At 42.3% G+C, this 230686-nt stretch carries 213 protein-coding genes and 5 tRNA genes (2 of these 218 only partly in view); 106 read left to right on the forward strand and 112 right to left on the reverse strand.

Annotated features, from left to right (window positions below; all coding sequences use genetic code 11):
• A protein-coding gene (gene uxaC, locus E2R65_RS11625) for a glucuronate isomerase (protein WP_134336652.1) crosses the window boundary here: on the forward strand, positions 1-1126 show its 3' portion. 281 nt of this gene lie to the left of the window's left edge; the window shows 1126 of its 1407 coding nt (coding positions 282-1407); its start codon lies off the left edge, out of view; its stop codon occupies positions 1124-1126.
• Positions 1127-1186: 60 nt separating this feature from the next.
• A complete protein-coding gene (locus E2R65_RS11630) occupies positions 1187-2332 on the forward strand; it encodes an acyltransferase family protein (protein WP_134336653.1) in 1146 nt (381 codons plus the stop codon).
• Between the two features lie 20 nt (positions 2333-2352).
• Here E2R65_RS11630 and E2R65_RS11635 read toward each other — a convergent pair whose 3' ends face one another.
• Positions 2353-3594: an MFS transporter gene (locus E2R65_RS11635; RefSeq protein ID WP_204986305.1), complete on the reverse strand. Its 1242-nt coding sequence runs from the start codon at positions 3592-3594 to the stop codon at positions 2353-2355.
• 95 nt (positions 3595-3689) lie between these two features.
• On the opposite strand from E2R65_RS11635, the gene E2R65_RS11640 reads away from it, so the two are divergent.
• From E2R65_RS11640 to E2R65_RS11660, 5 genes are all read left to right on the forward strand, one after another.
• A complete protein-coding gene (locus E2R65_RS11640; RefSeq protein ID WP_134336654.1) occupies positions 3690-4367 on the forward strand; it encodes a response regulator transcription factor in 678 nt (225 codons plus the stop codon).
• A 61-nt stretch (positions 4368-4428) separates the two neighbouring features.
• Entirely contained in the window at positions 4429-5802 is a 1374-nt protein-coding gene (locus E2R65_RS11645) for a sensor histidine kinase (protein ID WP_134336655.1), read from the forward strand.
• 81 nt (positions 5803-5883) lie between these two features.
• Positions 5884-7155 carry a TolC family protein gene (locus E2R65_RS11650; protein ID WP_134336656.1) on the forward strand — a complete coding sequence of 424 codons (1272 nt, stop codon included), beginning with the start codon at positions 5884-5886 and terminating at the stop codon, positions 7153-7155.
• A 26-nt stretch (positions 7156-7181) separates the two neighbouring features.
• On the forward strand, positions 7182-8276 hold the full coding sequence (locus E2R65_RS11655) for an efflux RND transporter periplasmic adaptor subunit (protein ID WP_134336657.1): 1095 nt from the start codon (positions 7182-7184) through the stop codon (positions 8274-8276).
• A 52-nt stretch (positions 8277-8328) separates the two neighbouring features.
• Entirely contained in the window at positions 8329-11466 is a 3138-nt protein-coding gene (locus E2R65_RS11660) for an efflux RND transporter permease subunit (protein WP_134336658.1), read from the forward strand.
• 101 nt (positions 11467-11567) lie between these two features.
• Here the strand turns inward: E2R65_RS11660 and E2R65_RS11665 are convergent, their stop codons facing one another.
• The 3 genes from E2R65_RS11665 to E2R65_RS11675 all read right to left on the reverse strand — a co-directional run bounded on the left by E2R65_RS11665 (position 11568) and on the right by E2R65_RS11675 (position 14262).
• Positions 11568-12872 carry an NAD(P)/FAD-dependent oxidoreductase gene (locus E2R65_RS11665; protein WP_134336659.1) on the reverse strand — a complete coding sequence of 435 codons (1305 nt, stop codon included), beginning with the start codon at positions 12870-12872 and terminating at the stop codon, positions 11568-11570.
• A 192-nt stretch (positions 12873-13064) separates the two neighbouring features.
• Complete coding sequence (locus tag E2R65_RS11670; protein WP_134336660.1) at positions 13065-13922, reverse strand: sigma-70 family RNA polymerase sigma factor; 858 nt, start codon at positions 13920-13922, stop codon at positions 13065-13067.
• Positions 13923-14070: 148 nt separating this feature from the next.
• The gene (locus E2R65_RS11675; protein ID WP_121247510.1) at positions 14071-14262 is read right to left on the reverse strand and encodes a cold-shock protein; all 192 of its coding nucleotides are present in this window, start codon (positions 14260-14262) and stop codon (positions 14071-14073) included.
• Positions 14263-14641: 379 nt separating this feature from the next.
• Here E2R65_RS11675 and msrA (E2R65_RS11680) point away from each other — a divergent pair, with 379 nt between their 5' ends.
• The 6 genes from msrA (E2R65_RS11680) (at position 14642) to E2R65_RS11705 (ending at position 20422) form a co-directional block, all read left to right on the forward strand.
• Positions 14642-15175, forward strand: a complete 534-nt coding sequence (gene msrA / locus E2R65_RS11680; protein ID WP_229704619.1) for a peptide-methionine (S)-S-oxide reductase MsrA — start codon at positions 14642-14644, stop codon at positions 15173-15175.
• A 2-nt stretch (positions 15176-15177) separates the two neighbouring features.
• Complete coding sequence (gene msrB / locus E2R65_RS11685; RefSeq protein ID WP_134336662.1) at positions 15178-15690, forward strand: peptide-methionine (R)-S-oxide reductase MsrB; 513 nt, start codon at positions 15178-15180, stop codon at positions 15688-15690.
• Positions 15691-15976: 286 nt separating this feature from the next.
• Complete coding sequence (locus tag E2R65_RS11690; protein WP_158285266.1) at positions 15977-16570, forward strand: fasciclin domain-containing protein; 594 nt, start codon at positions 15977-15979, stop codon at positions 16568-16570.
• 186 nt (positions 16571-16756) lie between these two features.
• Positions 16757-17869 (forward strand): peroxiredoxin family protein, encoded by a 1113-nt coding sequence (locus tag E2R65_RS11695; protein ID WP_134336664.1) that lies wholly within the window; start codon positions 16757-16759, stop codon positions 17867-17869.
• 348 nt (positions 17870-18217) lie between these two features.
• A complete protein-coding gene (locus tag E2R65_RS11700; protein ID WP_158285267.1) occupies positions 18218-19039 on the forward strand; it encodes a TlpA family protein disulfide reductase in 822 nt (273 codons plus the stop codon).
• A 159-nt stretch (positions 19040-19198) separates the two neighbouring features.
• Positions 19199-20422, forward strand: a complete 1224-nt coding sequence (locus E2R65_RS11705; protein WP_134336666.1) for a BamA/TamA family outer membrane protein — start codon at positions 19199-19201, stop codon at positions 20420-20422.
• On the opposite strand, the gene E2R65_RS11710 is transcribed toward E2R65_RS11705, so the two are convergent.
• The 10 genes from E2R65_RS11710 to E2R65_RS11755 all read right to left on the reverse strand — a co-directional run bounded on the left by E2R65_RS11710 (position 20419) and on the right by E2R65_RS11755 (position 33470).
• A complete protein-coding gene (locus E2R65_RS11710; RefSeq protein ID WP_134336667.1) occupies positions 20419-22182 on the reverse strand; it encodes a HAMP domain-containing sensor histidine kinase in 1764 nt (587 codons plus the stop codon). The genes E2R65_RS11705 and E2R65_RS11710 overlap by 4 nt on opposite strands.
• Positions 22179-23297 carry a sensor protein KdpD gene (locus tag E2R65_RS11715; RefSeq protein WP_134336668.1) on the reverse strand — a complete coding sequence of 373 codons (1119 nt, stop codon included), beginning with the start codon at positions 23295-23297 and terminating at the stop codon, positions 22179-22181. Before E2R65_RS11715 ends, E2R65_RS11710 begins: the two co-directional genes overlap by 4 nt.
• A gap of 173 nt (positions 23298-23470) precedes the next feature.
• Positions 23471-24526, reverse strand: a complete 1056-nt coding sequence (locus E2R65_RS11720; protein ID WP_134336669.1) for a porin — start codon at positions 24524-24526, stop codon at positions 23471-23473.
• Positions 24527-24807: 281 nt separating this feature from the next.
• Positions 24808-25380 carry a K(+)-transporting ATPase subunit C gene (locus E2R65_RS11725; RefSeq protein ID WP_134336670.1) on the reverse strand — a complete coding sequence of 191 codons (573 nt, stop codon included), beginning with the start codon at positions 25378-25380 and terminating at the stop codon, positions 24808-24810.
• A gap of 20 nt (positions 25381-25400) precedes the next feature.
• Entirely contained in the window at positions 25401-27434 is a 2034-nt protein-coding gene (gene kdpB, locus E2R65_RS11730) for a potassium-transporting ATPase subunit KdpB (RefSeq protein WP_134336671.1), read from the reverse strand.
• A gap of 52 nt (positions 27435-27486) precedes the next feature.
• A complete protein-coding gene (kdpA, locus tag E2R65_RS11735; RefSeq protein ID WP_134336672.1) occupies positions 27487-29202 on the reverse strand; it encodes a potassium-transporting ATPase subunit KdpA in 1716 nt (571 codons plus the stop codon).
• 12 nt (positions 29203-29214) lie between these two features.
• Entirely contained in the window at positions 29215-29292 is a 78-nt protein-coding gene (locus E2R65_RS20010) for a potassium-transporting ATPase subunit F (protein WP_134336999.1), read from the reverse strand.
• A 296-nt stretch (positions 29293-29588) separates the two neighbouring features.
• Entirely contained in the window at positions 29589-30569 is a 981-nt protein-coding gene (locus E2R65_RS11745) for a Hint domain-containing protein (RefSeq protein WP_134336673.1), read from the reverse strand.
• A 110-nt stretch (positions 30570-30679) separates the two neighbouring features.
• Positions 30680-31846, reverse strand: coding sequence for a pyridoxal phosphate-dependent aminotransferase (locus E2R65_RS11750; protein WP_134336674.1), 1167 nt, complete (start codon positions 31844-31846; stop codon positions 30680-30682).
• A 40-nt stretch (positions 31847-31886) separates the two neighbouring features.
• Positions 31887-33470 carry a flavin monoamine oxidase family protein gene (locus E2R65_RS11755; RefSeq protein WP_204986306.1) on the reverse strand — a complete coding sequence of 528 codons (1584 nt, stop codon included), beginning with the start codon at positions 33468-33470 and terminating at the stop codon, positions 31887-31889.
• A 236-nt stretch (positions 33471-33706) separates the two neighbouring features.
• On the opposite strand from E2R65_RS11755, the gene E2R65_RS11760 reads away from it, so the two are divergent.
• From E2R65_RS11760 to E2R65_RS11790, 7 genes are all read left to right on the forward strand, one after another.
• Complete coding sequence (locus tag E2R65_RS11760) at positions 33707-34174, forward strand: pyrophosphohydrolase domain-containing protein (protein ID WP_134336675.1); 468 nt, start codon at positions 33707-33709, stop codon at positions 34172-34174.
• A gap of 134 nt (positions 34175-34308) precedes the next feature.
• The gene (locus E2R65_RS11765; RefSeq protein ID WP_134336676.1) at positions 34309-34998 is read left to right on the forward strand and encodes a hypothetical protein; all 690 of its coding nucleotides are present in this window, start codon (positions 34309-34311) and stop codon (positions 34996-34998) included.
• A 354-nt stretch (positions 34999-35352) separates the two neighbouring features.
• A complete protein-coding gene (locus E2R65_RS11770; RefSeq protein ID WP_134336677.1) occupies positions 35353-36336 on the forward strand; it encodes an aldo/keto reductase in 984 nt (327 codons plus the stop codon).
• 203 nt (positions 36337-36539) lie between these two features.
• Complete coding sequence (locus E2R65_RS11775) at positions 36540-37010, forward strand: (2Fe-2S)-binding protein (RefSeq protein ID WP_134336678.1); 471 nt, start codon at positions 36540-36542, stop codon at positions 37008-37010.
• Positions 37010-37651, forward strand: a complete 642-nt coding sequence (locus tag E2R65_RS11780; RefSeq protein WP_134336679.1) for a hypothetical protein — start codon at positions 37010-37012, stop codon at positions 37649-37651. The genes E2R65_RS11775 and E2R65_RS11780 overlap by 1 nt, the downstream gene beginning before the upstream one ends.
• 42 nt (positions 37652-37693) lie before the next feature.
• Positions 37694-39847, forward strand: a complete 2154-nt coding sequence (locus E2R65_RS11785; RefSeq protein ID WP_134336680.1) for a molybdopterin cofactor-binding domain-containing protein — start codon at positions 37694-37696, stop codon at positions 39845-39847.
• Positions 39848-39863: 16 nt separating this feature from the next.
• Positions 39864-40988, forward strand: coding sequence for an XdhC family protein (locus E2R65_RS11790; RefSeq protein WP_134336681.1), 1125 nt, complete (start codon positions 39864-39866; stop codon positions 40986-40988).
• 51 nt (positions 40989-41039) lie between these two features.
• On the opposite strand, the gene E2R65_RS11795 is transcribed toward E2R65_RS11790, so the two are convergent.
• From E2R65_RS11795 to E2R65_RS11805, 3 genes are all read right to left on the reverse strand, one after another.
• Positions 41040-41363 carry an EF-Tu C-terminal domain-related protein gene (locus E2R65_RS11795; RefSeq protein ID WP_134336682.1) on the reverse strand — a complete coding sequence of 108 codons (324 nt, stop codon included), beginning with the start codon at positions 41361-41363 and terminating at the stop codon, positions 41040-41042.
• A complete protein-coding gene (locus tag E2R65_RS11800) occupies positions 41360-41656 on the reverse strand; it encodes a hypothetical protein (RefSeq protein ID WP_134336683.1) in 297 nt (98 codons plus the stop codon). Before E2R65_RS11800 ends, E2R65_RS11795 begins: the two co-directional genes overlap by 4 nt.
• A 111-nt stretch (positions 41657-41767) precedes the next feature.
• A tRNA-Lys gene (locus tag E2R65_RS11805) sits at positions 41768-41840 on the reverse strand.
• Positions 41841-42087: 247 nt separating this feature from the next.
• Between E2R65_RS11805 and E2R65_RS11810 the strand changes: the two genes are divergently transcribed.
• From E2R65_RS11810 to E2R65_RS11825, 4 genes are all read left to right on the forward strand, one after another.
• A complete protein-coding gene (locus E2R65_RS11810) occupies positions 42088-43185 on the forward strand; it encodes a tyrosine-type recombinase/integrase (protein WP_158285268.1) in 1098 nt (365 codons plus the stop codon).
• A 323-nt stretch (positions 43186-43508) separates the two neighbouring features.
• Positions 43509-48359 carry a DEAD/DEAH box helicase gene (locus tag E2R65_RS11815; RefSeq protein ID WP_134336685.1) on the forward strand — a complete coding sequence of 1617 codons (4851 nt, stop codon included), beginning with the start codon at positions 43509-43511 and terminating at the stop codon, positions 48357-48359.
• A 260-nt stretch (positions 48360-48619) separates the two neighbouring features.
• A complete protein-coding gene (locus E2R65_RS11820) occupies positions 48620-51121 on the forward strand; it encodes a hypothetical protein (RefSeq protein WP_134336686.1) in 2502 nt (833 codons plus the stop codon).
• 31 nt (positions 51122-51152) lie between these two features.
• Complete coding sequence (locus E2R65_RS11825) at positions 51153-51680, forward strand: hypothetical protein (protein WP_158285269.1); 528 nt, start codon at positions 51153-51155, stop codon at positions 51678-51680.
• 69 nt (positions 51681-51749) lie between these two features.
• Here E2R65_RS11825 and E2R65_RS11830 read toward each other — a convergent pair whose 3' ends face one another.
• The gene (locus E2R65_RS11830) at positions 51750-51977 is read right to left on the reverse strand and encodes a helix-turn-helix domain-containing protein (RefSeq protein WP_134336688.1); all 228 of its coding nucleotides are present in this window, start codon (positions 51975-51977) and stop codon (positions 51750-51752) included.
• 102 nt (positions 51978-52079) lie between these two features.
• Between E2R65_RS11830 and E2R65_RS11835 the strand changes: the two genes are divergently transcribed.
• The 4 genes from E2R65_RS11835 to E2R65_RS11850 all read left to right on the forward strand — a co-directional run bounded on the left by E2R65_RS11835 (position 52080) and on the right by E2R65_RS11850 (position 54594).
• Positions 52080-52403: a hypothetical protein gene (locus E2R65_RS11835; protein ID WP_134336689.1), complete on the forward strand. Its 324-nt coding sequence runs from the start codon at positions 52080-52082 to the stop codon at positions 52401-52403.
• 164 nt (positions 52404-52567) lie between these two features.
• Positions 52568-53644 (forward strand): transposase, encoded by a 1077-nt coding sequence (locus E2R65_RS11840; protein WP_134336690.1) that lies wholly within the window; start codon positions 52568-52570, stop codon positions 53642-53644.
• A 285-nt stretch (positions 53645-53929) separates the two neighbouring features.
• Positions 53930-54202 carry a hypothetical protein gene (locus tag E2R65_RS11845; RefSeq protein WP_134336691.1) on the forward strand — a complete coding sequence of 91 codons (273 nt, stop codon included), beginning with the start codon at positions 53930-53932 and terminating at the stop codon, positions 54200-54202.
• Between the two features lie 68 nt (positions 54203-54270).
• Positions 54271-54594, forward strand: a complete 324-nt coding sequence (locus tag E2R65_RS11850) for a hypothetical protein (protein WP_134336692.1) — start codon at positions 54271-54273, stop codon at positions 54592-54594.
• A gap of 175 nt (positions 54595-54769) precedes the next feature.
• On the opposite strand, the gene E2R65_RS11855 is transcribed toward E2R65_RS11850, so the two are convergent.
• Positions 54770-55372: a recombinase family protein gene (locus E2R65_RS11855; protein WP_134336693.1), complete on the reverse strand. Its 603-nt coding sequence runs from the start codon at positions 55370-55372 to the stop codon at positions 54770-54772.
• A gap of 252 nt (positions 55373-55624) precedes the next feature.
• On the opposite strand from E2R65_RS11855, the gene E2R65_RS11860 reads away from it, so the two are divergent.
• From E2R65_RS11860 to E2R65_RS11870, 3 genes are all read left to right on the forward strand, one after another.
• On the forward strand, positions 55625-56362 hold the full coding sequence (locus tag E2R65_RS11860; protein ID WP_134336694.1) for a hypothetical protein: 738 nt from the start codon (positions 55625-55627) through the stop codon (positions 56360-56362).
• Between the two features lie 206 nt (positions 56363-56568).
• Positions 56569-58056, forward strand: a complete 1488-nt coding sequence (locus tag E2R65_RS11865; protein WP_134336695.1) for a hypothetical protein — start codon at positions 56569-56571, stop codon at positions 58054-58056.
• The gene (locus E2R65_RS11870; RefSeq protein ID WP_134336696.1) at positions 58037-58423 is read left to right on the forward strand and encodes a response regulator; all 387 of its coding nucleotides are present in this window, start codon (positions 58037-58039) and stop codon (positions 58421-58423) included. The genes E2R65_RS11865 and E2R65_RS11870 overlap by 20 nt, the downstream gene beginning before the upstream one ends.
• 496 nt (positions 58424-58919) lie before the next feature.
• On the opposite strand, the gene E2R65_RS11875 is transcribed toward E2R65_RS11870, so the two are convergent.
• The 4 genes from E2R65_RS11875 to pyrE form a co-directional block, all read right to left on the reverse strand.
• Positions 58920-59741: a carboxypeptidase-like regulatory domain-containing protein gene (locus tag E2R65_RS11875; RefSeq protein ID WP_134336697.1), complete on the reverse strand. Its 822-nt coding sequence runs from the start codon at positions 59739-59741 to the stop codon at positions 58920-58922.
• 31 nt (positions 59742-59772) lie between these two features.
• The gene (locus E2R65_RS11880; protein ID WP_134336698.1) at positions 59773-61401 is read right to left on the reverse strand and encodes an ABC-F family ATP-binding cassette domain-containing protein; all 1629 of its coding nucleotides are present in this window, start codon (positions 61399-61401) and stop codon (positions 59773-59775) included.
• A 364-nt stretch (positions 61402-61765) separates the two neighbouring features.
• Positions 61766-62161 carry an SRPBCC family protein gene (locus E2R65_RS11885; RefSeq protein WP_134336699.1) on the reverse strand — a complete coding sequence of 132 codons (396 nt, stop codon included), beginning with the start codon at positions 62159-62161 and terminating at the stop codon, positions 61766-61768.
• 7 nt (positions 62162-62168) lie between these two features.
• The gene (gene pyrE / locus E2R65_RS11890) at positions 62169-62810 is read right to left on the reverse strand and encodes an orotate phosphoribosyltransferase (RefSeq protein ID WP_134336700.1); all 642 of its coding nucleotides are present in this window, start codon (positions 62808-62810) and stop codon (positions 62169-62171) included.
• A 49-nt stretch (positions 62811-62859) separates the two neighbouring features.
• Here pyrE and E2R65_RS11895 point away from each other — a divergent pair, with 49 nt between their 5' ends.
• Complete coding sequence (locus E2R65_RS11895) at positions 62860-63447, forward strand: NUDIX hydrolase (protein ID WP_229704618.1); 588 nt, start codon at positions 62860-62862, stop codon at positions 63445-63447.
• On the opposite strand, the gene coaD is transcribed toward E2R65_RS11895, so the two are convergent.
• Entirely contained in the window at positions 63416-63877 is a 462-nt protein-coding gene (gene coaD / locus E2R65_RS11900) for a pantetheine-phosphate adenylyltransferase (RefSeq protein ID WP_134336702.1), read from the reverse strand. The genes E2R65_RS11895 and coaD overlap by 32 nt on opposite strands.
• Positions 63878-64197: 320 nt before the next feature.
• Between coaD and E2R65_RS11905 the strand changes: the two genes are divergently transcribed.
• A complete protein-coding gene (locus tag E2R65_RS11905; protein WP_134336703.1) occupies positions 64198-64680 on the forward strand; it encodes a hypothetical protein in 483 nt (160 codons plus the stop codon).
• A gap of 61 nt (positions 64681-64741) precedes the next feature.
• Here E2R65_RS11905 and nudK read toward each other — a convergent pair whose 3' ends face one another.
• The 3 genes from nudK to E2R65_RS11920 are packed head-to-tail and all read right to left on the reverse strand — an operon-like array spanning position 64742 to position 66661.
• A complete protein-coding gene (nudK, locus tag E2R65_RS11910; RefSeq protein ID WP_134336704.1) occupies positions 64742-65320 on the reverse strand; it encodes a GDP-mannose pyrophosphatase NudK in 579 nt (192 codons plus the stop codon).
• 19 nt (positions 65321-65339) lie between these two features.
• Positions 65340-65873: a 16S rRNA (guanine(966)-N(2))-methyltransferase RsmD gene (gene rsmD / locus E2R65_RS11915; protein ID WP_134336705.1), complete on the reverse strand. Its 534-nt coding sequence runs from the start codon at positions 65871-65873 to the stop codon at positions 65340-65342.
• The gene (locus E2R65_RS11920) at positions 65849-66661 is read right to left on the reverse strand and encodes a DUF3822 family protein (RefSeq protein WP_134336706.1); all 813 of its coding nucleotides are present in this window, start codon (positions 66659-66661) and stop codon (positions 65849-65851) included. The genes rsmD and E2R65_RS11920 overlap by 25 nt, the downstream gene beginning before the upstream one ends.
• Before the next feature lie 405 nt (positions 66662-67066).
• On the opposite strand from E2R65_RS11920, the gene E2R65_RS11925 reads away from it, so the two are divergent.
• The gene (locus E2R65_RS11925) at positions 67067-68497 is read left to right on the forward strand and encodes an ATP-dependent DNA helicase (RefSeq protein WP_134336707.1); all 1431 of its coding nucleotides are present in this window, start codon (positions 67067-67069) and stop codon (positions 68495-68497) included.
• A 5-nt stretch (positions 68498-68502) separates the two neighbouring features.
• Here E2R65_RS11925 and E2R65_RS11930 read toward each other — a convergent pair whose 3' ends face one another.
• Positions 68503-69834 (reverse strand): sensor histidine kinase, encoded by a 1332-nt coding sequence (locus E2R65_RS11930; RefSeq protein ID WP_134336708.1) that lies wholly within the window; start codon positions 69832-69834, stop codon positions 68503-68505.
• A gap of 192 nt (positions 69835-70026) precedes the next feature.
• On the opposite strand from E2R65_RS11930, the gene clpB reads away from it, so the two are divergent.
• From clpB to E2R65_RS11945, 3 genes are all read left to right on the forward strand, one after another.
• The gene (gene clpB, locus E2R65_RS11935) at positions 70027-72627 is read left to right on the forward strand and encodes an ATP-dependent chaperone ClpB (protein ID WP_134336709.1); all 2601 of its coding nucleotides are present in this window, start codon (positions 70027-70029) and stop codon (positions 72625-72627) included.
• Positions 72628-72859: 232 nt separating this feature from the next.
• The gene (locus E2R65_RS11940) at positions 72860-74476 is read left to right on the forward strand and encodes a hypothetical protein (protein ID WP_204986307.1); all 1617 of its coding nucleotides are present in this window, start codon (positions 72860-72862) and stop codon (positions 74474-74476) included.
• A gap of 165 nt (positions 74477-74641) precedes the next feature.
• Positions 74642-74986, forward strand: coding sequence for a phosphoribosylpyrophosphate synthetase (locus E2R65_RS11945; RefSeq protein ID WP_134336710.1), 345 nt, complete (start codon positions 74642-74644; stop codon positions 74984-74986).
• A 71-nt stretch (positions 74987-75057) separates the two neighbouring features.
• On the opposite strand, the gene E2R65_RS11950 is transcribed toward E2R65_RS11945, so the two are convergent.
• Complete coding sequence (locus E2R65_RS11950) at positions 75058-75615, reverse strand: hypothetical protein (RefSeq protein WP_134336711.1); 558 nt, start codon at positions 75613-75615, stop codon at positions 75058-75060.
• Positions 75616-75847: 232 nt separating this feature from the next.
• Here E2R65_RS11950 and E2R65_RS11955 point away from each other — a divergent pair, with 232 nt between their 5' ends.
• Positions 75848-77116, forward strand: a complete 1269-nt coding sequence (locus E2R65_RS11955) for a M16 family metallopeptidase (RefSeq protein ID WP_134336712.1) — start codon at positions 75848-75850, stop codon at positions 77114-77116.
• 76 nt (positions 77117-77192) lie between these two features.
• Positions 77193-78476, forward strand: a complete 1284-nt coding sequence (locus E2R65_RS11960; RefSeq protein ID WP_221229867.1) for a M16 family metallopeptidase — start codon at positions 77193-77195, stop codon at positions 78474-78476.
• Between the two features lie 72 nt (positions 78477-78548).
• On the opposite strand, the gene E2R65_RS11965 is transcribed toward E2R65_RS11960, so the two are convergent.
• Positions 78549-79634 carry a mannose-1-phosphate guanylyltransferase gene (locus E2R65_RS11965; RefSeq protein ID WP_134336713.1) on the reverse strand — a complete coding sequence of 362 codons (1086 nt, stop codon included), beginning with the start codon at positions 79632-79634 and terminating at the stop codon, positions 78549-78551.
• Between the two features lie 242 nt (positions 79635-79876).
• Between E2R65_RS11965 and recQ the strand changes: the two genes are divergently transcribed.
• Complete coding sequence (gene recQ, locus E2R65_RS11970; RefSeq protein WP_134337002.1) at positions 79877-82069, forward strand: DNA helicase RecQ; 2193 nt, start codon at positions 79877-79879, stop codon at positions 82067-82069.
• Between the two features lie 115 nt (positions 82070-82184).
• A complete protein-coding gene (locus E2R65_RS11975) occupies positions 82185-82628 on the forward strand; it encodes a hypothetical protein (RefSeq protein WP_134336714.1) in 444 nt (147 codons plus the stop codon).
• 25 nt (positions 82629-82653) lie between these two features.
• Here the strand turns inward: E2R65_RS11975 and E2R65_RS11980 are convergent, their stop codons facing one another.
• Both E2R65_RS11980 and E2R65_RS11985 read right to left on the reverse strand, forming a co-directional pair.
• On the reverse strand, positions 82654-84558 hold the full coding sequence (locus tag E2R65_RS11980; protein WP_134336715.1) for an OmpA family protein: 1905 nt from the start codon (positions 84556-84558) through the stop codon (positions 82654-82656).
• A 39-nt stretch (positions 84559-84597) separates the two neighbouring features.
• The gene (locus E2R65_RS11985; RefSeq protein WP_134336716.1) at positions 84598-85221 is read right to left on the reverse strand and encodes a 7-carboxy-7-deazaguanine synthase QueE; all 624 of its coding nucleotides are present in this window, start codon (positions 85219-85221) and stop codon (positions 84598-84600) included.
• Positions 85222-85388: 167 nt separating this feature from the next.
• Here E2R65_RS11985 and E2R65_RS11990 point away from each other — a divergent pair, with 167 nt between their 5' ends.
• Entirely contained in the window at positions 85389-86174 is a 786-nt protein-coding gene (locus E2R65_RS11990) for a hypothetical protein (RefSeq protein ID WP_134336717.1), read from the forward strand.
• A gap of 32 nt (positions 86175-86206) precedes the next feature.
• On the opposite strand, the gene E2R65_RS11995 is transcribed toward E2R65_RS11990, so the two are convergent.
• From E2R65_RS11995 to E2R65_RS12025, 7 genes are all read right to left on the reverse strand, one after another.
• Positions 86207-87088 carry a bifunctional 5,10-methylenetetrahydrofolate dehydrogenase/5,10-methenyltetrahydrofolate cyclohydrolase gene (locus E2R65_RS11995; protein ID WP_134336718.1) on the reverse strand — a complete coding sequence of 294 codons (882 nt, stop codon included), beginning with the start codon at positions 87086-87088 and terminating at the stop codon, positions 86207-86209.
• An 89-nt stretch (positions 87089-87177) separates the two neighbouring features.
• Entirely contained in the window at positions 87178-88965 is a 1788-nt protein-coding gene (gene lepA / locus E2R65_RS12000) for a translation elongation factor 4 (protein ID WP_134336719.1), read from the reverse strand.
• Positions 88966-89041: 76 nt separating this feature from the next.
• A complete protein-coding gene (locus E2R65_RS12005; protein ID WP_134336720.1) occupies positions 89042-90685 on the reverse strand; it encodes a hypothetical protein in 1644 nt (547 codons plus the stop codon).
• Between the two features lie 89 nt (positions 90686-90774).
• On the reverse strand, positions 90775-91881 hold the full coding sequence (locus E2R65_RS12010) for a serine hydrolase domain-containing protein (RefSeq protein WP_134336721.1): 1107 nt from the start codon (positions 91879-91881) through the stop codon (positions 90775-90777).
• A 122-nt stretch (positions 91882-92003) separates the two neighbouring features.
• Positions 92004-92246: a MoaD/ThiS family protein gene (locus E2R65_RS12015; RefSeq protein ID WP_134336722.1), complete on the reverse strand. Its 243-nt coding sequence runs from the start codon at positions 92244-92246 to the stop codon at positions 92004-92006.
• A 74-nt stretch (positions 92247-92320) separates the two neighbouring features.
• Positions 92321-92722: a pentapeptide repeat-containing protein gene (locus tag E2R65_RS12020; protein ID WP_134336723.1), complete on the reverse strand. Its 402-nt coding sequence runs from the start codon at positions 92720-92722 to the stop codon at positions 92321-92323.
• A gap of 88 nt (positions 92723-92810) precedes the next feature.
• Positions 92811-93233, reverse strand: coding sequence for a secondary thiamine-phosphate synthase enzyme YjbQ (locus E2R65_RS12025; protein WP_134336724.1), 423 nt, complete (start codon positions 93231-93233; stop codon positions 92811-92813).
• A gap of 161 nt (positions 93234-93394) precedes the next feature.
• Between E2R65_RS12025 and arsN2 the strand changes: the two genes are divergently transcribed.
• The gene (arsN2, locus tag E2R65_RS12030) at positions 93395-93826 is read left to right on the forward strand and encodes an arsenic resistance N-acetyltransferase ArsN2 (protein WP_134336725.1); all 432 of its coding nucleotides are present in this window, start codon (positions 93395-93397) and stop codon (positions 93824-93826) included.
• Positions 93827-93866: 40 nt separating this feature from the next.
• Positions 93867-94130 carry a DUF4342 domain-containing protein gene (locus E2R65_RS12035; RefSeq protein WP_134336726.1) on the forward strand — a complete coding sequence of 88 codons (264 nt, stop codon included), beginning with the start codon at positions 93867-93869 and terminating at the stop codon, positions 94128-94130.
• Positions 94131-94132: 2 nt separating this feature from the next.
• Here the strand turns inward: E2R65_RS12035 and E2R65_RS12040 are convergent, their stop codons facing one another.
• Positions 94133-96100 carry a tetratricopeptide repeat-containing sensor histidine kinase gene (locus E2R65_RS12040; protein ID WP_134336727.1) on the reverse strand — a complete coding sequence of 656 codons (1968 nt, stop codon included), beginning with the start codon at positions 96098-96100 and terminating at the stop codon, positions 94133-94135.
• A 214-nt stretch (positions 96101-96314) separates the two neighbouring features.
• Here E2R65_RS12040 and E2R65_RS12045 point away from each other — a divergent pair, with 214 nt between their 5' ends.
• Positions 96315-96617, forward strand: coding sequence for a hypothetical protein (locus tag E2R65_RS12045; protein ID WP_134336728.1), 303 nt, complete (start codon positions 96315-96317; stop codon positions 96615-96617).
• Between the two features lie 83 nt (positions 96618-96700).
• Here the strand turns inward: E2R65_RS12045 and E2R65_RS12050 are convergent, their stop codons facing one another.
• The gene (locus E2R65_RS12050; protein ID WP_134336729.1) at positions 96701-96898 is read right to left on the reverse strand and encodes a hypothetical protein; all 198 of its coding nucleotides are present in this window, start codon (positions 96896-96898) and stop codon (positions 96701-96703) included.
• A 72-nt stretch (positions 96899-96970) separates the two neighbouring features.
• Entirely contained in the window at positions 96971-98149 is a 1179-nt protein-coding gene (locus E2R65_RS12055) for a hypothetical protein (protein ID WP_134336730.1), read from the reverse strand.
• A 194-nt stretch (positions 98150-98343) separates the two neighbouring features.
• Between E2R65_RS12055 and E2R65_RS12060 the strand changes: the two genes are divergently transcribed.
• Positions 98344-99693: a PhoH family protein gene (locus E2R65_RS12060; RefSeq protein WP_134336731.1), complete on the forward strand. Its 1350-nt coding sequence runs from the start codon at positions 98344-98346 to the stop codon at positions 99691-99693.
• 62 nt (positions 99694-99755) lie between these two features.
• Here the strand turns inward: E2R65_RS12060 and E2R65_RS12065 are convergent, their stop codons facing one another.
• Both E2R65_RS12065 and E2R65_RS19925 read right to left on the reverse strand, forming a co-directional pair.
• A complete protein-coding gene (locus E2R65_RS12065; RefSeq protein WP_134336732.1) occupies positions 99756-100079 on the reverse strand; it encodes a hypothetical protein in 324 nt (107 codons plus the stop codon).
• 4 nt (positions 100080-100083) lie between these two features.
• The gene (locus E2R65_RS19925; RefSeq protein ID WP_260172203.1) at positions 100084-100209 is read right to left on the reverse strand and encodes a hypothetical protein; all 126 of its coding nucleotides are present in this window, start codon (positions 100207-100209) and stop codon (positions 100084-100086) included.
• A gap of 367 nt (positions 100210-100576) precedes the next feature.
• Between E2R65_RS19925 and E2R65_RS12070 the strand changes: the two genes are divergently transcribed.
• Entirely contained in the window at positions 100577-100780 is a 204-nt protein-coding gene (locus E2R65_RS12070; RefSeq protein WP_134336733.1) for a hypothetical protein, read from the forward strand.
• Between the two features lie 846 nt (positions 100781-101626).
• Here the strand turns inward: E2R65_RS12070 and E2R65_RS12080 are convergent.
• Genes E2R65_RS12080 through E2R65_RS12100 form a run of 5 tightly spaced genes read right to left on the reverse strand, consistent with a single transcriptional unit; the run spans position 101627 to position 104430 of the window.
• Positions 101627-101926 carry a HigA family addiction module antitoxin gene (locus E2R65_RS12080; RefSeq protein WP_134336734.1) on the reverse strand — a complete coding sequence of 100 codons (300 nt, stop codon included), beginning with the start codon at positions 101924-101926 and terminating at the stop codon, positions 101627-101629.
• Positions 101927-101936: 10 nt separating this feature from the next.
• Positions 101937-102215 (reverse strand): type II toxin-antitoxin system RelE/ParE family toxin, encoded by a 279-nt coding sequence (locus tag E2R65_RS12085; RefSeq protein WP_134336735.1) that lies wholly within the window; start codon positions 102213-102215, stop codon positions 101937-101939.
• Positions 102216-102264: 49 nt separating this feature from the next.
• Positions 102265-103164, reverse strand: a complete 900-nt coding sequence (locus E2R65_RS12090; RefSeq protein WP_134336736.1) for a sterol desaturase family protein — start codon at positions 103162-103164, stop codon at positions 102265-102267.
• Position 103165: 1 nt separating this feature from the next.
• Positions 103166-104224: a 3-dehydroquinate synthase gene (gene aroB / locus E2R65_RS12095; RefSeq protein WP_134336737.1), complete on the reverse strand. Its 1059-nt coding sequence runs from the start codon at positions 104222-104224 to the stop codon at positions 103166-103168.
• Positions 104224-104430 carry an RNA-binding S4 domain-containing protein gene (locus E2R65_RS12100; protein WP_134336738.1) on the reverse strand — a complete coding sequence of 69 codons (207 nt, stop codon included), beginning with the start codon at positions 104428-104430 and terminating at the stop codon, positions 104224-104226. The genes aroB and E2R65_RS12100 overlap by 1 nt, the downstream gene beginning before the upstream one ends.
• A gap of 157 nt (positions 104431-104587) precedes the next feature.
• On the opposite strand from E2R65_RS12100, the gene E2R65_RS12105 reads away from it, so the two are divergent.
• Entirely contained in the window at positions 104588-105766 is a 1179-nt protein-coding gene (locus E2R65_RS12105) for a proline dehydrogenase family protein (RefSeq protein WP_134336739.1), read from the forward strand.
• A 115-nt stretch (positions 105767-105881) separates the two neighbouring features.
• Here E2R65_RS12105 and E2R65_RS12110 read toward each other — a convergent pair whose 3' ends face one another.
• From E2R65_RS12110 to E2R65_RS12125, 4 genes are read right to left on the reverse strand one after another with little or no spacing between them, the layout of a single operon-like run.
• A complete protein-coding gene (locus E2R65_RS12110) occupies positions 105882-106361 on the reverse strand; it encodes a DinB family protein (RefSeq protein ID WP_192901927.1) in 480 nt (159 codons plus the stop codon).
• A gap of 15 nt (positions 106362-106376) precedes the next feature.
• Entirely contained in the window at positions 106377-107009 is a 633-nt protein-coding gene (locus E2R65_RS12115; protein ID WP_134336741.1) for an HAD family hydrolase, read from the reverse strand.
• A 36-nt stretch (positions 107010-107045) separates the two neighbouring features.
• Positions 107046-109529 (reverse strand): response regulator, encoded by a 2484-nt coding sequence (locus E2R65_RS12120; RefSeq protein ID WP_134336742.1) that lies wholly within the window; start codon positions 109527-109529, stop codon positions 107046-107048.
• 2 nt (positions 109530-109531) lie between these two features.
• Positions 109532-110338: an alpha/beta fold hydrolase gene (locus E2R65_RS12125; protein ID WP_134336743.1), complete on the reverse strand. Its 807-nt coding sequence runs from the start codon at positions 110336-110338 to the stop codon at positions 109532-109534.
• 352 nt (positions 110339-110690) lie between these two features.
• Between E2R65_RS12125 and E2R65_RS12130 the strand changes: the two genes are divergently transcribed.
• From E2R65_RS12130 to E2R65_RS12145, 4 genes are all read left to right on the forward strand, one after another.
• A tRNA-Ile gene (locus E2R65_RS12130) sits at positions 110691-110764 on the forward strand.
• A gap of 261 nt (positions 110765-111025) precedes the next feature.
• Complete coding sequence (locus tag E2R65_RS12135) at positions 111026-111925, forward strand: hypothetical protein (protein ID WP_134336744.1); 900 nt, start codon at positions 111026-111028, stop codon at positions 111923-111925.
• Between the two features lie 178 nt (positions 111926-112103).
• Positions 112104-112715 (forward strand): hypothetical protein, encoded by a 612-nt coding sequence (locus E2R65_RS12140; protein WP_134336745.1) that lies wholly within the window; start codon positions 112104-112106, stop codon positions 112713-112715.
• 656 nt (positions 112716-113371) lie between these two features.
• A complete protein-coding gene (locus tag E2R65_RS12145) occupies positions 113372-114583 on the forward strand; it encodes a site-specific integrase (RefSeq protein WP_134336746.1) in 1212 nt (403 codons plus the stop codon).
• A gap of 65 nt (positions 114584-114648) precedes the next feature.
• On the opposite strand, the gene E2R65_RS12150 is transcribed toward E2R65_RS12145, so the two are convergent.
• The 4 genes from E2R65_RS12150 to E2R65_RS12165 form a co-directional block, all read right to left on the reverse strand.
• A complete protein-coding gene (locus tag E2R65_RS12150; protein ID WP_134336747.1) occupies positions 114649-114831 on the reverse strand; it encodes a hypothetical protein in 183 nt (60 codons plus the stop codon).
• Complete coding sequence (locus E2R65_RS12155; RefSeq protein ID WP_134336748.1) at positions 114831-115115, reverse strand: hypothetical protein; 285 nt, start codon at positions 115113-115115, stop codon at positions 114831-114833. The genes E2R65_RS12150 and E2R65_RS12155 overlap by 1 nt, the downstream gene beginning before the upstream one ends.
• A gap of 80 nt (positions 115116-115195) precedes the next feature.
• A complete protein-coding gene (locus tag E2R65_RS12160) occupies positions 115196-115498 on the reverse strand; it encodes a JAB domain-containing protein (RefSeq protein WP_134336749.1) in 303 nt (100 codons plus the stop codon).
• Positions 115499-115784: 286 nt separating this feature from the next.
• A complete protein-coding gene (locus tag E2R65_RS12165; protein WP_134336750.1) occupies positions 115785-116264 on the reverse strand; it encodes a hypothetical protein in 480 nt (159 codons plus the stop codon).
• A 210-nt stretch (positions 116265-116474) separates the two neighbouring features.
• On the opposite strand from E2R65_RS12165, the gene E2R65_RS12170 reads away from it, so the two are divergent.
• The 8 genes from E2R65_RS12170 (at position 116475) to E2R65_RS12205 (ending at position 128475) form a co-directional block, all read left to right on the forward strand.
• Positions 116475-117152 (forward strand): recombinase family protein, encoded by a 678-nt coding sequence (locus E2R65_RS12170; RefSeq protein WP_134336751.1) that lies wholly within the window; start codon positions 116475-116477, stop codon positions 117150-117152.
• A 44-nt stretch (positions 117153-117196) separates the two neighbouring features.
• Positions 117197-117376, forward strand: a complete 180-nt coding sequence (locus E2R65_RS12175) for a hypothetical protein (RefSeq protein ID WP_134336752.1) — start codon at positions 117197-117199, stop codon at positions 117374-117376.
• 3 nt (positions 117377-117379) lie between these two features.
• The gene (locus tag E2R65_RS12180) at positions 117380-118708 is read left to right on the forward strand and encodes a radical SAM/SPASM domain-containing protein (protein ID WP_229704617.1); all 1329 of its coding nucleotides are present in this window, start codon (positions 117380-117382) and stop codon (positions 118706-118708) included.
• Positions 118709-118917: 209 nt separating this feature from the next.
• On the forward strand, positions 118918-122853 hold the full coding sequence (locus E2R65_RS12185) for a PKD domain-containing protein (protein WP_134336753.1): 3936 nt from the start codon (positions 118918-118920) through the stop codon (positions 122851-122853).
• Between the two features lie 18 nt (positions 122854-122871).
• Positions 122872-126633: a DUF6443 domain-containing protein gene (locus E2R65_RS12190; protein ID WP_134336754.1), complete on the forward strand. Its 3762-nt coding sequence runs from the start codon at positions 122872-122874 to the stop codon at positions 126631-126633.
• 419 nt (positions 126634-127052) lie between these two features.
• A complete protein-coding gene (locus tag E2R65_RS12195) occupies positions 127053-127277 on the forward strand; it encodes a hypothetical protein (protein ID WP_134336755.1) in 225 nt (74 codons plus the stop codon).
• A gap of 5 nt (positions 127278-127282) precedes the next feature.
• Positions 127283-127729: a hypothetical protein gene (locus E2R65_RS12200; RefSeq protein ID WP_134336756.1), complete on the forward strand. Its 447-nt coding sequence runs from the start codon at positions 127283-127285 to the stop codon at positions 127727-127729.
• A gap of 344 nt (positions 127730-128073) precedes the next feature.
• Entirely contained in the window at positions 128074-128475 is a 402-nt protein-coding gene (locus E2R65_RS12205) for a hypothetical protein (protein WP_134336757.1), read from the forward strand.
• Here the strand turns inward: E2R65_RS12205 and istA are convergent.
• The gene (istA, locus tag E2R65_RS12210; protein WP_229704616.1) at positions 128362-129411 is read right to left on the reverse strand and encodes an IS21 family transposase; all 1050 of its coding nucleotides are present in this window, start codon (positions 129409-129411) and stop codon (positions 128362-128364) included. The genes E2R65_RS12205 and istA overlap by 114 nt on opposite strands.
• Positions 129412-129605: 194 nt before the next feature.
• On the opposite strand from istA, the gene E2R65_RS12215 reads away from it, so the two are divergent.
• Genes E2R65_RS12215 through E2R65_RS12225 form a run of 3 tightly spaced genes read left to right on the forward strand, consistent with a single transcriptional unit; the run spans position 129606 to position 130937 of the window.
• Positions 129606-129992, forward strand: a complete 387-nt coding sequence (locus E2R65_RS12215; RefSeq protein ID WP_134336758.1) for a hypothetical protein — start codon at positions 129606-129608, stop codon at positions 129990-129992.
• A gap of 46 nt (positions 129993-130038) precedes the next feature.
• Positions 130039-130479 (forward strand): hypothetical protein, encoded by a 441-nt coding sequence (locus E2R65_RS12220; protein ID WP_134336759.1) that lies wholly within the window; start codon positions 130039-130041, stop codon positions 130477-130479.
• Between the two features lie 8 nt (positions 130480-130487).
• Positions 130488-130937 carry a hypothetical protein gene (locus E2R65_RS12225; protein WP_134336760.1) on the forward strand — a complete coding sequence of 150 codons (450 nt, stop codon included), beginning with the start codon at positions 130488-130490 and terminating at the stop codon, positions 130935-130937.
• A gap of 158 nt (positions 130938-131095) precedes the next feature.
• On the opposite strand, the gene E2R65_RS12230 is transcribed toward E2R65_RS12225, so the two are convergent.
• The gene (locus E2R65_RS12230; RefSeq protein WP_134336761.1) at positions 131096-132310 is read right to left on the reverse strand and encodes a tyrosine-type recombinase/integrase; all 1215 of its coding nucleotides are present in this window, start codon (positions 132308-132310) and stop codon (positions 131096-131098) included.
• 516 nt (positions 132311-132826) lie between these two features.
• On the opposite strand from E2R65_RS12230, the gene E2R65_RS12235 reads away from it, so the two are divergent.
• The 6 genes from E2R65_RS12235 to E2R65_RS12260 all read left to right on the forward strand — a co-directional run bounded on the left by E2R65_RS12235 (position 132827) and on the right by E2R65_RS12260 (position 136484).
• Positions 132827-133033 carry a helix-turn-helix domain-containing protein gene (locus tag E2R65_RS12235; protein WP_134336762.1) on the forward strand — a complete coding sequence of 69 codons (207 nt, stop codon included), beginning with the start codon at positions 132827-132829 and terminating at the stop codon, positions 133031-133033.
• Between the two features lie 50 nt (positions 133034-133083).
• A complete protein-coding gene (locus tag E2R65_RS12240) occupies positions 133084-133983 on the forward strand; it encodes a toprim domain-containing protein (protein ID WP_134336763.1) in 900 nt (299 codons plus the stop codon).
• 8 nt (positions 133984-133991) lie between these two features.
• Complete coding sequence (locus tag E2R65_RS12245; RefSeq protein WP_134336764.1) at positions 133992-134480, forward strand: JAB domain-containing protein; 489 nt, start codon at positions 133992-133994, stop codon at positions 134478-134480.
• A gap of 206 nt (positions 134481-134686) precedes the next feature.
• Complete coding sequence (locus tag E2R65_RS12250; RefSeq protein WP_134336765.1) at positions 134687-134914, forward strand: hypothetical protein; 228 nt, start codon at positions 134687-134689, stop codon at positions 134912-134914.
• 36 nt (positions 134915-134950) lie between these two features.
• Positions 134951-135862 carry an ArdC family protein gene (locus E2R65_RS12255; protein WP_134336766.1) on the forward strand — a complete coding sequence of 304 codons (912 nt, stop codon included), beginning with the start codon at positions 134951-134953 and terminating at the stop codon, positions 135860-135862.
• Between the two features lie 43 nt (positions 135863-135905).
• The gene (locus E2R65_RS12260; protein WP_134336767.1) at positions 135906-136484 is read left to right on the forward strand and encodes a DUF6624 domain-containing protein; all 579 of its coding nucleotides are present in this window, start codon (positions 135906-135908) and stop codon (positions 136482-136484) included.
• A 19-nt stretch (positions 136485-136503) separates the two neighbouring features.
• On the opposite strand, the gene E2R65_RS12265 is transcribed toward E2R65_RS12260, so the two are convergent.
• From E2R65_RS12265 to E2R65_RS12310, 11 genes are all read right to left on the reverse strand, one after another.
• Positions 136504-137505 (reverse strand): hypothetical protein, encoded by a 1002-nt coding sequence (locus tag E2R65_RS12265; protein WP_134336768.1) that lies wholly within the window; start codon positions 137503-137505, stop codon positions 136504-136506.
• Positions 137506-137508: 3 nt separating this feature from the next.
• On the reverse strand, positions 137509-137658 hold the full coding sequence (locus tag E2R65_RS19645; RefSeq protein ID WP_158285270.1) for a hypothetical protein: 150 nt from the start codon (positions 137656-137658) through the stop codon (positions 137509-137511).
• Between the two features lie 54 nt (positions 137659-137712).
• A complete protein-coding gene (locus E2R65_RS12270) occupies positions 137713-138291 on the reverse strand; it encodes a DUF6624 domain-containing protein (protein WP_134336769.1) in 579 nt (192 codons plus the stop codon).
• Between the two features lie 69 nt (positions 138292-138360).
• On the reverse strand, positions 138361-138744 hold the full coding sequence (locus E2R65_RS12275; RefSeq protein ID WP_134336770.1) for a hypothetical protein: 384 nt from the start codon (positions 138742-138744) through the stop codon (positions 138361-138363).
• Positions 138728-141475: a MobF family relaxase gene (gene mobF, locus E2R65_RS12280; protein WP_134336771.1), complete on the reverse strand. Its 2748-nt coding sequence runs from the start codon at positions 141473-141475 to the stop codon at positions 138728-138730. The genes E2R65_RS12275 and mobF overlap by 17 nt, the downstream gene beginning before the upstream one ends.
• A gap of 157 nt (positions 141476-141632) precedes the next feature.
• A complete protein-coding gene (locus E2R65_RS12285) occupies positions 141633-142400 on the reverse strand; it encodes a hypothetical protein (RefSeq protein ID WP_134336772.1) in 768 nt (255 codons plus the stop codon).
• A gap of 19 nt (positions 142401-142419) precedes the next feature.
• Positions 142420-143922 carry a type IV secretory system conjugative DNA transfer family protein gene (locus E2R65_RS12290; protein ID WP_134336773.1) on the reverse strand — a complete coding sequence of 501 codons (1503 nt, stop codon included), beginning with the start codon at positions 143920-143922 and terminating at the stop codon, positions 142420-142422.
• A 69-nt stretch (positions 143923-143991) separates the two neighbouring features.
• Positions 143992-144183, reverse strand: coding sequence for a hypothetical protein (locus E2R65_RS12295; protein ID WP_134336774.1), 192 nt, complete (start codon positions 144181-144183; stop codon positions 143992-143994).
• Positions 144184-144328: 145 nt separating this feature from the next.
• A complete protein-coding gene (locus E2R65_RS12300; protein WP_134336775.1) occupies positions 144329-144601 on the reverse strand; it encodes a hypothetical protein in 273 nt (90 codons plus the stop codon).
• 2 nt (positions 144602-144603) lie between these two features.
• Positions 144604-144888 carry a helix-turn-helix domain-containing protein gene (locus tag E2R65_RS12305; protein ID WP_134336776.1) on the reverse strand — a complete coding sequence of 95 codons (285 nt, stop codon included), beginning with the start codon at positions 144886-144888 and terminating at the stop codon, positions 144604-144606.
• Positions 144872-145084 (reverse strand): hypothetical protein, encoded by a 213-nt coding sequence (locus E2R65_RS12310; protein ID WP_134336777.1) that lies wholly within the window; start codon positions 145082-145084, stop codon positions 144872-144874. The genes E2R65_RS12305 and E2R65_RS12310 overlap by 17 nt, the downstream gene beginning before the upstream one ends.
• Before the next feature lie 62 nt (positions 145085-145146).
• Here E2R65_RS12310 and E2R65_RS12315 point away from each other — a divergent pair, with 62 nt between their 5' ends.
• Complete coding sequence (locus tag E2R65_RS12315; protein WP_134336778.1) at positions 145147-145461, forward strand: hypothetical protein; 315 nt, start codon at positions 145147-145149, stop codon at positions 145459-145461.
• A gap of 93 nt (positions 145462-145554) precedes the next feature.
• Entirely contained in the window at positions 145555-146670 is a 1116-nt protein-coding gene (locus E2R65_RS12320) for a hypothetical protein (RefSeq protein WP_134336779.1), read from the forward strand.
• An 82-nt stretch (positions 146671-146752) separates the two neighbouring features.
• On the opposite strand, the gene E2R65_RS12325 is transcribed toward E2R65_RS12320, so the two are convergent.
• The 3 genes from E2R65_RS12325 to E2R65_RS12335 form a co-directional block, all read right to left on the reverse strand.
• Positions 146753-146837, reverse strand: a tRNA-Leu gene (locus E2R65_RS12325).
• Positions 146838-146904: 67 nt separating this feature from the next.
• Positions 146905-146977: transfer RNA gene (locus E2R65_RS12330), tRNA-Gly, on the reverse strand.
• 99 nt (positions 146978-147076) lie between these two features.
• On the reverse strand, positions 147077-147559 hold the full coding sequence (locus E2R65_RS12335) for a regulatory protein RecX (protein ID WP_134336780.1): 483 nt from the start codon (positions 147557-147559) through the stop codon (positions 147077-147079).
• Between the two features lie 58 nt (positions 147560-147617).
• On the opposite strand from E2R65_RS12335, the gene E2R65_RS12340 reads away from it, so the two are divergent.
• Together E2R65_RS12340 and E2R65_RS12345 are read left to right on the forward strand one after the other, a co-directional pair.
• Complete coding sequence (locus E2R65_RS12340; RefSeq protein WP_134336781.1) at positions 147618-150077, forward strand: bifunctional UDP-N-acetylmuramoyl-tripeptide:D-alanyl-D-alanine ligase/alanine racemase; 2460 nt, start codon at positions 147618-147620, stop codon at positions 150075-150077.
• Between the two features lie 75 nt (positions 150078-150152).
• Complete coding sequence (locus E2R65_RS12345) at positions 150153-150746, forward strand: DUF502 domain-containing protein (RefSeq protein ID WP_134336782.1); 594 nt, start codon at positions 150153-150155, stop codon at positions 150744-150746.
• On the opposite strand, the gene E2R65_RS12350 is transcribed toward E2R65_RS12345, so the two are convergent.
• The 4 genes from E2R65_RS12350 to E2R65_RS12365 all read right to left on the reverse strand — a co-directional run bounded on the left by E2R65_RS12350 (position 150738) and on the right by E2R65_RS12365 (position 155687).
• On the reverse strand, positions 150738-151994 hold the full coding sequence (locus E2R65_RS12350) for a TCR/Tet family MFS transporter (protein WP_134336783.1): 1257 nt from the start codon (positions 151992-151994) through the stop codon (positions 150738-150740). The two genes, E2R65_RS12345 and E2R65_RS12350, sit on opposite strands and share 9 nt — an antisense overlap.
• A gap of 12 nt (positions 151995-152006) precedes the next feature.
• Positions 152007-153269, reverse strand: a complete 1263-nt coding sequence (locus E2R65_RS12355) for a TCR/Tet family MFS transporter (protein WP_134336784.1) — start codon at positions 153267-153269, stop codon at positions 152007-152009.
• Positions 153270-153389: 120 nt separating this feature from the next.
• The gene (locus E2R65_RS12360; protein ID WP_134336785.1) at positions 153390-154097 is read right to left on the reverse strand and encodes an LOG family protein; all 708 of its coding nucleotides are present in this window, start codon (positions 154095-154097) and stop codon (positions 153390-153392) included.
• A gap of 102 nt (positions 154098-154199) precedes the next feature.
• A complete protein-coding gene (locus tag E2R65_RS12365) occupies positions 154200-155687 on the reverse strand; it encodes a sodium:solute symporter (RefSeq protein ID WP_134336786.1) in 1488 nt (495 codons plus the stop codon).
• Positions 155688-155891: 204 nt separating this feature from the next.
• Between E2R65_RS12365 and trpA the strand changes: the two genes are divergently transcribed.
• Positions 155892-156662 (forward strand): tryptophan synthase subunit alpha, encoded by a 771-nt coding sequence (gene trpA / locus E2R65_RS12370; RefSeq protein ID WP_134337004.1) that lies wholly within the window; start codon positions 155892-155894, stop codon positions 156660-156662.
• 3 nt (positions 156663-156665) lie between these two features.
• On the opposite strand, the gene nhaA is transcribed toward trpA, so the two are convergent.
• The 4 genes from nhaA to sucC form a co-directional block, all read right to left on the reverse strand.
• Complete coding sequence (gene nhaA / locus E2R65_RS12375) at positions 156666-157805, reverse strand: Na+/H+ antiporter NhaA (protein ID WP_134336787.1); 1140 nt, start codon at positions 157803-157805, stop codon at positions 156666-156668.
• Between the two features lie 32 nt (positions 157806-157837).
• Positions 157838-158458 carry an L-threonylcarbamoyladenylate synthase gene (locus tag E2R65_RS12380; protein ID WP_134336788.1) on the reverse strand — a complete coding sequence of 207 codons (621 nt, stop codon included), beginning with the start codon at positions 158456-158458 and terminating at the stop codon, positions 157838-157840.
• 127 nt (positions 158459-158585) lie between these two features.
• Complete coding sequence (locus E2R65_RS12385; RefSeq protein ID WP_134336789.1) at positions 158586-159116, reverse strand: YceI family protein; 531 nt, start codon at positions 159114-159116, stop codon at positions 158586-158588.
• A 243-nt stretch (positions 159117-159359) separates the two neighbouring features.
• A complete protein-coding gene (gene sucC / locus E2R65_RS12390; protein WP_134337005.1) occupies positions 159360-160553 on the reverse strand; it encodes an ADP-forming succinate--CoA ligase subunit beta in 1194 nt (397 codons plus the stop codon).
• 156 nt (positions 160554-160709) lie between these two features.
• On the opposite strand from sucC, the gene E2R65_RS12395 reads away from it, so the two are divergent.
• Genes E2R65_RS12395 through E2R65_RS12410 form a run of 4 tightly spaced genes read left to right on the forward strand, consistent with a single transcriptional unit; the run spans position 160710 to position 163859 of the window.
• Positions 160710-161369 carry an ABC transporter ATP-binding protein gene (locus E2R65_RS12395; protein ID WP_134336790.1) on the forward strand — a complete coding sequence of 220 codons (660 nt, stop codon included), beginning with the start codon at positions 160710-160712 and terminating at the stop codon, positions 161367-161369.
• Positions 161370-161669 (forward strand): hypothetical protein, encoded by a 300-nt coding sequence (locus E2R65_RS12400; protein WP_134336791.1) that lies wholly within the window; start codon positions 161370-161372, stop codon positions 161667-161669.
• Entirely contained in the window at positions 161650-162276 is a 627-nt protein-coding gene (locus E2R65_RS12405; RefSeq protein WP_134336792.1) for an HAD family hydrolase, read from the forward strand. Before E2R65_RS12400 ends, E2R65_RS12405 begins: the two co-directional genes overlap by 20 nt.
• 50 nt (positions 162277-162326) lie before the next feature.
• A complete protein-coding gene (locus E2R65_RS12410) occupies positions 162327-163859 on the forward strand; it encodes a S41 family peptidase (RefSeq protein ID WP_134336793.1) in 1533 nt (510 codons plus the stop codon).
• A gap of 70 nt (positions 163860-163929) precedes the next feature.
• Here the strand turns inward: E2R65_RS12410 and smc are convergent, their stop codons facing one another.
• From smc to E2R65_RS12445, 6 genes are all read right to left on the reverse strand, one after another.
• Positions 163930-167514: a chromosome segregation protein SMC gene (smc, locus tag E2R65_RS12415; RefSeq protein WP_134336794.1), complete on the reverse strand. Its 3585-nt coding sequence runs from the start codon at positions 167512-167514 to the stop codon at positions 163930-163932.
• Between the two features lie 332 nt (positions 167515-167846).
• The gene (locus E2R65_RS12425) at positions 167847-168509 is read right to left on the reverse strand and encodes an ATP-binding cassette domain-containing protein (protein ID WP_134336795.1); all 663 of its coding nucleotides are present in this window, start codon (positions 168507-168509) and stop codon (positions 167847-167849) included.
• The gene (locus E2R65_RS12430; protein WP_134336796.1) at positions 168484-168810 is read right to left on the reverse strand and encodes a hypothetical protein; all 327 of its coding nucleotides are present in this window, start codon (positions 168808-168810) and stop codon (positions 168484-168486) included. Before E2R65_RS12430 ends, E2R65_RS12425 begins: the two co-directional genes overlap by 26 nt.
• A gap of 16 nt (positions 168811-168826) precedes the next feature.
• Positions 168827-169531: a deoxyribonuclease V gene (gene nfi / locus E2R65_RS12435; RefSeq protein WP_134336797.1), complete on the reverse strand. Its 705-nt coding sequence runs from the start codon at positions 169529-169531 to the stop codon at positions 168827-168829.
• Positions 169532-169598: 67 nt separating this feature from the next.
• A complete protein-coding gene (locus E2R65_RS12440) occupies positions 169599-170459 on the reverse strand; it encodes a sigma-70 family RNA polymerase sigma factor (RefSeq protein WP_090466905.1) in 861 nt (286 codons plus the stop codon).
• Positions 170460-170651: 192 nt separating this feature from the next.
• Positions 170652-171491, reverse strand: a complete 840-nt coding sequence (locus tag E2R65_RS12445) for an MBL fold metallo-hydrolase (RefSeq protein ID WP_134336798.1) — start codon at positions 171489-171491, stop codon at positions 170652-170654.
• Between the two features lie 184 nt (positions 171492-171675).
• Between E2R65_RS12445 and E2R65_RS12450 the strand changes: the two genes are divergently transcribed.
• The gene (locus E2R65_RS12450) at positions 171676-172548 is read left to right on the forward strand and encodes an SDR family oxidoreductase (protein ID WP_240043119.1); all 873 of its coding nucleotides are present in this window, start codon (positions 171676-171678) and stop codon (positions 172546-172548) included.
• Between the two features lie 76 nt (positions 172549-172624).
• On the opposite strand, the gene E2R65_RS12455 is transcribed toward E2R65_RS12450, so the two are convergent.
• Positions 172625-173926 (reverse strand): PQQ-dependent sugar dehydrogenase, encoded by a 1302-nt coding sequence (locus E2R65_RS12455; RefSeq protein WP_134336799.1) that lies wholly within the window; start codon positions 173924-173926, stop codon positions 172625-172627.
• Between the two features lie 281 nt (positions 173927-174207).
• Between E2R65_RS12455 and E2R65_RS19650 the strand changes: the two genes are divergently transcribed.
• On the forward strand, positions 174208-175026 hold the full coding sequence (locus E2R65_RS19650) for a single stranded DNA-binding domain-containing protein (protein WP_158285271.1): 819 nt from the start codon (positions 174208-174210) through the stop codon (positions 175024-175026).
• Positions 175027-175141: 115 nt separating this feature from the next.
• On the opposite strand, the gene E2R65_RS12465 is transcribed toward E2R65_RS19650, so the two are convergent.
• Both E2R65_RS12465 and E2R65_RS12470 read right to left on the reverse strand, forming a co-directional pair.
• Entirely contained in the window at positions 175142-176092 is a 951-nt protein-coding gene (locus E2R65_RS12465) for an aldo/keto reductase (protein WP_134336801.1), read from the reverse strand.
• 21 nt (positions 176093-176113) lie between these two features.
• Entirely contained in the window at positions 176114-176323 is a 210-nt protein-coding gene (locus E2R65_RS12470) for a hypothetical protein (RefSeq protein WP_134336802.1), read from the reverse strand.
• A 177-nt stretch (positions 176324-176500) separates the two neighbouring features.
• On the opposite strand from E2R65_RS12470, the gene E2R65_RS12475 reads away from it, so the two are divergent.
• The 8 genes from E2R65_RS12475 (at position 176501) to E2R65_RS19930 (ending at position 184443) form a co-directional block, all read left to right on the forward strand.
• On the forward strand, positions 176501-176737 hold the full coding sequence (locus E2R65_RS12475) for a helix-turn-helix domain-containing protein (protein ID WP_134336803.1): 237 nt from the start codon (positions 176501-176503) through the stop codon (positions 176735-176737).
• 187 nt (positions 176738-176924) lie between these two features.
• Complete coding sequence (locus E2R65_RS12480) at positions 176925-177857, forward strand: MBL fold metallo-hydrolase (protein WP_134336804.1); 933 nt, start codon at positions 176925-176927, stop codon at positions 177855-177857.
• Positions 177858-177881: 24 nt separating this feature from the next.
• Positions 177882-178124, forward strand: coding sequence for a DUF3820 family protein (locus E2R65_RS12485; protein WP_134336805.1), 243 nt, complete (start codon positions 177882-177884; stop codon positions 178122-178124).
• A 99-nt stretch (positions 178125-178223) separates the two neighbouring features.
• Entirely contained in the window at positions 178224-178880 is a 657-nt protein-coding gene (msrA, locus tag E2R65_RS12490) for a peptide-methionine (S)-S-oxide reductase MsrA (protein WP_134336806.1), read from the forward strand.
• Positions 178881-179036: 156 nt separating this feature from the next.
• The gene (gene argS / locus E2R65_RS12495) at positions 179037-180806 is read left to right on the forward strand and encodes an arginine--tRNA ligase (RefSeq protein WP_134336807.1); all 1770 of its coding nucleotides are present in this window, start codon (positions 179037-179039) and stop codon (positions 180804-180806) included.
• A 169-nt stretch (positions 180807-180975) separates the two neighbouring features.
• Positions 180976-183585, forward strand: coding sequence for a DNA mismatch repair protein MutS (gene mutS, locus E2R65_RS12500; protein WP_134336808.1), 2610 nt, complete (start codon positions 180976-180978; stop codon positions 183583-183585).
• 196 nt (positions 183586-183781) lie between these two features.
• Entirely contained in the window at positions 183782-184276 is a 495-nt protein-coding gene (locus tag E2R65_RS12505; RefSeq protein ID WP_229704615.1) for a C40 family peptidase, read from the forward strand.
• A 44-nt stretch (positions 184277-184320) separates the two neighbouring features.
• Positions 184321-184443, forward strand: a complete 123-nt coding sequence (locus tag E2R65_RS19930; RefSeq protein WP_260172201.1) for a hypothetical protein — start codon at positions 184321-184323, stop codon at positions 184441-184443.
• On the opposite strand, the gene E2R65_RS12510 is transcribed toward E2R65_RS19930, so the two are convergent.
• On the reverse strand, positions 184444-186348 hold the full coding sequence (locus E2R65_RS12510) for a DUF3857 domain-containing protein (protein WP_134336810.1): 1905 nt from the start codon (positions 186346-186348) through the stop codon (positions 184444-184446).
• Positions 186348-188318, reverse strand: coding sequence for a DUF3857 domain-containing protein (locus E2R65_RS12515; protein WP_158285272.1), 1971 nt, complete (start codon positions 188316-188318; stop codon positions 186348-186350). Before E2R65_RS12515 ends, E2R65_RS12510 begins: the two co-directional genes overlap by 1 nt.
• Positions 188319-188436: 118 nt before the next feature.
• On the opposite strand from E2R65_RS12515, the gene E2R65_RS12520 reads away from it, so the two are divergent.
• A complete protein-coding gene (locus E2R65_RS12520) occupies positions 188437-189444 on the forward strand; it encodes a 3'-5' exonuclease (protein WP_134336812.1) in 1008 nt (335 codons plus the stop codon).
• A gap of 59 nt (positions 189445-189503) precedes the next feature.
• Here E2R65_RS12520 and queG read toward each other — a convergent pair whose 3' ends face one another.
• Positions 189504-190442 carry a tRNA epoxyqueuosine(34) reductase QueG gene (gene queG, locus E2R65_RS12525; RefSeq protein ID WP_134336813.1) on the reverse strand — a complete coding sequence of 313 codons (939 nt, stop codon included), beginning with the start codon at positions 190440-190442 and terminating at the stop codon, positions 189504-189506.
• A 144-nt stretch (positions 190443-190586) separates the two neighbouring features.
• Here queG and E2R65_RS12530 point away from each other — a divergent pair, with 144 nt between their 5' ends.
• Positions 190587-190976 (forward strand): SpoIIAA family protein, encoded by a 390-nt coding sequence (locus E2R65_RS12530; protein ID WP_134336814.1) that lies wholly within the window; start codon positions 190587-190589, stop codon positions 190974-190976.
• 16 nt (positions 190977-190992) lie between these two features.
• Positions 190993-191265, forward strand: a complete 273-nt coding sequence (locus E2R65_RS12535) for a hypothetical protein (RefSeq protein WP_134336815.1) — start codon at positions 190993-190995, stop codon at positions 191263-191265.
• 67 nt (positions 191266-191332) lie between these two features.
• On the opposite strand, the gene E2R65_RS12540 is transcribed toward E2R65_RS12535, so the two are convergent.
• From E2R65_RS12540 to E2R65_RS12580, 9 genes are all read right to left on the reverse strand, one after another.
• On the reverse strand, positions 191333-191752 hold the full coding sequence (locus tag E2R65_RS12540; RefSeq protein WP_158285273.1) for a nuclear transport factor 2 family protein: 420 nt from the start codon (positions 191750-191752) through the stop codon (positions 191333-191335).
• A gap of 131 nt (positions 191753-191883) precedes the next feature.
• Positions 191884-192798, reverse strand: a complete 915-nt coding sequence (locus tag E2R65_RS12545; protein ID WP_134336817.1) for a polysaccharide deacetylase family protein — start codon at positions 192796-192798, stop codon at positions 191884-191886.
• A 173-nt stretch (positions 192799-192971) separates the two neighbouring features.
• Positions 192972-194135, reverse strand: coding sequence for a Gfo/Idh/MocA family protein (locus E2R65_RS12550; protein ID WP_158285274.1), 1164 nt, complete (start codon positions 194133-194135; stop codon positions 192972-192974).
• On the reverse strand, positions 194125-196407 hold the full coding sequence (locus E2R65_RS12555) for a GH92 family glycosyl hydrolase (RefSeq protein ID WP_134336819.1): 2283 nt from the start codon (positions 196405-196407) through the stop codon (positions 194125-194127). Before E2R65_RS12555 ends, E2R65_RS12550 begins: the two co-directional genes overlap by 11 nt.
• A 153-nt stretch (positions 196408-196560) precedes the next feature.
• Positions 196561-197583 carry a Holliday junction branch migration DNA helicase RuvB gene (gene ruvB, locus E2R65_RS12560; RefSeq protein WP_134336820.1) on the reverse strand — a complete coding sequence of 341 codons (1023 nt, stop codon included), beginning with the start codon at positions 197581-197583 and terminating at the stop codon, positions 196561-196563.
• A 121-nt stretch (positions 197584-197704) separates the two neighbouring features.
• A complete protein-coding gene (locus E2R65_RS12565) occupies positions 197705-198436 on the reverse strand; it encodes a polyprenol monophosphomannose synthase (RefSeq protein ID WP_134336821.1) in 732 nt (243 codons plus the stop codon).
• A gap of 119 nt (positions 198437-198555) precedes the next feature.
• Positions 198556-200049 (reverse strand): POT-type proton-dependent oligopeptide transporter, encoded by a 1494-nt coding sequence (locus E2R65_RS12570; protein WP_134336822.1) that lies wholly within the window; start codon positions 200047-200049, stop codon positions 198556-198558.
• A gap of 116 nt (positions 200050-200165) precedes the next feature.
• Positions 200166-201083 (reverse strand): hypothetical protein, encoded by a 918-nt coding sequence (locus tag E2R65_RS12575; RefSeq protein ID WP_134336823.1) that lies wholly within the window; start codon positions 201081-201083, stop codon positions 200166-200168.
• 71 nt (positions 201084-201154) lie between these two features.
• Positions 201155-202333: an acetyl-CoA C-acyltransferase gene (locus tag E2R65_RS12580; protein WP_134336824.1), complete on the reverse strand. Its 1179-nt coding sequence runs from the start codon at positions 202331-202333 to the stop codon at positions 201155-201157.
• 177 nt (positions 202334-202510) lie between these two features.
• Here E2R65_RS12580 and E2R65_RS12585 point away from each other — a divergent pair, with 177 nt between their 5' ends.
• Positions 202511-202720, forward strand: a complete 210-nt coding sequence (locus E2R65_RS12585) for a hypothetical protein (protein ID WP_134336825.1) — start codon at positions 202511-202513, stop codon at positions 202718-202720.
• Positions 202721-202747: 27 nt separating this feature from the next.
• On the opposite strand, the gene E2R65_RS12590 is transcribed toward E2R65_RS12585, so the two are convergent.
• The 3 genes from E2R65_RS12590 to E2R65_RS12600 are packed head-to-tail and all read right to left on the reverse strand — an operon-like array spanning position 202748 to position 204304.
• The gene (locus E2R65_RS12590) at positions 202748-202912 is read right to left on the reverse strand and encodes an Arc family DNA binding domain-containing protein (protein ID WP_134336826.1); all 165 of its coding nucleotides are present in this window, start codon (positions 202910-202912) and stop codon (positions 202748-202750) included.
• Between the two features lie 4 nt (positions 202913-202916).
• The gene (locus E2R65_RS12595) at positions 202917-203444 is read right to left on the reverse strand and encodes a hypothetical protein (protein WP_134336827.1); all 528 of its coding nucleotides are present in this window, start codon (positions 203442-203444) and stop codon (positions 202917-202919) included.
• 2 nt (positions 203445-203446) lie between these two features.
• On the reverse strand, positions 203447-204304 hold the full coding sequence (locus E2R65_RS12600; RefSeq protein ID WP_134336828.1) for an SPFH domain-containing protein: 858 nt from the start codon (positions 204302-204304) through the stop codon (positions 203447-203449).
• A gap of 113 nt (positions 204305-204417) precedes the next feature.
• Here E2R65_RS12600 and E2R65_RS12605 point away from each other — a divergent pair, with 113 nt between their 5' ends.
• The 8 genes from E2R65_RS12605 (at position 204418) to E2R65_RS12640 (ending at position 212013) form a co-directional block, all read left to right on the forward strand.
• Entirely contained in the window at positions 204418-206484 is a 2067-nt protein-coding gene (locus E2R65_RS12605) for an HD family phosphohydrolase (RefSeq protein ID WP_134336829.1), read from the forward strand.
• Positions 206485-206568: 84 nt separating this feature from the next.
• Positions 206569-206655, forward strand: a tRNA-Ser gene (locus E2R65_RS12610).
• 181 nt (positions 206656-206836) lie between these two features.
• Positions 206837-207415 carry a TetR/AcrR family transcriptional regulator gene (locus E2R65_RS12615; protein WP_134336830.1) on the forward strand — a complete coding sequence of 193 codons (579 nt, stop codon included), beginning with the start codon at positions 206837-206839 and terminating at the stop codon, positions 207413-207415.
• A gap of 96 nt (positions 207416-207511) precedes the next feature.
• Complete coding sequence (locus tag E2R65_RS12620) at positions 207512-208318, forward strand: SDR family NAD(P)-dependent oxidoreductase (protein ID WP_134336831.1); 807 nt, start codon at positions 207512-207514, stop codon at positions 208316-208318.
• 44 nt (positions 208319-208362) lie between these two features.
• Positions 208363-208659 (forward strand): putative quinol monooxygenase, encoded by a 297-nt coding sequence (locus E2R65_RS12625; RefSeq protein WP_134336832.1) that lies wholly within the window; start codon positions 208363-208365, stop codon positions 208657-208659.
• 136 nt (positions 208660-208795) lie between these two features.
• Complete coding sequence (locus E2R65_RS12630; RefSeq protein WP_134336833.1) at positions 208796-209776, forward strand: helix-turn-helix transcriptional regulator; 981 nt, start codon at positions 208796-208798, stop codon at positions 209774-209776.
• A gap of 193 nt (positions 209777-209969) precedes the next feature.
• The gene (locus E2R65_RS12635; RefSeq protein WP_134336834.1) at positions 209970-210893 is read left to right on the forward strand and encodes an NADP-dependent oxidoreductase; all 924 of its coding nucleotides are present in this window, start codon (positions 209970-209972) and stop codon (positions 210891-210893) included.
• A gap of 40 nt (positions 210894-210933) precedes the next feature.
• Complete coding sequence (locus E2R65_RS12640; protein WP_134336835.1) at positions 210934-212013, forward strand: alkene reductase; 1080 nt, start codon at positions 210934-210936, stop codon at positions 212011-212013.
• 76 nt (positions 212014-212089) lie between these two features.
• Here E2R65_RS12640 and E2R65_RS12645 read toward each other — a convergent pair whose 3' ends face one another.
• The 7 genes from E2R65_RS12645 to E2R65_RS12670 all read right to left on the reverse strand — a co-directional run bounded on the left by E2R65_RS12645 (position 212090) and on the right by E2R65_RS12670 (position 221798).
• Positions 212090-213916 (reverse strand): alkaline phosphatase, encoded by a 1827-nt coding sequence (locus E2R65_RS12645; RefSeq protein WP_134336836.1) that lies wholly within the window; start codon positions 213914-213916, stop codon positions 212090-212092.
• A 62-nt stretch (positions 213917-213978) separates the two neighbouring features.
• Positions 213979-215493, reverse strand: a complete 1515-nt coding sequence (locus E2R65_RS12650) for a RagB/SusD family nutrient uptake outer membrane protein (RefSeq protein WP_134336837.1) — start codon at positions 215491-215493, stop codon at positions 213979-213981.
• A gap of 34 nt (positions 215494-215527) precedes the next feature.
• Positions 215528-218830, reverse strand: a complete 3303-nt coding sequence (locus tag E2R65_RS12655) for a TonB-dependent receptor (protein ID WP_158285275.1) — start codon at positions 218828-218830, stop codon at positions 215528-215530.
• A gap of 285 nt (positions 218831-219115) precedes the next feature.
• Positions 219116-220255, reverse strand: a complete 1140-nt coding sequence (locus E2R65_RS12660; RefSeq protein WP_134336839.1) for a FecR family protein — start codon at positions 220253-220255, stop codon at positions 219116-219118.
• A gap of 81 nt (positions 220256-220336) precedes the next feature.
• Complete coding sequence (locus tag E2R65_RS12665) at positions 220337-220933, reverse strand: RNA polymerase sigma factor (RefSeq protein ID WP_134336840.1); 597 nt, start codon at positions 220931-220933, stop codon at positions 220337-220339.
• A 410-nt stretch (positions 220934-221343) separates the two neighbouring features.
• A complete protein-coding gene (locus E2R65_RS19935) occupies positions 221344-221472 on the reverse strand; it encodes a hypothetical protein (RefSeq protein WP_260172193.1) in 129 nt (42 codons plus the stop codon).
• 2 nt (positions 221473-221474) lie between these two features.
• The gene (locus E2R65_RS12670; RefSeq protein WP_134336841.1) at positions 221475-221798 is read right to left on the reverse strand and encodes a hypothetical protein; all 324 of its coding nucleotides are present in this window, start codon (positions 221796-221798) and stop codon (positions 221475-221477) included.
• A gap of 367 nt (positions 221799-222165) precedes the next feature.
• On the opposite strand from E2R65_RS12670, the gene E2R65_RS12675 reads away from it, so the two are divergent.
• The 6 genes from E2R65_RS12675 to E2R65_RS12700 all read left to right on the forward strand — a co-directional run.
• Positions 222166-222756, forward strand: a complete 591-nt coding sequence (locus E2R65_RS12675) for an RNA polymerase sigma factor (RefSeq protein WP_134336842.1) — start codon at positions 222166-222168, stop codon at positions 222754-222756.
• A 156-nt stretch (positions 222757-222912) separates the two neighbouring features.
• Positions 222913-224100: a FecR family protein gene (locus tag E2R65_RS12680; RefSeq protein ID WP_134336843.1), complete on the forward strand. Its 1188-nt coding sequence runs from the start codon at positions 222913-222915 to the stop codon at positions 224098-224100.
• A gap of 219 nt (positions 224101-224319) precedes the next feature.
• Positions 224320-227601: a SusC/RagA family TonB-linked outer membrane protein gene (locus E2R65_RS12685; protein WP_134336844.1), complete on the forward strand. Its 3282-nt coding sequence runs from the start codon at positions 224320-224322 to the stop codon at positions 227599-227601.
• A gap of 54 nt (positions 227602-227655) precedes the next feature.
• Positions 227656-229236: a RagB/SusD family nutrient uptake outer membrane protein gene (locus E2R65_RS12690; RefSeq protein ID WP_134336845.1), complete on the forward strand. Its 1581-nt coding sequence runs from the start codon at positions 227656-227658 to the stop codon at positions 229234-229236.
• Positions 229237-229244: 8 nt separating this feature from the next.
• Positions 229245-230282 (forward strand): glycoside hydrolase family 18, encoded by a 1038-nt coding sequence (locus E2R65_RS12695; protein WP_134336846.1) that lies wholly within the window; start codon positions 229245-229247, stop codon positions 230280-230282.
• Positions 230283-230301: 19 nt separating this feature from the next.
• Positions 230302-230686 carry the 5' portion of a BT_3987 domain-containing protein gene (locus E2R65_RS12700; RefSeq protein ID WP_134336847.1) on the forward strand. 773 nt of this gene lie beyond the right edge of the window, so the window shows 385 of its 1158 coding nt (coding positions 1-385); its start codon is at positions 230302-230304; its stop codon lies beyond the right edge, outside the window.

Consider the following 230686-nt stretch of genomic DNA (forward strand, 5'->3'; position numbering starts at 1 on the left):
TACCTTGCGCAACCCGCTTTACCATTGGACACACCTGGAACTGCAGCGCTATTTTGGCATCACATCACGCCTGATGCCCGGCACAGCAGATTTTATTTATGATGACTGCAGCGCTAAACTGCAAAGCCCTGAATATAATGTGCAGGGCCTTATCCATAAAATGAATGTAGAGGTTATTTGCACCACCGACGACCCTACCGATAGCCTTACCCATCACGAACAACTGCGTAAAGACGGCAGCGCGGTAAAAATGTATCCGGCCTTCAGGCCGGATAAGGCCATGTATATTGAGGATGTTGTAGCGTTAAACGCCTACATTACCAGGCTGGAAGAAGTATCAAATACCAGTATTGTAAACTTAAACGATTATCTGCATGCCTTAAAAAGTCGCCATCATTACTTTGCGGCAAACGGCTGCACAGTGAGCGACCATGGTTTAGAACATATTTACGCAGAAGAATACACTGATGAAGAGATACGTGAGATATTTGAAAAGGTACGTACCGAAAAACCGGTAAGCAACCTGGAGAAGGTGAAATTCAAATCGGCCATGCTGTACACCTTCGCCCTTTGGGACCATGAGAAAGGGTGGGTGCAGCAATTTCATTTAGGTGCGCTGCGCAACAACAACAGCCGTTTGCTTACCAAACTTGGGCCGGATACAGGCTTTGATTCTATCGGCGATTTTAGCCAGGCCAGGCCGCTATCTAAATTCCTTAATCGTTTGGATAAAGAAGACAGGCTTGCCAAAACCATTATTTACAACCTAAACCCGGCCGATAACGAAATGATGGCCGCTATGATAGGTAATTTTAACGATGGCTCGGTAGCCGGTAAGGTACAGTTTGGTTCGGCCTGGTGGTTTTTAGATCAAAAGGACGGGATGACGAAGCAACTTAACGCCTTATCTAATATGGGTTTACTAAGCCGTTTTATAGGGATGCTTACAGATTCGCGCAGTTTTCTGTCTTTCCCTCGTCATGAATACTTCAGGCGTATTTTATGCAACCTGTTTGCCGAGGATATTGTGAACGGCGAATTGCCAAATGATATTCAATGGACGGGCAAGGTGATACAGGATATTTGCTATTATAACGCCAAAAATTATTTTGATTTTAAGCACTAAGTCCGCATGTTACGCTTATCCCTAAAGGATGTTTAAACTTTATAAACCGATTACCCTGTAATGACCGCTAAAACTGACAGCCCGGCCGATATAAATACATCGCCTTTTACTTACGAACGCCTTTACTCGTTAGATGCGCTGCGTGGTTTTGATATGTTTTGGATATTGGGCGGGGAAGAGATTTTTCATGCGCTGGCTAAGGTAACAGGCTCTCCGTTTTGGGGCAGAATTTCTAACCAGTTAACCCATCCCGATTGGAACGGCTTTCATCTGTATGATCTTATCTTCCCGCTGTTCCTGTTCCTGGCAGGGGTGGCAACTCCGTATTCTACAGGGCGCGAACTGGAAAAAGGCGCAAGCAAGGGGCAACTGGTTTTACGGGTAATTAAGCGCGCAGTTATTTTAATATTGCTTGGCATACTGGTAAACAACACTATAAAGGAATTAAAACCCATTCATGAGATCCGTTTTGCTTCAGTATTGGGGCGGATAGGTATTGCTTATATGTTTGCAAATTTTATTTACCTGTATGCTAACCGCAAATGGCAAATAGCCTGGTTTTGGCTGTTTATTGTGGGGTATTGGCTGCTGTTAAAATTTACATCGGCCCCCGGTTATTTGCCGGGCGACCTTACCATGCCGGGCAATTTTGCATCCTATGCAGACCGGCTGATATTACCCGGTAAACTATACTTAGGTATTCATGACCCCGAAGGGCTGTTCTCAACCATTCCGGCTATCAGCACCGGCTTATTAGGGGTGCTGGCAGGTACGCTGCTTAAAACCGGTCATCAGCATCAAGGGCGTAAAGCATTGATACTGGCGGTTGCAGGGGCGCTGTTTTTAATAATTGCACAGGTTTGGAACCTTGATTTCCCGATCAACAAAAACCTGTGGACAAGTTCGTTTGTGATGCAGGTAGGTGGTTTAAGTTTACTGCTGCTGGCATTTTTTTATTATGTGATAGATGTTTTAGGCTATCAATCGTGGGCATTCTTTTTCAAAGTGATCGGCATGAATTCTATCCTCATCTACATCTCCAGCAAATTCATCAACTGGAACTATGCCACCGCCGGTTTTTTTGGCTGGCTTGGCGATTGGGTTGGCAAACCATACAATATTGTGGTAATGGCTGTTTGTTTTGTGGTAGTTAAGTGGATGTTTTTGTACTTTTTATATCGTAAAAAAGCATTTTTAAAGGTATGATCAAGTTCTGATGAGTCTGTTTATTTAGCTTGTTTTTCCCCTGCGCCGTTAGGCTGTTTCATCATCATTACAAGTACAATCGCAATAACACCCCAAAGCAGCATTTGCCAGGTGCTCATGTCCCAGCCTCCCATTTTCCAGGATAGCAGGCCAAAAAAGGTGCCTGCCGAACCGCCTATGAAATAAGTGGTCATATAAATGGTGTTTAATCTGCTGTGCGCTTGCTCATCCAGGCTGTAAATACGCGCAAAGTTGGTTATTTGGGTAGCCTGAACGCCAATATCTAAAAAAAAGATGCTGATAATAAGCACCACGATAGAATAAGGGAACACTTTAAGCAGTATTACGCTGCCGATGATCATCCCTACCGAAACGAGTAAGGAACGGTGTGTATTACCCTTATCTGCCAGTTTACCAAACCAGGGGGCTACCAATGCGCCGCCAATGGCTATAAAGCCAAACAAGCCTATAGTACTTGCCGAAAAATTGAGCGGGGCGTTGCTCAGGTGAAAGGTAAGGGTTGTCCAAAAGGAACAAAATATCCCAAAGGTGAAAAATCCAAGCAAGGCAGCCTGCCTTAAAATTTTAAATTCGCCCACTAATGATAGTGCCGATTTAAGCAAACCAACATAATTCCCCTTGAATTTTGGCGGTACATTGGGTAAGTAAAGTTTTAATAATATGGCTACTACAAACACCATCCCGGCAGATATGCCGTAAACAAAGCGCCAGCCCAGCCAGCCTGCAATTAACCCGCTGATAACCCTTGCACCTAAAATGCCTACCAATATCCCGCTAAAAACCTTGCCTACGGTTTTGCCCCGGTTTACGTTATCTAAAGTGGCCGCCATCGGCATCAGTATCTGGGCAGATGTGGCAAACAAACCTACTAACAGGCTTAATGCATAAACCTGGTACAGCTGGGTGGCAAAACTAAACCCGGCTAAAGCTATCATCAATAAGGTGCTTAACAATAATATAAGCCTTTTACGGTTTACCTTATCGCCAAGCGGTATTAAAAAAAACATCCCCAAGCCATAACCCAGTTGTGCAAACATAGATACCTTGCCAATCTCTGCGCCGGTTGCGTGTACAGATTGGCCGATATCTTTAAGTATGGGTTGGTTGTAATAAATGTTGGCTACTGTAACACCTGCGGCAACAGCCATTAAGGGGATTATTGCAGGGTGTAGTTTGGTATTGGTAGTGTTGGCCGTCATGCCTGCAAACGTAAGCAAATGGGTTTTGCTATCAAATGCCAATGGGGTTTATATACGCTGTAACTTATATTTGTGAAAGTGTATTGACAAAGAGGCGTAAATCCGCCGAATATTTTCATATTTGAAAAAAGCTGAATATGATCAGGATCTGTGTTATAGAAGATGAAGAAAAAGTATCATCATTTATAAAGAAAGGCCTCAACGAACATGGTTACGAAGTGGATATTGCTGATACCGGCGAAACCGCACTGGAGATGGTACAGGCCAGCGAATATAACCTGGTTATTTTGGATGTAATGCTGCCCGATATGAGCGGTATTGAAATTTGCAGGCAGGTGCGTAAGCATCAGCCGCAATTACCGGTGTTGATGTTAAGCGCCCTGGGCACTATTGATGATAAAGTGAACGGCCTGCATTCCGGTGCCGACGATTACCTGGTAAAGCCATTCCATTTTAATGAATTGCTGGCGCGTATAGAAGCCCTGCTGCGCCGTAAAAAACTGGCAGACGGAGATACGCATATCTTAAGTTTTGGCGGATTGAAACTAAACACCTGGGATAAAACCGCCGAGCGCGAGGGTAAACAAATAAACCTTACCGCAAAAGAATACAGCCTGCTGGAATTGCTGATGAATAACCCCGGTAAACTACTATCCCGCGAGTATATTATGGAGCGGGTTTGGGGCATTAACTTTGATACCGGCACCAATATGGTTGATGTATATGTGAATTACCTGCGCAACAAAATTCAAAAAGGTTTTGATAAAAAGCTGATCCATACGGTAATTGGAATGGGATATATATTAAAGGACTGATTAATTTACATCATATTAAAGGCGTTTTGTTTTTTTTATCGCCAGTTCAATAAACAAGCAATTGAAAATAAAAACCCGGTTATCTCTTTATTTTACGCTCATCAGTTCGGGCTCGTTACTGCTGGTGCTTATTGCGCTTTACATAGCCGTATATTCATTTTTTACCACCGATTTTTATAACCGCCTTACCGACCGTACCAACCTGGCCTCGCAGCTTTACCTGAAAGCGGATGAACTGGCCGCCGACTCGCTTTTAGAGATACAGCAGCAGTACCTCGAAAAACTTTCGGGCGAGGTGATCAGGATCTACGATCAAAACAATACCTCGGCATTTAAAATGGACCACAATATTTACTGGACAAAAAACATCATTAACCAGGTTAGAAAGGAAGGGTACTTAGAGTATGAGGAGGGCAAACGCAAAGTAGTAGGCAAATATTACCATGATAACCAGGGCGATTTTGTGATCCTGGCGTCTGCAATAGATATCAACTCGCAGCGGCGTATGATCATCCTGGGGCAAATTGCCAGTGTGCTGTTTATAGTTTTTGGGGTGATACTGTTTTTTGCCGGGCGCATGTTTGCGCAAAAGGCACTCTCGCCGGTGGATAAAATTATTGCGCAGATCCGTAATATCCGGTCAAGCAACTTGTATATGCGGGTAACACAGGTAAAAAGCAAGGATGAGATAGCCGAACTGATCAACAACTTTAACAGCCTGCTGGCCCACTTGCAAAACGCTTTTGAATTGCAGCAAACTTTTGTGGCCAATGCATCGCACGAGCTGCGCACACCGCTTACCAGCATTATGGGCGAGGTAGAGGTGGCGCTGGAAAAAGACCGCGATAAGGCCGAATACGAGCGCATTCTGGCATCTATAGCAACAGATGGTGCCCGCCTGCAGGAAACCATTACCAGCCTGATGGAACTGGCGCAGGTTGACCTGAACTATACACAGGCCAAATTAAGCCCGGTTAGGGTTGATGAACTGATATGGGAATTGGAAGAGCAATGGTCTGCCCGGAAAGGGGCGGGGAGGTTAAAGATCCAGTTGGCTGCCCTGCCGGATGATGAAGAAGTATTAACCATCCCGGCAAATAAATCTATGCTATACATCGCCCTGAATAATATCATCGATAACGCCTTTAAATACTCAGAACCGCACCCGGTTACAATGAGCTTTGAGGCAACCGCTTCCCGTATCCTGATATCTGTAAGCGATGAAGGCCCGGGTATCAGCAAAGAGAATGCAGAAAAGATCTTTAATCCGTTTTACAGGGCTAATAAAGATAAGAGCATATCTGGCAGCGGTATAGGGCTTTATATCACCAGTAAGATCATAGAGCTTTTTAAAGGGACCATCCGTGTGGTATCTGATGCGGGCAAGGGCAGCACTTTTGTAGTTGAATTTATCAGAAATAACACCCCGGCTTAAATTCTAATGGTATTTTAATTCACTTTTAATGTGGCTCTAATATAGGTGCAATAGTTTTGGTACTATCAAACAATAGCACTCATGTTACGCAGATACTATAAAATTTTAGGCCTTTTTGCCATAGTTAATTTTGGGGCGCAAAATGCCTCCGCCCAAACCGATACGCTAAGATTTACCTTTAAGGATGCCGAAAAAACATTCCTGGATAACAACCTTAGCCTGCTTGCACAAAAGTATAATGTAGATGCCGCACAGGCATTGGTGAAGCAAGCCAAACTTTGGGATAACCCAACCCTAAGTACAGACCAGAACATTACCGACGCCAACAAAAAGTTTTTTGACCACAGCAATGGTAACGGGCAAATACTGGTACAGTTAAGCCAGGTTTTTAAAACAGCCGGTAAACGCGGCAAACAGGTACAGGTAGCACAGGATGGTGTGCAGATACAACAGGCACAGTTTAACGATTTGTTGCGCAACCTGCATTATAACCTGCTTTTGGATTTTGCACAGGTAGCCAACCTGATAGACCAGCGCAGGGTTTACCAGCTGGAAATTACATCGGCAAGCAATATGGTAAATGCTACCGATAAATCTTACCAGGCAGGTAATAACTCTTTAAAGGACCTGATTCGCCTTAAAGCGTTACTTTTTGGCCTGCAAAACGACCTGGTAGAGATTGACCGCCAGATAAACGACCTGCAAAGCGAACTGAAAACTTTGCTGGTTACCGACCCGAATAAATTTATAACCCCTATAGTAACTTTTAACAATACCGATACCACGCTTAACGCAGCTACACTTACCGAACAGGCTAAAGCAAACCGCGGCGATTACCTGGCTAACCAGTACCTGTTAAATCAAAACAACCACAATCTTGCGCTGCAAAAGGCTATGGCCGTGCCCGATCTTACCATCGGTAGTACTTACGACCAGAACAGCAGTTATGCACGCAACTTTGTGGGTTTAGAAATTAGCCTGCCACTGCCAATCTTTAACCGCAATCAGGGCAATATCAAAAACGCTAAACTGGCCGCCCAAAGCCAGGAGTACCTCTTGAAAAATAACGAAGTACAACTGAATAATGATGTGTACTCTGCCGTGCAGCAATACAGGTTAAGCCAGCAATTGCTGGGCAGCCGCGAAAACGACTTTTACAGTAAGTACGATCAGTTGTTTAAGGGCATGTCAAAAGCGTATCAGTTAAAGCAGATAAACCTGCAGGAGTATGTAGACTTTTTCGACTCGTACCGCGAAACCAAATTAAAAATATTACAACAGCAGCTAAACCTGCAAAAAGCCGTTGCCGATTTAAACTTTGCAGTAGGCACCACAGTAGTAACCCCGTTATAAGCATCTAACATTAGCACAAACAATAAATGAAAAAGCAAATCATATACTTAGGCCTTGTATTAATTGGCCTTAGCGCTTGCCAGGAGAAAAAAACCGGCACTATGGAAACCAAACAGGTTTGCATAAGCGATTCGTTACAAAAAATGGTAAAGATAGATACCGCCAAAAGCACACCCATGAAAGATGAACTATCACTATCGGGCGAGGTATCATTCGATGAAAATAAAGTGGTAAAAGTTTTTCCGTTCACCAGCGGGCAAGTAATGGAAGTAAAGGTTTCCCTGGGCGATAAGGTGGTAAAAGGCCAAACGCTTGCCATCATCCGCAGCGCCGATGTGGCCGGTACCTATACAGATCTGAGCGCAACCAAATCTGATCTGGCCATTAACAAACGACAGTTAGAGCAAGCCGAATACCTGTACAAAAACGGTATCTCCAGCGAACGCGATTACACCGAAGCCAAAGAGAACTATAATAAAGCTGTAGCTGCGAATAGCAAAGTCCGCGACCAGATTGCTATTAATGGCGGTGGTAATACCAGCGCCAGCGGCTCGCTTATTATTAAGGCGCCGGGCAGCGGTTATATTGTAGAGAAGAATATCTCGGCAGGTAACTTTATCCGCCCGGATAACAGCAACAGCCTGTTCACCATATCTGATATGAAGGATGTGTGGATCTGGGCAAACGTTTTCGAATCTGATATTGCCAAGGTGCAAAAAGGCTACGATGCCAAAATAACCACCCTTGCCTACCCGGATAAAGTTTTTGAAGGTAAAATAGATGAGGTAAGCTCCGTGCTTGACCCGGATAACAAAGTGATGAAAGTGCGTATCGCCTTAAACAATAAAGATCTGCTTTTAAAACCCGAAATGTTTACCAATGTGCTGGTATCCAATAAGGATATGCAATCGGCGGTGGCTATACCGGCATCATCGGTGATTTTTGATAACAGTAAATATTTTGTGGTGGTTTATAACAGCAAATGCGATATGCAGGTGCGCCCTGTAACCATGATAAAGTCTGTTGATGACGTTACCTACATTTCATCGGGTTTAAAAGCCGGCGAAAAGGTGATCTCTAAAAACCAGTTGTTGCTTTATAATGCTTTGATACAGGATTAGTCCCCGCAGCATTATATCAGTTTTTTAAGCACTATCATCTTATACCAAAACAATGAACAAGCTAATTAAAAATATCATATACTTCTCGCTCAGGCACCGGGCGATGGTATTCTTTCTGACAGCGGTGCTGGCTGTATTGGGCGTCTGGAGCTACTTGAATACCCCCATAGAGACGTTTCCGGACGTTACCAATACACAAATTATCATTATAGCACAATGGCCCGGCCGCAGCGCCGAGGAGGTAGAAAAAATGGTGACCATACCTATGGAAACCGTGCTTAACTCGGTACAGAAAAAGGCCAATCTGCGTACTACTTCATCTTTCGGTTTATCCTACATCCGCATTATTTTTGATGATGATGTAGATGATGCCTTTGCCCGCCAGCAGGTATTAAGCAGGCTGGGCAATGCCGACCTGCCCGACGGGATCAAACCCGAGGTAGAACCCCCTTACGGCCCAACCGGCGAGATCTATCGCTACACGCTAAAAAGCAAAACAAAATCACTGCATGAACTTACCGCTATACAGGATTGGGTGCTGGACAGGCAGTTTAAGGCAGTGCCCGGCGTAGCCGACGTAAACAGCTTTGGCGGTGAAGAAAAAACCTACGAAGTAAGCGTTAACCCATCGCTGCTACAAAAATACGGGCTTACATCGCTGGATGTGTACAACGCCATAAACCGTAGCAATATTAACGTGGGCGGTGATGTGATAGAAAAGAACGATCAGGCCTTTGTGGTGCGTGGTATCGGTTTGATCAATAACACCAGCGAGATAGAGAACATCATTATCAAAAACGTAAATAATGTACCTATACTGGCTAAAAATGTTGCTAATATTAAAGAAAGCGGCCTGCCGCGCCTGGGCCAGGTAGGGCGCGATAAAAATAGCGATGTTATTGAAGGTATTGTGGTAATGCGCAAAGGCGAAAACCCGGCAGAGGTGTTAACCCGCATCCGTGCTAAAGTAGAAGACCTTAATAACAATGTATTGCCTAAGGATGTAAAGCTGGATACGTTTTATGACCGTACCACGCTGATGGATTTTTGTACCGAAACGGTAATCCATAACCTGCTGGAAGGTATAGTGCTGGTAACGGTTATCGTATTCTTGTTTATGGCCGACTGGCGCACCACTTTAACCGTGGCCATCATTATCCCGCTGGCGCTGCTATTTGCATTTATGTGTATGCGCATCAAGGGGATGACAGCCAACTTGCTATCGATGGGGGCGGTTGACTTTGGGATCATCATAGATGGTGCCGTGGTGATGGTAGAAGGGATCTTTGTAGCGCTGGATCATCGTGCCAAAGAACTGGGCATGGAGAAATTTAACAAAATAGCCAAACTGGGCCTGTTTAAAAATGTAGGTGCCGAAATGGGTAAGGCCATTTTCTTCTCCAAACTCATCATCATCACCTGCTTGATCCCTATTTTCGCTTTCCAGAAGGTAGAGGGTAAAATGTTCTCGCCATTGGCATATACCTTAGGTTTTGCCTTGCTTGGTGCCTTAATATTTACGTTAACACTGGTGCCTGCTTTATCAAGCATCCTGCTGCGTAAAAATGTAAAAGAAAAGCATAACCCTATCGTACTGTTTTTTGAGAACGGCATCCGCCGGATGTTTAACTATACTTACCGCAATCAAAAACTCAGCCTTATTGTATCCGTTGCCTTTATGGTATTAACCTTTGCATCGGCTAAGTTTTTGGGTACAGAATTTTTGCCGCAGCTAAACGAGGGCGCCCTTTGGGTAACCGCACAGCTGCCTATGAGCACCTCGCTGGAAAACTCGGTTAACGTAACCAATAAAATGCGCCAGGTGCTGTCTACCTTCCCCGAGGTAAAACAAACGCTGTCGCAGGTTGGCCGTACCAATGACGGTACCGACCCTAAGGGTTTCTTTAACGTACAGATCCAGGTAGACCTTTTACCTAAAAAGGAATGGAAACGTAAAATAACCCAGGAAGAGCTGATTGCCGAAATGGATAAAAAATTAAGCCAGTTTCCGGGTATCATATTCAATTATTCGCAGCCTATTATTGATAACGTTGCCGAAGCGGTGGCCGGTGTGCCTGCTTCCATGGCTGTTAAAATATTCGGGCCCGATTTTAAAACGCTTGATACCAAGGCCGACCAGGTGATGGCCGTCCTTAAAAACATCAGGGGGGTAGAAGACCTGGGCGTGCTGCGCAACCTGGGCCAGCCGGAATTCCGGATAGAGCTTGACCAGCGTAAGATGGCTGTTTACGGCGTATCTACTGCCGATGCAAACTCGGTTATTGAAATGGCCATTGGCGGTAAAGCCGCCACCCAGTTGTATGAGGGCGAACGCAAATTTGATGTGCGGATCCGGTACCAGAAACAGTACCGCGATACGCAGGAAAAGATAGAGAACCTGATGGTACCTACCATGAACGGGTCAAAGATATCTATTAAAGAGATCTCCAGCATTACATCGCAAACCGGGCCGGCTTTTATATACCGCGATAACAACATGCGCTATATAGCGGTTAAATTTAGTGTACGTGGCCGCGATTTAGGCGGTACCATTGCCGAAGCACAGGAAAAAGTTGGCAAATCTGTTAAACTTGACCAAGGGTACTCATTTACCTGGAACGGTGAATTTGAGAACCAGATCCGTGCATCAAATACACTGGCACGTGTGGTACCTATCTGTTTGCTGGTGATATTTTTGATACTGTACGTTACCTTCGGCAATGCAAAAGATGCCGTATTGGTAATTATGAATGTGCCGTTTGCATTAATAGGCGGCATACTGGCCCTGCACATCACACATACCAACTTCAGTATATCTGCAGGTATTGGTTTCATCGCCCTGTTTGGCGTATGTATCCAAAATGGTGTGATACTGATATCCGTGTTCCGCAAGAACCTGGAAGAGCACATGCCGCTGAACACCGCCCTGTTAGAGGGTGTGGTATCACGTGTGCGCCCGGTGGTGATGACTGCCCTGATGGCCGCTATAGGCCTGATGCCCGCTGCCTTATCTACAGGTATTGGCAGCGAAACCCAAAAACCCTTAGCCATTGTGGTGATAGGGGGCCTGGTTACCTCAACTATTCTTACCCTATTGATATTACCTATTATTTATGCCATTGTTTATCGTTTGATACATAGGCGAGAGAACAGGAAACTATTAAAAAGGATAGGTGTAGTTAGTGCTTAGTTTATTGTTTGAAACATTGTAACCCTAAAGGCGGGCGCGAGGCTTGTCTTTAGGGATTGCAATGTTATTAAAGGAGTATCCAGAATAAAAGCACCAATACTTTAAATGCCCGATTTAAATATCATCCTGAAGGATTGATCTCGGCTGATGTAAGATACCGCCCAGTTGTAAAGTGTACGCAATTTATTGCGGTAATTCACTAATGATATCAGGTGAATAAACAGCCACATAAATAATGCGATGATACCGCTAAAATGTACTTTGTGCTTAAACAGATCTACCACCGCGTTGTTGCGGCCAATAATAGCCATATCCCCTTTATCAAAGTATTTAAAAGTTTTTAACTGTTGCCCTTTAGCAATGGCTATAAAGTTGGCAGCAAGGGTTTTACCCTGTTGTATCGCAACCTGTGCTATCTGCGGGTGGCCTTTTGGGTAAGCTTCATCTGTTGTTTGGATGGATGCATCGCCAATGGCGTAAATATTATCCACCCCAATTACTTTATTATGCTCGTTGGTTATCATCCGCTTACCTGCGCCAAGGCTGGTTGCGGGGATGCCCTCAAAGGTATTGGCAATAATCCCGGCGGCCCATATCAGGGTGTTTGATTCAATCACCTCACCGTTTGATAGCATGATCCTGCCGTCAACATAATCATTAACATGCAGGTTTAGCTTAACTTTAACCCCCAGGGCGGTAAGTACTTTATAAGCCTCTTGGTGCGTTTTTTCGCTCATGGCGCCCAGCAGGTTAGGGCTGCCGTCTATAATATAGATAGCGCCCGGCTGGTTTATCAGTTCCGGATAATCCTTTTTAAAGATGTATTTTTTCATTTCGGCCAGCATGCCGGATACCTCAACGCCTGTAGGCCCGCCGCCTGCCACTACTACCGTAAGCAGTTTCTTACGCTCGGCAGGGTCCTGGGTGATGGTTGCCCGTTCAACAGTTTCCAGCATAGCGTTGCGCATGCGCAGGCCATCATCAATGCTTTTCATCGGTATGGCATTTTTTTCGATATTTTGATTGCCGAAAAAGTTTGTTTTAGCGCCCGATGCAAACACCAGGTAATCATAACTTAATTCGCCGTCTTTTAAATAAACCGTTTGCTTATCAGGGTCGATCTTTACCGGCTCGCCCATCCTGAAACGGATATTATCCTTACGGAACAGCTTTCTGAACGGATAACTGATGCTTGATGGTTCCAGGAAACTGGTGGATACCTGGTAAAGCAGCGGCGGGAAATAATTGTAGTTGTTTTTATCTACCAGGGTAACCTGGTAGTTTTTGTTTTTTGCTACGCCCTGTGCAAAGTTTACACCGGCGAAACCGCCGCCGATAACCACAATTTTTTTGGCTGTGCCCGGCGTGTTGCCTGCTTGTACTGCCTGGGTAGAAAGATCGCTCATTTCTATAGATTTAAGTTTGTCACCTTTATAAATGACAATGTAAAAGTAACTGTTGTGTACTTATTACACTATGTATTTGCTTAATTTTACATGGTGTTGATGATGCTGATTTGCACGGCTGCAACCGATGAAACAAAAAAAACCGCTTTTAATAATTAAAAGCGGTTTTTATAATTTGTAATTCAATATCTGCTACAAATAAGATTGCAGCGCACCACTGCGTGATGACTGCTTGATACGTTGCAGCGCCTTATCTTTTATCTGGCGTACACGCTCGCGGGTAAGCTCAAATTTTTCGCCTATTTCTTCCAGTGTGTGGGTATGTGTGTTACCTAAGCCGTAAAAAAGCATCAGCACTTCGCGGTCACGCTCGCCCAGTTTGGATAGTGAACGGCCAAGCTCGGTAGCTAACGAATCATGGATCAGCATACTGTCGGTACTTGGGTCGTCATTATGCATTACATCCAGCAGCGTACCTTCTTCGCCTTGTTGAAAAGGAGCGTCTATAGATACCTGGCGGCCCGAGTTACGTAACGAATCGGCAATTTTTTCAACCGTGGTTTCCAGGCATTCAGCCAGTTCCTCGGGTGTTGCTTCGCGTTCAAGTTCCTGCTCAAGCGATGATTGTGTTTTGCGGATCTTGCTGAGTGTGCCGATCTGGTTAAGCGGCAAACGCACCGAGCGCGATTGATCTGAGATAGCAGATATGATCGACTGGCGGATCCACCAAACGGCGTATGATATAAATTTAAAACCTTTGGTTTCATCAAAGCGGCGGGCTGCCTTTATCAGGCCAAGGTTACCTTCGTTAATAAGGTCGCCAAGAGTTATGCCCTGGTTTTGATATTGTTTTGCAACCGATACCACAAAACGCAGGTTGGCTTTGGTAAGGCGCTCTAAAGCGGCCTGGTCGCCTTCGCGAATTTTTTGTGCCAGTATTACTTCTTCCTGCGCGCTTATGAGGTCTACTTTACCTATCTCAGTTAAGTACTTATCAAGCGATTGGGTTTCGCGGTTGGTGATGGATTGACTTATCTTAAGTTGTCTCATTTAATGGGGTTAAACGGCTACCTTGCCGGCAATTAAATAAAATATTAAACTTTAAAAGAGCGGGGAACGGGTTATATAATGGCCCTAAGAAAAAAATAAAAAGCATCCGTTAGCTAACGGATGCTTCACGATCATTAATTATAGTGTATTAAGCTACTTTAACTTTTACCGCGTTAGGGCCTTTTCTGCCTTCTTCAACTTCAAATTCTACGCTGTCATTTTCGCGGATGCGATCAATTAAGCCTGTTGAGTGAACGAACACTTCTTTGCCACCGTTACTTGGGGTGATGAATCCAAAACCCTTTTCTTCATTAAAAAATTTTACTGTTCCTTGTTGCATTATATTTATTTAAATAGATACAAAAGTACTGTTAATTATTGATAAAACACTATCAAAATATTAAATGAAGTACTTTATACACGTTAATTTGCCTTATTTGTGTTTAAAATTGCAGTAGAATGTTTTTTCACACTTCTTGCCGAGCAACTTTGTCAGCCAACCTCACAATTAATTGGCTGCTGTAAGTTTTGGTATTGTTTTACGACAAACCGGCAATACTTAAACCCTTTTTTTACGTTAGTTAATTACCGCACACAAATGTTGTGCATATCTTAAACATATGAGAAAAATAAGCATTCAAATTATTCTGCTATTACTTACGGGCTTTTCTGCTTTTGCAGTTAAGCCAATTAAAGGTTTTACAACAAACAAACCCATAATGGATACCGCAACTTTTGCTACCGGTTGTTTTTGGTGCACCGAAGCTAAGTTTCAGCAGCTAAAAGGTGTTAAGAAAGTGGTATCAGGTTATAGCGGGGGCAAGGTTGCCAACCCAACTTACAAACAGGTAAGCACCGGCACCACCGGCCATGCCGAAGCATGCAACATTATCTACGACCCTGCACAAATTACTTATGATGAGTTACTGGCTGCATTTTTTGTAGCGCACGACCCTACACAGCTAAACCGCCAGGGTAACGATGTAGGTACGCAATACCGTTCGGCTATATTTTACCATAATGCAGCCCAAAAGCAAAAAGCCGATTATTACATAGGCAAGCTGAATACCGAGAAGGCTTATAAAAGCAAAATAGTTACGCAGGTAGCACCGTACACGGCGTTTTATAAAGCAGAGGATTATCACCAGAATTATTTTAACCAGAACAAGGGCAGCAACCCCTACTGTAAATATGTGATACAGCCCGAACTGGATAAGTTTAAAAAGGTATTTAAAAACAAGCTGAAAGACTAAATATGAAAACCATTTACAGTACTGCCATTTTATTGCTTTGCTTTAGCTGCACCTTTGCGCAGCATTTAAAAAGCAATAAGGGCCATGAAAATAACCCCTATTACTCTAATACAGATACCCGCCCGCTCGGGGTGACCGACGCGGAATGGAAAAAGATCTTGCCGCCTGCATTGTATGCTACCGCCCGCGAACAGGCTACCGAACGCCCTTTTACCGGCCAGTACTGGAATAAAAGCGCCAAGGGTACTTACTACTGCGCTGTTTGCGGCAACAAGCTGTTCCGATCTGATGCCAAGTTTGCGAGCGACTGCGGCTGGCCAAGTTTTTATGCACCGGTTAGGAAAAACAGTGTGCTGTATAAAGAAGATAATTCGGTAGGGATGCAGCGTACCGAGGTTTTATGCGCACGCTGCAAATCGCACCTGGGGCATATATTTGACGACGGACCGGCACCAACCTATAAAAGGTTTTGCATGAATTCTGTTTCTTTAGACTTTGAGCCCGACGAGCTGTAAAACAACCCGGGCGGACTTTATTATAAGGGCCGCCCGGATTGTTTTATTGCAATAATCCTGCTTCCGGCCAGTAAAAACTCGATTTTTTTTCTGCCTGTTAATCAACTGACTATTAGTTTCTTTAAAGTGTATTTTATAACGCCTTTGGTTGTTTTTTCTTTCTTATTAAACAATTTTTGTTTTTTAGCCGTTATAAATACAGTAATTATTAAAAAAATAGATCAGGATATACGGGAAAAATTATACGCTTTAACCAAATAGTAAATTGAATATAAACATGAACAACATGAAAAGATCCATTTTAATGGTTGGCGCATTAGTACTGATGAATTTTACGGCCAGCCGTGTGTTTGCACAAACACAGCCAGACACTACCAAAAAAGCCACTACTACTACCACAACAACTACAGCTGCAACACCGGCAGCAACTGATGGCGCAAGCGATGTAGTTGGCGCTTTAGCAAGTAATCCTGATTATTCTACTGCACTAAGCGCCGTAAAGGCAGCCGGACTTGATGCTACCTTAAAAACCGGCGGCCCCTATACTATTTTTGCACCAAATAATGCCGCATTCAGCGCCTTGCCGCCCGCAAAGCTGGATAGTTTGCTGAAAGACCCTGCAAAACTGGCTACCGTGCTTAAAGGCCATGTAGTAACCGGCAAATATGCCAAAGCTGATATTATTAAAGCATTAAACGCAGGCAAAGGTAAAGCTACCCTAACCACTATCGACGGGCAAACGCTTACCTTATCTGTAACTGCCGATAAAAAGCTGCAGCTGGCCAACGCCGCAGGCAATACAGCCCTGGTGGTATTGTATGACCTGATAGGCGCCAACGGCGTGGTGAACGGCTTAAATGGCGTTTTGGCACCTAAATAACATATCTTTTATTTTTTAAAATAGTGATAAGCCGCCTCATGAAATTCATGGGGCGGCTTTTTTAGCAGCTTGATTTTAAAGTAATGGTTGCTTTGTTGCTTTTTAATAAATAGCTTTAATGCACTACGCAGTAACCTATGGAGGCCTAAGTTCGCTTAGGCCTCATTTGTAAATTTCAAAGAAAACATGAAAAAAAATTTACTGGTTATTATCCTATTATTAATAACCCTGCAAACCCATGCGCAGAGTATTGTAAAAATCAACGGCAGCTGTCCTCTGATCAAAGATGGCACAGAAATATCTCTTGTAAGGTGGGTGCCCCGCCGAATCGACCTTGATAAAAAGATTGTTACCAAAACCAGTGGCCACCGGTTTACCTTTGAGGTAAATGCGGCAGGAGGAGAAGGCTATCTGCTATACGCAAATAAAAAATTCACAAGATTATATCTGGGGCCGGGCAAGGCTGATGTATGGATAGCAGATTCTGTTTTGAACAAAGTAACAGTAACAGGTAACTTAACAGGTGCCGAATATGATAGATTTTTTTTAAGCCAATCTTATTCTGAAGAAACAAAAGCTTACAAATTAGCACGTATTACTTATTTCAAATATTTAGACACTAAAGATGTAAATAGCGATGTAAGAGAAACTCTTAAGAAAAAAATAGATTCTCTTGCTGTACCAAAACTTAAAAAAGATATTGAACTGACGCTGGGTTACATTAAAAATCACCCATTATCTTATCTTAATACCTTGATATTATATGAAATAATAGATCAGGTTCCGGAAGATGCCATTAAAACCGTTTTTAAAACCTTATCCCAAAAAAGTACAAACAACACTTGGGGGAAAGAACTGCAATACCGTATCGACAATTTATTTATCGGTGCAACAGCGCCAAACTTTAAACAAACAGATACGGCAGGCAGGCAGGTAAGCCTGGATAGTTTTCGCGGTAAGTATGTGTTAATAGATTTTTGGGCATCGTGGTGTATTCCCTGCCGTGCAGATAATCCAAATTTAATTAAGGCTGTTAACGATTATGGTGATAAAAATTTCACTATCGTGAGTGTTTCCTTAGATTCTGACAAAGAAAGATGGTTTCAGGCCATTAAACATGATAAATTAACCTGGACACATTTATCTGATTTGAAAGAATGGAAAAACGAGGTATCTGTACAATATTATGTTTATGCCGTACCCGACAATTATTTGATTGACCCATCGGGCAAAATAATTGCAAAAAATATACGTGGTGAAGAACTATTAATGAAGCTGAAAGAGTTGGTTAAATATTAATGCAAATACATGATAACAAGAACCTTTTATAAACTTTTTTTATTTTTAATTATATGTACAGCTTTTTCATGTAAGCATAGTGCTGTAATTACTATCACGAGTACTGTTGATAGCCTTGATGGAACGTTAGTAAGGGTTATAAATGATGATTTTACTATTACTTATGATTCAACTGTTGTAAAAAATAATTCATTTAAAATAAATGTAGAATTACCAGAAAATGGATTTTACAGATTGGATTTTTCAAGTAAAATTCCATATAAAAATTATCCCTGGATGCATGGTTGCTCATTCTATGCAGAAGATAGATCAACGTATGTTTTCAAGGCCACAGGTCCTGCACAAATTTTGCAAAACCGTTATGATCTTAGTTCATCCTCAGCCGATCAAAGTAAACTAAATGAGTTTAACAGCCTTGCTAAACGTATAACAGATACCGTAAAGCATCAAAGATTATATTATATTAACCTATCGGATGATGCCCTCTTAAAAAATAAAGACGCGTTGTACAGAAAATACCTGGATACGATTACCCAAATGGATGAGTGTATAAATAACGCCAATTTAGCAGCTATTCATCAGTTTATTGTTAAAAACCCCAATACACTCATTACCCCATACCTGATAACCAATGTTTATGACTTGTTTGAACGCTACGCTTTTTATAAAAAAGTTTTGGATGGTTTAAGCCCTGCCGTAAAGCAAACCAAATATTACAACGAGGCGAATGAACTGTTACAATCGGTGAAGAATATTTATATCGGGGCTGAAGCATCGCCAATAAACGGTAAAACTTTAAAGGGGGATGATTTTAAGATCAGTTACGCCAATAAAAAGATCATCCTGGTTGATTTTTGGGCTTCCTATTGTGCGCCGTGCAGGCAGCAAACGCCCGACCTGAAAGTTATATACAACAAGTACAAAAGTAAAGGGTTCGATATTGTTTCTGTATCTATTGATGAGGATGCCATGAAATGGAAAAGGGCCTCCGCCCAGGATTCGATACCCTGGCATAATGTTGCCGAATGCGTAGACCAGAGCGATTCAAAAAACATCAGGAACTTTGTTGTCAAAAGCATCCCGGCTAATTATGTATTAAACAATAAAGGCCGGCTGATAGGCCGCAATGTAGAGTTGGATAGTTTGGAGCGAATGCTTAAAAAACTCTAATGCAATTTTGATAATAAGCCTTGCGCATTGTTAAAAAGCGTTAAAAATGTAACTAAACCTGTTTATTGCCCGTATTTAAGTTAAATTCAAAACAAATGCCTGGTTCTGCTGTCGTTGCTATTCAAGCCGGTGCGCGAGTATTAAATACGATTTGCTGATATGTACAAAAGGTTTATTGCCATTATTTTTTGTTTTGTTTCGTCGCAGCTGCTTGCTCAGAATGCATCTACCATTATCCCGGGGAATAACACCGTGCTGGATACCGCAAAACAGGTAGACCTGATAGACCTGGCGCGCGATCTTTTCTCTATCAAGGATAAAAAGGAAAGGGTGCAAAAAGATAAAAGGGTTTATTTTTCGTTTCTGCCTATTGGTGCATCGGTGCCCGGCGGGAGCGGTAGGGCCCTGATCACCAGCACCACCGCCGGTATGTATTTGGGGCCGCGGGCAACCACCAATATATCAAGCGCTAACTTTACACCTTACCTGAATTTTAACGGCAGGTTTGGCCTGCCTTTGCGTACCAGCATCTGGCTGCCCAATAACGAGTGGACCATACAGGGCGATACCCGTTTTTTGGTGTACCCGCAATATACCTGGGGCCTGGGCAGTGCAAACGGTTACCTGGATAGGGTAATGGTTGATTATAAGTACATCCGCTTTTACCAAAGCGTGTTAAAACGCATTAAGCCCTACGTTTTTGCCGGTATTGGCTACAACCTGGATTACCGGGTGGGTATCCGAAGTGATGACCCGGCTATTGATCTGCCAACTTTTACCAATTATGAACGGGGCACCAGCGGTAACTCTTTCTCCTCCGGCCTGAGCCTGAATTTGCTTTATGATACCCGCAATAATTCTATTAACCCTTTACCGGGCGCTTATGCTAATATTATTTACCGGTTTAACCCTAAGGTTTTGGGTAGCCAAAACACCTGGCAGTCGGTATATATTGATGTACGCAAGTATGTTTCTTTAAACCCGGCAAAGCCAAACCAACAGAATACGCTGGCCTTTTGGTCGTACTTTTGGAAGGCTTTGAGCAGGAGTACGCCTTACCTGGATCTGCCGAGTACGGGCTGGGACCCCGGCAACCGCTCTGCCAGGGGGATAGACCAGAACCGTTACCGTGGCCGCACGTTGTTTTACCTGGAAAGCGAATACCGCCGGGATATTACCGCCAATGGTTTGTTGGGTTTTGTACTGTTTACCAACGTTAATACGGTAAGCGGATCGGGCACCTTATTTAAATCGTGGCACCCGGCTGCGGGGAGCGGGCTGCGCATTAAATTCAACAAGGCAACCAACACCAACATCGGGATAGATTATGGCTTTAGCCAGGGCTATCGTACCATTATGCTCAACCTTGGTGAAGCTTTTTAAGCTGTTTGCTGTATGTTTGCTATCGGTAAACTAAACCAAAAGCGGCTGCCGGCGCCAATTTCACTTTCTACGCCAATAGTGCCGCCTTGCGCGTTTATAAAATCTTTAGAAATAGCCAGCCCCAGGCCCGATCCCGATTTATTCTGCCCATCAGTAGGCACCTGGAAGTATCGGTCGAACAAACGTTTTTGATAAGTTTCGTCGATGCCTTTCCCAAAATCCTTCACTGCAAACTCCACCTGCTGGTTTAAGGCGCTTACCCTGATCTCTATTTTTGATTTTTCGGCGCTGTAGCGTAGCGCGTTTGATAAAAAGTTGACCAGCACCCAGGCCGTTTTTTCAATATCTACTTGCACATCAGGCAGTTTGTCAGCCTTCAGTATCTCCAGCTTTACGTGTTTCTGCTCTGCCTGGAATTTGATGGAAGTGATGGCATAATCTACGATCTGCATCGGGTTAACCGGCACAAAGTTTAGTTGGATGTTGCCTGTTTCTACCTGCGATAGTTCCAGCAGTTCGCTGGTTATCTTCAGCAGGCGGTCGTTGTCATCATTGATATGGTTGATGAGTTGTTCCTGTTCGGCATTAATAGTGCCTACGCGCTGATCGTTCAACAGCTTCAGGCTCATTTTTATGGATGCAATAGGGGTTTTTAACTCGTGCGATATGGTAGCGATAAAGTTGGTTTTGGCCTCGTCGCGTTCCTTAAATTCGGTGATGTTTTTCAGGATATAAACTTTACCTGCCGAGCGGTTGGCTAATTGCAAAGCACCCCTGGTTTCGCTCAGGTTAGGCACCACAATATCGTTACTTTGCATCTGGAAGTAAAGCTCGCGGCCATCCAGCACAATTTTAAATGGTTTAATGCCTGCATCGTCTTTCAGGATAGATTTGAGCAGGTCGTTACTTTTTACCAGGTTACCGGCATTTTGGCCAATCACTTTATCATCAGTAATATTTAGCGTTTTACGCGCGGCATCATTCATAAACAGTACTTCCTGCTTTTCGTTGATCCCGATGATGGCATCCTGCATCTGCTCAATAATGGTTTCTATCCGGCGTTTTTCTGATACTACGGTGGCCAGGTTGCTGTTCTCCCATTCGTTTAAACGGGCGGCCATTAAGTTGAAAGCATTGGCTACTTCGGCAAATTCGTCGTTCTGTTCAAAATGGAGGCGTTTACTGTAATTGCCCTTTCCAATCTCGCGGATCCCTTCTAACAAGGCGCGCAGCGGGTTGGCAATAAAACCGGGGAAGTTTACACTAAAACTAAATAGCACCAAAAAAGTAAATGTGCCCACCAGCCCTAAAAACAAAGTTGCCTTTTTTACCGATGCACGGGCGTTGTTATCCTTGCGCACAATGGCCAGCATATTTAGATGCTCTATTTTGCTAAGTGTATGGCGCAGGGTACGGTCGGCATGCAGTTGAACAGGCATTGCAGCCGACGCTTTTAGCTGCTCAAAATTTGCCCGTAGTTCCCCGGTAAACTTTTTTTCGCCGGGTTCGGTTATGTTATGTTCCTGCTGCAGCAGGTATTGGTTGAATTTATTTGCGGCATCCGGGGTAAGGGGCAAGTCGTTATTATCCAGAATGGTGCGCATCTCCCGCGCAAAACTCAGCGATTCGTAGTTATTCTTCAGGATAACTTTAGAATTTTCAGAGATATCGCGGATGTAAAACAATGCGGTAGCGCCAAAAAACAGCACCACCAAAAATAAAAAGCCGAAGCCTAACCGGAGTTTAGTTCTTACTTTCATGATAATATTACTAAATCAGTTTCTGTTAAAGCGATCTTGTTCAGCAACTCGTTAAATATAGCCGTTCTTAGTATCACCTGCCATAAATTTAAATGGGGTTTACCAATGCAAATGGTGGTCACCTCTTTTTCTTCGGCTACCTTCATAATGGTTTGGGTGATGGCGTCGCTTTTTAGTTTAATGAGTTCGGCACCCAGTTCGGTGGCCAGTTTAAAGTTGTTGATGAGGTGGCGTTGTTTATCCAGCTTTATGCGGTCAAGGCTTTCGCTGCTGCTTTGCACATAAAGCACTATCCAGGGCGACCGGTAGTAGGAGGCCAGCCGGGCAGTTTTACGGATCACGATCTTAGCCGTTTCGGCATTGGATGATATGCAGGCCAGGAATTTTTCGGGCCGCAGTTTGATCTGCTTGGGTATCTCGGTATCTATCTTGCGCTCTACGTGGTGGGCAACCTCTTTCAGTGCCAGTTCGCGCAGCTGCAGGATCTTATCGCTCTGGAAAAAGTTTTGCAGCGCACGTTCTATCTTGGCCTTCTCATAGATCTTGCCATCTCTTAGGCGATCTACCAGTTCATCGGCGGTCAGGTCGATATTAACCACTTCATCTGCCAGATCCAGGATCTTGTCCGGGATGCGCTCGGTAATGGTGATGCCGGTTATCTGCTCCACATCCTCGTTCAGGCTTTCCAGGTGCTGAATGTTTACGGCGGTTATCACGCTGATGCCCGCTTCCAGTATGTCCAGCACATCCTGCCAGCGTTTGCTGTTTTTGCTGCCCTCTATGTTGGTGTGGGCCAGTTCATCCACAATAACCACTTCGGGGTGGCGGTTAATGATGCCTTGCAGGTCCATTTCCTCCAATTCTTTACCTTTGTAAAATGTTTTACGGCGGGCAATAACAGGCAGGCCATCCAGCAGGGCGTGGGTTTCGGCGCGGTTATGGGTTTCAATATAACCTATTTGTATGCCGATGCCATTGCGTTGCAAAGCATGGGCTTCCTGCAGCATCCGGTAGCTTTTACCCACACCGGCGCTCATGCCGATATAGATCTTCAGCTTGCCCCGCCTGGATTTTTTGACCAGATCGAGGAAGTTTTTTACGGATGTGTCTGCCATAATAATTTGTTAAACTTACTTATGTCGTATTTTACTCACCCCGACTACGCTGCGCTGGTCGGCCCTCTCTGCTTCGCAAAGAGGGTGAAAAACAAGCCCTCTTTGCGCGTAGCGAAGAGAGGGTGGCCGAGCGAAGCAAAGACCGGGTGAGTAAATGATGAACATGCTTCTTTCTAAAACGCGTAAACCGCTGCTACCAAAAATTGCGATGCCTGCTTGGTTGGCCCGCCATTGCTGTTTAAAAACTGCGTGGTTGAACCATTATCCAGCCTTGCTTCCGGTATCAGCGTAAGCGGGCCGGCCTTTATATTGGCCGTTAAGGTAAACGCGGTGATAGATTTGCCTGCCGGTGGGCCGGCAGGTGCAAAGCCGCCCTCTTTTGTTTTAAAGTACTCGCCCCGCAGGCCTAAAGTTACATCTTTTGATACGGCTAATTGCGGGTATAATGCTACACCCTCAAAGCCGCCTTTTACGGCATCAGGTGCCGAGAAGGATGCACCGTTCAACCCTAATTTAAAAGCATTGGTGATCTGGTAGGCGGTGGTCAGGTCGATGATGGTACCTGATGTTTTGCCGCTTAACAGGTTGATGTAGGCTGTCCACCCTTTAACCGGACTAACAAACAGCTGCGCACCAAAAGTAGATACATCACGGGTAGACTGATAGTTGTTCCAGGTGTCGTTAAAAATACCTGCCATTAAACTTACCTTGCTGTTGAAAGCGTAAGTAGCCTTAAAACCAGCATTCTGGAACGGGCCGTTGGTGAACAGGTAGGAGGTAGAGTAGCTAAAATTCCCTACCGGGGAGATCACTTCGTAACCTACAAATGTGGCCATATAGCCTGCCGTCAGGTTCAGTTTATCGGTAACGTCATAACCCATATATAAATTCTGGATATGAAAGGATTGCCCGTTGGTACCGTTATTGGGGATAGATTGTGCTTCGCCACGCGGCCCGAAGGATAACTCACCTACAAAGGATGCTTTGCTAACCTTCTTTTTTACGGCCAGGTCAACCATTCCTATCGATACGGAATTTTGATCTGTTGCGAAACTGGTGGGGATATTTGAGCTACCTGCCGCATTCCTGAACCTGGAGAAATCGTATTTATAATAAGCATCTACCGAGCCTGAAATAATCAAAGGATTATCAGCGCTTTTGGTAGTATCTTGTGCCTTAGCGGCTATGGCAGCTGTAAATATGGCTGCGGTTAGTAGTAGTTTTTTCATTTTGAGTATATATTTTATTGGGTCATCCTGAGCTTGTCGAAGTGCGTGCAAAGGCCTCGCCGCTCACAGTTCGACAGCTCATCATTAGATATCTTTATTTATTTTCTAAAAAGGGTCATCCTGAGCCTGTCGAAGGGCGTGCAAAGGCCTCGCCGCTCATGATTCGACAAGCTCATCATGAGATATCTTTATTTATTTTCTAAAAAGGGTCATCCTGAGCCTGTCGAAGGGCGTGCAAAGGCCTCGCCGCTCATGATTCGACAAGCTCATCATGACATCGATTAGTTCTGTTTTTTTAGTTCGTCCAAAGCAACGTTTAATTTTAAAACGTTCACCTTGGCAGGGCCAAACAGGCCAAAAAGTGGTTTTTCGGTATGCAGGTTTACCAACGCGGCAACAGCATCAGTAGTAAGGTTGCGTACTTTTGCCACACGCTCTATCTGGATCTTTGCTGCAAGCGGTGAGATGTCAGGGTCCAGGCCACTGCCGGATGCCGTTACCATTTCGGCAGGAATATCGGCGCGTTTAAGGTAAGGGTGATATTTAAGCAGGGTATCTATGCGGCTGTTTACATCTTTTAAGTAATCGGGATTGCTTGGCCCTTTGTTGCTGCCCCCGCTGCCTGCTGCATTATAACCCACTGCCGATGGCCTTCCCCAAAAGTATTTGGGCTGGGTAAAGCTTTGGCCAATATTGGCATAACCAACCACTTTGCCATTAAGGGTAATGGTTTCGCCATCGCCGTGGCCTTTGGATAGCTTACCTGCAACAGATATGGCTAAGGGATATAGTACACATAATATCACAATGAGTATTAAGGTTACACGTATTGATTTGATGAGATTTGATTTCATGATCTTATTAATTAGATTAATTAGAAGAATAAGGAAATAAGTAAGTCGATTAATTTGATACCGATAAACGGCGCAATCACACCGCCTAAACCGTATATCAGCAAGTTACGGCGAAGCAACGCGCTGGCGCCAATAGGTTTATATTCCACACCTTTTAGAGCTAATGGTATCAGCATCGGGATGATGATGGCGTTAAATATCACGGCAGACAGAATGGCGCTCTCCGGGCTGTGCAGGCGCATAATATTGATGGCCTGTAATGCCGGGATAGATGCTATGAACAATGCCGGTACAATAGCAAAATACTTGGCCACATCATTAGCGATAGAAAAGGTGGTAAGCGTACCGCGGGTGATGAGCAATTGCTTGCCTATCTCTACGATCTCTATCAGTTTGGTTGGGTCGTTATCCAGATCCACCATGTTACCGGCTTCTTTGGCTGCCTGTGTGCCGCTGTTCATGGCTACACCTACGTCTGCCTGTGCAAGGGCAGGGGCATCATTGGTACCGTCGCCCATCATGGCAACCAAACGGCCTTCCTGCTGCTCGTGCTTAATGTAGTTCATCTTATCCTCGGGTTTGGCCTCGGCAATAAAATCATCCACACCGGCTTTTTCGGCAATGAATTTGGCAGTAAGCGGGTTATCACCGGTAACCATTACGGTTTTGATCCCCATTTTGCGCAGGCGCTCAAAACGTTCGGCAATACCCGGTTTAATAATATCCTGCAATTCAATCGTACCCAAAACCACTTCGTTTTGCGATACTACCAGCGGTGTACCGCCATTACTGGCAATGGCTTTTACACGCTCTTCCACATCGGCAGAGAATGGGTTACCGGCCGCTACCGACATGTTGCGGATACTATCAAATGCCCCCTTACGGATGCGCAGACCATCGGTAGTATTGATACCGCTTGCGCGGGTTTCGGCCGTAAATTTGATAAATTCAGCACCTGCAGGCGGTGTCATGGCAACACGCATATTACTTTGCTGTGCCAGTTCTACAATAGATTTACCTTCGGGCGTTTCATCAGCTAATGATGATAACACGGCAGCCTTAACCAGGTCTTCGGGCAATACGCCCGGTGCCGGCCAAAACTGGGTTGCCTTACGGTTACCGATGGTAATGGTACCGGTTTTATCCAGCAGCAATACATCAATATCGCCGGCAGTTTCTACCGCCTTACCAGATTTGGTAATTACGTTGGCACGCAGGGCCCTGTCCATCCCTGCAATACCGATGGCCGATAAAAGGCCGCCGATAGTGGTAGGGATCAAACAAACGAAAAGAGAGATCAACGCTGCTATGGTGATAGGGGTGTTGGCATAATTTGCAAATGGTTTAAGCGTAACACATACAATGATGAAGATCAGTGTAAAGCTGGCTAACAAAATGGTCAAGGCAATTTCGTTCGGGGTTTTCTGGCGCGATGCTCCTTCTACCAGGGCTATCATTTTATCCAGAAAGCTTTCTCCCGGCTCGGTGGTCACCACAACCTTTATCTTATCTGATAATACCTTGGTACCACCCGTTACGGATGATTTATCGCCGCCTGCCTCGCGGATAACCGGGGCCGATTCGCCGGTAATGGCCGATTCATCTATCGTTGCCAAACCTTCGGTGATCTCGCCGTCTGTAGGGATAGTGTCGCCGGCCTCGCAAACAAACATATCGCCTTTGCGCAGTTCGTTTGATGATCTGGTAACGATGCTGCCATCGGGCATTAAAACGTTGGCGGGTGTTTCTTCGCGGGTTTTGCGCAGGCTATCGGCCTGTGCTTTACCGCGTGCTTCGGCAATGGCCTCGGCAAAGTTGGCAAACAGCAGGGTTAACAGCAGTACGGTAAAAATAATAAGGTTATAGGCAAACGAACCCTGGCCGGCATGTAAAAGGCTGTAAATGCACATATAAAGCATTACAACAGTACCCACTTCCACGGTAAACATTACCGGGTTGCGCAGCATTATTTTAGGGTTTAGTTTAATGAACGACTCCTTCAGTGCGGTTTGCACCAGGGCCGGTTCGAATAATTTATTTGATTTGGTTGTCATTGTATTTTATCTAAAGCCCCTCTGTTTTAGAGAGGGGTTGTGGTAAGGCTTTTTATTTCAATGAAAAAAACTCTGCAATAGGGCCCAGTGCCAGGGCAGGGAAATAGGATAACGCGTTTAATACCAGTATCACAGCAAAGGTCATCAGCCCGAAGGTTACCGTATCGGTTTTAAGCGTGCCGGCAGATTCTGGAATGAATTTCTTTTGCCCAAGCAAACCTGCTATAGCCACAGGGCCTATAATTGGCAGGAAGCGGCCCAGCAGCATCACAATGCCTGTAGATACGTTCCAAAAAATGTTGTTATCGCCCAAACCTTCAAAGCCCGATCCGTTGTTGGCGTTGGCTGAGGTCATCTCATAAAGCATCTCACTAAAGCCATGGAAACCGGGGTTGTTTAACCATGCCGATGGTTTAACGGCCCAGGCGGCATTGCCGTGGTTGGTGAATACATAAGCGGCTATGGCTGTACCCGCCATAATTAAAAACGGACTCAGCAGGGTTATCAAAGCGGCTATCTTTACTTCCCGGGCCTCCACCTTGTGGCCTAAAAATTCCGGGGTACGGCCAACCATCAGGCCGGATATAAACACGGCGATGATGAGGTAGATAAAGTAGTTTAATACACCCACACCGCAGCCACCAAAGAAGCCGTTGATCATCATACCCAGCAGTTGCCATAAACCGGTAAGGGCCATCGTACTATCGTGCATGCCGTTAACCGAACCTGTTGATACAATAGTGGTAAAAGTACTCCAATAGGCTGTCGCGGTTGGCCCAAAGCGTACTTCCTTGCCCTCCATAGCGCCGGTTGGCTGTATAATGCCCATTTTGGCAATGGCGGGGTTGCCGCCGGTTTCGCTGCCGATGCTTGGGATAAGCAGTAGCAGGGCGCCAATCATCATCACCCCAAAAATTACCCAACCCAGTTTTTTGCGGCGGATAAAATAACCGAAGCATAACACCATGGCAATAGGGATGATCATCTGCGAAGTGATCTCTACCATGTTAGTGAGGTAGTTGGGGTTTTCCAGCGGGTGGGCAGAGTTTGCACCAAACCAGCCGCCACCATTTGTGCCCAGGTGCTTAATGGCTATCATTTGTGCTGCCGGGCCGCGCGATACATGCACGGTATCGCCCTGCAGGGATATGAATTGATCTTTACCGGCGTAGCTGCTTGGCGTACCGTTAAAGGTTAATATTAAAGCTATTATAGCCGATAAGGGCAGCAATAAGCGGGTAATGGCTTTTATAAAGTAATTCCAAAAGTTACCGATATCGTTAGTGGTTTTATCGCGGAAGGCTTTAAACAAACCTACAGCGCAAGCTATACCTGTTGCGGCACTTACAAAGTGCAGAAACATAAATATAAAGTGCTGTATGAGGTAGCTGGCGCCGCTTTCGCCGCTGTAGTGCTGCAGGTTACAGTTAACTACAAAGCTAATGATGGTGTTAAAGGCCAGGTCGGCGGTCATGCCGGGGTTACCATCCGGGTTAAGGGGTAGCTTATCCTGGTACATCAACACAAAAAAGCCGTAAACCAACCAAAGCAGGTTGATGCACATCATGGCTTTTAAAAACTGTTTCCAGTTCATGGGTTCGTTGGGGTTGATGCCGGATAGCTTGTAGATGCCGTTTTCTAAAGGCTTCATAAAGTCGGTCCAAACCTTTTCGCCGGCAAACATTTTTGCCAGGTATTTGCCCAGTGGTATGCCTATAACCAGCATCAGGGCAAATGAGGCAATAATTCCAAATAGTTCTGTGTTCATTGTTTGTTCAGGTTAAAAGTTTTCGGGTTTAAGCAGTACATATACTATGTATAAAAAAACTGCGATAGAGATAATGAATAGTGCTATCATGTTGCGTTAGATTTTTTCGAACCAGTCGATAGATTTGAAAATAACCCACCAGCCGACGAGGATGGCGAGGAAGAGAAGTATGGTGATCATTATAGTATTGTTTTGCCCACCCATGCCAATAGCGATGCCGTTTACGGAAATTTATCTATAAGTGGTTGATTGATAAATATTTGTATATTTCAAAAAATCTGATTAAATAAAAAACCCTTCCATTTTGGAAGGGTTTTTTATCGTTTTGGAAGAGGAGGGGTGTATGCCGGCGGGTTGCCCGCCTGTTAGGAATGCGCTATACCGGCCTATTTCTGCATCACCATAACGCCATTCATAATTACGGTGCTGCCGCCATCGGCAACAATGTTATAAACTTTTTGGGTGCCACCGGCGTGTTCAGATCTTAACAGCACGGTAAAGCTTTCGTATTGGCCGGTTTGCTCGTTAAGGCATAATACATCCTGCCCTAAGGCAATGTCGCCAATTTTTTGGTTACCCTGTTTGGTTAGCATAGGGTGGTTTGGCGTGGCCTGCAATACCTTGCTGTTTAACAGGATGTTGTTGCCATTAACCTGTGCCGATACCAGTACCAGTTTGGTTAAGGCATAATTTTTAGCATCGTGCGTGGTTAGTTCTTTTACCTTTACGGCAGATGATACCTTTGTAGCCGGATCAACGGTAATTACCTCATCGCCGCTTTTTACATCTTTTAAAAGTTTTTTGGCGCCATTGGCCATCGTTACCATTTCATCACCGGGGAAACAGATATCATTACCATAAGTGGCCGACTCTTCTTTCAGATCCTTACCGCCGTTAAGCAGTTTGTATTGCTGAAAGCTAAACTCTTTAGAGAGTACGTAAGATAGCTTCAGAATAAAGTTAGTTTCTACCTTGTTGATATTGTCTATATCCAGAAAATATTGTTCCCAAACTTTGCCGTCAGCGGTAAAATCGGGCACCAAGGCTTTGTACAGTTTACCTTTTTCATTAGTATAGAAAACCATGGTCCCAATTTCCTGCATACCTTCTTTAGCGATCAGTTTATACAGGTCTATCCGTTTTTTAAGGCCGTCGCTGCCGGTAATAAAGTAAGGCTTGCGGCCCTCATAACGGTCGAGTATGTAAGTGTTCTCAAACTTTACATAGGTGTCCTTATCCAGATCGGCAATGTTAAAGGTTTGTGCTTTGGTATATTCGGCCATCGTAAGCGGCCTGGGCGTTACGGTTTGTGCCCGGCTCATTAAAACCGAGCCTGCAAATAATAGTGTTAGTGTAAGTTTACGCATGTTTTTAATAGAGGGTCAGGATTATAAAGAGTCAGGAATCAAGACAGAAAAAAAAATAAAGTCGTTTATGCGTTCTGTTTCTTGTAGATTGGTTTTTGTCTGTTTTTCAATTAAGATATTTCTTTAAAGGCGGCTGCAAACGCTTCCATCTCGTCCATGCGGCCGATGGAAATGCGGCACCAGTCCTTGCCATTCAGTTTCCAGTCGCGGATGCCTACGCTGCGTTTAAACATTTCGGTACTGAATTTTTTGCCGTCCATTTTTATCGGGAACATCACAAAATTCGCTGATGAAGGGATGTAGTCATACCCCTCTTGCTTTAATACCGAATAAAGGTATTCTTTAGATTCATTGGTTTTTTTAAGGGTTTCGGCTAAAAAATCTTTTTCCTGGTAAGCAGCAAGGGCAGCGGCCAGCGTAGTAGAACTGATATTAAAACCCGCGCTCGAATATTTTTTAAGCATCGTTATCGTTTCGGGCTGTGCAATGGCATAACCTAAACGCAGGCCGGCAAAGCCATAAAGTTTAGAGAAGGTGCGCGCCACAATAATATTGTTGCCGGCCTTTAGCTGCCCTATCATGGTAGCTGCCTGGGCATCGGGCAGGTAATCTATATAAGCTTCATCAACAAATACCATTGTTTTTTTGGATACGCGTTCGCAAAAGGCTTTCAGTTTGGCGGTATCTACAACGGTTGCAGTTGGGTTATTGGGGTTGCAAATGTAAACCATGCCGGTATTGGCATCTACCTTTGCTTCCATGGCATCAAGGTCTAACTTATAATCGGCAGTAAGCGGTACTTTTACCCATTTGCCGTCAAATTCCTCGGCATAGGTTGGCAGGTCATCGTAAGATGGGTCGCCGGTGATCACACTTTTGCCACCTTTTGTGTAGCACAATGCAGCAGCATGTAACAACGGGGTGGAGCCCGAATCCATCACGATATTTTTTAACGCCACACCCTCATAGGCGGCAATTTTGCCCGATAGCTGCGACATCATCATAAACGGGTACTGGTAACTTTTATCAAGCGCATCTGCAATGGCTTTTTTAGCGGCGGGCGAAGGGCCGAAGGGGTTTTCATTTGCCAGTAACCGCGCCTTCAGGTCAAACGGGCCGGATAGCGCGGCTTCGCTATCTGTTAATGCGCGGGTTGACCTGAGCATGCGTTTAGGCATGGCCGATAGTTTACCGATGGTGCCCGAACAAAAAGCCAGTCCCCCGGCTATAAAAGCGCTGGATCTGATCCAGTTTCTGCGGTTAATTGAGTTTGCCATTGTAAAGTATTTTTAGTTTCAGTTAGTTTTTAAGTTTAGTTTATTTTTGTGCCGGGTATTGTATCCTTTGCTCACTTACCCTGGCATGTATGGCCGCAACCGTGCTGCGTGCCGATTCAAATGCGCCGGCCATCCAGGCGTTTAGGTAAGTAAGGTGCTCGCCTGCAAAATATACCTGTTTATAGGGCTTCAGCAGGGCCGGGTACTGGTTTTTACGGGTATCGGTATTGTAAACCGCCCAGCCGCCCAGGCTGTACTTGGTTTTATGCCAGCTTACCGAAAACGAATTTTCAAATTCCTGATCATACTGCGGATGGATCAGCCTGCCTTTCTCCAGCGCAAACTTTTCGCGTTCGGCAAAATTTAAGTTGCCAATTTTTTGTGCTTTTTCATTAAAGTTATAATAACCTATCAAAATGCCCTTTTTACCCAGATAATCATAAGAAGGGTAAAAAACCTGCGTCAGATCGTTATTGGTGTGGGTGATGCCGCCATAAATATGCTCGTCCTCTTCCCAAAAACGGCGCTTAAACTGCAGGCCTATCTTCCCGGTGGGGATGTAGCCGATATAATCTATCGCCCGGCTTACATCACCTGCAAAATTGTGGTTGATATTACTTAAAACCGGCAGGGGCAGGGTGCAGATGCACAGGTCGGCAGTAAGTTCGTGTTTGCCTGCGGCATCGGTATAAACAACCTTCACACCCTCGGGCAGGTTGGTAATATCGGTAACCTCAGCGCCCGTCTTTAAAAACGGTGAGATCTTTTTCTCCAATGCCGATGCTATCTTATCCATGCCGCCAATTGCCTGGAACATGGTCATCTGTAATTCGTAGGTATATTCGGCAACGTTGTAAAAATCCGGGTCCATCAGGCCCGAGCGGATCAGATCGGCCAGTTTATGCGGGTCGCCAATTCTGCCGGGCTTATCACCGGCTCCGTACATTTCGGTATAGCCACGCCTGGCAGATGCTTTGTACAATTTATCCACATCCAGCCCGCCTTCGGCTTTAAGGTATTCGATCACCTTTTCGGCATCTTCTTTGGTAAGGGCGCTATCCAGCCCGCCGTGGTCGATGCTTTTGGCCAGCATTTCGGCCATGTAACCGCGGATATCGTTATGCACCTCGCGCACCTTTATTTTTTTGTTGGATAAGGGGCCTTTGCCTTCTGCAAAATAATAAGCGCCTTCGTTTATATTGTTGTAAACCTGTATGGGCACGCCCAGTTCCTTACAATAGTGCAGGGTAAGTTGGTGGTTATGCGGTATGCGCGATGGGCCTGCATTAAAGTACTGGCCTTCGTCAAAACGGGCGGTGGCGGTTGGGTTATCAGTTTCTGTTTGGGTGCTGCCGTTGCGGATGCTCCAGCAGCGGCCGCCGGTGCGTTTGCGGGCTTCTAATATAGTGCAGCGGTAACCCAGTTTGGTTAATTCGTAGGCGCAGGTCATGCCGGCTAAACCGGCGCCTAATATTACAATGTGTTTGCCGTTGCCGCTGCCTTGTAAATTAAAGGCATGCGCCGGGGCGGGGCGTAAAAGCCCTAAAGCCATCATAGCAGGATAGGTGCCGCCGGCCAGCATAGCGCCTTTGCCCAAAAAATCTCTCCGGGTAATTGTTTTCAATACAAAATCAATATTATAGTTAGTTGGCTAAAGATAGTTTATTTTGCTTTTTTATAAAACTACGTATCAAAAATTTTAATTATGATAATATCCACCAAACTAATATACATTTTTAGTAAAATAACGGGTGAGGATTTTAAGAAGAGTATAGATTTTTTAATTGTTATTTGCTTTAGGTGTAATTATCTATTTTATTAAATTTGGCTCAGTATTTATCCATTTAAGCTATTATACCCATGCAGGAAGCATCGCCGTTAAACCAGGTTGCAGAATTTCATAAAACATTTAAACACCCGGTTTTAAACCAGCCCACCATACCCGCTAAAGCCCGCTGCGACCTGCGTGTTGCCTTACTGGCCGAAGAAGTAAAAGAACTGCAGGAAGCCATTGCCGATAATAACCTGGTAGAAATTGCCGATGCCCTGTGCGATATTCAATACGTACTGGCGGGTGCCATACTGGAGTTTGGCCTGGGCGAAAAATTTAAGGCTTTGTTTGATGAAGTGCACCGATCTAACATGAGCAAGGCCTGTAACACCATAGAAGAAGCCAACCAAACCATAGCCCACTACCTGCAGAAAGACGGCAGCGAAGCCAACTATAAAGAAGAGGGATCGAAGTTTTTAGTGTTCCGCACGGCAGATAATAAAACCTTAAAGTCGGTTAACTATTCACCGGCAGATCTGAAGGGTTTGTTGTTGTAGGGGCTGAGTTAATATTAAAAAACCTCTTAGCATTTTCTAAGAGGTTTTTTTATGCTCAAAAATTACGTGAAAACACCCTGCTTTTTAGCTGGTAAATGCTTTATCTTTAGGTTTTAAACCTAAAACCTGGCGTTATGGATCAGTTAACCACTTTTCTCAATAAAAAAAATTCGGACCTGGAGCTTTCCTACCTGCAGATCAGGAAGGCGGTAGGGGTGCTCGGCATCATATTACCCATAATAATCGTAGCCGGTACATTCATTTTTGGCAAGTGCAAAACCATCGAGCCTTCCATCAGCGATTATTACTATACTATTATGGGCAATGTGCTGGTTGGTATCTTATGCGGGGTATCGCTGTTTTTATACTCGTATAAGGGAATTGATAACTGGGACAGGGTAGCGAGTAATTTAGCCTGCGTATTTGCCCTGGGCATAGCTTTCTTCCCTACCAATTACGATCATTGCAGCCATTGCATCCGTTGTAAGATAATCTCAAGAGATAATAACGATCTGCGGAGTATAATCCATTTTGGATCGGCCGCCTTATTTTTTATCGTGCTGGCGTGCATGTCGTTATTTTTATTTACCCGCACCAAAAATAAAGGGCAAATGACCCGGCAAAAACGTAAACGCAACCTGGTTTACCGTATATGCGGTATCATTATGCTGCTTGCCATCGGCACCATAGCCTTGTTAAAAGTAACCAGCCTGGGTACGCTTATTGTGGCCTATAACCCCGTTTTTTGGTTAGAAACCATTGCGTTATGGGCTTTTGGCTCATCGTGGTTAATAAAGGGGGAATTTTTGCTGAAGGATGATTGAGCCGCCGAGCTTCCTAAATAGTTATGGCAACCCTCTCTCAAACATAATATAAAAGCCACATTTTAAGCGTTGATTTAACCATTTATCAGATTTGGATAGGTTTGCCATGTTAACCAGCGGATGCAGGGTTTACTTGTTGTTAATGGCATTGTACCGGCCAGCGGTATCTACAGAGGGGGTATTTCCATTTCATTATCTTTACTTCCTTAAACATAATTCAACAGTTGCTTGTTTAATGGCCGGCAGGGTATAATCAGTAATAATGGTAAGTAATACAGTGATCTGTATAAGGCATAAACCAGTTACAGGCCCGACATTTGCAGGTATCATCCTATATTAAAATCAATACAGATCATGAAATACAGAACGTTAGGTAAATTCGGGCCCGAGGTATCTGCCCTGGGCTTAGGTTGCATGGGTTTAAGTTTTGGTTACGGCCCGGCCACGGATAAGCATGAGGCCATTAAATTGCTGCGGGATGCATTTGAATTGGGCGTTACCTTTTTTGATACCGCAGAAGTTTATGGCCCCTACACGAATGAAGAACTGTTGGGCGAAGCGCTGGCACCGTTCCGTAATGAAGTGGTTATTGCTACCAAGTTTGGCTTTAAAGATGCTATTAGCGCTAAAGGGATGGATAGCCGCCCCGAAAATATCCGCCGGGTAACCGAGGATGCATTAAAGCGCTTAAAAACCGACCGGATAGATTTGCTTTACCAGCACCGGGTAGACCCCAATGTGCCTATTGAGGATGTTGCCGGCACGGTTAAAGAATTAATTGCAGCAGGGAAGGTAAAGCACTTTGGCCTGTCTGAGGCGGGTGTGCAAAGCATCCGTAAGGCGCACGCGGTACAGCCCGTAACAGCCCTGCAAAGCGAATACTCGCTTTGGTGGAGAGAGCCCGAAAACGAGATTATACCCACCCTGCAGGAACTGGGGATTGCATTTGTGCCTTTTAGCCCGCTTGGCAGGGGTTTTCTTACCGGTGCTATTAACAAAGATACCCGGTTTGACAGCAGCGATTTTAGGAACACTGTGCCCCGTTTTTCGGCCGACGCCCGCAAGGCAAACCAGGCGATGGTAGATCTGCTGGCAAATATAGCGCAAAGCAAAAACGCCGCCCCTGCACAAATTGCGCTGGCATGGCTGCTTGCCAAAAAACCATGGATAGTGCCTATCCCCGGCACTACAAAATTACACCGTTTAAAAGAGAACCTGGGTGCCATTGATTTAGAATTAGCCCCGGCCGACCTTACCCGGATAGAAGAGGCTGCCTCTGCCATCCAAATTGAAGGTGCAAGATATTCTCAGCAGGCACAAAACATGGTTGGCAAATAAGTGTTATGACTGATGAATAAAGAGGGAATATAAATGGGCTTTACCCTGTTAAAGCAAACAACATATTTAGCAAATAAAAACGTTGGATATTAATTTTTTATATAAGTAAATTACATAACCAATAAGGGGCGTAGTATTATAGCTGGCTCTACCAATCATTTTTAATAAACCGGTAATTGATACATCATTAATAACTTTATCCAATGATCAATTTAAATGTAAATCAAAAAGCGTATCAGGTTGATGCCGACCCCAATATGCCATTACTGTGGGTAATAAGGGACATTATCGGGCTAACCGGTACCAAATATGGCTGCGGTGTTGCCCAGTGCGGGGCCTGTACGGTGCATTTAAACGGCGAGGCGGTACGGTCATGCGTAACCAGGGTAAGCCGGGCCGAAGGCCAAAAGGTGGTTACCATTGAGGGCCTGTCTGCCAATAACAGCCACCCGGCACAGGTGGCCTGGAACGAAGAGAATGTACCCCAATGCGGTTATTGCCATTCCGGGCAGATCATGTCTGCAGCGGTTCTTCTGCGCGAAAACCCCGACCCCAGCGATGAGGATATCGATGCGGCAATGGCCGGTAACATTTGCCGCTGCGGCACCTACCTGCGCATCCGTAAAGCCATCCACCTGGCTGCCGGCTTACAAAGAAAGGAGAACGCCAGCTGATGAAACAGCAATCAAATTCGCACAAATATAGCGGTACCATCAGGGCATTTACGGTTGTAGGTGTACTGTTATCTGTCATCTGTATCATGGCCTTCGGTATAGATGCCGGTAAGCACACAGCCGCGCCTTTAAATTTAACCGTTAAAAAAGATAGCGTTGCATCTGTAAAGGCCTTTAAACAGGTTTACACGGTGCTGATGAGCGCACGATGTATGAATTGCCATCCATCGGGTAATATCCCCTTACAGGGAGATGACAGCCATTTGCACGTCATGTCTCCCCGGCGCGGGGTAGACGGCAAAGGTGTTTACGCCATGAAATGTGCCAACTGCCACCAGGCTACCAATACCCCCGGGCTGCACACGCCTCCCGGTAACCCCAACTGGCATTTGCCGCCTGCCAGCATGAAAATGGTGTTTCAGGGCAAAACGCCGCGCCAGCTGGCCCAACAATTGGTAAACCCTAAGCAAAATGGTAATAAGGACCTTAAAAAATTAATAGAACATGCAGATGACGGCCTGGTGCTTGCCGGCTGGAACCCCGGCGAGGGCCGTACGCTACCGCCCATAAGCCACGCCGCATTTAAAAAAGCATGGATCACCTGGCTTACCACCGGGGCCTATGCGCCAAAAGATAAATAGCCCCGGTTTAAATTTATTCGTATCACACACAAATTAACTATTATGAGTACAGGTACCCTATCCAGAAGAGACTTTTTGCGGGCCGGTGGCATCACCGGGGCTGCACTTTGTTTGGGTTTTTCTTTTTCATCAGATGGTAAAGAAGCTAAAGTGATAGTAGCTGCAGATGCAGACCGGCAGGCTATTGAAATGAATGCCTGGATAAAGATAGATGCAGACGGAAAGGTTACCCTGGTAGATCACCGGGCCGAGATGGGGCAGGGTTCTTATCAGTCGGTACCACAAATTATTGCCGAAGAACTGGAGGTAGACTTGAAAGATATACAGGTTATTTTTGCCCAGGGCGATCCTAAAAAGTATGGCGGCCAGATAACAGGGGGCAGCTCTACCGTGCGCGATTCTTACAAAAAGCTTTTAAAATTAAGCGCTACCGCGCGCGAGGTGCTTATTGCCGCTGCCGCCGCAAAATGGCAGGTTGCCGCAACAGCATGTTACGCGCAGGCCGGCCACGTTATTAACAGGTCATCCGGTAAAAAATTCCATTACGGCGAATTGGTGGCAGCCGCTTCTAAACTGCCGGCACCCCAAAATATCGTGTTAAAAAAACGGTCGGATTATAAGCTGATAGGCAAACCGCTGCATCGTAAGGATACACCCTTAAAAACAAATGGTGCCGCCGTTTTTGGTTTAGATAAAAAATTACCGGGCATGCTTTATGCCGTTGTAGAACGTAACCCAAGGTTTCGTGGTAAGGTAAAAAGCTTTGATGCTGTTGCCGCTAAAAAGGTTGCCGGTGTTAAGGATGTTTTTACGGTTAAAATGGAGGTTTTTAACACCATACGCGAGGGCGTTGCCGTGGTAGCCACTAGTACCTGGGCAGCTATGCAGGGCCGTAAAGCTTTAAAGGTGGTGTGGGATGACAGCGGGTTTGAGCATATCAACATAGCCGATATTTATACGCGCCAGCAGCAGGAACTGAAAAAGGAGGGTATCTCGTTTAAAAAACAGGGCGACCCGGACAGCGCCCTTGCACAAGCTGCAAATGCGCTTGATGTGGTTTACCAAACCCCTTACCAGGCCCACAGCGCTATGGAACCCCTGAATTGTATTGCCCATTATCAAAAAGATAAGGTAGAGATTTGGGGGCCTATCCAGGCGCCGGATTGGGTGCAGGGCAACATTAGCCAAAAATTTGGTGTGCCGATAGATAACGTACGGGTAAATATGACATTTTTGGGCGGCGGTTTCGGCCGCAAGGCTTTTTTAGATTATCCTTATGAGGCTACCATGATATCTAAGCATATTGGCGGGCCGGTGCAGGTTGTATGGAGCAGGGAAGATGATACCACCCAGGGGCCTTACCGTGCAGGTGTATCCTACCGCGCGCAGGGCGCCATTACCAACGGAGAGATAAGTGCTGTCAAATTCAGAATGGCGGGCCAAAATATAGATCATTGGAGCAACCCTAAAAGAGGGGTAGCTAATGACAGCACCACCGAAGGCTTTTTAGCGCCGTATTTTGCAAGTATTAAAAATATAAGCTTTGCCGATGTGCCGTTCGAGATCCCGATCCCGAATATGTGGTGGCGATCGGTATATGCGTCTACAAACGGCTTCGCTTACGAAAGTTTTATGAACGAGCTGGCGCACCAGGCAGGCAAGGACCCGCTTGCCTTCAGGCGGGTTTACTTAAAGGATGACCGCTGCCAAAAGCTTATTGATAAAATGGAGGAGATCTCCGGCTATAAGGACCGGAAAAAGGGCGACGGTTTTGGCGTAGCCATTACCGAGTGTTTTGGCACCACCGTTGGGCAGGTTGTTAAAGTATCGCGCGAAAACGGCGGAAAGATCAAAATAGATAAAGTTTGGGCCGTGGTAGACTGCGGCTGGTATGTTAATCCCGATATTATACAGGCACAGGTAGAAGGTTCGGTACTGATGGCGCTTGGCGCTGCTACCATGCACGAGATCACATTTAAAGAGGGTGTGGCCGAGCAGCAAAACTTTTATAACTACCCCATGCCCCGTATAAATGATATGCCGCAAGTAATAGTGCATGTAATAGACAACGATGCGGATGCAGGCGGCGTTGGCGAACCGGGCTTACCGCCATTTGCACCTGCACTAACCGAGGCGATATTTGATTTAACCGGTAAGCGCATCAGGAAACTGCCTTTTGATATGGCTAACGTTTAATTTAAAGGGAGTTTTTTTGAAAGAACTGTATGAAATTGTAAGCGCTTATGACCGTGCCCTGCAACTGGGCGAACAAACGGCCTTAGCCACAGTGGTGCAGGTAGAAGGTTCTTCTTACCGGCGTGCCGGCGCCCGTATGCTGGTTACCGATAGCGGCAATATTACCGGTGCCATCAGCGGGGGATGCCTGGAGGGGGATGCCCTGCGTAAGGCAAGAATGGCAATGCACCAGCAAAAGCCTGTGCTGGTAACCTATGATACCACCGATGATGACGACGCCAGGTTTGGCGTTGGCTTAGGTTGTAACGGCATTATTCATATTTTAATTGAGCCCATCAATAGCGGGCAGCCTAATAACCCGGTTGATTTTTTTAAGCGGTTTTTAAGTAAACGCCGGCCGGCGGTGCTGCTAACGGTTTTTAATACCGAAGACAGGCATGCACCGCAATACGGCACCTGCTTGATTTTTGATAAAGTTGGCGGGAATACGGGGGCGCTGCCGGCAGATACCATTAGCGAAGCTATTTTGGTTGATGCGGCCCATGTGCTTGATAACGGGAATTCAGCAACAAAAACTTATTATTATCAAAACAACTACACTTGCTTTATTGAATTACTGCAACCCGCTGTAGCGCTGGTTATAGCCGGGGCGGGTAATGATGCCATACCTTTGGTGCAAATGGCCAAATTACTGGGCTGGCAGGTAACCGTAGTAGATGGCCGCGCAAATTACGCAACTTCTTTACGGTTTCCGCAGGCAGATAAGCTGGTTGTTGCCAAACCCGCCGAAGTAACAGCGCTGGTACCCGCAGATGAACGTACCGTTTTTATGCTGATGACCCATAATTACAACTACGATACGGCTTTGCTGCGTTGCCTGCTGCCCCTTCAATTAAATTATATAGGCATACTGGGCCCTAAAAAAAGGCTTAACCGTATGCTGGACGAGATTATGCCCGGCTGTAGCGTCCCCAACCATTTATTCGGCCCGGCAGGCCTGGATACCGGGTCGGAAAATGCGGAAGAGATCGCCCTGGCTATCCTGGCAGAGATTCAAGCCGTTTTAAATAAGCGCAATGCCGCCCATTTAAAAACCAAACCTGTTATACATGATCGTGCGGAACAAAAGAACCGCGTTTGACCTGTTCAAACGCGGTTGGTGACCTGGGAGAGGCTCTAACTCTCGACCAGGTTATAAGTTTTCTTCTTTATCAATCTGTTGAATAACACCACTACCCACAATCTTATCACCTTCAAGAATAGTAAATGCGTCGCCCCTTTTTAAGTTTTGACGGATATGCTTGGATGGCAAAAGTTTTATGAATGCGGTTGCCGTGCCTCCGGGTTCTAATTCTTTTAAGGTAGGAAAAGAAATCTCACCAGAAAAATGTTTTAAAGTGCTAAATGAAAATGAAGGACGGTAATTGTTAGATACAGGCTTTCTTCTGCCTCCGTTTTCAGTAGGGAAAAGTGAAAGCGTTGCTGTGAAATTATATGCAATTTTATGTTGTATCATAATATTTCCGTATTTACAAAATTAACACAATTATTGAAAATTGGCAAGTTATCTTCATGTATCGTTATAGCCTCGTAGCCATCTAACGGCATATCTGTATGTGGGGTTTTATTAAACTTTACTTTATTTACATTGATGGTTAATAAATATACGTATGGCGGATCGTATTCCCTTAATTTTGAATTTTCAACAAATTCTCTTATTGCTTCTAATGATTTAAAGAATTGTTTTGCTTCAAGCGTATTTTCACCTGTTCGAAACTGATCATCAATGTCAAAATCATCTTTTTCCATTTGTGAAATAACCCGGTATAATTTTATCATTTAAGATTAGGTATTGATAAGCTGACAAATATAAATAACAAAGCCCTTCAGTAAAGTACTGAGGGCTTTATGTTACTTAAGTGACCTGGGAGAGGCTCGAACTCTCGACCCACTGATTAAGAGTCAGTTGCTCTACCGGCTGAGCTACCAAGTCGTGGTAAAGACGGGCTGTCTTAAACGGGATGCAAATAAACGCTTTTTTAGCTATAAATAAAGTGTTTTGGGTAAAAATTAATTCAATTAGCAAAGAACATAAAATAGAGATTTCAACATGCGTCAGGTTTAAGTGCGTCACTAAGTGCGTCAGTTAAGCCATTTTTATGTTCAAATCTTGCGTCAGTAACCAAAATACCGAACCCAAAATCGTAACAAGTAGATGCCTAAAAAATAGGTCATACATCATGTATTATTCAAATGGGATAAGGTATCGTTTATATAGCGGTGCTAACCTCAACATCCCAATCTATCCCAATAAAGCAACCTCAGTAGCAGAAAGAAATAAGTTATTAAGCAAGCTCCTATTTGAGATTAATAAAAGCTTGGAAACTGGATATATTTCGGAAGTAATTTCTAAGATTGAGCCGAATAAGGTAGAGAAAATCATAATAACCAAAACCACTGAACAAGCTTTTCGGGATGTTGAATACGCAAAGATGACAAGTCCATTAAGCTATGACTACAAAAAAGAACTAAAACGACTTGTTGATGATTTCCTTAAATTTCTCACTAAGGATGAAAAAGCCGACGACATTAAAAACCTCGAACAACAACGGGTTGAAGACTTTTTAAACCAACACAAAGCAACCAGCACTTACTACATGGGGCGGCGTAGAATGTTAAGTGTGTTCTTTGCTGAATTTATAAGGAAAAAACTTATCACCGATAATTTAAGTAAGAACGCACCGAGGCTAAAAACAAAGGCGGCTCTACATAAAATTTACACTAAAGAGCAATTAACAACTATCCTCCAATTTCTTAAAGTCAATAACGAAGACCTATATATTTGCTGCTTACTTGCGTACTGTTGCATGTTACGCCCACATCAAGAAATTAGGCTTTTAAGAATGAAACACTTCAACGATAGTTTTACTTCAATATCGCTATCAGGGGCAGAAAATAAAAGCGGTCGGGTTAGAGTGGTATCAATACCTGAATACCTGCAACCCCTAATAAAACAAAGGTTACAATCAGTACACGACCCTGAAATCAACCTGTTTACGCTAACCCAATCAACGTATAATGATTATTACTTTAACTTAATTTGGTCAAGGTTAAAACCCGCAATGTATAAGCAAGGCATACTTCAAAAAGACCAAACGATTTACTCATTTCGTCATACCGCCGCCGTCGATGTTTATAACAGGACTAAAGACATTCACATAATTCAACAGTTGATGGGACACTCAACCATGATAGTAAGCTTGAATTATTTGAGAGGATTAGGTGAGTTGAATAGTCAGCAATTAAAGGATGCTTTGCCTGTTCTACACTTAGACTAAGCCCCTTCCCCCTGTACAATCCCCACGGGTATCCGGGTATACCACCCCCGCCGAAGGGGGCCCGGTTATTCCAGAGCGAGTTAAAACGACAACTGCCACTCAAATTTGAGTAGAAACAAAAGTCTTTTTAAAAACACGACCAGTTTATTAAATTATAAAGTTTGCTTCAAAATTTTTTTTTGAAAAAATCATTACATTAATTAGCGTTGTGGTATGATTACCATCGACTAAATAATTCTAATAAATTCCACCAATTAAAATAACTTAGCTTACTTGAACTATTCAGAACAGAACCGTTTACTTTATTATTTAACGAACTGAAAATGAGCTTTAATAAGATACTTGACAAATACAGAAGAATATCATTTTCAGAACGGGATAAGGGTAATAGGTTTGAAAGGTTGATGCAAGCATACCTTCAAACAGACCCTAAGTATTCTTACTTATTTAAAAAAGTTTGGTTGTGGAACGAATTTCCGGGTAAACGAGACTTGGGTAGCGGCGATACGGGAATTGATTTAGTTTCGATGACTCATGACGGTGATTATTGGGCTATACAATGTAAATGTCATCAAGAAAGCTCGATAATTGATAAACCCGCAGTTGATTCATTTCTTTCAACTTCAAGCCGTAAGTTTAAAGACGAAGACTTAAAAACTACTGGATTCGCTCATAGACTTTGGATGTCAACGACTAACCATTGGGGCGCAAATGCCACCGAAGCAATAAAAAATCAACATCCTCCGGTTACGAGAATTAACTTATCTGATTTACAAGATGCTCCGGTTGACTGGACAAAATTAGAAGAAGGCGTGCATGGTGAAGGGTCTCGTTTGGCAAAGCACCCTATCAAAGCACATCAAAAAGAAGCCTTACAAAAAACCAACCTACACTTCACAGCAAATGACAGAGGTAAACTTATTATGGCTTGCGGAACTGGCAAAACATTTACGTCCCTGCGAATTGCTGAGAATGAGACTAAAGGCAAAGGGCTGGTATTGTTTTTAGTGCCTTCTATTGCTTTAGTTGGGCAAACCCTTAGAGAATGGTCAGCACATGCAATGGAGCCTATCAACGCAGTTTGTATTTGTTCCGACCCCGAAATTAGCCGAAAGAAAACACAGCATGACGATAGTGATGGTTTTAGTGTAGTCGATTTAGCTTTGCCAGCCTCAACTAACGTTAGTGAGATTCTTCATCAATTTAACCAAATAAAAGGTAGCGGTAATAATGGATTAACGGTTGTTTTCTCTACCTATCAATCAATAGAAGTTATATCAAAGGCTCAAAAAGAACTAACGAAACTAAATGATGGCTTTGATGAATTTGATTTAATTATTTGCGATGAAGCGCACCGTACTACCGGGGTATCATTAGCAGGGGATGATGAATCAGCATTTACAAAAGTCCATGACAACAGTTTTATAAAGGCAAAGAAGCGGCTTTACATGACCGCTACGCCACGTTTATACAGCGACGATACTAAGAGCAAGGCAGCACAAGCAGAGGCGGTTTTATGCTCGATGGATGACGTAAAGCTTTATGGTGAAGAAATTTATAGAATAGGGTTTGGTGAAGCCGTTGAAAGGGATTTGCTTACTGATTATAAGGTTTTAATTTTAACCCTAAGTGATAAAGATGTTCCGCCAGCTATACAAAAAATGATAGCCGGGTACGAGAGTGAAATTAACACCGATGATGCTTCTAAGCTAATTGGTTGTATTAATGCTTTATCCAAGCAAATTTTGGGTGACGAGGGTATAATAAAAGATACTGACCCTAACCCGATGCGCAGGGCTGTGGCGTTTTGCCAAAGCATAGCTGCCTCAAAGAAGATTACGGAGACATTTAATTCTACAACCGAAGTTTATACAAGCTCTCTGCCTGCCGAAAAGAGAGAGCAAATGGTTTCGGTATCATCTGAGCATATTGACGGCACAATGTCGGCTCCTAAACGGGATGAATTACTTAGTTGGTTAAAGGCTGACACAGAAAATAACGAGTGCCGGATACTTACAAACGTGCGCTGCCTAAGCGAAGGGGTTGATGTTCCTTCATTAGATGCGGTAATGTTCCTTTCAGCAAGAAACTCTCAGGTAGATGTGGTGCAATCCGTTGGACGGGTGATGCGCCGGGCACCCGGTAAAAAGTATGGTTACATTATAATTCCGGTTGTTGTTCCCTCCGATATAGAAGCCGACAGGGCACTCGATGATAACGAACGATACAAAGTAGTGTGGACTGTTTTGAATGCCTTACGTGCCCACGATGACCGGTTTAACGCCACAGTAAATAAGCTCGAATTAAACAAAAAGCGACCGGAACAGATTTTAGTTGCCAAGCCGGAATATTCGTTTGACAATGAAGGTTCTCCAATGTTGGCAGAGCCGGAAGAGCCGTATGGCAACGGGACTACCAATAGTAATGATATCCGTAATCAATTGGCATTACAATTTGAGCAACTACAGAATGTGGTGTTCGCCCGAATGGTGCAGAAAGTTGGCGACCGCAGATATTGGGAGCAATGGGCAAAAAATGTAGCTGAGATTGCAGAGCGTCAGGTGGAACGAATCAATCGATTAATAAATCAAGATTCTATTCACCGAGAAGCCTTTGCTGATTTTCTTGAAGGACTGCGAAAAAACATCAATCCGAGCATAACACCTTTGGAAGCAGTGGAAATGCTCTCGCAGCATGTTATTACAAAACCTGTTTTCGAAGCTTTATTTGAAAACTATTCATTTGTTAGCAACAATCCCATATCAATATCAATGCAGAATATGCTTGATTTACTTGAAAATCAAACCATAGAAAAGGATACTGAAACCCTGCAAAAGTTTTATGATTCAGTTAAAATGCGAGCGTCAGGAATTGATAATGCGGAAGGCAAACAACGAATAATCATAGAACTTTACGACAAATTTTTTAAGTCAGCTTTTCCTAAAATGGTTGAGCAACTTGGTATTGTATATACACCAGTCGAAATTGTTGACTTCATTATTTATTCAGTTAACGACATTTTGAAAAGCGAATTCGGGAGGAGTATTAGCGACGACAATATTCATGTTCTTGACCCCTTTACAGGAACTGGTACGTTTATTACTCGATTAATACAAAGTGGATTAATTGGAAAAAAAGACTTAAATAGAAAGTATAAAAGTGAATTACATGCCAATGAAATCGTTTTATTAGCTTACTATATTGCAGCTGTCAATATCGAAAATGCCTATCATGATGTGGCAATTGAAATGGATTATGAAGCTTTTAATGGTATTTGTTTAACAGATACTTTTCAATTAGGGGAGACTGATGGAAACTATAAGCTTCACAAAGATATGTTCCCTCAAAACTCTGAACGTGTTCAACAGCAGAAAAAATCGCAATTAAAGGTAATTATGGGGAATCCGCCATATTCCGTTGGTCAAAAATCCGCAAATGATAATGCTCAAAATCAGAAGTACGAAAAGTTGGATACACGGATTTCCGCAACATACGCCAAGCAATCTGTGGCAACACTCCAAAATTCCTTATATAATTCTTACATGAAAGCATTCCGCTGGAGCACCGATAGATTGGGTGAAGAAGGTGGGGTCATTTGTTTTGTTACCGATGGGGGATGGATTGAAAACAATTCAACTGATGGATTTAGAAAGTGCTTAGAACAGGAATTTAGCTCAATTTATGTATTTAATTTGCGAGGAAACGCTCATGGAAGTGGAGAACTTAGAAAGAAAGAAGCGGGCAATGTGTTCGGTTCTGGTTCCCGAACCACAGTAGCCATAACTTTGTTGGTTAAAAACCCTTTAATTAAATCAGAAAAAGCGAAGATATTCTATCATGATATTGGTGATTACCTTGGTGTAAGTGAAAAGTTGAACTTAATTAAAAAGCGTAAGACCATTAGCGATTCGGAAATGAAGTGGGTGCAAGTCTTATCCGATGAGCATGGAGATTGGATAAGTAAGCGAAATAGTGCTTTCGAAGCATTCATACCACTTGGTGATAAAAAAGACGAAAAAATGAATGCTTTTTTTGTTCCCTTTTATAGTAATGGAATAAAGTCAAATAGGGATGCATGGGTGTATGGGTTTAATAAACGTCGTGTTGAGAGTAACATGAAGGAAACTATTTCCATTTATAATACGGAAGTTAACAGGTTTATAGTGCAGCCTAAAAGCAATCGAGAATTAGCTGCGGACTCATTTATTGACTTTAATAATAAAATGATTACGTGGACAAGAGAAATTAAATGGGATTTTGAAAAGAAAAAATTACATGAATTTCGTCCTAACTGCATGACCGTTGCGATGTATCGCCCCTTTACAAAAATGAATTATTATTTCAATAAAGATTGGAATAACACTGTTTATCAAATACCGAAACTTTTTCCTAATAGTGTTGAAAATAAAGTCATTTGCGTTTCAGGAACGTCGGTGTTAATGTCTAACCTAATACCAGATTTGCATTTTAATGGTGATACACAAGCTTTTCCACTATATTATTACGAGGAACGTCAAAAACAAGCTCTCGGTTTATTTGATAAACCGGGAAGTAGCGAATACATTAAACGAGATGGCTTGAGTGGCTTCATACTAAATAGAGCAGTTGTCCAGTACGGTAAAACTGTTACCAAAGATGATATCTTTTATTATGTGTATGGATTTTTGCATAATCAGACGTACCGAACTTTTTTCGCTACTGACTTAAAAAAGATGTTACCCCGTTTACCCTTAGTCGACGACATACGAGATTTTTGGAAATTCAGCAAGGCTGGCAGAGAATTGGCAGAGCTACATATCAATTATGAAGGAGTAGCTGCTTTTAAAGAAGTCAATGTGATAGGCACCGATGACGGGTTTTATAAGGTTGAAAAAATGCGATTTATAAAAAAAGACCAAAAGGACATAATACTTTTCAATAGTAAAATCCGAATTGAAAATATTCCATTACAAGCCTATGAGTACATTGTTAACGGTAAAAGTGCGATTGAATGGGTAATGGAGCGTTACGCTATTACCACGCACAAAGACAGCGGCATAATTAATGACCCTAATGATTGGTGCGTCGAAGTCGGCAACCCCCGCTATATTTTAGACCTACTGCTGAGCGTAATCAACGTAAGTATGCAAACTGTGAAAATTGTAGAAAGTCTCCCTTTGGTGAACTTTGAATAGTATGTTTCATGCTTAATTTATTGAGCTTTAGTGCCTGACGGGACTAAGCAAAATAAAAAATCATACCTATCTCTTCCGTCCAATTTATTGAGCTTAGGTTGCGGTAAAATTAACATTGCAATTGAATGACAATCTGCTTGAAGGCTAAAAGGTGCGATTCTGAGCTCTCAGGGCACTTTTTAGCTTCTTAAAACTAAATTTAGTTTTAAGAAATTTTTCCTTTGTTTTTCGAAATTTTTCGCTATACTATTGTAGCTATTATGAAAAAAATAGCAAAACAAGATGAAATTTTATTAGATAAAAGTGCATCAAAGGAACAGTTACCATTCAGTATCGACCCAACAGTTTTTACCCAAAAACCAACAAAAAAGGAAATAGCAAAATTAAGTTGGCAACCCGTCAACGGTTCGGTAATAAATGTCTTACACCACGCAACCTCCGGCAGAGCATTCACATGCGGGGTATTTAAAGACAATCACCGGGAATCAGAAAAACTAATTAAACAGCAGATTTTCTGCGTTGACTTTGATGGTGGTATGACCCTGAACGAAGCCGGGGAAATCCTTAAAGAGTACAATCTCTTTTATAATGCTGGTTACTACAGTTTTCGCCACTCTGCCGAACTTGAAAAGTTTAGGCTACTCTTTGTCTTCGATGGAGAAATTCAAGACCCTAAAATAGTTAAAAGCATTCTCAGAAGCTTTTATTATTTGTTCCAATGCAAATCAGACAAATCATGTGTTGATGCCGCACGATATTGGAACGGCACCGATAAAGATTACTTTATAGGAGATATAAACCAAGTAATCAACCTGAAATATTTCTCAGAAGTCACCACCCCGCTATTACTTGCTGCCGATAGAAATCAATACCGAAAAATAGTCACAGCAGACGAGGGTATTTTGTGTGCAAAATCAGGTAAGATTATTTATAATATTAATAAAGAAAATCAAGGTTGCACAAACAAAAACAAAAAAGATATTGATAAAATACAAAACTTTAATATCGAAGATTTACAACAGTTTCAATTATTCAAAATATTTTTTGAAGGTAAAGGGACTAACACGAAAAATAAATTAAGCCACCATGAATTATTTGGGATAGCTACGAATTTAATTCATTTAAAAGGAGGGTATGCAATCTGGAAAGAATGCTTGGCGAAAAATCCATTATACCCTAAAAAAGAAAAGGAATCAATTTACAAATATGTTTATGACAAGAAATATGACCCTATTCACTTTTCCAAATTTTCGCCTTATGAAGAAGACAAAACAAATTTCTTTCAAACATTCCGGCAAATACTGATAAAGAAAGGACGGGTATTTAATAAGTCTAATGGTGAAGAAAAATTATGGAAACTTGCAGATGCCAGAGCAGAATTAGCCAAAAAGTATAATGAAATTTTAGAAGCGGACGATTGCAACATTTATATAATTAAATGTGCTACTGGCTTAGGGAAAACACAATTAATAAAAAATACAACAAATATAGTTGCTGCATTTCCAGACCACTCTTTAAAGCTTGAACATTTCAACGATTCAGAACTGAGTGCAACTATAAAGTTAGCTACCCCGGCAGCAGTTGGATTTAGTGAAAATGTACAAAAACATATTGATGCCGTATATAGAAATGGATTTAATGATGTGGTAAACACTTTGATAAAGAACTTAGCTGCGGGGCTTTCAATAAATGATGAGAGGAAGTGCTCACCGGAGGATATAAAGGCGGCACAGGAGTACTTAGACGCTTTAAGAGCTGTTAAAGAATCCAATGATAGCAACACGGTTTTTACCACTCACCACAGGGCTGTATTAACCTGGTTTCCCCAACCCACAATTATTTTCGACGAAAACCCTTTGGGGGTATTACTGGCTCAGGGGTCGGTTCCTATCAGCGACGTACAAAAGTTGATTTTGGAGATGGCTTTTACAGGTCACGAAGTATTGGCTGAGAAATTAAGGGCTTGTGTTAATTCCGACAGTAAAACTGTTTTTGATTTTGTTGGAATGGCAATTGACGAAGACGGATTATATAAAATGATTAAAAAGCTCAAATTGAAATCAAAGATTTGGGAATTTCTTAAATCGGACTATTACGTTAAAATAAATGATAGGATTAATTATTGCACAAATAACATCTGGCGGTTACCTACCGATAAAAAAATAATCATTGCTGACGCTACTGCCCCTATTGAACTATATCGGAAAATGTTAGGTTCCCGGTTAAAGGAATTTGACATTTCCAATGTTGAGTTAAAAGGTAAAATCATTCAATATACTACCCGGAGTTGTTCTCGGACTGGAAATCAAGGATACAGCCAAGCGGTGAACGCAGACTTGGATGATTGGGACACCATTACCTATAAAAGTCAAAAACACATGTTCGATAATTCGGCACCAGACATTCATTTTGGCAAAAGCCGGGGCACTAACAAATACGAAGGTCGCAACCTAAATGTAATTGGAACGCCTAATTATGGTAGTGCATTTTATATGTTTTTAGCTAAAGTATGCGGGTTGGATGTTTCTGATTTCAAGATGAAAAATCGAAAAGTCCTTTTTAAAAACAATGAGTTCGTATTCTACACAGTAGCCCATGAGGAATTGCAAGAATTTCATTTGGAGCTAACAGAGGGTGATATTATACAGGCAGCGCACCGGGCAAGACCTATCAACCATGATGTAATTGTAAAAGTATATTCCAACCTGCCAATACCCCATGCCGAATTAATATGGTGGAAAAAAAACACGCCTAATCAATAATCATCAATTGGAAAATCAAAACAATATAATTATGAATATAAACTTACGTAATGCACTTCCCGTAATCTGTGAGGAATTGACGAACGCAATAAAGTTCAAATTTCAGCAAGAGCCTTTTGGTTGCTGCTATCTTATGGGTCATTGCTTAGCAGAAGGATTATCTAACGCTGGATTTGTAGCAGAAGAAATTACTGGACATTTAATATTGAAAGATAAGCTAAGAAGGGATGTGGTGTACGGCAGTGGAAAATACAAAGGGAAACTTGCAGGATATTATCATACATGGTGTATTTTAAAAGATGGGGATGACACGTTAATCATTGACCCAAGTTTGCAGTATAATAAAATTGCTCTAAAAAAACATTTTGGAATCAAACTGGACGTAAATCTACCGGGTTTATTAATAACAAATGAATTACAAGGGATTTCATACCGATACATTCAGGATGAGACACTGACAATAAAATCCAAAGAATTTTTAAGGACGGTTAATATTGAGGCAATCAAACAACTAATTGACTGCGTTACCAAAACTACTGTGGAAATTTTGAATAATTGATTAACTATTTATTGCTTATAATATACCTGCTACGTTATTTTAGGGTTAGGTATTAGATAAATAGAATGATTACACTTTTGAATCATTAATTATTAAAATGTCTAACTCTACCTCTAAACCGTGTGCAACTTCAAGTAAATAGTATATCGAAGGGTTAATTTTACCTGTCTCTAAACGTTGAATCGATTGTTGGTCTTTATCAATAGCGTGCGCAAGTTGCTTCTGAGTAATACCTTTTCGCTCCCTAATTTCACGGATTCGTTCGCCAAGAATTTTAAGAAATACCTCTTTCTGCATGGAGGTATAATTTTAAACCATGAAACCCGCTTGGAACACAACGGATATGTTGTATTTTCCAAATATTTTTCTAACTTTTGCTTATACTTAATTCTTAGTTATATGAATGACAAACAAAATTCTTACGAAAGCATTAAATCTGATGTTAAAGGAGCAGCAACAGGATTATTCTTTGTTGGTGGTTTAATCTTCTTGGTAATCGTATTACTATCTATAATAGTAGCAGTTAAAAATAGCGGTTTTGACCTCGGTTTAAAAACCATTCTTATAATAGGGTTGACGATACTTTTAGGATTAATAGTATTCAGTAGTAAAGCCCGGCAATGGATTTTAGGAGGGTGGTTAATCTTTTTAGTTGCGTGTATCGTATTGCCAATGTTTGCATTAGCGTTTTATTTTTTCTATACAGCATTCACTTCAAAATAATTTAACGATGGTAGAGGTGCAGGCAGTTGGAGGTGCAGGGTATTTACCAGAGTTGGCATAACAATCTAAAAATATAACAGCAGGTGAATTGACTTTATGCCGGGGTTAACGACCCAAACTACGACATAATTACCTGCTGTTTTTGATACTTATAATCATACATAGTGAACTCAGAAAAAGTAAAAATCAAAAAATTCTCTTATTTTATTGGTATCGATGTTTCACGCAATACTCTGGATTATGCTGTGATTCAAGATAAGCAACTCCTCTTTCACAGGGAGGCTCTTAACGAAGCTGACAACATTACTGCATTTTTACAGGAACTAAAAACATTACCAAAATTCACGATGTCAAAAGCGGTGTTTTGTATGGAGCATACTGGAATCTATTGTAACCACGTGCTTAACGCCATTAAAAAAGTGAAGGGAAATGTAGCGTTGGAGAATGCCTTGCAAATTAGAAATTCGTTAGGTGTTATAAGAGGCAAATACGATAAGATAGATGCTATCCGTATCGCACAGTATGCATCGAAGAATAGGGATGACCTAAAGTTATGGGTTCCGGCAAGACCTGCGTTGTTGCAACTGAAATCACTGTTTGCATTGAGAAATCGTTTAATGGGAACACAACTTGCGCTACGCACCCCATTAAAGGAACAGGTTACATTTATTAAAAAAGGATTACAGGTTCAAAGCACTAAGCTTTGTAAGAAAAGTATTGAAGCTATAAAGGCAGACTTAGCGGACATTGAAGCAGCTATTGACCTTAATATCTCATCTGATGAAAATCTTAAAAGGTTAATATCCATTATCGTATCAGTACCTAATATCGGAAGAATTACTGCTATACAGATTATCATATCAACTAATGAATTTAAGGACATCAATAACCCTAAGCAGTTTGCTTGTTATGCGGGTGTAGCACCATTTGTTAAGGAATCTGGTCTATTTAAAGGTCGAGGTAAAGTGTCACCCATCGCTAATAAAAAGGTTAAAGCTCTACTGCATATATGCGCAATGAGCGCAATTATATCTAAAGGGGAAATTAAAGATTATTTTATCAGGAAAACAACCATTGAGGGGAAACCAAAAATGCTCGTTCTGAATGCCATTAGGGGTAAACTCATATTGAGGATATTTTCATGTGTCAACCAAAATAGACATTACCAAGGCGATTACCGTCCGGTTGACCAACATTGCTTACCGACTGCACAAATCCACGAAGATTACTGCTTAACATAATTTTTAAAAGCCATTTAAGTAAACAGGTAGACGAGTCAGGTACATTTCGAGGTTAACGACCTATAGCTGGAAAGGATTGTCTTCTGTTTACTTATGTAGTATATAAGTCACTAATCTTAAAATTATATACAATGTATGGCACATCTTAACGCTTTACAAGACAACCAAATATGATAAGTAGTTAACTTCTGAGTTCACGCACTGAAAGTTCAACGGGACAGATTATAATTATGCATCCACGGGCCTTATTTTGGATGGTTTTTAGATTTCATGATATTTATAATTATGCAGACAAACAAATACCATATTACCCTTTTCGAAACATATTGGAAAGAAGATTTTTTAAATTATGACTTTCCTTTATTACCAAGTCAGGGGGATGTAATTGAATTTAAGAATGAATACGAATTGTTCCTTATCAAAGAGCGAGGCTTTGAAACTTTTAACGATAACGATTTAATTGAAGTAACACTTTATGGGGTCATGGAAGGGGAGCGAGACAATAAAAACCGTCTCAAATGGGATAGATTCAAGGAAAGGTTGCCTAAAGGAATTTAAATCTATATAGACCAACTGAGGATTACAATTTAGATAACTTTGATTTATAAAGTTAAACTAACGTAAAAATGAAAAAAACAATTGACGTAATTATTTTTAGCATACCACATAGTGATTCACTTTATCGTTATACATGTGCAGAATTACCTCTTTTAGGGGAGAATATTGAAATTGAAAGAGGGCGTACCTTTTTTACAATAACAGAAACGTTTTTACTACCAGTGGAGAAAGATGATTACAAGGCTGCATATATTCTATGTGGTACGCTAATCGGTAAACATTTAAGTGCCGCCAACTTTAAAAACTTGAAGTACCGTATTCACGGAACAGCTGATATTGATATTGAGTTACACAGCTACGGCAACATCGTTTTTCCTGCATCCTTGGATTAAATTCGCATGTACCATAAAGGTATAAAACGTTCCTTTTTGGTACTTTAACGAGACTTTATTGGTACCCAAAAACCTATACTTTTTTATGTATATGCGGAATTTTGTATAGGAAACGGATAAATTACCCGACAAATGACGCCAAATGGCGAGAGTAACCGACAGATTTGAAAAATTCCTAATTTAAAGAAACTAAAGCCTTAACTTTCATTACAGTTCGAGTTGATACTTCGGCAATTTTAGCAATCTCCCGTACAGTTAACCCCTTTCTTAGAGCTTTAATGATTTGTTGTGAGGCGGGTTTTTCTAAAAAGATTTTACCACTTTCAGATGTATTAGCAGGACGACCCAACTTACCGCCGTTCTGCACGTAAACTGCTCTACCTACTGCGGTACGCTCCTTTATATTTTCCAGTTCTAATTGATACAATGAAGACATTATTGAGCTAATCATATTCCAAATTGGATTGCGCTCCCCATTAGGACGTGACTGCAAACCTAAGTTGCGGACAATAACATTTACTTTCTTTTCTTCCAACCACAACAACACATTAATAACATCCCCGGTGTTGCGACCGATACGGCTAAACTCTTCAATCACTATTTCTTCAACTTTGCCAGCTTCAACCATTTTAGTTAATTCTTTACCTTTAGGACGGTCTTTAAAAGCAACGCTCCCGGATATCTTGTCAAGTAAAACAGAATCATATTTTTCAGTGTCTGCGGAAAATCTGTTTCCTGTTTGGATTTGAGTTGACACTCTATTGTATTTTATTTTCATAATGTTGTTGTTTTAATCACACATTAAATATACAACAAATCCGTTGTTTTTACAAGTAATTAGGATAGTTTTTCATAAGAAAGTTGTGCTACATTTAAATATGATTTTTATTATAACAGTAATTAATAATGCCTCTTGTAAAGGATTAGTAAATAAGTCTTTAATTAAAAAATTATTTTGTTATAATTGCTAAACTTAGCCTTGTCAAAATTTTGTGGTATTATTTTCTTGGCGAAGTTGCTACATACTCTCATGAACAAAACACAAATCTTGTCTCTAATTTCAGACGAACAAAAACAGGTTTCATTGGCAAACGATTTTGGTGAAAAGGCTGACCGGATTAATAATATATTGCAATTAAAGATAGAGTCTAATATTCAAGATATTAAAAATGACATTTATATTGATGTAAAAAGATTTGTGAATTTCTATATCAATTCTTTCGAAGATAAACAGTTTAATTATGATGTATTTGATGAGTTAAAGATAAGTGAATACATTAATCTTTTCGAAGTCAAACAAAAATGCAGCTTACTCCACTACACAATAAGGCACTTAAAGACAGTAGGGTTTGAAGAAAAGGTAAGTTTTTTTGAATCTCAATTAAGAGCATGCGAATTTCATAGAGAATTGAAAGAGTTCAGCATTAAAAATATTTTCAAATTAATTTATTTGGCTACCGTTTACAACAATTTAACCATTTTATTCGCAATATTGTTATGTATAATGGTCAAAGTCGTTGTTTACCTTCCGGCACCGTTTAAGTGGATGGAATTATATGAAATACATTATTCGAAGTTAAACAATAACCCTGTTTTGAATCACGTGGGAAATGTTTTACTATCATTTTTTGAAGTTAAAACAAATCCATCATTTGCAGAACCAGTCACATTTGTCGGCTCGGTGCTATTTGTTTTGGGAAAATGTTTTTTCATTATTATTGTAGTAAACATATTAATTGACCAATTGAAAACCAGATTCAAAATCTAATGTCCATTCTAAGAACTACTGATTCAATTCTTCGCAAGTTAAATTCATTGCTATTTCGAATCGTATTGATTGTTTACAGCATTAGTATTTTACTCAGGTTTAATAATTTTTTCCCAATATATGTTTACTGCATTTTTTACGTAATATACCTGTCAATTTACGCCAGCCTGTTTTTTAGCAAAAACAAAGCACTTATCGTATTAAGATTGTTAAATGATTATTCTTTTATAACATTTATTGCTTGGGGTAAACCTTTAAATGATTTTAATATCGCTATCTTTTTATTTCTCCCTCTGATAAATACTTTAAATCATTCCAGCCAAAGAAAACTAAGTCCATTCCCAATTTTTGTGTATGTATTTTTAGTTAGCTCTTTGATTGCACTTAACAGTTTCACATTCAGTATTAGGTTCTTCATACCAATAATTGCCATTACCGCAATAAACGTACTTTTCTATTTTAGATTGAGTGTAATTGATTTCAGCAACAGTTTATACAGCCTATTAGAAGAGTTTTATCAAGAAAGTTTCAATGTTGGGAGGACTCATTTCCTACTGAAAAGGATGTTAAAAATAAACAACGAGACAACTTTTATAAAACGACTTGGCACGATTAAAAGAATTGTTTTATTCAAAATTAACAATTCTGGAAGTCTACAAATATTGATAAGTTCTAAGTTTATTTACTCTTTTAAGATTGATGAGGAAAAGCTTTTTAAAGACTTCGAAAAATCCGAAACCGTTCATGATATCAGTACAGAGCTTGACGGTGTAATTTATAAAAATAATGTGTTTCTAAGGAATGCTTATGAATCTACCCAATATGTTTTACTGGTAACGTTTGATAAACATCCATTTTCACTCTTTTTTGATATTTATTTACAAAAGATATTAAAGCCTCTCTTTTCGAAAATCACAAATGCGGTTCATGTTGAATACAGGCTTCAAAATGAAAACCAAAAGTATTTTGCTGAACTGAAAAAACACTTAGAGGATATAGACACCGCTGTTAATGCGATACATTTTTTAAACAACAAACTTTCACCCATTACAAGTTATTTCTCATTATTAAATTTCTATGAGACAGAAGCAAAGGACGAAATAAAGCCTGCTTTATTAAAACTAATTGGAAAAGAAAAGAAAAATGCAATAAACAGCATTCATCCAATTGTAGAAAAAATGAATCAAATGGCAGAAAGAGCTACTAATCCTGTCATGGGTGTCATTACCGCTATTAAATTAAGAAAGCTTTTTACTATAATAAGGACTTGCTTTGAAACTAATAATGTAAAATATGCATTTATAATTGAATGGTCAGTGGAGACCCTAAGTCTAAACGTTAATAGTAATACCTATCTTTTTGATTTTGCTGTTCAAGAAATAGCAATCAATATTGCCAAACACTCTAAAAGTGAATGTACTATCAAATTTGCCTATGATAATGAAGGAGCACCAATAATTATTTTTAGTAACTCGGTAAATGTTAGCGGTAAATTAATGATTGAACTTAATAAAACAATTAGTGAGTTCAATAGTCTGAGGATGAATGAAATTATGAAGCGAAAAAGTAAAGGACTGAAAATGATAAAACAATTTTTAGAACAATTAGATATTGCTCATAAAATGTCTCTGGATAATGACAAAATAAATTTAACTTTAACCATCATGAACACCTATGAAAATAGCAATATTTGAAAATGAGTATTCTCATTTTAAGACGATTTTTGATGGTTTTAATCTGATTTATTTCACTAAATCTCCGCTTGACATTAAGGATTTTAAGTCGTCACAAGATTTTGGTGATTTATCCCGGGTGAAAGATTACGATGTAATTATCGTTGACATAGATTTAACTCCTGCAAGCGAAATGGATGGCTATCAATTAATAACCGCCGTAGTAAACTTAAAACTTGCAAAAACTCCTCATATTATGGTCTTAACTGGACATCATTCCATGAAAGAACAATTGAAAGAGCGAAATCTTCCCGAATATCCAATTATTTCAAAACCACTAAGCTTAAAGGCTATCAAGAGTGCTTTTGAATTTTATAGATTGCTTTAATTGTACTTTTAAAGACTAAAACGATATTTAAGCTTGAAAAAATCTCTAAATCAATTCGAGAATTTTAATTATCAAGCGACCTCCGAGAAGGTTAAAGTTTTGACACCAAAAAGCCGTAAGTCTTAGAAATGCTATTACAATTATAATGTAGTGCGGGCAGTCAAGACCCAATAATAACCGTTTTAACTGCGTCACTAAGTGCGTCATTTAAACAAAAAGAGCTTGATTATCCGGTAAATTTTACTTACCTTTAATCAAGCTCTTTTATCTGATTCACTGTATAAAATCGCTATTTTAAGTTCTTTTAAACTGAATTAAGGTTCGCATGAGGTTCGAGAACCTCTGCATTAAGAGTCAGTTGCTCTACCGACTGAGCTACCAAGTCGTTGGTTTTTTTGTTTGCGGGGTTGCAAATATACAATCAATAGCCGTAACTCATCATGTAAAAATGATTTTATAATTTTTAGCAGTTGCACTGCAATGGTAGCGCTATTACTTAATGCTCTGCCAAAACGTTGAATGCAACGCCTGCCAGGCCGGTTTTTTCCCATTGGGCCTGGCTGGTTTCGCGGGATATAACGGCGCCGCTGCCAAACAGGCTTAAGTATGCAGAAAACATCAGGCCGTGGCCTTTGGCATTTTCTATCCATTCCAGGCTTGCAAAAAAGTTGTCGTCTACGTAAATGCTGTAGGGCTGCAGATCAACATGGATCTCCTGCTGGCCTTTTTCTACATTCACAAATATGTTTTGGTTTTGCAGCAGCTGATCGGGCAGGCCGTTTTTAACAGTATAAAAATTAAGGCGAAGCTTTACCGGGTGGTTTACATCGCCGGCAATAGTTACATTAAATTGCTTTAAATAGGTGGGCGATTTTTTTATTTTAATGATGGTGCCTATCTCATACCCCAGCCGGTTGCTGTTAAAGCCTGCGTTGCTTGTTTTAGAGTGCGAGGTGTTGCCCAGGGTAACCTCTTTCCATTTTTTGTTGGTAACCCGCACCTCTTTAAGCTGCGTAACCGATGGCTGCAGCGATATGGTTTGGTGTGCATTATCCTTTACAAAACTGGCCACCAGGTAGGTTAAGGGCTTATAGCCTATCATCGATAGCTTCAGCGAGTCGGCTGCGTGGTCGGTTAGGTTAAGTTTGTACCTGCCGGCGCTGTCGGTAACCGTGCCTACGCTTTTACCAATCAGGCCAACGTTAACGTAGGGCAGGGGCTGGTTGGTTTTGGCATCTTTTACAACACCCTCAAATGCTTGTGCATTTGCCAGTGCCGATGAAAAAATAAAAAGGGCAATAAACAAGATCCGTTTCATATAGGTTTAGACGTGTTTATTGCCCCAATAGTTACGCCATTGCGTACATTTCTTCGCGTTGTTTTTGTACCACTTCGCTGTTGATATACTCATCATAGGTCATCAGCTTATCTATGATGCCGCCGGGGGTAAGTTCAATAATGCGGGTGGCAACGGTTTGCACCAGTTCATGATCCCGGGAAGTGAAGATGATGTTACCCCTAAAATCTTTCATGCCGTTATTTAATGCCGTGATCGATTCCAGGTCGAGGTGGTTGGTAGGCTCATCCAGCAATAACATATTGGCCGATTGCAGCATCATGCGGCTAAACATACAGCGCATTTTTTCGCCGCCGGATAGTACGTTGCTTTTCTTTAAAACTTCTTCGCCGCTAAACAGCATCCGGCCCAAAAATCCGCGGATAAACTGATCATCTTTTTCACCGGCAGAATATTCGCGCAGCCAATCTATCAGGTTATTGTCTTTGCCTTTAAAATATTCGGTGTTATCGATAGGGATATCGGCCTGGTTAACGGTAACGCCCCATTTAAAGCTGCCGGTATAATCTTTATCGCGGCCGGTTAAAATATCGTAAAAGGCAGATGTAGCCAAACTGTTTTGCGATAGCACGGCAATTTTATCGCCCTTGGCAGCCATAAAATCAATATTGGCAAATAATACTTCGCCGTTAAGGGATTTGCCCAGTTTTTCGGTTTGCAGCACCTGGTCGCCAATTTCGCGGCCCTGGTTATTAAATATAATGCCAGGGTATTTACGGTTAGATGGCTGGATCTCGTCCAGGTTGATCTTATCCAATGCCTTTTTACGGCTGGTAGCCTGTTTAGATTTGGATGCGTTGGCGCTAAAGCGGCGGATGAACTCCTGTAATTCCTTCACGCGCTCTTCTGTCTTTTTATTTTGGTCGCTGCGTTGTTTTAGGGCTAACTGGCTCGATTCGTACCAGAAGGTGTAGTTACCGGTATAGATGGTCATCTTGGCAAAATCAATATCTACCACATGGGTACAAACGGTATCCAGAAAGTGCCTGTCGTGCGATACCACCAGTACAATAGCCTCGTAAGATGCCAAAAAGTCTTCCAGCCAGGTAATAGTGTGGATGTCCAGATCGTTGGTGGGCTCATCCAGTAACAAAATATCGGGTTTGCCAAAAAGGGCCTGTGCCAGTAACACCCGTACTTTTTGGGTATTGTCCAGATCCTTAACCAGTTTATAATGAAATTCCTCTTTAATACCCAGGTTGCTTAACAGGGTGGCGGCGTTGCTTTCGGCATTCCAGCCATCCATCTCGGCAAAAAGGTTTTCCAGTTCGCCGGCGCGTTCGCCGTCGGCATCGGTAAAATCCTCTTTCAGGTAAATAGCATCTTTTTCCTTCATTACGGCATACATTTCTTTATGCCCCATCATTACGGTTTCTATAACGGTAAATTCATCATAAGCGTAGTGGTTTTGGCTTAATACGGCCATCCGTTCGCCGGGCGTAAAGCTTACCGAACCGCTGGTAGGGTCGATCTCGCCGGATAGGATTTTCATGAAGGTGGATTTGCCCGCGCCGTTTGCCCCGATGATGCCATAGCAGTTGCCCTGGCTAAACTTAAGGTTAACATCTTCAAAAAGGGTGCGTTTTCCGTAACGTAAAGATAAATTAGATACCGTTATCATGCTGTACTTTTATTTTGCGCAAAAATACGGTAAATACTTAATTTATTGTAGCAGTAGGGGAATTTAGGATGCCAAAAATTATATAGGTATAAATATCTACACTTACAAGTAACAGGCGTGGGGGTTATTCTACGCATTTTCCCCACTTAAAAAATAAATTGTAACGAAAACGTTAGATTATGCAGGTAAATTACATACCTTATGGGCTGGAACAATAATTGAATGTTATTCTATCGTAAATGTATTAAACCCCCTGATTTATTTATGGCAATTGTAGTAACCAGCTTATTTATTGTGAATGCATTGGTAGTGGTGCAGCACCTTAAGGTTAAAAAATTTTAGCCCCCGTAAAAATGAGGTTCAACTAACTTAGCAACGCTGCTAAGTTAGTTGTTTCCTCGTCCACCAGTTTTTGAAGCGGGCCCGATGCGATCATCTTCATCATCATGTTCAGGTCGGCAGTGATGCTGAAAGCGGCCTGGGTAGCCCCGTTAGTTGCTGTCAACTCCCATTTTAGTTCCATATCAAACGGCGGTTTTTCTGCCGGTATTATCCTTACCAGGCTGTCGGCCACGCGCTCGTCAATCTTTAACGTTAGTTGGGTAATATTGCGGATGTTAAAACTGGCAACATCTGCGGTTGATTCCCAATCCTCAATATTATCGGGCATCAGTTGGCGATGGTTATTCATATCGGCCAGAAAGGCATAAACCTGTGCAGCCGTTTTGTTTACGGTAACTTTACTTTCAAAAACACTCATTATAATATTATTTACCCCAGGCAGCGGGTTGTATGCGCCATTCTTTTAACACTTCTGTATCCGCAGCAGCAATATAGTTGTGCTGCTCGGCATATTTTAGCAAGGCATCGTAGTTAGATAGGGTGATGTACGGGCACTTGGCTTCTTTAAAATTTTCTGCAGCAATATCAAAGCCGTAGCTAAATATAGCGGCAAGGCCTGCTACGGTATAACCGGCATCGCGCAGGGCGTGCACCGCCTGTAAGCTGCTTTTACCGGTAGATATCAGGTCCTCTATCACTACAACACGCTGGCCCGGAGAAATCTCGCCCTCTATGAGGCTGCCGGTGCCGTGTTCTTTTGCTTTGGCACGTACATAGATAAACGGCAGGCCCATTTCTTGCGCAACCAGCGCGCCCTGCGGTATGCCTGCGGTTGCTACGCCTGCAATGCAGCCCACCGAACCGAATTTTTCTTGGATGGCCGATGTTAACTGCTGGCGGATGTAAGTGCGTATGGTAGGGTGCGATAGTGTAATGCGGTTATCGCAGTATATCGGAGATTTCCAGCCGGAAGCCCATGTAAAAGGATTATTAGGTTGTAATTTTATTGCTTTAATTTGCAGCAGAAATTCCGCGACCTGCTGTTCGGTCTCACTATTGGTAAACATGGCTCAAAAATACAGAATTTATATTAACGAAAAAGTGATTTTGCTAACAGTGAAAACACCTAAAGTTTCATCCCACTATCAAAAGATTGATGCAGAGCACTTTGATTTGAAAATTGTTTACCACTGGGTAGATAAACAACCCTGTAAATTATTTTATGTGCTTTGCGATGATGCCAGGGCTTTTTTAAAGAAGATCATCAAAGCCAATACGCTGATAGAGGCTGCCGGCGGTTTGGTAACCAACCAGAACGGCGAGCACCTGTTCATCTACCGGAATGATAAGTGGGACCTGCCCAAAGGCAAGATAGAAAAGAAGGAAAAAACCAAGATTGCCGCCGTGCGCGAGGTGGAGGAGGAGTGTGGCATTAAGGTAAGCCGGCTGGAAGAAAAGATCTGCAAAACCTACCATACCTATATCTATAAAGGCGAGGTGGTGCTTAAAAAAACGCATTGGTTTAAAATGGCCTACAAAGGCAAGGCTAAACTGGTGCCGCAGTTAGAGGAAGGCATTACCGATGTGCGCTGGTTTAAAAATGAGGATGTACCCACCATTGCCAAAAATACCTTCCCATCTATTATGGATGTGCTGGAAAAAGAGGAACTGATTACAAATACGGAAGCGCTTCTTTCGGAATAAACTGAGAAACATCGCCGTTGTACCTCACAATTTCGCGCACGATGCTGGAACTGATGGACGAGTAGCCCGGTTTGCTTACAATAAATATGCTCTCAATTTCTGGCTCAAGCGAGTGGTTCATCTGCGCTATGGCCTTTTCGTATTCAAAATCTGATACGGTGCGGATGCCGCGGATCATATAGTCGGCACCGATGCTTTTGCAAAATTCAACCGTAAGCCCTTCGTAAGCCACAATATGGATCCTGTCGTCGTGCGCAAAAACGGCACGCAGCATATCCTCGCGTTTGCCCACACTCAGCAGGCCCTGTTTGTTACTGTTTACCCCAATGCCAATGTAAAGCTTATCAAATAAACCAACCGATCGTTTTACAATATCCACATGGGCTTTGGTAACCGGGTCAAACGAGCCGGGGAAAAGGGCTATTTTCATAACAGGTATAACGTTATTGCTTAATCAAAAGTAAGGATAATTTGATTAAGCACCATGCATTTCTCGTCGCTGCACTTTCCCTCGAAATGACATAATTTCTCCCATATGAGCGGTGTGTAGGAATGTATGGTGGCAGTAAGAGGCGGGAAATGCCATTATCGCTCGCATAAACCCCTCCCTACATCCTCCCGTGGGGAGAAATCTCACAGGCTTTTAAAAATGACATCGTACAATTACCGTGTAGCGCAATACCCAAGCTAAGTAAAATACAAAATAAATGTGGGGATATTTTTAGATATTGTGAAACTAAACTTACTTAAATGACCCCTGAAGAATTAGAAAAGTGGAAATACAATTATCAACAAAACGGCTATGTTTTGAGAGGCTATTTTATAGATAAGTTTAGCGTGTTGGAGCATCAATTAGAACTATATATTAGAGTGTTCTTTTTTGGAAATCCTAATTCTGAGTTTCATTTTAAGAATGTTATTCTTGAGAGAATGACTTTGGAAAATAAAATAACTGCGTTAGATTCTATTTTGAAAATACAATCTAAACAAGATGAAAAGTTAATAAGAGAAATAACCACGTTAAAGAATTTAAGGAATCGTTTTGCACATGCAATGCATGTTATACCTTGGAATTATAATAAGTCTATCATAACCTTTTCAGCAACTCGAGATAAGAATCAACTTATTGGGTATTCGAAAAAAGAATTTGATTCATTTATAGTTAGAATTGAAATAACTGCAAACCATTTAGCCGAGTCTTGGCGAGCTTTATTAAAAGAAAAAGAAGGTTAAATTACTTTTGATGAAATAATAGTATATATCACCAATACAAATCCATCTAATTAAATAGGTATTAAATCAACCCATTTATCTGTGCGTATTGCAGCAGCATAATGGTTTTGGCATCTTTTATTTCGCCGGTTTTGATCATATCGAGTGCCCGGGCGAAGGGCATTTCCATAACTTCAATATTCTCGGTTTCTTCCTGCAGTCCGCCGCCATCACTTACCTTCATGTCTTTGGTGTATTCGGCAACAAAAAAATACAAGATCTCGGTAACCGACCCCGGCGACATGTACGCCTCAAATACTTTTTGTACTGCTGAGATCTTGTAGCCCGTTTCTTCTTCGGTTTCCTTACGGATGCAATCCTCCGGGTTATCTTTATCCAGCAAACCAGCGCAGGTTTCTATCATATAGCCATCGGTATTGCCGTTTAAATAAGTGGGCATCCTAAACTGGCGGGTTAATATTACCGTTTGGTTGGTTGGATTATAAAGCAGGATAGTTGCACCGTTCCCGCGGTCGTAAGCCTCGCGCGAGTGCTGTTGCCACTGACCATCGCGTCCTAAAAATTCGTAGGTAACTTTACGCAAGGTGTACCAGTTATCTGATAACACGGTGGTTTGAACGTTGCGGATTTTATCGCTCATGGGTAATATTGGTTTGGGTTTAAGCTTTAAAGAACGAGAATGATGAATGCCCGTATTTACGCTGCTCTACAAAAGCCGGGTGGTTACTCAGGTTTTGCATGCTTTGATGCTCTACAATGAGCATACCGCCTGTTACCAGCAGGTTTTTTTCAAAAACGGTTTTCGCAATCTCGGGGATCCTGTTCAGGTCATAGGGCGGGTCGGCAAATATCAGGTCGTAGGATTCGGTTTCCATGGCCAGATATTTAAAAACATCGGCCTTAAAAACCTCTATCTGGCTTAAGCCGTGCTGGCGCGACGCATCTTTAAGGTAATGTACGCACTGAATGGCGCGGTCTACTCCCGTAACCTTTTCGGCCCCGCGCGATGCAAATTCCATGGCAATATTGCCGGTGCCGCTAAACAGGTCAAGCACTTTAATGTCCTCAAATTCTATCTGGTTTTGCAGAATGTTGAACAGGGCTTCCTTGGCCAGGTCGGTGGTGGGGCGTACGGGCAGGTTTTTGGGTGGGTTAAGCCTTAATCCCTTTAGTTTCCCTCCGATGATGCGCATAGCGATAAAGCAGCAAGGGGTAAAATTTTATGGGCTTCGGTACGGTAAGGCAAATCCAGTATGCTGATGTTGTTCAGCTTTACCTCGCCAAAAAAGTTTATCAGGTAAATAAAGTACCTGTCGGTGTTATTAATTTCTCCGCTGAGTACCAGTTTTACCTTTTCCGGTTTCAGTTCAAGTTCGGTGCATACCAGCGCGCAAAAGTAGGCCAGTTCCTCGTGGCTTTTAAACTTAAAGGTGTTGTAAAAGCGCAGGGCGCTGTTGGTAAAGTTTACAATGGATACAGTATCGTTAATGATGTTAAGGTAAACATCGGTGCTTAAGGGGTAGTTGTTTGCAATAGCTTTAACCCAGCCGGCATCGGTATGCAGTACATTCTGGTTGTCCAGGTCTTTGATAGCGTAAGTGGCGGCTTCATCCACTTTATAGATGATGGTGTTACGGCTGTCAAATTTTTCGGCCTTTACCTTTTCGGTGTGGGTAACATCCAGCAGGCGGGCAATATCGCCAATGTGGGCGGCGTCAAAAAGGGGGTCGGGCAGCAGGGTAAACCCTGTGGCCTGCAGGCCGGTAACAACCAGGTTATAGTTGGCAGTTAAAATATCGCGCAGCAGCTGCGGGTCGCGCAGTTCATCAAGCGAATAGTTTTCGCCCCATGATAGTAGCTGTTTGCCTTTAACAACAGCATAATTAAAGCTGTTTGCATTAACCTGTAACAACAGGGTGTAGCTGTGGGCCTGTGTCAGGCTTAGATCGTCGCTGGTGTAGTAATGTCTGTGGTCGCTCATGCAGTTAAACAAAAGTAATGATTGTTTATCTTACTTAAAATAAAAAAAGCCCAACCTGTGGCTTTAATAAAATTTTATGGTGTGTTTAAATTCCGGGGATCCTGAGCAGGCCCGGTAAATTATTTTTTTTAAATTTCAGGGTGAAAAAATATTGTTGAACCGGCCATAATTATTTCTTAAAATGTGTGTTTGTTTTTGGTTGAATAAGTGTTGTTTTGGGGCGTTTGAAAGTCGTTTTTAGGTCGTTTAAATCCCTCAAAAAGCGGGGTTTGTAACGGGTGAAATGCGCCAGAATCAACGTTCCCGAAAAAATGTGTTTCATTTAAAAAAATGCAATTTTAATTAGCAACCGGGCTAATATTTTTTCGGGTTAAATAATTTGCATACTAATCACCATTTTTGTGCGTGCCCATAACAGATCATATCCGCCAGGCTTTTCCGCATGAACCTACGCCGCAGCAACTGGAGCTATTTGCCAAGCTGCACCAGTTTTTAAGCAGCGAGGAACAGGACGACTGCTTTATCCTGAAGGGGTATGCCGGTACAGGTAAAACTACCATTGTAGGCGCGCTGGTAAAGGCCCTGGCAAAGTATAATTTAAAGTCGGTTTTGCTGGCGCCAACGGGCAGGGCGGCTAAAGTAATTACCAATTACAGCGGGCGCAAAGCATTTACTATTCATAAGCGTATCTACCGTAAAAAGTCGGCTTTGAACGTAGATGAATCCTTTATGATAGCCGATAATATGAGCACCAATACGCTTTTTATCATCGACGAGGCCTCCATGATATCTGATGAACTGGCCGGCAATAACCGCAATACCCTGCTGCAGGACCTCGTAAACTATGTTTACAATACTAAAAACTGCAAGTTGCTTTTGGTAGGAGATACAGCTCAGTTACCGCCCGTAGGGGCCGAAGATAGCCCCGCGCTTGACGAGAAACTGATGAAGGCCGACTATGGCCTTACCATATACACCTATGAGCTAACCGATGTATTACGCCAGCAAAAGGATTCGGGGATATTGTATAATGTAACTAATGTACGCAACATCATCAGGCAGGGTAAAGAGGCGATGCCGCAGATAGTGACCAAAGGCTACAAGGATGTTTACCGCATGGGCAGCGACATGCTGGAAGAAGGGCTTAACTATGCTTACAGCAAATATGGGTACGACAGCACGCTTATCATCTGCAGAAGTAATAAAAATGCCAATCTGTATAACCGGCAAATCCGTGGGCGGATCCTGATGCGCGAGGAGGAACTTACCGGCGGCGACCAGTTGATGGTGGTGAAAAACAATTACTTTTGGCTGCAGGACCAGGAGGAGGGCAGTACCGGCTTTATTGCCAACGGCGATATTGCGCGCGTAAAAAAAGTACGCCGGATAGAGGAAATGTACGGTTTTAGGTTTGCCGATGTACAACTGGAGTTTATTGATTACGCTGAAGACCCGGTGTTGGATTGTAAGATACTGCTGGATACTTTATACTCGGAAGCGCCGGCCTTACAATCGATAGACCAGAAACGTTTTTATCTGGAGGCGATGAAGGATTATGACCATATCCCCAACAAGCGCGCTAAACATAACGAGCTTAAGTTAAACCCTTATTATAACGCCCTGCAGGTGAAATTTGCCTACGCCATAACCTGCCATAAAGCCCAGGGCGGCCAGTGGGAAGCCGTTTTTGTAGACCAGGGCTATCTGACGGATGAGATGGTGAACACCGATTTTTTACGCTGGTTTTACACCGCCTGCACCCGTGCCACTAACGAGCTTTACCTGGTAAATTTTAACAAAAAGTTTTTTGCGGAAAAGGTTGAATCAGAATTTTAGTATGATTACGCTACCATAGGTAGCATAACTGTAAAAGTACTGCCTTTGCCTTCTTCGCTTTGTACCGTAATATTACCGCCGTGGCTTTCTACAATATCCTTAACAATGCTAAGGCCGATACCGGTAGATTGCTCGCCTTTTAGCCCGATGCGCCCGGCGCCCGAGAAACGCTCAAACAGTTTAGGCAGCATATTTTGCGGAATCCCCAACCCTTTATCGTTAACTTTAATAATTACATTGTTTTTTTCGCGGGTAAGCTGCACCGTCACCTCATCTGTTTCTTTTGAAAATTTTAGCGCATTGCTGATCAGGTTATCCATCACCCGCGGGAATTTTTCGTGGTTTATTTGTGCGTAAATGGCTTTAACATCGCTTGTAAATAATACATTGCCTGTACCACCCTGCTGTATCCTCCATGCTTTAACAATATCGTTCATGAATGTATTAACTTCGGTACGCGTGGTTTCAAATATGCCGGTATTTTCATGGCGGGCAGCATTCAGCAGATCATCTATAATAGTGCGGGCCTTTACACAGGATTCCCGCATCATGGTTAGGTTTTCTTGTGTATCATCATCAATTTCATCCAGTTCCATCATCATCGCTAATGATTCTACAGCGGCAATGGGGTTGCGCAGATCGTGCGCTACGGTGCCCAGCACCTGGTTTTTAAATGAATTAGCTTTTTCAATCTGATCGTTTTTCTGGCGGATCTCTAATATCTGCCCGTAATAACTGGCCTTGTAAGAAAAAAAGTACCGCGATGTTAAGTAAAAACCTGCCAGCAAAATAGCCGATATCATTTGATTATACGTCATTTCGGTAGCGCTTACCTGGGCATGAAAAAGCATCATGGTAAACAGCATTTCTACACTCAACAGCAGTATCAGGGTTTCGTAATATTCAAACACAAACAAAACGCTTACAATACTTAAAGCGATGAGGTAAAGCGTAAGCGCATTGCTTGGATCGGATGTGGAGATAAAGCTGGAGTACATGCCGCAGCTGATAATGTAGATAGAAAATATAAACACAAACAAAGCCATTTCGGCAGTTGCCTTTTTGGTTTTACGTATGCGTAACAGCAATAAATGGCTTATCAGGTAAAAAAACGGGGTGACGGCAATAAACACCCAGTTCACAAAATTAAATTCGGGAAAATTTTGCGCCTTGGTCAAGCTCTCGGGGAAAACGTGATAAAGTATCCTGATGATAATGCTTAAAGCAAGAAATATAAAGCTGGCCGTACGCACACTTTGCAAATTCTGGTAAGTATAGTAATTGCGATAAGCCACACTATACTTAGGCGATAGTTTAGTAAAAAAATGCGTTTCCAATATTGGTTTGGTTTAAGGCCACTCAAAAATATTAAATATTTAATAAGCTTTAACAATTTTAGTTCTTTAATTACTACCGCTTTTTGGCCGTGGGTAGAGCTTGGATTGACAAAATGTCTGCTGGTTTTTATTTTAAGTGCCATTTATTCATAAATTGAGTTGTGGCAATTATTTTGAGGGTGATAGGATACTATGAATTTTAACAACTTTACCATAAAAGCCCAGGAAGCCGTACAAAAGGCATCCGAAATTGCGACCGGCAATCAACAGCAAGCTATTGAGCCGGCGCATTTATTAAAAGGTTTGTTACTGGTTGACGAGAACGTTATAACTTATCTGTTAAAAAAACTAAACGTTAACCTTAACAGGCTAAACGAAACGCTGGATACACAAATTACATCCTTCCCCAAAGTAAGCGGAAGCAATGTTTACCTGTCATCGGGTGTAAATTCGGCTTTGCAAAAAGCAAACGCTTACCTTAAAGAGTTTAAGGATGAATTTGTATCTGTAGAGCATATATTGCTGGGGATATTAGCCGGCAGCGATAAAGCCGCAGGTGCCTTAAAAGATGCCGGTGTAACCGAAAAAGATCTTAAAAAGGCTATTATTAGCCTGCGTGGCGACAATAAGGTTACCGACCAGAATGCCGAAGCTACTTACAATGCTTTAAACAAATACGCCCGTAACCTGAACGAATATGCCGAAAGCGGAAAGCTGGACCCGGTTATTGGCCGTGATGAAGAGATCAGGCGGGTGATCCAGATCCTGTCGCGCCGTACTAAAAATAACCCGATACTGGTTGGTGAGCCCGGCGTGGGTAAAACGGCTATTGCAGAAGGTATCGCCTTCCGGATCATTAAAGGCGATGTACCCGAAAGCCTTAAAACTAAAACCGTTTACTCGCTGGATATGGGCGCATTGATAGCTGGCGCCAAGTACAAAGGCGAATTTGAGGAGCGATTAAAAGCTGTTATTAAAGAAGTGATCCAAAGCGATGGCGAGATTGTGCTGTTTATCGATGAGATCCACACCCTTGTTGGTGCCGGTGGCGGCGAAGGCGCTATGGATGCCGCAAACATCCTTAAACCGGCCCTGGCACGTGGCGAATTACGTGCCATCGGTGCAACCACACTGAATGAATATCAGAAATATGTGGAGAAGGATAAAGCACTGGAGCGCCGTTTCCAGAAGGTGATGGTGGATGAGCCCGATACTGCCGATGCGATCTCTATCCTGCGTGGTTTAAAAGAACGCTATGAGGCACACCACAAAGTGCGGATAAAAGATGAAGCGATTATAGCCGCTGTAGAAATGTCACAGCGCTATATTTCTGATCGTTTCCTGCCGGATAAAGCGATCGACCTGATGGACGAGGCTGCTTCTAAACTGCGTTTGGAAATGGATTCGGTACCGGAAGCCGTTGATGAACTGGAACGCCGCATTATGCAGCTGGAGATAGAGCGCGAGGCCATCAAGCGCGAAAAGGATGATAACAAAGTAAAAGACCTGAGCGAAGAGATTGCCAACCTGTCTGCCGGCCGCGATTCGTTGCGTGCCAAATGGCAGGGCGAGAAGGACCTGGTAGATGGCATTAACCAAAAGGTTGAACAGATTGAAAATTATAAGCTGGAAGCCGAGCAGGCCGAACGCGCAGGTGATTACGGTAAAGTAGCCGAACTGCGCTATGGCACCATTGTAGAAGCGCAGAAAGAAGTTGAACAACTGAAAACTGCCCTGCTTGAAAACAAGGATGATAGCCGTATGCTGAAAGAGGAAGTTACCGCCGACGATATTGCCGGTGTGGTAAGCCGCTGGACGGGCATCCCGGTAAGTAAAATGATCCAGAGCGAGCGTGAGAAGCTGCTTAACCTGGAGGATGAGCTGCACAAACGTGTAGCAGGGCAGGAGGAGGCTATTGAAGCGATAAGCGATGCGATACGCCGCAGCCGTGCCGGTTTGCAGGATAAACGCAAGCCTATTGGCTCATTTATATTTTTGGGTACTACGGGTGTAGGTAAAACTGAATTGGCCAAAGCGCTTGCTGAATATCTTTTTAATGATGAAAATTCATTGGTACGGATAGATATGAGCGAGTATCAGGAACGGCACTCGGTTTCCAGGCTGATAGGTGCGCCCCCGGGTTATGTGGGTTATGATGAAGGCGGGCAGTTAACAGAGGCCGTTAGGCGCAAGCCCTACAGCGTGGTATTGCTGGATGAGATAGAAAAAGCGCACCCGGATGTGTTTAACATCCTGTTGCAGGTACTGGATGATGGGCATTTAACGGATAATAAAGGCCGCGTGGTGAATTTTAAGAACACGATCATCATCATGACATCTAACATCGGCTCCAATATTATACAGGATAATTTTTCTGCGCTGGAGGATGATAACCGCGAGGAGGTCATCGCCAAAACAAAGAATGAGCTGTTTAATTTGCTGAGGCAAACCATCCGCCCCGAGTTTTTAAACAGAATAGACGAGATCATTATGTTTACCCCTTTAAGCAGGGATGAGATAACCGATATTGTAAAACTGCAGTTTAGGCAGGTACAGCAAACCCTGGCCGAAATGGGTGTTACTATTGATGCATCTGAAGAAGCTTTAGACTGGCTGGCACAGTTGGGTTACGACCCGCAGTTTGGTGCAAGGCCACTGAAGAGGGTGATCCAGAAGAAAATTCTGAACGAGTTATCAAAACAGATCCTGGCCGGCAAGGTAGACAGGGACAGCAAAATAAAGCTGGATATGTTTGACAATAATTTTGTGTTTATGAACGCAGGTGAAAGGTGAAAAAATTATGTTAAGTAGGGATCTTGTGGAATATTAAATGCTATAAATTCTGGTTAATACAAACAAAAGCTGCATGTGGGCGGCTTTTGTTGTTTTAAGGTAGTGGTTCAACAGGTGATAAAAGCTTAATAATTAGTTAACAGGATGTGCATAAGTCTTTGTAACTTTTTCAGGAGATTTGAACGTATAATTAAATGCGTGACCAAATATTTCATTTAACCTTAAATTTTTTATGAATTACTTTACTAAATTAAAACTGCCGATAGTTGTAGCAATGGCTGCCGGTTTGCTTATTACAGGCTGCCAAAAGGCAGAAAGCGTTAAACTGGCCGGTACAGATGCCGTTGTTTCTGCTAAAGGCAATTTAAAAACAGATGCCGTTTCGTTAACAGAAGGGTTTGAAGTTGGTTCAACCAGCCCTAAAACGGCTTATGATGTGTCGCCTACGGGTTCATCAAGTGGCGATAATGTTACCTTATCAGGCAAATCATGGAATTTGTATGATGCTTTGATTGGTAATTTAGCTGCTGATCAAAGGGCGGGTTCATGGTCGGCACGTATTCGTAACACCGGTAAAATCACCATGCTTTTTGATGTAACTACCGGTATCAGCACCGTAACATTAAAATCGGCAACCTACAGTGGCGATGCTGCAAGTACCTGGGGCTTATTTTATTCGGTAAATGGCGGCAGCAGCTGGGTACAATCAGGTGCTAATGTTACCACTACATCAACCCTTGCGCTGCAAACATTCACCATTACCCAAACCGGTAATGTGCGTTTAGAGATCCGTAAGTTAAGTGGCGGCAGCAGCCGTATCAATATAGATGATATCACTATTAATGATAACGGCGGCAGCACAGGTGGCGGCGGCGGTACCGTTATTACCGGCAAAAAGTTTTTGTTTGATGCCAGCCATTTAGAAAATGCAGGCAGCGCCGACTGGCAGATAGATGCTGACGGTACCGAAAACGTTGCATCATACACAGGCGGCACAACCGTAGAATTAAAAGCACAGCGCTACCCAACACCATCATACACCGGCATTACCTCTTCAACTGCCGAAACTTACTGGACGGGCGGAATGTCTGCCTGGGCGGTAGAACTGGTAAAAAAAGGCGAACTGGTAGAATCATTGCCAAGCGGTACAGCTTTAACTTATGGTAACAGCTCAAACGTGCAGGATTTAAGCAATTATGATGTGTTTGTAGTTGTAGAGCCAAATCGCTTATTTACAGCTGCCGAGAAAATCGCTATCATGAATTTTGTGGCTAACGGCGGCGGCCTGGTAATGGTGGCCGATCATACCGCAGCAACTACTGCAGGCACAGATGCCAACGGCTATAATCCATCAGACCGCGACGGCGACGGGTACGATTCGCCGCGTGTTTGGAATGACCTGATGACCAACAACGGTATCAATAACAACAACCCCTTTGGTTTTACGGTTAACTACGTTGATATTAGCGAAAAACCAAGCAGCAATGTTTATACGGGCACCAACGCCAATGCTGCCAAAGTGCTTAACGGCGCAGCAGGTACGGCTTCAAAACTGGCATTTTACAATGGGTCTACAGCTACATTAACGCCGGCTAATAATGCCAACGTACAAGGCTTGTTCTGGCGCAGTACCTCAACCAATGGTGGCACCACAGGCGTAATGGCTTTGTTATCTACCTATGGCAGCGGCAGGATATTTTTTGTAGGCGATAGCTCACCATCTGACGACGGTACGGGCGATACCAATGATAATTTGTTCAACGGCTGGTCTGGCGATGCACCATCGGGTTATACCTCGCATCCGGCCCTGCACTTAAACGGTGCCTTATGGGCGGCAAAGGCGCAATAATAAAGCTTTAAGTAGTAATACAATTTAAAAGCAGCGGTGAGGATAATTCCACCGCTGCTTTTTTGTATCAGCTTATTCTGCTTTAAAAACTAAATCAAAACAAGCTGGCATAGTTTTGGGTTGATTAGGTACAGTCTTTATCACACCAAAATAAACGCTACGATCATGAAAAATTTTGAAACTTTAGTTGACGCTACTAACGACCTTACAAAAAGGGGATATACTGCAAATTTAAGCCTTGAAGGCGACACCATAGATGATAAATCGCAGGATGTACACATGGCTGCAGAAGATTTTGAGATAGATGAATTTTACCGTTTCGAGGGGCAGAGCAACCCGTCGGATATGTCTATCGTTTATGCTATCAGTTCAGCCAAATATAATCTTAAAGGCATCCTGATAAATGCCTACGGTACTTATGCAGATGATAGTTCATCTGCCATTGCAGCTAAATTACACCATCATCAGGTTAGCGATAATCTGCACGGTGCAGACAGGCCCACCGAATAACAAGTAAAACTTAAAAGTTAAAATTCGAAAGCTTTGCAGGCGACATGCAAAGCTTTTGAATTTTGACTTTTTTACTTTAGAAGCAAAGCCAAAAGCTTTCTTCCTCTTGATTGTATGGCCGGGCCGCCGCTCTGCATCATAAATTTTACCTGGTTAGTCAGTTCTTCTTTTATCCAGTCGTGCCGGTGGCATAAATAATATAAGGTATCAGCCGCAAATACTTTAACGGCTACCCTCACTTCGGGGTCTATCATCCAGTCGAAGCATTTTTCAATTACGATATCAAGGTTTATTACGGCTAATTTTTCTTTAACAAGTTGCGGTGCTGCGGGTGCTGCCAGGTGCATCATAATGCGTGTATAATGCCGTTTACAGCTTTGGTTGGTAACATCGCCCATACGCTTTACTAAATAGGGGATGTTATGCACATAGTATTCCGGGCAGCTTAGTAAGGTGGTATCCAACAGCCAGGCGGCCCTGAAACCAACCTGCTTATCAGGATGAAAGGTAAGATCTATAAGCCTGTCAATGTCAAAACCCTGATCGCGTAAGGTAACCGATAACTGTTTGATAAATCCTTTGGTATGGTTGGTGCTTAGGTTTTTAATCAGTTGATCTGGTGTGAGCATTGCTTATTACAAATATAAATTTATAAAAACTTTGTTTAGCCGTAGCTGCTTTATTTATAAATAGCAATGTTACGCCCGTGCAGAAAAATAACTGTAGCCAATACAGTGCTTTTAGCTAAACAATGGTTATTATAATTGTATTTGCAAATGGATGTTTAAAACTTTACACCAATTTTGCACCTTGGCATAGTAAAAATTATACATTTGCCTACCGTTAATTTATAGTTACTACATGGTTAAATTTAATCGCTTTACACTTGCCAATGGCCTGCGCGTTATTGTGCATGAAGATAGTACTACCCCGATGGCCGTGCTTAATATTCTTTACGATGTTGGTGCACGCGATGAAAACCCCGAGCAAACCGGTTTTGCGCACTTGTTTGAGCACCTGATGTTCGGCGGATCTGTAAACATACCTAATTATGACGGCCCCTTGCAACGCGTAGGCGGCGAAAACAACGCCTTTACCAGCAACGATATTACCAACTATTACATTACCCTGCCGTCTGCTAATTTAGAGACCGCCTTCTGGTTGGAGAGCGACCGCATGTTAAACCTTGCCTTTAGCGAAAAAAGCCTGGAGGTACAGCGTAATGTAGTGATAGAAGAGTTTAAGCAGCGTTACCTTAACCAGCCCTACGGCGATGTTTGGTTAAAATTACGGCCTATGGTTTATAAAAGCCATCCTTACCAATGGGCAACCATAGGTAAAACCATAAAACATATAGAGGATGCAAAGATAGAGGATGTGAAGGCCTTTTTTAAAAAGCATTACAACCCGCAAAATGCGATTATGGTTGTTGGGGGTGATGTAAAAACAGAAGATATAAAAGCGATGGCACAAAAGTGGTTCGGGCAGATCCCTCCCGGCGAAAAATATGTGCGCAGCCTGCCGCACGAGCAGCCCCAGCACGAGGAACGCCGCGAAACCATGACCGCCAAAGTGCCGCTTAATGATGTGTATATCGCTTTCCAGATGGAAGGACGCCTGGATGATAGTTATTACGCTGTAGAGCTGATGTCTGATATCCTGTCGCGCGGGCATTCATCGCGTTTGTATCGCAGTTTAATTAAAGAGAAGCAATTGTTTAGCGAGGTGCATGCCTACATTACCGGCAGCCTGGATAAAGGCATGTTTGTGCTGGAAGGTAAACCCCTGGATGGTATTAGCACTGATCAGGCTGAAGAAGCCTTGTGGCAGGAAGTAGAGCGTTTAAAGCAGGAAGAGATACCCGCTGATGAACTGACCAAGGTGAAGAACAAAACAGAATCAACCATGGTGTTCTCAGAAATGTCGCTGTTAGACAAGGCCATGAACCTGGCGTTTTATGAACTGATGGGTGATGCGGACGATTTTAATAAAGAGTCGGCCAGGTACTTGGCGGTTACAGCTGCACAAATTAAACAACAGGCCAATCTTATCTTCAGAAAAGATAACTCATCAACACTTATATACCTTGCAGAACGCGTTAACGAACCTGTGCACATTATTAGTGAATAAGCAACCTGTTTGAATTGTTTGAGCCGTAAGCCAGAGGTAACTCACATGGCGATGGCGTAATTGATACCATAACTCCATGAATATACTCGATAGAAAAACACCCCCGCAATTTAACGGGGTAGAGAATATAAACCTGATACACCCGCAAAGCAGCAAGCTGGATAACGGCTGTAACTTATTCACCTTTAATTCCGGCGGGCAGGAGTTGGTACGGATAGAATGGATCTTTGCCAATTTGCGTTTCGACCCTAAAAAACCTTTGCTTAATGTAGCGGTAAATACCATGCTGAACGATGGTACAAGCACGCTTACAGCCGCGCAAATTGCTGATAAGATTGATTTTTACGGTGCTTTTTTACAGGTAGATTACGGGTACGATAATTCGCAGGTAACCTTGTACACGCTAACCAAGCACCTGCAATCAACCCTGCCGGTAATCAAAGAGATCCTGACGGATTCGATCTTCCCGGAGAAAGAGCTGGAAACCTATATCCGCAATCAGCAGCAAAAGCTGCAGGTTAGCCTGCAAAAAAATGATGTAGTTGCCCGCCGTACTTTTAACAAGGCAATATTTGGCCCAACCATCTATGGCTCGGCAGCCGAACCGGATGATTTTAAATCCCTGAAAAGGGAAGATCTGCAGGCGCATTATAAAGAAATGTACCAGGCCGGCAACTGTACCATTATCATCGCCGGTAAAGCAGGGCAGGAGGTAATAAACGCCGTTACCGAAACATTTAGCGGTACCTGGGGCAAAGAAACGGTTGCAGCAGATACTTTGCAGCCCGCATTAAACCCGGTTGCAGACCGTTTTATTTATGTTGAAAAGGCAGAAGCGCTGCAGTCGGCCATACGCATAGGTATGCCCTTTATTAACCGTACCCATCCGGATTTTCCTGCCCTGCAGGTTTTAAACACGGTGTTAGGCGGATACTTCGGATCAAGGTTAATGGCAAACATACGCGAGGATAAAGGCTATACTTATGGCATAGGCTCGGGCTTAACATCATTTAAACAAGCCGGGTCATTTTTTATTGCATCAGAGGTTGGCGCCGATGTATGCAGGGCGGCTGTTGCCGAGATAGAGAAAGAAGTAAATTTGCTGAAAACCGAGCTGATCCCCGATGAAGAATTATCGTTGGTACGCAACTTTATGCTGGGGTCGCTTTTGGGCAGCCTGGAGAATGTGCTGTCGCATGCCGACAAATTCAAAAACCTGTATTTTGCAGATTTAGATTATGATTACTACGAGCGTTACACCCAAACGGTAAAGCACATCACCGCCGAAGAACTACAGGCACTGGCCAATAAGTACTTTAATTTTGATGACTTTTACAAAGTAATAGTTGGGAAATATTAATAAATAATATCAGGAATAAAGCAAGAAGAGCCGGGATAGATCCCGGCTCTTTTTGCTTTATATTTACATTTCTTAAATATATTTCGTCCCAAACTTATTTTTTACGTCGGCAACAACCTGCTTAATGTTTTGCTCCTGGTCGCGCGGGCATATCAGCAGGGAATTGTTTGATTCTACCACGATGTAATCATGCAGCCCCTGCAGTATCACCAGTTTATCGCCGGGTACGTTTACCATACAATTGCTGCTATCGTACATAATCACCTTTTCTGCCGGGATAACGGCATTGCCTACATAATCTTTATCGGCAAGCTGGTAAATGGATGCCCAGGTACCCAGGTCGCTCCACCCAAATTCTGATGGCAGCACATAAACATTTGATGCTTTTTCCATAATACCATAATCAATAGAAATATTGATACAGCGCTGGTAAACCTTGTGCACAAATGCCTTTTCTTCATCGGTATTGTAAACAGACCGTGCTTCGGCAAATATCTCGTGCATCTCTGGCAGGTAGCTGTCAAATGATTGCACAATTGCCTTTGCAGACCATACAAAGATACCGGCGTTCCACAAAAAGTCGCCGCTTTGAATAAACGTTTTGGCAATCTCTACAGTGGGTTTTTCGGTAAAAGTTTTTACTTTATGAAAATCCTCATTAAGGGTTTGGTCGGTGTATTGGATATATCCGTAACCGGTATCCGGCCTTGACGGTTTGATGCCCAGTGTTATCAGGCAATTATTGTCTGTTGCTGTTTTTAATGATTTTTCAATCGTGTTAACAAATGCAGCCTCATCCAGTATCAGGTGGTCAGACGGTGCCACAACAATAGCAGCATCCGGGTTTAGGCTTTCTATTTTAAAACAGCCGTATGCCACGCAGGGGGCGGTGTTACGCATTACAGGCTCGGTCAGTATCTGCTGGTCGGCCATATCTGGCAACTGCTCTTTTACCAGGCCGGTGTAGTTTTCGTTGGTAACAACGTATATGTTTTCTTTAGGGCAAACTTTCAGGAAACGCTCGTAGGTATTTTGTATAAGCGTTTTACCGGTGCCCAGTATATCAATAAACTGTTTTGGGTACGATGTTCTGCTGATTGGCCAAAAACGGCTGCCAATCCCGCCAGCCATAATAATGGCATAATAATTTTTATTCATCTTATAAGTTGTAGATTTTAATTTGGCAAATCCAGGCTAAATATGTGTATAAGTTTGTAAATTTAATATCAGGTAAAACTAAAATATTTCATCCGGTATCTAACCATTTTTAAAAGAGATAAATAAACAAATTGTTTTTAATCAAATAATCATTTTAGTATAAAATTTTTAACAAAATGGACCGTTTATTTATAAAATTTTGTTATTTTGAACCATAATTCCAAACGTACAAGTAAATAATGATAGAGACCAAGAAGTCGCTTTTTGATAACCTGCAAAATTTTTTCGGGTTTGATAACTTTAAAGGTGAACAGGAAGCGATAATCACTAATATTTTAGCAGGTAACGATACCTTCGTGATCATGCCCACCGGCGGCGGCAAATCCATGTGTTATCAACTGCCCGCATTAATGAGCGAGGGCACAGCGATTGTGATCTCCCCGCTTATTGCACTCATGAAAAATCAGGTTGACCAGTTAAGGGCCTTTGGCGGTTCGGATAGCATAGCTCATTTTTTAAATTCTTCGTTAACAAAAGCAGATATTTTAAGGGTTAAAGACGATGTATTAAGCGGTAAAACCAAACTGCTTTATGTTGCGCCCGAATCTTTGACCAAGCAAGAGAATGTAGATTTTTTAAGACTTAACCAGGTATCATTCGTGGCCGTTGATGAGGCCCACTGTATCTCTGAATGGGGCCACGATTTTCGCCCCGAGTACCGTAAGATCCGCCAGGTTATCAGCAACATAGGGGATGATATCCCGATTATAGCACTTACGGCAACCGCAACCCCAAAAGTACAGCAGGATATTCAAAAAAACCTGCAAATGAACAATGCCACGGTTTACAAGTCATCCTTTAATCGGAGTAACCTGTTTTACGAGGTAAGGGCAAAGCGTAACGCCATCAAAGAGATCGTAAAGTTTGTAAAGCAAAATCAGGGCAAATCGGGCATTATTTACTGCCTTAGCCGTAAAAAAGTGGAGGAAGTGGCCGAAGCGCTGAATCTTAACGGTGTAAAAGCCCTGCCATACCATGCCGGGTTAGACCCTAAAGTACGCGCCGATACACAGGATAAATTCCTGATGGAGGATGTGGATGTAATTGTGGCAACCATTGCCTTTGGGATGGGGATAGATAAGCCGGACGTAAGATATGTAATACACCACGATATGCCGAAAAGCATGGAGGGTTATTACCAGGAAACCGGCCGCGCCGGCCGCGATGGCGGCGAAGGGGTTTGCGTAGCCTTTTACTCGGGTAAAGACATTGATAAACTGCAAAAGTTTATGAAGGATAAGCCTGTTGCAGAACGTGAAATAGGCACCCAGATACTGAAAGAAGTAATTGACTATGCCGAATCATCTGTTTGCCGCCGTAAGCAACTGCTGCATTATTTTGGCGAAAACTTTAACGAAGCCGGATGTAACAACATGTGTGATAATTGCTGTGGCCCCAAAACACATTTTGACGGCGAAGAGCATCTGCACAAAGCGTTAAGCCTGATCAAACAAATAGGCGAGAAGTTTGACGATTGCCACATCATCAACATTTTGATGGGTAAGGATGATGCGCAGGTTAAAAATTACGAACATGATAAACTGGAGTATTTCGGCTCGGGCATAGAACAGGGCGAGAACCTTTGGAACTCGCTGATGCGCCAGGCATTGCTGAACAATTTCCTGTCTAAAGATATCGATCATTACGGGTTATTGCACCTTACCAAAACAGGTAATGCCTTTATAGATAATCCTTACAGCATCCGTTTCCTGCTGAACCGTGAGATGGGCCCAACCGATGAGGATGAAGCCGAGGATGGCCCTAAACAGGGCGGTGGCGCCTTAGATACACAGTTACTGCAGATGCTAAAAGACCTGCGTAAAAAGTTGGCCAAGCAAAAAGGTTTGCCGCCATTTGTGATCTTTCAGGACCCATCCTTAGAAGAAATGTGCACGCATTATCCGGTTAGTACGGATGAATTGAAACAGATCTCGGGCGTAGGGGCGGGCAAGGCCTTAAAATTTGGCGCGCCGTTTATCGATCTGATTAAAAAATATGTGGAGGATAATGATATCGACCGGCCGGTTGATATGGTGATCAAAAGCGCCGCCAATAAATCGGCACTTAAAGTATTTATTATTCAGAATATCGATCGGCACTTAAACCTGGATGATATAGCTGCTTCTAAAGGCCTTACTTACGAGGAGATCTTGAAAGAGGTGGAAACCATCGTTAACTCGGGCACTAAGCTTAATCTTAACTATTACATTGACGAAATGATAGATGAAGATAAGCAGGACGAAGTGTTCGACTACTTTAAAACAGCAGAAATAGATTCTATTGACGATGCCCTTGCAGAATTAGGATCTGACGATTATACCCGCGAGGAAGTGCAGTTAATGCGTATCAAGTTCCTGTCGGAAGTGGGGAATTAATTTGCGGTTTTAAAGGATAAAGGTAAAAGGCCTGGACAGATCAATTGTTCAGGCCTTTATTTTTACCGTAAAATTTATTCCAAAGTATTAAATTTAGGTCATAAACTAACTTGTCATGATTAAACTAAACCCCGTCCTAACAATTTTGTTAATTTTTATTATTTGCCAAAGCTGCTCTACTAACAGCAGTAATAGTAATGCTGTTAAAAATGACCGCGTAAAAATGGATAATGGAAGAAAGTATGTGCTTACTATTTATCAGGAAAAACTAAATTCCGCAGGAAATAAATTTGAACCCTTTAATCACATAGATACTTTAATCGCAGTTAATGATACTGTAGCATATCTAAATGCTTTAAAAAAATTTTATAATCAAAAAATAGTTGAAAGGCAGCAGCACAATTACGGACAACCTAAATCGTTTAATATTGTAGATGCAAACGGAGTTGATTTAAAAGTAAACTTATCTGATAAAATAGTAATTGGCTTGAAAAATCAAGTAGAAAATACCCCTGATGTGAAAAAAATGCTTAATGAATATCAGAAAGATAGTTTATAACTTTTTACAAGTTCCTCATCGGTTATCATTTAGCTATAATCATAAACTCCGTTCTGCGGTTTAAAGCACGGTTCTCATCGCTTGTATTTGGGGCAATGGGCTGTGCTTCGCCATAGCCTTTATAAACCAGGCGGGTTGCTGCAATGCCATTGGCCGACAGGTACTGATAAACTGAATTGGCGCGCTTTTCTGACAGGGTTACGTTAGCCTGGTTATTCCCTACATTATCTGTAAAGCCCGACACCTCTATTTTAACGGTTGGGTTCAATTGTAAAAATTCTATCAGTTTTTGCAGTTCGGCTTTTGATTCGTCTTTTAATGCGAACTGGTTGGTATCAAAGAAAATGTTTTTCAATATCACCTTGTTGCCCACCTCGATAGGCGATAGCATCACCGAGATATTAAATGCCTTTTTATCCTTTAAACCTATTAACGAAAAATTATCCGAGTAAAACAAATACCCTTCTTTAGAGATATTTAAGCCATAGTTTTTACCTGCACTTAACGTGGCCAAAAACTCACCGGTGCTTTCAGCGCTGTAATCCTGGTAAACGGATATGTTTTTTTGCAGGTCTATGATCTCCACAGCTGCCTCCAGCGGCGCTTTTGTTTTTTTATCTGTTACGATGCCTTTAACATAAGTTACGATGTTAGGGCGCAGGTTAGCAGGCAATTCAAAAGTGTAAATATCAAACCCGCCATAACCTTTTAAATTATTTGATGAAAAAAAGGCATAAGAGCCATTTGCCGTTAAGGTAAGGCCGTTCTCATCCCCGTTAGAATTAATGGGGTAACCCAGGTTCTCCGGCTTTTGCCACTTGTCGTCTTTACCCAGGCGGCTCACAAAAAGGTCTCTGCCGCCCAGGCCGGGCCAGCCGCTGCTGCAAAAGTAAAAGGTATGATCATCCGGATGGATAAATGGCGATTGCTCGTCGTAAGATGTGTTTATCTGCGGGCCCATATTTTCCGGCTCGCCCCAGCCCTTGTCTGTCAGGGTAGATTTCCAGATATCATAGCCGCCGTAACCGCCTTTACGGTTACTTACAAAATACAGTGTACGCCCGTCTGCGCTGATAGAGGGCTGTGCTTCCCAGCCCGAGGTATTAATGGGCGGGCTTAAACTAAAGGGCCTTGCCCAGTCGCTGCCTTTTTTTTGGGCGATATAGATATCACAACGGCCCAAACCATCGGGCCGGTTGCAGCCGGTAAAAAACAGGTATTTACCATCCTGAGAGATAGATTGGGCACCTTCGTTATAAGCGGGTGTATTGATCACATCGCTCAGGTAAACAGCGTTTTGCCATTTATCGTTTAATTTTGCGCTTTTATAAAAATCTTCGTTGTTGTTTATCTTTCGGGTAAATATCAGGGTGCTTTCATCTGCCGTGGCAACAGGTAAATATTCGTCTGCTGCGGTATTGATCTCGGCACCCATGTTTATCGGCGTAAAGGCAACCGGGTGCGTTATGGATTGTATGCTGAATGTACAGTCTGCAATCAGCTTTTGGGCATGCGCCTGGTTTTGCGCAGTAATGTTAGGGTAGGTAAGGTATTTTTCTAAATGATGTAAAGCAGGCTCGTACATGGCAACGTTAATTTCGCAATCGCCAATTTTTAAGTAAACCGACCGGTTGTACTCCGGGTCGAGCGCAATAACTTTCAGGAAATGTTCAATAGCAGGTTTATAGATGTGCCGCATACGCAAAACATCGGCTAACTGGGCATGTGCCTCTACAAATTTGTTGTCAGATTTTACAGCCTGCTCCAACTGGGCAATCGCGTCGTCGTATAAATGATCGTCCAGGCTTTGGTTAGCCAGGGCGAAATACTTGATAGCTTCTTTATCGGTGGTTGAGTAGTGCCTGTCCTGTGCAGAAACGCCCACAGTAAACATCAGCAAAAAACTAAATAGAAAATATATTTTGCGCATTGGCTACTGATACGATAATCAATACACTAAGTTACAATTTTAAGGAATATTTAAGTATTTGTGCGTTTGTAAAGATATTTCCCACCGGGGGTTAGCCATTACGTAATCCACAATAAGCGGGGTCATTTCGGCATGTTTAGACCATTCCGGCTGCAGGTAAAGTTTGCAATCAGGGCCAACCAGCTTGGCGTGATGCTCGGCAAAAGCAAAGTCTGATCTGTTGAAGATGATCACCTTTAACTCATGGGCTTTATCCGCCACTTGCTGCGTAGGTGCTTTAAACTTTTTAGGCGACAGGCAAATCCAGTCCCAACTGCCCGAGAGGGGGTAGGCGCCCGAAGTTTCAATAAACGTTTTAATGCCGTTTTGCTGCAGGTTTTGGGTAAGATAATCCAAATTGTATATCAACGGCTCGCCGCCGGTAACCACCACCGCTTTGGATGGAAATTTAGAGGCATTATTTACAATCGTATCGGCAGCAGTAAGCGGGTGCAGCTCGGCATCCCAGCTTTCTTTCACATCGCACCAGTGGCAGCCCACATCACAGCCCCCAAGGCGAATAAAATAGGCAGCCTTGCCGGTATTGTATCCCTCGCCCTGTATCGTATAAAACTCTTCCATTAAAGGAAGCAATGTGCCATCTTCCGGAACCTGGTGTGCCATAATAGGGCGCAAAGGTAAGTTATTTGAGGTTAAAGCTAAAAGGCAAAGGGCAAAAGGTTTTGAATTGTGATACTGCGCAGATAAACGGCATGGATATATTTACGCTGTTTATCTTTAGGTATTTAGCTTTTACTAAAAATTAAGTATTATTACATAATTTTTATCGCATGAAGAAACTATACACACCCCTTGTATTATTTGCATTCTTCTGTCTAAGCTCGTGCGTTGATATAGAAGAGCACTACGATTTTAAAGCCGACGGTACCTGTAACGTTACTTATGGTTTTGATATGAGCAAGGCCTTGTCTATTCTTACAAATTTAGTTTCTGATTCGGTACGTTCTACCCCGCAGTTTAGTTTGGTAAAGGATACGACCATGAATTATTACAGCACGCTGGCCGATAGTGTGGTAAAAAAGATGACGCCAGGAGAGATCAATACAGCTAAAAACAGCACGCTTCATATCAATATGGATCTTACCCGGAATAAGATGAAGATCAATCTTGAATATCTGGCTAAAACCCAGGCCGATCTGGTTTATTATCTGCAGCATGTTTCTGCTTTTTCGATGAAGGTGCCACCTGCTGAGTTTGCCGACCCCAACAAAAAGATAACCAGCCAAAAGGCGGGTTCTGATGACTGGAAAGGCGAACTTTTGTTAAGCGGGCAGGATTATTACACTTATGAAATTACCGACCGGAAATTTTCGAGGACGATCAATAAAAATAAGTTTAATAATTTTTTTAAAAGCGCAGCTTCCAGGTTAGCCATGGCCAAAGCCATGCTGATAGATATGCCTTATAAACTGGTTTTAAAGTTTGCCAGGCCGGTTAAGAAAATTGATAATTCAAAAGCCTTATTATCTGCCGACAGGAAACAGGTTACCTTAATTACTACTATGGATGAGGTGATGAAAAACCCCGCCCTCATGAATCTTAAAGTAGATTTTTGATCTGCTTATCTTATGCAACAGGCCTTTAAAAATTATTGATATACATCCTTATTGGCAGATGCCAGCGTATTTTTTAAAAGCCCGATAATAGTCATTAAACCCACACCGCCCGGTACCGGGGTTATCCATGAAGCCTTTTGTGATACGCCTTCAAAATCAACATCGCCAAATAGCTTGTAGCCCGATTTGGTAACCGTTGAGGTTTCGCGGTTCATACCAACGTCTACTACTACTACGCCATCTTTAACCATATCGGCAGTAATGAAGTTCTTTTTACCGATTGCAACGATCAATATATCAGCATCAAGTGTAAACTTTTTAATATCGGGCGTGCGGCTATGGCAAATGGTTACGGTACAGTTACCCGGAGTGGTATTGCGGGCCATCAGGATACTCATAGGCGAGCCAACAATGTTACTGCGGCCTACAACAACGCAATGCTTCCCTGCCGTTTCTATGCCATACTCTTTAAGCATCAAAGTGATGCCATAAGGTGTTGCCGGGATAAATGATGGTAAATTGCGCTGCATGCGACCCAGATTCACCGGGTGGAAGCCATCTACATCTTTGCGATGATCAATACGTTCGGTTACTTTCTCCGGGTCGATGTGTTTGGGGAGCGGAAGCTGTACAATAATACCGTCGATATCAGCATCAGCATTCAGTTCAGATACTTTTGCAAGCAGTTCTTCTTCACTAACAGTATCCTCATAACGCACTAAAGTTGATTTAAAGCCTACCTTTTCGCAGTTTTTCATCTTGCTGGCCACGTATGTTTCGCTGCCGCCATTGTGGCCAACCAGTACGGCTACCAGATGCGGCTTGCGGCCGGTGCGCACTAAAATTTTGGCCGCTTCTTCGGCAATTTCGCCTTTAAGTTTTTCTGATACGTATTTTCCGTCTAATAACTGCATAATAGATATGAGATATGAGACTTGAGATATTAGATATAATTATTCGACTCCCGTCTCAAATCTCATATCTAACATCTCAAATCTAAAGATTAGTCTAATTTCAATACCGCCATAAACGCACTTTGTGGTATCTCTACGTTACCAACCTGGCGCATGCGTTTTTTACCTGCTTTTTGTTTTTCTAACAGCTTACGTTTACGCGATATATCACCACCGTAACATTTGGCGGTAACGTCTTTACGCATCGCTTTTACTGTTTCCCGGGCAATGATCTTGGCACCGATAGATGCCTGTATAATGATCTCGAATTGCTGGCGTGGTAAAAGTTCTTTCAGTTTTTCGCAGATCTTTTTACCAAAATCATAAGAGTTGCCGCGGAAGATCAATGATGATAAAGCATCCACCGGCTCGGAGTTCAGTTTAATATCCAAACGCACCAGATCGCTTGGGCGGTAACCTATCTGATGATAATCAAACGAGGCGTAACCCTTTGAAATGGTTTTTAATTTATCGTAAAAATCAAACACGATCTCGCCCATTGGCATCTCAAAAACCAGCTCAACACGGTCAGACGTGAGGTAGGATTGATTCTTGATGAAGCCACGTTTTTGGATACAAAGCGACATAACCGGGCCTACAAAGTCAGACTTGGTGATAATAGTGGCTTTGATATACGGCTCTTCCACGCGGTCGATCTTGCTTGGATCCGGAAGGTCGGACGGGTTATTTACCACTATCTCTTCGTTTCTGGTTGAATAGGCCAGGTACGATACGTTGGGCACGGTGGTAATAACCGTCATATTAAACTCTCGTTCAAGACGTTCCTGAATGATCTCCATGTGCAGCATGCCCAGGAAACCGCATCGGAAGCCGAAGCCTAATGCCGCAGATGATTCGGGCTCAAATACAAGCGAAGCATCATTCAGCTGCAATTTAGCCATTGATTCACGCAGCTCTTCATAATCCTCGGTATCAACAGGGTAAATACCCGCAAAAACCATCGGTTTTACTTCTTCAAAACCCTGTATCCCGCTTTCGCATGGGCGGGTAATGGTGGTAATGGTGTCACCAACTTTAACCTCTCGCGATTCTTTAATCCCCGAGATAATATAACCCACATCGCCGGTTTTAATCACATCTTTTGGAAGCTGCTTTAATTTCAGCGTGCCAACTTCCTCTGCTATGTATTGCTTTTCGGTTGCAAAGAATTTTACTTTATCACCTTTGCGGATCTCGCCGTTAACTACCTTAAAATAAGCTACAATGCCACGAAAAGAATTGTAAACCGAATCGAATATCAATGCCTGTAAAGGTGCGTCCGGGTCGCCTACAGGGGCCGGTACGCGTTCTACAATAGCACGCAAAATATCATGCACACCCATACCGGTTTTACCGGATGCAGCCAGGATCTCCTCGCGTTTACAGCCTATCAATTCCACAATCTGGTCTTTAACCTCCTCGGGCATAGCGCCGGGCAGGTCCATTTTGTTTAGTACCGGGATGATCTCCAGGTCGTTCTCTAAAGCCAGGTAAAGGTTAGATATAGTCTGCGCCTGGATGCCCTGTGCGGCATCTACAATAAGTAGGGCACCCTCGCAGGCGGCTATAGAGCGCGATACTTCATAAGAAAAATCTACGTGGCCGGGGGTATCTATCAGGTTCAGAACGTATTTCTGCCCGTCCAGTTCATAATCCATCTGTATGGCGTGGCTTTTAATAGTGATGCCGCGCTCACGCTCCAGGTCCATATCATCAAGCAATTGTGCCTGCGATTCGCGCTGGGTGATGGTATTGGTATATTCTAATAACCTATCGGCAAGGGTGCTTTTACCGTGGTCGATATGTGCTATGATACAAAAATTACGTATGTGCTTCATTCAGGCGCAAAAATAACTTTTTAAGCGGATAAATCAGTATCTACTTATCAATTAGGCTTTCGGATATTGAATTTTTCTATTTTAAAACCGGTTGTACAAATATCGGCGTTTCGCCTGCCTGTAATTTTAACTTGCCGTTTACGGTGTTTACCTGCCTGCTTTCCATGGCATCGGCGCCGACTTTTAAGGTATAAATAACGCCTTTTTTCGCCCCTGAAACGTCCAGAATGTACTCCGAACCGCGTCCGGTTTGATCCGGAACAGTCAAAACATAAATTACGTTGCGGCCGCTTTGATATTTGTCTACCAACGGGTCGGCATTGATGGTGCCTTTGTAAATGTAATTACCCATCAGCTTCTTCACCTGCAAAATATAGTCGGCGGCGGGGCGGCGATTGGGGCTCTCGGCCAAACCCGAAGTTGAGTACTGCTCCGCATTGTTTGGGAAGGCATCAAACAGCTGGTAAAAAAACAAACGACTGACACCATGCCTGGCATACAGCAATGATGAGCGCAGGATCCAGTCGGCCTGGGTAACCAGGGCCGGCTTGTTGCCTATGGCCGGTGCATGCTGGTAGCTTTGCGGGTTAATGTCATACCCGGTTTCGGTCACCCAAACTTCGGGCTTGTTTTTCAATCCGCCGGCCAGTTTTACAAAACCGTCGGCCACACTGCCAGATATGGATAGCTCGGGTGCTACGCCCGTTGTGCTGCGCTGATGGGTAAACACGCTGCCATCGTTGCTGTACAGGTGGTAATTGATCACATCAAAACAAAGGTTAATACTGCCATCGGGTTTTAGGCCCCGGTTGGTTTTGCACCAGGCTATCATGCGCTGCACATATTTAACATCTGCAGTGGCCAGGCCGCCCATTACTACCATCATGCCGGGGTCGGCAGTTTTTACACCCGCATTGTTGCCCAACGTGCCCTTGTGCCCATCATAAAAAGCCGATAGGTTGGCTGCATATTCCTCGGGCGATTGTGTGGCTTTGCCGCCTTTCCACCAGCGGTCGTTCTCGTTACCGCATTCGATATATTTGATGAGGCCGAGGCCAATTTTAACCGTATTAGTTGCATCGTTGTTCCAGCGGGGGCGGCTATCTGCTTTTACCAGGCCGGAGGCTATTTTTTTGTTAAACCCATACCGCGCAGCAAACTGAAACGCCGTGCGTGCCTGCACTATATAGGATGCAGGCACGCTGCGGTTAGCACCATAAGGCGTGGGCACATTCTCATCATCGCGCTCATCGGCGGGATAGGTATCCATCATCCAAACGGGCAGATTTTTCAGATCTGCCAAAACTAAAATACTATCCTGCTTACACCGGGTGTAAATCAAATCATAATTCCAGCTGCCGTTATTGGTAGGGTTGTAGGTGTAGTTACCTTCGGTATTTTCCAGCTTGTTCCAGTTAAGGTAATGCCTTACTGCGCTAAAATTTTTAATAAGCGCCATATTAGTTTCGTAAATATGGCTGCGATCATTTTTAGCGGCGGGGTTCTCTAAAAAATTCCATTCGTATGCATTTATGCCAAACATGTTTTTAAGCGGTACGGCGTTGGGGGCGGTATTTGCACGGGTGGCAGCTGCTGTATCGTCGCGGATGATGGTAAGCGGTTCTTTAAGTGTTTTTACCTGTTTGTTTCCGCATTGCGAAAACCCCAGTAATGCCGTAAAAATTGTTACGATCCCTTTTTGATAAACTGCTGATATCATGCTTTGCCGTGGCTTATATAATTGATACAAAGTAACAAGTAATTACTAATTTATAATGCCCGGTTATGGCTGATCTTTTTAATTGGAGATCAGTATTTGATCACCGTTTTTAATTTACCCCAAAGCTCATTGTCGAAACCGGATGCGGCCAGTGAAAATCCCCCGGCAGAATTGCCCATGCGGATGATCACCAGTTTTTGCGAAGGCACTACATATACTTTTTGATCGTTTGAGCCCAGGCCGGCATACATATCTGCCGGTGCATTCGGGATCAGCCCAACCGGAAACACAATTTGAGATTGCGGCACCATGCTGCTGCTTTTGCCATTCAGCCAGGTTAAGTAGCCATAGCTGAGGTTTAAATTTTGCGATGTGTTTACCTGGCTGTTAAAATAGGCGGTATCTGCCAATAAAACGGTGTTATCCCATTTGCCTTTGTTAAGCATCAGTAAACCAAATCTGGCCATGCTGCGCGCGTTACTGTAATAAACGTTGTTGTAGGTGGCGTTTTTTAACCAGGTACCGTTCATGCCTGTTTTATCCCTTATTTTTTGTTGAAAATAGGTGTTAAAGCTTTGCTTGCTGGCGTTTTCAATAACTTTATCCAGTATGGTGTAAGCAGCGTTATGATAGGCCCACCGCTTGCCTGCATCTGCTTTATAAACCAGGCAGCCGGGCAGTGTGCAATCGTTATTGGCTACGCCGTCATCCAGGCCGGTGGTCATGGTAAGCTGGTTTTTTATCGTGATCAGGTTTTCTTTAGCCAGGGGCTCCGACGTCCATCCGGCGCCTAAATATTTTGATGTTGGGTTATTGATGTTGATGAGGCTTTCCTGCTGGGCAATGCCTATTAAAAGCCCCGTTATGGTTTTACCTGCCGAAGCCCAGTACCAAAGGCTGTCGGCTGTAAATTTATCAAAGTACTTTTCGGCCACTATTTTTCCGTTTTTCAGGATGATGAACGCTTTGGTGTGCTGGCTTTCAAGATAGGGGTAAAGATCGTTCAGCGCGGTTTCATCCCATTTTAACGAAGCGGCTGTTGTAGTTTGCCAATCTGTACCGGTAATCGGCGGGAAATACAGCGAGGTATTATCAGGCACTGTCGGCGCAGGCTGCGGGGCCGGGTTATGTTTGTTGCAGGCTGCTGATAATAAGGTAATAATAAATGCAAAAAGGCAGGTAAATAGTTTTTTCATACAGGGGTTTTTAGCTTAAACTGTTTTGATTGCCAATGGTTTAATGTTATTATAAATATTATTGTAATAATATAAAACTTATTTAATAAACCTGTATAAGTTTGGCTCGTATCAATAAAAGATCATCCGCCGCTAACCGGCGGTATAATAGCTACTTCATCCTGCGCGGTTATCGCCCCGTTATCTGCTGCATATTCGTTATTAACTGCCAGCATATAGCTGGCCAGCTGCTTTAAGCGCGGGTAACGTTCTTCTAAACGTAGTTTTAATTCGGCGGCGGTTGCGCCTGCAGGCAATTCTAACTTGATTATCGGCCCTCCAAAAATATCTTTAGCAATGCCGAATGCCAGTATGCTGATCTCCATAATGCAAATATGCAATATCCCATTCAAAACCTTAAGGTGCTAACCGTTTATTTGCTGTTATAAACGCACACAGCCTATTGATGATAGGCCTTTAACAGGTCGGTTACCGGTATGCCGTTAATAGTTGTGCCGGTTAGGTTGCAGCCGGTTAGGGTTACATTGGTAAGGTTACAGTTGCTGATGGTACTGCCTTCCAAATCACAATCTTCAAATTTTAAGGGCCGGTGTTTAGCCTTTGGATCATGATAGAGGTGGCCTTTGGGGGGCATACCAATATTATGCAGGTAAGCACCGCCCATCTGTGCCCCGTTTATCTCCAGATCGCTTAAATTGGCATCCAATATCGTAACGTTGGTGGCCGACACATCTTCCATCAGCAACTCGTTAATGCACGACATCCGGATGGTTGAGCGCTCTATTCTGGCCTCGTAAACGTTTAATTGCTTCTGGCAGTTTATGATCTCTACTAATTCCATAAATCATCAGTTTTGATGTAATATATATGCCGCAAAAATGCAGCCAGTAATTGCACCAATCCAAAGCAGCCAGGGCAGCCTTACAGCGCTATTGGCCCCAGGCTGTAATTATTAAGTTGCGGCTGCCGCCGTGGTTGCGGTGTTCGCATAAATAAATACCCTGCCATGTGCCTAAAGCCAGCCTGCCGTTTCTGATAGGTATCTGAACCGAGCAGCCCAGCATAGCTGCTTTGAGGTGCGCAGGCATATCGTCGGCCCCTTCGTCATCGTGGCGGTATTCGGGGTCGTTCTCGGGCACGGCCTTATTAAAGTACATTTCAAAATCCTGCCTTACGGTTGGGTCGGCGTTTTCATTGATCGTTAACGAAGCCGAGGTATGCTGAATAAATACCTGGCAAATACCTGTTTGTATTTGCGGTAACTCCGGCATCGCATTTAAAACCTCGTAAGTGATGATATGGAAACCACGGCGTTTTTGTGGCATGCTGAGTAAATGCTGAAATATTTTCATAATAATGAGGACAATATAGTATAATACAAACCGGCGCTTAACAAGTTCTGGTTAAAATAGCTTTAAACACTATGTTTTTAGATAGCGCATGCCGTTAGATAATGCAGACCAATATGCAGGCAACGTAAAACAAAACAGCATAAATAATTGCTGTTAAAAACATGACCTTACAAATAAAACCTGCAGAATTGTATCGTGATGATGTGATTGAGCTGCTAACTGCACAAAACTTACCTGTAAGCGACCTGCCGGGTGTACTAAGCAATTTTTATGTTGCCACACAAAATGCGCAGATTGCAGGCGTAGCAGGGCTGGAAATATATGGCAATTACGGCTTGCTGCGTTCTGTAGCCGTACATGCAAACAGCAGGGGCAGAGGCATTGCTGCCGCCCTGCTGGACAAGATAGAGGGGCTGGCGGCCAAAAAGCAGCTGAATGCCCTTTATTTACTTACCGAAACGGCTGCAGATTATTTTGAGCAAAAAGGCTATGAGCATATTGCCCGGATGGATATCCCGGATGCGATCAAAGAGTCATCTGAATTTAAGCAGGTTTGCCCGGATACGGCAACCGCCATGCAAAAATCAATATAAGTATTTTGTAACTTACCCGTGGTTAATGCATCTTAATTATATGAAGAAGAAAGAGACCTTTAACATCCACGGCAGCAATCTGTTAAGCAGAATTAAAGAACTGATTGAGGAAGGTAATATTACCAGCATTGCCATCAACGATAAGCACGGAAAAGAATTAATGAATTTTTCTTTAACGATGGGTGTTGTTGCCGCGGTAATTGCACCAATGCTGGCAGCGGTTGGCGCTTTGGCCTTATTTATTGGGGAATGCAGCCTTACCATTGAGCGCGAGGAACCGGATGCGGAGGAAGAAACCAAATAAATTCAGCCTGCATCATTAAATGTTACGGTAAATGCCGAGCCCTGGCCGGGTTTACTGGCAACATCAATAATGCCGCCGTTGATGCCTGCAAATTCTTTACATAAAAGTAAGCCCAGGCCTGTGCCGCTTTCGTTACCGGTGCCACGGGTGCTTACATTTCCAAAACCGAATATCCCGTTTAGTTTTTCGGGGGCTATACCTATCCCGTCATCTGTCACGGTAAATGCAACTTTACCCTTATTTTTTACCGCACTTACCGATACCGTTGCGCCCTGATCGCTAAATTTTATAGCGTTAGATAACAGGTTACGGATAATAAATTCAAAATGATCGCTATCTGCCAGTACCTTAATATCATCAGGTACGCTGCAAATGATATTGATGCCCTTGGTATCTGCCACCCCCGCAAGGAAATTTACAGATCTTAATACCGGCGGTTTGGTTTCAAAAACAACCTGGTTTACCGGGATGCCTTTGATCTGCATCTGCCCCCATCTCAGCAAGCTGTCCAGCGTTTCTAACGACGATTTGGAGTTGATCTCTAACCGCTGCATCATTTCTTTACGATGCTGCGGCTCCAGGTCGTCGTCGATGATCTGCAGCAGGTTGATCACCGAAATAAATGGCGAGCGCAGATCATGGCCCAAAACCGAAAACAGCTTGTCTTTTACCGTATTTGCTTCCTGCAGCTTGGTATTTGTTTTGTTGAGCAAGTAGTTTAACTGCCTTGTTTTGTAATAATATACCGCCAGGATGATCAGGATCATCACTACACCGAATACGATGGCGTAGGCTACCTTCTGCTCAAGAATATGCTTGTTATTGGCAAACCTTAATTCCTGTACCCTTGCCTTTGATTGGTTAAGTTCGTAAGCGTTTTGCAGGTTTACGATCTGTTTAGACATTTTTTTATAAAAAAATTCATCTGCCAGCCGGTATTGCCTGTTACGTGCCTGGTAGGCTTCTTTAAATTTTTGCTGCGACTCGTAGATATCGGCAATGGCATTAAGCTCCTCCACCTGCTCTTTATAGGCATTTTTACTTTGCGATAATTGCAGGGCCTGCTGCCAGTAGTACAAGGCGTTTTTGGAGTCGGTTTTGCCGTAGGTGGTGGCCAGGCCGGTAAGGGTTTGTATCTGGCGGATGTAGTTATTTATTTTACGGGCTTTTGCCAGCGCACCCTTTTGCAGGTTAATAGAAGTTTGCTTATCGCCCTGTTTGGCATAAACTGATGCCAGCGTGTTGGTAAGCGTAATATTCAGCCCCTGGTATTTAGGTATATCACTCAGCGCTATGCCTTTTAATAAATATGCCTTAGCCTGTTTAAACCTGCCTGTTTCCCTGCAGGCGATAGCCATATCGTTAAACAAATTAAGCGATAGGTTAGAGAAGGGGAGCCCGTTGTTCAGCCTTTCGGCTGTGCTGTAGTAGTTAAGCGCTTCCCGGTATTTTTTTTGCCCTGCCGTTGCTTCGCCCAGCGTAATATAAGCTTCCATTTGGCCCATCAGGTTCCCGTCGTGCTGGCTAATATTCAGTGCCTGTAAAAAATAGCCTGTGGCTTTATCATACTGGCCTTTACGCATCTCTACCACGCCCAGCCTTATGTTTTCTGCAGCCATGCCTTTGGTATGCCCGGCTTGCTGATATAAACCAAGTGCCAGCAGGTACTTTTTGCGCGATGCTTCAAAATCCCCCACGTTATCATCAATCATCCCCAACTGGTTAAGCATCATAGCCTGCCCAACTTTATTGCCGGTACGTTTGGCAAGGCCCAGGGCAATGTTGGCATACAAGCTTGCCGAGTCGGGCTTATCATACCTGTATCGCGAAACCAGATTATTGTAATGGGCTATCGTATCTGTTTTAGCGGTAACAGATAGGGCATTTACCGTAAAGGAAACAGCGGTTAAAAGCAGTAATGAAACAATACTTTTAAAGCAGCAGATACTTATTTGCGAATGCAAATTCAAATTGTATATTCTTAAGAGGGTACCGTATTAAAATATGCCAAAGGTACCAATAATACATTTTTAACGGCCTGCTACATTGTAAATATTAAATTACAAGTTAAAAATTTGTGCAGATATAGTTACAATAACTTAATGTTATGTTATCAAAAAAAACTCAAATTTCGCAAACAACAGTAGTGGTGTAATTGTCATTGTATTATAATCTTAAAGCAATATGGTAATCTTAAAAGTTGGTACGGAACAAGAACCGGAAAAACAAGTTGAAATTGTAACCGAAAGGGGTGTTTGGGGAAGCGGCGCTTATAAAATTTTTGCTGCGAACTTTATAAACAAGTTCTCTCATAAGGATGTACCCAATGAACCCACTGATAGCAACGACCCGAATTTTTTGGGTGAGATAAGCATAGACAAAGAGCGGGAGAAATGGGAATACAAGGGCACCAAGCTAAAAATTCCCGAACTTAAAAAAATTGTAGATTTTATATTCGACTATAAAGCGCCAGACGCTGTTTATTAGCAATAATTATCTCATCGCTTACATTTAAAACAGGTTTAAATAATTTGTTTTGGATGTAAGCGATGTTGATGCCTGTTGATGTTTTACTTTAAGTTACTTTTAAGCATAACACGGCCCTTTTTGGTGAGGATAATGGTTTGCTTTTTTGATTTACTATCTGGCTCAACAAAATCAATAAGGTTGTATGATTTTAACTCCTGCAAATCATCTTTGCTGATATCCCCGGCTACGCCTTTTTCTGCAATTTTTTTCAGCGCGGCAACAACTTCTTCGTGTTTCATGGCGTAAAATTATAAATAATATTTTACGGATTGACTGACCGTGTGTTTTAATCAATGTGAGCAGATAATGAATTAAAAGTAACCTCTTGCAACTATTCGTTCCACACAATATTTAGCCATATCTGTAACATGGTTTTTTTCAAAAAATTTATTTATTGCTGACGATTCATTTTCAATACAAATTATGTCTGAAGTTTCATAATCCCCGTCTTTTGCAGTACGGTGAAAATTCAGCAATTCATTCATGCTCATATTTAATTTTATATAGGCCGAGATGACAATTTCATACCTTTTTTTTTCTAAAAAAATATCCAGGAATTTAATTTTACCGTCTTTGAACTTATCTAAAACACTTCTTGTTAAACCAAGCTCTTCTAACAAGCCACGTTCTGCAAATTGCAATATGTCAACACTGTCTTTATTCAAATCCTGTACATCTAATCCTTCGTCTACAGAAACATGCCACTTTCCGGCTTCTTCTGTATTAGATACAATAGCCGATCTTTTACAGAAAACCAATCCCTCGTTTACCTGCACGATAATATAAATTCCAAAAGAGGTATTAAGACATTTATATTCATTAAAATTATTGTAGAAAAAATTAAGATCTATTTGATTTGAGAAGCCTGTAGAACTGTTTAACCATCTGTAAATGGATCTTGAGACCTTATGAGTAAAATAATCGGTTTTAAACAGATCTATTATAAGCTGTGCTCTATCTGTATCCGGTATCCGTTTGATTTGAATATGGTAAACACCAAGTTTTTGCCCATTAAATATAGGATAAACTTTATTTATGCTATCTGCAAATTGTAAAGAGATGAGCTTTTTATTTACATCTAAAATGTGTTTAAAGTTATTGATTTTGCTAAAATCAAAGTCTTTAAGTCCATAATCTTTTCTTTTAAAATAGCTGGCACCAAATAAGTTGAATAGTTTATCCTGAAATTCTAAGGAAGGCGAAAAGAACAGGGATATCTTTGTAAGCCGGATTTGAATATCAGTTGGTATATAAGATAATTCTGCATGATCAAGTGCTAAAATATTATTAAACTGCTTAGTGTTGACTTTTTTTAACCGTTTTTTTAGTTTAATCGAGGTATCTACACCTTTTAGTTTTCCCAGTATTGTATCTCCAAACTTTCCAGTTATATAACCGAAAAATCCCCCTAATAAAAGATCAATATAGTTTGGAGTATAAATTTGCTTTGCTTCAAATGCTGCCAGCTTGAAAAGTAAAATAATGTTCATTGCTGTGTACTATAGGTTTATTAGCAATTTAAAACATATTTAAAATATAAAAAAGGGTGTTTACATCGTATTTAAAGGGGAAATATGTCTGTTTTTAAGTATGAATTCAACTCCTGATTTTTAAACCGTTCCCAACAATTGCAACATTTTCAACAACTGCTGTAACTCACCAATCAAATGCCTATTTTGCCTTAATGAAGGAATCTACAGGAAAAACAGACGGAAAGAAAAAAATATTTGTACTGGATACCTCGGTTATACTTTATGACCACAACGCCTTTGAGAATTTCCAGGAACATGACGTAGCTATACCCATACAGGTGCTGGAAGAACTGGATAATATGAAGAGCGGCAATGATACCCGCAATTTTGAAGCCCGCAGCTTTATCAGGCTGATGGACGATATGGCAAAAAGCAGGCTTATTAACCAATGGATCCCGCTGAACGGTAAAAGCAAAGGCTTGTTTAAGGTGATCATGGATGCCAAAAATACCAGTGCCGATGCCGAGATCGTTTTTGGATCTGATAAGATAGACCATCGTATTTTGAACGCCGCACTTGGTGTACAGTTTGAGTACCCGGACAGGAAAGTAATACTGGTATCTAAAGATATTTGCCTGCGCCTTAAGGCCAAATCGCTAAACCTGTATGCCGAGGATTACGAAACAGGAAAGATCAAAAACATTGAAGAACTTTACAGCGGTAAAACCACGCTGAACAAGGTTACCGAAAAAATATTAACCAAATTAAACAAAAATGACAGCCTGCCCATTGACGGCTTAGGCATCGACCCGAAAGCAGGTAACCAGTTTTATATCTTAAACAGCAAGAACGGGTCGGCGTCGGGCTTTTACAATTCGCAAAGCGGCCAGTTAGAAAAAGTGACCGAGCAGCCTGTTTTAAATATACAGCCCCGCAATGCCGAACAGGCATACGCCATACACGCGCTGCTGCACCCTGATATTAAGCTGGTAACCATACAAGGTAACGCCGGTACCGGTAAAACCCTGCTCGCTTTGGCCAGCGCGCTGGAGCAGCGTAAGCATTACCGCCAAATTTTTGTAACCCGCCCCATAGTGCCGTTAAGTAATAAAGATATTGGCTTTTTGCCCGGCGATGTAAAATCAAAAATTGACCCGTATATGGCCCCCATATGGGATAACCTGAAGTTTATAAAAGACCAGTTTGCCGAAGATGAGAAAATGCAGGCCAAGCTGGACGAACTGGTAAGTAACGACAAGATCTCGATCACCCCGCTGGCCTTTATACGCGGGCGTACGCTTAGTAAGATCTTTTTTATTGTAGATGAGGCGCAGAATTTAACCCCGCATGAGGTGAAAACCATCATATCCCGCGCCGGCGAGAATAGCAAGTTTGTATTTACCGGTGATATTTATCAGATTGATACACCTTATTTAGATGCAGAAAGTAACGGCTTGTCCTACCTTATTGATAAGGCAAAGGGGCATCCGTTATACGCCCATATCACCCTGCAAAAAGGTGAAAGGAGCGAATTGGCTAATTTAGCCACGGAGTTGTTATAAATATCGTGACAGCTTATTATCTATACTATGGGTAACGGGCGCTTGGTGCATTAAGCATTAACTTATGATCTTGGGCGTTTTGGGTTAAAGGCAACCAGGTAATCTAATTCATCCTCAATGATCGTACGCTTGTCTGCAGCGTTATTATCATTTGAAGATGATTGATTTAGCCTTGCCTTAACCTGGTTTAATACCTGTAAGAGTATCTCGGGGCCGATTTTTGTAGCTGCGGTAGGGAAATAATTCCGCTGGATCTTCAGCCTGTCGGCATTGGTAACCATACTAAACTCCCAGTTATCATCGGCTTTAAAGCCATGCTCCCGGGCCAGGTTGTTTAAATCGTACAGGTACATTTTTGTTTGTGTTTCGATGTTTTGTTCGCTCATTATCTTATTTTTTGGATGATACATCAGAAGAAGCCGAGCCTTTACCTGACTGATAGGCCGATTGCTTTTTATTTACGTTTACAGCGGGTTGCTTTTTGGTTTCTTTAACCGTTTTTCTGTCTTTACTCATGATATTAATTGATATTAGTGAAATTTGTTAATACGTTGCATGGCAATCCCCCGGCGGGTAATGATCACTAACTTAATGTTACCCCTGCAAATGGGCGGCAAAGCCAAATTGTTATTTATTGTGGAGAAGGAATTTCTTAAAGCTACCTTTTATTTAGCCAACAACAGCATGTTTATAATTTAAAAATACAGTTTTACAGCTTAAAATTTATTGAACGTTAAACTCTGATAAACAAGTAAATACCTAATTAAATAAAGCTTAAAATATTTTATCTTAAGTAAATTCGTTTAAAATGCGTATCTTGTGGTCATTCAAAGCATCCGCTTTCTCAGGGCGGATGCTTTTTTTATTCACTAAAAATCAAAATATGGCTAAATCGCAGGCAACCTTCATGAAGAAACAACTGGAAAAGAACAGGGCTAAAAAGAAAGAGGAGAAAGCAATGCGCAAGCAGGAGCGCCAGGAAAATTCAACCGGGGGCGACCTTGACGGCATGATGGCCTACGTAAACGAATTTGGCGAGATCGTATCAACACCGCCGGAAAAGAAAACCAAAACAGACGAAGAATAAGCTACCGCTTAAAACTTCGTAAATATCCTCAGCACATTTTATCTGGCACCCACGGTGTACGGGTGCAGATAAAATATATCCTGCTCGCCTTTGATGCCGCGAGCGCCTGTTTAAGCATCCACGCTTGAACATAAGAAAAATGTAAGCGTCTACGCTTACAACTAATCAATTATCTTTAAAGGACTTTCCGGATTAGCGCTGCTATACCAAAACTCATGTGCCGAGCCAACAAAACCTGCCCTAACCGGATTGTCATGAATGTAATCTATTTTTTGGTCAGTTACAGTTGGTGAATAAAGTAATACCGGATAATTTCCATTTTGCCAAAATTGATGATGAACGTTTAGCGGATTATATTTTCCCGCTTTTTCAAACGCCTTCAGCATCCACTCACGTCTGCTTTCTTGCTCATTGTTAGCTGTAAGCTTTAAAAATTCTTTTGAAGTGTAGGTTTAAAGTCGCGCAAAACGTTGCCAAGGGAACCATCGGTTTCATTTGCAACCATGTGGATATGATTTGTCATAATCACATATGCATAAATATTCAAGTTTTTATGGTGTTGGCACCATTGAAGATTTTGTATTATAAGATCACTATACAAACGTCTTGTAAATACATCTATCCAGTTAACTACTGTTAATGTAACGAAGTAAAGTTCGTCTGTTGATGCTTGCGGGCCATGTAATAAATATATGAAAATTGTGTAAGCGTAGACGCTAACACAATTGTTTGTTCAAGCGTGGACGCTTGAATGGGCGGAAAATTTTTACCGGATGAGCAGATATAGAATTATATTATAAGCTTTGTATAGTTTTAACAATTATACAATAACTTAACGTTTTATTATCAGGCGCTTTCTTTATAAAAATGTTGAATAGTTGCACGATTGATCTTGCGCTCTGCATGCCATAACTCATAGTTATTCTGCAGGTTTACCCAAAACTGAGCTGAATTGCCAAAAGCTTCAGAAAGCTTAATAGCCAGTTCCGGGCTGATGCCTAAATGCCCGTTGATAACAGACGATAAATTAGCTCTTGCCATATTTAAACCTTTTGCAACTTCTGTAATAGTTAAACCACGCTCCGTAATAAACAGATCTTTTAGTATCTCGCCCGGATGTGATGGCGGTAATCCTCTTTTAATCATGATTTTCTATTTAATGATAATCTATATAATCTAAGTCAAATACATTTCCATCATCAAATCGAAAAATGATTCTGTAATTTGCATTTACTTTTATCGACCAAAAGTCCTTCAGATTGCCGGTGAGTTTATGAACGCCTAAACCAAGTTGTTTTATATCATCTTCAGATGATATGGCATCTAAAGCAGATAAAACTCTTGTAATTTTCGCTAACTGGTCATGGGGTAGTTTCGCACCGTTGCCATCTTCATAATAAAGTTTTAATCCTTTGTTACGTATGGTTTCAATCATATTACAAATGTAACACGTATTACTGCATGTTACAGTCTTTGTAATAAAATTATTTAATTGTTTGTATTATTTTATACTCTTTTTGCATCATTCTGGCAGTTTGGGTGCTGCCGTCGTGGCTCCAGCCGGGCGGGTTGAACAGGTATTTGATCTTGTTGCCTATGCCGGGCGCGCGTTTTACGTCCCTAAGCAGAGCTTTCCATTCGTGGAAGAGTATATTAACCGGGCCCATGTTTTCGGGCTGGTGAGTAAGGCCGTATTTAACGGGTTCATTGGTGTCTTCGTCATGAAAGGTGCCGAACATCCTGTCCCAAAGTATCAGTACCATGCCCATATTTTTATCCAGATAAGGGATGTTTGATGCATGGTGCACGCGGTGATGCGCCGGGGTTACAAATACCATGGCATACCACTTTGGTAATGGAATGCGGTATTGGGTATGTACCAGGTTTCCGTAAAGCTGGGTAACCAGGTAAGCGTATAAAATATCAATAGCATTAAAACCGAATAAGGCCAGCGGCAGGTAAAAGAAGGTTCGGTACAATGGCTCAAAAACTGTAGAGCGGAAACCGGTTGTAAAATTAAAATGCTCTGATGAATGATGGGTTACATGCATGGCCCAAAACAACCTGCAATAATGCCCGGTGTAATGCAATACCCAGTATAAAAAATCCTGCATGATAACCAGTAAAAACCAGTACCAAAACACATTCTTTATTTGGAATAGCCTGTACTGATATACGTAATTAAGTAAAAGAAATGTACTGCCATTTACCGCCAGATTTAATAAAAAGGCAAGCGTAGTAAGATAAATATTGGTGAAAGTATCGCGCTTTTCGTAATAATGGCGGTTTTCGCGGTAGCTAAACCACATTTCTAAAAGGGTAAGCACTACCAGCAGGCCTACCAAAATAATAACAGCTTCTTTTCGGATATCTAAAGGGGGCATCTTACAGATCGGCGTAATATCTTAAACTGTCACAAAGTTCGTCCTCTGTGCAGATATTATCAATACTGTATTTGCCAATATGTTTCAGTAAAGTGCAATTTATTTGTCCGTTTTGGTTTTTCTTATCCTTTTGCATGTGCTCTAAAAGGGTAGGGAAGGTGCCCTCATCTATTTTATAACGCGGGTAAAGGTGTATCAGCACTTCAGTTATCTCCAGCAGTTCGCTATCCGGCAGGCCAATTTTTTTATTGGATAACCAAGCCTCGCAGATCATGCCGATGGCAATAGCCTCGCCATGCGAAAGCGGATCGGTATCGTTCATTAATGACCAGGTTTCAACCGCGTGGCCAACAGTATGGCCAAAGTTTAGCGCTTTGCGGATGCCTTTTTCATGCGGGTCTGCAATAACCACTTCGTTCTTGATCTGTACGGAACGATGCACCAATTCGTCAGATGGTAAAGTAAGGTCGCTTATTTTTAGCTGGTCCCAATATGTTTTATCTACGATCAGCCCGTGTTTAAGCATCTCTGCCAGGCCGGATAAGATTTGTCGGGCAGGCAAGGTTTGCAGGAAACCACCGTACATAAATACCGCCTTAGGCTGTGTAAACGTACCAATGATATTTTTAACAGCATCCATATCAACACCGGTTTTGCCGCCAACAGATGCATCCACCTGCGATAAAAGGGTAGTAGGTACCTGCACAAAATCTATCCCGCGTTTATAGGTAGATGCCACAAAGCCGCCCATATCGGTTATTACGCCGCCGCCCAGGTTAATAAGCAGCGCTTTACGGTCGGCACCAAAATCTATCAGAGTTTTCCAGATCCCGATGCAAAAATCTATCGTTTTGCTTTCTTCGCCGGCGTTTACTTCAATCAGGTCAAAGTTATCCAGCTCGTCCAGTTGTTCTTTAACAATGGGCAGGCAATGCTCGGTAGTGTGTTCATCCGTCAGGATAAATGCGCGGGAGTAATTGCCTTGTTTTACAAATTTTGCCAGTTCGGTTATGCTGTCGTTAAAATATACGATGTAATTGTCGCTCTGTATGTTATTCATTATACTACCTTGATCTTCTGCCCCCTGAATTCAACCACGTCGCCTTGTTTTACTTTTAGGCGTTTACGGTAATCAACCTCGCCGTTATACACTACTTCGCCGTGCTCTACCACTATTTGCGCTTCGCCGCCTGTTTGTACTAAACCGGCCGCTTTAAGCAGTTGTATCATGGGGATATAGTCGCCTTCTACCTTAAATTCTATCATGGGTGTCAAAATTAAACTATTCGTGTGATAATGAGTTATCATTTTATAATTTTGCACCCAGTTTATAGTTAATAGATCATAGTTGATGGTGTTTGTTTTTACACAGGGCTAAGATTGCTATGATCCATGAACTATTAACGATGAACATCAAACATACATGAGTTTAAACGATAAATTATCTTTCGAAAATACCGAGATCGCCTTCCGCCATTCTACCAATACAGATCTTAACCGCGCATACTGGCTGTTTAGGGCCATCAACGTAAATTTTTTGGTAAAGATTGGTCCGCCAATAACCAACTTTGCCGTTAAAATTGGTTTGCCCATAAAAGGACTTATTAAAGCTACCATATTTAAACATTTTTGCGGCGGCGAAACTATTGAAGAATGCGCCACCACCACCAAAAACCTGGCAGACGGCGGCGTAGGGACGATACTGGATTACTCTGTAGAGGGCGAGGATGAAGAATCTGTTTTTGACAGCACCCGCGATGAGATCATCCGCACCATATTAACTGCCGCTAAAGGCAAAAACATCCCGCTTACGGTTTTTAAAATTACCGGTGTTGGCCGTTTTGGTTTGCTGGAGAAGTTAGATAGTGGTTTAAAGCTAAGTGTTGATGAGCAGCTGGAATGGCAAACCGTGCAGGACAGGGTGCTGGCTATTTGCGAAATGGCCCATTCTGAAGGTGTGCCGGTGATGATAGATGCCGAAGAAAGCTGGATACAGAAAACGATTGATAACCTTGCCCTGAACATGATGCGCTTTTTTAATAAAGAAAAAGCCATTGTTTACAATACCTATCAGTTATACCGCCATGATAAACTTGCTTCTATTATACAAGACCACGCCATTGCCGAGGAAGAGGGTTTTATAATGGGTGCCAAGATTGTACGTGGTGCTTACATGGAAAAAGAACGTAGGCGTGCCGAAGAAAAGGGCTATCCATCGCCCATACAACCTGATAAGGCAGCTACCGACCGCGACTACAATGACGCCTTAATTTACTGTGCCGATAACATTGCCAATATTGCCATAGTTGCCGGGACCCATAATGAAGAAAGCTGCCGCCTGCTGGCCGATCTGCTGAACGAAAAGCAAATAGCGCATAAAAACCCACACGTGTATTTTTCGCAGCTTTTGGGTATGAGTGATAACCTGAGCTTTAACCTGGCCAATGCCAACTACAATGTAGCCAAATATGTGCCTTACGGCCCTATAAAAGCGGTGTTGCCCTATCTGTTCCGCCGTGCGCAGGAGAACACCGCCATTGCCGGCCAGATGAGCAGGGAACTGAGTTTGATTGTTAAGGAGAAAAAGAGAAGGAGTAAGTAAAGAAATTAATAATTCCTTTCATAGAGTTAAAGACGCGAAGTATCGCGTCTTTAACTACGGATGGTATGTTTTGTAGAGACGCGATACTTCGCGTCTTAATTTTTAGAATTATTTTTTAATCCCGTATCACATCCGTATCAACAGGGATATAACCCAGTTGCCTACTCATAATGGCTAACTGCCCCTTGTGATGAAATTCGTGTGTGATGGTGTGGGTAAACAATTGCAGTGGTGTTATGCTCAAAGCCTCTTCGCCTTCCCTTGGCAGGCTAAGGGGGGTGGTCATATCATCTTTATGGTGCAGCAAAAAATCATTTGCTACCAGGTTTACCTGCTCAAACATGCTGCGGATAGCCTGCAGGTTTTTGTGGTTGTCTTCCGTAAAGTAAGGTCGCTGTTCCTGCTGTAAAAAGTTGAGCAGCCAGCCCAGATAGGTATTAGCCACATGCCGCATCAGGCTGCCCATGCTATCGTTATTAAACGAGGGGATGGGTTGGGCCAAATGTTCGGGCCGGATGGTTTCACAATAATTCAACAATGCCCCGCGGGCTGATAAAACCAGTTGATATTGATGTAATAGTGTTGTGTACATCATATTTAACATTTAAAATTAAACCAGATGTTCGCGTTGGGCAAATGCCGCCAGCGTATCCGGGGCGGTCATCAAAAAGGTTTGGATGCCCAGCGTTTTGGCGGCCTCTAAATGCTGCGGACTATCATCAATAAACAAAGTTTCTTCGGCCTTTAGGTTGTTTTCGGCCAGTACCTGTTCAAAAAAATCGGTCTGTGGTTTACGTTTACCCACCAGGTGCGAGTAGTATGTTTTCTCGAACAAGTGCTCGTTATCATCAAAACCAAAATCGGTTTTCAGATAGTTCAGGATGTAAGTGTAGTGGATATCGTTGATGTTACTTAACAGGAACGTGCGATATTTAGCTTTGAATTTCAGTAATAATTCGTGATTGCCGGGCGCAATGCCCAATAAAAGGCTGTTCCAGGCATCGGTTATCTGCTGATCTGTAATGGCCGGGTTGCCAATTTTTTGCTTTACGTAAGCCCTGAATTCATCAGCAGTAACTTCGCCACGATCAAATTGGTCAAAGATCTGATCCTGCTGGCGGTGGCCGAAAAATTCATCGGGGTTGCTGATGCCTAAATCTTTAAAAGCTTGCTGGGCTTTTCGGAAATCAATACTAAAAATAACGTTGCCATAATCGAATATGATATTTTTAATGTTTTGCATATGGGTGTAATAATCATGCGGCGCATACGCTGATCATCATGATTTATTCAGCTTGCCTTTCCAAAAGTTAAACTTATAATAAAAATTATCAAAATCGAAGGGTTTGGTAATGTAATCATCCATACCTGCGTTTAAACATTCTTCCCTGTCCTGTTCGTAAGCGCCTGCCGTCATCGCAATAATAATTGGCCTGTTTTTGCCATAATCTGCAATGATCTGCCGGGTGGCCTGCAGGCCGTCCATCTCGGGCATGTGCACATCCATATAAATGATATCGTAGTGCTGGCGTTTTAAGGATGATAATACTTCCAGCCCGTTAGATACTACATCGCAGCTGTAACCTATATTTTTAAACCCTTTAATTACAATTTTTTGATTAATCAGGTTGTCTTCGGCCACCAGCACACTCACTATATTTTTATCAAAAATAAGCTCTTCGGCAGGTTTTTCCGGTTCGGGTTCCTTTTTCTTTTCGGTATGGAACTCGGATAATTTATCAACCAGCATTTTATGAAAGTACGCCTGCTTAATAGGTTTATCTAATATCGCCGAAAATAGCTTTAAATCCTTTTTACGATCGGGCGGGAAATTGCCTGCCGAACTGAACAGCACCAGCGGGATCTTATTACCGTATAGTTTGTTTATTTTTTTGGCCACATCCAAACCGTTCATATGCGGCATCAGCATATCAATCACTACAATATCGTAATGAGATTGCCCCAGCGCATCAACGCCGTCTAAGCCATTGTCAAAAATATCGGCATGCATGCCCCAATGTTCGCAATGGCCTTTAAGTATGCGCAGGTTGGTTTGGTTATCATCTATTATTAAAACAGATTTTCCGGTAAGATCTTTTTGTATGGTAACCGGCTTATATTCTTTTACCTGACTGTTGGCCTTTAGCTGTATGGTAAATTTAAAGGTAGTGCCTACGCCCACTTCGCTCTCTACCCAAATATGGCCGTTCATCTTTTCGATCAGCCTGGCGCTTATAGCCAGCCCCAGGCCGGTGCCGCCATATTTGCGCGTGGTAGACGAATCTACCTGCGAGAAAGAGTTGAACAGTTTGTGCATCTTATCTTCGGGGATCCCTATGCCGCTATCTTTTACGGCAAATTCAAGCTCGTAAATATTGTTTTTGCGTAACGACAGGTTGATGCTTGTCAGGATCTCGCCGCTATCGGTAAATTTAATGGCGTTGCCCACCAGGTTTACAACAATCTGGCGTAAGCGCGTCATATCGCCAATAAGTTCTGTCGGCACTTCGTGGTCTATCAGGTAAAGCAGGTCAAGATCTTTTTCCTGGGCCTTAAATGAAAGCAGGTCGTATGTTTCTTCGATGATCTTGTGGATGTAAAAGGGATGTTCTTCTAACTCCAGCTTGCCCGATTCTATCTTAGAAAAATCGAGGATCTCGTTGATGATCTCCAGCAAAGCATCTGCACTTATGCGGATAGATTCCACAAAATCAAATTGATCTTCATCCAGCCTGGTGTTTCGCAGCAGGCTGGTCATGCCGATAACACCGTTCATCGGCGTACGGATCTCGTGGCTCATGTTAGCCAGGAATTCAGATTTTGCACGGTTTTGTTCCTCTGCAAGCCGGCTTTTTTCTTCTAACTGAATGTTAAGATCTTTAAGATGCTGGTCGTAAAGGTACTGTTGGGTAATGTTATCAAAGGTCCATAATACACCTTTAACATGTTCGGATACGGTAGGCGTGCAGCAAACGGATAATACCATCAGCTCGGGCTCGGTATAGATCCATTGCCAGTTATTGATTGTTTTATCTTTGGATTGAAATAATTCCATCCCGCGCCTAAAGATCTCTTCTTTATTGCTTGCCCCAGATCGCAGCTCCTGCATTTTTGCTGCCAAAAGGGTAGGGCTAACATTGCCGCCTGTGATGTTAAACAGTTTTGCCGCCGGGCCGTTTATCCAGCTGTTTTTACCGCTATCATCAATAAACACAATGCTTTGCGGTACCGTTTGTAATATGGCGTTAAATCGTACCTTGAGCTCTTCCAGGGCGTAGTGATTGCGCGAAAGATTAATAGTTTCGTTTATTTTGCTGTAAGCTGCAGCTATAAATTCCCTAAAATCGGCATCGATATTAAAACTGTTTGCCCAGCTTAAAACCAAATAACCGCTGATATCCATTTGGTTAATAGGCAGTATCACCAAAGCCTGAGGGAAATTAAAAAGCTTTACAAGCGCAGGGGAGAGGTTGGCCCCCGGCAGCCTTAAATAAACGGGCGCATCTTCATTTGCAAAATCTGCAAAAAGCTTAGGGTCTATATACACAACGGCTTCATCACCGCCCGTTATTACGCGTGTTGTAAGAGCATCCTCATTTTTTATCAGTAAAATATCAGATGCGCCCGTTAATTCCTGCAAATGGCCCATGCTGCGCAGCATCGTCACATTCCAGTTTTCATAGGTATCTATTATGCCCAGGCGTGTTATAAATGCAAGCGCCTGCTTTGCCCAGTTAATAGGTGTGGTAGTAGTTAATTGCAAGATCAGATAAATGATTTAATAGCTGCTATTACTTCCTGTGGTGCACTGATATGGGGGAAATGCCCTTCTGCATCTACATATCTTAGTTTATTGTTGCTGATATTTTTGTTTAAATATTGGGCAACCGCATCGGGCACGGCGATATCATTTTGTGCCTGTATCAGCAATGTTTCTTTACGATAGTTATCCAGTTCCTTACGCACATCAGATTCAAAAATAACCTTAGACACCGCCAGTGCAACATCCGGCCTTATAGCGGCCAGCGTACGTGCAAATGATTCGCCAAGTTCGGGATTATCCGGGTTACCCATGGCCATGCTTGAAAAACCACTTACCCAGGCATAGTAATTGGTGGTCATGGTGTTATACATACTGTCTAACGCCGGCTGGGTAAAACCGCCTGTATAATTAGCGCTTTCATCGTTAAGATACCTGGGCGAAGCGCCAATAAAAACCACTTTAGAAAAATACTTCGGATCTTTTACAGAGGCCAGCATCGTGATCATAGAACTAACGGAATGGGCAACCATAACGGCGTTCTCCAGATCCAGGTCGGCCGCTATATCCAGCAGGTCGTCGGCATAGGCATTGAGGGAGCTGTATTTTATAGGGCTGTAAGCGTTTGGATCGGCGTTGCCGCCGCCAACATTATCATACAATACCATACGGTAGTCCTGGCTAAAAGCCTGTTTAACCACATCCCAGGCGCTTTTGTCGGTGCCGAAGCCATTGCTGAAAACAATCGTCCGGGAGGTATCAGGGTTACCTTCTACCGTGATATTGTTCTTTTTTTTTAAGGTTGGTGACATAAATTATGCTAAAAGTATCGGCAATGCATTCAAAGCGCAAATATATAGCTTACCGTTAAAACACAATGCTTTTCGTATGAAGTATGTTGTAGAGGGTAATACTTTAATTTTAACATTTTAAAGCCGTAATGTATATATAGTTGCAGATACTTATCTGTGTTATTTTAAATAATAGCTTTTGTGCAGTATTACTCATACACAGCAGCTTAAAAGTTAAACCTGCGTTTTAATATAACTTACGTAACTAAACAATGCCCGGATTAGGAATTATTGAAAAAAATATTTCGATTTTAGCTTTTGTTAATTGCTTGTAATTACGTAATATTGCGCCTCGAAAATATAAGTATTTTCCGCGCCTATAGCTCAGTTGGTTAGAGTAGAAGACTCATAATCTTTTGGTCCCTGGTTCGAGCCCAGGTGGGCGCACAAAGCACCTCTTAGTAAAACTAAGGGGTGTTCTTGTTTTTAAGGCTTTAACTTCGTTTTCAAACAGCAGATGATATGTTGGTCGGCTTTCCCGCACATGTATAAAATACCGACTGTAGTCTACCATTCTACCTGGAATAATTTCAAGAACAGCCGCTCAGAAACAGAAATCGTGATTATTGTTCAAAGTTTGCTTTAAAGGCAGCAATAAGTGATCACACCAAACTCCTTTTATAAAAAATAGTTATAACTGCATTAAAAATGACTACCTATCAAAAAACAAGCTTGATATCCGTTGATGAAGCCATCACAAAAGGACGCAAAATGTTACTGCTACCGCGCGTTGTAATGGCCATCGGCCTGTTTTTCTTTCTTTTTGCGATCACACTGATCCTAATAGGGGTTTTTGAAGGGCCTCCGTTCACCGCTAACATTTGGCTTATTTGCACAGGGATTACCGTATTTTGCTTTGTCGTGTTTTTTTACCTGCCGTATCTATTCTGGAGTAAAAGAACTACCCGCTGGAAGTTGTGGGCTTTTGACAACGTAGATGACGTACACGAATTGAAGATCATGGCAACAGAAGCACATCTTTGTCCCGCTTTTGGTACGGTAATGGACAAATTGCAGATCCAGTCGGCTGACGAAAGAGAACAATGGCTTAAATTACAGGAACGTTTTAACTTTCGGAGCGGCTTCATAGATGACCCGGATATACCTTCGACGACAGAAGTTTTCTACTCAAAATTGCATCTTACAATAAATGTTCTTTTTGCATTACTTTTTGTCGCTATTGGTTCGGTCATCGAATATTTTGCCGTAAAGAATGACGGCAAAACGAGTTTAAAAATAGTGGGCGCGGTGATTGCCACTGCTCCGCTTTACTTTATCATTAGGTCCGTTCAACGGATGCTAAAAAAACAGCCAGAGCTGGTGCTAAATAACCAGGGGCTTTTCACCGAACCGACGGGGTTGCTGAACTGGGATCTGATCTTTAATGAAAAAGTAACCAGGGCGGATCAAGGTAAAAGAGGTGTCAAATTCACTTTCAGTTTCCAGCATCCCGGCGGTATTACCCATATTGATATCAGCGACTTTAACATCAGTAAAAGCCGATTGGAAAGACTGATACGCGTGTATAAAGGCCGGTACAGTAGTTAATTTTTGTTAAATTATAACCGTTATCACCATCTACGGGTTTCGGTTTTGGCTTGTATCTCTGTTTGGAGACCAGTAAATATACAAAGGCAAGATATTAGTGTAAAGAGCTGCTAAAATAGGATCTACTTTCTTTTTTAGTTTACCTACTATTCTCGATTTGAATTAATTAAATTAGAACATGAAACTTTCCTTTTTGATACTGATGGGTATGATTATTCTATCTTGTAAGTCGCAGACTACAACAGATCTCCTTTCCCTTAAAGTTGATTCGGATCTCTCAGGCTTTGTGCTTCAGGACAAAGCGTTAAATAAAGAAGAGGACCCTAATTTCGGCCTTACATGCCTCAATACTAATAAAATTGATGGATATGCAATTGGAGACGTAAGGCTTAGTACTTATGCTTATCCCAACGCCAATCTGGCTGATTATAGTAACCTTTCAATATTCGTTAGTGCAAAAGATAAAAACATTTTTTTGGGATTTAATTACAGCTCCGTTAATCAGAAAGAAACAAGAGCCATTATCAACTATTTAAAAAAAATCTACCCGACCTACCAACAAAGCGACACAAAAGGAAATGGGGAATCTTTTTTTTTGGATATTCCTAAACTCAATGCTTGGATCTTTACTTATCAGGGTATCTCAAAAAATAAGGATAACAGTAGTTTCTTTAGTACCAATTTTATTTTTGTTAAAAAAGGAACCCGTATGGAAAACAGCGCAGATACCAAAGTTCAAACCATCAGGGATTATTATAAAATGATGTATCCAGACCTGTTAGCAAAATAAACTTGCAAGAAAGATCTGTGTTTGATTAGATTAACATTGTAAAGATTTGGGTGGCTTGGAACATTATGCCTATAGTGTAGGTATAATGTTCCAACAACAGTAGTTGGCTGTATTAAAAGAACTCTTCAGGCTGTATGGATCCGGCACTAAAAATCCCTGCATCATCTCTTTTTTTGCGCCGTGCTACGGTTGGTTAATCGTGGTAGACAAAAGTAATCCGTCAAATCCTAATTTTGGGATCCTTCAACCAGGAATATGGCTCTGGGAGGATGTATTATAAATATAAAGCAGTATAAAGCACATTTATTGATTTTTATGAAAAGCATATGATACAACACTTAAAACGGATCTTTTTAAGTGACATTGTTGAATAAACATTTAATGTCGTGATGAAAATAAAAAAGCGATTAGTGTCTTTCACCTAATCGCTTCATTTTCAAGTACTCAGAGCGGGAATCGAACCCGCACTCCTTTAACGGGAACAGGATTTTAAGTCCTGCTTTGATTGGCGTAAAATGGTTTAAAATGACAAAATTTACCTATAAAACAGCATTTTTTCTTTCAGTAAAAACCATATAAAATCATAAAAAAACATCATTTGTTGTACCTATGTTGTACCCAAATTTCGTATATTTGAGTATCAAAACAACAAGGCCGTGGCATCATCAATAAAAATTATTCTGCGTAAAAAAGTTACCGCAGACGAAAAATATCCACTCGTTATAAGGATTATTAAAGAACGGAAAACCTCTATTATTTCTTTAGGGCATTCGCTGGATGAAAAAGATTGGGATGCCAAAGCTCAAAGGATAAAAAAATCCCATCCTAATTCTGCACGATTAAACAATATGCTGTCCAAGAAACTGGCCGAAGCAAACGATAAGTATATTGAACTGCAAACCAATAATACAGATACATCATCGCGTAATATCACAAAATCGATTACCGCTACAAAACAAGGGACATTCCTTAAGCAAGCCTCCCTTTATCTTTTGCGTTTAAAGAGTAATGGCAAAGGTAACCAGTTATCAGCCGACACGCCGCGCGTAGAGCGTGTTAAAGAGTTTCTTGGTGGTTCGGACATTAACTTCTCCGAGATTGATGTACCGTTTCTTAAACGCTTTCAGGCCTATCTTAAAGGCACCCGTAAAAATATTAGCGAACGTACTATCGTTAACCACCTTGTGGTTATCCGTACCATTTATAATCAAGCCATAGAAAATAATCTTGTTGACCGTAAACATTACCCGTTTGGCAAGGGTAAAATCAAAATCAAATTCCCTGAATCGCTTAAGATCGGTTTGAGTATTGCTGATGTTAAAGCAATAGAAATCGCCAAGGTAGGCGACCATCCCAACCATGCCCGTAATTTGTGGCTGTTCTCATTTTATTTTGCGGGTATGCGTATATCGGATGTGCTGCGTTTGAAGTGGTCTGATATGCAGGACGGCCGTTTGTATTATAAGATGGGTAAGAACGCCAAAGCCGACTCCATGAAAATACCGGATAAGGCGTTGCCGATCATCGAACAATATCGTCGGGATAACCCTGTACATGATCTGGTGTTTCCTGACTTGGAGACTCTGCCGGATTTAAACGACGAAATACAGGTACAGACCCGCATAAAAACTCGCATCCGTAAAAATAACGAGCAATTGCAAAAGGTACTTGAAGAAGCAAAAGTTACCAAAGCGGTAACCATGCACATAGCGCGGCATAGCTTTGGCAATATATCAGGCGGTAAAATCGACCCCAAAATGCTGCAAAAGTTTTATCGTCACACTTCGATTACAACAACAATGGGCTATCAGGCTAATTTTATACATGAAAATGAGGATGCCGCACTGGATAGTGTTGTTGGATTCTGAATCTAAAGCCAGCTTTATCAATTAACAATAAAGCTGGCCAAAATGAGGAGATTTTAAAAACTCAACTACTTCCAAAGCGCTTTGAGCCATGAAAATGGATTTGCAAAAGTTTCGGTTATGCCAGTGGCGGTACCTTCAGTGATTTGATCCTTAGATGATTTATCTTTGTTTGGATTTTCTTTTTCTCTTTCTTCATCAAAACCTTCCTTGAAGTCCTTGATGGCTTTCTTTATAAATGAATCACCCATTATACTGTCGCATGATAAAAATTATCGGTTGAAGGGTCATAAAGATATGTTTTACCGTTCGTATGGATATACTCATGTCCATCAGGGCAGTGATATAACTCTCCGATTTGTACGTTTCGATGTAAAACATGTCCTTTAAACCAAGCGGTAGCTTTATTTCCAGCGGGATTTATAACAAATTTGCTTACTGCATAGCCACTAAGTTGATTAAAATAAAACTCTTCAGTCTCTAATTTACCCAACAGCCTTGCGAGTGCCTTTCCAGAAGATTTCATGAATGCCATAGTAATAAGTTTTAATTGTTTAGATGACTAAAGCTATTGAATATTATATTATAAAACTATTTTTTCTTTTCATGGCAAAATCAAAACGGTTGTAAGGCTTCTAAGTAAAAGCTTTTACCATGCTGCACCTTTTCGTAAGCCATTTGCTCGGCGAAAGAATAATAGCCGCCACTCGTTACGATGATATGATCCAGCACCTCAATATTTAGCAGCTTTCCCGCATCCATCAAACGGTTCGTCATTTTCTTATCTCCCATGCTTGGCGTTAGATTACCGCATGGGTGATTGTGTGCAAGAATAATAGCGCAGGCATTGGCCTTTAGGGCCGTTACAAATATCAAGCGAGGATCAACAACAGTTCCGACAATACCGCCGCTGGACATTTCACAAATGCCAAGACACGGTTTGCACTGTTGAGAAGAAATATTTTAGATTGCTCAAGTAAGTCAAGTTTGGAGCATTAGTTTGCGTTATCACTCAATTTTAACTTTGTAGATTTAAGTAAAAAAGACAATACACAATAATTTCGAATACTAACTCAAATTAATTAGCACGGCTATCCTTCTTTAAAAGCTCCTTTTATTTATCACCTAGTTCATAAAAATTTTGGAACGTAATTAAAGAACCATAGTTAGCATTCTAACTCACTCTTATACTGGCGCCATTTGCCTAAAGATGCCTGGCGAACCAGCTCAGACTTTTTTCAACAGAAATTCTATTGTTGTAAATATCATGTCCTTCAACTTTCAGGTGCAATGCGGCAAGCTGCTTTTGAAATAAAGCGATCGTTCCCTGATTACCCTGCGGATCAAGGGGTTCAGAAAATACTTGCAAAAACCCGCCGGGAATGAGCACTTTTTTGTTCGTATCTGTTACTTCCACATGATAATAACTTTTGGGATCAATATCCAAGCAGTCCTGTATTCGATAATAGTGTTTCCCGCCTCTGGTAAATACCAATCTGTCAACGATCATCGGGCCGACCCCGTTATTCTGTACATGGACAAATAGCACACCGTCACGATCCATTAAATCGATCTGCGGCAGGGGCTTGACGGATTTCTGGTTATGGACGCGTTGCAGATGCGCCTGATAAAATGTTGCCAGAAGGGCAAAAAAAGACATTGCAAAGGAAAGTGCGAGATCCATTATTGCCACCGTAAAAATAAAAAAGATCATTGCGATTTGCTTATGAGCAAACCATCCTCAACCTATAAGTAAAAAGCCCGGTTTTTCCGCATTAGAAAAATTTCAAAACGATTGATCTACAATGGTTTCAAAAATCCTGTTAAGTGATTTTTAACCAATTTTTACTCAAATATAGTTGATGGTTTAATAGTGAGCGAAAAGAGAAAGTCTATGAAGCAGGCAATAGCCTATTATCGGGTATCAACAGGCAGGCAGGGCAGAAGCGGCTTAGGGCTGGAGGCGCAGCAAAGCGCCGTTGAACATTATTGCAAAGCCAATGACTATCAATTGTTGAACGAGGTGACAGAAGTAAGGTCCACCCGGAAATACCGAGCCGGTTTATTCGATGCGCTTGACCTGTGCAAACAAAACAAAGCAAGCCTGGTCGTTGCCCGCCTTGACAGGCTGGGCCGGGACGTAGAACAGATCGCCAGGATATTTAACCCCCGGTCAAAAATCGAGGTTAAGGTCGTGGACAATCCCTATGCTAATCTGTTTACCATTCACATTCTGGCAGCAGTTGCCGAAGACCAGCGCCAGCGCATCAGCGAAACGACCAAAGAAGCATTAAAGGCTGCAAGAAGCCGCGGTGTTGAATTGGGTAAAAATGGCAAGATGTTCTTATCGGTTGCCAATAGACAGGCAGCAGAAGATTTTGCCCGTAAAATGTCACCGGTGATACAACGGTTTAAAAATCGTGGGATCATTACCGAACGCGCCGTCTGCAATGAATTAAACAAAAAAAGCATACCCACTTTTCGACATGTCGGAAAATGGCACCGAAGTTCAGTTCATACATTGATGACCCGAATAAATAAACAGGAAGAAGAACAGAAACAATCAAAATAAATACAAACAACTAAAATAAATAGAAACAATTAAAAACACAAGCCATGCTGACAACAAACCACAACGACATTCTTTTTGACGATCTTGCAACAATTAGTTCCATTTACCTTTCAGGTAGCCCCGCAGAAAATTCCATGATTTATGGAGATTGCGGCAACCGGTTTGAAACAGAGCCCCCTGTTGATGACATTTTAGATCGAATCGATAATCAATTGTTTTCTTAAACTATGAACACCCTGATACCGTACAGGTCGCCAGAACTGCTCCTTAATCCGGTAACGGATGGTTTTGCCTATGCAGTAAACTGTTCCTTTCCAAATTCATTCCGGCTGTTGAACACTCGCCAATACGAAATATTACGGGCTGTAAATGGCGTTGATGATATACTAACGATAGCGGAACAACTGAATATTGATAACGATACGCTGGAAAAGTTTTTGAGGCTGTTGCACAAAACAGAGCTGATCGCTTTTGACCATCATTTCAGCGTCCTGCAGAAACCCGACAGGCCGAAATCTTTGAACTTCTGGATCCATACGACCAATGCCTGTAACCTGGGATGTAGTTACTGTTATATTTCGACCTTAAACACGGGCAAAGGTATGACGGAGGCGGTTCGGCAACAATTGCGATATAAATTACTGGAAGCAGTAAAATCAAAAGGTATCCGGCATATCCGGTTGCGATTGGCAGGAGGTGAACCGCTGGGCCAGTTCCATGTTTGGAAATTATTTATCCCAGAAGCCAGGAAAGCGTTGGCCGATGCCGGGTGCAGGTTTGATGCGGGGTTTGTTACCAATCTAACATTGTTAAATGATGAGATTATTTCATTCTCAAAAGAGTACGAGATTGGGTTTGGCGTATCGCTGGACGGTGTGGAAGCCACCCACGATGTCACGCGCAGTTTTCGTTCCGGCTGCGGTTCGTTTGGAATTGTTGATGACAATTTGCGCAAGCTGATCGAAGAGGGAGTCCCCGTGTCTGTAAATACGGTAGTAAGCAATTTGAACCTGACAGGCTTGCCCGATTTAACCCGCTACCTGATTGCCCTGGATATTCCTTTCCGTTACTCCATCGTTAGGGGCGAAAAGATCCATGCCGAATTATTGGATGAGTATCTTTCAGCATCCTATACCATCATGCAGGAAGCGATAGCAAGCGGCTGGCAATTTTCTAAACGTTTTCAGTTCTGTGATCTTAAACCGAATGAATTGGGTTTCCAGACCTGTGCATCCGGTTTTTCCGGCGGTGCGATCTATGTGGATGGCAGCTTTAAATACTGCCATGTACAGTTCGGCGAAAAAAGAGATTCACCACATACAATCTTCAACGAAGAATTAGACCTGGTAGATATGATCGCAGGCGGCGAACATCACGAAGATCATAAATCAGATGATTGCAAAACATGCCGCTATCGCTCGGTTTGTACCAGCGGGTGTCCGGTTTACCGTATCGATGGCAAAGACCCGCAATGCAGCCTTTATCACAGCTTCATTCCTAAGTATTATGAGTTGCAAGCAATGGAGCGATTGCGGATATTGCAAAGTATAAGATGATTAAGCAATGAAGCTAATCTGTTTGTAAACATAGTTCTCAAATTATTATTTAAATATTTCATTGAAAAATATTATTTTAGCAGAAAATACCTCAACTATTATCAACATTAAAATGCTATATCTCCACATTGAATTTGAATAGTCACTAACCATTTTCTTATCGGTTCTATTCCTGAATTCCCCTTTTAATTTAACACTTATTTCCTTTCATGAAAATCAAGCAGATATTGCTGATTGCAATCAGCATTGTGCTTTGTCATCAGGCAAAAGCTCAAAAAAGCGTTGTAGATGTAAATACACTTACAGGTTCTTCTCAAATTGTCATTCCGATAGATGCAGTGCAGCGTGGCTCCGTTATTATACCCGTGAACCTGGTCTATGTAGGAGGTGGTGTTAAACCTAAGGATGTAGAGGGCAACGCCGGTATGGGTTGGCAGGTACAAACCGGCGGACAGGTAACCAGGCAACTTCGTGGTTTGCCGGATGATTGCAAAAAAGACAAATCAAATTTTGACAGACTGGGATGGATCTACAACACCAATCAAAGCAAGATAAGTGCTTTTACACCTGCCAATACAAATACAACCTGTTCGAATGAAACAACGGATATCACCTATCTAAACAATAATTTCCCCAATACTTCCGATACCGAACCTGATATTTTTTATGTCAGTGCACCTGGTTTATCATGCCAGTTGGTGTGGGATCAAAGCATGAGTACACCTGGCTTCCGGTCGATCAATTACGAAGACCTTGTTATTACCCCTACTTTTAACCCTACTTCAGGGGCGTTAACAGCTTTTACTATTTTGAATGATAAGGGCATTAAATACACTTTTTCTAATCCCGAAAAGGTGGATATGAAAACAGTATTAGCGTCTAATGCAACTGTGAAATATTATAAAACTACATACGATCAGTTTATTAATGGTATTAGTTTTAATAATAACTGGCACCTGACATCTGTTTTAGATGTTAATAATAACGGTGTTTCAATAACGTACACAACAGGTGAAGTCAGAAATAGCACCGATCCCATCGTTTTATACATGGGTGCTTCTGGCGGTAATACAATAACTATTCCTCAATATAGTATAAAACAAACAGTAACATCCCAAACGATAGATAAAATTTCGGAGCAGTATAATGATGACATAGCACCCATTTTAAAATTTAGCTGGCTTTGGAGCAATACGGGGCAGATGATAATCAATTCAATAAAGAGGGGCGCACGGACTTTTAATTTTACGTACAGTTCTGTTGCTTTTCAGGCAACTGCGTATAAAAGGTACTTTTTAAGAAATTTTTTCATAGGGGGGTGTAGTTCTCCGATTAATTACAAATTTGGTTACGCAGGCGAAACGTTTTCAAATGATGCATACCAGACATATACAACAGCACTGGGAGATTCTACATCAACTAAAATAGACTACTGGGGATATTATAACGGTATCAGTGCCGATTTAAAACCGGCACTGATTGTTAATCCGTCAAATAATAATTATGCAAGATATGCGATCAATGTATCATCCGCTGTCGGTGCAGATTATACAAATGCATTAAGCGGCACCAACCGGTCTGCACATGCTACGAATGTGATCTATGGCTCATTGAACAAAGTTTATTATGCAACAGGCGGAAATACAACAATACAATACGAACCGAACAGTTACCTGGATGTTCCCTCAAACACGGAGGTGATTGGCGGCGGGGTAAGGGTAAAAAGTATTACCGATGATGCAGTTAATGCCTCAACAGTTATCGTTAGAAACTTTAATTATGCATCCAGCCCTTTTGTAGCTAACAGTAAAACAAGCGGCAAGCCTGTATCTCTTCCACAGTATGCATTTACTACGCCTTATTCAGGTTCAGCAACCGGTAACGACTATTGGAATTATAGTACCATACGGTCTGAGAACGATCTTTCGTCCGAAGATCATACCATTATGTATGGTACCGTTACGCAAAGCCAGACGGGTGCCGGATATATTGTAAATAATTATTACCTGCCCGCTATGAACTGGGATAATACATCCGCCCCGGCATGTGCGTCCTGCGGTGCAGAATGGAGCCCAACTATAAATTATGCCGCTCGGACAAACTGCGCCTCTAATTATGGCCCGGTAAAGAACATGACCGGCTCTTATCCGTTCGCACCAAATATTAATTACGACTTTGAAAGAGGATTACCGCTAACGGCTGCAACTTATAATGAGAGCCAGCTTAAAGTCAGTGAAAAGTCCTTTACTTATCAGCGTACGGCAGCACCTGTTATTATACCCGCTTTAAGTATAGATGACAATATCAATGGCAGCCTTACTATTAAGGGGTACAGTAAATACGCCATATACACCTCTACCGGGGAATTAGTTACTACGATAACAGATAAGGTATTTGATTCGCCAGGTAGTTCAAGCGGTCAATCCGTAGTTTCAACGAGTTTTTATAGTAACACACACCACAAACTTGTAAAGCAAACCACGACCAATAGTGATGGCAGTGTGTTGACAAATAACATAAAGTATATAAAAGATTTTACAACGGTTGGCAGTAGTAATGCAGATGTGATGGCCCTGAGCAGCCTGCAAGCCAGAAATATTAATGCACCCGTAGAAAGCTATCAGCAGGTTACCACAGGCGGTGCTGCCAAAACCATTTCGGCATCGCTTATGCGGTTTGGTGAATTTACAATTGTTAATGGTAAAACTTATATGCCGTTGCAGTCGCTTAAGTTTTTCTCTGCAGATGGCGATGCTTCTTTTACACCTTATCAGATCACCTCTGGCATACCTTCATATTATTCGGGGTATATACCGGTCACCAATTATAATAGATATGACGACTATGGTAATATCGTTACCACAGATGATGCACACAAGCATACTTCTACGGTGATCACCAACCATCTGGCCGGTAAACCGGAGGCTACATTTACAAATGCTGCGTATGATGAAATTGCATTTATGGACTTTGATGCCGCGCTTACGCCTTATTTTACATCCAGCGGCTCGGTTAGTTACGTTACAAATGATAGTCATAGCGGCAATGCTGCAAGTATGGCGGCCGGCGCTTCATTTTCGCGTCAAATCACTAAGAATACACAGGCAAGGGCTTATATATTTTCTGCATGGATCAAAGCCCCGTCGGGTTCTAACACGCTTACTTTTGCGCTTTCCGGTATTTCCAATACAACAAAAACTTATACAGGCACCGGGAATTGGAAGTATTATTCCTTTGTGCTACCTGCTGCAGGCGTAACTGCTTCATTTATGATCAGCTTTACCAGTAATGTTGCTATAATGGTTGATGACCTGATCTTTTATCCCGAGCAATCTGAGGTTAACACTTATAATTATGATAATGACTATTTTAACCTGATCGCCCAAACCAATACCAACGGTATCTCTGCCTATAACGTGTATGACAATTTTGGAAGGGTTACTTACTCGTATGATCAGGACAAAAACCTGCTGCAAAAAAATACCTTTATTACACCTGCAGATCTGCAAAATGTCGCGCCTGCTGCTATTACTTACAATGGTTCTGCTTACTCCACTGTACCTATTATTTTTTCAGATGCCGGTTATAATTCATGCACCGCAGTTGGGTCTGGCTATAAATGGAACTTTGGTGACGGCACTGGTGATTTTACAACGTCAAATCCTTCTGCAACGCATACCTATGCCAATAATGGCAGTTATACTGTTACGCTAACCCGTACATCGCTTACATTAGGTATTGAAACGGTCACCAAAACAATTGTAGTTACCTCTGCTCCGCCTCCGCCAACTTATGTAACCTTAGGTTACAACAACTTTACCACAGGGAATGGTAATATTACCAATGTGAAGTTCATTAACAATAATGGTACAAGCCCGGTGATTACCGTGTCTGGTTCTGTACTTAATGGTTATCAATTACCTACAGGCACCTATAATATTACAGTTGAGCTATTAGGCGGTACGCAGTATAATTTATCTACGGACCTGGGCTACGGCAGCATCATGGTAGGATCGTCTGCAAATTGCAAGCCATATGATGGTATTAAGAATACCAACACATATGTGTATAATATTTACGACCTGACAACGGCCAGCTCTTTATATTTCAATGTATATAAAACCGATTGTCAACCTGCAAATTAACTAAACCTTACTCTTGTAATGAAAATAAGAATAAAAAAGCTAAACGCTTTTATACTTTACAGCACCCTTTTATTTGTAAATACAATATATAACGCAACTGCGCAAACCATAGGTTTTATGCAGAAGGATGTGATTAAAAACCCGGGCAGTTATACCGATGCGCAAATCACAACAATGCCTTTAGGCGAAAAGCAAACTACCCGCAGCTATTACGACGGCCTGGGGCAAACTATCCAGACGGTAGCCATTAAAGGCAGCCCAATGGGGTATGATATCATACAGCCTTATGCTTATAACAACCTGGGGCAGCAAACCACAAAATACTTGCCTTATGTGGGTACAAACGGCAGCGGGGCTTACAGGCCCAATGCGCTAACGTTAGAGCAAGCTGCTTTTTATAACAATGGCCTGGCCGATAAAATTGCCGACGATACAAAACCTTATTCGCAGGTATTATACAGCGATGACCCTTTGCAGCAGCTGTTGAGTGCGGGGAGCATAGGGAATGGTTATGAAATTGGCGGCCACAACGCTATATTCGATAACCGGTCTAATAACAGTAGCGATGGTAACATCATTATGTGGAGTACTGCCGGTATCAACATCGGCAACTACACGGCCACCTTATTAAATGTTAAAACAGCTACGAATGAAGACGGTGTTAAGGCAGCAACGTTTACAGATTTTGCCGGGCACCTGGTATTGAAACGGGAGTATGCCGCCGCAGCAAATACCTGCCAGGATACTTATTACATTTATAATAATGCCGGGCAGGTAAGTATGATTATCCCGCCAAAGGCTCTGGAGTTGATGGTATCAGCGGGTAATTACAGCCTTACACAAACAGGAGTAAATAACCTGATATTTAAATATGTGTACGATAACCATGGGCGGGTGATACAGAAAACGGTACCTGGCAGCGGTACCATCAATACCATTTACGACCCATTGAACCGGCCCGTATTGGTACAGAACGCGCAAATGGCCGTAAGTTACAAATGGTATTATATTAAATACGATGTTAAAGACCACCCCATAAGCCAGGGCATATACACAGATCCTAACCAATACGGCGCAGCTGCGATGCAGAACGCGGTAAACAGCAACACCACCTACAATACCTCGTGGTACGAAATACGTAACACCAACCAGTCTACAGGTTATTATAGCAACAGTACATTCCCGTTGGCAGGAATTAAACCGTTAAGTTATAATTATTATGATTATTATGATATGGACTTATCAGGTATGGATGATTACAGCTATTCGACGCAGGGATTGGCCGGAGAAAGCACACCAACTACGGCACCTACCCGCGGAATACTGACCATGACGCGTAAAACCACGCTGGGTAATGGTTTCGCTGCCGGTAATTGGCTGGTTAGCTATATATTTTACGATAAAAAGGGGAAGGCTATCCAGCTGAAAAGTAATAACCAGCTTACGGCAGCAGTAAGCGATATCAAAACCAATGTATTCGATGCATTTGGTTTGGCTAAACAAACGAAGGTGACCAAGGTAGTTAACTCGGTAAGTACAACCGTACTGACCACGATGGGTTATGACCCGATGAACCGCCTGCAAACGGTAGATCAAAGTTACAACGGGGCAACGGCTATCCGCATTGCGGCCTATATTTATAACGAATTGGGGCAACTGATAGACAAAAAGCTGCACAGCACCGATGGCGGCAACAGCTATTTGCAGTCGGTAGATTACCGTTACAACATCAGGGGCCAACTGATCAGTATGAACAACAGCAAGATCCAACTGGATTGGGGCAACGGTACTACTTACACGAATGATGACAATAACGACCTTTTCGGGATGCAGATGCTGTATGACCAGGCAGACAGCAACCTGGGCAATACCGCTTATTACAGCGGCAGGCTATCGGCGATAAAATGGATGAATAAGATCACCACAACTACCAACAGCTACGAGCGCAGCTATAAATACGGTTATGATGAGTTTAACCGTTATAAAACGGCCGCCTATGCAGAGCGGGCGCCGGGAGGCACATTATATAACAAAAATTCGGGCGGCTTCAGCGAAGCGATCAGCGGTTATGATGTCAACGGCAATATCCAGGGCTTAACACGAAGGAGTTCTACGCAGGGTACCACAAGCGATATCCAGATCGATAACCTGACATATGTGTATTACAGCGATAACCCCAATAAGCTGAAATCGGTAACAGACGGCACAGGTACCAACTACACAGGTGCAGGCTTCCGCAACCTTACGGGTGTAGTACCCGGCAGCACGAGTGGCAACTATCTGTATGATACGAATGGTAACCTAACCACCGACCCGTTTAAAGGGCTGACGCTAACCTACAACGACCTGAACAAAACTAACGTGATCACCATTACAGCGGGCACCAACAGGCATATTGATTATACGTATGATGCGGCAGGCAGCGTGATCCGCAAGCAGCAGTATGATAATACCAACCCGGTGGTCACTACCGATTATGTGGATGGCTTTGTGTATATTGGCAGCACGATAAGTTTTTTCCCGATGCCGGAAGGGAGGGTAAACAACACCGGCAGTTCTTTGAAGCCCGAATACCTTATTAATGATCAGCAGGGTAACGCCCGTCTAAGCTTTGAGGAAAGCACGGCCACACCGGGTACGGCAGTGGTAAAGCAGGAGAACAGTTACTATGCCACAGGGCAGATAATGGCAAACAGCCCGGTAGCTACGCCAAGTGCACCAAACAAAAACTTGTACAACGGCGGCAGCGAATGGCAAAATGATTATAATAACCAGCCGGACTACCAGCAGACATTTTACCGAAATTACGATGCGGCGATAGCCCGCTTTGTAGCGTCAGACCCGATGGCAGAGTTGACCGAAAGCATGAGCGTTTACCAGTATGCCAACAACAACCCCGTGATGATGAACGACCCGATGGGTAATTCGGCAAGGGCAGGCTCTCAGATTTCCTATCAGCATGATAATCCTTATGTTTATTCCATGTACGCGGAAGGTTCAAATGGAGGATCATGGTTTGCGTCAGCCCTATTTGACATGAATGATGCTGTTTTCGATGGTTATGCTTCAAATGTGTACCATGTAAATTCTGATGGAAGTACAAGCGGCGCATGGGCCGGAAACGGTCGTGAACATTTATTTTATGTGGATGGTAAATATATGCCTGATGCAACAGGTAAAAATGGCAAGTTTTATGACACCTACAGTCAACTACAAATTCAGTTAATTGATATTAACGGCTTAGCCCATACTGACTGGAAAGATTTAAGCGAGGCAGAAGGGATAATGTTATTAATTCAAAATGATGTAGATATCAATGCCAATCAGGGAGGAACTAGCGGTTTTGGTAAAACGAACGATGTCATCAATACTATAAGCCCTTTTCTTGACATGAAAACGATGTTAATTGAAGGTGGCGTAGCAGCAAGCAGAAATATAAGGATAACAGCTGTTGAGGCGGCTGATGTATTGCGTGCAACGAGCTCACGAGGAATCGTAAAATACTTAGGTATCACAAAAGGTCTTGGTATTGCGGGGTCTGTGGTTACAACGGGCTATTCTAGTTACCAAGTTTATGGTCAATATCAAAAAGGCGGAGTGAACGAAGTATTTTCTCATCGTGATGTAGTTGATGCAGGAGTTGGGGCCATCGGTTTAGGAGCAACAGGATTAGCTGCATTTGGCTTAATTTCAAATCCAGTAGGTTGGACGATTGGCGCGGGAATATTAGTATACAGCGTAGGAACGTTAATATATGATGCAACGCATAAAGAAAATTAAATAATTATGAACTTATACTACAAAATATGGGTAGATGGATTGCGAAAATTAAAGTCCATTCCGGCGAATAAAAATATGTGGAAGTTCTATGCAATGATCTTTATATCTATGGCTATGGCTGTAAATTTTATGCTAATCATAGCAATTCTTGAAAGAAACGTGTTTAGAACAAATTTTTACCATTTGAAATTCGATTTTTTCCCAGAATTAAAATTGAATTCTTTTTTAAGCTTTTTCATATTGTTTCTAGGACCTTGTGTATTGATAAATTATTTCTTAATTTTTAGAAAAAAGCGTTATGAACTGTTATTTAAAAAGTACACCGTCAACTACAATGGAAAGCTGTGTGTCGCTTACATTATGACATCTTATTTTTTACCATTCTTTTTATTAATAATAGGTTACTTTATAAACAAAATATGAGAGCTTTGGGATTTGGAAATCCACAACTTGATAGAGTTGCACAAGGCTATCCTTTAGGGTATTATGCGATAAGGGGTCGCGAACAAGATGCTGTAAATGCTTATGGCGGGATAGGAAGTTCGCAATTAGGTAATAGTATTAATCCTATATGGCAATATAATCCGAATCGGCCATTATATATGGGAGCTTCAAGTTTAATGTTCGGGCCATACGTGAAATAAATAAGATGGAAGTTACAGAATTAAAAAAATTGCGTGATAAGTGTATTTTGTTTAATCAATTTATGCTTGAAAGAGGCGCTATTCCAAAGGAACTAGTAGGTGCTTACACAGAATCAAATAGATTACTGGAAAGCGCCTATCAAGAAGGGAAAATTAAACCCCTTAGAGCTGCAAGTAATGATATAGATGATCAGGTCATTCGACATATGCCTTCGTCAATGGCACTGGAGTTAAAATCTTTTTTTAAAGCTAAGCTTGGTATCGATCTTGACATTTTTGAGAAAGCTCGTTTAAAATCAATTGAAAAAGTCCTAAAGAAAGGAAAAATAAATAATCCACAAGAATATGAATTGTTACTCAATCGTGTCGATGAAGTTCATTTAGCTGTCAGTAAAGCAGAAGAAATTGAGCGATTAAATAACTTACTCATAACTTATGATAAAGGGAAGTAAGTTGTTTGTGATTAATCAATAAATATTAGTCTTTTAGCACACAACCAGCCCGGCCGCAAGCCGGGCTTTTTCTATTTAGTGAGCGTAAGCCTTACCTGTTTTAGCATCCCTTATAATGGCATTAGCCAGGAATATGAGCTTATCTTTAGTAGATGGTTCCAGTTCCTCAATCTCATCAATAAGCTATAAGGTTTGCTTATCAAAAGCGGCCTTATCGCTACCGCCAGCCAAATAATCCAAAGATACTTCTAAGGCATCCCCCCAACTGGTCTAAGTTTAGCATAGCGTAACTTAGACCTAAAAAGTGTTAATCTTATAGCTTAACAAAGATATAGCATACACGAATGATGACAATAACGACCTTTTCGGGATGCAGATGCTGTATGACCAGGCAGACAGCAACCTGGGCAATACCGCTTATTACAGCGGCAGGCTATCGGCGGTGGATGAATAAGATCACTACAAGCACCAACAGCTACGAACGCAGCTTTAAATACACCTACGACGAGTTTAATCGCTACAAAACGGCGGATTATTCGGAGCGGACGCCCACAGGTACATTATATAACAAAAATTCGGGCGGCTTCAGCGAAGCGATCAGCGGCTATGATGTCAACGGCAATATCCAGGGCTTAAGGCACGCTGTAATAATGTTTATCCGGGCCGAGATTGACGTGGCCGTTCTTGATAACCTTAGCGTAGAAGTGCTTTTTGAACTGATAAAGCAGGACAGGCAGCGGCATTAGGGTGTGCCGTTCGATCTCTTCAAACTGTAGCCTGCGGCTGTAGTTGCGCCCTTTAAGCAACTGGCTGTTATGGGTTTCCAATGCTTCCCATATACCCGTATTCAGCTCTTTTAAAGAATGATAGGTAACCCGGTTGATAGGCGCGTAGATCTTGGTATAGATGATCTTAACGGCACCTTCTACCAGTGCTTTATCACGCGGGCGGTACGCCCGCGCTGGTAGTATGGTGGTGCCGTAATGGTCTGCAAAATCCTCAAACGTTTCGTTCAAAGTAGGTTCATAGCGGCTGCTTTTGGTTACGGCTGCCTTCAGGTTATCCGGTACAATGGCGGCGGGAACGCCGCCGATAAAGTGCAGCGTATTCTCGCAGGCCGCTATAAAGTCTTCCTTTTGCTGGCTCGGAACCGCCTCTACATAAGTAAGCTGACTGGCTCCGAGGATAGCCACAAAGACCTCTACTGCAATAACTTCACCGGTATCTTTGTCTGTATAGCTTAGCTTTTCGCCTGCAAAGTCCACATAAAGCTTATCACCGGCTTTGTGATCCATGTGCATGGTCGGGTTTACCCTGGCTTTCCATTGGTTGTAATAAAAGCAGAATTGGCTGTACTGGTAGCCGTCAGGGAACTCTTTGCGGTAGGATTCCCATAGCATATACCGGTTGACACCGGTGCGTTTGAGTTCTTTATCAACTTGGGGAAAACAGCGCTGCATGGACTGCATACGGCTGGTAGGCGGGTGTTCTTTGCTTTTGCCGAAGAGATCTTCGAGTTCCTTATCGTTAAGGGCATCGATCTCTTCAAAGGTAAAGCTGCTGGCTTTAAAGGCTGCCAGGTACTTCTTTACGGTATTCCGGGATGAATCAGTCTGGGCAGCGATGGTCATTATGGGCCGCTGCTGGCTGTACATCCTTAAAATCTTTCTAATCTTACTCATGCTGATCGTCGAATTGGCCATGTTTGGAGGTATATGTTGCCTCCGAAAGATGGTTGCTTCTACAGCATTTGCTACACGTTGAGGGTGGTCAGTTTGTCCCGGAATCCCCTGGTCAGTTTGCCCCGGAATTGGTGGTCAGCTTGCCCCGGAATCAGGTGGTCTCGTTTATCAGAATCTCCAATAACACTAACAAAATGGATTTTTTCTTTACAATCGTTTTTATTGCCTTATTCGGCATTATCATCTGGGGAATAATAAAACATTTCACCAGCACAAAAATGACGGCTAATGACGACTACTTTGAGCAAGCTGGCGTCCGTGTTGATTTCAAGGCAGGCACCATTAAAATCAATAAATATACCTATGATGTCAAAAAAGTTACCGGCATTTCGACGGTAACGGAATCAGGTGGGCGGGGTGTTGCGGCGTCCATTCGAGAACTAACAGGGGTTGTCGAAATTTCTGTGGATGATTTTAAAAAGCCTGTCCATCGCATACCGATTGGCGGCGGCAAGGTAAAAGATTTTACCCAACGACTTTATGTTGCCATCCGCAAGGCTGGCGGCACTGATTTCTATTAAAACTGACGACAACTATAACTTAATTCCTATAAACAAATCCATAAAAATGAAAAAGTTCTACCTTTTCTGCGCGGCCATTTCCTTTGTCGCGACAATTGCTGTTGCCATTATCTCATGTAAAAAAGAACCGAACAAAGACCAAGAAGGAACATGCGTAATTGGCGGCATTGGCGTTGCGGGTCAATTTATGTTCTGGGTTTCCAAGGATTATAGCGGCGGGCCTTATACCGTTAAAATTTACGACGAGCAAGGCAACGATAAATCCCACTCGTCACTGGACAATAACCAGCTTACTGTCTTCGAAGCGACCGCGCCGGATGCTTGCAATAAAGCGAATGCCAACTATAGCAAACATGCGGTTGCACAACTTTTGTTTGGTAAAAAATATTCCTATACCGCTACCTCTGAAAACAGAACATTCAAGGGAACAATTGAGGTTCCTTGTGACGATCAGTACACCTGTAAAGCCATTCAGATTGATAAATAAACTATCCTATGAAACAGATAACGATAATTTTAGCCTTGCTTGCTATATGTTTTGCCTTTGCATGTACAAAGTCAGGCAATAACGAAAAGCCAGACATTGAAAAACTTCAAGGTTCGTGGATAAGCGACACCTTGCATACAAGGCACTATAAAGGCACTAAACTCACGCTGGAAACCAAAATTACGTCATTTGCCAATACATATGACCGATTTAATTTTATGGGTAACGGAAAGCTTGATTATAGGGACATTGATGTTAACGGTACGCCATATCAATATCTTTACACATACGATAGAGCGGCCAAACGCATCAATTGCACTGGCGGCAATACTGGGCCGTTTTCTTTTGAAGTGTTAAGCCTGGACGATAAACACATGATTTTGCGAAATGAAGAACCGCTGTTAGATACTCCAAGTATTATCAATGTGCGTATCTTCTATTGTACAAAAAGAGAATAATATAATCTATTATATTTACCGTCTTGTAAGTGCCTCGCATTTACATTGTGATAAGGTTTAGGTTGAAGCCCCCGAGCAGCGAGTGTTAGGGGGCTTTATTTTTTTTAATTGAATATATTGTGACATTGCTCGTTCAGATCATTACACAAGTCGAGTAATCAACGATAACCATTGTTCATTAACGACGTAGCTACGTTGACAGCATCTAAAACGGGGGCTTGTGATAATCTTGCATATATAGCCGTTGATACTTGGCTTTTGTGGTTTAATGCTTTACCAATCATAGGCAAACTTGCGCCACTTATTGCCATGTAGCTAGCCATTGTTCTTCTAAGGTCGTGGATTGTAATATCATCCACCCCCATAAATTTTTTAATTCGGTAAAAGGATTTTTTGGGATCGTTTAGATATCCATGTTTACCTTCCCCTGGGAAAACAAATTGCGATTTCAGATCAGCTTTTTCATTCAATATATATCGTACTTTAAGGATAGCGATTGCCAAATCTGGTAAAACAACAATATTTACATCCTTATTTTTTGTCTGCGATTCAGGAATTCGCCAGCGTTTTAAATCCAAATCGATATCGGTCCATTTCATTGAAAGCACGTTAGTCTTTCTAGCACCTGTGAATAACAGTATTTTAAAGAGATCGGAAAATAACTGATTTTCATGGTTTAATGCTTCAAAGAATTTTATCAATTCAGCTGGGCTTAAAAACCGATCTCTAGAATTCGACTTGTATTTTTTAAGCCCAAAACACGGATTTTTACAATCTATCAGTTCTTCTTTAATGCCAAAATTAAAAACAGCGTTTACAACAGAAAGTACTCTGTTGGCATTACCATGACTTTTCTTGTTTTCGTTATTTTTTGAATACTTGCTAACCTTCTCTCCAATTCGGCTGTGAAGATCACGCATCTGCTTGGATGTGATAGCCGATGCTTTTTCATGTCCTAAACTTGGAAGGACATGGAATTCCATTATTTTTCTGTTACTGCGCGGGTGTTTCGTAAATCTAAGGGCATGTTGGCTATAATAATGCTCATATAATTCTTTGAAGGTTATTGATTGACGTTCATCAATACGGTCTTGATGTGGATTGCCTCCTAAATCAATTAGGGCATTTAGGTCTTTTGCTTTTTTTCTTGCTTGTTCTATTTTTAAAGTATCATAATTTCCAATCTTAATCTTTTGAGAGCGACCCTTAACCTTGCGAGTTAAAACGAAAGATTTTGCGCCACTTTCATAAACAAATAATTTTAGGTACGGGATTTTAGTGTCAGCAATTGAATACCTTTTGTTTGTTGGCTCCAATTTATCCAACACATCTTTGGTAAATGATACTGTTGTCATATCCATTAAATCCTCCATATTGGTTCCACCCTGGTTCCACCACGGCCATTAATCTTTAAAAAAGTGAGTAAACACATATATATCATAAACTGATGTTAATTCAACGAATTAATTGTATCTGATAATAACTATTAATAATGCATAATGTGGGCCTGTACCGATTGGTAAGGGAGAGGTCGGCAGTTCAATCCTGCTCAACAGCACCATTATTTCAAGCATTTAATTAGCTATTTCAACGAGCTTATTCATTGTTAAATTGTAAGTTCCACCCTAGTTCCACTCTCATTATTAATTTTTATTAATTAATTAGCCTTAATGGTAATGCACAGTGAGAATCTGCTGAATTACAACAAGTCCATTACTTGGGTTTCTTTTCTTACAAAAACTATTTTTTAAACGGTTTTTCTTAGGCGTTAATGGTTGTTATTTCTCGTTAACGAAACGTTAATCATCTTGCTTTCTGTGAATATATTCCTTATATGATCTAGCTATAGGCATTATATCCTATAACTAATCCATAATGAAAGGTAATGAATGACAGAAAAAACCAACCATGATCCATTGTTAGATAGAAAAGAAGCAGCTCGATACATTAATTTCGCCCCCGGCACGTTAGCCGTTTGGGATTGCACCAAACGCCACAATTTGAATCCAATTAAAATTGGCAAATCGGTTCGCTACCGCCGTTCGGATTTGGATAAATTCCTCGAACAAAGTCTTACCCGTACCAGGGTCAAATAGGCAAGCATTAGCTTTCCCTAAATCAAACAACTATTTTTTGGAGATCGCCTATGAATATAGACGAAGCGAAACGTATACCCTTGTCCCTAATATTGGAAAAAATTGGGATGTACCCCGTAAAGCAGAATGAGAAAGATTCCTGGTACTACGCATTTTGGAGGAATGAAAAAACAGCCAGCTTGCATGTGAACTTAAAAACCAACCAATGGTATGACTTTGGGGATGGTGTAGGCGGCGATGCCGTTAATCTCGCTTGCCTGCATCTAAAGAATACCAATGAACACGATACCGTTGCCGATGCATTGCGTTGGCTAAGTAATATGACCGTATCTAATTTCAACCAGCGGTTTATTGCCAGCGCAGTAGAGAACGAACCCTACTGGCAATTAATAAAATCCGAGCCGCTAAAAAACATCGCCTTACTACGATACCTGGATAAGCGAGGAATTGATCGAAAATTGGCGAACGAAGTTATAACAGAATGCTATGTCCGTAATAACGATAATTCCAAAAAGGTATTTGCCCTTGGCTTTAAAAACGAAGATGGAGGCTGGGAGCTTAGGAACGCCTATTTTAAAAGTTGCGTCGCTCCTAAAACGATTACCTTTATTCGTGGTAAAGATCATAAACCGCGAAACATCCACCTTTTCGAAGGATTTATGGATTTTCTGACCGTGCTTACGATCAACAAGGGGCCGCTTAAAGACGACACCATTATCTTAAACTCCTTAAGTTGCCTATCGGCTGCGACTCCTTACATGCAAAACTACGGTTATCGTGCCGCTTATACCTGGATGGATAACGACAAGGCCGGCAGGAAAGCAACGATCCAACTTGCGGAATTTTGTAAAACTGAAGCTGATTTATTGCACAAGCCATTAAACGAAGTATATGCCTCGCATAAAGATGTGAATGCCTGGCACATGTCCAACCTCAACTTGTCTATATAGGTGCATAAATGCTAGCAGATAAACTCAAAAACTTATATCGCGTTGCAGAGGTAGAGTTAACTTATAAAAATACGACTGAACCCCAAGATCGAATAAGGGTGTCAAGTTCAATAGAGGCGTATCATGTCTTTAAAGGACTATGGGATTTTGACAAGATTGATTTGGTGGAGCAGTTCAAGATATTGATGCTTAACCGCAACAATGCCTGCCTTGGTGTTTCCAACCTCACTTCAGGCGGAACCGCTTCCTGTCCGGTTGATCCTAAACTTGTATTTGCTACCGCTCTAAAAGCTAACGCAGCGGCAATTATCATGGTTCACAATCATCCATCGGGAAATCCTCAGCCAAGTGAAACGGATATAATCTTAACGAAAAAAATGTGCGGGGCCGGAAATGTAGTTGGGATTACGGTTTTAGACCACGTAATTATCACAAGGCACAATTATCTTTCGATGGGTGACGAGGGCTTAATGCCATTGGCGAGCTATACGCTGTAACTGTACATCTAGATATCACCTTTCCTGACAGAAAGATCCAATAGCTACGGACGGAGATTACCGAAGCCGTTCCCGTCACCAACTAAAATTTTCCTCTGCCTTACAGGGCATTCACTCTCCCATCCAAAATTTCAGCCGGTTTGTTCACTAAAACTTCGGTGTTGCATCTCCTGTAACGATTAACTCTACCAGGAAAGGATAACACCATGTCTACACACAACCACAATGAGCATGAAATGAGACAGGAAATAAAAGTCACCCTCCAACTAACCCTATGGCTTAACGCGAGTTGGAACGAACAGGAAATTGAGCGTTACGCCAAGGAAAACCTCATAAACACATTCGCCGACCAAAAAAACTTTTACCACCCGGAGCGCTTAATTGACATCGTAGACATTCAACAAGAAGCCGAAATCTATGGATTGAGCGATTAACACCCACATCTTACCACTTTATCGAAAGGCGATACAATGCAGACAATAGAAAACCAACCGGCAGTCGAAACTAAATCGGTATTTAAAGATGTTTACCAAATGGTCACCAATACAATCATCGAACAGCTTGAACAAGGGGTAATCCCATGGCAGCAATCATGGAATAGTTCAGGATATGAATTGCCGTTAAGTCTTCCAGCTAATAACGTCACCGGCAATTACTATCGCGGCATTAACATCGTGTTGCTTTGGTCGGCAGCAATGAAAAACAAATTTGAAACCAACGAATGGGCCAGCTTCAAACAGTGGTCTTCGAAGAATGAATTTGTCCGTAAAGGCGAAAAGGGCAACATGGTTATCTATTATGATACCATCGAAAAAGAAGAGGACGGTGAAATAAAAAAGATCCCATTCATCAAAGCATCCTATGTATTCAATCGCTGCCAGTTAAACAGTTATGAGGCACCGGCAAAAGTAAGTTCTGATAGTCAACCGGCGTTATTTGAGAAAATTGACCCAATTGATGCTTTTTTAGAGAACACTAAGGCGGTGATTGAAACGTATGACGGTGACCCGTGCTACAACTTTGCGGATGATAAAATTCGTGTACCCTATGCTGATAGGTTTGTAAACACGACTACTTGCACGGCAACCGAAGGATTTTACTCCACGATGCTACATGAGCTGGTGCACTGGTCTGGCGCGAAGCATCGCTTAAATCGCAATAAGGGCAAAAAGTTTGGCGATCAAGCTTATGCAGCTGAGGAACTGGTTGCCGAGTTTGGCGCTGCGTTTCTGTGCGCAGGCTTTGGAATTGCAACGGTAGAGAAGGGTGACCATACCGGTTATATAGATCACTGGTTGAAAGTGCTTAAAGAAGATAACCGTTGCATTGTAAGTGCGGCTAGTGAGGCAAGCAAAGCAGTTGATTATTTGTACAAGATTTAGATATAAGATTGACCTTTTCTATTTGTTAGTTTAAAATAATTTAATGAATTGGAAACGGTCAATCCTTATCAAAATTTTTGAAATAGTTTTTTATACAGATCAAAACCTGCGCGTATGCCTACCTAAAGTTAAAGGGACTTTTTCAAGATATCTAACATGGTATTTGATTAAAAGCATGGATGTAATAAATCAAATCGTGATACATGCTATATTAAATAAAATTGGATGGCCATATAAAAGTATTTATGGGGATAAAGTTTCACTGACTGCTTACTACGTTATAATGCATAGCAGTAAAGAAAAAATAAGAAAATATATTAAACAACTAGCGTTTGCCACCGAGTTAGGCGAGGCCGATTGCCAGCATTTAGCAAATATGATTGACCGTTTGCTGAAATATCGAGGTAAGAAACAAATATATGGTAACGCAATAAGAGGTTTAAAAATAAATGGCCAACTTCAATACTATATTTACCCTATTGTTAATTTTAAAGACGTTAATAAACGACGAAAAAAGATAGGATTAAAACATACGATTGAAGAATACGCGGAAATTAATAATGCCATTTTAAATTATGGCGATGATATTTCAATAAGGCTTACACGATATCTTTGCGATTGAGTCGGCGATTTTTAATTTGTTATTGAACGCTATATCTCTTGATTCCATTCTCGGTTGGTTCTATAAGCGCTAACGCGAATGTCTTTGAAATCGGCAGCCCTGTAATATCTTCAATCCAACCATACTGCCCAGTAGGATTTACTTCTAAAAATACATATTCTCCTTCGGGATTAATGATTAAATCCATGGCTCCATAATTGAGCCTCAATGCTCTCATTAGCTTTAAGATGCGATCTGAAATTTTTCGGGGAATTTCATGTACTGCGTGTTTAACATTTTCAAAATCATATCTTCTCCAATCATGCTTAGTTCGGTCACTACTTTGTGAGTGAATTTCGCAAGCAAAAACATGATGTCCGATAATAGTTACTCTTAGTTCAATTTTTTTTTCAATGTACTGTTGAATGATCATTGGCGCAATACTTAGGGATTGATCTCGTCCGATGAACTCCTTTGTAGTTACCATTTGAGTGTAAATACCCACCGGAGCGTCAGCTTCGTTGACTAAATTTGTATGTCTCAAAGGCTTGCACGCGACTTTGTCTCCATGATTTCTACTAAAGTTTACTATCTCATTAATGTTGTTAGATATAATAGTATCAGGGATTTTTAAGCCAACTGTTGATGCTAACCGAAGTTGATATAGCTTATTATGCTCTAAGAGATTTTTTCCCCACAAGGGATGGTTGACCCAATAACTTTCTAGTGTAGTAGTTAAAGACCATATTGCATGTTTCCATTGCGCATGAATATATTCTGAATGACTTTTACCGTCAAATGTTGTTAATGAAGGCCTTCGATAACAAACCGAAAGGATTTCTGACGGCAAAATTTCAATTTCATTTAATGTATAATTACAGTCGATCGATAAATTACTTAACGTAATTGTCAGCTTTTCACTTGCGGCGAAAAAATCTTCAGTATTAATTCGAATGTAATATTGGTTTAATTTGTCCAACCAAGCAACGACGGAGTTTACAGCATTATCGGAATGATTTGTGATAAATAAGATTTTCTTCACAAACTACTCGTCATCTGAATCTTGTACAGCGTTACTACCAACACCAGTTACGCCCAAATTGGTATAAGTCGAAGCAGAAGAAGAAATTTGTATTTCTTCTAAAAAATCAAATAAAAATGGTTTTGGCGTTTCTACTAATTGTTTGTTCTCCATGACTTTATATTTAGATTATTATTTATGCTTAAATTTAATGATATGTTTTAATATTTACAATTTAATGTTCCAAAATTTTAAATAATCAGCCATGGGCGTAAATCCCATCAGTTTTCTTCGTTCATCAATAAGATTCATATTGATAACGGGTAATACAAAATATTCTTTTGTTTCTGAATCTTGCCCTATTTGTGTCCCATAAATTTGAGGTTTACCTTCTTGAATAGCAATTCTATCTTGTAGTAATCCTAGATGAGTAAATTTAATTTTCCCTATGCGCGCGGCGTCACTTATTAATGAAACATATTGTTTTTGAACACTCAATTTGGCGTGCTGTATTGTTATAAAAATAATTCTACTTTCTTCTTTTGAAATAAAACTATCATACGGCCAATTATATTTCTTTATTACAGCTTTTACTATCATAAAGTTTACATAGTCAGCAAAGTTCATTTGCGATTGAAAGCTATTATCAAAGTCTTTTGATCTGTATTTTTGATCGTTAATCAAAACTTTTTTTAATGCCTCAACTACTTTTGGTTGGTTATTGATACCCCATCCCGTAAAAGAGAATAAAAAGAATGTGGTAAATATTATGTAGAGATTTTTTAATAACAACTTAAATGCTCCCACAATTTGTGTCTACTTATTAAGTATTCAAGTATAAACTAGTAATGGATTTAAGAAAGTAAATATGGTGAATTAGAAACTAGAAGTTATTTCGATGCATTCAATAATAGTCTGGTGCTCGTTCAGCGATAGTTTATATCTTTCGTCGGTACAGATAATTTTGCGTGGTGAATGAGTTAGCAATAAATTATATAAGGGTAGTAACTTTGATCCTTTGATAATTACAAGATGCGTTGTATAGATGAGTGTTAAAGTATTATGATCTGGTGTATAATCGCCAGAAATCAAATAGGCGTAGTTTAAAAACTTCATCCTTCCGTCTGGCCAAACAAAGCACAAATTTCGCACATGACCTGGCGTATCATATAAATCGTTTCCAGATGTATTGTTATCCGAAGCTGTGGCAGGGTTGCTTTCCTGCATTTCATCAAATTTTAATTTAAAGTTCTGGCTCATAGTCACGCTCTTTAGGTTTCGTATTGTTCAAATTCTCTTTGGCTTGTTGATGCTCTTTCGAGTGATTGTCATGGTTTCGTTCCATGTGTTGGACAATTTCTACATGTGATAAGCGGCTACCAACCAGTTCTATCGCCGATTGCCTGTCACCGATCTCGGAGGCATATTCGAGTAATGCCACACGGTCGTCGGTGTAGATCGTGGCCGATTCCTTGCCCCTTGAAACTGACACATAAAATTGTTTGGCATCTGTGGCTGTAAAGGTTGCTGAGGGCTGCGAGATTAACACCCTATCGACTGTTTTCCCCTGCGAGGAGTGGGAGGTACTGCAATAGGCGTGGTTGATATGCCCAAAGTCCCCATCGAGCGTGTAGATGGCTTTACCGGCCTCATTGGTTAAAACGACTTTGCCCTTTTTAGTTACAGAGGATACTTCCAGCGTCTGACCGTTGTTGAGGCGTTTACTATCGTTGTCAAAGCTATTCCGGGTAATTCTAATTTTATCACCTTTTGACAGACTTATTTCAGATTGTCGATAAACGTCAAATGCCATGGCCCGATTTAGCGGCAGCGTTTGTTGACGGTTATCCTGGTTGTTGATAATAATATCCGTTTCAGTAATATCACTTACCGACCAGATGCTACCCCGCTTTATCTTCGGCACGTTTTGACTAAACTGAATTTTTTGTCCTTTAGCAAAATTGCGCCTGTCCGATTTTTGCGCCTCGGTAAAATTTAGGTTCTCCAACTTGCTTGCCTTGATCTGTTTTTTACCAATTAAGCCGTTTTCCCGTAAAGCATCCCTGATCTCATCCGTCACCGCATTGCCCTGGGCATGGGTTGGCGAAACCACCAATACTGTTTTCTTATCCTTGATGCCGTTGATGTAATCTTCGACCAGTGCTTCATTCGGTTTTAACGGGTCAACATTTTTAATGGCACCAATACTGCTCAATTTAATAAACGCGTTTTTAACGTTACCTTTTGACAAATCTTCCACGGCTGCGCGATGATTCACGTTTTGTTGCCGGTGAATTTTGGTAACCTCTGCCGATTTGATACCACCGACAGTATTCAATATGCGCAGGGCATCGCCCCGCACTACACTGGAGTGCTGGCGAGTGTCGCCGCCGAGGATCAACCTGGCATTTTGTTTATCTGCAATGGAGAGCAAGGCGGTCATATCTGTTGTGCCTAATAATCCCGCTTCGTCAACCCATAACACCTGATTTTTAAGTGATGCTTGCAGTTCTTTATCCTGCAACAGCTTTGCTACGGTTTCCGCGTTCTCAAACCCTTCCATTACCAATACGCCCCGTGATGCGTCGGCAGTTGGGGCAACCACAAACAACTTTTTGCCGGCCGCTTCAAAATGCTGTTTGGCTTCGGTCATAATGGTGGTTTTACCCGTACCCGCGGCACCCCGGATAATCGAGGTTTGGTGACTGGTAGTTAGTACATGTGAAACAGCATTGGCTTGCTGCTTATTTAGCATCGGATTCAAGGCCGGGGTTTCGGTATAAAGCGGATAAAACCGATTCTGCCCTTGCCGCGCCAATTGCACCATTCGTTGCTCTTCAACGAGCACCGCTTTATGGGTACACATCGATTGTGATTTTTCGCGTACATGGATAAAGCGGCTATCGGTTTTAAAACTGTCAGTTATCTCATCAAGTGATACGTTCCGGTTTCCTAGGCTATGCCGGTAAGCCGTGGCAAGAAACCTGCGATCTGCAATAACCGAGGCACGTTCAAAACAGTGTTTAAGCGCATGGTCGATGCTGTTTGCTGCGATAGCTTTATCATTTCCCTTTTTTGGCCCAAAACGGATAGTAGCACTTTCATCGCCCGGTTCGTAATTAGCTTGTTCCTTAATCTGTTTTCGCCACTCTGTTTTGAGTTCGTCCATGCCCAGGCCTTTTTGTTTTTTGGCGCGGGTCTTTGCGCCAAGCTCGCTTAACGCTTTGGCATCGGTGATACCTTTCTCTTTGGCAAACTGGCCGATTTCATCGGTGCGTTTGCTGAATAGCTCAATGGCGCTTTTAGGTACGCCTTCCAGTTCAAACGATTTATCCGTGCGCCGGATATTATAACCTGCATCGGTCAAATTATCGGCCAGCCGCTTGTGGAAGCGGCTTTGATAATAAGGCATATCCCGTTTAATATCCCGGAATTTTCCTGCTTTGATTTCTTTTTCGGTATCGTCCCAAGTGCAGTTAAAAACAAAACAATGGCTATGTAGATGCGGGTCTGGTACTGAGCCATCCACCGGTCTTGCCGTCTGATGGGTAAACTCCCCCCACAATAATTCTTTTGTTTCTCTATCTTCATATTGCCCACGCTTACGCACGCGCGTTTGGCTATCCGCTTCAATGTCCAGCATCGTTTCATTTACCGCGCTTTGGAATGCTTTCAGGATATGATCGTCTTTTGATAAAGCATGAACAATGCTTACCGATTTGGGGCAATGGAAATTAATATCATAACCAACGGTGCGGTCATCCTTGTTGCGCGGCGTTAGCTGCTTGCCCGTTACCGGGTTGAAATTTTCGCACAGGGCAAAAAAACTGTTTTTATCAGCTCCGCCTTTTAAACCGAGGCGTTCAGCTAAACGACCATGGAACTCGCCTTTGAGTTCCTGGTCATTTATATAATAATCTGATTTTTGCAGCGCATCCGAGAAATAGCTTTTTGCATGGCTTGCCGAACTGCTTTGAATCATGCGGATCATGGCTGGCAGTATATTGCACAGCTGTAGAGCAGTGCGTGTTTTTCTGATTTTGGTAATAACGAATAAGCAGTATTAATTTGAACACAGCTTAGGAAGATGCCAACTTCTATTAATTGAAAAGCATCAGACATCTTCCCTAAGCAGTGCTTAGCTGTATTTATACTGCATAAACCGGCTCGTCATCTTCGAACATGGCATCAGCCACTTTGCGCCTTAAATCAGGGTCGACTGGCTTGCGGCCATAAGTCCTAAAACCCCTGGCGCTATCTTGTGATTTATCATCGACAAACACATCGGCCAGTTCTTCAGCACAAATCATGTTATCAATCAAATCCATAATATAATGGTCACCGATGTTGTAGGCGGCTACATAGCTTAAACTATAAAAAATACTGCATACGACGATGAGGTAGCCAATAGGTTGAAATAGAATCGATAGGCCTAGACCTACGATAAAAAAAAGGCATGGCTCAATTAACGTTTCAACGGTTCTTATATCCTGAATTTTGCCGTTAATCGGAAATTGTCGAATGCGGGGATTTAGGATGCCGGTAGAAAGGCTGAACCTTTCGAAATCGAATACGTTCGGCAGTCTTTTTACTTCCTCTCTGCGTTGTAAGCTTACTTTAAAAACGGCAGCTAAAAATATGTACCAGGTTGTGAACTTCGTAATCATTGTACCAGCGTCAAACCCGCCAAAAGCAAATTGTTGCGCTTTTATATAGCCTATTGGAAATAAGGCCATAACCACCGTAAAAACGATGATATGTGGAAATGAAAAATAACGTTCCCCGAAGTTTTTGCGGGTGAAGATTTCCAGAGGCAGCCTTGCAATTGAGGCGAACGAATAGGAAGCATTTAAGAAGAATTCCTTGTAAGAGTTTTTTCTGCCGAATTGCTCTTTGTAATACAGTGTTTTTTTCATGATATTAAAATTTAAATAGTTACTTGTTTGGTTTGTAAAGTTGTGTGAACATGATTTTGGCATGGCTCTGATTATTGTTAAAACCATTGCCCTGCTTGTGCACGATGCCTTCTACGATATGATGGTTTATTGGCCCACCGGTTTTTAATCTTGCAAAATGCTCGGGGCGCAGCTGCCGTTCGAGCACCATCCCCGTGTTACGCGTTTTTGAGAAATCCTTAGCCATGGTAAAGCCACTGGAGATATCTTCATAGTAAATATCACCCACAAGGTCTGAACCGTAAATATTGCTCTCTATATCCGCATTGGCGTGAAAGATTTTGGTGCCCAATGTGCCAAGGAAAGATTTAACTTTGTACTCGCCACCTGTGCCACCAAGGGCAGCAAAATAGTTTGGCAGGTTTTGTGAAATATAAACGGTAGCTATCTTGCTGCTCCGCGCTGTTGCCTGAAACTCGGCATCATGCTCGTGCAAAAAATGCTGGGCTTCATCCGCCCATAAAAACACAGGGCGAGGGTTGTTCGCAACATTACGCTTTTCCATTGCCCGCTGCCAGATATATTTGAACAGGATCTGGCAGTCACGACCGACGTGCTGATAAGTTTTAACAGGCAGGTTAACAATAATAATTTTGCCCTTTAAACTATCCTCGGGCGTAACATTCGAGTGCTTTTTGCAAAACAGGGAATATACCGGTTCCTGCAATAGGTGAAACAGAAAGCCTGATAAACTAAAGTCAACAATTGACCTGGTTTTTTCGCTCAGGTTCTTGAAGCCTGTCATGAAAAACTGGTCGAGCATTTTAAAAGCGCGTGCGCCAGCTACGTGTTCTAGGTAATCAACCTCGTTTACCAAAGCCCTGTTTTCCGGGGAAAGGGATTCACGCCATTCTGTGATGCCTTTCATAACTTTCAGCCGTGCTGCGTTGTAAGCCTTGAAAAAGGGCTTTTCGCTTTTCTCCACCATCTCTATCGTTACAACATCTTTATTTGACGGGATGGTTTGGACGATATCAAAGATTTCTTGTATGGAGATGCGATTATAAGCCAACTTGGTTAGGTCAATAACATTGCTAATAAGCATATCTAGTGCGGTCTCCCAAAAAGGATCGTCAGATTTACCTTTATCCTTTTGTTCGGCAGCACGGATAACCGTTTTTAACACCTGTACAATATTGGTGGTGAGAGGGATATTAGTGCTAGTTTGCGTTGCTTCGTATTCCAGGAAGTTAAAATACTTGCCGCCACCCGGTTCAATCACGATCAGATCATCGCTGCGGCCCGCTAATCGGCAGTATTCTTCAAATAATTCTTTTTCGCCGGGCTTTGCCGTTAGCACCAACCCGCCAAAACCATTAGTTAAATATTTAAGTGCAAGCAATCTGCCCGAACCCGTTGTTTTTCCGCTCCCAATTCCGCCAAAAATTTGTACGCCTTCTACAGCATCTCTGATGCGCCACGGGGTTACCCCAGAGGCTGATTTAAAATCTATCAGCGTTGTATCTAAATCGAATGCTTCCATGTTGTTTTTGTAAATTGTGTTTGTTAAATAGAGCCACCAGTAAACTCCCTACAGGTGGCTCTTGGTTCATCATTTTTTAATGCGGTTGTTAAAATCCGTATTTGACATGCTGTTGCCGTATGAATTGTGGCGGCCGCCATTGTCAATGATGATACCATTTCCCGGCCTGATGGTTACGCTGCTTGAACCGTTAACATACTTGTTAGCGTCATTGCTGCTTTGTTTGTAACCGTTTTTGGCCATGTCAGATTCTCTGCTCATGACTGAAAATGATTTAGCATTAATCCTACTCTTTAAAGCGTTTTCGGTTCCCGCTGCCGCTCTTTTAAGTGTTTAGGCGCTTCCACTATTGCAATCTCCTTTTTGTGGCACGTATTGGCTTATACAGTGCCGTTGCAGATATCTCTTAATCTTTATCCATTTCCCGATCATCGTAGCCGGTCATATCTTTGCCGGTTTCTTTAAACCAATCATCTTTAAGCCAATCTGGTAGATAGCTCTGATCTTTATCATGTTCCTTTGAGTTTTCCATACCTGCTTTTAATGCGTCTAACTCCGGGCTTCGGGTTCTTACCTGACTTATTAAATCAGCTATTTCGGGGGACACCTTGTTTAACCCGTAACCCAGATTATACATGTCAGCAAATTCCTGGTCACTTAAAAATTTTTGCTCATTCATCTTTAAAATGTATTACGTGCATTAATCTCTAGAAAAGCTAGAATGGATTCACGGTCGTAGAGGATCACTTTAGGGGTAGGCTGGGTGTATCGGATTTTGCCTTCATCTCTATAACTTTGTAAGGTTGTTTTGCTCTTAACCCCAAGTAATATCATCGCTTGCTCGCCTGTAATCCATTTAACTTCCACTGCCTCGGTGCTTTTAAGACGTTTATATAAATTTTCCACAAGGTGGAAGAAGGCCGGTTCTTCTAAGCATATAAATTTTGCTTCAATTTTGCTCTCCATCTTTTAAGCTATTTATTTCTTGATCTTCTTCTTCTTTTTCAGCGAGCCAAGCCCAACTCGTGAGTTTTCTAGAAACATAATCACCATCTACCGTGAGCTCGTCGTTAATTTCTAGGTTATCACCCATGCCTAATAGCTCAGCAACGACAGCCGCGGGTCCCTTATCTACAAATAATTTAAAGCGCATAATTTTCATTCGTAAAAGTTATTCTTGACAGTTGGTTAAAAATATGTATATATAGTTGTGAGGTGACGAGATTGGAACATACGGACAACTTTGCTGATAACTGGCGAATCCAAGGTGAGGGTCCTAAACCGTTGGAGCTTTCCTCTATAGATCAATTTATTGATACCTATGGACGTGAACAAGCAATTGGATATATTCGCGCCATAAGAGATATGGTGAATGAGATAGAATACGCAGCCTATGATACGAGACCGAATGTTGGTCTCGGCTCTAGGCCATTGACTCGAATGAAAAACAATTTGAAAAAGTTGCTGCTTCATAAAGAAAATTTTTTGTTGGTTGCCGAGGACAAATTGAAAATTCGGACTAGCCCAAACCCCGGCTAGCACAGTACAAAGTTGAATTGATTTGTATCTATTTGGTGTTTTTCGTAAATTTCATTTTCTATTTTGAAAACGTCTTGACTCAAAAATCGACCAATGGACATTCCAAACGAAGTTTATATCAAATTCTATGAAGCCATAAAAATTAAGTTTCTAAAAACCATCCCATCAGAAATCAGAAATCAAATTGCTGATACCGATGTAAATTTTTGGACACAGGAAATACCAGACACAAAAGGTGACACCTATTTTTTTAAAGCTTTCGGATCGATTACTTCCGCGCCACGTCACTTTTATACTAAATATCTTAATGCTGTTAAGGATGATAAAGGTTTTCAAAGAGAGGGAGATACCTTGATTTGGCGGTTGCTTGTAGATTTTTTTGGGCTTGCTTATCCTAAGGAACTAGTAGAACAGAGTATAGATCCGAAAACTAAAGCAAAGGTGATGTTTCAAACCTTCGTCGAAGGTTACACACCGGTATTAGCGTTTAAGTACCCGGAACTTAAAATCTTTGATAAGTTAAATGGAGTGTTTCTGGATAATGGTGAAGTCCCACTTAATGACAAAGTTGATATTTTAAATTTGATGGAGGCGGAAAACAGACCGTCCTCGCTAAAATTTTCATTAGAATTTAGAACCGGCTATTTACCGAAGACTCCGGTATTACGCAAAGAATGGCTTCGTCGATATCTTGAATATTCTCGGGACATTAAAACCTCGTCTTTTTATACTAAAGATCCGTCAACTCTAAAAGCTATTCAAGCTTTCGAGGATTACATTGTCAAATTTTTAAGTCATGTAGAGAAGCAAGAGTGGAGTGTTGTTAAAGATTTTTTGTGTGAAGTGCAACCAATAGATCATGAAGATCATTACCCAAGTTTTTACAGATATTTTAAAACGTTAGCTCGAATTAGAGAAATACACTGCTGGGATTTTATGTTTATGGAGGGGTTTGGCGAATGCAAAGTGTTTATAAAAGGTATAAGGTGGGAGCAGAACTGGCTGAAACAGAAAAAGTATAAGCTTTTCTTCACGGTATGCATAATAAGAGTTGGGCTTTTAGAGATGCCAGGGCACAAAATTCTGGGTATAAGTAACGTCGAGCCTTTATTCAATAATATTGACTTAAAAGGATGGATCGACGATGAAGACGAATGGGACTTATTCCGTGCTGAAAAACGACGAGATGACTTCGAAAGTGCAGATTGACAGTCGTAATATATGTTGTACCTATGTTGTACCCAAACAAAAAAGCGATTAGTGTCTTTCACCTAATCGCTTCATTTTCAAGTACTCAGAGCGGGAATCGAACCCGCACTCCTTTAACGGGAACAGGATTTTAAGTCCTGCGTGTCTACCAGTTCCACCATCTGAGCAGGCGGGAGCCCCGAAGATCGGGGTTAACCTTTTAAAAATAAATCCCTTCTGTTAGAAAGGGATTTGAGCGAAAGACGAGATTCGAACTCGCGACCCCGACCTTGGCAAGGTCGTGCTCTACCAACTGAGCTACTTTCGCATTGGTATTTCCTACTTAGCATTACTGCGTTTGCGGGAGTGCAAATATAGACAGAAATGAACGTTCTGCAAGTAAAAATAAAACTTTTTTTAAAGTTTTTTATAACTCGCTGTTTTTCAAAACCTCAGCAGTAAGGTCGGTTTCAAATCCGCGGCTTAAAGCATATTGCTGTAATTTGTATCTGCGTTTATAGGGGTCTTTCTCTGGCAATGTGGCTGCTTTTTTTTCTATTAAACGGGTTAGCGTATTGATATATTCGCCGGCGTCTATCTGTAAAAGAGCTTTTTTTATTAATACAGGCGATACATTTTTAAATTTTAAACCCTGCTTTATCTTAATTTTCCCCCATCCTTTTTGATTGAACTTTCCTTTGGTGTAAGCCTTGGCAAAACGCTCTTCGTTTAAAAAATTCCCTTCAATTAACCTGCTGATAATATTCTCTACTGCATCCGTCCACAAGCCCCAATCATACAGTTTGTTACGCACTTCCTGCTGCGAACGTTCCTGGTAGGCGCAGTAATGTTCGGCCTTTGCCAGGGCAATGTTTACATCGGTGATCTTAACTTTTTTAGGGGTATCCATCAAAACCAAAATTCGTTAAAAATTCTTCTATTCACATAAATATAAGCAAATTCGTGTTATGCAAAGCTCTTACACAATCAATGATGTAAAACAGATTATTCATGCTGCCGGTGATGTTGTTAGCCATGCTGCCATAAGTATATTGCTTACAGATAGCCGCCGTATTAGTAACCCGGCATGTTGCCTTTTTTTTGCATTGGGCGGCAGGAGGGATGGGCACGAATTTATTGCCGATGCCTATACCGCCGGCGTACGTAACTTTGTGGTGAGCCGGCAGCAGGATACCATTATGCCCGATGCCAACTTTTTGATAGTGGCCGATGTGCTGAGTGCTTTACAGTTGTTGGCGGCGCATCACCGTAAACAGTATCATTTAGAGGTGATCGGTATTACCGGCAGCAATGGAAAAACCATTGTAAAAGAGTGGCTGTATCAGCTCATGAGCCCCGAAAAAAATATTGTACGCAACCCTAAAAGCTATAACTCGCAAATAGGCGTACCACTTTCGGTATGGCAGATCAACCAAACACATAACCTGGGTATTTTTGAGGCCGGTATCTCTACTACCGGCGAAATGGATAGGCTGGAGGCTGTTATCCGGCCAACTATTGGCGTGCTAACCCATATCGGTACGGCACATGATGAAGGTTTTAGTTCGGCAGAAGAAAAATTATCCGAAAAGCTTAAACTGTTTAAAAACTGCAGTCAGCTTATTTATAACTATGATGTTTTGCTGGATCATAAGGACGAACTTAAAACGCGCCATTGTTTTTCCTGGAGCCGTAAATTTAACCAAGCTGATCTGTATGTTTTTAGCGAGACCACCATCTCCGGCAAGTATTATATGCGTGCCATCTATCAGGAACAAGAGGTAGAATGCCTGCTGCCTTACCGTGACGAAGCATCTGTAGAAAATGCGATTGTGTGCTGGGCCACCATGCTGGCTATGGGCTACAGCCCGGCCGATGCAGACGACCGTATCGAGCGGCTTGCAGCCGTAAGCATGCGTTTAGAGTTAAAGCACGGTATTAACGATTGCTCTGTTATAGATGATTCGTATAACTCGGATATTCAGTCGTTAGAAATAGCCCTTAATTTTTTAAACCAGCAAAACCAGCACCAAAAAAAAACGCTTATCCTGTCAGATATTTATCAATCGGGTTTGCAGCAGGATGCCTTGTACAGGCAGGTAGCCCAAATGGTAAGCACTAAACAGGTTGACAGGTTTATTGGCGTAGGTACGTTTTTACAGCAGTTTAAAAATGACTTTAATTTGCCGCAAATGCATTTCTATGCGGATACCGCTGCCTTGCTTAAAGACCTTAATAAACTGCATCTGCAGGGAGAAACCATCCTGATCAAAGGCTCCCGCAGTTTTGGATTTGAGAAGATAAGCCGTGCGCTGGTACAAAAAGCGCACGAAACCGTTTTAGAGATCAATCTGAATACACTGCTTAATAATCTTAATTTTTATAAAGCGAAGGTAAAGCCCGGCGTTAAGATAATGGCTATGGTTAAAGCATTTTCTTATGGCAGCGGCACTTTCGAGGTGGCCAATATGCTGCAATATAACAGGGTAGATTACCTGGCTGTGGCTTATACGGATGAAGGCGTTGAACTGCGCGAGAACGGGATAACTTTGCCTGTAATGGTTTTAAATCCCGAGCCCGAATCTTATGACAAACTGGTAGCCTATAAATTAGAACCGGCAATTTACAGCTTTTCTTTACTGGATGAATTTGTAAAGTTTGCGCAAGACGAGGATGTGATGAACTACCCGGTACATCTTAAAATAGATAGTGGGATGCATCGGGTGGGTTTTGAAGCTTTTGAGGTAGAAACACTTTGCGACCTGCTGGAGGTTAACCCGTATATACGTGTACAATCTGTTTACTCGCACCTGGTAGCCAGCGATGCCGAGCAGCACGACCTGTTTACCATGCAGCAGATAAGCATATTTGAAAAGGCTTTTAAGCAGATTGAAGATGCCCTGGGCTACACGGTAATTAAGCATATCAGTAATACATCGGGTATTACGCGCTGGCCGAATGCACAATATGATATGGTTAGGCTGGGCATAGGCCTATATGGCGTAGATGCTGCCATTCCGCGCGAAGAAAGCGGGCTGCAGCCGGTTGCAACGCTTAAAACAACGGTATCGCAAGTAAAAAAAATACCCGCTGCAGAAACCATTGGATACAACCGTAACGGTAGCCTTAAGGCAGATGGTAAAATTGCCACCGTACGTATAGGGTATGCCGATGGCTACCTGCGTGCATTTGGCAACGGGGTAGGCCGCATGCTGGTTAACGGAAAGCCGGTACCAACGGTTGGCAATATTACTATGGATATGTGTATGCTGGATGTAAGCAGTGTTGAGGTAAAAGAAGGCGACGAGGTGATTGTATTTAACGATCAGCAACGGATAGAAGAGCTGGCCCTGCAGATTGGCACCATTCCTTATGAAATACTAACAAATATTTCGCAGCGGGTAAAAAGGGTGTACTTTTACGAGTAGATAGATAAATGTGTAGATCTTAGATGAGCAGATAGATCATTAAGATCACTTATGCACTAAATCACTAATTAAAGAATGAAGAGGATCTTTGGAATATTACTTAATTATTTTGTAAAAGGGTTGCTGATTGTGGTGCCGCTTGGCGCTGCTTTCTTCCTGATGTTTTGGGTGGTATCGCGCATAGATACCGGGTTGAACCTGAGTACCGAAATTTTAGTTGATAGCCAGGGTAAACCACTTTATGTACCCGGTTTAGGCATTTTAACGGTGATTATTATTATACTGATTGCCGGTGTACTGGTAACTAACGTAATTACCGACCCGATCAAAAAATGGTTTATGCGCTGGCTAAACCGGGTACCGCTATTTAAATTTCTGTACTCGTCTATCAAAGATCTTACCGAGGCATTTGTGGGGGAAGAAAAGAAGTTTAATGAGCCGGTTTTAGTGGAAGTGAATGAATCCGGACTCAAAAAAATTGGTTTTCTGGTGCAAAAAGACATGAAATCGCTTGACCTGCCGGGCGAGGTTGCGGTTTATTTCCCTATGTCGTACTCATTTGCCGGGCAGGTTGTAATTGTATCGGCAGATAAGGTAAAGCCCATCAACCGCAGCGCGGCCGAAGTGATGAAGTTTGTGATCTCTGGTGGTGTAAGCGGGTTACACTAAGGGCGACCCGGGCAGTTTATGCGAATCTTCCTTTTTGTTAAAACTGCGTATTGTTAAAATAATGGCAATAAACATCAGCACGGCCCCCATCAAAAATGGCGCCCCTGGGAAATATATCGCCGCATCTTTTTTGGTGAAATGATGGAAGAGTGTGGTCATCATCAACGGGCCTATAATAGTGGTTAAACTAACCAAACTGGCTAAAGCACCCTGTAGTTCACCCTGCTCATTTGCCGGCACGTTATCTGATATAAAACCCTGCAGGGCCGTACCGCCGATGCCGCCCATGCAATAAGGGATCATATAAACATACATCAGCCAGCCCACATTGTTAAATGCGATAAATATTAAGCCGATACCATAAAAGGTGATGCCGGCCATAATATTTTTACGCAGGCCGAATTTGGGGATGGTCCATCGTACAAAGCCGCCTTGTATAGCCGCTATAAGCAAGCCTATAAAAATCCCCAATGCGCTGATGCTGTGTAACGTCCATTGAAATTTTTCTATCAGGTAAAACGGCAGTACGCTTTCAATGGCTTTTTGGCCAATATAAACAATGGTGTAAGCGGTTATCAGCGTACTGATAGCCAGCGAATATTTTCTTAACCTTAACAAAGAGCCTACCGGGTTGGCGCGTTTCCATTCAAAGCGGCGGCGGTTTCTTAGGATCAAAGATTCTGGCAATACAAAATAACCGTAAAGGGCGTTAAGCAGTGCCAGGCCGGCGGCTACAATAAAGGGCAGCTTTATCCAGTAAGCGCCTAAAAAGCCACCCAGGCCAATACCTAAAATAAAACCAAGCCCTGTTGCTGCACCTATCAGGCCAAAGTTTTGTGCCCGTTTATCGCCGCTGCTTACATCGGCAATATAGGCTGTTGCGGTTGTGGTGCTGGCACCGGCTATGCCGGCAATAAAGCGGCCTACAAAAAGCCACACAATGGTTGGGGCAAAAGCCATAAACAGGTAATCGATGCCAAAACCAATTAATGAGAAGAGCAATACCGGCCTGCGGCCTATCATATCGCTCAGGTTGCCCAATACCGGGGCAAACAAAAACTGCATAGATGCATAGGTAAAAGTTAACCAGCCACTATACTGACTGGCCATGCTGATATCAACATGCCCTAATTCTTCCAGCAGCTTTGGCAAAATAGGGATAATGATGCCCAGGCCAAGCACATCGATGAATATCGTTATAAAAATAAATCCTAAAGCAGCTTTGCCGTGTTGAACGGTTTTGTCCATAATTATCGGCAATTAATGTAAGCCGCTGTTATAAGATGTATTCATATCAGTTTGTTTCTCTTTTTTAAAACTTCTTACTGCAAGCACGGCACCTATCAGCATTAAAACGGCTGCAACATAGTAGGGCGCTCCCGGTAAATATACAGGCGCTTTGGGGCTGGTGAAATAATAAAATACGTATGTCATAAACCAGGGGCCGAATATCGAGCTCAGGCTCATCAGGCTGGTAAGGCCGCCTTGCAGTTCTCCCTGCTCGTTTTTAGGCACCTCGTTAGTCATTACTCCCTGTAATGCCGGGCCGCAAATGCCGCCAAGCGAATAGGGGATCATAAAGGCAAACATCATCCAGCTTTGGTTGGCCAGGCCAAACAGCAGCATACCCACGGCATAAATAAGCAGGCCAAGCCAGATACTTCTGTTTTGGCCAAGTTTTGGAATAGCCACCCTGATCAGCCCGCCCTGTACAATTGCGATCATTAAACCTATAAAGCCCAGCGAATAGCCAACCACATCTTCTGTCCATTTAAATTTTTCCATGGTGTAAAATGTCCATACGCTTTGTACGGCATGGCTGGCAAAGTAAACGATGAACAAACAGGCAGCCAGGCCAATTACGGCCGGATATTTTTTTAGTTGTAATAAAGAGCCCAGTGGGTTGGCGCGTTTCCAGTCAAACTCACGGCGGTGTTCCTTATCCAATGATTCGGGCAGGATGAAGAAGCCGTAAGCGGCGTTTATTAATGCCAGTGCGGCTGCAGCATAAAAAGGGTAATGTGTATCCATTTTGCCCAAAACACCGCCTATTACCGGCCCTATAATAAACCCAAGGCCAAATGCCACGCCGATCATTCCGAAATTTTGCGCACGTTTTTCGGGCTCGCTTACATCAGCTATGTAGGCAGATGCTGTGGTGAAGCTGGCGCCGGTAATACCGGCAATGATCCGCCCAACAAACAGCCAGCCAATGGTAGGTGCAAACGCCAGGAAAAGATAATCTACCCCAAAGCCTAATAACGAGAGCAGCAGTACCGGCCTGCGGCCATATTTATCGCTCAGGTTACCCACCAGCGGCGAAAACAGGAATTGCATTACGGCATAAGCTACCAGTAACAGGCCCGAATAGCGCGAAGCCTGGCTGATATCGCCATGGATCAGCTTTTCTATCAACTTAGGGAAAACAGGGATGATGATGGCTAAACCTATCACATCAATCAGCAGCGTAATAAAAATAAAGCTTAGTGCAGCCTTTTTTTTGGGTTGGGTAAGCGCGTCCATTATCGTAAAATAACAACTAATAATTTATATTATCTATTAATTATTAGATAATGTTTGGCAGGTGAGCCGTGTAAAAAAGGCATCTCTATTAAAAAATGAGATGCCTTTTTGTGTTTGAAATTAAAAGTTGGGCTTTAACACATACTTGTCGTAAAAACGGAAGATATGTTCTGCGGCTTCTTCGGCGGTATCTACCACACGGTAAAGGTTCAGGTCGTCGGCGCTGATGTTATGCTCGTTGGCCAGCATCTTTTCTTCTACCCATTTAAACAGGCCTCCCCAGTAATCTACGCCTAAAAAAACAATTGGGAAGCGGGCAATTTTACCGGTTTGTATTAAAGTCATCGCCTCAAAAGATTCGTCCATGGTACCAAAGCCACCCGGCAGGATGATAAAGCCCTGCGAGTATTTCATAAACATTACCTTACGGATAAAAAAGTAATCAAACTCCAATATCTTATCCCTGTCGATGTATTTGTTATGAAACTGCTCGAATGGCAGCTCGATATTCAACCCAACCGATTTGCCACCGGCTTCATAAGCGCCTTTGTTGGCTGCCTCCATAATGCCCGGGCCACCGCCGGATATTACGCCATAGCCGCGCTCGGTTAACAGCCGTGCGGTATTTTCTGCCAGCTTGTAATACTTATTGTCGTTATGGGTACGTGCAGACCCAAAAATGGATACGCAGGGGCCTATTTTAGCCAGTTTTTCAAAGCCGTCAACAAATTCGGCCATTATTTTAAAGATCTGCCAGGAGTCGGTTACCTTAATTTCCTGCCAGTTTTTGTTCTCAAACGCTTCTCTTATTTTTTCTTCACCAGTCATGATAGTAGATTAGTCCGGAAATGGTAAATGCCGAAATTCCGGAAGTAATTAGTCAATTATACTACAATAATATTTGATTTAGGTTTTGGCGTGCTGTTAAGCCTATACGGCAACCGTAACGCCAGGTTTTCGGTGCGAGCTTAACCACAGGCCGGCAAAAGTAATTAATCCGTTCACAATGATCAGTTCGTTATCAAAAACATAGCCGCCCAGCAGTTTTTTTGACTCTGTGCTGAGGAAGTAACAAACCGCCGGCGATACCAGGCAAATAAACGGCACCAGTTTATCGTTCACCTGCCTTTTGCTTACAAACAAGCCAAAGCTGTAAAGGCCTAATAAGGGGCCGTAGGTGTAAGAGGCTACTTTGAATATGGCCGTAACCACCGCATCATTATTAAGGGCGTTAAAGGCAATAATAGTGAGGAACATTAACCCGGAAAAAGCAATGTGCACATAATGCCGTACGTTAACCATTTTTTTACTGTTCACGTCGCCCCGTTTGTTAAAGTTCAAAAAATCTACACAAAAGGATGTGGTAAGTGCCGTAAGCGCCGAATCTGTAGTGGCAAATGTTGCCGCGGTTAGGCCCAGCATAAATACCATGGCCGGTATAATGCCCAGGTATTGCAAGGCGATGGTAGGGTACAGGTAGTCGGTTTTAGCTACGGTAATGCCATTGCGCTGGGCATACATATATAGCAAGGCGCCAACGCTTAAAAAGAAAATGTTGATCACCACAAAAACAGCCGTGAAGCTGAACATGTTCTTCTGCGCCTCTTTGATGTTTTTCAGGCTCAGGTTTTTCTGCATCAGGTCCTGGTCAAGCCCGGTCATGCCTATGGTAATAAACATGCCGCCTAAAAATTGCTTGCTCAGGTGGAAATGGCTGCTTACAAAATCATCCAGAAAAAAGATTTTGGAGTAGCTGCTATTTTTGATAGCCTCGGCCGCCTGGAAAATGTTGTAATGCAGGCTGTCGCAAATAAAATAGATAGACAGGAACACCGATGATACCAGGAACAGGGTTTGCAGGCTATCGGTAATAATAATGGTTTTTAAGCCGCCTTTAAAGGTGTACGACCAGATGAGCACCAAACAGATGAGCACCGTTACGGCAAAAGGTACGCCATAGCTGTCGAAAATAAATTTTTGCAACACGATGACCACCAGATACAGCCTGAACGACGACCCGATAGTGCGGCTTAACAAAAAGATGCCGGCCGCTGTTTTATAGCTCCAGGTGCCCAGGGCCTGTTCTATATAGCTGTAAATAGAGGTAAGTTTTAAGCGATAGTAAAGTGGCAGCAGCACGGTGGCTATGATGATGAAACCAGCGGCGTTGCCCAGCACAAATTGAAAATAAGCAAACTGATCGCCGCTGGGTGCGCCAACTTTACCGGGTACGGATATAAAGGTAACCCCGCTAAGTGCCGTGCCGATCATCCCAAAGGCTACCAGGTACCATTTAGAATTGCGGTTAGCCACAAAAAAGGTATCGTTATCTGATGATTTTTTGGAGGTGAGGTATGATATAACCAGCAATACCAAAAAGTAACCGATGATGAAGGAGAGTAATATTCCGGGCGACATAATTCTTCGGGTTTATGATGCATCTGCCATAAAACAGATTGCCCTAAAGTAGCAGTTTAAGCTATACCAAACAAGGCAAGTGTTATTGCAGGTAAAGCAAAATATGTTATTTATATCGGAAAAGATATTTATTAAAGATATTTTTGCTGATGCCTGCCGGATTTTTTTTGCGGGTAACTGATCATGGCTAACACAACCGCTCCGATGAACCGACTGAACCAACTATTTGCAGCAAAAAGTAAAAACCTGCTTTCTATATATTACACAGCCGGTTACCCCCAATTAAATACCACAGTTGATATTGCTGAAGCGCTTGAAAAAGCCGGGGCAGATTTTTTGGAGATCGGTTTCCCATATTCAGACCCTGTTGCCGACGGGCCAACCATCCAGCACAGTTCACAAACAGCGCTGGATAACGGCATGAACCTGAATTTGCTGTTTGAGCAATTGAAAGATCTGCGCAGCCGTGTAAGTATCCCCATTTTGCTGATGGGCTATGTAAACCCCATTGTACAATACGGCGTCGAGCGTTTTTGCAAGGCGGCAGCAGCTGTTGGTGTAGATGGCGTTATTGTGCCAGACCTGCCCATGTATGAGTACGAAATGCTTTACAGCAATTATTTTACAGATAATGGCTTAAGCAATATATTTTTGGTAACCCCGCAAACATCAGCAGAGCGTATCCGCAAGATAGATGAATTGAGCAACAGCTTTATTTACCTGCTTTCATCATCATCCATAACCGGGGGCAGCCTGCAGCTTACCGATAGTATTGAGGGCTACTACAACCGTATTAAGGCGATGGAACTGAAAAACCCAACCATTATAGGTTTTGGTATCTCTGATCACACATCGTTTAGTAAAGCCTGCCAATATGCCAATGGCGCCATTGTAGGCAGTGCGTTTGTTAAGCTATTGGGCCAGGCGGATTATATGGAAAAGATCCCGGCATTTATCGGTAACATTAAGGCTTAACCCTTACTTATTTTTTACTGATTTTAAGAGCATGTAGCCCATAAATGCTGTTAAAGAGGAGGCTACCAGGATAGTAAGCTTTGCTTCGTTTTGAATAGCCGCATTGTTAAAGGATAGCAGGGTGATGAAGATAGACATGGTAAAACCTATCCCTGCTAATTGCCCGATCCCCCAAACCTGTACCCATTTTACCTTGTGTGCCAACTGCGAAAGCCGCAGTTTTACAGCCAGCCAGCTAAATACGGTAATGCCGATAGGCTTGCCTAATATTAAACCAAGCAAAATGCCGGCCGATAGGGGGTTGATGGCATTGCCGCCCTTTAAACCTTCTGCAATATTGATATTGGCATTGGCCAGTGCAAAAACCGGGATAATTAAAAAGTTAACGGGGTTTTCTAAAAGATGAATGAGTTTTTTTAACGGGCTGTAGTTATCCTTTGTTTTATAAGGGATGGCCATAGCGGTTAAAACACCCGCCACCGTGGCATGGATGCCGGTGTGATGGATAAAATACCATAAAAATACGCCTGTAACCAAATAAACCCAAATATGGCGTATGTTAAGCTTGTTAAACAGTAGCTGCAAGCCAAAGGTGCCGGCAGCCAAAGCCAGATAGGTTAAATTGATACCTGCCGAATAAAACAGGGCTATTACCAGTATAGCGCCCAAGTCATCTACTATAGCCAGGGCTTTTATAAATACCTGCAAGGATAGCGGTACTTTTGATTTGATAACATTGATGATAGCTACTACAAAGGCAATATCCGTAGCCATGGGTATTCCCCAGCCCTGGGCGGTTGCTGTGTTATGGTTTACCAGGTAATAGAGCAAGGCCGGCACCAGCATGCCGCCAACTGCCGCAAAAACAGGCAAGGTGGCAGATCGCAGATTGGATAGTTCGCCGTTAAGCGCCTCGTCTTTGATCTCTAAACCAACCAGCAAAAAAAATATAGCCATCAGGCCGTCATTAATCCACCCAATAGTAGGATAGGGGCCTAAATGCGCCTGCAATAAATTGTTAAAAGGTAAATTTAAACCGGTGTTAGCAATAAGTAAGGCTATAATTATGCATATCACCAGGATACTGCCACCTGTTGCATAAGAGCGGATAAATTCGTTAAACTGTTTTAGTTGTCTGATCAATGGTGGAGCGGGTAAGTAGCGTAAAGATAAAATTATAAATATTCTTCTAACTGGCCTTTACCCTCACGAATGATCTCAAAATCGCCGTTGGTACAATCTACAACGGTTGAGGGGATGTTTTCACCGTAACCGCCGTCTATCACCAGGTCTACCAGATTTTCATATTTTTCGTGGATCAGTTCAGGGTCTGTAGAATATTCGATGATGTCATCCTCGTCATGTATCGAGGTGGATAGGATAGGGTTGCCCAAAACCTTCACAATATCGCGCGCAATGTTATTATCCGGCACACGGATCCCAACTGTTTTTTTGTTGCTGCTTAATAGCTTGGGCACCGCATGGCTGGCGTTAAATATAAAGGTGAACGGGCCCGGCAGGGCCTTTTTTAACACCCGGAAGGTAGCATTATCAATGGGTTTGATATAATCTGATATATGGCTAAGATCGTAACATACAAAAGAGAAATTAGCCTTTTCCGGTTTAATATTCCTGATCTTGCAGATGCGCTCTATAGCCTTTTGGTTGGTGATATCGCAGCCCAGCCCATACACGGTATCGGTGGGGTAGATGATGATGCTGCCTTTTCGCAACACATCGGCCACCTGCTCAATGTTTTTTTGGTTAGGATTTTCGGGGTAGATCTTGATCAGCATAATTATAAAAGCAAATATAGCAGCTAAATAGTTTTAAAAAAGAAAGCCACCCGATTTACCGGGCAGCTTTCCATTTTTATTCTCCTTCAGCGATTAATCTCTAATCAACCAATTACTGATTAACTACTTATGCTTGTTTAGCAAATTGCACATTGGCAATCAGCTTAATGTCTTCGCCAACTACAATAGATCCTGCTTCGGTTACACCATCCCAGGTTAAACCAAATTCTTTGCGGTTTATTTTACCGGTAACTTCAAAACCTGCTTTGGTGTTGCCGTAAAAATCGCCTGCTATACCACCATGCTCTACATCAAATGTTACCGGCTTGGTTACATCTTTTATAGTCAAGTCGCCCTTTAATTTAAAATCGTCGCCATCTTTAACAAACGATGTTGATTTAAAGCTGATCTTAGGGTGCGTGGCAGCGTCAAAAAATTCAGCGCTTTTTAAATGTTCATCACGTTGTGTTTGTGTTGTATCAATGCTATCCACATCTAATGAAAACTCAACTTTAGCGTCGCTAAAATCTTCGCTTTCGGTCTCTAATGTACCCTCAAATGTTTTGAAAGAACCGGTTACGGTAGAGATCACCAGGTGTTTTACTTTAAATTGTACTTCTGAGTGCATGGGGTCTAATACCCATTTAGTTGTTGCCATGATATTTATGTTTTAAGTTTTGTTTCTGATTAATTATATAACAAAGATAATAATACATGTTTAAACATGTATTAAATTTATCAACTATTACAATTAACAGACATTAAAAAACATAACCAAATAAATGGGGGCATTGTTCATTAAGTTTATATTATCGTTTGTAAACAACAAAGGGAACCTTATGGGCTCCCTTTGTATTATGAGGATTAACTAATCTCTAATTAACCAATCACTATTCTCTGATTACAATGCTAAAACTTCTTTAACCCTGTCTGCAGCTTCTTTTAATAAGATGGCAGAAAATACTTTTAAGCCGGAGTTATCGATCAGTTCTTTAGCTTCGGCAGCGTTAGTGCCTTGTAAACGTACGATGATAGGCACCGGGATGTTGCCAATTTCGTGATAAGCGTCTATCACACCCTGTGCAACACGGTCGCAACGTACAATACCACCAAAAATATTGATCAGGATAGCCTTAACGTTAGGGTCTGAAAGGATGATGTTAAAACCGGCCTTAACGGTTTCTGCATTGGCAGTACCGCCAACATCCAGGAAGTTGGCAGGCTCGCCGCCGGCAATTTTAATAATATCCATGGTAGCCATAGCTAAACCGGCACCGTTAACCATACAGCCTACGTTACCGTCAAGCTTAACATAGTTAAGATTGCTTTTGCTGGCTTCAACCTCGGTTGGGTCTTCTTCGTCGGTATCGCGCAGTGCAGCATAATCCGGGTGGCGGTATAATGCGTTATCATCAATGTTAACTTTAGCATCAACAGCTAAAATTTTGTTATCAGATGTTTTTAGTACCGGGTTAATTTCAAATTGCGAAGAATCGGTAGCATCGTAAGCTTTGTATAAAGCGGTAATGAATTTTACCATATCCTTAAAGGCATCGCCCGACAGGCCCAGGTTAAACGCAATTTTACGCGCCTGGAAACCCTGCAAACCAACCTTAGGGTCAATCTCTTCTTTGTGTATCAGCTCTGGTGTAGAGTGCGCTACTTCTTCAATGTCCATACCACCTTCGGTAGAGTACATGATGATGTTGCGGCCTTTGGCACGGTCAAGCAATACGCTTATATAAAACTCTTTGGTTTCGCTTTCGCCGGGGTAGTAAACGTCCTGCGCAACTAAAACCTTTTTTACCAATTTACCTTCGGGGCCGGTTTGCGGCGTTACCAATTGCATGCCGATGATCTTGCCTGCAATCTCTTTAACCTGCTCGGCATTTTTAGCCAGTTTTACACCGCCGCCTTTACCGCGGCCACCCGCGTGTATCTGTGCTTTTATAACTGTCCAGTCCGACCCAAAGTCTTCCTTCATTTTCTGAGCAGCAGCAACAGCCTCTTCAGGTGTATCTGCAACTATGCCTTCCTGTACTCGTACGCCAAAGCTTTTTAGTATCGCTTTGCCCTGATATTCGTGAATGTTCATATTTTGTTGAAGAATTTGCGGTAAAGCTACTATTTTGTTTTTAGAGATTACAGGTATAGCGTACAGATTTATCATATTTGTATGATCAGTGTAAGGCACAACTATTTTTTGGCAGTTAATCATAAATTAACTACGCACTATTCATTAACTTTGCGCATGCTTAAAGCGCAGTCTATCCATAAATCATACGGTAAGCTTCAAATATTAAAAGGGGTTAATCTGGAAGTTAAAAAGGGCGAAATAGTGACGATTGTAGGCGCTTCAGGGGCGGGTAAAAGTTCTCTGTTAAACATATTGGGCACGTTAGATAACGCTGATAGCGGCCAGCTATTTATTGATGATGTTGAAGTAAGTAAATTAAATAATAAAAACCTTAGTGCTTTTCGCAATCAAAAAATTGGCTTTATATTCCAGTTTCATCATTTGCTGGTAGAGTTTAACGCGCTGGAAAACGTGTGCATACCGGCGTTTATTGCAGGCATTTCACGTGCTGAAGCCGAAAAGAAAGCAACCGGTTTGTTAGAAATGCTTGGCCTGGGCGACAGGATCAGTCATAAACCTGCCGAACTATCTGGCGGCGAGCAGCAGCGTGTGGCTGTGGCAAGGGCGCTGATCAACAACCCGGCATTGATTTTTGCCGATGAGCCGTCAGGTAACCTCGACTCGAAAAATGCGCTTGAACTGCACGAATTGTTTGTTAAACTGCGTAATGATTTTAACCAAACCTTTGTAATTGTAACCCATAACCAGGACCTGTCTGACATGAGCGACCGCACGATATTGATGAAAGACGGCCTGATCGTAAACAATTTATAAGTGAATATACTGATCACCGCTGCCACCACCGCACAGGCACATAAACTTAAAGCCAGTATTGCCGATAATAATAGTGTTGTTTTGGGCGACTTTAGCGATTTCCCATCGTTTATGGGCATAATCAAGCTACCCAGCCCAGCAAGCGATACCTATACACACGAAATGCTAACCCTTTGTTTGGATAATAATTTTGATGCTGTGTATCTGCTTAACCGGCAGGAGGCAGATGTGCTTTTATTATCAGAAACCTTGTTTAATGAATATAATATCAGGATTGTAAATGGCAGCGATAACGTATAGCGATATTGACCCACGCAAAAAAGCCTTTATTTTTGAACTGGACGATGTATTGTACCCTGCAAAAGATTATTACTACCAGGTGTATTACCTTTTTGCTAATTTATTAGAATATACCGAATTAAACAGCGCCGCGCAAACAACCGAGCTGATGATTAATACGTATAACACTAAAGGGAACGCCGAAGTGTATAATGAACTTGTGGCAAAGCTTAAAATAGATGAAAAGTACCGTGATAAGCTGGAAATAATGCTTTTAACAGCGCGCCTGCCGCTAAAGTTGCTGCTGTATCAAAATATGCTTAACTTTATGCAGGAAGTGGTTACCGACCGTAAGAAGCTTTTTATTGTTACAAATGGTAACCCGCAGTTGCAACTTAATAAATTGAGGCAGGTGGAGTGGCATGGTTTACAACCATATCTCACTTGTTATTTTACCGAAGAAACGCTGCCTAAGCCCGAACCCGATGCACTATACCTGCTGATGAAGGAGCATGATCTGGAACGCCGCGACCTGATGATGATAGCGGGGGCTGAAACCGACCTGATATGCGCAGAAACATGTGGAATTGACCATATTAGCGTTAAGGAAATAATATCACTTAATTAGTGTAATATATACATAGCAATACCGTTAACTCCAATATCATTAATATAATTATGAAAAAAAATATTTACCTGTTTCTATTGTTTAGTGCAGTAGCGATCACCTCTTGCAAAAAAGATAAAAAGGTTACCGCGGAGCCTACTGAGCCTACAAAAACAGGCTCGGTGCTTGATCTGATCCGTGATTCGGTATATTTATACGCTAAAGAAACCTATTACTGGAATAAGGACCTGCCCACTTATGCAACATTTAAGCCACGGTCTTTTAGCGGGAGTAATGATCTGGATGCTTTATCTACAGAGGTAGATGCTTTGTCGCAATATGCCATCAATCCCGAAACAGGTAAGGCATATGAGTATTACGAAAATGCACCGGGCTATGCCAAATATTCGTTTATTGATGATGGCACCGTATCCGGAGAATTAAATGGCGTAAAGGGCGATTTTGGTTTTGCCCCCGCCTACGGTTATACCGATGATGACTTAAGGGTTAAATATGTTTATCCCGGCTCGCCTGCTGATGTTAAAGGCATAAAAAGAGGCTATAGAATAACCGCAATTAACGGGCGCACAGGATCTGGTTTAACATACGACGGAAATTCAACAGGTAACAACGTTAATTTTTTAGTGAATGCGTATGCAAACAGTTCAAATATTACCATGACACTGCAAAAGCCCGATCTTACTTCTTTTGACGTTACCATGGCTACCGGTACCTACACGGTAAACCCGGTATTAGCTACGAATGTGGTAGACGCAGGCGGCGGTAAAAAAGTAGGCTATATTGTTTTTAACAGCTTTACATCTCCGGAAAATGCAAAACCTAAGCTGGATGCTGCTTTTGATGATTTTGCAACGCAGGGTGTAACCGATTTGGTGGTTGACCTTCGTTACAATGGCGGCGGATATGTAGCAACTGCAGAATACCTGAGTGACCTGATCGCGCCGAAATCTGCCAACGGGTCTTTAATGTACACAACTTACTATAACCAGGATCTGCAGAATGATATTCATCCCCTTTTAAGTAAAATTTACAATATATCACCGGGAGAATTTTCGCCCACCAACGCGCTTAATTTTTCGAATTTTAGCAAAGCGGGGAATCTTAATATTAGCAGAGTATTTTTTATTGTAACCCGTTCAACCGCATCTGCAAGCGAGCTTACTATCAATAACCTGTTACCTAAAATGGATGTTAAACTGATAGGTGGCACAAGCTATGGTAAACCCGTTGGTTTTTTTGCTATTGATATTAATAAATATCAATTGTATGTACCGCAGTTTGAAACTAAAAATTCGGCAGGTAACGGCGGCTATTATGCCGGTATGACACCCGGCTCACCGAAATACGCGGGCAAGCAGGATTATGACGACGTAACCAAGGATTTTGGCGACCCAACAGAAGCCTTATTTGCATACGCTATCAACTATGTAAAAACCGGTGCGTTCTCTGTTTCGGGTAAAAGGGTGCAAAGTTTATCAAATGCCAAAACATTATCATTAGATGAGGCAAACAACGCAGCAGTAGAAATGGATGGTAAGCAGTTTAAAGGAATGATATACAATCACTTAAAATCTAAAAAATAAGTAGATTTATAGTATAACAGGCAGTGCCGTGAGTTAGAAAACTTACGGCACTGCCTGTTTAAATCAAAAATTAATCTGCCAGTTCTCTAAGGTCTACCGGTACTACCCTTGATATCCCTTGCTCTACCATGGTAACGCCGTAAACGATATCTGTACAGGCTATGGTGCGCTTGTTGTGTGATATGATGATGAATTGTGATTCTTTAGAGAATTTACGAATGATGTTATTAAATTTATCAATATTGGTATCATCCAGCGGGGCATCAACCTCATCAAAAATACAGAAGGGGGCAGGTTTAAGCAGGTAAAGCGAAAACAGTATGGCCGTAGCTGTTAATGTTTTTTCGCCGCCCGATAACTGGTTGATAGATAAGGGCCTTTTACCCTTTGGCCTTGCAATAATATCTATTTCAGAGTCCAGCGGGCGTTCCGGTTCGCTCAAGATCAGGTCGCAAGAGTCTTCCTCATTAAATAACGACCGGAATACCTTGATGAAATTCTCGCGTACCAAAGTAAATGCCGACATGAATTTTTCTTTGGCCGTATCATCTATCTCCTGTATGGTTGCCAGTAAAGATGCTTTTGCTTCTGCCAGATCCTTCTTTTGCCCCTGGATAAAGGCATGGCGCTCGCTCATTTCATTATATGCTTCAACGGCCATTGGGTTTATGGCGCCAAAATCGTCCAGTTGGCGTTTCATTTTTTCGGTGCGTTCGCGTATGTCTTCTTCGTTATCAGCCGCGTTGGGTTCTGCCTCCAGCAAATCATTAATATCTACATTAAACTCTACCGATAGGCGCTCGCGCAAGGCATTTAATTCAATTTTAAGATTGTTACGCTCATCCTTCAGTTCATTCTCTAAAGCTTCGGCCTGGTCTTTCTTTTGGCGTAGTTTAGATATTTCGTTCTCACTTTCGGTAATAGTAGCGCGCCATGCATAATATTCCTGCTCTGCTTCTGCGGTGCCTTTTTCAAGGGCTTCCTTTTGCTCATACATCTCCAGCAGGCTTTCATCGCTATCGCCGGTTTGCTGCAGGTTTTCTTTGATGGCTGCCCTGGCTTTTTCCAGTTCGGTGCTGTTTTGTTTGATGCGTACGTCTAAATGCTCTAACTGTGTTTCGCGGTAATCAAGATCTTTCAGCAAGCCCGATACCTTGTTCTGTTGCTGATGAAAGCGAATGTTTTCTTGATTATAGGTGTTAGATTGCACCATAACCATTTCGTTAAGCTCGTTAAAGGCTTGTTGCTTATCCAGCATCAGCTCGCTTTGCATTTGCTTTTGTTCTTTCAGGTCTATTAGTTGTGGGCCAAGGGCAAGTATATCGTTTTTTATGCCTGCTACCTTGTTAGCGATATCCTGTTTGCGGTTAAGGCTGTTCTCTATAAACGCCTGGTATTGTTCCTGCTTGGTTTTAACAGTGATCAGTTCGGTATTCAGTTGGTTAAGTTGTTGCTGCTTTTGCCTTACATCGTTAGCATTGCCGGATGCTTTTAAAGTAACTAAACGTGTTTGCAGTTCCTCGCTTTTATTTTTATGGGCCTGGATGCGGGCTTCTGCCTGTTTAATTTCTTTTAACAGGTTATCCAGATTTTTGGCACGCCCTATACGCTTGCCCTCAAACAGGCCTACTGATCCGCCGGCCATCGTATGGCGCGATTTGTTGAATTTGCCGCTTTTACCTATCAGCACTACGCCATCCGGTAATTGCAAGGTATTAACGTTTTGTTCGCTACTGTCATTTACCAGGTAAACATTTTTTAGCAAGTGGTTGCATAAAGGTTTATACCGCTCTTCTACTTCTACCACAGATAGGGCAGGGAGTGCCCCCTCTAAATCTCCCCCGATAGGGGAGACTATTTCTTCTAAAGCCCACCCTTTCGGGGAGGGTTTGGGTGGGGCTTCTTCTTTATAGTTATCTAGTATAAAAAAATGCGCCCTTCCTTTAGCCGAGTTACTTAACAAGTTAATAGCGGCAATCGCCTCGCCGTAATTATTTACCACGTAGTGGTTCATTAGCGGCTCCAGATAGTTTTCAATAGCTACGCGGTATTCTTCCTTACAAAATAAGATATCGCTAAACAGGGTGACTGTTTTAGCCCAGCCAGTATTCTTTTTCAGGAAGCGGATACTTTCCGGGAATCCTTCCAGGTTGTCGACCAAACTTTTGGTAAGGCTGTATTCATTTTGTTTAGCGTCCAGCTTACGGCCATCTGCAGATATACTGTCATTAACTGCTTTTAGTTCGTTTTCTGTTTGTGTTATTTGTTCCTGCAGTTTGTTTTCGGTTTCCACTGCCAGTTCATATTCACTTTTAACTGCTTCAGCACGCGTTTCCAATTCGGCTACCACCGTATTAAAGTGCGATAGTTCGGCCTCTTTGTTGGTTGTATCCTCCATGTTGCGCTGGCTTTCCTGCTCAAGCGCCTGTTGTTGAATGTTCAGGATATCAATATCCTTTTCGGCTTTGTAAACCTGGTTTTGCAGGCGGCCATTTATGCTGTTTAGTTCGTTTAACTCATTACGTGCCTCTGCCTGTTGGGTACGCAGCTCATCAACTGCTTCTTTTAATTCTGCTACACGTTGGGTAATGGTTTGCAGGTTTTCGTCTTCCTGTAACTTTTCCTCGTTAAGGCGCTTTATGTTGTACTGAACGTGTTTAAACTGGTTATTGTCGCGTTCCAGTTCATCTTTTAAACGCGTTTCTTTATCCTGCTGATTTTTTAGCTGTTCGTTCTTTACACGCTTTTCGCTTTCATAAGCACGTATCTTTGCCGTAAATTCGTTACTGGCTTTTTGCTGCGCCGCCAGATTTTTTTCTTTGGTCAGGCTATCCAGTTTGTTTTGCTGCAAGGCCGCTTCCTGTTTATCTATCTGTGCAGCTATGCCGGATTTTTGTTCCCGGTGAACCTGTTCTTTTTCTTCAATTTCGGCAAGCGATTTACTAAAATTTGCGATACGGTAAGATGCCAGGGAAATACTTAAAGTTTTATACTGATCCCGCAGTTTGTAATAACGCTCGGTTTTTTTGGCCTGGTTTTCCAGCGTTTTTAAATTTTTCTCAATTTCAAAAAGCAGGTCTTCCACACGTTCCAGGTCGGCTTCTGTATCTTTTAATTTGCTAAAAGTTTGTTTTTTGCGAAGTTTATACTTGGATATACCTGATGCTTCTTCAAATAAATTACGTCGCGATCCCTCTTTGTTGTTAATGATCTCGTCTATCATCTTTAATTCGATGATAGCGTACGAATCGGCTCCTATACCGGTATCAAGTAAAAGATCGGTAATATCCTTTAAGCGGCACTGTACATCGTTTAAGCGGTACTCGCTTTCGCCGGTACGGTAAAGCCTGCGTGTGAGCGTAACCTGCGAAAAATCTGTAGGGAGTATATTTTTGGTGTTGTCAAATGTTAAAGATACCTCGGCAAGGTTAGCTGCTTTGCGGCTTTTTGTTCCGTTAAAAATAATGTTATCCATTTTTTCGGAACGAAGTGCACGGGTGCTTTGCTCGCCCAAAACCCAGCGGATAGCATCTACCACGTTACTTTTACCGCAACCGTTAGGGCCTGCAATAGCGGTAACACCCTCATTAAAATTAATGGTGATCTTATCGCCAAAACTTTTAAAACCCTTGATCTCTAATTTGGTAAGCTGCATTAATGGGTAGCGTGGTACGTATAAAAATTAAGATTTGAAAATAGTGAATTCAGCTGAAACCGCAAAGCGCACGTTTGGCTATACTTCTGCCGGTGCCAGCGTGGCATGGCCAGGAAGATCTATCTTCAATCGGGTGTAAATCAGCGTGGCAGATAACCATCATTATGCTTTACAAAAATGCGGTCTCTGCCAGGTTGTTCTCTATGGCCATTTTTTGCATTACTGCATCTGGCAGCTATATTGTAAGCTGGCAAATAGCAGCAGAATTATCACCAAAAGTTTGTCGGTAAAGCATCTGCCTGGTAAATAGGGAGAGTCATGATATTTGTTATTTACCTACCGCTAAGATAACCGTAAGTAATTAATTTATCATTATTGGTGATGTGTTTTGTACAGCCGTTATTCAATAAAATCACCTTATCGCTAACTTCTAATATATTGTAATACTGATGGTCGGTTATGATAATACCTTTACGCTTGGCACAGGCACGGATAACAGACTTAAACTCATCAGCCTGGATAGGCGAAATATGTGTAAAGGGTTCATCAAGCAATATAAAATCTGCTTTGCTATGGATGATCATCATCGTTTCTAACTGCCGTAGTTCACCACCCGATAATTCATTAACAAATTTATCATAACTACGCTGATAAGCGGGTAGTTCTGTAAATTCATTCCATGATGCAGGATCAACAATTTGCCGGGCAAGCTTTTTAATTACAATATTATCCGGTAAGTAATTGTGCTGTGGTAAATACGCCATTGGGTTATCCCGGTAGCCTTTATAAATAAATTGACCATTGATACTTACATGCTTGTAACCTGCTTTTAGTATCCCGAAGAGGATTTTTAACAGTGAGGATTTACCACAACCATTGCGGCCAAGCAGGCCAATAACCTCGCCTTGTTTGCAGCTAAGGTGAACATCTTGTAAAATCTTTCGCCCGCCAAACTCCAGTTGAATGCTATCAGCTTTTAATGTGAGCAAATCCATGTAGCGTTAAAATAAGCAGGATAGTGGCAGTTAAATAGCTAAAAAAATCAAATGCAAATGCATAAACATACATCCGGGTAATGCTGTAGCCTGCATTACGGAAATACATATAAGTTTTATTGGCAAAGTAATTTTTGTAAGCTATGGTTGCCATATAACCAATGGCCTTAATAAATATGGTGTACCCTATAAACCAAAAGCCAATCTTAAATATATCTAAAAGGCATATCAGGGTAAATATTAGGTTGATGATATAAATAGGTTTGTAAAAATACCAGGTTAAGGTGCGGATATTAGCCATGTATGGTTTAAGCGCATTAATCAAACAACCCCATCTGCTTAGTTCTGTTATCCCCGTTCTCTATCCTTATTTTGTTTACTAAGAGGTGCGCCTGCCTTGTGGGTTCAGGTATGCGGTAGCCGCGAATGCAATTTTTTATCACATCAACGCTTTGCTGCATATTGATATTGTGCCCGGGAGAAATATAAATAGGTTTGCAGCGTGGTTTGCTGCGCAGGGCGATACCTACCAATTCATTGTTGTCATACATCGGGCTTTCAGCAAAAAGTTTATCGGCAGGTTCAATGTATTTGCCATATAGCCTGCTTTTTGCGCTGCCTATGGTTGGTACACCCGTAAGCAAGCCAAAGTGTGTAGCAATGCCCATACGGCGTTCGTGGGCTATTCCCTGGCCATCAAGCACTAATATATCGGGTTTCGAGTACAGATTATTCCAGGCGTTGAACAGGGCAGGTACTTCCCTAAAGGCCAGCAAGCCCGATATGTAAGGGAACGAAGTATGCGATATGGCGGTAGCAGTAGTAATAACCTGCATATCGGGGTACCTGAAAACCACGATGCCCGCATACAAAATATCCGAATTTTTATCAAAGGAAATATCCGCTCCTGCAATTGTTTTTATAGGCGTGGTAAGTTCGCAAATATTTATTTTTTGGCGCAGTTGGTTTTGATAAGCAATAGCTTCGGCAGGGGTAAGGTGTTCGTAGCCGTGTGGATCCATATAGATATAACATAAAAAAGCCCCCGCTTGTTTAAAAAACGGAGGCTTGATATTAACCTTTAGTTTATTATCCTAAGTATGATTTCAGGATCTTACTGCGCGAGGTATGGCGAAGCCTTTGCAGTGCTTTATCTTTTATCTGCCTTACACGTTCGCGTGTTAAATTGAATTTTTCTCCAATTTCTTCCAGTGATAACGGATGATTGGTGCCTAAACCAAAAAACAGTACAATTATTTCCCGTTCGCGTTCGGTAAGAGTAGATAACGAGCGTTTGATCTCTTCAGATAACGATTCGTTGATCAGGATAGAATCTGTATTCGGCTCCTGGTTTTCCAGTACGTCAAGCAATGTATTTTCTTCGCCCTGTACAAACGGTGCATCCATAGATACATGGCGGCCGCTGTTGCTCAGGGTATCAGATATTTTGTCTACAGTGGTTTCTAAAATATCGGCAAGTTCTTCAGGGGAAGGCTCACGTTCGTATTCCTGCTCAAGCTTTGAAAAAGCCTTGCTTATTTTGCTTAACGACCCTACTTGGTTTAACGGCAGGCGCACAATACGGCTTTGCTCGGCAATAGCCTGTAGTATAGACTGGCGGATCCACCAAACAGCGTATGATATGAATTTAAAACCTTTAGTTTCGTCAAAGCGTTTGGCTGCTTTAATTAAACCTAAGTTGCCTTCGTTTATTAGGTCGCCAAGGGTAAGGCCCTGGTTTTGATATTGTTTGGCTACCGATACCACAAAACGTAAATTTGTTTTGGTTAAACGTTCTAACGCAGCCTGGTCGCCTTCTCTAATTTTCTGTGCTAAGATTACTTCTTCTTCGGCAGTTATTAGGTCAACTTTACCAATTTCGTGCAGGTATTTGTCGAGTGATTGCGACTCACGGTTGGTAATGGATTGAGTTATCTTAAGTTGTCTCATTTATTTAATTAACCTCTATTCTTATATTTAGAATTGAACGTGCAAAGGTATAAATTTGTTTCTAAAAATAATACTTTTATACAGAAGTAAGCCAGTATTTTACGATTATGTGAGAAAGTTTTAAACAGCTTATTTTGGAATAATTTTTGTTGCTGGCAATCCCAAAAACAACCCTTTTTTGATGATAACAAATCACATCTCTTCTAACTTAAACAAGTCTTTTATCCGGATACCTTTTTCGGTTTGCTGTAAAGTGCAGCATTCGTTAACCGGGTCATGTTCCATATAAAGAATGTATTGCTGCTCAACAGCCTCGTTCCAGTAAATTTTTCTTTCATCTAAAGTTTTCATCGGGAACATGTCATAAGCCATTACATAAGGTAGGGGCACGTGGCCCGCAGAAGGTAACAGATCTGCCATATACAACACTTGCTTCCCTTTGTAATTGATCAACGGCAGCATCATGGCATCGGTATGGCCGTATGCAAACTTAATTTTTATATCATCGGTAAAACTCACGCCGTCCTGAGCTGATACAAACTTTAACCGGCCGCTTTGCTGTATTGGCAAAATGTTATCTTTTAAGAAAGAGGCCTTCTCGCGGTCATTCGGGTTAACTGCCCATTCCCAATGTTGCCGGTTGCTCCAGTAGGTGGCATTTTTAAAAGCAGGCAATAACTTTTCGCCATCTCTGATCACTGCGCCCCCAACATGGTCAAAATGCAAATGCGTTAAAAATACATCAGTAATATCATCCCTGTGGAAACCTTTGGCAGCTAATGAACTATCCATGGTAGCATTGCCATGCAAATAATAATGGCTAAAAAATTTCTCATCCTGTTTATTGCCTATGCCGGTGTCTATTAATATTAAACGCTTGCCATCCTCAATAAGCAGGCAGCGCATCGCCCATGTACAAAGGTTTTTATCATCAGCCGGGTTTGTTTTGTTCCAGATGGCTTTTGGTACAACGCCAAACATTGCACCGCCGTCCAGTTTAAAAAAGCCGGTATCAATAGTATGTAGCTTCATGTAGTTATAATGTATTTATAGATGAAGGTATAAAATCTTTAAACATTTCCTCTAATTATCCATATTTAAGAAACTCCCACAAGTGTAATTTAGCTAATCAAGAAATTAATTTATTTCTTAAAACTATAATCAGATGGGCCGTGTTGTACATATATAAATAAAAATAGAGGATCTGACCGCCTGCATGGCAAAGGAATATAATATGAGTGCAGAACAACAAACTCCCGATAAGCAAGATCACCAGCCGGGTGTAGAATCTGAAATGCTGCCAAAGCCGGAGTTTATTAAAACAGCTTATAAAGCAGCGGGTAAATTAGCAGGAAAGGTTGCTTTGATAACCGGTGGCGATAGTGGTATAGGCCGCTCGGTTGCCGTACATTATGCAGCCGAAGGCGCAGATGTGGCCATAGTTTATTTGGAAGAAGATGGTGATGCCGAAGAAACAAAAGGATTGATAGAAAAATATGGTAAACAATGCTTGCTGATTAAAGGGGATGTTAAAAACTGCGAGTTTTGCCGTGAAGCTGTGGAACAAACCGTAAGCAAGTTTGGCAAACTAAACATATTGGTTAATAATGCCGGCATGCAGGTGCCGCAAAAGGAGTTTAAAGATATTACAGAACAGCAACTGGAAGATACCTTTAAAACCAACATCTTCGCTTACTTCCATTTTGCAACGGCCGCAGCAGATCATTTAAAAGCGGGTGACAGCATCATTAACACCACATCGGTAACGGCTTACCGCTCGTCGCCCAACCTGATAGATTATTCATCTACCAAAGGTGCCATAACAACCTTTACACGTTCGTTGGCTACCAATCTGGTTAAAAAGAATATCAGGGTGAATGCTGTAGCACCCGGCCCTGTGTGGACACCGCTTATTGTATCTACATTTGACGAAGAAAAAATAAAAGAATTTGGCAGCGAAACAGCTATGAAGCGCGCCGGCCAGCCATCAGAAATTGGGCCTGCTTATGTTTTCCTGGCGTCAGACGATGCCTCTTTCATTACCGGTCAGGTAATACATATTAATGGCGGCGAGGTAGTAAACGGCTAAATAAAAAGCTTAATTCATGTTGTAATAAATTAAGAGGGCCGGCATTTATACCGGTCCTTTTAATTTATCTGTTTTTTTACTTTTTATAACTGATCTTGTACAAGGTACCCTTAGCGTCATCCGTTACATAAATTGATCCGTCCGGGCCTTGCGCTAAACCACATGGCCGGCGTACCGCGCTGCCTTTGGCTGTATTTGCTGCCGAGCCCGAAAAACCGTCTGCAAATACTTCCCACTTACCATCGGGCTTGGCGTTTTTAAAAGGCTGGAAAACTACGAAATACCCCGCCTGCGGCTCGGGCGCCCGGTTCCACGAACCGTGGAAAGCGATAAATGCGCCATTTTTATATTTTTCGGGGAATTGACTGCCGGTGTAAAACAAAAGGCCGTTAGGGGCAAGGTGGCCAGGATAAGCTGCCACAGGGTTAATAAATTTACTATCGCCCTCTTTTTTGCTATCGCCGCCATACTCTGGCGAAACTATTTTTTTACCCTGCTGCTGGTCGTAATAAATATACGGCCAGCCGGCATTGTCGCCCTTTTTTAAGGCATACATGCATTCGGCAGGTAATTCTGCCTGTTGTTTGCTGGTGTACATATCCGGGAACAGATCATGCAAGCCATCGCGGCCATGCTGCATTACAAATAATTGATTATCCTGCTTGTTCCAGTCCAGCCCAACCACGTTGCGTAAGCCGGTAGCATATCGCACACCATCCTTGTAGGTTTGGTTGAGTTTATCTGCCTTAAATTGCCATATCCCCCCGGCAGAATCAAGTATAGGGCATCCGGGCTGCCCCATTGAACCCTTTTCACGGTCTTTAACCTGGCATGAGTTGGAGTAAGCGCCAATATTAACATACAAATTACCGGCATCATCTAATACAATAGATTTAGATTCATGCTGATTGCGGTTTATTAAACCTTTAACAATAATTTCTGGACTGGTGGTATCTATCACTTCATTCTTATCGTTCAGTTTATACCGGTAAACATCTTCGTTTGATGATGCATACAGGTAACCATTTTTTAGATAGATGCCTGTGCCGTCATAATCGCCAAAAGCGTTTTTTACAACAGCTTTTCCGTTATTTTCATGTAAAACCAAAATGCCTTTTCCATCTTTAGATTTACCCAGTTTTACAAAAATATCGCCCTGCGGAGAAATTGCGATATGGCGTGTTCCGCCAAGGTCGCGGGCAATTATGTTAGCGGTAAATCCTGCCGGAACGGTTAATCCTGCAGACGATGCCGTATCGGTAGCGGTTGCAGAACTATCTGCGGCCGTTTTACTGCCGGTGCCTGTACAGGCAGTAAATAATATCGAGCCGGTAATTGCCGCCGTAGCAAATGCAATGGTTAATGATCTGTTTTTCATAATAATAGGTATGCGTTTTTTAACGGTTATAAAATGGCAAGGTTAAGCCATTAATGTTAAGCCAAATTAACTAATATACAATAAATGCCAAAATGTGTTTTTAAAACAACAGTCGTTTTATATACAAGGCCCATGTAGTTAGTTTAGTGTTGAAAGCGTTAAATTTTGTTTTGTTAAAATAGGTAGTATAAAGATTGATTATGAATGGTTGTTGAATATTAATGAGGCCAGGGTTAAACTATTGCCGGTGGTTGCCGTCATACAGGTATAAATTTAAAGATATGAAAAAGTCATTTATACTATCAGCAATATTATTTGGGAGCCTAATTTACAGTAATACTCAGGCACAGATATCGGTGCATATAGGTTTTAATGTACCTGCCCGCAGGGTGTATGTACCCGCGCCCCCGCCACAGCCGGTAATGGTGTACGATAATGATGAATTTGACGATAGCGATGATTATTATTATTTGCCGGAAGTGGAAGCTTATTACAGCATACCACGCCATTGTTATTACTATCAGGATGGCGGCAGGTGGGTATCGGCAGCATATTTACCGGGTGCTTACCGTAATTATGATTGGCGTAGCGCACAACGTTATGAAATAAGGGGCAGTCGCCCATATATGTATCACGATAAATATCTGAGCAAGTGGGGTGGAAATTACAATCGTAACAACTGGAACTGGAACCGCAGGGATAATAATTATGCAGGCAGAAGTTTTGATAACAGACGTAACGACTGGAACCGGAGTAACAACCGGAACGACTGGAACAGGAATAACAACCGTAATGATTGGAACCGGGACAATAACCGGAACGACTGGAACCGGGATGATCGCCGTAACGACAGGCCGAACGGTGGCTTTAACCAAACACCGCGCGACCGTGGTAACTGGGGCCAGCCGCAGCAACCAAATCGTAACGATGATAACCGTGGCGGTGGGCGCGGGCGTGATAATCAGCAACCATCACAACCAAGCCGTAATGATAACCGGGGCGGTGGCCGCGACAGGGATAACCGCGGGGGAAACGATCATACACAAATTGCCCAAAACCGTGGTTTTGGCGGCGGGCCGCAACGCCCGACACGGTTATAATATTAGCTCCTCCATATATATCATAAAAGCCATCCCGGTTATTGGGATGGCTTTTGCGTTTTTATGATTCCTTATTTTATCGAATTTAATTAAGCTAACTGATAAAGCAGATTATTTAATAATTACTGGCAGTAGTGAGCAGTTCAACAGCATCGGCACTTAAATTAAGCTGTGCGGCCTTTGCCAGGTGATTTAACTGGCTTGTGCTGGTTGCGCTGGCAATAGGGGCGGTTATACCCGGCCTTGCCATTACCCATGCTAAAGCAACGCTTGCGGGTGTACTATGATATTCCCCGGCAACCTTATCTAATGCAGCTAAAATTTTATAGCCACGGCCATTCAGGTATTTTTTGATGCCTCCGCCGCGTTTGCTTTTATCCAGATCATCCTCTGACCGGTACTTACCGCTAAGAAAACCGCTTGCCAAAGAGTAATAGGTAATTACACCTATGTTGTTTTCCCGGCATAAAGATTCGTACTGGCTTTCATACCCTTCCCGGTCATATAAATTATACTCGGGTTGCAGGGTTTCGTAACGGGCAAAACCGTTGTTTTCGCTTACCGCTAAGGCTTCCCTGAATCTGCCGGCGCTAAAGTTAGATGCACCGATAGCACGTACCTTACCCTGTTTTATCAGGCTGTCAAAAGCTTCCATGGTTTCGGCAAGCGGAGTATTCTTATCATCATCATGTGATTGATACAGATCGATATAGTCGGTTTTTAAACGGCTTAAAGAAGCTTCCACAGCCTGTGTTATATATGTTTTTGAAAGTCCTTTTTTATCATCACCCATCGGCTTGCCAACTTTTGTGGCCAATATTACCTTATCACGTTTACCGCCTTGTTTTAGCCAGTTACCTATGATAGTTTCAGATTCGCCGCCTGTATTGCCCGGCGCCCATTTAGAATATACATCCGCCGTATCTACAAAATTAAAGCCCGCATCAACAAATCCATCCAGTAGCGCAAAGGATGTTTTTTCATCCGCGGTCCATCCAAAAACATTGCCCCCAAAACAAAATGGCATTACCTCAATTCCCGACTTGCCTAACGCACGTTTTTCCATTATTTTTAAATTAATAACTGTTTATATCTGTTCTGCCAGTTCGTCTATCCAGCTGGATAGATAAGGTTCTGATCCTGCAATACGCTCCCAATGGCCCTCATTGTTACGTGCAATAGTTAACTGAAGGCTGTCATCTATCGCTTTAAACTCATAAATACCGTTCTGTTCTGTAACCACACCGTTAACTGTAGTATCTGTGCCTGTAAGTACCGCTTCAAATTGCTGTTCCATAATATGTAATGTTTATGTTTTAACACCAGGATGTTGTTTGTGTTTGGCCGTACGGTTATTTGTAGCATATCGATGATACAACTGTTAGTTATATATTAAATATGGTTTATTGCAAAACCGGCATTCCTGTTTATACGTTTATTTAATATATAAACCCTAACCAATAATATAAACAGTATGTTACAAATAGCAAAATCACTTGCCCTGGCTATCCGTCAAAAACGAATGGAATTAAAGTATTCTCAGGAATATATGGCCTATAAGCTTAACCAAACCCAAAATGCATATTGCAAGGTAGAACTGGGCCAAACAAAAGTGACCTTAATAAAGCTTATAGAAATATGTGCTGTTTTCGAAATAAATATTCATGATTTTTTAAAACCCGTTATAGATCCGCAGCTAAAAGTGGCATAGGTTTAAATCTTCCGCATACCTATTGATATTAAAATTCTTTTAAAAAAAATTTCATCCTCTGCAAACAATTTTAAGACGAATAATACTATCTAAACACACTTAAAGTTGTAAATAAACTCTGATTTTCACTAAAACCATTAGTATTACCTATATGTTAAATTGATAACCGATTAAACTAAATAAGGTAATGAGTGTAAAGTATTTTCAGGTGGCACAGGGTGTTTGGGGCATGCGCCTTTACTTTGTTAATGTGTATATGATAGCCAATCGCCGCGGTGCGGGCAGGGGTTGGGTATTGGTGGATACCGGCGTAAAAGGATCTGCCGGTAAGATCATCGCCATGGCCGAGGCGCTTTTTGGCCCCGGTACCAGGCCGGCGGCTATTATATTAACACACGGGCATGCCGACCATGCCGGCTCAGTAACCGAATTGTTAAAGCATTGGGATGTACCTGTTTATGCACATAAGCTGGAATTGCCGTATTTAACCGGTAGATCATCCTACCCGCCGGCAGACCCTGAAGCAGGCGGCGGATTGATGACCCTGATGTCGTGGTTATGGTCAACCAGCCCGATAAATATCAGCAGGAATATCAGGGAGATAGACCTTCACGACGGTATCCCCGAATTACCCGAATGGAAAATAATACCTACCCCGGGCCATTCGCCGGGCCATATCTCGCTTTTTTTACCGCTAAATACTACGCTGATTGCCGGGGATGCTTTTACTACAACGCCTGCAGAATCGGCCATAGCAGCGATCACCTACCGCAAAAAAATAAGCGGCCCGCCAAAATATCTTACTACCGATTGGATCGCTGCTGCAAAATCTGTACGTAAGCTGGCTGCCTTGCAGCCACGCATTGCCGCAACCGGGCACGGCGCCGTTATGCGCGGGCGTGAGTTATCTACAGCGTTAAATTTGCTGGCAAACCGGTTTGAAAGTATTGCTGTGCCGCAAAGCGGGCGTTACGTGGGTCATGGGGCTGTATCTGATGAGAATGGCGTACGATACATCCCGCCATACCAGGGCAATATAAAACGCACCGCAACTATACTTGTTGCAGCAACTGTGGTAGGTTTTTTATTGGTACGCAGGGCCGGTAAAGTATGGGGCTAAATAATATTATCCTACTTTTATACCGTGGAAAACGTAACACCCAACCCGCAGATTTTAATTGATGTGGTAAATACCCGGATGCCGTTTGGCAAGTATAAAGATACGCTGCTTTGCGATATGCCTGTAAGCTACCTGGAATGGATGCATAAAAAGGGCTTCCCGCCGGGTAAGCTGGGGATGATGTTAAGCACTGTTTTTGAAATAAAAAGCAACGGTGTAGATCAGCTGTTGAGGCAGATCAAACAAAAATATGGCAGCGTTAAATAGTCGGTAGATAATGGTTTATTAACTATTGACTTGCTAATGACCAACTGCCGCATCTATATTAACCCGGTTTGCGTAATTCATATAAACAAATTAATTTTTATGAAAACCGCTATATTATATTTTGTTACCGCATTGCTGTTTTTGGGTTGTGCAAACGGCCAGAACAAAGCTGATAATAATGATTTTGCAACTTTACCCAAGCCGGCAGCTAATGAGGCGGTGGCCACTTTTGGCGGCGGCTGCTTTTGGAGCATGCAGGAAGCCATGAGCGAGCTGAAAGGGGTTAATAAAGTAATATCAGGCTATGCGGGCGGTAAAACAAAAAATCCTACTTACCAGGATGTGAGCAGCCGTACAACCAATCATGCCGAGGTTACCCAGATCTACTATGATCCTGAAAAGATAAGTTACGCTACTTTAGCGGAGGCATTTTTGTTTGCACATGATCCTACAACGCTAAACCGCCAGGGGCCGGATGTAGGCACCGATTATCGCTCGATTGCTTTTTACCGTAACGATGCAGAAAAAAACACGCTGATAAACGTTATCAAAAAAGTAAATGAATCTAAGCATTACAATAACCCTGTAGTAACGCAGGTAGTGCCGTTCTCCGCGTTTTATCCGGCCGAAAATTACCATCAGGGCTACTATCGCACAAATAGCGATAACCCTTATATCAGCAGCGTATCCGAACCAAAGGTGATGAAATTTCGCAAAGCGATGAAAGCGGAGTTAAAGCCCGAATTTCAGAAGTAGCAGTCAGCTATTTGAATGATCCTGCATGTTCTTTAAGTTATATCAATAAGCGCTGTTTTAATTTTGTGAGGTGTTTGGTTTAGATACTGAAATACCCGGTTATAAAATACTGCCCAACGTAGGCCATAAACATCAACTAATTATTATTTTTGCGCGATGGATTTTATAGTTGAGGCTGTTATTAAGGCCGTTAAGGATTTATACCAAACCGATATTGCTGCTAAAGATGTGAATTTGCAGGAAACCCGTAAGGAGTTTGAAGGGCAGGTTACCATAGTTACATTCCCATATACCAAAGTATCACGCAAAGGGCCCGAGCAAACCGGTGCCGAAATTGGTGAACACCTTAAAAACTATTTACCACAAATTGCTGCGTTCAACGTGGTTAAAGGTTTTTTAAACTTATCAGTTACAGATGCTTACTGGCTGAATGAGCTGCATACCAATATTCTTACAGATGATTTTGCAATAGCTAAAGCTAACGGGCACAGGGTAATGGTAGAGTATTCTTCACCAAATACCAATAAACCGCTTCACCTGGGGCACATCCGTAATAACCTGTTGGGCTTTTCGCTGGCAGAGATTTTGGCTGCCGCAGGTTACGACGTAATTAAAGCCAATTTAGTGAATGACAGGGGTATTCATATCTGTAAAAGTATGGTAGCCTGGCGCGAGTTTGGCCAGGGCGAAACCCCGCAAAGCAGCGGCCTGAAAGGCGACCATTTGGCGGGTAAGTATTATGTTTGGTTTGACAAAGCCTACAAACAACAGATACAGGAACTGATTGAACAGGGGCAGGCCGAAGATGAAGCTAAAAAGAATGCCCCGCTGATGAAAGAGGCCCAGCAAATGCTGGTGCAATGGGAAAATAACGACCCAGAGGTTATTGATCTTTGGAAAACCATGAACGGCTGGGTTTATGAAGGTTTTGATGTTACCTATAAAACTCTTGGGGTAAGCTTTGATAAATACTATTACGAAAGCAATACCTATTTATTAGGTAAAGATATTGTGGAAGAAGGCCTTGTAAAAGGTGTGTTCTTCAAAAAAGAAGATGGTTCGGTATGGATAGATCTGACCGAAGATGGCCTGGATCAAAAGCTGGTTTTGCGTGCTGATGGCACATCGGTATATATTACGCAGGATTTAGGTACTGCCCAGTTAAAGTACGATGATTACCAAATGGATGAATCTATCTATGTAGTAGGTAATGAGCAGGATTATCACTTTAAGGTGCTTTTCCTGATATTGCAAAAGCTGGGCAAAAGCTGGGCGCAGGGCTTGTACCACCTGTCGTACGGAATGGTTGACCTTCCGTCGGGAAAGATGAAATCCCGCGAGGGAACAGTGGTTGACGCCGACGACCTGATGGCAGATATGTTTGATACCGCCAAAAAGCAAACTGAAGAGATGGGTAAAGTAGATGGTTTTAGCGAAGAAGATAAAACCAAACTTTACCACACGATAGGTATGGGTGCCCTAAAATACTTTTTGTTGAAGGTTGATCCGAAAAAACGTTTATTGTTCGACCCGAATGAGTCGGTTGATTTTCAGGGGCATACCGGGCCGTTTATTCAATACACCCACGCCCGCATTAAATCGGTACTCAGCAGGGCTGCTTATACGCCAGAAAGCAGCACCAATAATGTTGCCGAACTGGACGGCATAGAACGCGACCTGATCGTGGGCCTTACTAAATTCCCGGTAATAATAGCTGAAGCCGCTACAAACCACAGCCCTGCGGTTATTGCCAACTATGTTTACGAACTGGCCAAAACTTATAATAAGTTTTATCACGAAAAATCTATACTGCAGGCCGAGGAAGAACGCTTAAAGCAGTTCAGGCTGCAACTATCAGCTGCATCAGCCAAAGTTATCAGCAGGGGAATGGCTTTGCTGGGTATTGCCGTACCGGAAAGGATGTAGGTGGCTGTGCGGACATACTGATGTAAGAGGTGCAGGTATATTTAACAGATGTATCTGCACATTTGCATAACCGCGTAGCTAATACTCCACATCATCTTAACTTTTCCACAATCCCGGTATTAAACGCTTAATGCTTTAAATTAGCAGATTATTAAAACAGGATATACCCTTGGCTAAGAGCGAAACCAAAGAAACCCCCTTAATGCAGCAGTATAATGCCATAAAGGCTAAGTACCCCGGTGCCTTGCTGCTGTTCCGTGTGGGCGATTTTTATGAAACCTTTGGCCAGGATGCGGTAAAGGCATCTGGCATATTGGGTATTGTGCTTACGCGAAGGGCCAATGGTGCAGCCACGCATATAGAGCTGGCCGGTTTTCCGCATCACTCGCTGGATACCTACCTGTCTAAACTGGTGCGTGCCGGGCAGCGTGTAGCTATCTGCGATCAGCTGGAGGATCCTAAATCAGTAAAAGGTATTGTTAAGCGTGGTGTTACCGAACTGGTTACCCCCGGTGTTGCCATAAGCGATAACATCCTGCAGCAAAAAAGTAATAATTACCTGGCTTCGCTGTATTTCGAGAAGAATAGTATCGGTATAGCCCTGATAGATATATCTACAGGCGAGTTTCTGACTGCGCAGGGCAATACAAGCTATATCGACAAACTGCTGCAAAGCTACGCACCCAGCGAGGTGATATTCCCCAAAAGCCGCCAGCACGATTTTAAGGATACCTACGGCGACCGCTTTTACACTTACACACTTGATGAATGGCCCTACAGCGGCGATTATGCAACCGAAACGCTGCTAAAGCACTTCGGTGTAAAATCGTTAAAGGGCTTTGGTATTGATAAGCTTAACCTGGGCATAGTAGCAGCAGGTGTAGCATTGCATTACTTAAATGAGACAGAACACCGCAACCTGCAGCATATCTCGGCCATTAGCCGGATAGAGGAAGACAGGTACCTATGGCTGGACCGTTTTAGCATCCGTAACCTGGAGTTGGTAGGATCGCATAACGAGAATGCCCTTACCCTGGTTGATGTGCTGGACCATACCTGCTCGCCTATGGGTGCACGGATGCTGCGCCGATGGATTGTGATGCCGCTGAAAGAAATTAAACCCATACAAGACCGCCTGGGCGTGGTAGAATACCTGATAGCGCAGGAAGAGTTAAGGGAAGACCTGCAAAGCCAGATCCGCCAGATAGGCGACCTGGAGCGGCTGATCTCTAAAATAGGATTGCAAAAAGCCAATCCCCGCGAGGTTTGCCAGCTTAAAAAAGCCTTGATCGCTATCGAGAGCATCAAGAAACTGACAGAAGCAGCTGATAGCGCCCCGTTAAAAGCCATTGGCGAGCAGCTAAATCCCTGCATATCTATCAGCGAACGCATAACGCGCGAATTGCATCCCGAACCGCCTGTACTCATGGCAAAAGGGTCGGTGATGAATGATGGGATCAACGAGGAATTGGACAGGCTGCGTAAAATTGCCTTTGGCGGTAAAGGCTACCTGCTGGAGATCCAGAAGCGCGAGGCCGAAATAACCGGTATCCCATCGCTGAAAGTATCGTTCAATAACGTGTTTGGTTACTATCTGGAGGTAACCCACAGCCATCGCGATAAAGTACCAACCGACTGGATCCGCAAGCAAACGCTTGTAAATGCCGAGCGGTATATTACCCCCGAACTGAAAGAATATGAAGAGCAGATATTAGGCGCCGAAGAAAAGATATTGGTGCTGGAAACCAAGTTGTACAACGACTTGCTTTACGCCCTTGCCGAATATATTAAACCTATTCAGCTGAACGCTATCCTGATAGCCCGTTTAGATGTGCTGCTTAATTTTGCCACCATATCTATCAAAAACTATTACGTTAAACCCGAGGTGAACGATAGCCGCACGCTGGATATTAAAGGCGGCCGCCACCCGGTAATAGAGAAGAACCTGCCGCTGGGCGAGGAGTATATTACCAATGATGTTTTCCTGGATTCGGATTCGCAGCAGATCATCATTATAACGGGGCCCAATATGGCGGGTAAGTCGGCCTTACTAAGGCAGACGGGATTGGTCGTTTTAATGGCGCAAATGGGTTGTTTTGTCCCTGCAAAAGCCGCTTCAATAGGCTTGGTAGATAAGATATTTACCAGGGTTGGGGCATCGGATAACCTGTCGTCGGGCGAATCGACCTTTATGGTAGAAATGAACGAAACAGCCAGCATCCTCAATAATTTATCAGATCGTAGTTTGATATTGCTGGATGAAATAGGCCGCGGTACGTCAACTTACGATGGTATTTCTATTGCCTGGGCCATAGCAGAATATCTGCATAACCACCCTGCGGCAAAAGCTAAAACGCTGTTTGCCACCCACTACCACGAGTTAAATGAGTTAAGTAACAGCTTTAACCGGATCAAAAATTACAATGTATCCGTTAAGGAAGTTGGCCAGCAGATCATATTTTTACGTAAGCTGGTACCCGGCGGCAGCGAACATAGCTTCGGGATCCATGTGGCTAAACTTGCTGGTATGCCCGGCAAGGTACTGATGCGTGCTAACGAAATACTGAAAAAGTTAGAGAACGAACGTACTGGTGGTGAGCACATTAAAGAAAGTATCCGTAAGGTGCAAAAGCAGGCGGTGCAGATGCAGATGTTTTCTATAGACGACCCGGTGCTGGTAAAGATCCGCGATACCTTAAATAACCTTGACGTAAACACCCTGACACCTGTAGAAGCCTTAATGAAGCTGGACGAGATACAAAGGGTGATAAAGGGATAATAGAAGATTTGCAGATAGAGCGTAATAAGTATCTGAATCTGCACATCTATTAGCAATGTTGAAATGTTTATAACCTCTTGAACAACATTAACCCGTTAAAAAATAACTTTACAGCATGTTGTTATCCCGTTATGTTCGCCTGATTTTTATATTTGCCGCTGCTGTTATTTTATCTTCCTGCCACTCCAAAAAGAAGATGATGAGGAACGGTAGTAATGACCCTTATACCATGACCAAGCCGGATAAGGACATTGCCGAAAAGTATGCTGCCTTAATGGGAGTAAACCGTAGTGAGATTCAAAATGGCAGGCTTTATGATTTTATTGAAGAGTGGTATGGTACCACCTATCGTTTTGGCGGTTTGGATAAGAATGGTGTAGATTGTTCCGGTTTAACTTTTTTATTGCAGCAGCAGGTTTACGGCATTACGCTTCCCCGGATGACGAGTAAACAGGTATTGGTCATCAAACGTAAATATGAGGAAGAGTTAAAAGAAGGCGACCTGGTTTTTTTTGATTTTGATGGTAAGCAGTTTAGCCATGTAGGCGTTTACCTGCAAAATGGTTATTTTGTGCATGCCAGCACCCGTAAAGGGGTGATGATTGCCAGGCTGCATGATAACGGTATTTATAAATTCTTTTCGCGCGGAGGATCGATAACAGACAGTACTTCGTCGGCACAAACAGAATAGTTATCATTATACGATATCTGCGTATAATTTATAATTTTGTGCCTATGCCTGATCAGGAAAACGATTATTCTTTTTGGACCAAATACAAGCGTTACGCCGGTAACGAAATATTGCTATACGTAATTATGATTGTAGGGATCGTTTTGGGAATCATTATTTTTAGCTAATCAGTTTTTTACCAGCATTATATTATAGCTATCGGCATCTGCAACAGCCTGATAAAACGCTACCAGATCCTGATAAGTTTCTTTACTATAAGTTCCGTCAATGATTTCTATGCGGCGTTTATAAAGCAATTTGCCGTCATGATAAACAGTGCTTGCCTTAAATTTACCAAAGGGTTTGCTTAGGCTAATATTCAGCGGTTCGGTATCCGGGTGGTAACCCGCCGGCAAGGCGTAAGTAATCTCATCCTCGTCTACATATCCACGGTTAATATATACAGGTTTGGTACGGTTGCGCACATCACGTATGCTGCGCAGTTTATTTACCGGGTTTAAGGAAAAATATACTTTTCCATTATCTGCCGAAGCAAACTCGCGGGCATCAAGCTGTATGTTTTCTGTGCTTACAGGTATTTCCTTTTTATCCTGCTTTACATCAAATTTTTCAATATCCAGGTTGTTAATGCCGGCATACATTTTTTGAACCGTTTTTTTTTGTTCAGACAAAGGCTCGCCCACTAAATCTTCGGTGTTATCATATTGTGTGCCTGTGTAAATGGTAGCCATATTACCGCTCAGGTCGCCGGTATTGTTTATCGTGAACACAGCTTTACGTACTTGCAGGTTATCTGCCGCCGTGTATTTTGGCGTATGCATCAGTTTGCCACCTTCGGGTGTGCATGCCAGTACGGTGCGGTCGTCGGTAAAATCGCTTAAAAAACCGAACGGGATCTTTTGGCTGGTACATTCTAAAAAGGTAGTATCACCCTTTAATGGCAGGCATAGTATAATATGATTGCCCTGGTCCATACTGGCAAAATCATTAAGCATACTCACTTTATTGCTGCCTGCTTCAACAACGCAATACCAGGAGGGGATATCAGCAGCCTTAAATAAGGCCTGGGTGTAATTTACGAGTGCTTTACAATCACCATAATTTAACCTTTCTACATCGCCGGCCAAAAATGGCTGATAACCGCCAATGCCCACCTGTACACTGATATACCTTGTTTTGCCCTGCATATATTCATATATTTTGCGGGCTTTTTGCTTAATATCCGTAATGCCGGCTGTAAGTTCTTTTACTTTATAAATTGCTTCTGGCGGTAGCGCCTGGCGGTTTAACAGCAGTTTACTATAAGTCCATTGGCCAAGTTCTTTCCAGTTAGTGAATGAGCCTGATATACCTGCGTAAACAAAATTCTGAGGCGCTATTTTAACCATGCTTAAATAACTTTCGGCAAGCGGGCTAAACGGTTCGCTTCTTAATGCTTTTAAATTATTCAACTGCCAGGTATAGGTTTTTAAACCTTCGGTTGTTGTGCCTATGCTAACCTTTGCAGGCATATTGATCTCTTTGTACCTGATATTAAAATCGGGTTTACAGGCAAATGTGAACGAGCTTTTTTCTACTGCAAGGCCGGTTTCGGGGTTGGGTTTCCAATCTCTGAAGTTTAGTGTTTGTTTAGATTTAAGTTCATACTCATACTCTATGGTAAATGGGTACGAGCCGGTTGATGGAATGTAATGTTTCAGCCGCGAATCTTCAAACAAAGAAAAATCATTCGCGCCGTTTACATCTTCAAAATTCTTTTCAGAAAACTTTCCGGTAAATTTTCCAAACTCGTCATAAATTGTTCCTTTAATATTTTTTATCAGGTTGGTTTTATCATACCAAACCACTATCCGTGCAATATCATCGCCGTTTTTATTTAATACTGTTACAGCTGTTTTTATACGGTATATGGTAGTGTTATCCTTAACCTCGGTGTAAACGTTTTGGTTACGTATCACAGCACTTGCATAAGGCAGCAGGTCTTTAGGAATCAGGCTGGCGCTATAATCGGCCTGTGCATTTACACGGCCAAAGTTCAGCAATATTATCAATGCGGTAAAAATTCGCTTCATTATTTTTTCTTAAACACAATATCTGCTTTTTCTGAAGCTATTATTTTGTTATATAACTCTTTCAGGTATGGATATTCTTCGGGTGCGTAAACAGATTTATTAAACTGTATCACATTTGAATAAGTAAATTTATTCCCTTCGCCGCTAAACTCAGTTAAAAACTTACCGCCCTGGTTTGGCAGGCTCACGGCTGTATTTTGTGGCGAACCTTCAATAATATATCCATCGGGCAGGCTCATGCTTAAAATGTATCTGCTGCTTGATGGCATGCCCCAGTCTACCGGGTAAGAGCGATCCTGTAATTTAAAAGGATTGTTTACATACCGGTTTAAAATCACCGGGTTAAATGCAAGCCTGTTGTGGTTAAGGTTATCATATACATCTATTTCCACCTCGTAATGTTCAACAAGCGGTTTATCAAGGCTATCCAGGTTGCCTATGGATGAATTAAGAATTTTTATTTTGCCCAATTTTTCATCCAGGTTTTCTATATATTCATCAACGGTATTATATTTTTTAATGGCTTTGCGTTTTTCATACCCTTCGTAACCATAAGAGTATGAATTGATAGTGCCTTTTAATTTGCCGTTGGGCTGCAAGGTAAGATCAAGCGAAGTGGTGTTTGTCTTCTTTTGTTTTGCATTCAGGTCTAACCAGTACGACGGTTTGTCCAGGCTCATTACGCGGCCCTGGTCATTAAGGCATTTTAAAGGCAGCATACCAAAAGAGAGGAGCGGGTCTGTTGCATCAAGCAGATAATCCTCACCACCAATGGTTGCTTTAACAACAATGTAATTAAACTCATTTTCTACAGGGTACAAGCGGTTTACAACGCCGTTACCACGTGTAGAAAGCAAAACCGCATCTGTTTTGATACCAGCAGAATTTAGGGCTGCTGCCAGGCATAAATTAATATCACCCACATCGCCGGTATGTTTTTCAAGCGCTTTTTTGATCCCGTCGCTTTCCCGGGAATTGATATCATTCCATTTGATGTTCTTTTGAATATACTGGTAAATAGCTAAGGCTTTTTCCATTTCGCCGGTTTTGCCTGCAATAACAGGCGCTATGTATGGCTTTAGCAGGTCTTTTTTTATCTGCGAACCGAAGTACTCGGAGTGCTTAAGATTATAATCAATATCCTTCCAGTCTTTAGTTACTTTGTTTTTTACATTGGTGTAGGGGTTGGTCCATTCTTCCAGATTAAAATAAACGGCAGATAAAAAGTTTTTTTGTGCTGTCATATAATCTTCAGCGATAAAGGCTGGTATATTTGCCATGCCGTAGCTTAAAAAGGAGCAGTCGGATTTAGAGCCGCCGCTTGTAAAACACTCCCGTTCAATGTCCGCTACGTTTTTTGTTAATTTTAGCGGGCCGCGTATCATAGCATTATACGACCAAAAAGCCGGGATATGTACCTCATACTCTGAATACATTTTTGGAATATCATCCTGAAAATCCCAAGATGGAAACCGCCCAAAGCCCGGTATAATGCGTGTGTAGCTATATTCTATAATACAGCCGCTGCGTATGTTTGGCAAGGCAAATTTTTTCTGTTTCCAATACTTGTTTTCGGTTACTGTAAAAATTTTTGTTTGATCCAGTTCTGCATTACGTATCAGGCCATCCTCGTCTGCATAGGTAGTAAGCCCTTTTATATCCGTTACTTCATCTTGTACCTCATCACTATAATAGTAGGGAATATTAATGGTACCCTTATTAAACGCTTTGCTATCCAGTATTTTTATTTTAACGTGATACTTAAACATCATTTTAATGTGGTCATCGCTGGCTACATCAATACGGTTAGACCCAAACTCCTGTATTACAAAAGCATGTGCAGAGGTATCGTTTTTATAAATTTTTTGAGCTATTTCCTCTTGTGTGAATTTACCAAACGCAAAATCCTGGGCTTGTGTTAAACTTGAGAAAAAACTGATTAACAATAGGTTAAGTAGAAATTTGTTCATGTAGTTTAGGGTGTAATAGGCTGATATGAAAATATAAAAATATCCCGACATTTAATAGCGAAATAGTGTGCCGATAATTTTAAGAGTTTTACCACCTTTGCATTACTGAAAAACAAAAATGAAATTACAATTAAAGCGGCCTCTTGCCTTTTTCGATCTGGAAACTACCGGTACCAATATTGGGGCCGACCGTATAGTAGAAATATCTGTTATTAAACTTAACCCTGATGGCAGCGAGGATGTTAAAACCTGGCGCATACATCCCGGCATACCTATCCCGCTGGAATCATCGTTAGTGCACGGTATTTATGATGAGCATATACAGAACGAGAAGCGCTTTCAGGAACTGGGCCAAGATATAGCCGATTTTATACACGACAGCGACCTGGCCGGATACAATTCTAACAAGTTTGATATCCCGATGCTGATGGAGGAGTTTTTGCGTGCCGGTGTACAGTTTGACCTTGACCAGCGCCATTTTGTAGATGTGCAGAATATTTTCCACCAGATGGAACAGCGTACCTTAAAGGCCGCTTACCAGTTTTATTGTGATAAGCAGATCATTAATGCACACTCAGCCGAGGCGGATACCCGTGCCACTATGGAAGTTTTGCTGGCGCAGATAGAACGTTATGAAAACCAGGAATGGGAAGATAAAAAGGGTAATAAAAGTACCCCTGTTGTAGGCGATGTAGAGGCGCTGCATAAATTTACAAACCTGAGCCGGCCTGTTGATTTTGCCGGCCGCATGGTTTACAACGAGCAGGGCGAAGAACTGATTAACTTTGGCAAGCACAAAGGTAAAAGGGTGGAGGATGTGCTTAACGTTGAGCCAAGCTATTACTCGTGGATGATGCAGGGCGATTTTCCGTTGTACACTAAACGCAAGCTGGAAGAGATCTATAAACGCTGGAATGCTAAAAAAGTGGCCGAACGCCAACAAGCTAAACCGGCACCAGCGGCCAGTGCCACAACAATGCATACGCCAAAACCGGCATTGCAGAATAACAGCCCTAAAAGTTCGCCACAGCTAAATAATCAACCTAATAAAAAGAAGGAAGAACCGGCCAAACCGGTAAACGAAGATATGCTGGCCCAACTGGCCATGAAGTTTAAGAAGGGATAGTTAAAGGTTTGTGATTGGTGAATAGGGTTTAGATTCAACTGAAATCTATTCATCACTCACTAATCACTTTTTTTCAGAAACTCAATATTTCGCTTCAATCCTTCAAATTTGGTTCTTTTTACTGCCGAGTTTTTGAATACTTTCTGGAATACATCCGCAGTGATATCCTCCCAGTCTTGTTTTTTTAACCCGTGCAGATCCGGATGCGGGATAAATGCCGGTTCGTTGTGTAGTACAGAAAAACGGTTCCATGGGCAAACATCCTGGCATATATCGCAGCCAAACATCCAGTTATCCATTTTACCTTTAAATTCCTGTGGTATCTCGTTCTTCAGTTCAATGGTAAGGTAAGAGATACACCGGCTGCCATCAACCACATAAGGGCCAACTATGGCATCCGTAGGGCAGGCATCAATACAGCGGGTACAACTGCCGCAATGGTCGGCTGTGGGTTCTATATCATATTCCAGTTCAATGTCTACAATCAGCTCTGCTAAAAAAAAGAAAGAACCAACCTGTTTACTCAGTAAGTTACTGTTTTTACCTATCCAGCCTAAACCTGCCTTTTTAGCCCAGGCCTTGTCTAAAACCGGTGCCGAATCTACAAAGGCCCTGCCACCAACTTCGCCGATTTTTTGATTGATGATCTCCAGTAAGGCCTTTAGCTTGTCTTTAATAACCGAATGATAGTCAGTACCATAGGCATATTTAGATATTTTGGGTGCCGATGGGTCAAGCTGCTTGGTATCAGTATAGTAGTTTATCCCCAGCGATATAACTGATCTGGCGCCATCTACCAGTAAACGAGGGTCGAGGCGTTTATCAAAGTAGTTTTCCATGTAGCGCATTTCGCCGTGCATGCCCTTATTAAGCCATGCTTCCAGCCGAGGTGCTTCCTGTTCTAAAAATTCTGCTTTAGCTATACCGCAAAACAAAAAGCCCAGGTTTTTAGCCTCGGTTTTTATCATTTGCGAATATGCCGACAGATTTTGCTGCATTGCTGCAAAGATACATAATGCAATGTTTTTTGTCCGGACAAGATTATAACTCGTTATGAAATTAATTAAATATATATTAAATAATTTTCTTTTTAAATAATGGTATGGCTTTTGGTGTTGTTTGTATAAACAATACAACTAATTATGCTGCAATTTATAAACGACCTGGAACCCCATGTAGTTGGCATACATGCCATAGGCGAGGTGACCAAAGAAGATATGGAAAAAGTGCTGATGCCACGCATTGATGAACTGGTAGCAAGGCAGGGCGAAATTAATTATCTGCTGGTACTGGAAACCGATGTACAAAACTGGACCGCCGGCGCCTGGTGGGATGATATAAAGATGGGGCTGAAGAATTTTACTAAATGGAATAAGATTGCTGTAGTGAGCGATCAGAAAGGTGTACAATGGTTTACCGATGCATTCAGGTTTTTTGTACCGGGGAAATCAAAAGGATATTCATTAGCAGAACTGGACGAGGCCGTAAAATGGATAAGTGCGAAAGAAGAAAAAAACGAATCATCTAAATAATTATTAAACATATACTATGGAAAACAAACCAGAAGGATTTGACAGGGCCAATGGCCAGGGGCAAAACCACGATATTGCCGGAAATGTTGCTAATGTTGCTAATGAAAACATACGTACGAATACCGATTCGGATGAGATTGATAAAGGCAGCGAGCCTAACGTACAGGATAAACCCGATGATACCCGCGTTAAAACGGTAACACCGGGTAATGATAACGGCGACCCCGGGCCCGATACGGAGCAGGATGCTTCTAATAAAGGCAAAGGCCCATCTGGCGAAAATTTGTAAATAATAATGGCCTCATCATTGATGAGGCCATTATCTTATCCGGTTATTTAAAGCTATTATAATGGAATTATCTATTGTGATATAATCTGGAATTTGAATATGTTGCTTCGCTGATAATTTTATTAACCTTTATCTTGAAGATACTGGCATTCCGCACATCATAACGAATTGGGCTGCCGGCTTTTTCTTTTAATCCTATTATATCATATTCTACTATCACGGTAGTGTCGGTATTTATTACATTGTCAACCAAATATTTTGCATCCGGTGATATGTAAAAAACCTGGTGATAAACTTGGTCGGCACCCTGTGGGCCCAGTGTTTCGCCATCCCAATCGGTTGTGGTTATTTTAGCTTTGTCGGCGTATTGCGCAACCAGGCTTTTCAGGTCATGATCATTTAAGTAACGAAAATGCTCGTCAATAACTTGTTTGGATGCTTCGCTTTGGCTTACAGCTGCAGTGCCGGGCTGGTTATTACATGCCATAAATGTAGTTGCAAATAGCAAAAGCATTATAAGGCGCAGGGTAATTGTCATGATTAAAAATTAATAATTCTCCTTTAAACATCAGCCCCTCATTTTGATATAAAAGAGGGGCTGGCATGGTATTGATTACGTTAAAAGCTGTTACGTATGCTGTTGCTAAATGTTTTAGTGCTCCAATAACCGCTGTCCAGTATCCTGCGTACGGTTAATAGCGGGTAGTCCGGGTCGCGTTTATCAGCCAGTTGAAAAGCCATTTTAAATCCTTTTTTATCCAGTTCGGGTAAAACGGGTTTTTTCCAGATGCCAAAAGGATAAGCGAAGTATTGGATTTTTTTACCGGTTATTTCTTCCAGTTTTTTAGTTGGCTTATCAATTTGGGTAACCCAGTCGTCTACCGGCCTGTTGGTTATTTTGCCGTTGATACCTTTTATTACCAGGTTGGAATTATGCGAATATTTATCTACGCGATGATGATCCCAGGTGTGGCTGGAAATCACATTTCCATCGTCTGATAACTTTTTGATCATCTCTGCGGTCATATAATGTGGCCTGCCGATAGACACTGTCATTACAAAGAAAACGCCTTTAAAACCATATTTCTTCATTTCGGGCGCGGCAATGGTAAACTGGTCAAGATCGGTGTCATCAAACGTAAGCATAATGGGCTTTTTGGGTAGCGGTGCACCGGTTGTGAGGTAGTTATATAACTGATCGGGCAGGATGGTGTGGTAACCGCTGTCTGCAAGCATTTTTATATGATCCTTAAATGCAGCAACCTGTACAATATAATCTTTAGCACCTTTAGAATCGGTCGCTTTCCAGTCGCGTATCTGGTGGTAACAAACAATAGGCACCTGTTTGCGGGCCAATACTGCTGTTTTATCAATGGGGCCGTTAGCCAGTATTGCTACAGGCGACGCTGCCGTTTCTTCGGTTGCAGTTTTAGCGCTGTCGGCAGTAGCCTTACCTGCCGGTGATGGTTTAGATTGGCACGATACCATGCCCAGGATACAAAGCGGCAATAAGGCCGATAATTGCTTTAACATATTACGGTGAATGATTTGTAAACTGCTAAAATAGTATAAATACAAGGTGAAGTATTAACTGTTAATAAATTTTAATACGTTTTTAATTAGCCAGCTATGCTGTTTAGCAATTGCATATTTAAAGTTGTTTTCAATTAAGGCGCATGCGGCAGGTGTGGTTTTTTTAGAAGACATTAAAGCACTATTCTTTTGTTTTCGGCTATTGATCGTTTTGCGGCGTCCAGAATTTGCATTACGATCATATTGTATTTTAATGACGATCTGTCGGTAATACCTTTAAGCCTGTTGTTAACCACCATTTGCAGATAGGGTATAGGATGATCGTTAGGGGCGCTGAGGGGCATAGCAATGCTGGCCGTGACCGGTTTTTTATCTAAACGGGTAATTACATTTTCCTTGTCTAAAGCATGTATATAACCTTCATCGCCAAAAACCTCCAGGTCTTTGATAGAAAAGGGCCAGTTCCATGATGCCTGTATAATGCCGGTGGCCGTAGGGTATTCTACAATAATGGTAGCATCATCATCAACCTTTGGGTAAGTTTTTAGTTTAAAATGCCGCGCTACAGCGGTAACTGCAACTGGCTTTTGGCCATTCATTAACCAAGTCATTAAATCTGCGCCATAGCAGCCAAAATCATTAAGGGCGCCAGCTCCGTTCAGTTCAGGGTCGGTAAGCCAGTTGGTAAATTCTTTACTGCAGCCAATCTCTTTTGGGCCCTGATGCCCGTCATGCACTACAATTTTACGGATTTGGCCCAGGCTGTCTTTAGCAGCCATGTCATAAACATGCTGATAGGATGGATACCAGGTAGTTTCATAATTTGTGAGTAGCTTAATGTAATACTTTAGGGCTAAAAATTCCATACGGCTGGCCTGTGCAAGCGTTGCCGCCAATGGTTTTTCTACCATTACCGAGATACCCAGGGGGGCGCAGATCTCTACAATATCTATATGTTTGGCAACCGGGTTATAGCCTAAAACTACATCAGGCTTTTTGGTGGTAACCATTTTTTTAAGATCATCAAACAGGATAGAATCAGGCAGGTTGTACTGTTTTTGGTAACGTTCCCTTAATTGTTTATCCGCTTCTGCAATGCCTGCAATAATTACCTTACCATCGCGGTATTCGCTTAAAATATTATGAACATGATCATGCGACAGCCCTGCAATACCCAGTTTTTGGGTGCTTAGTAAAACAGGCACGGGCGGGGTAACCGGTGGCGTACTTTTTACCGCCGGGGTAATCTGCGCTGATATTATCGATGCAAACGCACCTGATAGTACGATCAGGCAAATTAATGATTTCGCAAGTTTTCTGATTCCGTTATTTTTCATTCGATAGTGAATAAGGCACATCGGCTGCTTGTGTACCCCTGGCCTTGTTAGGTATTGCCGACATGTTAAAGTTTAAAACTTCGCCCTGTTGCATTATTTTATGGCTTACCCAGTTATTGCTGTATGGCTTGCCATTAACCGTAAGGTTAGTTACAAACCTGTTTGCAGGGCTATTGTTTGGCGCATTAATAATAACTTTTTTGCCGTTCTCTAAGGTGAGTGTTACCTTTTTAAATAAGGGGGCGCCCAATACATATTGGTCTGTTGCCGGGCATACCGGGTAAAAACCCATTGTCGAAAAAACATACCAGGCAGATGTTTGGCCGTTGTCTTCATCGCCGCAGTAACCATCGGGTGCGGAATGGTACATCTTATTGATCACATCGCGCACGTGCAGCTGGGTTTTCCACGGCTCGCCGGAGTAATTGTAAAGGTAGGTCATGTGCTGGATAGGCTGGTTACCATGTGCATACTGGCCCATGCCTGCAATCTGCATTTCACGTATCTCGTGGATCACTTCGCCGTAGTAGCTATCATCAAATACAGGCGGAAGCGAAAACACAGAATCCAGCTTGGATGTAAATTTTTGCTTGCCGCCCATCAGGTCTATCAGGCCGGCCACGTCATGAAAAACGCTCCAGGTGTAGTGCCAGCTGTTACCCTCGGTAAAAGCATCACCCCATTTGAAGGGGTTAAACGGCGACTGGAATTTGCCATCTTTATTTTTGCCGCGCATCAAGCCGGTTTGCGGGTCGAACAGGTTTTTATAGTTCATACTGCGTTTGCGGTAGATCTCTGTTTCTGATACCGGGCGGTTCAAGGCCTTGCCCAATTTATAAATCGTAAAATCATCGTAAGCATACTCCAGTGTGCGGGCGGCATTTTCATTTATCTTTACATCATAAGGCACATAACCTAAAGTATTGTAATAATCAACACCATCGCGGCCTGTAGCTTCGGGGCCATCATTATTGGCGCCGTGTAATAAAGCTTTGTAAAGGGTTTGGATATCATAACCACGGCCGCCTTTAAGGTAGGCATCGGCCACAACAGATGCCGAGTTGTTACCCACCATTACATCGGCATAGCCGGGGCTGCTCCATTCCGGCAGCCAGCCACCTTCTTTATAATCGTTAACCAAACCTGCCTGCATCTCCTTATTAATTGACGGATACACCAGGTTTAAGAAGGGGTACAAAGCGCGAAATGTATCCCAAAAGCCGGTGCCTGCAAATTTATAGCCAGGCAGTATCTGGCCGTTTTGTGCACTCCAATGAATTGGAGCGCCTTTAGCATCCAACTCGTACATTTTGTTTGGGAAAAACAGCATACGGTACAGGCAGGAGTAAAATGTTTTTACCTGCTCTACCGAACCGCCTTCAACAGCTAACCTGCTTAAAGTTTTGTTCCAAACGGCTTTAGCCTTTTGTTTGGTGATATCAAAGCTATCATTACCAACTTCCCTGTTCAGGCTTATTTCGGCCTGCTCTAAACTGATGAACGATGAGGCCACACGCAGATTAACCTTTTCTCCTTTTGCGGTTTTAAAGCCTATAACTGCGATGGCATGTTTGGCATTAAGTTCCAAACCATCTTTTAAAGTGCTGTCGCTATACACCTGCGCGGTAGTAATTGGCTTATCTACATAAATAACAAAGTAGTTTTTAAAATTCTTAAGTGGTCCGCGGGCGTATTTAGTAGAGTATCCTATAATTTTCTTCTCTCCGGGGATGATCTTGATGTACGAACCTTTGTCAAAAGCATCAATAACAATAAACGAGCTATCTGTTTTGGGGTACGTGAACCTGAATTGTGCACTGCGTTCGGTGGGCGCAATCTCGGTAGTTATATCATGGTCGGCCAGGTAAACACTGTAATAATAGGGCTTGGCTATCTCTGCCTTGTGCGAAAACCAACTTTGACGCTGGTTTTGCGATACTTTGGTTTTACCGGTAACCGGCATAATGGCAAACTGTCCGTAGTCATTCATCCACGGAGATGGCTGATGGGTTTGTTTAAAGCCGTTTATTTTATAAGCATCATAAGTATATTGCCATCCATCGCCCATTTTACCGGTTTGAGGCGTCCAAAAGTTCATGCCCCAGGGTACCGCTATGGCAGGGTAGGTGTTACCGTTGCTCAGGTCGTATTTAGATTGTGTACCCATTAGTGGATTGATCCATTCCACCGGGTCGGTAACTCTGGTTACTTCCTGGGCAAATATTGCAAACGAAAATAGTGAGAAAGTTAAAAGAAGAAATTTCTTTTTCATGTGTGAGTTTAATGGTAATATAATATAAACCGGCCGTAAATATAAAAGACTGGCGGGTATTGCCAGTCTTTTATATTGTAAAAATGTTATAGCTGCCGGGTATTTATTTCAATAAATCTCAAAAACCTGGTATATAACTATCGTTAGCTTATATTAAAATAAGGAGGGATTGCCCCCGAGTTTGATTTTGCCAAGATGCCTGTAAGCGCTTTCTGTGGCTTCGCGGCCGCGCGCAGTACGCATTAAAAAGCCTTCCTGTATTAAAAAGGGCTCGTACACTTCTTCAATGGTGCCCTCTTCTTCGCCAACAGCGGTGGCTATGGTTTTTAAACCTACAGGGCCTCCCTTAAATTTGTCTATAATGGTAGACAGGATCTTGTTATCCATTTCGTCTAACCCATGTTCATCAACATTAAGTGCGTTAAGTGCATATTTGGCAATGGCGGTATCAATATTGCCGTCGCCTTTTATCTGGGCAAAATCGCGCGTGCGGCGCAGCAGGGCGTTGGCAATACGCGGTGTACCACGGCTGCGGCGGGCAATTTCATAGGCACCTTCGTCGCTTATGGGGGTGCGTAAAATGGATGCCGAGCGTAAAACAATAGTAGTTAGCAGTTTGGCGTCATAATATTCAAGCCTGCAGTTAATGCCAAATCTGGCACGTAAGGGTGCCGTTAACAAGCCCGAGCGTGTGGTGGCGCCTACAAGCGTAAACGGGTTAAGAGAGATCTGTACAGAGCGGGCATTGGGGCCGCTCTCCAGCATGATATCTATCTTAAAGTCTTCCATAGCCGAGTACAGGTATTCTTCTACCAGCGGGCTTAAACGATGGATCTCGTCAATAAAAAGGATGTCTCCGGTTTCCAGGTTAGTGAGTAAACCAGCCAGATCCCCCGGTTTATCCAATACAGGGCCGGATGTTATTTTAATACCTGCGCCCATTTCATTGGCAATAATGTGCGACAGCGTAGTTTTACCTAAACCGGGAGGGCCGTGCAGCAGCACATGATCTAACGCTTCGCCGCGCTGGCGGGCCGCCTGTACAAATACGCGCAGGTTTGCCATAATACTGTACTGACCGGTAAAATCTTCAAAAGCTGCCGGGCGCAGTACTTTTTCGATATCCCGTTCGGCAGGACTAAGGCGTTCGCTATCCGGATCAAGGTTTTCGTTCATTAGGGTAAAATTAGGAATTTTACGGGGATTAGTTAATTAGAGGTTAGAGATGAGTTAGAAAACGGAAAGTAAGAGATACATAATTGGCCTAATCTCTATTCTTCGGTCTCTAATCTCAAACTCACCCTTCCGGATACTTCCTGAATATACTGTTGATCTTCATTTGTATCACACCAAAAAATGCCTCTTTGAAGATGCCGGATGACATTTTTGAGGTGCCCGCCGTACGGTCGGTAAAGATGATAGGCACTTCGGTTACTTTAAAGCCATGTTTAATAGAAGTGTATTTCATTTCTATCTGGAAAGCATAACCCACAAATTTTATTTTATCAAGATTTAGTGTTTCTAAAACTTTTCGTTTGTAGCACATAAAGCCGGCTGTTGCATCCTGCACATCAATACCGGTGATAAAACGTACATAAACGGATGCAAAAAAGCTCATCAATACACGGCTCATTGGCCAGTTAACCACATTTACACCCTTAATGTACCGCGAACCAATGGCCGCATCCGCACCATCTATACAGGCCTGGCGTAAACGTAACAGATCATCAGGGTTGTGCGAAAAATCAGCATCCATCTCAAATATAAAATCGTAATGATGTGCTACCGACCATTTAAAACCATGTATGTAAGCTGTTCCTAATCCCTGCTTGCCCAGGCGTTCTTCTATGAATAACTTATCGTTAAATTCCGGCTGAAGTTGCTTTACAATGGCAGCAGTACCGTCTGGCGAGCCATCGTCAATAATCAGCAGGTGGAAATCATGAGGTAAGGTAAACACCTTGCGTATCATTCGCTCAATGTTTTCTTTCTCGTTGTAAGTAGGGATAATGACAATGCTATCGGGCACGGCAGACGCAGGATTTGTTTTGGTAAAGAACGCCGCTAAAATAATTTAATTTTACACGGCTTTAAAATAAAAAACAGGAAAGTAGGGTACTTTCCTGTTTTTTTAACAGTTGTATGTTGTTAAAGGCGCTCTGTTTCTGCTGCTACCTGATTGATGATAACCGGGTCGGTAATGTAATTACGCTCTTTTAAACGCGGAGAAATAATTAAGAATGCAATGATAAACACGCATATAAACGCTACAAAGAACCATTCGTAATTGGCACCTTTAAGATTTGTAGCCCACCAGCCGCCACCTTCAATAAGCCCGTTTACAACGGCGGTAATAAGGTTGCCGAAAGATACCACCAGGAACCAGATCCCGGTCATGGTACTCTTCATTGATTTTGGCGAATGTGTGTAAGCATATTCCAAACCTGTGATAGATACCAATACTTCTGCTGCCGAAAGTATCAAAAAGGCAAACACCTGCCACCAAATAGAAGGTGAGCCGCCATGATCCAGGCTGGTATGTATCACGCCAATCACTACAAATGATAAAGCTGTTAGCACCAAGCCGGTACCAAGCCTGCGTAATGGGGTTGTTTTTAATCCCCGTTTATCCAACCATGGGTATATCACATAGTTAAACAACGGAATAAACATAAGCAGGAATAAGGTATTAAAAGTTGATAACTGACCGGGATATACGGTGAATGTAGTAAAACCAAGGTTAATAACACGATCCATCTTTGCTGCATATAATGTCCATTCAGATAAACACTGATCCCAAACAGCCCAAAATGCGAGGGCGAAAAAGAATACTGTCATAACCCTGTACACGGCTTTTACGCCTTCAACACGTTCAGGGTCATAAGTGCCCTTGGCGATATCAAGCATGTGTTGCCCCGGTTTACGCTGGCTTAAGTGCGTAAGTGCATACCAGGTAATAAATACCAGGTTATTGCGGTTTATACCTTGCGGGGACACCTTTACATACTTTTTACGCCCCGAAAAAAATATGATGGTAGCCAGCGCCATCAGTAGGCCGGGGATACCGAAAGCCCATTTTGGCCCAAAATGCTCATAAGTCCAGGGAATGGCAACTGTCGAGATCATAGAGCCGGCATTGATACTGAAATAAAACCAGCCGTAAACTTTAGAAAGCAGATCCTGGTTGGTAGCATCAAACTGGTCGCCAACGTTAGCCGATACGCACGACTTGATACCGCCTGCGCCAATGGCAACAACAAGTAAACCCAATTCAAAGCCACTAAGGCCGCCATCAAACGTAGCCAGCATTAAATGCCCGATGCAGTAAATTATAGATACATAAAGGATAAGCTTATATTTCCCGGTGAACCAATCAGCTATCATACCGCCTACAAATGGCAAGGCATAGGCCACCATCACAAACAAGTGGTGTAGCTTATTAGCATGCGCATTAGCCTGGTCGGTTAATGCCGGATTGTCTGCAGGGTTAAAAAATTGCTTTACTAAAAACAGGGTAAGTATAGAGCGCATTCCATAGAAACTAAAGCGTTCTGCTGCTTCATTTCCGATAATATAGGGAACACTTTTGGGGAATCTTGATTTTGCTTTTACCGGCGATGCCGGGATGGTGGTTTCTGCCATTATCTGTAATAACTATTTTTTCCTAAATTACTATAATTAAATTGATCCAAAATTTTATACCGAAATTATTACAGAAGATGCCTGTAATGTTTTTGATTATTGTGTGTTAACAAGCTTTAATTTCTTTTACGAACAGGTATCGCTTTTCTATCAATAATTGCCTGTATCTTGGGGTCTGTGTACCCTTCATCCTGTGTTTGGGGAATGTTGCGCATATCTAAATTTTGTACTAATACCCAACGGCCGTTTTTGAGTTGATAACCGTCGTAGCTCAGGTCCGGGCCAAAGGTTTCGGGGCTGTCTTTCATTTTTTGGTCAGGTGGGGCAAGATGATCAAACACAATCAGGTTTTGGTCTGGTACGTAACGCAGCAGCATAGATGCCTGGCGGGTGTATTCAAAAACTATCCGTTTACGGTTATTACCATCACCAAATACGGGCATGCCCAGTACAGGTTTGTTATCCCTGTCAAAAGAAAGCACCTCGATAACCTTTTTTGTAGATTTTACGTTGTTGCCCTTCCAGCCAAGTAATACATAATAAGGCTTTGCTGCCGATATGCGAATGATCTTATAATATTGTGCACCATACCATTTGTGGTTATCAGTAACAGAGTCTTCAGGGTTTTTAATAAATGGCGTGTAATCTTCCAGCGGATACATCAGCAAACTACTGCCGGTATTCATTTGCACCGTGCCGTAATAACGGTAACTGCCGTCCTGGTTCATAACGTGCCAGCTTAGTATCCGGAAACGGTTATCGGGCGAGTTGATGATACTTACCGTTTTTACCGAATCGAAAGGATAATTAAAAGAATGCGGAATTTTTAAGGCCATAACCAGCATTTTGATAAACCTGTAATTGGCATTTTTGCGTTCCAGTTCCTCGGGATTGTTAATAAATACTTTCCCAATGTTTTTAAGGCTATCCTGGTAAATGTTTAGCTGTTTCAGATTTTTAGCCTCATCAGAGTGCTGTGCAAAGCATGCACCGAAAGAAAACACAAATAAAAAAGCTAATAAAGATCCCCTCATTAAAAATGTATTGATATTATAATGCTAAAACGTAAAGCAACACGCTAAATTATCAAAAAGATCGAGGCTTGTTATGATAAATTTTCGATAACCAATGCACTTGCGCCGCCACCCCCGTTACAAATACCTGCTGCGCCCAGTTTGCCGCCATTTTGCTGTAAAACGTGTATTAGTGTTACAATGATACGCGCACCGGATGCACCCAGCGGATGGCCTATAGCTACCGCGCCGCCGTTTACGTTAACCTTAGCAGGATCAAGTTGTAATATTTTGTTATTGGCTACTGCAACAACCGAAAAGGCTTCATTTATTTCAAAAAAATCAATCTGTTCTGCAGTCAGGCCTGCCTTATGTAAAGCCAGCGGGATAGCTTTGGCCGGTGCTGTAGTAAAATATTCGGGCGCCTGCTGGGCATCGGCAAACGAAACAATTTTGGCCAGTGGTTTAATGCCCATAGCATCGGCTTTCTCTTTACTCATTAATACCAGGGCAGCAGCACCATCATTTAGGGTTGATGCATTAGCGGCCGTAACCGTACCATCTTTTTTAAACACCGGCTTAAGTGTTGGTATTTTATCAAATTTTACGGTGTTTGGTTCTTCGTCATCTGTAAATAAAGTAACCTCACCTTTTTTATCTTTTAGTTCCACCGGCGTAATTTCTGCATTGAATTTACCTGCGGTTTGCGCTGCTTGTGCACGCTTGTAGGATGTTATGGCAAATGCATCCTGCTCTTCGCGGGTAACGTTGCAGTCAACGGCGCAAAGTTCGGCTGCAGAGCCCATATGGTAATCGTTATAAACATCCCAAAGGCCGTCTTTAACCAGGCCATCTATAATTTGTCCGTTACCTAAACGGTAACCGTTACGGGCTTTATCCAGGTAATAAGGTACATTGCTCATGCTTTCCATACCGCCGGCCAGTACAACATCATTATCGCCGCAGGCAATGCTTTGGGCTGCCAGCATAACAGCCTTCATACCCGACGCACAAACTTTGTTAACCGTTGTTGCCGGTAAGTAGGGCAAACCTGCAAATACAGCTGCCTGTGTTGCAGGGGCCTGGCCCAAATTAGCCGATAGTACATTGCCCATATATATTTCCTGCACATCTGCCGGTTGCAGCCCTGCTTTTTCAATAGCCGATTTGATAACCAAAGCGCCTATTTGCGTTGCCGATAATGTTGCTAAACTGCCGCCGAAACTACCTATGGGAGTGCGGGTGGCCGAAACGATATATACTTCTTTCATAAGGAAGAGTCTTTTATAAATGGTGAGGCAAATTTAGGATTTTACTGATAATAGTAACGATAGAAAAAGAAATATTATGCATGCATAGTAATTTTCGATACTGTGTTATCTAAATTTTTGATAATTATTTATTTACAGTTATATTTAGTGATATTATTTAACTTAAACATTTTAATCATGACAAAATTATCGAGAAAAGAAATGAAAACAGTTGCGGGAGGTGTAACAAGTAACAGAAACAAATGGACCTGCTATGGCTCCAGTTACCAGGGATACGTTACCACTTGTGCCGATTTTAACCCAACTTCTTATTGTTCCGGTTGCGGCTACAGCGATTGTGTAGATACAGGCGTAAGATGTTCTACCACTACGTTGTGTGTTTGTTAAAAGTACTTAGGGCTGCATTAAGCAGCCCTAAGTACTTTTTTTTCGGATAGTTCTTTTACGCACCTTCAAGGCCTCCTGCAGTAAATACTCTATCTGCCCGTTAGTGCTGCGAAACTCATCGGCTCCCCACAGTTCAATATCCTTAAGTACGTCGGGGTTTATCCTTAAAACAAATGCTTTTTTTTCTGCCATAGTATTAACTTGCTGCTGCCTGCTGCCGGCGTAACAATATAATGTGTAAGCCTATAAGCGTAATTAAAGGCAGTGAGGGCACTTGATCTTGCTTTAAAACCTGGCAAAATGTAACAGCGTAGGGCTGCTTAAAATTAAAGGCCTGCAAACTTATCTCAAGCATATCGCCTAAACTATCATTGGTAATGGTTAATGATTTAGAAAACATTTTTTTGTATAAGTAAGTCGCCTCAAAACCACTATCCATGTACAGGTTAAAATCCCGTTTCCAGGTTTGTGGGGTTAGGGTGCCAATGTTTTCATTTTCGCCTTTGTTTAAAAGCAAAGCCCGTTTAAACCAGCCCTTACGCTTAATGGTCCAGGTGCCTTGCGGTGTTTCTATTATTGCGTTTCGGTTAAAATTAGAGCTGTAACTAAGCCTGCCGTACACATATTGTCCGTCGGTTAATTCAAAGTCAGGATACCAGAAACCTTTTTTTACGATAGTTAGCTGGTGGGCGCGCAATTGGTCAAGTTGTTTATAATCGCTCATAATTAGTGGTATAAAGTGCCTGTATTTACAACGGGGCTTACGCTCCGGTCTCCGCAAAGCACTACCAGCAGGTTGCTAACCATAGCTGCTTTGCGTTCTTCGTCCAATTCAATAATGTTTTTTTCTTCCATTTTTTGCAGTGCCATTTCTACCATACCTACTGCACCTTCAACAATAAGGCGCCGTGCAGAGATAATGGCCGAGGCCTGTTGCCGCTGCAGCATAGCGTGTGCAATTTCTGGCGCATAAGCGAGGTGTGAGATGCGTGCTTCCAATACCTCGATACCTGCACGTTCAAGCCGTTCGTTAAGTTCTTGAACCAGCAAAATGCCAACCTGTTCAGATCCGCCCCGCAGGGTGATGCTGGCATTCTCATCCTCTATATGATCGTATGGGAACGAATTGGCCAGGTGGCGCACAGCCGCCTCGCTTTGTATATTAACATATTGCAGGTAGTTTTCTACTGCAAAAACGGCTTTGGCAGTGTCTTTTATCTGCCAAACAATAACGGCTGCAATTTCTATTGGGTTGCCAACACTGTCGTTCACCTTTAGCTGCTGGCCATTTAGGTTAAATGCTTTTAACGATACCTTCTTTTTAACAGTAAACGGGTTTACCCAAAAAAAACCATCCTGCTTAACGGTACCCTGGTATTTACCAAATAAAGTAAGCACCTTAGATTCGTTCGGGTTTACAATAGCCAGCCCGGGCAATATAAATACAAAGTTTACAATGCATATAACAGCCCCTATAATGGGCTCGTCCATATAAAAAGTAAATGCTGCTGCAGCTATAAGCACAAGTACTAAAATAAAAGCTAAATAGCCTGATGGTGCTGTGGTAACTTTTTCGGTTTGCATGTTTTGTTTTTGATTTAAAGTGATATCATAAAGATATCAACTTTAAAAGGATAAAAGCAAGAAAAATAAAAGATACAGAAACTTATATTATTTTTGGTTGGATAAACACGGCTATGGCAAAACTTTCATCGTCCCGGCAAAAAGCATTATTGCGTAAATACGCCCTAAATGTTAAATTTTTTATGATGCTGGTGAGCGTTACCGTAATAGTTTATGCGCTGCCCAAACAAGCCAAATTTGGCTACGAATATGAAAAAGGCCGTATCTGGAACCAAAAAGAGCTGATATCGCCGTATAATTTTGCCATATTAAAAACAGATGCCGAGATACAGGCCGACCAAAAGGCCGCTCTTGCCGCAGTAACCCCTGTTTATCAGCATAATTTAGATATGGCCGGCCAGCAAATTGAAGGCTTTAAAACTGATTTTGAAATAAAATGGCATAGCGCTGGTTTAAACGAACGGCAAAAAAATACTTACCTGCAAACCGGTATTAACGTTTTACAGGCTTCATACGATAAAGGGATATTAAAGTTAAACCCCAAATACCAGCAGGCAGGTAAAAATTATGCTGTTACCATATTAAATAACAACATCGCTATAGATAAAAACACCGCTGATTTATTTACGCGGGAGCGTGCCATTGCCTATTGTGATTTTGAAATTGGTAAAGTGAATGGGCTGGATAAGCCATTTCTGCTTGATTTGGTACAAGACAGGCTGCAGCCCAATTTAACTTATGATGCCAAATTAACCGCGCGTTTAGAAAAGGAAGTTACAGAAAACCTATCTACAACCCGCGGAATGGTACAAAAGGGTGATGTTATAGTATCCAAAGGATCTGTTATTAACGAAGAAGCTTACCAAAAACTGGCATCATATAAAAAGGCCTTTGAAGATAACGCCCGTACCAATGGCAACCGCAGTCTGGTATTGCTTGGGCAATTTTTACTGGTAGGCATTACTATTACTTTGTTAATGGTTTTTCTGTACCTTTTCAGGCGGGATATTTATGATGATAACCGTTTGGTAAGCCTTATTTTATTGGTTATAACCGCTATGCTGGCAACGCTGTCGCTGGCTATAAAATTACAGCTGCCAAATTTTTATTACATACCATATTGCATAGTGCCAATTATCATCAGGATACTATTTGACACCCGTTTGGCCCTTAATATTCATTTGCTGGTAGTGATGATAGCCGGCTTTTTTGTGCCTAACAGCTTTGAATTTGCTTTTTATGAGATAACCGCAGGTATGGTATCTATTTACAGCATTAAAAACCTTATTCGCCGCGAGCAATTCCTGATATCGGCATTGATCATCACGTTTACCTATTTTGTGTCTTTTTTGGGTATTTCACTCATCAGAGAAGGCACTTTTACCACAATTGACTGGGTGGACTTTATACCTTTTGCCGTAAGCGTATTGCTTACGCTTTTGGCTTACCCGCTTATTTATCTGTTTGAGAAAGTGTTTGCCATCACATCAGATATCACGCTGATAGAGCTTACCAATACGAATGCGCCTTTACTGCGCGAAATGGCCTTTAGCGCCCCCGGGACTTTTCAGCATTCGCTGCAAGTGGCTAACCTGGCCGAAAATGCCATATTCGCAATAGGGGGCAATGCCTTACTGGTTAGGGCAGGGGCATTGTACCACGATATTGGTAAAATGGAAAACCCGCTTTTTTTTATAGAGAATCAAAGTTCGGGCTTTAATCCGCATGATAAATTACCTTATGAAGAAAGTGCCCAAATCATTATTCGCCATGTAAGCAAAGGGATTGAAATGGCGAGAAGAGCTAACCTACCCGAGATTATAATCGACTTTATACGTACTCATCATGGTAATACCCGGGTAGATTATTTTTACCAGTCGTTTTTGAAGAATTTCCCTGAGAAATTCATCAACGAGAATATTTTTCGCTATCCCGGGCCTATTCCTTTCTCAAAAGAAGCCGGTGTTTTGATGCTGGCCGACTCTGTTGAGGCTGCTTCGCGTTCATTAAAAGAGCCCGATGAGGAATCGATCAGCATCCTGGTAGATCGTATTGTAAAGTACAAACTCGATCAAAATCAATTGAATGACAGTAACATAACTTTAAAGGATTTGGAAACAATTAAACAAATATTTAAGCGGATGCTGATGAGTATTTATCACGTTAGAATAGATTATTAAAAATCTGATTTATTTTTTTGTCAGCTTATCCTAATTACTATATTTGCAGTCCCTGAAAAAAGGGAGTATTACTGAGAAACAACCGGTGAGGTGCCTGAGAGGCCGAAAGGATCAGTTTGCTAAACTGACGTACGGGAAACTGTACCGAGGGTTCGAATCCCTCCCTCACCGCTTAACCAAATACTTAAATGTATTTAAGCCTGTAAGTTTTAATTTACAGGCTTTTTGTTTGCACCTATATCAAAATATCAAAAAAGTTGAAACGTTAATATCGTGAAATTAGAGATAAAATTTATTTAATTAAATTGTATCGATTGATACAATATGTATATTTGCATCAGTTATCTTAATTATGGCAGGCAGGAATAAGATCTATAACGAAGAAGAAGCGCTGGATAAGGCGATCAAAGTTTTTTGGGAAAAAGGCTACGATAATGCTTCTTCTCGTGATTTGCAAAAAGCAATGGGAATAGGCATGGGCAGCTTTTACCTGGCCTACAAAGGCGGAAAACAGGAACTTTTCGTCAAATCTATGAACCGCTTTTTTTCCGTTTATCCTACCTATGCCTTATCGATGCTGAAAACGGTTGAAAACCCGATTGAGGTGCTAAGGCAATATTATTATGTGATGGCAGATGAGGAGGGCCTTTTCGGGCAGTTTGGTTGCTACTTTAGTAATGCGATCATCCAGGTGGGGGACGGAGAGCTGAAGGGTAATGCAATTGGCCACATCACCAATATTGTACGGGCGTTTTCAACAGCATTACTGCGCGCCAGCAAAGCTGGCATTATTCATCCTAAAATACCGCAGGAGTTATGGGATGTTTACTTGCTTAACTTATGGACCGGGCTGAACACGACAAAGTCTATTGAGAAAGACACCCAAAAGTTAAAGGCATTTATCGACTTTAGCCTTCGGTCTTTTGAATAAGCCTTTTTTTTAATCAATACTGTATCGATTGATACAGTATTGTGAGTTATTACAAAAACAACAAAAAGAATATTAAACAACGAAATCTTAAAAATCATGAAAAAAACAATTTTAATTACAGGTGCCTCTTCAGGCTTTGGTTTAATGCTTGCTAATAGTTTGCAGCAAAAGGGTTTTAATGTGATCGGCACCAGCCGCGAGCCCGAAAAATATAAAGGCAAGGTATCATTTAAGTTATTACAGCTGGATATAGCTGATGATGCTTCGATTGCTGCATTTAGCCAGGCACTTGCCAAAGAAACCAGCAAGCTGGATGTGCTGGTTAACAACGCGGGTTTTATGGTAACCGGTATTGCAGAGGAAACGCCTATAGAAATAGGTAAGCAACAATTTGAAACCAACTTTTGGGGTACGGTAAAGGTGACTAATGCACTGCTGCCGATCTTCAGGAAACAAAGATCCGGTCAGATCATTACGGTAAGTTCCATCGTTGGCCTGATAGGCCCGCCTAATCTTTCTTTCTATGCTGCATCCAAACATGCCGTTGAAGGCTATTTTAAGTCACTGCGATTTGAATTGAACCAGTTTAATATTAAGGTGAGCGTTGTGGAGCCCGTATGGTTTAAAACAAACCTGGGCCATAACGCGGTAGCTGCTACCGAAGGCATTGCTGATTATGATACTTACCGACGCCAGGTAAATGCTTTTACGCAAAAAGGACTTAACGAAGCAGAAGCACCTGATGCCGTGGTGGGTACTATTATCAAACTGATTGATGCCAAAGACCCCAAATTTAGCAACCCGGTAGGGAAAATGACTGGTATGATCCTCTTCCTTCAAAGTTATGCCTATAAAATGTTTGAAGGATCTGTACTGAAAAGTGTGAGAACAGCCGTCAAATAAATTAATAATAGTCAATATTAAACAATAGTATTAAACTTCAATAAATGAAAAACGGTAAGGTAATAACGCATGTAGAATTTACAGTTCGTACCGAAATGATAAACATTGTACTCCAGAAAGCTGAAATAACCCAAAGCCTGATTTTAAAGGAAGAAGGATGCGAAACGTTTATACTAACTACTAAAAAAGAGGCATCCAATGTTATAGTTTTGTTTGCAGTTTATACTTCGGAAGAAATTTACCAATGGCATCTTGAACAGGAGTATGTGAAAAACTTTTTTGCCTATCTGGCCGACAAATTACTTGCAGCCCCAAAGGTTGATTATCTTGTAGAATATTAGAACCCGGACGATTGATAAGTGCAGCAGTTGTGCAGATAGGTGTGAACAGTTAAATATGAATACGATTGTAATGTGTTGACTTATTTTAAGAGCAAGGATCTTATATAAATTAAATGATTTAAATATAACCTCTTAAATGATTTTTGAATTTACAACAGCGCCAGGTTTTGACTTTATTACCCTGTTTGCAAAGCAGTTAAATGTGCCTGTAAGAGACAATGTACTGGAGATTCCGAAACACCTCGGGGAAGGGTATGTACGTAAAGTTGGGTTTGGGGACGATTTTAAGTTGACCATGCACCGGTATATATTGAAGGAAGACCTGATCGTAAAACGTAATCCGGCCTTAACGCCTAACAACATACGCACTATTTTCTTTTACAACAATGGTGAAGATCTTGAAGTAAAATTTAAAGGAGGAAATAAGCCTTCCTCACCCAAAAAGGATTCTTCCATACTGCTGTCAACAAATGACTTGCGCACAGAAATTCGTTTCCCGGCTGGTAATATTATCCAATACGTAGTTGTGGGCATTACCGCTAATCGGTTACGCTCTGTATTATCCATCGAAAGGCCTAACAGTACTATACAAACTATTACAGCAGAAAACGTATCCTTTCTCTTTTTCGAAAGTTTAGATCCGGAGATGCAATTGCTGCTCAAAAATGTTGTATCTGTAGATATGAACAACTCCCTTAATAATTTTTATGTGCAAATAAAGGTATTGGAGTTGATGTACTTGGTTTTTAGTAAGTTATCACTAAGGGAAAACACTGCTATTAAAAGTATTAATAGTAGTGACGCAGAAAAATTGCTGGCTATTCGTAATGTGGTTTTAAACGACTTAAGTACTCCGCCGGTTTTGCATGAACTTGCCATTATTGCCTTAATGAGCGAAACGAAGCTGAAGCAGCTATTTAAGCAAACATTTGGCGATACTATTTATAATTATTATCAGAAGGCCAGGATGCAGGAAGCCGCATTTTTATTAAAGCAGGCTAAACATTCCGTTGCTAAAGTTGGCTATCAACTGGGATTTACAAATCTGAGCCATTTTAGCAGGCTTTTTGCAAAGCAATACGGCATCACTCCAAAGAAGTTTTCGCAAACTCTTTAACTTTTATCATCCTCCTATATCTGCCGGATTAGACTATTCTTCTGTCTATTTCGGCTATTTTACCTATTCGTAATGCTATAGATTTGTATCAGCATAAGCCAAACCAGAAGTAGGGTAGTTTATCTTAAAATTTTGACTACAACTGTAGCTGTGGTTAGGCAAAATGCCGGTAACGAATTTAACAAATCAAATAATGAAAGTAGTACAGTACAAAGCATACGGAAATTCTGATGTGATAGAACTGGCAGATGTGCCAACGCCGGAGATCAGAAGCGAAAACCAGGTTTTGATTCAGGTAAAAGCCGCCAGCGTTAACCCCTTGGATATTAAGATACGTAATGGAATTATGCAAAAGATCCGGCCTGTTAGTTTGCCGTTTATACCCGGCGCAGATGTAGCAGGGATAGTAATGGCTACAGGGAGTAAAGTAAAGCATTTTAAAGCAGGTGATGAGGTGATTGCCGTGTGCAGGGCTGGCGGATATGCCGGGTACACGCTGGTGAATGAAAGTGATGTAGCTCTAAAACCTCTTAATATTATGTTTGAAGAAGCAGCGTCTCTGGTGGTTAATATCGGCACTGCACAATCGGTTTTGTTTGATGAAGCAAAATTAACCAAAGGCCAGAGGGTTTTGATACAAGGGGCAGCAGGCGCAACGGGAGCCACAATGGTACAAATGGCTAAAAATGCCGGGGCGTATGTAATAGCTACAGCATCCGGTCCGGGTGTTGCGTTAGTACGAAGCCTGGGTGCTGATGAAGTGGTAGATTATAAATCTCAGGATGTTGCCCAATTGGTAAAAGATATTGATCTGGTAGTAGATTGCGCCGGTGGGGAATCGCAACACAAGCTTTTTGAAGTTTTAAAACCTGGAGGTAAACTTTTCAGCATAGTGATCCCCCCTTCTGCTGATTTAGCGGAAAAGTACCAGGTTGAAGCACGATTCATCAGTTCCGGTATCTCAGCCAGGAGTTTAAGTGATGGTCTGGATCTGGTCAAAAAGGGAAAACTTCGGCCCATCGTTGCTAAGACTTTCCGATTGGAAGAGGCTGCACAAGCTCAGGATCTTCTATCGGCCGGCGGTGTAAACGGTAAAATCGTTTTAGTGGTTGTTTAACACATTTTAGATTTTTTAAATATTTATCAGACAATAAAATATGAAACTATTAGAAAAGGTAACGATAGGGAACAAAACCTTAAATAACGCCATAGCTATGGCTCCTATGACCCGTAGCCGGGCTGATGCAGAGGGAGTTGTATCGGATCTCACTTTGTTGTATTATACACAGCGTGCCAGCGCCGGGCTCATAATCACAGAGGCCGTGAATATCTCAGCACAGGCATTGGGCAGCCCACTCACACCCGGTTTATACACAAAAGAGCAAATTAATGCCTGGAAGAAAGTAACCAAATCAGTTCATGATGATGGAGGTGCGATATATGCACAACTTTGGCATACCGGCCGTGTTGGGCATTCAGTGGATAGAAATGGAAAACTTCCGGTGGCACCATCGGCTGTTGGGATCAAAGGGCAGCAGCATTTCACCTCGCAGGGGATGAAAGATTATGAAACTCCTCAGGAATTAACCATAGCAGATATCAAACAAATTGTTAAGGATTATGGCCAGGCCGCCAGAAATGCTCTTGAAGCAGGTTTTGACGGTGTTGAATTACATGCAGCATTTGGATATTTGCCGAATCAATTTTTATCGGAAAGTGCAAACCACCGGACGGATGAATATGGAGGTAGTATTGAGAACCGCAATAGATTTGTGTTACAAGTGATGCAGGAATTGGTAAATGTATGCGGAAATGATAAAGTTGGTATTAAACTATCGCCAACGGTTTATTATAATAATATAGAGAACAGTGATCCTGTAGCCCAATTTAAACCATTGATTGAAGCATTGAACGATTTACCGCTGGCTTATATCCATCTGATGAACGGCGTGTTGCCTTTAAATAATCATCCGCACTATCCGGAAAACGCTGTAGAAACTTTTGGCAGCATAAGTAAGCACCTGGTCATCGCCAATGCAGGCTTCGATAAAGATAGCGGGGAAGCGGAACTGAAAAAGGGCATCGCTCAAATAATTTCTTACGGCTCGTTATTTATTGCCAACCCCGACCTGCCCAAGCGGTTTGAACTGGATGCAGCGTTCAACACCTTGGATCATTCTACGATGTACGGAGGAGGGGAAAAAGGATATACCGATTACCCTTTCCTAAAGGCTTGATCTGAAGCCAAATTTACCCGCTTTACACATTGTAAAGCGGGTTTTTAGTAAAGTAGGGATTTTGGTTATCCCATGCTTATTTGATCAGCTTTAATATTTTGTTAAAAATCTGCGTGTTGCTGTAAACGCCCCTAAAATCACCCGAGTGCAGGCCGTAGGCAAATACAGGTACGGGCGTCCCTGTATGGTCGTTAGTGCTAAAATCGCCCAGTACATAGCCTTTGCTTATGTCACCGTCAAGCAGGGTAAGGCCGCCGGTTTCATGGTCGGCAGTTACAATTACCAGCGTTTCACCGTCTTCATCCGCAAAGCGCAGGGCTTCGCCAACGGTGCTGTCAAAATCAGCATTTTCGGTAATTACCTGTGCCAGGTTATTGTTATGGCCCCCGTGGTCTATCTGCGATCCTTCTATCATCATAAAAAAGCCTTTAGGGCTGTTTTTAAAGGCAGTGCTTACCTTGTTAAAGGCCTGCGGCAGATAATTGCCCCTGCCCGCTATTTTAGGGCGGGTTACACTGTCATCCATCAAACCCAGAACCTTTGTTGCGGGCGTTTTTAAAAATTCATCAAAGGTGCGGGCAACGGTATAACCTCTCTTTTTCATTTTATCTATAACAGATTCACCGTTTACCTTTACCGTAAAATCCTGATAGGCCGAGCCTAAGAAAATATCTACCGGTGATTTAAGGATATCGGCGGCAATGGCGCTGCTGTTGCTTCTTTCGCTTTGATGGGCATAAAAAGCCGCAGGGGTAGCATCAGTTAATTCGCATACAACGATATCTGCGGTTTTTTTGCCGGCTTCGGCGCTGTAAACGGCTAAGGATTTCAGGGGCTTCCCGGCAGGGTCTACTCCGATAGCGCGATCATCTGTTTTTTGCCCGGATGCAAATGCGGTAGCCCCGGCAGCCGAGTCGGTGATGTAAGCATCTGCCGAGTTGGTAATCGAAAAGCCGATATTGAGCATCTGGAAGATATTAAGCTGGCCCCTGTTGGCGGTGTAGGTAGCATAGATCTGTGATAGCCCCATACCATCGCCGATACATAAGATAATGTTTTTAACTTTTTTTACCGCTCCGTCTGTTTTATAAGTGGGGTGATAAATAGGGTAGGGTTGCGGTGCCGAATATTCGTTTTTGGCTTTTTTGTTTAAAAAATCGCCCAGCTCTTCAATTTTATCGGTGCCGATAACATCTACACCTAAACGCATCAAGGCCAGCCAGCTGCTTTTAGTATCAGGGCTCTCCCAAAACCGTATCATTTTACCGGCCTGATGAACGCTGTCTATAGCGCCTTTTACACGGCTTATTTCGGCGCTGTTGAGCACACCTTTGCCATTCCATTTAACATACTTGCTTAAAGGGAAGCTTACCAGGCCAATTTTTTGCCATTGTTGTGAGGTAAAGCCATCCAGATGGTCTACATCAAAAGTGATCCAGTCGGGGTAGTTCAGCATTTCTGCTGCGGGCGGTACGGCACCCGTCATCACGATGGATAAACGGCCTGCATGCGCAGGGGAAGAGATATAAGCTGCCAAAGGTTTTAACTCTGCTACTACTAAAGGTAACACCGCTTTGTAATCTTCCTTTATCTCTATCAGCAGCCTTAACCGTCTTTGCGGGTCGCGCTGAAGCGCTTCGGCCAATGGGTAAAGGTACAGGCTTTTTAACGACCGGTTATCTGTGATCTCCTTTTTACCGTGGGCAACCATTAATCGCCCGTTTACGGCATATACATCTGCTTCTATAGAGCCAAATCCCTTTTGGTAGGCACGGTAAAAGGGGATGCTGTTCTTATAATCGTTATGTGAATGGGCATCGGCAACGGTGTAGGGTTTAATTTGCCCGCTGGCAACATGGCCGGCAAAAAGCATGGCGCCTAAAAAAAATAGCTTATGTATCATTTTTTTATTGTTGTTAATACCAAAAGCCGGCTGTGCACCGGCTTTTGGTTAAATGTTTAAAACTACCAGCCTGCATTTTGTTTTAGCTGGCCCTGGCTAATCTGGATATCTTTTGGCGGGATAGGCCAAACGTTATCACGTGCAGGGTCAAAGTTACGGGCTTTCCAAACAACCGAGCCGGTTGCACCATGCAGCGGTTTTGCATAAGTGGCCTGCGCATCACCCCAGCGTACAAGGTCAAAGTTACGGTCGCTCCATTCGCCGGCAAGTTCCACGCGGCGTTCGTGTTTCAGGTTAGCCATGGTGGCACCGGTAATTGCTGCCAAACCTGCGCGCTGGCGAACAAGGTTAATCTCCGTATCGGCGTTTTTACCCTGCATCAGTTTAGCTTCTGCCTTAATCAGTATTACCTCGGCATAGCGCAATAGCGGCACGTTAAGATCGGTAGATGGTTCATCACCATTCGGGCTGATGTGTATGCCGCCGGCATAGCTAAAGGGCTCCATATATTTGTTAAACTGGTAACCTGTAAGGCTGTTGCTTTTACCACCTATAGGGTAGGTATAAGTTTGCCCAAAATATGGAAAGGTGTCATCCTTTTTAAGAATGGTAGCGGCTAAACGTTTATCGCCGGTTTCAAACTCATCAACCAGTTCTTTAGTTGGCTGGAAATAGCCAAAACCGTTGTACAGGCCCCAGCCTTTGTTCTCCAGCATTGCGCCGGGTAAAATGCTTTGCCCGTTTAAGCTGCTGGCTACCGACCATACATACTCGCTGCTGTAGTTGTTGGCTATTTTAAATACATCAGCATAGTTGCTTAATAAAGCATGTTTGCCGCTGGTAATAACCGAATCTGCATACTTCTCTGCATTGGCGTAATCTTTTGCATGCAGGTAAGCTTTAGCTAAATAAGCCCAGGCGGCAGTTTTATGCGCCCTGCCGCGGTCTGTAGCGGCAAGCTTATCAAAATAAGGCAATAATGCTGCTGCTTTTTTTAGGTCGGCAGTGATGTACGCATAGTTATCTTTAACAGATGGTAACTGTGAAGGGAACGCCAGTGGGTTATCCCTGCTTTGCAGCGGCGCACCCAGTTTATCGCTTCCGTACAGGTCGGCTATTTCCAGGTGCATTACGGCATGCACAAAATAAGCCTGGCCCAAAATAAAGTTTTTGGTTGCCTGGTCCATATTAATGACAGGTACGTTGGCAATAACATCGTTAGCCCTTTTCATCACCACAAAATGCAACTGCCACGGGGCATATATGCTGCCCTCGTTGCCGGTACAAACAAAGTTTTTGATGTTTTCGCGGTCGCCCGAGGTACGGCCAACTACCATGTCATCGCTGGCATTGATAAACCAGAAGAAACCCCTGCCGTACATATCTTCGCTATTGCTTTGTTTTTCATACAAGCCGTTGGCAGCCTGTTGCGCATCGGCGGCCGTTTTCCAGAAGTTACTTGTGGTTGGGGTGCCGGTTGGCTTTATGTTATCTAAAGTACTTTTTTTACAGCCCTGTATAAATGCAGCTACGCTTAAAACAAGCAGGCATTTACTTATTATTTTTATGAATTTCATTTCAATTTTCTCCTTAAATAGTTGTTACCTGTAATTATAAGCCTACATTAAGCCCTATTAAAACAATCCTCGACTGCGGGTACAGACCCAGATCCACACCATTCTGGCCAATGCCTACTTCAGGGTCCAGCCCTGTGTATTTGGTGAATGTGGCCAGGTTTTGCGCATTGGCAAATACCCTTGCACTGCGGATGCCTATTTTATCCATAAACGATTTTGGCAATGTGTAACCAAGTGTTACATTTTTGATGCGCATGTAGGCGCCGCTTTCTACATAAAAGTCAGATACGTTACCAAAGTTGCCGTTAGCATCACTTGCAGATAACCTTGGTATGGTGGTATTGGTGTTGGTAGGGGTCCAGGCGTTTTTAGCATCAGCCAAAAGGTTATAATTTTGGATGGAAGCATTAAGGCCGGTATATTTTATGGCGTTAAAAATTTTGTTGCCGGTTATACCCTGTAAAAACACGCTTAAATCAAACGCGCCGTAATTAAAGTTTGCCGTAAAGCCATAGGTAAATTTAGGGAACGGTGTGCCCAGGTAAGTTTTGTCGGCATCGTTAAGTTTACCATCGCCGTTAAGATCAAGAAACTTGATGTCGCCGGGTTTGGCATTTGGCTGTATGGCCGTACCGGTAGGCCCCGTGTAGCTGTTTACCTCATCCTGCGTTTGGAACAGGCCGGCAGTGCGGTAGCCGAAGAATGAATACAGCGAATACCCTTGCCTTAACTGAACCGGAACCAGGTTATCCCTAACCGTAGGGGTTGATAAGATAAGCTGTTGCCCCGGCAAAATATCCTGAATAGTGTTTTTAATGTAAGAGCCATTAGCTGCAAAGTTATAACGCAGCTGGCCAACGCTGCCCTGATATTTGATACTTAATTCAGCACCCTTGTTTTGGATAGCGCCACCATTTACAAATGGCGGGTTGGATACCCCGAACACGGCCGCAACAGGCGGCTGAAATATGAATTGCGTGTTCTTTTTAATAAATACATCACCGGTGATATTAAGCTGGCCATTAAATAAGCCCAGGTCAAAACCCAGATCGGTTTGTGTGGCTTTTTCCCAGCCTATACCTAAATTGGCAATACCATCTACCGCCGAACCTGTAACTACTGTTGCAGGGCTACCCAGGTAGCCCGAAGTTTTGGTAAGTGATACCGAAGTGGGGAAGTTTGGTAAACCTGCCAGGTTACCAGACTGGCCGTAACTTGCACGCAGTTTAGCAAATGATACCAAACCATCTGTAGGGAAGAACGGCTCTTTACTGATCAGCCAGCCTGCAGATAAGCCAGGATAGTTTTGTGTACGCCTGGCAACACCTATAAGTGATGATGCATCCCGGCGGATAATGGCGTTTAAAAAATATTTGCCTTTATAGTCGTATCCTACGCGGCCTAAATAAGAGATCAGTGCAGATTCGTTTTTGTTGCCTTGCAGCGGTACACCTGTTGGGTTAAGCGTGCCGTTGATAAGATAACGGTAAGCCGGATCTTCGCTCAGGTAATTATCGGTATTTACACTAAAAAAGTCTTGTGTATCATTCTGGTAGGTATAACCTGCCAGCGCAGTGATATGATGATCGCCAAAAATCCTGTCGAAATTTAAGGTTTGCTCTGCCAAAATGTTCCTGGTGTTATAATTTGCCTGAAACAGAAAGTTATCAAAGAATTTTTTGCCCGGCTCCAATACCCTGGTGCTAAAGTTTTTAACCGTTTGCAGGTTTTTGGTAATACCCAAGTTAGAGCGGAACTTTAAGCCCTTAATTAAGCTAACCTCTACATAGGGGTTGATGGTAAAGCTGGTTATTGCATTGCTGTTATCTAAACGTTTTAGGTAAGCTACCGGGTTTATCACATCGCCGTATGAACCGGCATATTGGGAAGGTACACCTCCAAAGCTTCCGTCGGGGTTGTAAATTGGTGCATTCGGCGGATAAAATATGGCTGATAATATAGCGCCGGTATAAGCGCTTGTAGTGTTGGCGCCCTGCCCGTTGTTATAAGAGAACGACATGCTTTCGCCCATCCTTAACCAATTTTTGATCTGATGATCGGAATTTACCCTGAAGTTATACCGTATCGAGTTGGTGTTTAACAATATCGCATCGTTTTTACGATAGCCGCCGGATACATAGAATGTTGATTTTTCGCTGCCGCCGCTTATGTTTAAGTTATAATCCTGAATGTAACCTGTCCTGAAAAGGGCATTTGGCCAGTTGGTACGCGTTACGCGCGAATCCGGGTTGATGGTTGCATCAAATGCCGGTAGCCTTGCTTTGCCTGCATTATCATAAGCCTGGTTAATGGCATCGGCATAATCCGCAGCGTTTAAGGCCTGTAAAATCTTCAGGGAATTTTGTACACCGCCCTTTACAGATATATCCAAGTTGGTAGTGCCTTTTTTGCCTCTTTTGGTAGTGATCAGTATCACACCGCCGGCTGCCTTTGCACCGTAAATTGCCGCATAAGAATCTTTTAACACATCAATAGATTCGATATCATTCGGGTCTATCGGGCCGCCGTTATAAATGGTACCGTCTACTACGGTTAAAGGGCCTTCGGCATTAAATGAGCTTTGGCCGCGTAAGCGGATATTAGGGGCAGCTGTTGGGTCGCCGCCTTCATTTAAAACGGTAACGCCCGCTACCTGGCCCTGCAGCATTTCGGTAACCGAACCAACCGAGCGGTCCCTAACGTTAGAAAGCTTTAAAGAACCTACAGCCCCGGTTACGTCAGATTTTTTTTGCGTACCGTAACCTACCACCACAATATCCTGCAGTTGGTTAACATCATCCTGTAAAACAATGCTGAGTGTGGTTTGCCCGTTCAGCAAAATTTCCTGCCGTTTGTAGCCTATAGATGTGATGACAAGCGTAGCACGCTCATCCGCTGTAATTTTAAAGTTTCCGTTTGCATCGGTCAGGGTGGTCATGTTACCATCTTTTACGCTAACGGTAACACCGGGCATTGTTTGGCCTTTACTGTCTTTTACTGTACCGGTAATGGTAACGGGGTTATAACTAACCTTAGTTACAGTTTCTTTACCGTTGATAATAATTACATTATCTACAATCTTGTAGGTTACCGGCTGGTCCTTCAGCAGGTTGTTTAATGCTTTTTCTACCGGCTGGTCTTTAATGTCTACACTTACCCTGTTTAGCTTGCTGATAAGTTCTACCTTGTAAAAGAAGGTGTACCTGGTTTGTTTTTCGATGGTCTTGAAAATGCTTTCAAGCCGTGCACCTTTCTGTGTTATGCTGATGTTTTGGCCAAAGCCGGCAGCACTAAGCTGCAAACACCCTGCAAGCATCATCATAAAGATCAGTTTCATTCGTCTGAATATTAGTTTAATAGGGGTTTGACTAAAGTAACGTTGAATAGCCTCTGTATTTGATCGTCCTTTGCCTGCCCGGATATCGTTAAATAGCCGGATAGCAGAAATATAAAATTGCATACCTTTGTATTTGGTAGGGTTTGGTTGTTAGTTTGGTTCAGAAAAAATCTTGTAATAACGTTTGCCCTGCTTTTGCCGGATTGTGCTCGTAACACGTTCCGGCTTTTTTATGAGCAAACTTTTAAGCGCCGGCCTTGCCGCTGCTGTTTTTGCTGCTGGTAATTATTTTACGATAATTGTTTTCCCTTCTATTTTAAATTTTATTCCACTTAGTTCAAGTATGCTCAACACTTTAGATGCGTTTACATTTCTTGATATTTTACCACGGTAATGGTCTGCCGGCAGCGGCCCTTCAAATTTCACATCAACATCATACCAGCGGCTTATCTGGCTCATAACCGTTTTAATATCGGCCTGGTTAAAAAGGAACATGCCATTCTTCCAGGCTGTGGCTTCTTCCGTATCGGCATTATCTGTTACTAACAGGCTGTTATCATCTGCAGATAGTTTTGATTGCTGCCCCGGCTTTAAAATTACCGCCCGGGTACCGTTGGTTACATTTACGCTACCTTCCAGCAGGGTTGTTTTTATCGCTTTTTCATCAGCGTAGGCATTTACATTAAAATGGGTACCTAAAACGGTTAGCTGCTGATTGGCACAGGTAACAATAAAGGGCTTGTGCTTATTTTTGGTAACCTCAAAATATACCTCGCCGGTAATGGCAACCTTACGTTCGGTACCCGAAAAAACAGCAGGGAAACGAATAGATGATGCGGCATTAAGCCAGGCATGCGTACCATCGGGCAGGGTAACCTGGTACTGGCCGCCTTTGGGGGTGCTGATGGTGTTAAGCAATGCTGCTGCAGGTGTTGTAACTGTTGATGGGGTATTTGCCGCCTGGTAAGTAATATTCCCCCGGGCCGATTTATTGATATATGCCGCGCCCTGTTGTGCCAGTACACCATTCTTTACATCGCTAAGGTTTATCTGAGAGCCATTGGCCAGTGTAAGAATGGCCTTGTTACTGCCCGGTGTAAAATCTTTTTTTACAAGTTGTTTGGCAACGGATAAATGTTTAGCCGGTTTTAAATAAATATACAAACCTGCAGACAGGATGAGCAGCACAGAAGCAGCACTCACTATTTTTAGCCATGGCAGCCAGTTGTTTTTTTTGCTGCCCAGGGTTTTAACCACATCGGTTTCGCCGTTGGTAATAGCGCTGATATCGGCATCCATAGCCTCCTGTAAGTATTTATCCAGTTTGCCTTCGTTTAGTAAATGGGCAAATACCTCCAACTCATCCGCGCCCGATTTTTTTTCGAGATACCTTTTTACCAATAACCTGTAGTGATCGTCCTGCATTAATTCAATTGCTCTTTAATACTAAGACTGCAAAAGCGGAAATCAGGGTAGCAAGAAAATTACTTTTTTTTCAGAAAAGTATTAGTGCTTGTAAATAGCGGCCAGCAAAAGGCTTAAAGTGATACCCAAATCCCTTTCGGTATTGGCACGCAATACCTTCATGGCAAACACCATGTGGTTTTTTACCGCGTTGCGTGATATGCCTAAATCTGTAGCCACTTCATCGTATGATTTGTTTTGTTCGCGGCATAGCAAAAATATTTCCCTGGAGCGGTGGGGGATGGCATGTAGCGTTTTTTCAATAAAGTTTAAATATTCTTTACTTACCAGGTCATCCTCGGCAGACCGGCTTTGGTAAGAAAAGCTTTCGGTGATCTCCTTAATGGTATTGCCCGACCGAAACCCTTTTTTGAGGCTATCTAAGGCATGGTTACGGGCTACTACAAACAGGTAAGCCTTAAATACCTTTACATTTTGCAGCTTACTACGATTCTCCCAAATTTTGGTAAACACATCCTGCGCGGCATCCTCGGTAGCGGTTGAGGACTGCAGGAACCTGAATAAAAACCGGTGCAGTTCGGTTTGATAACGGGAATAAAGTTCGGTAAAGGCGTCGTAATTACTTTCTAACAACATTTGCTGCAACTGATGATCTGAAAGTAACTGTAAATTATACATCCCTGCTTATTTAAGTTTGCAAAAGAAACATTATGTTATTACCTAAATGTTAAATCGATAAATATTTGATCTGTTATGTTGGTTTATATTTTAATACGGCTTCCAGATCCCATTTTTTTTATCTCAGGATGTGATCAGATATTTCTTGCGCATGAAAAGCTTATCCGGCTAAACACCTGTAAGTTAAATCTTTTATATGATAATAAGCTATACAGGGAAATAATTTTGAAATGGCCTTGCTAAGAAATTAGCATTTTGTGTTGTGCCGGCGCAAAGGTAGAAAGCGGCAAATGCGGTATATAAGTTAGTTGTAACTTATTATACCGCATTTGTAATGATGTACGGATAGCAGTAATTGCCTGAGATAAAAGTTCGTATAACTTATCTGTAAGCATTTATTGCATAGTATATTATGCAAATCTGCCCGGAAATTCGGTTAAAGCGTAGTGAATTTCTTTTAAAGTAGGTAACTTCCTAAGGTTGATCACCAGGCAGGTATCATTTTCGGTTTTATTTGATTTTTTATAGGCGATTTTCATAACTACGAAGCTTTAGAAAGTAAGTACATGTTTGCGTTTTGTTTTTCGGGCTGCATTTGCAGGGTTTTGCGCTCAATATCTATCTTAAGATACTTCTCTTTTAATTTATTTAGTATTTCAAAACTAAAGGCATCTGCCAGAGGCATATGATACAGCCCGACAGTTTTTGCATGAAGGGCAAGGCTGTCAGCCGGCACACGCAGGTTTTCGTGGTTAATATGTGTTAACCCGGTTACCTCGTCGGTATCAAAAATTACAAAAGTATCTATTTGCCTGCCTTTGTTATCTGTATAGATAACAGAAGCGTTTTTATTGAAATATGTCATCACCGTTATCTATTCCATAAGCATGCCAAAATAGTTTGCATTAATAATAGCGCCTGCACCGCCATGGTTTTGTAGCTTATTTTAGACGTTGGAATGTACATTTAGTACCCTTGCCGCTTTTAATTAGCCCGGCGGATGCAAAATAACGGCGATTTTAGTATGATGATTGCTTGCCATGTATAGATTACTTATCAAACATTTATTATTAAATTTTTTAAATATTTGGAGTAACATAAATATGTTTATTTTTACGATTGGCACTTTAATATTTAAACTGAGTTAAATGCCTGTTAAAGCTTACTAATTAATTGTTTACTCCCGTTGGCAGTAATGCTGATGTTTATTATTGACGATACTGTTCTTAAAGATGCAACAAGGCATAGATCCCTATTGTAAGGTAACTGACGAGGAATTAATAGTTCTGCTAAACAGGGGCGATTATATTGCGTTTAAAGAAGTGTACCAGCGGTATAATAGTTTGCTATTGATATATGCTTACAGAAAGCTGCAGGATAAAGAAGAAGCTAAAGACATTGTGCAGGATGTTTTTATAAACCTGTGGAGTAACCGCGATCAATTCACCTTAAAATCAACCCTGGCCGGATACCTTTATAAAGCTGTTTTAAATAAAGCGCTTAACATTATGCGGCATAAGGGCATCAGTGATAAGTACGTTGCCGAGATACAGCACCTGATAACGGCCCAAACCGCTACTACCGATTACCTGATCAGAGAGAAAGATATTACCGCGCTTATAGAAAAAGAAATAGCGCTGCTGCCTTTGCGGATGCGCGAGGTATTTGAACTGCGAACAAAAGAACACCTCTCTAATAAAGATATTGCCGACCGGCTAAATATATCTGAACATACGGTTGCCACCCACATAAAGAAAGCCCTGCGGGTACTTAAAATAAAATTTGGTGCACATGCCGTACTCCTTTATCTATTGATGCGATAGGTATGTTGTAAACCCGTTTCGCCTTTGTTAAATTAAAAATAACTTTTTATTAAAAAATTAACATCCGGATACCCGATAGGCTGTAGCAGTGTGTCTTGTATGTAATTAGGGCATATAAACCTGTTCTGTTTGCCGTAAATATATCAGCTTTAATAAATGAAAAATAAAAAGGCCATAGCGCTTCTGGAAAAATATAAGCAGGGTAACTGTACAGAAGCCGAAAAAAACCTTATTGAATACTGGGCCCATCATTTAAACGAAAGCGGTAACCATGGGCTATCTGAAGCCGACCTGGAAGATGCTTCTGTAACGATGTGGGCTAAAATAGATAACCAAAAACCGGCAAAGGTTAGGCAAATACGTTGGCCGGCGGTAGCCGCAGCAGTACTTTTATTTGCAGCGCTTGCTGTTTTGTTTAAAATATATGTTGTTAATACCGGCCTTAAAACCGGGGTGTCGTCTGCCGAGAACAGGTTGGCAAATACCATTAAAGTAGGCGGCAACAAAGCGGTGCTTACACTGGCCAATGGCAAAAAAGTTATACTTGATGATCTGGCTACTGCACATATTACTGATGAGGACGGTGTGCGCATTAGTAAAACTGCCGAGGGGCAGCTTATTTATACAGTACTTGCCAATAAAAATAATACGGATGGTAAAGTGGCGTATAATACCATAACCACACCCAAAGGCGGGCAGTACCAGGTTAACTTGCCCGATGGAAGTAAGGTTTGGCTTAATGCCGCAACCACTTTACGTTTCCCGCTTACTTTTCAACAAGGCAGCAGGCTTGTAGAATTATCGGGCGAAGGATATTTTGAGGTTAAGCACTTATACCCGCTTAACGGGCAAAAAGTAAAATTTATGGTGAAAACCATGGGCCGCACCTCGCAAATGGTTGAGGTGCTGGGTACCCATTTCAATATTAACGCTTACACTAACGAGGATGCTGTTAAAACTACCCTGCTTGAAGGCAGTGTGCGTGTTGGTGCGCTTGCAGACAACGCCATCTCCAAACAAAATACAATTTTAAAGCCCGGCGAACAATCTGTTTTAGCAAACACCCGGCTGGCGGTTGTAAAGGCAGATACAGAAGATGTTATTGCCTGGAAAAACGGCTATTTCCGGTTTAACGACGAAAGCCTGGAAAGCATTATGCGAAAAGTTGAGCGTTGGTACAACGTAGATGTGCGCTACGATGACGATGCCTTAAAAAAAATATCATTTGCCGGGGTTACAACACGCTTTGCCAATGTGGCCGAGTTGCTGAAAATGCTTGAATTAACAGGAGAAGTAAAATTCAGGATAGATGGAAACAGCATAGTTGTACTGGGCAAAAAATAACCAATTATACTAACCAAATATTAATAATTATGAGCAATTCACCTTGAGCACGCATCCGTTATGCCTTATATTTTAGCACTCTTAAAAGGTGTTAGTGCTTGATATTGAGCAATAAATAAACATTTACAATTAAATAAATTTAAACAAATTTAAATGCATACAATATTTACAAATATTTTTTATAATTCTGCCAACCGCATTTGGAAACCCCTAATAATTATGAAACTTATTGCTATTTTAACATTAGCTACCTTATTACAGGTACAGGCCAGGAGTTTTGCACAGCAAATAACCTTTAGTCAAAAAAATGTTCCGTTAAAACAGGTGTTTAACGAAATAAATAAGCAAACAGGTTATAACATACTCTGGGCTTCTAAAAGCATTACCAACAACCAGGTAGTTAGCGTGAATTTCAACAAGGCATCAATTACCGAGGCCTTATCACAATGTTTAAAGGGTTACCCGCTTACTTACACCATCACTAACAAAACCATCGTCATCCGCGAGTTTGAGGAACCGCAGGTAAAAACCGGGAACGAGGTAAAATATACCCGGATCACAGGTATCGTAACCGATAATGCGGGCCTGCCGTTGCCCGGTGCCACGGTAAAGGTTAAGGGCGGTAACAAAACCGCTATATGTAACGAAAAAGGTGCTTACAATATTGACGCTGTAAGCGGCGATGTGCTGGTATTTACCTTTATTGGTTTTGTGCCTGCCGAAATAACGGTTGGTACCCAAACCGAGATCAGCATCTCTTTAAAAGAGATCAAAAACGAACTTGGGGGAGTAGTGATTACCGCTTTAGGTATCAAAAAGCAAACGCGTACTTTATCTTACAACGTACAGGAAGTAAACAACACCGAACTAACTAAAGTTAAGGACCCGAATTTTGTAAACGCGCTTACGGGTAAAATTGCCGGCGCTACTATCAACAGCAGTTCGGCAGGGCCCGGTGCAAGCACAAGGGTGGTTTTGCGCGGTACAAAATCAATATCAGGCAATAACAATGCCTTATATGTGGTTGACGGTATCCCGCTGCAAGACTTAAGCTCGGCCCAGCCCGGTGATGTTTTCTCGGGTGCGGGGCAAACAGGCGACGGCATCTCTAACATCAACCCGGAAGATATTGAATCTATTTCGGTGCTTACCGGCCCGTCTGCAGCTGCTTTATATGGTAACAAGGGCGCAAATGGTGTTGTTGTTATTACCACTAAAAAAGGCTCGGCCAACGGGTTTAGTGCAACGGTATCAAACAGCACCACTTTTTCGAGCCCGTTTGTGTTGCCAAAGTTTCAAAATACCTATGGGTCAGAAGAAGGAACTTTTGCCAGCTGGGGCGATAAATTAAAAACGCCGACCAATTATAACCCTAAAGATTTTTTCCAGACGGGTGTAAACAGCACAACGGCTTTCACCTTATCAACCGGTACCGATAAAAACCAAACTTATTTTTCGGCAGCGGTTGTAAATGCCAACGGAATTATCCACAACAACGATCTAACGCGTTATAATTTTAATGTGCGCAATACCAGTAAGTTTTTAAATGATAAACTTACGCTTGATCTGAGCGCAATGTACACTAGCACGCAGGAGCAAAATATGCTTGCACAGGGGCAGTACTTTAACCCCTTGGTACCTATTTATTTGTTCCCCAGGGGCGATGATATCCGCAAATATCAGGCATTTGAGCGCTACAACCCCGAGCGTAATTTTAAAACACAGTACTGGCCCTTTGGCGACCAGGGCTTTCAGATGCAAAACCCCTACTGGATAACCGAGCGCGACCTTTTCCAGAATAATAAGGACCGCTACATGTTAACCGCCGGCCTGCAGTATAATATCAACAGCTGGATGAATGTGAGTGCAAGAATAAAGTCCGACCGTTCTACAGCTTTAAACGAGCGTAAATATTACGCATCAACTTCAGGTTTGTTTGCAAGCGCTACGGGTGCATATCACCGGTACAACATCACTTCAAACCAAACCTATGCAGATGTTTTGTTAAACATTAACAAAACCCTGGGCGATTTTTCGGTCTCTGCCAACGTTGGTGCAAGTTTGCAGGATGATAAGTATAGTGATGCCTCTATAGCGGGCAATCTGGCTGCCGTGCCTAATTTATTTAGTTATAATAATATAGATTTTACACAGATCAAGCCGCTGCAAAATGGTTATCATAACCAGGTGCAGGCTATATTTGCTACAACGCAGGTAGGTTACAAAGGCCTGGTTTACCTGGACGCAACCATACGCCGTGACGAACCTTCTCAGCTTGCCGGAACATCTAAAACCGCTATATTTTACCCATCTGCAGGTTTATCAAGTGTGCTTACCGATGTATTTAAGGTAAAGTCGGACGTGCTGTCTTTCATGAAAGTAAGGGTATCTTACGGCGAGGTAGGTAACCCACCGCCATCACTTATATCAATTGCTACTTATCCACTGTTAGGGGTGGGCGGTTTACCTACTACGCTTGCTACAAAAGCGATCGATCTCCGTCCGGAACGCACCAAATCATACGAAGCGGGTTTAAACGTAATGCTGTGGAATGGCAAAGTGAAAATTGATGGTACCGTTTATAAGTCATCAACCTATAACCAGTTATTCAATCCTGCAGTTTCAGAAACCACAACCTTCGGGAGCATATTTGTGAATGGCGGTAGGATAGATAATAAAGGTATCGAGGTATCGGTAGCCTTAAAGCAAGATCTGGGTGCTGTTAAATGGAACACAACCCTTGTTTATTCCCTTAATCGCAATAAGGTAAATCAATTGCTGGAGCCAACTGCTATCGGGCAGTTAGGTGTTAACGTGTCGCAGGATACGTTAGACCTTGGCGGCACAACCAGTTACAAAATGCTGCTGACCAAAGGCGGGTCTATGGGCGATATTTATGTGAACACCTTAAAGGTTGATGAGCATGGCCTGATCTATGTTAACCCTACCAACTATACGGTTTCTGCAGATCAAAGCAGGTATGTAAAGGCAGGCAACGCTAATCCTGATTATACCCTGGGCTGGCGCAACAGTTTTTCTTATAAAGGCATAGATGTTGGCTTTTTAGTTACAGCCCGTGTAGGCGGTGTAGGCGTATCTGTTACACAAGCTATTATGGATGGTTTCGGCGTGTCGCAAAACTCGGCTACAGCCAGGGATAATGGCGGTGCCCTGGTTAACGGCTTTAAAATACCGGCGCAGGCTTATTACAGCGTTACAGGCGGCGGTTCATCAGGCATAGGTGCTATGTATGTGTACAGTGCTACCAACGTAAGGCTTGGCGAAGCATCTATAGGGTATGATATCCCGCTTAATAAATACTATAAATGGATAAAGGGTTTTAATGTATCTGTAATAGGGCGCAACTTATTTATGTTTTACAACAAAGCCCCTTACGACCCGGAGAGCACTGCCAATACCGGTACCTACTACCAAGGCATAGATTATTTTATGCAGCCAAGCTTAAGAAGTATAGGTTTTTCTGCCCGTTTAAAGTTTTAATACATAGCACCAATCATTATGATAAAGATATTCAACGCTTTAACAAGCAAAACAATGTACATAAGCTGTGCAGCGCTGCTAATGCTTAACAGCTCGTGTACTAAAAATTACGAGAAATTCAACACCGATCAGAACCAGGCTACCGAAGAAATGCTGCAGACGGATAACCTGTCTACCGGGTCATTCATCGTGCAGATGGAAAGGAATGTATTCCCCATATCACAGCAGCCTGCCTTTGGCGACGAGGTTTACCAGGTAATGCTAAACTTGGCCGGCGATGCCTATTCCGGCTATCTGGGTACGACAAACAATTTTCTGTCGGGTGCAAATAATACCACCTATTCGTTAGTGCCGGGCTGGTACGGACAGGCTTTCTCACGCGCTTATGTAGGTGTGATGCCGGCATGGCTGCGAATTGTAAATATTGCAAAAACGCAAACCCCCGAAGTTTATGCCATTGCAACCATTATTAAGGTAGAGGCTTTGCACCGCACTACAGATATGTACGGCCCTTTACCTTATGTAAATTTTGGTAATGGTAACCCGGGTGCCCAGGGTAAATATGATAGCCAAAAGGATGTTTATTATAAGTTTTTTGATGAACTGAATGAAGCTATCCAGATCCTTACAGATTTTAATGCTAAGTTTCCTTCGGCTAAAACACTTGCTACTTATGATTACATCTATGGCGGCAATATCCCCAACTGGATCAAATTTGCTAATTCGCTTAAATTACGCCTGGCTGTAAGGTTATCTTACGTTGATGCGGGTAAAGCCAAAACAGAGGCCGAATCTGCCGTATCACAAAAATTTGGTGTGATGACCTCATCGGCAGATATCGCAGCCCTGCAGCATACGTCCGCATTAACTTATAATCACCCGCTGTACATCATTTCAAACAATTTTGATGATACCCGTATGGGCGCGGTGATGGATTCTTATCTGAATGGTTATAAAGACCCGCGCGTGTCTAAATATTTTGTAGCGGCTAATGATGGCAAGTACCGCGGGATAAGAAGCGGTATCAATATCAATAACAAGGCTACTTACACCAGCGGTTCTTTTTCGCAGCTAAATATTCAGCCGGCTACCAATATTACGTGGTTTAACCCGGCCGAAGCGTATTTTTTACGTGCCGAAGGTGCCATACGCGGCTGGAATATGGGCGGCACGGCACAAAGCCTTTACGAGCAGGGGATCCGTACCTCGTTTGATCTGAACGGTGTGTCCGGCAATGCCGATGCCTACATAGCCGATGATACCAATACCCCCGCCGCTTATACCGACCCAAGGAATGGCGCCAACAGCGCATCTGCAGGCAGCACGATCACGGTTAAATGGAGCGATGCCGGTTCATTTGAAAACAAGCTGGAACGTATCATTACCCAAAAATGGCTGGCCATATATCCGGATGGGCAGGAAGCCTGGACGGAGTTTAGACGTACAAATTATCCTAAAATTTTCCCGGTTGTAGTTAATAACAGCCAGGGTACTATCAACACCGATGTACAGATCCGGCGCCTGCCGTTCCCGGCCAACGAGTATCAAAACAACAGGGCGGGTGTTAACCAGGGCATTGCATTACTTGGCGGCAGCGATAATGGCGGCACCAAATTATGGTGGGATAAAAAATAACTAACGATATGAAAAAGCATTTATATATGAAAAGTAAATTGATTTACGCCTTGTTGCTGATGATGGCAGCCATACAGGTAAGCTGTAAAAAGCAAAACATGCCCGAGGCTTTAACAATCGAGAAACCATACACCTATGATAACCAGTATTACGCCAACCTGCGTGCTTACAAAGCATCGCCGCACCAGGTTTTTTACGGCTGGTTTGCCGGTTATGGCAACAAAGAGGGCGTAATAGCCGATTATAAACAATCTGCATCATGGGGCGAGCATTTTGCAGGCCTGCCGGATAGCATTGATTTTTGCAGCTTATGGGCTGGCATACCGTCTTTAAGGAAAGATGATTCTGTTAGCAGTTATAACCCGATAGCTTATGCCGAAATGCGTAAGGCAATGGAGATACGCGGAATAAAAATGGTAGTGCCCGAAATTACCCGAATCCAGAAACCGCAGTTTAAAGGCAGGTACCCTTTAAATGATGATGGCATCCGTATGTATGCCGAGTACATGATCAAACAGGTTAAAGATAACGACCTGGATGGCCTCGACCTGGATTACGAACCCGAAGGCGACTGGCTGCAAAACGAGAACTTTACCAAGTTTGTTCAGATTTTGGGTAAAGAGTTTGGCCCCATGTCAAGCAATCCTAAAAAATATCTGATCATTGATTATTATAATCAAACACCGCTAAAGGAGGTAGAGCCTTACATTAACTTATTGGTAAACCAGGCGTATGGTGCCGGCAGTGCAAGTAGTTTACAAGGCATTTATAACCGCGTTACCTGGTGCCCTACCAATAAATTTATCGTAACCGAAACCTTTGGCGATTACTGGCAAGGCGGTGGCGTTAATTTCACAGAGGCAGACGGCAACACACTTTCGGCAAACGGTAAACGGATGACTTCATTAGAAGGCATGGCCCGCTGGAACCCAACCCAGGGACAAAAAGCCGGCTGGGGAGCATTCTATTTTGAAAGAGATTACAATAACGGCCCTTATCCTTTTGTGCGGGCAAGCATCCAGATAGCTAACCCCGCCATACGTTAACATTTCACTTAAACTTGATATGAAAAAATTAAATATAAAACTTAAGTTATCGCTTGCCGGCATATGCTGCATGGCCGCCATAATTGTTACGGGGTGTAAAAAATCCCTCGATTTTCATGATGTTATCCTGATAACCGGTACCGAAAGCGGTAAGCTGTTACCCTTTACGGTAGAAAGCGCGCCTGCTACCTATGCGGTTACCGCTACATCAACCGGCAAGGTAAACGGCGATGTAACTGTTAATTTTGCAGTAGATACCAGCCTGGTTGCCAGCTACAACACCGAAGTATCCGGAAAATACTTTGCAGCTCCTGCAGGCAGTTATGAGTTATCCGGTAACACGGGTGTGATCAAATCGGGCACCAACGTGTCTGATGCGGTAAATGTAAAGCTGCTGTCGGTTG

Source organism: Mucilaginibacter phyllosphaerae, from assembly GCF_004378255.1.
GTDB classification, from domain to species: Bacteria; Bacteroidota; Bacteroidia; order Sphingobacteriales; family Sphingobacteriaceae; genus Mucilaginibacter; species Mucilaginibacter phyllosphaerae.

What these genes read in the sequence shown, in the direction of transcription:
- E2R65_RS11920 (WP_134336706.1), bottom strand. Translation starts at nt 66,661, where the DNA reads ATGAGCGACCACAGACATTACTACACCAGCGACGATCTAAGCCTGACA.
- msrB (WP_134336662.1), top strand. Translation starts at nt 15,178, where the DNA reads ATGAAAACCATTTACAGTACTGCCATTTTATTGCTTTGCTTTAGCTGC.
- E2R65_RS12450 (WP_240043119.1), top strand. Translation starts at nt 171,676, where the DNA reads ATGGCAAAGGAATATAATATGAGTGCAGAACAACAAACTCCCGATAAG.
- E2R65_RS12115 (WP_134336741.1), bottom strand. Translation starts at nt 107,009, where the DNA reads ATGCAAAACATTAAAAATATCATATTCGATTATGGCAACGTTATTTTT.
- E2R65_RS12475 (WP_134336803.1), top strand. Translation starts at nt 176,501, where the DNA reads ATGTTACAAATAGCAAAATCACTTGCCCTGGCTATCCGTCAAAAACGA.
- E2R65_RS12260 (WP_134336767.1), top strand. Translation starts at nt 135,906, where the DNA reads ATGAATTGGAAACGGTCAATCCTTATCAAAATTTTTGAAATAGTTTTT.
- E2R65_RS12160 (WP_134336749.1), bottom strand. Translation starts at nt 115,498, where the DNA reads ATGTCCAGCGGCGGTATTGTCGGAACTGTTGTTGATCCTCGCTTGATA.
- E2R65_RS11965 (WP_134336713.1), bottom strand. Translation starts at nt 79,634, where the DNA reads ATGAATAAAAATTATTATGCCATTATTATGGCTGGCGGGATTGGCAGC.
- E2R65_RS11905 (WP_134336703.1), top strand. Translation starts at nt 64,198, where the DNA reads ATGACCCCTGAAGAATTAGAAAAGTGGAAATACAATTATCAACAAAAC.
- E2R65_RS11850 (WP_134336692.1), top strand. Translation starts at nt 54,271, where the DNA reads ATGAAAAAAACAATTGACGTAATTATTTTTAGCATACCACATAGTGAT.
- E2R65_RS12535 (WP_134336815.1), top strand. Translation starts at nt 190,993, where the DNA reads ATGGAAAACAAACCAGAAGGATTTGACAGGGCCAATGGCCAGGGGCAA.
- clpB (WP_134336709.1), top strand. Translation starts at nt 70,027, where the DNA reads ATGAATTTTAACAACTTTACCATAAAAGCCCAGGAAGCCGTACAAAAG.
- E2R65_RS12640 (WP_134336835.1), top strand. Translation starts at nt 210,934, where the DNA reads ATGAAACTATTAGAAAAGGTAACGATAGGGAACAAAACCTTAAATAAC.
- E2R65_RS12685 (WP_134336844.1), top strand. Translation starts at nt 224,320, where the DNA reads ATGAAACTTATTGCTATTTTAACATTAGCTACCTTATTACAGGTACAG.
- E2R65_RS12510 (WP_134336810.1), bottom strand. Translation starts at nt 186,348, where the DNA reads ATGAAGCGAATTTTTACCGCATTGATAATATTGCTGAACTTTGGCCGT.
- E2R65_RS11845 (WP_134336691.1), top strand. Translation starts at nt 53,930, where the DNA reads ATGCAGACAAACAAATACCATATTACCCTTTTCGAAACATATTGGAAA.
- E2R65_RS11855 (WP_134336693.1), bottom strand. Translation starts at nt 55,372, where the DNA reads ATGAAAATAAAATACAATAGAGTGTCAACTCAAATCCAAACAGGAAAC.
- E2R65_RS11990 (WP_134336717.1), top strand. Translation starts at nt 85,389, where the DNA reads ATGAAGAAACTATACACACCCCTTGTATTATTTGCATTCTTCTGTCTA.
- E2R65_RS11860 (WP_134336694.1), top strand. Translation starts at nt 55,625, where the DNA reads ATGAACAAAACACAAATCTTGTCTCTAATTTCAGACGAACAAAAACAG.
- E2R65_RS12530 (WP_134336814.1), top strand. Translation starts at nt 190,587, where the DNA reads ATGCTGCAATTTATAAACGACCTGGAACCCCATGTAGTTGGCATACAT.
- E2R65_RS12465 (WP_134336801.1), bottom strand. Translation starts at nt 176,092, where the DNA reads ATGGAAAAACGTGCGTTAGGCAAGTCGGGAATTGAGGTAATGCCATTT.
- E2R65_RS12425 (WP_134336795.1), bottom strand. Translation starts at nt 168,509, where the DNA reads ATGGATTTGCTCACATTAAAAGCTGATAGCATTCAACTGGAGTTTGGC.
- E2R65_RS12555 (WP_134336819.1), bottom strand. Translation starts at nt 196,407, where the DNA reads ATGAAAAAGAAATTTCTTCTTTTAACTTTCTCACTATTTTCGTTTGCA.
- E2R65_RS12655 (WP_158285275.1), bottom strand. Translation starts at nt 218,830, where the DNA reads ATGAAACTGATCTTTATGATGATGCTTGCAGGGTGTTTGCAGCTTAGT.
- aroB (WP_134336737.1), bottom strand. Translation starts at nt 104,224, where the DNA reads ATGAATAACATACAGAGCGACAATTACATCGTATATTTTAACGACAGC.
- E2R65_RS12540 (WP_158285273.1), bottom strand. Translation starts at nt 191,752, where the DNA reads ATGGCATGTAATAACCAGCCCGGCACTGCAGCTGTAAGCCAAAGCGAA.
- nudK (WP_134336704.1), bottom strand. Translation starts at nt 65,320, where the DNA reads ATGAGCGATAAAATCCGCAACGTTCAAACCACCGTGTTATCAGATAAC.
- E2R65_RS12590 (WP_134336826.1), bottom strand. Translation starts at nt 202,912, where the DNA reads ATGGCAGAAAAAAAAGCATTTGTTTTAAGGATAAACCCCGACGTACTT.
- E2R65_RS12470 (WP_134336802.1), bottom strand. Translation starts at nt 176,323, where the DNA reads ATGGAACAGCAATTTGAAGCGGTACTTACAGGCACAGATACTACAGTT.
- E2R65_RS12190 (WP_134336754.1), top strand. Translation starts at nt 122,872, where the DNA reads ATGAAAATAAGAATAAAAAAGCTAAACGCTTTTATACTTTACAGCACC.
- E2R65_RS12205 (WP_134336757.1), top strand. Translation starts at nt 128,074, where the DNA reads ATGATGACAATAACGACCTTTTCGGGATGCAGATGCTGTATGACCAGG.
- E2R65_RS12170 (WP_134336751.1), top strand. Translation starts at nt 116,475, where the DNA reads ATGAAGCAGGCAATAGCCTATTATCGGGTATCAACAGGCAGGCAGGGC.
- E2R65_RS12295 (WP_134336774.1), bottom strand. Translation starts at nt 144,183, where the DNA reads ATGAGCAGAGAATCTGACATGGCCAAAAACGGTTACAAACAAAGCAGC.
- ruvB (WP_134336820.1), bottom strand. Translation starts at nt 197,583, where the DNA reads ATGAACGAAAACCTTGATCCGGATAGCGAACGCCTTAGTCCTGCCGAA.
- E2R65_RS12690 (WP_134336845.1), top strand. Translation starts at nt 227,656, where the DNA reads ATGTACATAAGCTGTGCAGCGCTGCTAATGCTTAACAGCTCGTGTACT.
- E2R65_RS12090 (WP_134336736.1), bottom strand. Translation starts at nt 103,164, where the DNA reads ATGCCCCCTTTAGATATCCGAAAAGAAGCTGTTATTATTTTGGTAGGC.
- E2R65_RS12620 (WP_134336831.1), top strand. Translation starts at nt 207,512, where the DNA reads ATGAAAAAAACAATTTTAATTACAGGTGCCTCTTCAGGCTTTGGTTTA.
- E2R65_RS12250 (WP_134336765.1), top strand. Translation starts at nt 134,687, where the DNA reads ATGTCTACACACAACCACAATGAGCATGAAATGAGACAGGAAATAAAA.
- E2R65_RS12385 (WP_134336789.1), bottom strand. Translation starts at nt 159,116, where the DNA reads ATGGCAACAACTAAATGGGTATTAGACCCCATGCACTCAGAAGTACAA.
- istA (WP_229704616.1), bottom strand. Translation starts at nt 129,411, where the DNA reads ATGAGTAAGATTAGAAAGATTTTAAGGATGTACAGCCAGCAGCGGCCC.
- nfi (WP_134336797.1), bottom strand. Translation starts at nt 169,531, where the DNA reads ATGGATCCACACGGCTACGAACACCTTACCCCTGCCGAAGCTATTGCT.
- E2R65_RS12105 (WP_134336739.1), top strand. Translation starts at nt 104,588, where the DNA reads ATGAGTTTAAACGATAAATTATCTTTCGAAAATACCGAGATCGCCTTC.
- E2R65_RS12155 (WP_134336748.1), bottom strand. Translation starts at nt 115,115, where the DNA reads ATGGCATTCATGAAATCTTCTGGAAAGGCACTCGCAAGGCTGTTGGGT.
- E2R65_RS11985 (WP_134336716.1), bottom strand. Translation starts at nt 85,221, where the DNA reads ATGGCACACCAGGTTCCGGAAGATGGCACATTGCTTCCTTTAATGGAA.
- msrA (WP_229704619.1), top strand. Translation starts at nt 14,642, where the DNA reads ATGGATACCGCAACTTTTGCTACCGGTTGTTTTTGGTGCACCGAAGCT.
- E2R65_RS12020 (WP_134336723.1), bottom strand. Translation starts at nt 92,722, where the DNA reads ATGGAATTAGTAGAGATCATAAACTGCCAGAAGCAATTAAACGTTTAC.
- E2R65_RS12605 (WP_134336829.1), top strand. Translation starts at nt 204,418, where the DNA reads ATGGCAAAACTTTCATCGTCCCGGCAAAAAGCATTATTGCGTAAATAC.
- E2R65_RS12520 (WP_134336812.1), top strand. Translation starts at nt 188,437, where the DNA reads ATGAAATTACAATTAAAGCGGCCTCTTGCCTTTTTCGATCTGGAAACT.
- E2R65_RS12625 (WP_134336832.1), top strand. Translation starts at nt 208,363, where the DNA reads ATGAAAAACGGTAAGGTAATAACGCATGTAGAATTTACAGTTCGTACC.
- E2R65_RS12680 (WP_134336843.1), top strand. Translation starts at nt 222,913, where the DNA reads ATGAAAAATAAAAAGGCCATAGCGCTTCTGGAAAAATATAAGCAGGGT.
- E2R65_RS12285 (WP_134336772.1), bottom strand. Translation starts at nt 142,400, where the DNA reads ATGAAAAAAACACTGTATTACAAAGAGCAATTCGGCAGAAAAAACTCT.
- E2R65_RS11820 (WP_134336686.1), top strand. Translation starts at nt 48,620, where the DNA reads ATGAAAAAAATAGCAAAACAAGATGAAATTTTATTAGATAAAAGTGCA.
- E2R65_RS11835 (WP_134336689.1), top strand. Translation starts at nt 52,080, where the DNA reads ATGAATGACAAACAAAATTCTTACGAAAGCATTAAATCTGATGTTAAA.
- rsmD (WP_134336705.1), bottom strand. Translation starts at nt 65,873, where the DNA reads ATGCGCATCATCGGAGGGAAACTAAAGGGATTAAGGCTTAACCCACCC.
- E2R65_RS12100 (WP_134336738.1), bottom strand. Translation starts at nt 104,430, where the DNA reads ATGATAGAATTTAAGGTAGAAGGCGACTATATCCCCATGATACAACTG.
- E2R65_RS11665 (WP_134336659.1), bottom strand. Translation starts at nt 12,872, where the DNA reads ATGAGCGATCTTTCTACCCAGGCAGTACAAGCAGGCAACACGCCGGGC.
- E2R65_RS11675 (WP_121247510.1), bottom strand. Translation starts at nt 14,262, where the DNA reads ATGCAACAAGGAACAGTAAAATTTTTTAATGAAGAAAAGGGTTTTGGA.
- E2R65_RS12405 (WP_134336792.1), top strand. Translation starts at nt 161,650, where the DNA reads ATGGCAGCGATAACGTATAGCGATATTGACCCACGCAAAAAAGCCTTT.
- E2R65_RS12140 (WP_134336745.1), top strand. Translation starts at nt 112,104, where the DNA reads ATGAAACTTTCCTTTTTGATACTGATGGGTATGATTATTCTATCTTGT.
- E2R65_RS11785 (WP_134336680.1), top strand. Translation starts at nt 37,694, where the DNA reads ATGAGTACAGGTACCCTATCCAGAAGAGACTTTTTGCGGGCCGGTGGC.
- E2R65_RS11650 (WP_134336656.1), top strand. Translation starts at nt 5,884, where the DNA reads ATGTTACGCAGATACTATAAAATTTTAGGCCTTTTTGCCATAGTTAAT.
- E2R65_RS12670 (WP_134336841.1), bottom strand. Translation starts at nt 221,798, where the DNA reads ATGACATATTTCAATAAAAACGCTTCTGTTATCTATACAGATAACAAA.
- E2R65_RS12025 (WP_134336724.1), bottom strand. Translation starts at nt 93,233, where the DNA reads ATGAAAATATTTCAGCATTTACTCAGCATGCCACAAAAACGCCGTGGT.
- E2R65_RS12645 (WP_134336836.1), bottom strand. Translation starts at nt 213,916, where the DNA reads ATGATACATAAGCTATTTTTTTTAGGCGCCATGCTTTTTGCCGGCCAT.
- E2R65_RS11875 (WP_134336697.1), bottom strand. Translation starts at nt 59,741, where the DNA reads ATGAAACGGATCTTGTTTATTGCCCTTTTTATTTTTTCATCGGCACTG.
- E2R65_RS11715 (WP_134336668.1), bottom strand. Translation starts at nt 23,297, where the DNA reads ATGGCAGACACATCCGTAAAAAACTTCCTCGATCTGGTCAAAAAATCC.
- E2R65_RS12255 (WP_134336766.1), top strand. Translation starts at nt 134,951, where the DNA reads ATGCAGACAATAGAAAACCAACCGGCAGTCGAAACTAAATCGGTATTT.
- E2R65_RS12430 (WP_134336796.1), bottom strand. Translation starts at nt 168,810, where the DNA reads ATGGCTAATATCCGCACCTTAACCTGGTATTTTTACAAACCTATTTAT.
- E2R65_RS12660 (WP_134336839.1), bottom strand. Translation starts at nt 220,255, where the DNA reads ATGCAGGACGATCACTACAGGTTATTGGTAAAAAGGTATCTCGAAAAA.
- E2R65_RS11940 (WP_204986307.1), top strand. Translation starts at nt 72,860, where the DNA reads ATGAATTACTTTACTAAATTAAAACTGCCGATAGTTGTAGCAATGGCT.
- E2R65_RS12225 (WP_134336760.1), top strand. Translation starts at nt 130,488, where the DNA reads ATGAAACAGATAACGATAATTTTAGCCTTGCTTGCTATATGTTTTGCC.
- E2R65_RS19650 (WP_158285271.1), top strand. Translation starts at nt 174,208, where the DNA reads ATGAAAAAGTCATTTATACTATCAGCAATATTATTTGGGAGCCTAATT.
- msrA (WP_134336806.1), top strand. Translation starts at nt 178,224, where the DNA reads ATGAAAACCGCTATATTATATTTTGTTACCGCATTGCTGTTTTTGGGT.
- E2R65_RS12070 (WP_134336733.1), top strand. Translation starts at nt 100,577, where the DNA reads ATGGCTAAATCGCAGGCAACCTTCATGAAGAAACAACTGGAAAAGAAC.
- arsN2 (WP_134336725.1), top strand. Translation starts at nt 93,395, where the DNA reads ATGACCTTACAAATAAAACCTGCAGAATTGTATCGTGATGATGTGATT.
- E2R65_RS11870 (WP_134336696.1), top strand. Translation starts at nt 58,037, where the DNA reads ATGAAAATAGCAATATTTGAAAATGAGTATTCTCATTTTAAGACGATT.
- E2R65_RS12240 (WP_134336763.1), top strand. Translation starts at nt 133,084, where the DNA reads ATGAATATAGACGAAGCGAAACGTATACCCTTGTCCCTAATATTGGAA.
- trpA (WP_134337004.1), top strand. Translation starts at nt 155,892, where the DNA reads ATGAACCGACTGAACCAACTATTTGCAGCAAAAAGTAAAAACCTGCTT.
- E2R65_RS11710 (WP_134336667.1), bottom strand. Translation starts at nt 22,182, where the DNA reads ATGAAAGTAAGAACTAAACTCCGGTTAGGCTTCGGCTTTTTATTTTTG.
- E2R65_RS11810 (WP_158285268.1), top strand. Translation starts at nt 42,088, where the DNA reads ATGTATTATTCAAATGGGATAAGGTATCGTTTATATAGCGGTGCTAAC.
- E2R65_RS12235 (WP_134336762.1), top strand. Translation starts at nt 132,827, where the DNA reads ATGACAGAAAAAACCAACCATGATCCATTGTTAGATAGAAAAGAAGCA.
- E2R65_RS12310 (WP_134336777.1), bottom strand. Translation starts at nt 145,084, where the DNA reads ATGAAAATTATGCGCTTTAAATTATTTGTAGATAAGGGACCCGCGGCT.
- E2R65_RS11795 (WP_134336682.1), bottom strand. Translation starts at nt 41,363, where the DNA reads ATGATACAACATAAAATTGCATATAATTTCACAGCAACGCTTTCACTT.
- E2R65_RS12005 (WP_134336720.1), bottom strand. Translation starts at nt 90,685, where the DNA reads ATGATATCAGCAGTTTATCAAAAAGGGATCGTAACAATTTTTACGGCA.
- E2R65_RS12010 (WP_134336721.1), bottom strand. Translation starts at nt 91,881, where the DNA reads ATGAAAAAACTATTTACCTGCCTTTTTGCATTTATTATTACCTTATTA.
- E2R65_RS12365 (WP_134336786.1), bottom strand. Translation starts at nt 155,687, where the DNA reads ATGTCGCCCGGAATATTACTCTCCTTCATCATCGGTTACTTTTTGGTA.
- E2R65_RS12305 (WP_134336776.1), bottom strand. Translation starts at nt 144,888, where the DNA reads ATGGAGAGCAAAATTGAAGCAAAATTTATATGCTTAGAAGAACCGGCC.
- E2R65_RS11955 (WP_134336712.1), top strand. Translation starts at nt 75,848, where the DNA reads ATGGTTAAATTTAATCGCTTTACACTTGCCAATGGCCTGCGCGTTATT.
- kdpB (WP_134336671.1), bottom strand. Translation starts at nt 27,434, where the DNA reads ATGACAACCAAATCAAATAAATTATTCGAACCGGCCCTGGTGCAAACC.
- E2R65_RS19935 (WP_260172193.1), bottom strand. Translation starts at nt 221,472, where the DNA reads ATGAAAATCGCCTATAAAAAATCAAATAAAACCGAAAATGATACCTGC.
- E2R65_RS11695 (WP_134336664.1), top strand. Translation starts at nt 16,757, where the DNA reads ATGAAAAAAAATTTACTGGTTATTATCCTATTATTAATAACCCTGCAA.
- E2R65_RS12440 (WP_090466905.1), bottom strand. Translation starts at nt 170,459, where the DNA reads ATGAGACAACTTAAGATAACTCAATCCATTACCAACCGTGAGTCGCAA.
- E2R65_RS12015 (WP_134336722.1), bottom strand. Translation starts at nt 92,246, where the DNA reads ATGGAGATCAGCATACTGGCATTCGGCATTGCTAAAGATATTTTTGGA.
- E2R65_RS12570 (WP_134336822.1), bottom strand. Translation starts at nt 200,049, where the DNA reads ATGGCAGAAACCACCATCCCGGCATCGCCGGTAAAAGCAAAATCAAGA.
- E2R65_RS11780 (WP_134336679.1), top strand. Translation starts at nt 37,010, where the DNA reads ATGAAACAGCAATCAAATTCGCACAAATATAGCGGTACCATCAGGGCA.
- E2R65_RS11725 (WP_134336670.1), bottom strand. Translation starts at nt 25,380, where the DNA reads ATGAAATCAAATCTCATCAAATCAATACGTGTAACCTTAATACTCATT.
- E2R65_RS11830 (WP_134336688.1), bottom strand. Translation starts at nt 51,977, where the DNA reads ATGCAGAAAGAGGTATTTCTTAAAATTCTTGGCGAACGAATCCGTGAA.
- E2R65_RS11950 (WP_134336711.1), bottom strand. Translation starts at nt 75,615, where the DNA reads ATGCTCACACCAGATCAACTGATTAAAAACCTAAGCACCAACCATACC.
- E2R65_RS12380 (WP_134336788.1), bottom strand. Translation starts at nt 158,458, where the DNA reads ATGCTGATCAAGATCTACCCCGAAAATCCTAACCAAAAAAACATTGAG.
- E2R65_RS12175 (WP_134336752.1), top strand. Translation starts at nt 117,197, where the DNA reads ATGCTGACAACAAACCACAACGACATTCTTTTTGACGATCTTGCAACA.
- mobF (WP_134336771.1), bottom strand. Translation starts at nt 141,475, where the DNA reads ATGATCCGCATGATTCAAAGCAGTTCGGCAAGCCATGCAAAAAGCTAT.
- E2R65_RS12340 (WP_134336781.1), top strand. Translation starts at nt 147,618, where the DNA reads ATGCAAAGCTCTTACACAATCAATGATGTAAAACAGATTATTCATGCT.
- argS (WP_134336807.1), top strand. Translation starts at nt 179,037, where the DNA reads ATGGATTTTATAGTTGAGGCTGTTATTAAGGCCGTTAAGGATTTATAC.
- E2R65_RS12230 (WP_134336761.1), bottom strand. Translation starts at nt 132,310, where the DNA reads ATGGAGGATTTAATGGATATGACAACAGTATCATTTACCAAAGATGTG.
- E2R65_RS12665 (WP_134336840.1), bottom strand. Translation starts at nt 220,933, where the DNA reads ATGTATAATTTACAGTTACTTTCAGATCATCAGTTGCAGCAAATGTTG.
- E2R65_RS12455 (WP_134336799.1), bottom strand. Translation starts at nt 173,926, where the DNA reads ATGAAAAACAGATCATTAACCATTGCATTTGCTACGGCGGCAATTACC.
- E2R65_RS12275 (WP_134336770.1), bottom strand. Translation starts at nt 138,744, where the DNA reads ATGAGCCAGAACTTTAAATTAAAATTTGATGAAATGCAGGAAAGCAAC.
- E2R65_RS12290 (WP_134336773.1), bottom strand. Translation starts at nt 143,922, where the DNA reads ATGGAAGCATTCGATTTAGATACAACGCTGATAGATTTTAAATCAGCC.
- E2R65_RS12055 (WP_134336730.1), bottom strand. Translation starts at nt 98,149, where the DNA reads ATGAACATTATTTTACTTTTCAAGCTGGCAGCATTTGAAGCAAAGCAA.
- E2R65_RS11775 (WP_134336678.1), top strand. Translation starts at nt 36,540, where the DNA reads ATGATCAATTTAAATGTAAATCAAAAAGCGTATCAGGTTGATGCCGAC.
- E2R65_RS11800 (WP_134336683.1), bottom strand. Translation starts at nt 41,656, where the DNA reads ATGGAAAAAGATGATTTTGACATTGATGATCAGTTTCGAACAGGTGAA.
- E2R65_RS12650 (WP_134336837.1), bottom strand. Translation starts at nt 215,493, where the DNA reads ATGAAATTCATAAAAATAATAAGTAAATGCCTGCTTGTTTTAAGCGTA.
- E2R65_RS12515 (WP_158285272.1), bottom strand. Translation starts at nt 188,318, where the DNA reads ATGAACAAATTTCTACTTAACCTATTGTTAATCAGTTTTTTCTCAAGT.
- smc (WP_134336794.1), bottom strand. Translation starts at nt 167,514, where the DNA reads ATGCAGCTTACCAAATTAGAGATCAAGGGTTTTAAAAGTTTTGGCGAT.
- E2R65_RS12125 (WP_134336743.1), bottom strand. Translation starts at nt 110,338, where the DNA reads ATGTCACCAACCTTAAAAAAAAAGAACAATATCACGGTAGAAGGTAAC.
- E2R65_RS12580 (WP_134336824.1), bottom strand. Translation starts at nt 202,333, where the DNA reads ATGAAAGAAGTATATATCGTTTCGGCCACCCGCACTCCCATAGGTAGT.
- E2R65_RS11760 (WP_134336675.1), top strand. Translation starts at nt 33,707, where the DNA reads ATGCAGGAAGCATCGCCGTTAAACCAGGTTGCAGAATTTCATAAAACA.
- E2R65_RS12165 (WP_134336750.1), bottom strand. Translation starts at nt 116,264, where the DNA reads ATGGATCTCGCACTTTCCTTTGCAATGTCTTTTTTTGCCCTTCTGGCA.
- E2R65_RS12335 (WP_134336780.1), bottom strand. Translation starts at nt 147,559, where the DNA reads ATGGATACCCCTAAAAAAGTTAAGATCACCGATGTAAACATTGCCCTG.
- E2R65_RS12045 (WP_134336728.1), top strand. Translation starts at nt 96,315, where the DNA reads ATGGTAATCTTAAAAGTTGGTACGGAACAAGAACCGGAAAAACAAGTT.
- E2R65_RS12545 (WP_134336817.1), bottom strand. Translation starts at nt 192,798, where the DNA reads ATGTTAAAGCAATTATCGGCCTTATTGCCGCTTTGTATCCTGGGCATG.
- E2R65_RS12480 (WP_134336804.1), top strand. Translation starts at nt 176,925, where the DNA reads ATGAGTGTAAAGTATTTTCAGGTGGCACAGGGTGTTTGGGGCATGCGC.
- E2R65_RS12395 (WP_134336790.1), top strand. Translation starts at nt 160,710, where the DNA reads ATGCTTAAAGCGCAGTCTATCCATAAATCATACGGTAAGCTTCAAATA.
- E2R65_RS12675 (WP_134336842.1), top strand. Translation starts at nt 222,166, where the DNA reads ATGCAACAAGGCATAGATCCCTATTGTAAGGTAACTGACGAGGAATTA.
- queG (WP_134336813.1), bottom strand. Translation starts at nt 190,442, where the DNA reads ATGCAGCAAAATCTGTCGGCATATTCGCAAATGATAAAAACCGAGGCT.
- E2R65_RS12345 (WP_134336782.1), top strand. Translation starts at nt 150,153, where the DNA reads ATGAAGAGGATCTTTGGAATATTACTTAATTATTTTGTAAAAGGGTTG.
- E2R65_RS11690 (WP_158285266.1), top strand. Translation starts at nt 15,977, where the DNA reads ATGAAAAGATCCATTTTAATGGTTGGCGCATTAGTACTGATGAATTTT.
- E2R65_RS12215 (WP_134336758.1), top strand. Translation starts at nt 129,606, where the DNA reads ATGGATTTTTTCTTTACAATCGTTTTTATTGCCTTATTCGGCATTATC.
- E2R65_RS11945 (WP_134336710.1), top strand. Translation starts at nt 74,642, where the DNA reads ATGAAAAATTTTGAAACTTTAGTTGACGCTACTAACGACCTTACAAAA.
- E2R65_RS12695 (WP_134336846.1), top strand. Translation starts at nt 229,245, where the DNA reads ATGAAAAAGCATTTATATATGAAAAGTAAATTGATTTACGCCTTGTTG.
- E2R65_RS11640 (WP_134336654.1), top strand. Translation starts at nt 3,690, where the DNA reads ATGATCAGGATCTGTGTTATAGAAGATGAAGAAAAAGTATCATCATTT.
- E2R65_RS11815 (WP_134336685.1), top strand. Translation starts at nt 43,509, where the DNA reads ATGAGCTTTAATAAGATACTTGACAAATACAGAAGAATATCATTTTCA.
- E2R65_RS12220 (WP_134336759.1), top strand. Translation starts at nt 130,039, where the DNA reads ATGAAAAAGTTCTACCTTTTCTGCGCGGCCATTTCCTTTGTCGCGACA.
- E2R65_RS19930 (WP_260172201.1), top strand. Translation starts at nt 184,321, where the DNA reads ATGCCTGATCAGGAAAACGATTATTCTTTTTGGACCAAATACAAGCGT.
- E2R65_RS12350 (WP_134336783.1), bottom strand. Translation starts at nt 151,994, where the DNA reads ATGGACAAAACCGTTCAACACGGCAAAGCTGCTTTAGGATTTATTTTT.
- E2R65_RS11720 (WP_134336669.1), bottom strand. Translation starts at nt 24,526, where the DNA reads ATGAAAAAACTACTACTAACCGCAGCCATATTTACAGCTGCCATAGCC.
- E2R65_RS12135 (WP_134336744.1), top strand. Translation starts at nt 111,026, where the DNA reads ATGACTACCTATCAAAAAACAAGCTTGATATCCGTTGATGAAGCCATC.
- E2R65_RS11880 (WP_134336698.1), bottom strand. Translation starts at nt 61,401, where the DNA reads ATGATAACGGTATCTAATTTATCTTTACGTTACGGAAAACGCACCCTT.
- E2R65_RS11655 (WP_134336657.1), top strand. Translation starts at nt 7,182, where the DNA reads ATGAAAAAGCAAATCATATACTTAGGCCTTGTATTAATTGGCCTTAGC.
- E2R65_RS12065 (WP_134336732.1), bottom strand. Translation starts at nt 100,079, where the DNA reads ATGAGCGAACAAAACATCGAAACACAAACAAAAATGTACCTGTACGAT.
- E2R65_RS12035 (WP_134336726.1), top strand. Translation starts at nt 93,867, where the DNA reads ATGAAGAAGAAAGAGACCTTTAACATCCACGGCAGCAATCTGTTAAGC.
- E2R65_RS12195 (WP_134336755.1), top strand. Translation starts at nt 127,053, where the DNA reads ATGAGAGCTTTGGGATTTGGAAATCCACAACTTGATAGAGTTGCACAA.
- E2R65_RS19645 (WP_158285270.1), bottom strand. Translation starts at nt 137,658, where the DNA reads ATGGAGAACAAACAATTAGTAGAAACGCCAAAACCATTTTTATTTGAT.
- E2R65_RS12080 (WP_134336734.1), bottom strand. Translation starts at nt 101,926, where the DNA reads ATGATTAAAAGAGGATTACCGCCATCACATCCGGGCGAGATACTAAAA.
- E2R65_RS12630 (WP_134336833.1), top strand. Translation starts at nt 208,796, where the DNA reads ATGATTTTTGAATTTACAACAGCGCCAGGTTTTGACTTTATTACCCTG.
- E2R65_RS12180 (WP_229704617.1), top strand. Translation starts at nt 117,380, where the DNA reads ATGAACACCCTGATACCGTACAGGTCGCCAGAACTGCTCCTTAATCCG.
- E2R65_RS12185 (WP_134336753.1), top strand. Translation starts at nt 118,918, where the DNA reads ATGAAAATCAAGCAGATATTGCTGATTGCAATCAGCATTGTGCTTTGT.
- E2R65_RS12360 (WP_134336785.1), bottom strand. Translation starts at nt 154,097, where the DNA reads ATGACTGGTGAAGAAAAAATAAGAGAAGCGTTTGAGAACAAAAACTGG.
- E2R65_RS12200 (WP_134336756.1), top strand. Translation starts at nt 127,283, where the DNA reads ATGGAAGTTACAGAATTAAAAAAATTGCGTGATAAGTGTATTTTGTTT.
- E2R65_RS12550 (WP_158285274.1), bottom strand. Translation starts at nt 194,135, where the DNA reads ATGAAAAATAACGGAATCAGAAAACTTGCGAAATCATTAATTTGCCTG.
- lepA (WP_134336719.1), bottom strand. Translation starts at nt 88,965, where the DNA reads ATGAAGCACATACGTAATTTTTGTATCATAGCACATATCGACCACGGT.
- pyrE (WP_134336700.1), bottom strand. Translation starts at nt 62,810, where the DNA reads ATGTTTACCAATAGTGAGACCGAACAGCAGGTCGCGGAATTTCTGCTG.
- E2R65_RS12615 (WP_134336830.1), top strand. Translation starts at nt 206,837, where the DNA reads ATGGCAGGCAGGAATAAGATCTATAACGAAGAAGAAGCGCTGGATAAG.
- sucC (WP_134337005.1), bottom strand. Translation starts at nt 160,553, where the DNA reads ATGAACATTCACGAATATCAGGGCAAAGCGATACTAAAAAGCTTTGGC.
- E2R65_RS11670 (WP_134336660.1), bottom strand. Translation starts at nt 13,922, where the DNA reads ATGAGACAACTTAAGATAAGTCAATCCATCACCAACCGCGAAACCCAA.
- E2R65_RS11630 (WP_134336653.1), top strand. Translation starts at nt 1,187, where the DNA reads ATGACCGCTAAAACTGACAGCCCGGCCGATATAAATACATCGCCTTTT.
- E2R65_RS12505 (WP_229704615.1), top strand. Translation starts at nt 183,782, where the DNA reads ATGATGAGGAACGGTAGTAATGACCCTTATACCATGACCAAGCCGGAT.
- E2R65_RS12110 (WP_192901927.1), bottom strand. Translation starts at nt 106,361, where the DNA reads ATGATGTACACAACACTATTACATCAATATCAACTGGTTTTATCAGCC.
- E2R65_RS12085 (WP_134336735.1), bottom strand. Translation starts at nt 102,215, where the DNA reads ATGATTGAAACCATACGTAACAAAGGATTAAAACTTTATTATGAAGAT.
- E2R65_RS20010 (WP_134336999.1), bottom strand. Translation starts at nt 29,292, where the DNA reads ATGATAGCACTATTCATTATCTCTATCGCAGTTTTTTTATACATAGTA.
- E2R65_RS11750 (WP_134336674.1), bottom strand. Translation starts at nt 31,846, where the DNA reads ATGGCAAACTCAATTAACCGCAGAAACTGGATCAGATCCAGCGCTTTT.
- E2R65_RS11980 (WP_134336715.1), bottom strand. Translation starts at nt 84,558, where the DNA reads ATGCGCAAAATATATTTTCTATTTAGTTTTTTGCTGATGTTTACTGTG.
- E2R65_RS11765 (WP_134336676.1), top strand. Translation starts at nt 34,309, where the DNA reads ATGGATCAGTTAACCACTTTTCTCAATAAAAAAAATTCGGACCTGGAG.
- E2R65_RS11825 (WP_158285269.1), top strand. Translation starts at nt 51,153, where the DNA reads ATGAATATAAACTTACGTAATGCACTTCCCGTAATCTGTGAGGAATTG.
- E2R65_RS12355 (WP_134336784.1), bottom strand. Translation starts at nt 153,269, where the DNA reads ATGGACGCGCTTACCCAACCCAAAAAAAAGGCTGCACTAAGCTTTATT.
- E2R65_RS12300 (WP_134336775.1), bottom strand. Translation starts at nt 144,601, where the DNA reads ATGAATGAGCAAAAATTTTTAAGTGACCAGGAATTTGCTGACATGTAT.
- E2R65_RS12575 (WP_134336823.1), bottom strand. Translation starts at nt 201,083, where the DNA reads ATGAGGGGATCTTTATTAGCTTTTTTATTTGTGTTTTCTTTCGGTGCA.
- coaD (WP_134336702.1), bottom strand. Translation starts at nt 63,877, where the DNA reads ATGAAAATAGCCCTTTTCCCCGGCTCGTTTGACCCGGTTACCAAAGCC.
- E2R65_RS12585 (WP_134336825.1), top strand. Translation starts at nt 202,511, where the DNA reads ATGACAAAATTATCGAGAAAAGAAATGAAAACAGTTGCGGGAGGTGTA.
- E2R65_RS11960 (WP_221229867.1), top strand. Translation starts at nt 77,193, where the DNA reads ATGAATATACTCGATAGAAAAACACCCCCGCAATTTAACGGGGTAGAG.
- E2R65_RS11975 (WP_134336714.1), top strand. Translation starts at nt 82,185, where the DNA reads ATGATTAAACTAAACCCCGTCCTAACAATTTTGTTAATTTTTATTATT.
- E2R65_RS19925 (WP_260172203.1), bottom strand. Translation starts at nt 100,209, where the DNA reads ATGAGTAAAGACAGAAAAACGGTTAAAGAAACCAAAAAGCAACCCGCT.
- E2R65_RS11660 (WP_134336658.1), top strand. Translation starts at nt 8,329, where the DNA reads ATGAACAAGCTAATTAAAAATATCATATACTTCTCGCTCAGGCACCGG.
- E2R65_RS11745 (WP_134336673.1), bottom strand. Translation starts at nt 30,569, where the DNA reads ATGCGTAAACTTACACTAACACTATTATTTGCAGGCTCGGTTTTAATG.
- E2R65_RS12050 (WP_134336729.1), bottom strand. Translation starts at nt 96,898, where the DNA reads ATGAAACACGAAGAAGTTGTTGCCGCGCTGAAAAAAATTGCAGAAAAA.
- E2R65_RS12320 (WP_134336779.1), top strand. Translation starts at nt 145,555, where the DNA reads ATGGACATTCCAAACGAAGTTTATATCAAATTCTATGAAGCCATAAAA.
- E2R65_RS12410 (WP_134336793.1), top strand. Translation starts at nt 162,327, where the DNA reads ATGAAAAAAAATATTTACCTGTTTCTATTGTTTAGTGCAGTAGCGATC.
- E2R65_RS12595 (WP_134336827.1), bottom strand. Translation starts at nt 203,444, where the DNA reads ATGAGCGATTATAAACAACTTGACCAATTGCGCGCCCACCAGCTAACT.
- E2R65_RS11995 (WP_134336718.1), bottom strand. Translation starts at nt 87,088, where the DNA reads ATGCAGTTATTAGACGGAAAATACGTATCAGAAAAACTTAAAGGCGAA.
- E2R65_RS11885 (WP_134336699.1), bottom strand. Translation starts at nt 62,161, where the DNA reads ATGAGTGTTTTTGAAAGTAAAGTTACCGTAAACAAAACGGCTGCACAG.
- kdpA (WP_134336672.1), bottom strand. Translation starts at nt 29,202, where the DNA reads ATGAACACAGAACTATTTGGAATTATTGCCTCATTTGCCCTGATGCTG.
- E2R65_RS12150 (WP_134336747.1), bottom strand. Translation starts at nt 114,831, where the DNA reads ATGGGTGATTCATTTATAAAGAAAGCCATCAAGGACTTCAAGGAAGGT.
- E2R65_RS12445 (WP_134336798.1), bottom strand. Translation starts at nt 171,491, where the DNA reads ATGAAGCTACATACTATTGATACCGGCTTTTTTAAACTGGACGGCGGT.
- E2R65_RS11770 (WP_134336677.1), top strand. Translation starts at nt 35,353, where the DNA reads ATGAAATACAGAACGTTAGGTAAATTCGGGCCCGAGGTATCTGCCCTG.
- E2R65_RS12600 (WP_134336828.1), bottom strand. Translation starts at nt 204,304, where the DNA reads ATGCAAACCGAAAAAGTTACCACAGCACCATCAGGCTATTTAGCTTTT.
- E2R65_RS12635 (WP_134336834.1), top strand. Translation starts at nt 209,970, where the DNA reads ATGAAAGTAGTACAGTACAAAGCATACGGAAATTCTGATGTGATAGAA.
- E2R65_RS12245 (WP_134336764.1), top strand. Translation starts at nt 133,992, where the DNA reads ATGCTAGCAGATAAACTCAAAAACTTATATCGCGTTGCAGAGGTAGAG.
- E2R65_RS11705 (WP_134336666.1), top strand. Translation starts at nt 19,199, where the DNA reads ATGTACAAAAGGTTTATTGCCATTATTTTTTGTTTTGTTTCGTCGCAG.
- E2R65_RS12060 (WP_134336731.1), top strand. Translation starts at nt 98,344, where the DNA reads ATGAAGGAATCTACAGGAAAAACAGACGGAAAGAAAAAAATATTTGTA.